The sequence below is a fragment of the Corynebacterium sp. HMSC06D04 genome (assembly GCF_001807315.1).
GTDB classification, from domain to species: domain Bacteria; phylum Actinomycetota; class Actinomycetes; order Mycobacteriales; family Mycobacteriaceae; genus Corynebacterium; species Corynebacterium simulans.
Genome location: NZ_KV788548.1, coordinates 1 through 229,997 on the forward strand (window position 1 = coordinate 1; position 229,997 = coordinate 229,997).

Annotated in this window: 208 protein-coding genes, 8 tRNA genes and 3 pseudogenes (1 of these 219 running past the window's edge); 143 read left to right on the forward strand and 76 right to left on the reverse strand. The window is 58.3% G+C overall.

Translation table 11 applies throughout. From position 1 onward, the window contains the following. From HMPREF3155_RS13140 to HMPREF3155_RS07375, 3 genes are all read left to right on the forward strand, one after another. Positions 1-281 (forward strand): hypothetical protein (locus HMPREF3155_RS13140; protein ID WP_210385649.1); only part of this gene is annotated, 281 nt, incomplete at its 5' end. A gap of 128 nt (positions 282-409) precedes the next feature. Next, a complete protein-coding gene (locus HMPREF3155_RS07370) occupies positions 410-1,147 on the forward strand; it encodes an ABC transporter ATP-binding protein (RefSeq protein WP_061926034.1) in 738 nt (245 codons plus the stop codon). Beyond that, positions 1,147-3,690 (forward strand): ABC transporter permease, encoded by a 2,544-nt coding sequence (locus HMPREF3155_RS07375; protein WP_070432964.1) that lies wholly within the window; start codon positions 1,147-1,149, stop codon positions 3,688-3,690. The genes HMPREF3155_RS07370 and HMPREF3155_RS07375 overlap by 1 nt, the downstream gene beginning before the upstream one ends. Here HMPREF3155_RS07375 and HMPREF3155_RS07380 read toward each other — a convergent pair. Further along, a complete protein-coding gene (locus tag HMPREF3155_RS07380) occupies positions 3,687-4,055 on the reverse strand; it encodes a fluoride efflux transporter FluC (RefSeq protein ID WP_082778689.1) in 369 nt (122 codons plus the stop codon). The genes HMPREF3155_RS07375 and HMPREF3155_RS07380 overlap by 4 nt on opposite strands. Next, positions 4,052-4,360 (reverse strand): fluoride efflux transporter family protein, encoded by a 309-nt coding sequence (locus HMPREF3155_RS07385; protein ID WP_061926026.1) that lies wholly within the window; start codon positions 4,358-4,360, stop codon positions 4,052-4,054. The genes HMPREF3155_RS07380 and HMPREF3155_RS07385 overlap by 4 nt, the downstream gene beginning before the upstream one ends. 351 nt (positions 4,361-4,711) lie before the next feature. Between HMPREF3155_RS07385 and pgm the strand changes: the two genes are divergently transcribed. The 5 genes from pgm to HMPREF3155_RS07410 all read left to right on the forward strand — a co-directional run bounded on the left by pgm (position 4,712) and on the right by HMPREF3155_RS07410 (position 8,683). After that, positions 4,712-6,328 (forward strand): phosphoglucomutase (alpha-D-glucose-1,6-bisphosphate-dependent), encoded by a 1,617-nt coding sequence (gene pgm, locus HMPREF3155_RS07390; protein WP_070432965.1) that lies wholly within the window; start codon positions 4,712-4,714, stop codon positions 6,326-6,328. A gap of 16 nt (positions 6,329-6,344) precedes the next feature. After that, a complete protein-coding gene (locus HMPREF3155_RS07395; RefSeq protein ID WP_061924440.1) occupies positions 6,345-6,809 on the forward strand; it encodes a MauE/DoxX family redox-associated membrane protein in 465 nt (154 codons plus the stop codon). 35 nt (positions 6,810-6,844) lie between these two features. Further along, a complete protein-coding gene (locus HMPREF3155_RS07400) occupies positions 6,845-7,615 on the forward strand; it encodes a DsbA family protein (RefSeq protein ID WP_061924438.1) in 771 nt (256 codons plus the stop codon). Positions 7,616-7,754: 139 nt separating this feature from the next. Continuing rightward, positions 7,755-7,827: transfer RNA gene (locus HMPREF3155_RS07405), tRNA-Ala, on the forward strand. A 133-nt stretch (positions 7,828-7,960) separates the two neighbouring features. Continuing rightward, complete coding sequence (locus HMPREF3155_RS07410) at positions 7,961-8,683, forward strand: fructosamine kinase family protein (RefSeq protein ID WP_246817710.1); 723 nt, start codon at positions 7,961-7,963, stop codon at positions 8,681-8,683. Positions 8,684-8,710: 27 nt separating this feature from the next. Here HMPREF3155_RS07410 and nadE read toward each other — a convergent pair whose 3' ends face one another. Continuing rightward, positions 8,711-9,535, reverse strand: a complete 825-nt coding sequence (gene nadE, locus HMPREF3155_RS07415) for an ammonia-dependent NAD(+) synthetase (RefSeq protein ID WP_070432967.1) — start codon at positions 9,533-9,535, stop codon at positions 8,711-8,713. Between nadE and HMPREF3155_RS07420 the strand changes: the two genes are divergently transcribed. The 5 genes from HMPREF3155_RS07420 (at position 9,534) to nrdE (HMPREF3155_RS07440) (ending at position 14,564) form a co-directional block, all read left to right on the forward strand. Continuing rightward, positions 9,534-10,904: a sugar porter family MFS transporter gene (locus HMPREF3155_RS07420; protein ID WP_070432968.1), complete on the forward strand. Its 1,371-nt coding sequence runs from the start codon at positions 9,534-9,536 to the stop codon at positions 10,902-10,904. The genes nadE and HMPREF3155_RS07420 overlap by 2 nt on opposite strands. Before the next feature lie 126 nt (positions 10,905-11,030). Continuing rightward, positions 11,031-11,153, forward strand: coding sequence for a type B 50S ribosomal protein L36 (ykgO, locus tag HMPREF3155_RS07425; protein WP_003847162.1), 123 nt, complete (start codon positions 11,031-11,033; stop codon positions 11,151-11,153). Positions 11,154-11,596: 443 nt separating this feature from the next. Next, positions 11,597-11,836: a glutaredoxin-like protein NrdH gene (gene nrdH, locus HMPREF3155_RS07430; protein WP_061924430.1), complete on the forward strand. Its 240-nt coding sequence runs from the start codon at positions 11,597-11,599 to the stop codon at positions 11,834-11,836. A 20-nt stretch (positions 11,837-11,856) separates the two neighbouring features. Continuing rightward, a complete protein-coding gene (gene nrdI, locus HMPREF3155_RS07435) occupies positions 11,857-12,288 on the forward strand; it encodes a class Ib ribonucleoside-diphosphate reductase assembly flavoprotein NrdI (RefSeq protein WP_061924427.1) in 432 nt (143 codons plus the stop codon). A gap of 113 nt (positions 12,289-12,401) precedes the next feature. Then, positions 12,402-14,564 carry a class 1b ribonucleoside-diphosphate reductase subunit alpha gene (gene nrdE, locus HMPREF3155_RS07440; protein WP_061924424.1) on the forward strand — a complete coding sequence of 721 codons (2,163 nt, stop codon included), beginning with the start codon at positions 12,402-12,404 and terminating at the stop codon, positions 14,562-14,564. A 115-nt stretch (positions 14,565-14,679) separates the two neighbouring features. Here the strand turns inward: nrdE (HMPREF3155_RS07440) and HMPREF3155_RS07445 are convergent, their stop codons facing one another. Next, a complete protein-coding gene (locus HMPREF3155_RS07445; protein ID WP_239240840.1) occupies positions 14,680-15,396 on the reverse strand; it encodes a FadR/GntR family transcriptional regulator in 717 nt (238 codons plus the stop codon). Positions 15,397-15,808: 412 nt separating this feature from the next. Between HMPREF3155_RS07445 and nrdF (HMPREF3155_RS07450) the strand changes: the two genes are divergently transcribed. From nrdF (HMPREF3155_RS07450) to HMPREF3155_RS07465, 4 genes are all read left to right on the forward strand, one after another. Continuing rightward, on the forward strand, positions 15,809-16,798 hold the full coding sequence (nrdF, locus tag HMPREF3155_RS07450) for a class 1b ribonucleoside-diphosphate reductase subunit beta (protein WP_061924418.1): 990 nt from the start codon (positions 15,809-15,811) through the stop codon (positions 16,796-16,798). Between the two features lie 410 nt (positions 16,799-17,208). Next, positions 17,209-18,903, forward strand: coding sequence for an aa3-type cytochrome oxidase subunit I (gene ctaD / locus HMPREF3155_RS07455; RefSeq protein ID WP_070432969.1), 1,695 nt, complete (start codon positions 17,209-17,211; stop codon positions 18,901-18,903). A gap of 171 nt (positions 18,904-19,074) precedes the next feature. Next, on the forward strand, positions 19,075-20,280 hold the full coding sequence (gene serB / locus HMPREF3155_RS07460; protein WP_062044472.1) for a phosphoserine phosphatase SerB: 1,206 nt from the start codon (positions 19,075-19,077) through the stop codon (positions 20,278-20,280). A gap of 34 nt (positions 20,281-20,314) precedes the next feature. Next, positions 20,315-21,001 (forward strand): peptidyl-tRNA hydrolase, encoded by a 687-nt coding sequence (locus HMPREF3155_RS07465; RefSeq protein WP_061924454.1) that lies wholly within the window; start codon positions 20,315-20,317, stop codon positions 20,999-21,001. Here HMPREF3155_RS07465 and HMPREF3155_RS07470 read toward each other — a convergent pair. The 3 genes from HMPREF3155_RS07470 to HMPREF3155_RS07480 form a co-directional block, all read right to left on the reverse strand. After that, complete coding sequence (locus HMPREF3155_RS07470) at positions 20,970-22,952, reverse strand: ATP-dependent DNA helicase (protein WP_371326260.1); 1,983 nt, start codon at positions 22,950-22,952, stop codon at positions 20,970-20,972. The two genes, HMPREF3155_RS07465 and HMPREF3155_RS07470, sit on opposite strands and share 32 nt — an antisense overlap. Before the next feature lie 145 nt (positions 22,953-23,097). After that, the gene (locus tag HMPREF3155_RS07475; RefSeq protein ID WP_070432970.1) at positions 23,098-24,117 is read right to left on the reverse strand and encodes an HNH endonuclease signature motif containing protein; all 1,020 of its coding nucleotides are present in this window, start codon (positions 24,115-24,117) and stop codon (positions 23,098-23,100) included. Between the two features lie 154 nt (positions 24,118-24,271). Next, a complete protein-coding gene (locus HMPREF3155_RS07480) occupies positions 24,272-25,612 on the reverse strand; it encodes a nicotinate phosphoribosyltransferase (RefSeq protein ID WP_061924449.1) in 1,341 nt (446 codons plus the stop codon). A gap of 101 nt (positions 25,613-25,713) precedes the next feature. Here HMPREF3155_RS07480 and clpS point away from each other — a divergent pair, with 101 nt between their 5' ends. The 8 genes from clpS (at position 25,714) to rdgB (ending at position 31,160) form a co-directional block, all read left to right on the forward strand. Further along, positions 25,714-26,052 (forward strand): ATP-dependent Clp protease adapter ClpS, encoded by a 339-nt coding sequence (clpS, locus tag HMPREF3155_RS07485; RefSeq protein ID WP_201040749.1) that lies wholly within the window; start codon positions 25,714-25,716, stop codon positions 26,050-26,052. A gap of 14 nt (positions 26,053-26,066) precedes the next feature. Further along, positions 26,067-26,603: a DUF2017 domain-containing protein gene (locus HMPREF3155_RS07490; protein ID WP_061924406.1), complete on the forward strand. Its 537-nt coding sequence runs from the start codon at positions 26,067-26,069 to the stop codon at positions 26,601-26,603. Positions 26,604-26,606: 3 nt separating this feature from the next. Further along, complete coding sequence (locus tag HMPREF3155_RS07495; protein WP_201040747.1) at positions 26,607-27,542, forward strand: P1 family peptidase; 936 nt, start codon at positions 26,607-26,609, stop codon at positions 27,540-27,542. 13 nt (positions 27,543-27,555) lie between these two features. Further along, positions 27,556-28,197, forward strand: a complete 642-nt coding sequence (locus HMPREF3155_RS07500; RefSeq protein ID WP_061924401.1) for a rhomboid family intramembrane serine protease — start codon at positions 27,556-27,558, stop codon at positions 28,195-28,197. Further along, on the forward strand, positions 28,198-28,974 hold the full coding sequence (gene murI, locus HMPREF3155_RS07505; protein WP_061924398.1) for a glutamate racemase: 777 nt from the start codon (positions 28,198-28,200) through the stop codon (positions 28,972-28,974). A gap of 80 nt (positions 28,975-29,054) precedes the next feature. Continuing rightward, a complete protein-coding gene (locus tag HMPREF3155_RS07510; protein ID WP_061924395.1) occupies positions 29,055-29,822 on the forward strand; it encodes an MBL fold metallo-hydrolase in 768 nt (255 codons plus the stop codon). Between the two features lie 13 nt (positions 29,823-29,835). After that, the gene (rph, locus tag HMPREF3155_RS07515; protein ID WP_061924392.1) at positions 29,836-30,564 is read left to right on the forward strand and encodes a ribonuclease PH; all 729 of its coding nucleotides are present in this window, start codon (positions 29,836-29,838) and stop codon (positions 30,562-30,564) included. Then, positions 30,558-31,160: an RdgB/HAM1 family non-canonical purine NTP pyrophosphatase gene (gene rdgB / locus HMPREF3155_RS07520; RefSeq protein WP_061924389.1), complete on the forward strand. Its 603-nt coding sequence runs from the start codon at positions 30,558-30,560 to the stop codon at positions 31,158-31,160. Before rph ends, rdgB begins: the two co-directional genes overlap by 7 nt. A gap of 54 nt (positions 31,161-31,214) precedes the next feature. Here rdgB and HMPREF3155_RS07525 read toward each other — a convergent pair whose 3' ends face one another. Together HMPREF3155_RS07525 and HMPREF3155_RS07530 are read right to left on the reverse strand one after the other, a co-directional pair. Further along, a complete protein-coding gene (locus tag HMPREF3155_RS07525) occupies positions 31,215-31,559 on the reverse strand; it encodes a DUF3817 domain-containing protein (RefSeq protein ID WP_070432971.1) in 345 nt (114 codons plus the stop codon). Positions 31,560-31,570: 11 nt separating this feature from the next. Beyond that, the gene (locus HMPREF3155_RS07530) at positions 31,571-31,984 is read right to left on the reverse strand and encodes a hypothetical protein (protein ID WP_070432972.1); all 414 of its coding nucleotides are present in this window, start codon (positions 31,982-31,984) and stop codon (positions 31,571-31,573) included. Positions 31,985-32,078: 94 nt separating this feature from the next. Between HMPREF3155_RS07530 and HMPREF3155_RS07535 the strand changes: the two genes are divergently transcribed. The 7 genes from HMPREF3155_RS07535 (at position 32,079) to HMPREF3155_RS07565 (ending at position 41,367) form a co-directional block, all read left to right on the forward strand. Beyond that, positions 32,079-32,160, forward strand: a tRNA-Leu gene (locus tag HMPREF3155_RS07535). 593 nt (positions 32,161-32,753) lie between these two features. Next, a complete protein-coding gene (locus HMPREF3155_RS07540) occupies positions 32,754-34,904 on the forward strand; it encodes a LamG-like jellyroll fold domain-containing protein (protein ID WP_070432973.1) in 2,151 nt (716 codons plus the stop codon). 501 nt (positions 34,905-35,405) lie between these two features. Next, the gene (pflB, locus tag HMPREF3155_RS07545) at positions 35,406-37,496 is read left to right on the forward strand and encodes a formate C-acetyltransferase (protein ID WP_061924377.1); all 2,091 of its coding nucleotides are present in this window, start codon (positions 35,406-35,408) and stop codon (positions 37,494-37,496) included. A 59-nt stretch (positions 37,497-37,555) separates the two neighbouring features. Further along, positions 37,556-37,807 carry an autonomous glycyl radical cofactor GrcA2 gene (grcA2, locus tag HMPREF3155_RS13385; protein ID WP_061924374.1) on the forward strand — a complete coding sequence of 84 codons (252 nt, stop codon included), beginning with the start codon at positions 37,556-37,558 and terminating at the stop codon, positions 37,805-37,807. 3 nt (positions 37,808-37,810) lie between these two features. Next, positions 37,811-38,680, forward strand: coding sequence for a pyruvate formate-lyase-activating protein (gene pflA / locus HMPREF3155_RS07555; RefSeq protein WP_061924371.1), 870 nt, complete (start codon positions 37,811-37,813; stop codon positions 38,678-38,680). Between the two features lie 68 nt (positions 38,681-38,748). Continuing rightward, complete coding sequence (locus HMPREF3155_RS07560; RefSeq protein WP_061924368.1) at positions 38,749-39,993, forward strand: alpha/beta fold hydrolase; 1,245 nt, start codon at positions 38,749-38,751, stop codon at positions 39,991-39,993. A 252-nt stretch (positions 39,994-40,245) separates the two neighbouring features. Then, positions 40,246-41,367, forward strand: a complete 1,122-nt coding sequence (locus tag HMPREF3155_RS07565) for an SPFH domain-containing protein (protein ID WP_061924365.1) — start codon at positions 40,246-40,248, stop codon at positions 41,365-41,367. 82 nt (positions 41,368-41,449) lie between these two features. On the opposite strand, the gene HMPREF3155_RS07570 is transcribed toward HMPREF3155_RS07565, so the two are convergent. The 5 genes from HMPREF3155_RS07570 to HMPREF3155_RS07590 form a co-directional block, all read right to left on the reverse strand. Further along, positions 41,450-43,123 carry an ABC transporter family substrate-binding protein gene (locus HMPREF3155_RS07570; protein WP_061924361.1) on the reverse strand — a complete coding sequence of 558 codons (1,674 nt, stop codon included), beginning with the start codon at positions 43,121-43,123 and terminating at the stop codon, positions 41,450-41,452. Positions 43,124-43,200: 77 nt separating this feature from the next. Beyond that, a complete protein-coding gene (locus HMPREF3155_RS07575) occupies positions 43,201-45,105 on the reverse strand; it encodes an ABC transporter ATP-binding protein (RefSeq protein WP_070432974.1) in 1,905 nt (634 codons plus the stop codon). Continuing rightward, the gene (locus HMPREF3155_RS07580) at positions 45,102-46,208 is read right to left on the reverse strand and encodes an ABC transporter permease (protein ID WP_061924355.1); all 1,107 of its coding nucleotides are present in this window, start codon (positions 46,206-46,208) and stop codon (positions 45,102-45,104) included. The genes HMPREF3155_RS07575 and HMPREF3155_RS07580 overlap by 4 nt, the downstream gene beginning before the upstream one ends. Then, complete coding sequence (locus HMPREF3155_RS07585) at positions 46,209-47,192, reverse strand: ABC transporter permease (RefSeq protein WP_061924351.1); 984 nt, start codon at positions 47,190-47,192, stop codon at positions 46,209-46,211. A 339-nt stretch (positions 47,193-47,531) separates the two neighbouring features. Continuing rightward, complete coding sequence (locus HMPREF3155_RS07590) at positions 47,532-48,344, reverse strand: HNH endonuclease family protein (RefSeq protein ID WP_070432975.1); 813 nt, start codon at positions 48,342-48,344, stop codon at positions 47,532-47,534. Between the two features lie 37 nt (positions 48,345-48,381). Between HMPREF3155_RS07590 and HMPREF3155_RS07595 the strand changes: the two genes are divergently transcribed. The 6 genes from HMPREF3155_RS07595 to HMPREF3155_RS07615 all read left to right on the forward strand — a co-directional run bounded on the left by HMPREF3155_RS07595 (position 48,382) and on the right by HMPREF3155_RS07615 (position 52,248). After that, entirely contained in the window at positions 48,382-48,585 is a 204-nt protein-coding gene (locus HMPREF3155_RS07595) for a hypothetical protein (protein ID WP_141741026.1), read from the forward strand. Positions 48,586-48,606: 21 nt separating this feature from the next. Further along, positions 48,607-48,762, forward strand: a complete 156-nt coding sequence (locus tag HMPREF3155_RS13045) for a hypothetical protein (RefSeq protein WP_158510293.1) — start codon at positions 48,607-48,609, stop codon at positions 48,760-48,762. A 183-nt stretch (positions 48,763-48,945) separates the two neighbouring features. Beyond that, the gene (locus HMPREF3155_RS07600; RefSeq protein WP_061924340.1) at positions 48,946-49,938 is read left to right on the forward strand and encodes a substrate-binding domain-containing protein; all 993 of its coding nucleotides are present in this window, start codon (positions 48,946-48,948) and stop codon (positions 49,936-49,938) included. A 119-nt stretch (positions 49,939-50,057) separates the two neighbouring features. Next, positions 50,058-51,029: an ABC transporter permease gene (locus tag HMPREF3155_RS07605; protein WP_201040752.1), complete on the forward strand. Its 972-nt coding sequence runs from the start codon at positions 50,058-50,060 to the stop codon at positions 51,027-51,029. Positions 51,030-51,040: 11 nt separating this feature from the next. Then, positions 51,041-51,805 (forward strand): ATP-binding cassette domain-containing protein, encoded by a 765-nt coding sequence (locus HMPREF3155_RS07610; RefSeq protein WP_061924336.1) that lies wholly within the window; start codon positions 51,041-51,043, stop codon positions 51,803-51,805. An 11-nt stretch (positions 51,806-51,816) separates the two neighbouring features. Then, entirely contained in the window at positions 51,817-52,248 is a 432-nt protein-coding gene (locus tag HMPREF3155_RS07615; RefSeq protein WP_061924333.1) for a holo-ACP synthase AcpS, read from the forward strand. On the opposite strand, the gene HMPREF3155_RS07620 is transcribed toward HMPREF3155_RS07615, so the two are convergent. Both HMPREF3155_RS07620 and bcp read right to left on the reverse strand, forming a co-directional pair. Continuing rightward, the gene (locus tag HMPREF3155_RS07620; protein WP_070432976.1) at positions 52,245-52,877 is read right to left on the reverse strand and encodes a TetR/AcrR family transcriptional regulator; all 633 of its coding nucleotides are present in this window, start codon (positions 52,875-52,877) and stop codon (positions 52,245-52,247) included. The genes HMPREF3155_RS07615 and HMPREF3155_RS07620 overlap by 4 nt on opposite strands. A gap of 8 nt (positions 52,878-52,885) precedes the next feature. Next, positions 52,886-53,356 carry a thioredoxin-dependent thiol peroxidase gene (bcp, locus tag HMPREF3155_RS07625; protein WP_070433069.1) on the reverse strand — a complete coding sequence of 157 codons (471 nt, stop codon included), beginning with the start codon at positions 53,354-53,356 and terminating at the stop codon, positions 52,886-52,888. 118 nt (positions 53,357-53,474) lie between these two features. Here bcp and HMPREF3155_RS07630 point away from each other — a divergent pair, with 118 nt between their 5' ends. Then, complete coding sequence (locus HMPREF3155_RS07630; protein ID WP_061924326.1) at positions 53,475-53,753, forward strand: DUF3618 domain-containing protein; 279 nt, start codon at positions 53,475-53,477, stop codon at positions 53,751-53,753. Positions 53,754-53,775: 22 nt separating this feature from the next. On the opposite strand, the gene HMPREF3155_RS07635 is transcribed toward HMPREF3155_RS07630, so the two are convergent. Continuing rightward, positions 53,776-54,339 (reverse strand): isochorismatase family protein, encoded by a 564-nt coding sequence (locus HMPREF3155_RS07635; RefSeq protein ID WP_061924443.1) that lies wholly within the window; start codon positions 54,337-54,339, stop codon positions 53,776-53,778. Positions 54,340-54,374: 35 nt separating this feature from the next. Between HMPREF3155_RS07635 and HMPREF3155_RS07640 the strand changes: the two genes are divergently transcribed. After that, positions 54,375-55,652, forward strand: a complete 1,278-nt coding sequence (locus tag HMPREF3155_RS07640) for a glutaminase (RefSeq protein WP_061924324.1) — start codon at positions 54,375-54,377, stop codon at positions 55,650-55,652. A 369-nt stretch (positions 55,653-56,021) separates the two neighbouring features. Here the strand turns inward: HMPREF3155_RS07640 and HMPREF3155_RS07645 are convergent. Further along, positions 56,022-56,094, reverse strand: a tRNA-Lys gene (locus HMPREF3155_RS07645). 285 nt (positions 56,095-56,379) lie between these two features. Between HMPREF3155_RS07645 and HMPREF3155_RS07650 the strand changes: the two genes are divergently transcribed. Next, complete coding sequence (locus HMPREF3155_RS07650; RefSeq protein WP_070432977.1) at positions 56,380-57,600, forward strand: L,D-transpeptidase; 1,221 nt, start codon at positions 56,380-56,382, stop codon at positions 57,598-57,600. Positions 57,601-57,609: 9 nt separating this feature from the next. Here the strand turns inward: HMPREF3155_RS07650 and crtI are convergent, their stop codons facing one another. The 4 genes from crtI to orn all read right to left on the reverse strand — a co-directional run bounded on the left by crtI (position 57,610) and on the right by orn (position 60,959). Further along, the gene (crtI, locus tag HMPREF3155_RS07655) at positions 57,610-59,217 is read right to left on the reverse strand and encodes a phytoene desaturase family protein (protein WP_070432978.1); all 1,608 of its coding nucleotides are present in this window, start codon (positions 59,215-59,217) and stop codon (positions 57,610-57,612) included. Further along, complete coding sequence (locus HMPREF3155_RS07660) at positions 59,217-60,113, reverse strand: phytoene/squalene synthase family protein (RefSeq protein WP_246817711.1); 897 nt, start codon at positions 60,111-60,113, stop codon at positions 59,217-59,219. Before HMPREF3155_RS07660 ends, crtI begins: the two co-directional genes overlap by 1 nt. Before the next feature lie 90 nt (positions 60,114-60,203). After that, positions 60,204-60,276: transfer RNA gene (locus tag HMPREF3155_RS07665), tRNA-His, on the reverse strand. A gap of 50 nt (positions 60,277-60,326) precedes the next feature. Further along, positions 60,327-60,959 (reverse strand): oligoribonuclease, encoded by a 633-nt coding sequence (gene orn / locus HMPREF3155_RS07670; RefSeq protein ID WP_061924309.1) that lies wholly within the window; start codon positions 60,957-60,959, stop codon positions 60,327-60,329. Positions 60,960-61,291: 332 nt separating this feature from the next. On the opposite strand from orn, the gene HMPREF3155_RS07675 reads away from it, so the two are divergent. After that, positions 61,292-62,803, forward strand: a complete 1,512-nt coding sequence (locus tag HMPREF3155_RS07675; protein ID WP_070432979.1) for an alanine/glycine:cation symporter family protein — start codon at positions 61,292-61,294, stop codon at positions 62,801-62,803. A 40-nt stretch (positions 62,804-62,843) separates the two neighbouring features. Here the strand turns inward: HMPREF3155_RS07675 and cmrA are convergent, their stop codons facing one another. Beyond that, a complete protein-coding gene (gene cmrA, locus HMPREF3155_RS07680) occupies positions 62,844-63,656 on the reverse strand; it encodes a mycolate reductase (RefSeq protein WP_062037495.1) in 813 nt (270 codons plus the stop codon). A 146-nt stretch (positions 63,657-63,802) separates the two neighbouring features. On the opposite strand from cmrA, the gene HMPREF3155_RS07685 reads away from it, so the two are divergent. After that, positions 63,803-63,988, forward strand: coding sequence for a PspC domain-containing protein (locus HMPREF3155_RS07685; protein ID WP_201057373.1), 186 nt, complete (start codon positions 63,803-63,805; stop codon positions 63,986-63,988). Between the two features lie 3 nt (positions 63,989-63,991). On the opposite strand, the gene HMPREF3155_RS07690 is transcribed toward HMPREF3155_RS07685, so the two are convergent. The 3 genes from HMPREF3155_RS07690 to HMPREF3155_RS07700 all read right to left on the reverse strand — a co-directional run bounded on the left by HMPREF3155_RS07690 (position 63,992) and on the right by HMPREF3155_RS07700 (position 65,852). Then, the gene (locus HMPREF3155_RS07690; RefSeq protein WP_070432980.1) at positions 63,992-64,654 is read right to left on the reverse strand and encodes a hypothetical protein; all 663 of its coding nucleotides are present in this window, start codon (positions 64,652-64,654) and stop codon (positions 63,992-63,994) included. A 102-nt stretch (positions 64,655-64,756) separates the two neighbouring features. Beyond that, positions 64,757-64,830: transfer RNA gene (locus HMPREF3155_RS07695), tRNA-Arg, on the reverse strand. Between the two features lie 56 nt (positions 64,831-64,886). Beyond that, positions 64,887-65,852 (reverse strand): LysR family transcriptional regulator, encoded by a 966-nt coding sequence (locus HMPREF3155_RS07700; RefSeq protein ID WP_070432981.1) that lies wholly within the window; start codon positions 65,850-65,852, stop codon positions 64,887-64,889. A gap of 75 nt (positions 65,853-65,927) precedes the next feature. On the opposite strand from HMPREF3155_RS07700, the gene HMPREF3155_RS07705 reads away from it, so the two are divergent. The 6 genes from HMPREF3155_RS07705 to ald all read left to right on the forward strand — a co-directional run bounded on the left by HMPREF3155_RS07705 (position 65,928) and on the right by ald (position 73,223). After that, the gene (locus HMPREF3155_RS07705) at positions 65,928-68,048 is read left to right on the forward strand and encodes a bifunctional copper resistance protein CopD/cytochrome c oxidase assembly protein (protein WP_070432982.1); all 2,121 of its coding nucleotides are present in this window, start codon (positions 65,928-65,930) and stop codon (positions 68,046-68,048) included. Positions 68,049-68,310: 262 nt separating this feature from the next. Beyond that, positions 68,311-68,910 carry a single-stranded DNA-binding protein gene (locus HMPREF3155_RS07710; protein WP_070432983.1) on the forward strand — a complete coding sequence of 200 codons (600 nt, stop codon included), beginning with the start codon at positions 68,311-68,313 and terminating at the stop codon, positions 68,908-68,910. Positions 68,911-69,070: 160 nt separating this feature from the next. Beyond that, a complete protein-coding gene (gene ettA, locus HMPREF3155_RS07715; RefSeq protein WP_061924239.1) occupies positions 69,071-70,741 on the forward strand; it encodes an energy-dependent translational throttle protein EttA in 1,671 nt (556 codons plus the stop codon). 29 nt (positions 70,742-70,770) lie between these two features. Beyond that, on the forward strand, positions 70,771-71,199 hold the full coding sequence (locus tag HMPREF3155_RS07720; protein WP_070432984.1) for an acyl-CoA thioesterase: 429 nt from the start codon (positions 70,771-70,773) through the stop codon (positions 71,197-71,199). Positions 71,200-71,255: 56 nt separating this feature from the next. After that, a complete protein-coding gene (locus HMPREF3155_RS07725) occupies positions 71,256-71,900 on the forward strand; it encodes a DUF8185 domain-containing protein (protein ID WP_061924233.1) in 645 nt (214 codons plus the stop codon). 231 nt (positions 71,901-72,131) lie between these two features. After that, positions 72,132-73,223: an alanine dehydrogenase gene (ald, locus tag HMPREF3155_RS07730; protein ID WP_061924230.1), complete on the forward strand. Its 1,092-nt coding sequence runs from the start codon at positions 72,132-72,134 to the stop codon at positions 73,221-73,223. Between the two features lie 3 nt (positions 73,224-73,226). Here ald and HMPREF3155_RS07735 read toward each other — a convergent pair whose 3' ends face one another. Continuing rightward, positions 73,227-73,622 carry a globin gene (locus tag HMPREF3155_RS07735; protein ID WP_061924226.1) on the reverse strand — a complete coding sequence of 132 codons (396 nt, stop codon included), beginning with the start codon at positions 73,620-73,622 and terminating at the stop codon, positions 73,227-73,229. Positions 73,623-73,625: 3 nt separating this feature from the next. Next, positions 73,626-74,666 (reverse strand): mechanosensitive ion channel family protein, encoded by a 1,041-nt coding sequence (locus HMPREF3155_RS07740; protein WP_083281274.1) that lies wholly within the window; start codon positions 74,664-74,666, stop codon positions 73,626-73,628. Positions 74,667-74,902: 236 nt separating this feature from the next. Between HMPREF3155_RS07740 and HMPREF3155_RS07745 the strand changes: the two genes are divergently transcribed. Then, entirely contained in the window at positions 74,903-76,054 is a 1,152-nt protein-coding gene (locus HMPREF3155_RS07745) for a cystathionine gamma-synthase (RefSeq protein WP_070432986.1), read from the forward strand. 163 nt (positions 76,055-76,217) lie between these two features. Here HMPREF3155_RS07745 and HMPREF3155_RS07750 read toward each other — a convergent pair whose 3' ends face one another. Continuing rightward, entirely contained in the window at positions 76,218-78,125 is a 1,908-nt protein-coding gene (locus HMPREF3155_RS07750) for an FAD/NAD(P)-binding protein (RefSeq protein WP_070432987.1), read from the reverse strand. A 149-nt stretch (positions 78,126-78,274) separates the two neighbouring features. Here HMPREF3155_RS07750 and HMPREF3155_RS07755 point away from each other — a divergent pair, with 149 nt between their 5' ends. The 7 genes from HMPREF3155_RS07755 to HMPREF3155_RS07785 all read left to right on the forward strand — a co-directional run bounded on the left by HMPREF3155_RS07755 (position 78,275) and on the right by HMPREF3155_RS07785 (position 86,406). Then, positions 78,275-79,906 carry a TIGR04028 family ABC transporter substrate-binding protein gene (locus HMPREF3155_RS07755; RefSeq protein ID WP_070432988.1) on the forward strand — a complete coding sequence of 544 codons (1,632 nt, stop codon included), beginning with the start codon at positions 78,275-78,277 and terminating at the stop codon, positions 79,904-79,906. Then, on the forward strand, positions 79,907-80,887 hold the full coding sequence (locus tag HMPREF3155_RS07760) for an ABC transporter permease (RefSeq protein ID WP_061924211.1): 981 nt from the start codon (positions 79,907-79,909) through the stop codon (positions 80,885-80,887). It abuts the gene before it with no gap. Further along, complete coding sequence (locus tag HMPREF3155_RS07765) at positions 80,884-81,759, forward strand: ABC transporter permease (RefSeq protein ID WP_070432989.1); 876 nt, start codon at positions 80,884-80,886, stop codon at positions 81,757-81,759. The genes HMPREF3155_RS07760 and HMPREF3155_RS07765 overlap by 4 nt, the downstream gene beginning before the upstream one ends. 7 nt (positions 81,760-81,766) lie before the next feature. Further along, a complete protein-coding gene (locus HMPREF3155_RS07770; RefSeq protein ID WP_070432990.1) occupies positions 81,767-83,449 on the forward strand; it encodes a dipeptide ABC transporter ATP-binding protein in 1,683 nt (560 codons plus the stop codon). Between the two features lie 65 nt (positions 83,450-83,514). Further along, a complete protein-coding gene (locus HMPREF3155_RS07775) occupies positions 83,515-84,741 on the forward strand; it encodes an alkylhydroperoxidase domain protein (protein WP_070432991.1) in 1,227 nt (408 codons plus the stop codon). 50 nt (positions 84,742-84,791) lie between these two features. After that, the gene (locus tag HMPREF3155_RS07780; RefSeq protein ID WP_062037553.1) at positions 84,792-85,493 is read left to right on the forward strand and encodes an SDR family oxidoreductase; all 702 of its coding nucleotides are present in this window, start codon (positions 84,792-84,794) and stop codon (positions 85,491-85,493) included. A gap of 154 nt (positions 85,494-85,647) precedes the next feature. Further along, positions 85,648-86,406 (forward strand): GntR family transcriptional regulator, encoded by a 759-nt coding sequence (locus tag HMPREF3155_RS07785; protein WP_070432992.1) that lies wholly within the window; start codon positions 85,648-85,650, stop codon positions 86,404-86,406. A 12-nt stretch (positions 86,407-86,418) separates the two neighbouring features. Here the strand turns inward: HMPREF3155_RS07785 and pepN are convergent, their stop codons facing one another. Continuing rightward, on the reverse strand, positions 86,419-88,974 hold the full coding sequence (gene pepN / locus HMPREF3155_RS07790; RefSeq protein WP_070432993.1) for an aminopeptidase N: 2,556 nt from the start codon (positions 88,972-88,974) through the stop codon (positions 86,419-86,421). A 107-nt stretch (positions 88,975-89,081) separates the two neighbouring features. Here pepN and HMPREF3155_RS07795 point away from each other — a divergent pair, with 107 nt between their 5' ends. Further along, positions 89,082-89,705 carry a mycothiol-dependent nitroreductase Rv2466c family protein gene (locus HMPREF3155_RS07795; protein ID WP_070432994.1) on the forward strand — a complete coding sequence of 208 codons (624 nt, stop codon included), beginning with the start codon at positions 89,082-89,084 and terminating at the stop codon, positions 89,703-89,705. A gap of 20 nt (positions 89,706-89,725) precedes the next feature. Here HMPREF3155_RS07795 and HMPREF3155_RS07800 read toward each other — a convergent pair whose 3' ends face one another. Further along, positions 89,726-90,427 carry a hypothetical protein gene (locus tag HMPREF3155_RS07800; RefSeq protein ID WP_070432995.1) on the reverse strand — a complete coding sequence of 234 codons (702 nt, stop codon included), beginning with the start codon at positions 90,425-90,427 and terminating at the stop codon, positions 89,726-89,728. Positions 90,428-90,552: 125 nt separating this feature from the next. Between HMPREF3155_RS07800 and HMPREF3155_RS07805 the strand changes: the two genes are divergently transcribed. Further along, positions 90,553-91,026 (forward strand): ribose-5-phosphate isomerase, encoded by a 474-nt coding sequence (locus HMPREF3155_RS07805; protein ID WP_061924185.1) that lies wholly within the window; start codon positions 90,553-90,555, stop codon positions 91,024-91,026. 149 nt (positions 91,027-91,175) lie between these two features. On the opposite strand, the gene HMPREF3155_RS07810 is transcribed toward HMPREF3155_RS07805, so the two are convergent. Both HMPREF3155_RS07810 and HMPREF3155_RS07815 read right to left on the reverse strand, forming a co-directional pair. After that, complete coding sequence (locus HMPREF3155_RS07810; protein ID WP_070432996.1) at positions 91,176-92,009, reverse strand: aldo/keto reductase; 834 nt, start codon at positions 92,007-92,009, stop codon at positions 91,176-91,178. Between the two features lie 133 nt (positions 92,010-92,142). Next, a complete protein-coding gene (locus HMPREF3155_RS07815) occupies positions 92,143-92,940 on the reverse strand; it encodes a hypothetical protein (RefSeq protein ID WP_070432997.1) in 798 nt (265 codons plus the stop codon). A 149-nt stretch (positions 92,941-93,089) separates the two neighbouring features. Between HMPREF3155_RS07815 and HMPREF3155_RS07820 the strand changes: the two genes are divergently transcribed. From HMPREF3155_RS07820 to tig, 3 genes are all read left to right on the forward strand, one after another. Then, positions 93,090-93,164, forward strand: a tRNA-Gly gene (locus HMPREF3155_RS07820). A gap of 560 nt (positions 93,165-93,724) precedes the next feature. Beyond that, a tRNA-Pro gene (locus HMPREF3155_RS07825) sits at positions 93,725-93,798 on the forward strand. A gap of 84 nt (positions 93,799-93,882) precedes the next feature. Beyond that, entirely contained in the window at positions 93,883-95,241 is a 1,359-nt protein-coding gene (gene tig / locus HMPREF3155_RS07830) for a trigger factor (RefSeq protein ID WP_061924176.1), read from the forward strand. 106 nt (positions 95,242-95,347) lie between these two features. Here the strand turns inward: tig and HMPREF3155_RS07835 are convergent, their stop codons facing one another. From HMPREF3155_RS07835 to HMPREF3155_RS07855, 5 genes are all read right to left on the reverse strand, one after another. Continuing rightward, positions 95,348-95,923: an NADPH-dependent FMN reductase gene (locus HMPREF3155_RS07835; protein WP_061924173.1), complete on the reverse strand. Its 576-nt coding sequence runs from the start codon at positions 95,921-95,923 to the stop codon at positions 95,348-95,350. Between the two features lie 286 nt (positions 95,924-96,209). Further along, positions 96,210-97,235 (reverse strand): class 1b ribonucleoside-diphosphate reductase subunit beta, encoded by a 1,026-nt coding sequence (gene nrdF, locus HMPREF3155_RS07840; RefSeq protein WP_082778640.1) that lies wholly within the window; start codon positions 97,233-97,235, stop codon positions 96,210-96,212. Between the two features lie 53 nt (positions 97,236-97,288). Continuing rightward, a complete protein-coding gene (gene nrdE, locus HMPREF3155_RS07845; RefSeq protein ID WP_070432998.1) occupies positions 97,289-99,487 on the reverse strand; it encodes a class 1b ribonucleoside-diphosphate reductase subunit alpha in 2,199 nt (732 codons plus the stop codon). Between the two features lie 35 nt (positions 99,488-99,522). Further along, entirely contained in the window at positions 99,523-99,981 is a 459-nt protein-coding gene (nrdI, locus tag HMPREF3155_RS07850; protein WP_062043538.1) for a class Ib ribonucleoside-diphosphate reductase assembly flavoprotein NrdI, read from the reverse strand. Positions 99,982-100,098: 117 nt separating this feature from the next. Continuing rightward, positions 100,099-100,779: a metal-dependent transcriptional regulator gene (locus HMPREF3155_RS07855; protein ID WP_061924164.1), complete on the reverse strand. Its 681-nt coding sequence runs from the start codon at positions 100,777-100,779 to the stop codon at positions 100,099-100,101. A gap of 137 nt (positions 100,780-100,916) precedes the next feature. Between HMPREF3155_RS07855 and HMPREF3155_RS07860 the strand changes: the two genes are divergently transcribed. Both HMPREF3155_RS07860 and HMPREF3155_RS07865 read left to right on the forward strand, forming a co-directional pair. Next, positions 100,917-101,516 (forward strand): ATP-dependent Clp protease proteolytic subunit, encoded by a 600-nt coding sequence (locus HMPREF3155_RS07860; protein ID WP_062043541.1) that lies wholly within the window; start codon positions 100,917-100,919, stop codon positions 101,514-101,516. A 21-nt stretch (positions 101,517-101,537) separates the two neighbouring features. After that, the gene (locus tag HMPREF3155_RS07865) at positions 101,538-102,161 is read left to right on the forward strand and encodes an ATP-dependent Clp protease proteolytic subunit (protein ID WP_061924159.1); all 624 of its coding nucleotides are present in this window, start codon (positions 101,538-101,540) and stop codon (positions 102,159-102,161) included. Positions 102,162-102,255: 94 nt separating this feature from the next. Here HMPREF3155_RS07865 and HMPREF3155_RS07870 read toward each other — a convergent pair whose 3' ends face one another. From HMPREF3155_RS07870 to HMPREF3155_RS07880, 3 genes are read right to left on the reverse strand one after another with little or no spacing between them, the layout of a single operon-like run. Then, positions 102,256-102,933 carry a hypothetical protein gene (locus HMPREF3155_RS07870; protein ID WP_061924156.1) on the reverse strand — a complete coding sequence of 226 codons (678 nt, stop codon included), beginning with the start codon at positions 102,931-102,933 and terminating at the stop codon, positions 102,256-102,258. Positions 102,934-102,945: 12 nt separating this feature from the next. Then, the gene (locus tag HMPREF3155_RS07875; RefSeq protein WP_062043544.1) at positions 102,946-103,764 is read right to left on the reverse strand and encodes an ATP-binding cassette domain-containing protein; all 819 of its coding nucleotides are present in this window, start codon (positions 103,762-103,764) and stop codon (positions 102,946-102,948) included. A gap of 2 nt (positions 103,765-103,766) precedes the next feature. Beyond that, entirely contained in the window at positions 103,767-104,120 is a 354-nt protein-coding gene (locus HMPREF3155_RS07880) for a GntR family transcriptional regulator (RefSeq protein WP_062043548.1), read from the reverse strand. Positions 104,121-104,405: 285 nt separating this feature from the next. Here HMPREF3155_RS07880 and HMPREF3155_RS07885 point away from each other — a divergent pair, with 285 nt between their 5' ends. Together HMPREF3155_RS07885 and clpX are read left to right on the forward strand one after the other, a co-directional pair. After that, positions 104,406-105,905, forward strand: coding sequence for a peptide MFS transporter (locus tag HMPREF3155_RS07885; RefSeq protein WP_062043551.1), 1,500 nt, complete (start codon positions 104,406-104,408; stop codon positions 105,903-105,905). Between the two features lie 304 nt (positions 105,906-106,209). Then, entirely contained in the window at positions 106,210-107,505 is a 1,296-nt protein-coding gene (gene clpX / locus HMPREF3155_RS07890; RefSeq protein WP_061924143.1) for an ATP-dependent Clp protease ATP-binding subunit ClpX, read from the forward strand. A 66-nt stretch (positions 107,506-107,571) separates the two neighbouring features. Here clpX and HMPREF3155_RS07895 read toward each other — a convergent pair whose 3' ends face one another. Beyond that, complete coding sequence (locus HMPREF3155_RS07895; protein ID WP_061924139.1) at positions 107,572-108,342, reverse strand: TetR/AcrR family transcriptional regulator; 771 nt, start codon at positions 108,340-108,342, stop codon at positions 107,572-107,574. A 271-nt stretch (positions 108,343-108,613) separates the two neighbouring features. Between HMPREF3155_RS07895 and HMPREF3155_RS07900 the strand changes: the two genes are divergently transcribed. After that, the gene (locus HMPREF3155_RS07900; RefSeq protein ID WP_070432999.1) at positions 108,614-109,576 is read left to right on the forward strand and encodes a malate dehydrogenase; all 963 of its coding nucleotides are present in this window, start codon (positions 108,614-108,616) and stop codon (positions 109,574-109,576) included. On the opposite strand, the gene panC is transcribed toward HMPREF3155_RS07900, so the two are convergent. Together panC and HMPREF3155_RS07910 are read right to left on the reverse strand one after the other, a co-directional pair. Beyond that, entirely contained in the window at positions 109,573-110,406 is an 834-nt protein-coding gene (panC, locus tag HMPREF3155_RS07905; RefSeq protein ID WP_061924134.1) for a pantoate--beta-alanine ligase, read from the reverse strand. The genes HMPREF3155_RS07900 and panC overlap by 4 nt on opposite strands. 17 nt (positions 110,407-110,423) lie before the next feature. Next, positions 110,424-110,672: pseudogene (locus tag HMPREF3155_RS07910) on the reverse strand (3-methyl-2-oxobutanoate hydroxymethyltransferase); the annotation flags it as partial. Positions 110,673-110,703: 31 nt separating this feature from the next. Between HMPREF3155_RS07910 and HMPREF3155_RS07915 the strand changes: the two are divergent. The 5 genes from HMPREF3155_RS07915 (at position 110,704) to ndk (ending at position 116,479) form a co-directional block, all read left to right on the forward strand. Beyond that, complete coding sequence (locus HMPREF3155_RS07915; protein ID WP_210385650.1) at positions 110,704-113,568, forward strand: valine--tRNA ligase; 2,865 nt, start codon at positions 110,704-110,706, stop codon at positions 113,566-113,568. Continuing rightward, complete coding sequence (locus HMPREF3155_RS07920) at positions 113,568-115,103, forward strand: bifunctional tetrahydrofolate synthase/dihydrofolate synthase (RefSeq protein ID WP_070433002.1); 1,536 nt, start codon at positions 113,568-113,570, stop codon at positions 115,101-115,103. The genes HMPREF3155_RS07915 and HMPREF3155_RS07920 overlap by 1 nt, the downstream gene beginning before the upstream one ends. Next, complete coding sequence (locus HMPREF3155_RS07925) at positions 115,100-115,564, forward strand: DUF4233 domain-containing protein (protein ID WP_070433003.1); 465 nt, start codon at positions 115,100-115,102, stop codon at positions 115,562-115,564. Before HMPREF3155_RS07920 ends, HMPREF3155_RS07925 begins: the two co-directional genes overlap by 4 nt. A 138-nt stretch (positions 115,565-115,702) precedes the next feature. Beyond that, complete coding sequence (locus HMPREF3155_RS07930) at positions 115,703-116,029, forward strand: hypothetical protein (protein ID WP_070433004.1); 327 nt, start codon at positions 115,703-115,705, stop codon at positions 116,027-116,029. 39 nt (positions 116,030-116,068) lie between these two features. Continuing rightward, positions 116,069-116,479, forward strand: a complete 411-nt coding sequence (gene ndk / locus HMPREF3155_RS07935; protein ID WP_061924281.1) for a nucleoside-diphosphate kinase — start codon at positions 116,069-116,071, stop codon at positions 116,477-116,479. A 202-nt stretch (positions 116,480-116,681) separates the two neighbouring features. Here ndk and HMPREF3155_RS07940 read toward each other — a convergent pair whose 3' ends face one another. Further along, the gene (locus HMPREF3155_RS07940) at positions 116,682-117,479 is read right to left on the reverse strand and encodes a hypothetical protein (RefSeq protein ID WP_083281275.1); all 798 of its coding nucleotides are present in this window, start codon (positions 117,477-117,479) and stop codon (positions 116,682-116,684) included. Positions 117,480-117,705: 226 nt separating this feature from the next. Between HMPREF3155_RS07940 and HMPREF3155_RS07945 the strand changes: the two genes are divergently transcribed. From HMPREF3155_RS07945 to HMPREF3155_RS08070, 26 genes are all read left to right on the forward strand, one after another. Then, positions 117,706-120,879: a translation initiation factor IF-2 N-terminal domain-containing protein gene (locus HMPREF3155_RS07945; protein WP_070433005.1), complete on the forward strand. Its 3,174-nt coding sequence runs from the start codon at positions 117,706-117,708 to the stop codon at positions 120,877-120,879. A gap of 225 nt (positions 120,880-121,104) precedes the next feature. Further along, positions 121,105-121,410 carry a 50S ribosomal protein L21 gene (gene rplU, locus HMPREF3155_RS07950; protein ID WP_061924117.1) on the forward strand — a complete coding sequence of 102 codons (306 nt, stop codon included), beginning with the start codon at positions 121,105-121,107 and terminating at the stop codon, positions 121,408-121,410. A gap of 42 nt (positions 121,411-121,452) precedes the next feature. Then, positions 121,453-121,731 carry a 50S ribosomal protein L27 gene (gene rpmA / locus HMPREF3155_RS07955; RefSeq protein WP_005531747.1) on the forward strand — a complete coding sequence of 93 codons (279 nt, stop codon included), beginning with the start codon at positions 121,453-121,455 and terminating at the stop codon, positions 121,729-121,731. A 373-nt stretch (positions 121,732-122,104) separates the two neighbouring features. Continuing rightward, entirely contained in the window at positions 122,105-123,622 is a 1,518-nt protein-coding gene (locus HMPREF3155_RS07960) for a SpaH/EbpB family LPXTG-anchored major pilin (protein ID WP_070433006.1), read from the forward strand. Between the two features lie 9 nt (positions 123,623-123,631). Beyond that, positions 123,632-124,468 (forward strand): class C sortase, encoded by an 837-nt coding sequence (locus HMPREF3155_RS07965; RefSeq protein WP_246817712.1) that lies wholly within the window; start codon positions 123,632-123,634, stop codon positions 124,466-124,468. Positions 124,469-124,480: 12 nt separating this feature from the next. Next, positions 124,481-125,821, forward strand: a complete 1,341-nt coding sequence (locus tag HMPREF3155_RS07970; RefSeq protein ID WP_148138227.1) for an isopeptide-forming domain-containing fimbrial protein — start codon at positions 124,481-124,483, stop codon at positions 125,819-125,821. A 59-nt stretch (positions 125,822-125,880) separates the two neighbouring features. Beyond that, complete coding sequence (locus HMPREF3155_RS07975) at positions 125,881-131,829, forward strand: DUF5979 domain-containing protein (protein ID WP_070433008.1); 5,949 nt, start codon at positions 125,881-125,883, stop codon at positions 131,827-131,829. Then, positions 131,816-132,727, forward strand: a complete 912-nt coding sequence (locus tag HMPREF3155_RS07980; protein WP_070433009.1) for a class C sortase — start codon at positions 131,816-131,818, stop codon at positions 132,725-132,727. Before HMPREF3155_RS07975 ends, HMPREF3155_RS07980 begins: the two co-directional genes overlap by 14 nt. Positions 132,728-132,768: 41 nt before the next feature. Beyond that, complete coding sequence (gene obgE / locus HMPREF3155_RS07985; RefSeq protein ID WP_061924098.1) at positions 132,769-134,292, forward strand: GTPase ObgE; 1,524 nt, start codon at positions 132,769-132,771, stop codon at positions 134,290-134,292. A gap of 14 nt (positions 134,293-134,306) precedes the next feature. Further along, positions 134,307-135,527, forward strand: coding sequence for a glutamate 5-kinase (gene proB / locus HMPREF3155_RS07990; RefSeq protein ID WP_062037845.1), 1,221 nt, complete (start codon positions 134,307-134,309; stop codon positions 135,525-135,527). Between the two features lie 34 nt (positions 135,528-135,561). Next, a complete protein-coding gene (locus HMPREF3155_RS07995; RefSeq protein ID WP_062037848.1) occupies positions 135,562-136,467 on the forward strand; it encodes a D-isomer specific 2-hydroxyacid dehydrogenase family protein in 906 nt (301 codons plus the stop codon). A gap of 11 nt (positions 136,468-136,478) precedes the next feature. Next, on the forward strand, positions 136,479-136,985 hold the full coding sequence (locus HMPREF3155_RS08000; RefSeq protein ID WP_062037851.1) for a DUF1707 SHOCT-like domain-containing protein: 507 nt from the start codon (positions 136,479-136,481) through the stop codon (positions 136,983-136,985). Positions 136,986-137,232: 247 nt separating this feature from the next. Then, on the forward strand, positions 137,233-138,444 hold the full coding sequence (locus HMPREF3155_RS08005) for an ABC transporter substrate-binding protein (protein WP_062037854.1): 1,212 nt from the start codon (positions 137,233-137,235) through the stop codon (positions 138,442-138,444). Between the two features lie 3 nt (positions 138,445-138,447). After that, on the forward strand, positions 138,448-139,548 hold the full coding sequence (locus tag HMPREF3155_RS08010) for a FecCD family ABC transporter permease (protein ID WP_083281277.1): 1,101 nt from the start codon (positions 138,448-138,450) through the stop codon (positions 139,546-139,548). Continuing rightward, a complete protein-coding gene (locus tag HMPREF3155_RS08015; protein WP_070433010.1) occupies positions 139,542-140,294 on the forward strand; it encodes an ABC transporter ATP-binding protein in 753 nt (250 codons plus the stop codon). Before HMPREF3155_RS08010 ends, HMPREF3155_RS08015 begins: the two co-directional genes overlap by 7 nt. Next, positions 140,272-141,552, forward strand: coding sequence for a glutamate-5-semialdehyde dehydrogenase (locus HMPREF3155_RS08020; RefSeq protein WP_070433011.1), 1,281 nt, complete (start codon positions 140,272-140,274; stop codon positions 141,550-141,552). Before HMPREF3155_RS08015 ends, HMPREF3155_RS08020 begins: the two co-directional genes overlap by 23 nt. 3 nt (positions 141,553-141,555) lie before the next feature. Then, positions 141,556-142,518: a hypothetical protein gene (locus tag HMPREF3155_RS08025; RefSeq protein ID WP_070433012.1), complete on the forward strand. Its 963-nt coding sequence runs from the start codon at positions 141,556-141,558 to the stop codon at positions 142,516-142,518. Next, positions 142,511-143,128, forward strand: coding sequence for a nicotinate-nucleotide adenylyltransferase (nadD, locus tag HMPREF3155_RS08030; protein ID WP_070433013.1), 618 nt, complete (start codon positions 142,511-142,513; stop codon positions 143,126-143,128). Before HMPREF3155_RS08025 ends, nadD begins: the two co-directional genes overlap by 8 nt. Before the next feature lie 109 nt (positions 143,129-143,237). Further along, positions 143,238-143,708 carry a ribosome silencing factor gene (gene rsfS / locus HMPREF3155_RS08035; protein WP_061924072.1) on the forward strand — a complete coding sequence of 157 codons (471 nt, stop codon included), beginning with the start codon at positions 143,238-143,240 and terminating at the stop codon, positions 143,706-143,708. 3 nt (positions 143,709-143,711) lie between these two features. After that, positions 143,712-144,386 (forward strand): histidine phosphatase family protein, encoded by a 675-nt coding sequence (locus tag HMPREF3155_RS08040; RefSeq protein ID WP_070433014.1) that lies wholly within the window; start codon positions 143,712-143,714, stop codon positions 144,384-144,386. After that, positions 144,386-145,237, forward strand: coding sequence for a DegV family protein (locus HMPREF3155_RS08045; protein ID WP_070433015.1), 852 nt, complete (start codon positions 144,386-144,388; stop codon positions 145,235-145,237). The genes HMPREF3155_RS08040 and HMPREF3155_RS08045 overlap by 1 nt, the downstream gene beginning before the upstream one ends. A gap of 26 nt (positions 145,238-145,263) precedes the next feature. After that, positions 145,264-145,896 carry a ComEA family DNA-binding protein gene (locus HMPREF3155_RS08050; RefSeq protein ID WP_070433016.1) on the forward strand — a complete coding sequence of 211 codons (633 nt, stop codon included), beginning with the start codon at positions 145,264-145,266 and terminating at the stop codon, positions 145,894-145,896. Beyond that, the gene (locus HMPREF3155_RS08055) at positions 145,893-147,344 is read left to right on the forward strand and encodes a ComEC/Rec2 family competence protein (RefSeq protein ID WP_070433017.1); all 1,452 of its coding nucleotides are present in this window, start codon (positions 145,893-145,895) and stop codon (positions 147,342-147,344) included. Before HMPREF3155_RS08050 ends, HMPREF3155_RS08055 begins: the two co-directional genes overlap by 4 nt. A 10-nt stretch (positions 147,345-147,354) precedes the next feature. Continuing rightward, positions 147,355-148,302: a DNA polymerase III subunit delta gene (holA, locus tag HMPREF3155_RS08060; protein ID WP_210385651.1), complete on the forward strand. Its 948-nt coding sequence runs from the start codon at positions 147,355-147,357 to the stop codon at positions 148,300-148,302. Between the two features lie 10 nt (positions 148,303-148,312). After that, positions 148,313-148,681, forward strand: coding sequence for an ankyrin repeat domain-containing protein (locus tag HMPREF3155_RS08065; protein WP_070433018.1), 369 nt, complete (start codon positions 148,313-148,315; stop codon positions 148,679-148,681). Then, on the forward strand, positions 148,678-149,316 hold the full coding sequence (locus HMPREF3155_RS08070) for a LysE family translocator (protein ID WP_061924054.1): 639 nt from the start codon (positions 148,678-148,680) through the stop codon (positions 149,314-149,316). The genes HMPREF3155_RS08065 and HMPREF3155_RS08070 overlap by 4 nt, the downstream gene beginning before the upstream one ends. Here HMPREF3155_RS08070 and HMPREF3155_RS08075 read toward each other — a convergent pair. From HMPREF3155_RS08075 to HMPREF3155_RS08090, 4 genes are all read right to left on the reverse strand, one after another. After that, positions 149,303-150,541: a type II restriction enzyme gene (locus HMPREF3155_RS08075; protein ID WP_070433019.1), complete on the reverse strand. Its 1,239-nt coding sequence runs from the start codon at positions 150,539-150,541 to the stop codon at positions 149,303-149,305. The two genes, HMPREF3155_RS08070 and HMPREF3155_RS08075, sit on opposite strands and share 14 nt — an antisense overlap. Next, entirely contained in the window at positions 150,528-151,370 is an 843-nt protein-coding gene (locus HMPREF3155_RS08080) for a DNA adenine methylase (RefSeq protein ID WP_210385652.1), read from the reverse strand. Before HMPREF3155_RS08080 ends, HMPREF3155_RS08075 begins: the two co-directional genes overlap by 14 nt. 123 nt (positions 151,371-151,493) lie before the next feature. Continuing rightward, the gene (gene rpsT / locus HMPREF3155_RS08085; RefSeq protein ID WP_061924046.1) at positions 151,494-151,757 is read right to left on the reverse strand and encodes a 30S ribosomal protein S20; all 264 of its coding nucleotides are present in this window, start codon (positions 151,755-151,757) and stop codon (positions 151,494-151,496) included. Positions 151,758-151,942: 185 nt separating this feature from the next. Further along, positions 151,943-152,482: a type II toxin-antitoxin system PemK/MazF family toxin gene (locus HMPREF3155_RS08090; protein ID WP_062037877.1), complete on the reverse strand. Its 540-nt coding sequence runs from the start codon at positions 152,480-152,482 to the stop codon at positions 151,943-151,945. Positions 152,483-152,500: 18 nt separating this feature from the next. Between HMPREF3155_RS08090 and lepA the strand changes: the two genes are divergently transcribed. From lepA to HMPREF3155_RS08105, 3 genes are all read left to right on the forward strand, one after another. Beyond that, positions 152,501-154,351 carry a translation elongation factor 4 gene (gene lepA / locus HMPREF3155_RS08095; protein WP_070433020.1) on the forward strand — a complete coding sequence of 617 codons (1,851 nt, stop codon included), beginning with the start codon at positions 152,501-152,503 and terminating at the stop codon, positions 154,349-154,351. 161 nt (positions 154,352-154,512) lie between these two features. Continuing rightward, a complete protein-coding gene (locus tag HMPREF3155_RS08100) occupies positions 154,513-155,628 on the forward strand; it encodes an HNH endonuclease (RefSeq protein WP_062037883.1) in 1,116 nt (371 codons plus the stop codon). A 53-nt stretch (positions 155,629-155,681) separates the two neighbouring features. Beyond that, a complete protein-coding gene (locus HMPREF3155_RS08105; protein ID WP_062037886.1) occupies positions 155,682-157,028 on the forward strand; it encodes a M20 metallopeptidase family protein in 1,347 nt (448 codons plus the stop codon). Positions 157,029-157,150: 122 nt separating this feature from the next. Here HMPREF3155_RS08105 and HMPREF3155_RS13470 read toward each other — a convergent pair. Continuing rightward, positions 157,151-157,756: pseudogene (locus HMPREF3155_RS13470) on the reverse strand (lysostaphin resistance A-like protein); the annotation flags it as partial. 65 nt (positions 157,757-157,821) lie between these two features. Here HMPREF3155_RS13470 and HMPREF3155_RS08110 point away from each other — a divergent pair. Continuing rightward, positions 157,822-158,925 carry a sensor histidine kinase gene (locus tag HMPREF3155_RS08110; protein ID WP_070433021.1) on the forward strand — a complete coding sequence of 368 codons (1,104 nt, stop codon included), beginning with the start codon at positions 157,822-157,824 and terminating at the stop codon, positions 158,923-158,925. Next, positions 158,895-159,527, forward strand: coding sequence for a response regulator (locus HMPREF3155_RS12685; protein WP_082778636.1), 633 nt, complete (start codon positions 158,895-158,897; stop codon positions 159,525-159,527). Before HMPREF3155_RS08110 ends, HMPREF3155_RS12685 begins: the two co-directional genes overlap by 31 nt. Here HMPREF3155_RS12685 and HMPREF3155_RS08115 read toward each other — a convergent pair. Both HMPREF3155_RS08115 and HMPREF3155_RS08120 read right to left on the reverse strand, forming a co-directional pair. Then, complete coding sequence (locus HMPREF3155_RS08115; protein ID WP_070433022.1) at positions 159,424-160,230, reverse strand: PrsW family glutamic-type intramembrane protease; 807 nt, start codon at positions 160,228-160,230, stop codon at positions 159,424-159,426. The genes HMPREF3155_RS12685 and HMPREF3155_RS08115 overlap by 104 nt on opposite strands. After that, a complete protein-coding gene (locus HMPREF3155_RS08120; protein ID WP_070433023.1) occupies positions 160,230-160,673 on the reverse strand; it encodes a hypothetical protein in 444 nt (147 codons plus the stop codon). The genes HMPREF3155_RS08115 and HMPREF3155_RS08120 overlap by 1 nt, the downstream gene beginning before the upstream one ends. Before the next feature lie 87 nt (positions 160,674-160,760). Between HMPREF3155_RS08120 and HMPREF3155_RS08125 the strand changes: the two genes are divergently transcribed. From HMPREF3155_RS08125 to HMPREF3155_RS13390, 3 genes are read left to right on the forward strand one after another with little or no spacing between them, the layout of a single operon-like run. Beyond that, positions 160,761-162,014 (forward strand): sensor histidine kinase, encoded by a 1,254-nt coding sequence (locus HMPREF3155_RS08125; RefSeq protein ID WP_246817713.1) that lies wholly within the window; start codon positions 160,761-160,763, stop codon positions 162,012-162,014. Beyond that, positions 162,011-162,637, forward strand: coding sequence for a response regulator (locus HMPREF3155_RS08130; protein WP_049063143.1), 627 nt, complete (start codon positions 162,011-162,013; stop codon positions 162,635-162,637). The genes HMPREF3155_RS08125 and HMPREF3155_RS08130 overlap by 4 nt, the downstream gene beginning before the upstream one ends. Positions 162,638-162,690: 53 nt before the next feature. Then, positions 162,691-162,825 carry a hypothetical protein gene (locus HMPREF3155_RS13390; RefSeq protein WP_256365590.1) on the forward strand — a complete coding sequence of 45 codons (135 nt, stop codon included), beginning with the start codon at positions 162,691-162,693 and terminating at the stop codon, positions 162,823-162,825. Here HMPREF3155_RS13390 and HMPREF3155_RS08135 read toward each other — a convergent pair. From HMPREF3155_RS08135 to HMPREF3155_RS08180, 10 genes and pseudogenes are all read right to left on the reverse strand, one after another. After that, positions 162,799-164,481: an FUSC family protein gene (locus HMPREF3155_RS08135; RefSeq protein WP_070433024.1), complete on the reverse strand. Its 1,683-nt coding sequence runs from the start codon at positions 164,479-164,481 to the stop codon at positions 162,799-162,801. The genes HMPREF3155_RS13390 and HMPREF3155_RS08135 overlap by 27 nt on opposite strands. Before the next feature lie 13 nt (positions 164,482-164,494). Next, positions 164,495-165,895, reverse strand: coding sequence for an ATP-binding cassette domain-containing protein (locus HMPREF3155_RS08140; RefSeq protein ID WP_070433025.1), 1,401 nt, complete (start codon positions 165,893-165,895; stop codon positions 164,495-164,497). Next, positions 165,892-166,695, reverse strand: coding sequence for an ABC transporter permease (locus HMPREF3155_RS08145; protein WP_070433026.1), 804 nt, complete (start codon positions 166,693-166,695; stop codon positions 165,892-165,894). The genes HMPREF3155_RS08140 and HMPREF3155_RS08145 overlap by 4 nt, the downstream gene beginning before the upstream one ends. Then, complete coding sequence (locus tag HMPREF3155_RS08150) at positions 166,692-167,621, reverse strand: ABC transporter permease (protein WP_210385653.1); 930 nt, start codon at positions 167,619-167,621, stop codon at positions 166,692-166,694. The genes HMPREF3155_RS08145 and HMPREF3155_RS08150 overlap by 4 nt, the downstream gene beginning before the upstream one ends. After that, positions 167,618-169,102, reverse strand: coding sequence for an ABC transporter substrate-binding protein (locus HMPREF3155_RS08155; protein WP_070433027.1), 1,485 nt, complete (start codon positions 169,100-169,102; stop codon positions 167,618-167,620). Before HMPREF3155_RS08155 ends, HMPREF3155_RS08150 begins: the two co-directional genes overlap by 4 nt. 54 nt (positions 169,103-169,156) lie before the next feature. Next, a complete protein-coding gene (locus HMPREF3155_RS08160; RefSeq protein ID WP_070433028.1) occupies positions 169,157-169,909 on the reverse strand; it encodes a GntR family transcriptional regulator in 753 nt (250 codons plus the stop codon). Positions 169,910-170,064: 155 nt separating this feature from the next. Further along, positions 170,065-171,057, reverse strand: coding sequence for an LLM class flavin-dependent oxidoreductase (locus tag HMPREF3155_RS08165; RefSeq protein ID WP_070433029.1), 993 nt, complete (start codon positions 171,055-171,057; stop codon positions 170,065-170,067). Positions 171,058-171,127: 70 nt separating this feature from the next. Further along, positions 171,128-172,477: a branched-chain amino acid transport system II carrier protein gene (gene brnQ, locus HMPREF3155_RS08170; protein ID WP_062037910.1), complete on the reverse strand. Its 1,350-nt coding sequence runs from the start codon at positions 172,475-172,477 to the stop codon at positions 171,128-171,130. Positions 172,478-172,565: 88 nt separating this feature from the next. Next, a complete protein-coding gene (locus HMPREF3155_RS08175) occupies positions 172,566-173,681 on the reverse strand; it encodes a MalY/PatB family protein (protein WP_070433030.1) in 1,116 nt (371 codons plus the stop codon). A gap of 42 nt (positions 173,682-173,723) precedes the next feature. After that, positions 173,724-175,579: pseudogene (locus tag HMPREF3155_RS08180) on the reverse strand (ABC transporter ATP-binding protein). A gap of 146 nt (positions 175,580-175,725) precedes the next feature. Here HMPREF3155_RS08180 and HMPREF3155_RS08185 point away from each other — a divergent pair. Both HMPREF3155_RS08185 and idi read left to right on the forward strand, forming a co-directional pair. Then, a complete protein-coding gene (locus HMPREF3155_RS08185; protein WP_070433031.1) occupies positions 175,726-176,268 on the forward strand; it encodes a hypothetical protein in 543 nt (180 codons plus the stop codon). Next, positions 176,265-176,807: an isopentenyl-diphosphate Delta-isomerase gene (gene idi / locus HMPREF3155_RS08190; protein ID WP_070433032.1), complete on the forward strand. Its 543-nt coding sequence runs from the start codon at positions 176,265-176,267 to the stop codon at positions 176,805-176,807. The genes HMPREF3155_RS08185 and idi overlap by 4 nt, the downstream gene beginning before the upstream one ends. On the opposite strand, the gene HMPREF3155_RS08195 is transcribed toward idi, so the two are convergent. Beyond that, positions 176,802-178,091: a carboxylesterase family protein gene (locus HMPREF3155_RS08195; protein WP_070433033.1), complete on the reverse strand. Its 1,290-nt coding sequence runs from the start codon at positions 178,089-178,091 to the stop codon at positions 176,802-176,804. The two genes, idi and HMPREF3155_RS08195, sit on opposite strands and share 6 nt — an antisense overlap. A 33-nt stretch (positions 178,092-178,124) precedes the next feature. On the opposite strand from HMPREF3155_RS08195, the gene HMPREF3155_RS12875 reads away from it, so the two are divergent. Both HMPREF3155_RS12875 and HMPREF3155_RS13050 read left to right on the forward strand, forming a co-directional pair. Beyond that, entirely contained in the window at positions 178,125-178,322 is a 198-nt protein-coding gene (locus tag HMPREF3155_RS12875; protein WP_070433034.1) for a hypothetical protein, read from the forward strand. 11 nt (positions 178,323-178,333) lie between these two features. Next, positions 178,334-178,495, forward strand: coding sequence for a hypothetical protein (locus HMPREF3155_RS13050; protein ID WP_162839579.1), 162 nt, complete (start codon positions 178,334-178,336; stop codon positions 178,493-178,495). A 9-nt stretch (positions 178,496-178,504) separates the two neighbouring features. Here the strand turns inward: HMPREF3155_RS13050 and malQ are convergent, their stop codons facing one another. After that, positions 178,505-180,598: a 4-alpha-glucanotransferase gene (gene malQ, locus HMPREF3155_RS08205; RefSeq protein WP_070433035.1), complete on the reverse strand. Its 2,094-nt coding sequence runs from the start codon at positions 180,596-180,598 to the stop codon at positions 178,505-178,507. A 97-nt stretch (positions 180,599-180,695) separates the two neighbouring features. Between malQ and HMPREF3155_RS08210 the strand changes: the two genes are divergently transcribed. Then, entirely contained in the window at positions 180,696-182,531 is a 1,836-nt protein-coding gene (locus HMPREF3155_RS08210; RefSeq protein ID WP_061925796.1) for an AMP-dependent synthetase/ligase, read from the forward strand. A 163-nt stretch (positions 182,532-182,694) separates the two neighbouring features. Next, positions 182,695-183,381, forward strand: a complete 687-nt coding sequence (locus HMPREF3155_RS08215; protein ID WP_061925799.1) for a hypothetical protein — start codon at positions 182,695-182,697, stop codon at positions 183,379-183,381. Between the two features lie 85 nt (positions 183,382-183,466). Here the strand turns inward: HMPREF3155_RS08215 and HMPREF3155_RS08220 are convergent, their stop codons facing one another. The 3 genes from HMPREF3155_RS08220 to HMPREF3155_RS08230 form a co-directional block, all read right to left on the reverse strand. Then, a complete protein-coding gene (locus HMPREF3155_RS08220) occupies positions 183,467-184,306 on the reverse strand; it encodes a PDDEXK family nuclease (RefSeq protein ID WP_061925802.1) in 840 nt (279 codons plus the stop codon). 273 nt (positions 184,307-184,579) lie between these two features. After that, complete coding sequence (locus HMPREF3155_RS08225) at positions 184,580-185,623, reverse strand: CNNM domain-containing protein (RefSeq protein WP_070433036.1); 1,044 nt, start codon at positions 185,621-185,623, stop codon at positions 184,580-184,582. Continuing rightward, on the reverse strand, positions 185,623-187,002 hold the full coding sequence (locus HMPREF3155_RS08230) for a hemolysin family protein (RefSeq protein WP_070433037.1): 1,380 nt from the start codon (positions 187,000-187,002) through the stop codon (positions 185,623-185,625). Before HMPREF3155_RS08230 ends, HMPREF3155_RS08225 begins: the two co-directional genes overlap by 1 nt. Before the next feature lie 153 nt (positions 187,003-187,155). Here HMPREF3155_RS08230 and hemW point away from each other — a divergent pair, with 153 nt between their 5' ends. The 11 genes from hemW (at position 187,156) to HMPREF3155_RS08285 (ending at position 197,525) form a co-directional block, all read left to right on the forward strand. Beyond that, a complete protein-coding gene (gene hemW / locus HMPREF3155_RS08235) occupies positions 187,156-188,289 on the forward strand; it encodes a radical SAM family heme chaperone HemW (protein ID WP_070433038.1) in 1,134 nt (377 codons plus the stop codon). 32 nt (positions 188,290-188,321) lie between these two features. After that, complete coding sequence (hrcA, locus tag HMPREF3155_RS08240) at positions 188,322-189,350, forward strand: heat-inducible transcriptional repressor HrcA (RefSeq protein WP_062043673.1); 1,029 nt, start codon at positions 188,322-188,324, stop codon at positions 189,348-189,350. Between the two features lie 56 nt (positions 189,351-189,406). Further along, entirely contained in the window at positions 189,407-190,555 is a 1,149-nt protein-coding gene (dnaJ, locus tag HMPREF3155_RS08245) for a molecular chaperone DnaJ (protein ID WP_062043676.1), read from the forward strand. Continuing rightward, positions 190,555-191,277 (forward strand): 16S rRNA (uracil(1498)-N(3))-methyltransferase, encoded by a 723-nt coding sequence (locus HMPREF3155_RS08250; RefSeq protein ID WP_070433039.1) that lies wholly within the window; start codon positions 190,555-190,557, stop codon positions 191,275-191,277. Before dnaJ ends, HMPREF3155_RS08250 begins: the two co-directional genes overlap by 1 nt. Positions 191,278-191,286: 9 nt before the next feature. Further along, on the forward strand, positions 191,287-192,261 hold the full coding sequence (locus HMPREF3155_RS08255) for a PhoH family protein (RefSeq protein WP_061925824.1): 975 nt from the start codon (positions 191,287-191,289) through the stop codon (positions 192,259-192,261). Next, positions 192,262-192,864, forward strand: a complete 603-nt coding sequence (ybeY, locus tag HMPREF3155_RS08260) for an rRNA maturation RNase YbeY (protein ID WP_062037951.1) — start codon at positions 192,262-192,264, stop codon at positions 192,862-192,864. It abuts the gene before it with no gap. Between the two features lie 50 nt (positions 192,865-192,914). Beyond that, the gene (gene pdxY, locus HMPREF3155_RS08265; protein WP_061923993.1) at positions 192,915-193,763 is read left to right on the forward strand and encodes a pyridoxal kinase PdxY; all 849 of its coding nucleotides are present in this window, start codon (positions 192,915-192,917) and stop codon (positions 193,761-193,763) included. A gap of 183 nt (positions 193,764-193,946) precedes the next feature. Next, a complete protein-coding gene (locus HMPREF3155_RS08270) occupies positions 193,947-194,840 on the forward strand; it encodes an endonuclease domain-containing protein (protein ID WP_070433040.1) in 894 nt (297 codons plus the stop codon). 188 nt (positions 194,841-195,028) lie between these two features. Continuing rightward, positions 195,029-196,018 carry a GTPase Era gene (era, locus tag HMPREF3155_RS08275; protein WP_070433041.1) on the forward strand — a complete coding sequence of 330 codons (990 nt, stop codon included), beginning with the start codon at positions 195,029-195,031 and terminating at the stop codon, positions 196,016-196,018. A gap of 24 nt (positions 196,019-196,042) precedes the next feature. Next, positions 196,043-196,762, forward strand: coding sequence for a DNA repair protein RecO (recO, locus tag HMPREF3155_RS08280; protein ID WP_070433042.1), 720 nt, complete (start codon positions 196,043-196,045; stop codon positions 196,760-196,762). A 10-nt stretch (positions 196,763-196,772) separates the two neighbouring features. Then, positions 196,773-197,525: an isoprenyl transferase gene (locus HMPREF3155_RS08285; protein ID WP_082778635.1), complete on the forward strand. Its 753-nt coding sequence runs from the start codon at positions 196,773-196,775 to the stop codon at positions 197,523-197,525. 27 nt (positions 197,526-197,552) lie between these two features. On the opposite strand, the gene HMPREF3155_RS08290 is transcribed toward HMPREF3155_RS08285, so the two are convergent. Further along, positions 197,553-197,969, reverse strand: a complete 417-nt coding sequence (locus tag HMPREF3155_RS08290) for a Fur family transcriptional regulator (RefSeq protein WP_061923981.1) — start codon at positions 197,967-197,969, stop codon at positions 197,553-197,555. Between the two features lie 33 nt (positions 197,970-198,002). Next, the gene (locus HMPREF3155_RS08295) at positions 198,003-198,305 is read right to left on the reverse strand and encodes an ArsR/SmtB family transcription factor (RefSeq protein ID WP_061923978.1); all 303 of its coding nucleotides are present in this window, start codon (positions 198,303-198,305) and stop codon (positions 198,003-198,005) included. Between the two features lie 180 nt (positions 198,306-198,485). On the opposite strand from HMPREF3155_RS08295, the gene HMPREF3155_RS08300 reads away from it, so the two are divergent. From HMPREF3155_RS08300 to HMPREF3155_RS08310, 3 genes are read left to right on the forward strand one after another with little or no spacing between them, the layout of a single operon-like run. Continuing rightward, complete coding sequence (locus HMPREF3155_RS08300) at positions 198,486-199,865, forward strand: glycine--tRNA ligase (RefSeq protein WP_061923975.1); 1,380 nt, start codon at positions 198,486-198,488, stop codon at positions 199,863-199,865. A gap of 25 nt (positions 199,866-199,890) precedes the next feature. Then, positions 199,891-200,406: a hypothetical protein gene (locus tag HMPREF3155_RS08305; protein ID WP_070433043.1), complete on the forward strand. Its 516-nt coding sequence runs from the start codon at positions 199,891-199,893 to the stop codon at positions 200,404-200,406. Positions 200,407-200,422: 16 nt separating this feature from the next. Next, on the forward strand, positions 200,423-200,896 hold the full coding sequence (locus tag HMPREF3155_RS08310) for a hypothetical protein (protein ID WP_070433044.1): 474 nt from the start codon (positions 200,423-200,425) through the stop codon (positions 200,894-200,896). Here HMPREF3155_RS08310 and HMPREF3155_RS08315 read toward each other — a convergent pair. Next, on the reverse strand, positions 200,893-202,929 hold the full coding sequence (locus HMPREF3155_RS08315; protein WP_070433045.1) for a TPM domain-containing protein: 2,037 nt from the start codon (positions 202,927-202,929) through the stop codon (positions 200,893-200,895). The genes HMPREF3155_RS08310 and HMPREF3155_RS08315 overlap by 4 nt on opposite strands. 99 nt (positions 202,930-203,028) lie before the next feature. On the opposite strand from HMPREF3155_RS08315, the gene HMPREF3155_RS08320 reads away from it, so the two are divergent. Further along, complete coding sequence (locus HMPREF3155_RS08320; RefSeq protein ID WP_070433046.1) at positions 203,029-203,607, forward strand: YdcF family protein; 579 nt, start codon at positions 203,029-203,031, stop codon at positions 203,605-203,607. A gap of 384 nt (positions 203,608-203,991) precedes the next feature. Then, complete coding sequence (locus HMPREF3155_RS08325; protein ID WP_070433047.1) at positions 203,992-205,284, forward strand: deoxyguanosinetriphosphate triphosphohydrolase; 1,293 nt, start codon at positions 203,992-203,994, stop codon at positions 205,282-205,284. A 473-nt stretch (positions 205,285-205,757) separates the two neighbouring features. On the opposite strand, the gene HMPREF3155_RS08335 is transcribed toward HMPREF3155_RS08325, so the two are convergent. The 4 genes from HMPREF3155_RS08335 to HMPREF3155_RS08345 form a co-directional block, all read right to left on the reverse strand. Beyond that, positions 205,758-206,504: a hypothetical protein gene (locus tag HMPREF3155_RS08335; RefSeq protein ID WP_061923954.1), complete on the reverse strand. Its 747-nt coding sequence runs from the start codon at positions 206,502-206,504 to the stop codon at positions 205,758-205,760. After that, on the reverse strand, positions 206,497-206,715 hold the full coding sequence (locus HMPREF3155_RS12880) for a hypothetical protein (RefSeq protein ID WP_070455935.1): 219 nt from the start codon (positions 206,713-206,715) through the stop codon (positions 206,497-206,499). The genes HMPREF3155_RS08335 and HMPREF3155_RS12880 overlap by 8 nt, the downstream gene beginning before the upstream one ends. Before the next feature lie 298 nt (positions 206,716-207,013). Then, positions 207,014-207,262, reverse strand: coding sequence for a hypothetical protein (locus tag HMPREF3155_RS08340; RefSeq protein WP_061923951.1), 249 nt, complete (start codon positions 207,260-207,262; stop codon positions 207,014-207,016). Beyond that, complete coding sequence (locus tag HMPREF3155_RS08345) at positions 207,252-207,728, reverse strand: guanyl-specific ribonuclease (RefSeq protein WP_061923948.1); 477 nt, start codon at positions 207,726-207,728, stop codon at positions 207,252-207,254. The genes HMPREF3155_RS08340 and HMPREF3155_RS08345 overlap by 11 nt, the downstream gene beginning before the upstream one ends. A gap of 225 nt (positions 207,729-207,953) precedes the next feature. On the opposite strand from HMPREF3155_RS08345, the gene dnaG reads away from it, so the two are divergent. Beyond that, a complete protein-coding gene (dnaG, locus tag HMPREF3155_RS08350; RefSeq protein ID WP_070433049.1) occupies positions 207,954-209,894 on the forward strand; it encodes a DNA primase in 1,941 nt (646 codons plus the stop codon). On the opposite strand, the gene HMPREF3155_RS08355 is transcribed toward dnaG, so the two are convergent. Next, positions 209,891-210,160: a hypothetical protein gene (locus HMPREF3155_RS08355; RefSeq protein WP_070433050.1), complete on the reverse strand. Its 270-nt coding sequence runs from the start codon at positions 210,158-210,160 to the stop codon at positions 209,891-209,893. The two genes, dnaG and HMPREF3155_RS08355, sit on opposite strands and share 4 nt — an antisense overlap. A 415-nt stretch (positions 210,161-210,575) precedes the next feature. Between HMPREF3155_RS08355 and HMPREF3155_RS08360 the strand changes: the two genes are divergently transcribed. The 3 genes from HMPREF3155_RS08360 to HMPREF3155_RS08370 all read left to right on the forward strand — a co-directional run bounded on the left by HMPREF3155_RS08360 (position 210,576) and on the right by HMPREF3155_RS08370 (position 214,548). Further along, positions 210,576-211,877 carry an acid phosphatase gene (locus HMPREF3155_RS08360; RefSeq protein WP_070433051.1) on the forward strand — a complete coding sequence of 434 codons (1,302 nt, stop codon included), beginning with the start codon at positions 210,576-210,578 and terminating at the stop codon, positions 211,875-211,877. 123 nt (positions 211,878-212,000) lie between these two features. After that, the gene (gene wecB, locus HMPREF3155_RS08365) at positions 212,001-213,212 is read left to right on the forward strand and encodes a non-hydrolyzing UDP-N-acetylglucosamine 2-epimerase (RefSeq protein ID WP_070433052.1); all 1,212 of its coding nucleotides are present in this window, start codon (positions 212,001-212,003) and stop codon (positions 213,210-213,212) included. A gap of 190 nt (positions 213,213-213,402) precedes the next feature. Further along, the gene (locus HMPREF3155_RS08370; RefSeq protein WP_168161760.1) at positions 213,403-214,548 is read left to right on the forward strand and encodes a tyrosine-type recombinase/integrase; all 1,146 of its coding nucleotides are present in this window, start codon (positions 213,403-213,405) and stop codon (positions 214,546-214,548) included. Between the two features lie 83 nt (positions 214,549-214,631). Here HMPREF3155_RS08370 and HMPREF3155_RS08375 read toward each other — a convergent pair. Beyond that, a tRNA-Asn gene (locus tag HMPREF3155_RS08375) sits at positions 214,632-214,704 on the reverse strand. Positions 214,705-214,961: 257 nt separating this feature from the next. On the opposite strand from HMPREF3155_RS08375, the gene HMPREF3155_RS08380 reads away from it, so the two are divergent. The 11 genes from HMPREF3155_RS08380 to HMPREF3155_RS08440 form a co-directional block, all read left to right on the forward strand. Next, positions 214,962-216,281 (forward strand): glycosyltransferase family 4 protein, encoded by a 1,320-nt coding sequence (locus tag HMPREF3155_RS08380; RefSeq protein ID WP_070433054.1) that lies wholly within the window; start codon positions 214,962-214,964, stop codon positions 216,279-216,281. A gap of 612 nt (positions 216,282-216,893) precedes the next feature. Next, positions 216,894-218,957 carry a glycosyltransferase gene (locus tag HMPREF3155_RS08390; RefSeq protein ID WP_070433056.1) on the forward strand — a complete coding sequence of 688 codons (2,064 nt, stop codon included), beginning with the start codon at positions 216,894-216,896 and terminating at the stop codon, positions 218,955-218,957. Between the two features lie 108 nt (positions 218,958-219,065). Beyond that, positions 219,066-219,971 (forward strand): ABC transporter permease, encoded by a 906-nt coding sequence (locus tag HMPREF3155_RS08395; RefSeq protein ID WP_070433057.1) that lies wholly within the window; start codon positions 219,066-219,068, stop codon positions 219,969-219,971. Then, complete coding sequence (locus tag HMPREF3155_RS08400; RefSeq protein ID WP_168162314.1) at positions 219,964-220,824, forward strand: ABC transporter ATP-binding protein; 861 nt, start codon at positions 219,964-219,966, stop codon at positions 220,822-220,824. The genes HMPREF3155_RS08395 and HMPREF3155_RS08400 overlap by 8 nt, the downstream gene beginning before the upstream one ends. Further along, a complete protein-coding gene (locus tag HMPREF3155_RS08405; protein ID WP_070433059.1) occupies positions 220,825-222,339 on the forward strand; it encodes a heparinase II/III domain-containing protein in 1,515 nt (504 codons plus the stop codon). It abuts the gene before it with no gap. Positions 222,340-222,366: 27 nt separating this feature from the next. Further along, positions 222,367-223,593: a nucleotide sugar dehydrogenase gene (locus HMPREF3155_RS08410; protein ID WP_070433060.1), complete on the forward strand. Its 1,227-nt coding sequence runs from the start codon at positions 222,367-222,369 to the stop codon at positions 223,591-223,593. A 603-nt stretch (positions 223,594-224,196) separates the two neighbouring features. Continuing rightward, on the forward strand, positions 224,197-225,474 hold the full coding sequence (locus tag HMPREF3155_RS08420) for a glycosyltransferase family 2 protein (protein WP_070433062.1): 1,278 nt from the start codon (positions 224,197-224,199) through the stop codon (positions 225,472-225,474). Between the two features lie 26 nt (positions 225,475-225,500). Further along, positions 225,501-226,103, forward strand: coding sequence for a hypothetical protein (locus tag HMPREF3155_RS08425; protein ID WP_070433063.1), 603 nt, complete (start codon positions 225,501-225,503; stop codon positions 226,101-226,103). Positions 226,104-226,108: 5 nt separating this feature from the next. Further along, a complete protein-coding gene (locus tag HMPREF3155_RS08430; RefSeq protein ID WP_070433064.1) occupies positions 226,109-227,938 on the forward strand; it encodes a glycosyltransferase family protein in 1,830 nt (609 codons plus the stop codon). 151 nt (positions 227,939-228,089) lie between these two features. After that, positions 228,090-229,034, forward strand: a complete 945-nt coding sequence (locus HMPREF3155_RS08435; protein WP_070433065.1) for an NAD-dependent epimerase/dehydratase family protein — start codon at positions 228,090-228,092, stop codon at positions 229,032-229,034. Positions 229,035-229,087: 53 nt separating this feature from the next. Continuing rightward, positions 229,088-229,997, forward strand: partial view of a nucleotide sugar dehydrogenase gene (locus HMPREF3155_RS08440; protein ID WP_070433066.1) — the 5' portion only. 260 nt of this gene lie beyond the right edge of the window; only the first 910 of its 1,170 coding nucleotides appear in the window; the start codon lies at positions 229,088-229,090; the stop codon falls past the right edge of the window.

Below are 229,997 nucleotides of genomic sequence, written 5' to 3' on the forward strand. Positions count from 1 at the left end.
ATAAAACAATAAACACACAACTCAATACACAAAAGAAGGGAAGCAACTACTACGGTTGCTTCCCTTCCTTCTTTGCGTTTTCCACCATTGAACCAACACCACCCGGCCACGACTATCGGCACGACGTTCCCACGCCTATCGTTGGCCAACCTGCATTCGAACCATCCAACAGGCCCACAACGCCCGGTTACGGCGGCTTCGATGGGTCGAACGCAGCTTATTTCAGCACGACAACTATCAACCGGCATCTCCGGTCTATGCGCATCGAGGGAGCGGAGTAGTTCAACGTGGCGTTGACGAACCTTGGAGAAGAATCGGAATCTTCTTAGCAGTTATACGCCGGTCGGGTGTGGCAGCTAGGCTGGGATGGATAGCTTAAAACCATCATTACCGTGAGGAGATTCCCACCATGTGTCCACCGGAGAGGGCAGCGGCGCGCGCCGTCGAACTTTTTAAGCAATACGGGCAAGGCGATACCGCTGTTACCGCATTGGACCATGTCAACGTGGTCTTCGAGCGCAATAAATTTACTGCCATCATGGGCCCGTCAGGTTCAGGAAAGTCTACGCTGATGCACACCATGGCCGGTCTTGATTCAGCTACTAGTGGTTCAGCCTTTATCGGCGACACGGATATGTCGCAGCTAAACGACAAGTCCATCACCGCACTGCGCCGTGACCGCCTAGGGTTCATCTTCCAGTCTTTCAACTTGGTACCTACCCTAACTGCGGCAGAAAACATTACCCTGCCAATGAATATCGCTGGCAAGGAAGTAGATAAGTCCTGGTTCGATGAGGTGACAACCCGTCTGGGATTGGCACAGCGCCTGAGCCACCGTCCCGCAGAGCTTTCCGGCGGTCAGCAGCAGCGCGTGGCGTGTGCGCGTGCGCTTGTATCCCGCCCAGAGATCATCTTCGGCGATGAGCCCACCGGCAACCTTGATTCCAATTCTTCCGCGGAGGTTTTGGATATTCTGCGCACCGCAGTGGATCAAGATGACCAGACCGTCGTCATTGTCACCCACGATGCCAAGGCAGCCTCATACGCAGACCGCGTGGTCTTCCTGGCCGACGGCAAGCTGGTCAACGAGCTGCAGAATCCAACCATGGAATCCATCCACAAGGTCATGGCGGAGATCGAAAGCTAATGGCTAGAAATACCACCATGCGCAAGGTCTCCTTGCGCAATATCGTTGCCCATAAGCTCCGCCTTGCGCTGACGCTGCTCGCGGTCGTCCTTGGCACCGCCTTTATTGCCGGCTCGTTCATGTTCACCAATTCCCTGTCGAATACTTTCGATGCGGCGGTTTCCAATGCTTTTACTGGTGTTGACGCTGCCGTCAGCAAGAAGGATTCGGGCCCGGACTTGGATGAAAAGATGCGCCAGGACCTAGCTAACGACGACATGGTCGGCAAGGTCAACATCGAAAGCGCGCAAAACGTGGTCGTCGCCAATGACAAGGCCGAAGCATTCCAGACCACCGGCGGTGGGGCGAGCGTTAGGCCCTACTACAACGCTGAAGAGTCGGTAGGTGAGCCCGGCGAGATTATCCAGGGCGAGGCGCCACACGGTACTGGCGAGGTCACCATCAACGATGCCGCGGCAGAAAAGTACGGCGTCACCGTTGGCCAAAAGCTGCTCGTTGTCCACCCTGACAAGCGTGACGAGGTCACCGTCGCTGGCATCGAGAAGCCAGCCGTGGACGCAGGCCCAAGTATTACCCTGCAGATGGATAGCAAGGCCTTCGTTGAACGCTACGGAAACTCGCAGCAGCTGAAGGTCTCTGCCGCTGAGGGAGTAAGCCCAGAGCAGCTCGTCGATCATCTTAACGCCACCTACGACGTCGAGGCGGAGTCCGGCGAAAAGCTTGCAGAGGAAATGTCGGATGCTATTTCTTCGGCGCTGAAGTTCGTCAATTACTTCCTCATTGCCTTCGGCCTCATCGCGCTGTTGGTCGGCACCTTCATTATCGCGAACACCTTCTCCATGATCGTCGCACAGCGCACCAAAGAGTTTGCGCTGTTGCGTGCGCTGGGCGCATCGCGCCGACAAATTACCCGCTCGGTCGTCGTTGAGTCCTTCATCGTGGGCCTTTTGGGCTCCGCGGTGGGCGTCGTCGCCGGCATGGGCCTGGTGGCGATCATCAAGGCCGTGCTTGCATCCCGCGGCATGCCTGCAGATAGCGGCCTCGGATTGAGCCCGCTTGCGGTCATCGTGCCCATCATTCTGGGCACCGTGGTTACGGTGGTTTCCGCATGGGCACCTGCCCGCCGCGCGGGTGCAGTCGAGCCGGTTGAGGCCATGCGCACCACAGAGTCCGCTGCGGCAAGCTCGCTGAAGGTACGCACGATCGTCGGCGGTTTGCTCATGGGCTCGGGCGTCATCTTCGTCATCGCCGGCGTGCTTGTCGACGCCGCGACTGGCATCCGCGCCGGACTCGTCGGCCTGGGCGCGCTCAACTTGATCGTAGGCTTCAGCCTCGCAGGCCCCGCACTTTCACTACCCATCGTTCCTACCTTGGGCCGAGTCATCGGAGCGCCTTTCGGGGCCATCGGCAAGCTGGCGTCTACCAACTCCAAGCGCAACCCGCGCCGTACCGCAGCAACCGCCTTCGCGCTTACCCTTGGCGTTGTCCTCGTGACTGCCATCGGCATGCTGGGCGCCACTATGAAGTCCTCCGTTGCGGAGACGATGGAGAAGGACATCAGCGCCGATTACCTGCTCTCCGGGCCTTCCCAGGGCAGTTTCCCCACTCCGGTAGAGACAGGCGAGCGCGCCGCCAAGGCCGAGGGCGCTGGCGAAGTCATCACTGTCGGCACCGCGCCGGTGAAGGTCGAAGACCAAGCCTCGTTGAACTATGGCCCCGAACACACCATGTCGGAGACGGTTGATTCCAACCCACAAAACATCTTCATGCTGAACATGGTCGAAGGCGATAGCGACATCGCCGAGGGCGGTTTCATCGCCGATGCCACCACCGCAGGCGAGCAAGGCTGGAAGGTCGGCGAGAGCTACGAGCTTTCTGGCATGGTTCCGGGCAAGACTACAAAGGTCGAGCTGAAGGGCATTTATGAGGACTTCCAGATGCTGCCCAAGCTGGCGGTTTCCCAAAAGGACGTCGAGAAGCTGCTGCCTGGCGACGCCCTGACCGTAGCGATGGTTGGCGTCAACGCAGCGGAGGGCGTCGACTTGGAGCAACTGCGCACCAACCTGGAGGAATCCGTCAAGGACCTCGTGGTGGTGCAGGTGGCTTCCGGTGAAGAATACGCTGGCGAGGCCGCAAGCATGATTAACCAGATGCTGACCATTCTCTACGCGCTGTTGGCGCTTGCGGTCATCATCGCGGTGCTCGGCATCGTCAATACGCTGACCCTGGGCGTTATCGAACGCCGTCAGGAAATTGGCATGCTGCGCGCCGTTGGTACCCAGCGCCGTCAGATCCGCACGATGATCACCCTGGAGTCCGTCCAGATTGCAGTATTCGGCGCAGTGGTGGGCATGATTCTGGGCCTGGGCCTAGGCTGGGCCTTTATCAAGGTACTGTCCGAAGAGGGGCTTGGTAGCGCCGTTATTCCGTGGGGCATGCTGGCCATCTTGCTGGTGGGCTCTGCCGTGGTTGGCGTGCTGGCCGCGCTATGGCCAGCACATGGTGCATCCAAGACTCCGCCTTTGGATGCAATCGCGGACTAGAAGTTCTGATAGATAATCGGAGCCCACATCGCCCCGCGCCAGGCTAGAACGATGCCCAGCGCGAGGGTGAAGAAGAGGTACTGGATACACTTCCAGTACCTCTTTTCTTTAAGCATTTCTCCGAGCTCCTTGGCTAGGGTCGACCACGTGGAGAGCCCGCCGGCGAACCCGACGATGGCTAGGGGATAGAGGACCTCGCTAAGCGCGCCGCTTACTTGCTCAACAAAGCCGTAGGCGAAACCGATCGCGAGCGCGCCACACATATTTGCGGCGAAGGTGCTAACCGGAGCGGGCAGTACCTTGGTGAAACCGTAGCGGGCCATGCCGCCGAGGAAGGCGCCGGAGAGGATGTAGAGAACAATCACTTGGCGCCTACCTTGTCACCCAGGAGATAGGCCATAACGCAACCAACCACCGTTGCCAGCACGTAGCAGCCAGCCTGCGCGGCAGTAACGGAGGAGGTTAGGAAAGCGAACGTGGCGAAGCTAGTAAAGCCGCCGAGAACGCCCGTGCCCCAGAAGGGCCCCGGCTTGAAATAACCCATCAGGGCGCTGCCCAAAACGTTGATTAAAAGCAGCGGAATCATTCCTCCGCCCAACAGGGATGACAAAAAATAGCGGGCTACGGCGCCTAATGCGGCGCCGGACCCGACTACTAGTGCTTGAGGCATGGCCTACATATTACTTCCACTCCATCTGCTGGGAACGGACGAACGCCTCAACTTCCTCAACTGGCTTGTTGAGCTTGGGATCAAACTTCAAATAGGTCTTGGTCTCGCGGGCGATGAGAACGAATAGACACTAAATCACCCCGGCGATGCTGTCGCGAAAATTTTTCATTGGTTCCAGGCTGAAAAGCTACTACGTGACAGAAAATAAACAAGAAGATTTGTAGATCTGATTCACATTTTCCCCCTTGTGGGGGTTAAAAGTCCTGCGAAACTCCACGTGGCTTGGCAAGCTAAGGCCACGCCTAAAACGGACTTTTGTACCTCCCCATCCACCCCCTAAAGGAGCAATCCATGGCACATGAACGAGCTGGCCAGCTTGCGCAACCAAGTGACCTCATCGATATCGCGGAGCTTGTTACCGCCTACTACACCCGTGTTCCCGATGTAGAAAACCCGGACCAGCAGGTGGTCTTCGGTACCTCTGGTCACCGCGGTTCGGCCTTGGATGCCGCTTTCAATGAGCGGCACATTCTGGCCATTACCCAGGCCATCGTGGACTACCGTAAAGAGCAGGGCACCACGGGCGCAATCTTTGTTGGCCGCGATACCCATGCGCTTTCGGAGCCGGCCATGGTCTCTGCGCTGGAGGTCTTGCTTGCAAATGAGGTTGAGGTGCGTGTCGACGACCGTGGCCGCTACACCCCGACCCCTGCTATCTCGCATGCCATCCTGACGCACCCGGGTACTGACGGCATCGTCATTACGCCTTCGCATAACCCGCCACGCGACGGCGGCTTCAAGTACAACCCACCAACGGGCGGGCCTGCCGATACTGTTGCTACGGATTGGATTGCGGCGCGCGCTAATGGTTACCTGCGCGCCGGGCTCGATGGCGTCGCGCGCGTGAACGTTTCCGGCGTGTTGGACGAGCGCTGCGCAAAACACAATTACGTCGATTCTTACGTGGCCGATCTGCGAAACGTCGTGGACATGGATGCCATCAAGAAGGCCGGCCTGCGCATCGGCGCTGACCCGATGGGCGGTGCCTCGGTGGACTATTGGGTGGCCATTGCCGAGCAATACGATCTGGACCTTACGGTGGTGAATCCGGCGGTGGATGGAACTTTCCGCTTCATGACGCTCGATACCGATGGCTTGATTCGCATGGACTGCTCCTCGCCGAACGCCATGGCCTCGCTCATCGCAAACCGTGAAAAGTTCGATCTGGCCACCGGCAACGACGCGGATGCGGACCGCCATGGCATCGTCACCCCGGATGCCGGGCTGATGAATCCAAACCACTACCTCGCAGTGGCCATTGACTACCTGTTTAGTCACCGCCCACAGTGGGGCAATGCTGGCGTGGGCAAGACGTTGGTTTCTTCCTCCATGGTGGACCGTGTCGTCGCCAAGCTCGGGCGCGAGCTGGTTGAGGTGCCTGTCGGCTTCAAGTGGTTTGTGCCTGGCCTTCTAGATGGCAGCATCGGCTTCGGTGGGGAGGAATCTGCTGGTGCTTCCTTCCTGCGTTTCGATGGCTCCGTGTGGTCTGCCGATAAAGATGGCATCATCATGGATTTGCTCGCTGCTGAAATCACTGCGGTAACCGGCAAGAGCCCGTCGCAGCGCTACGCGGAGCTGGCTGAAGAATTCGGTGCCCCAGCTTATGCGCGCACCGATGCACCCGCTGACCGCGCGCAAAAAGCCATCCTGAAAAAGCTTTCCCCGCAGCAGGTAGAGGCCACAGATCTAGCCGGCGAGGAAATCACCGCTAAGCTCACCGAGGCGCCCGGAAATGGGGCTGCCATCGGTGGCCTTAAGGTGACAACCCGCAATGCTTGGTTTGCCGCGCGCCCATCCGGCACGGAAGATAAATACAAGATTTACGCGGAGTCTTTCCTGGGTGAGGAACATCTCAGGAAAGTGCAAGAAGAAGCACAGGAACTTGTTACCCAAGTGCTAGAAGTTTAGGGCTAAACTATCTCGGGTGACTAAGAAAATCGACAAGAAGCTGATCCTGGACGTCATTAGTGCGTTCGCTCGCTTCTACATGGCTTATATCTGGATTAAAGCCGGTTACGCCAAGTTGGGTGAAAATCTTTCAGTAACCCAATCTATTAGTGCTTATGAAGTTTTCACACCCGAGTGGTCTGGATATCTTGCGTATCTAATCGCCCCATTGGAAATCTGTGGTGGCGTCCTGCTGCTTCTAGGTCTTTTCTTGCGTCCGTCCTCTAAGGTTGCCACTTTTGTTCTTTTGCTGTTCATGATCGGCATCGGGCAAGCTTGGGGCCGCGGTTTGGGAATTGATTGCGGATGCTTCACAGTCAATCCTGACGAAGAGGCACAAGTGATGAACTATATGCAGACTCTTGCTCGTGATACGTTCTACCTAATCTTGACGGTGTGGACGATTAAGCGTCCGTTCAACAAATTTGCGTTGCACCCTTAGACTCTTAGAGCAAGCCATTTAAAAGGAGAATGTCAGTGGCAAAAGTAACTAACCCGAATAGCAAGGGTAACTCGGGCTTTTTCTGGGCAGTTGGAGTTCTGCTCGTTATCGCGGCCGTCGTTATTGGATACATCGTTATCAGCGGCAAGGACGCAAAGTCCGACAAGATTGCAGAAAACGCAGTCGACGTCACCATGGAAACTTCTGTTGATGACAACGGAATTGTGACGTTGAAGAGCGCAAAGACCAAGGAAAGCGCCCCAGAAGTAGACCTCTATGAGGACTTTTCTTGCCCTCACTGCGCTGAGCTCGCTGAAGGCAGTGACAAGGCGATGAAGGAAGCAGTCGAAAAAGGCGAGCTGGTTGTCAACGTGCACCCAATGAACTTCCTGGATCTGCGCGGCGTCGACCTGGAGAAGTTCATGTCCGATGACAGCATCAAGCTGGAGGGACACTCCTCCAAGTCCGCATCCGTGATGGACATTATCGCTCGTTCTGGCGATGCGAAGGCTTACTGGAACATGCGCGCTTACCTGTTTGAGAACCAGCAGTCCGTTGGCTCCTGGGACTTTGAGGACTTTGCAGAAGCTGCCAAGGGCTTCGGTGCTGACGGTGATGTGCAGAAGCAGATCAAGGACGCTGGCGTCGAGGCTGGTAACGAGATTGGTCGTGCGAACGCAAAGAAGCTTAAGGAAACCACGGGTACTGTTTCCTCCCCGCGCGTCATCAAGGACGGCAAGGACATCAACCCACCGAAGGGTACTCCTGTATCCCAGTGGAACTTTGTCCCGCAGGTAGTCAAGTAAGACTCTCGCGCTTCGCGAACCTCATGGGCAGCCGGTTATCGGCTGCCCATTTTTGTATTCCTGCAGGCGATTTGGTTCCGCTAAAAAGTTTCTGCTAACTTTATTTCAGTTGCTAGCGCGAGGTAATCGCGTTGGGAATGGGGCTATGGCGCAGCTGGTAGCGCATCACACTGGCAGTGTGGGGGTCACGGGTTCGAATCCCGTTAGCTCCACTTGATTCAAGGGTCGTCACTTTTGTGGCGGCCCTTTTTCTATTCCTTATTTAATGGGTTGTTTGTTTCTTAGCTCCTGCTAAGAGTACATGTCCGGGGTGGGGGCGTACGGTGGGGCGCCATGGAGACTTTTATGAAGCGAGTAGGCACTGCGGACCAAGCTGGCGTCGAGGTAGCGGGGTTGCGGTGGCTGGCGCAGGCACGGCCTGACGTTGTTGCTGAGGTGGCGGGAGTAGGAGCGCGCTTCATTAGCACCCGTCGCGTTGTGGAGTCGCGGCCCACGGCTAGTGCGGCGCAGGCTTTCGGGCGGGCGCTGCGGGAGGTGCACGCCTCTGGCGCGGATGCTTTCGGTGTGGCTCCGGAGGGGTGGACGGGCCGCAATTATATTGGCCGTGTTGAGCAGGAATGCCGGCCGGTCGAGCACTGGGGCGATTTTTATGTGCACCAGCGGGTGCTGCCCTTCGTGGAGGCTAATGGTGCGCTGGATGAGGGCTACCGGGACGTCGTCAAGCGCGCCTGCGATGCGGTGCTAAAGCGGCAGTGGGATGTGCGTCCCGCACGCATCCATGGCGATTTGTGGGCCGGAAACGTGTTATTTACTGCCGAAAGTGCGGTGATGATTGACCCGGCCGCCCATGGCGGGCACCCGCACACTGACCTGGCCATGCTTGAACTTTTTGGCGCGCCCTACCTGGACGATATCTACCGCGGCTACGGGCTATCGCCCGATGAAAAGCGTTGGTTCCCGCTCCATCAGCTTCATCCCCTTGCGGTACACGCGCTGACCCATGGCGTGGCCTATCATCGCGCGCTTGGCGACGCCGCGCATGCCACCCTGGAGCTTCTAGAAGGGTAGGCAGGCCGAGTTAAACCGAGTGCGCGTTTATAGGGAGTGCGGGCCCGGCGGCATGATGCGCTTGTGCGCGCCGCGATGCCAGAGCTCTTCGATACGGGTACGGGCAGAGTCCGGGACCTCTTTGCCCTCAAGGTAGTCATCGATATGAGCGTAACTTACCCCGAGAGCTTCCTCGTCGGGCAGCTGTGGGCGGTCTTCCTCTAAATCTGCCGTGGGGACTTTCTTCCACGTCGACTCCGGCGCGCCTAAGTGGCGCAGCAGCTGGGCACCCTGGCGCTTGTTGAGCCCTTCCAGCGGCACGAGGTCGGCCGCACCATCGCCCCACTTGGTGAAGAAAGCTGCGAGGTTCTCAGCAGCGTGATCGGTGCCGATGACCAGCGCGCCGACCTCACCAGCGATGGCGTACTGTGCGGTCATGCGCAGACGGGCCTTGACGTTTCCGCGGTTGAAATCGCCTAAGCCCGGTTTGCCCAGGCTCTTCGCCACGGCGTCGTCAATGCCCTGCGTGGCCGGGGCGATATCCACCGTCAGGCGATGATCCGGCTGGATGAAGTCGAGGGCAATCTGTGCGTCCTCCTCATCGATCTGGACGCCGTGCGGCAGACGTACAGCCCAGAACTGCGTGCCTTCCACCTTCTCCACCGCCATTTGTGCCAAGCGGCCGGCGAGGGTGGAATCTTGCCCGCCTGAAATGCCCAGGACGAAACCTTTGGCGCCAGTGTTGCGCAGATAATCCGCAAGGAAGTTAACGCGCGATTCCACTTCTTGTTCTGGATCGATTAAGGGTTTAACACCCAGGGCTTTTATGATGCTTTCTTGCAGCGGAAGTCCAGTTTGCGACATGACGCCCATGGTAGCGGGCTGCAAGGATGAACGAGTGAAAAATAAAACCTATGTCAAAGTCGTCGCCGCAGTCGCCGCACTAGGTGGCCTCCTCTTTGGCTACGACACCGGCGTTATGTCCGGTGCGCTGCTATTCATCGGTCCCGAATTCGACATGAATGCCAACCAGGAGGGCTGGGTTACCTCCATGCTCTTAGTTGGCGCCGCCGTCGGCGCGCTCATTGCCGGCCGCGTCGCGGATGCAATCGGCCGCCGCAAGACCCTGATTCTCGGTGGCGCAGTATTCGTCGCTGGTTCGGTGTGGTGTGCGCTTGCCGGTTCTGTTGTGGCACTAGCTGCCGCCCGCACCTTCCTGGGGGTTGCGGTAGGCGCAGTATCCATTGTTTCGCCGATGTATATCTCCGAGATTTCCCCAGCGCGTGCCCGCGGCCGCCTGGTTTCGCTGAATACCTTGATGATCGTCGTCGGTCAGTTGGTGGCCTACCTGGTCAACTCCGCGCTCGCCGGCACCGGCTCATGGCGGTGGATGCTAGGCCTTGCCGCCGTACCAGGTGCCATGCTCGCCGTGGGCATGATCTTCTTGCCCGATACACCGGCCTGGCTGCTAAAGAAGCATCGCATCGACGAGGCCTGGAAGCTTGCTGCACGGGTCGGTATCTCTGGAACCGAGCTCGGAACCGCTGGGGCGGCGGGAGCTTCCGGAGCCGCAAAACGCGGCGAATGGGCGCGCCTAAAGGAAGAACGCTGGCTGCAAGTGACCGTGCTGCTTGCCATGCTGATGGGGCTTACTCAGCAGATAACCGGCGTTAATGCCATCGTGTACTTTGCCCCGACCATGATGAGTCAGGTGGGTATTTCTACAGCGAACGCCGTGTATACCTCCATCCTCATCGGCACCGTCTCCGTAGTCGCCTGCTGGTTGGGTCTGAAAGTCGTCGACCGCATCGGGCGCAAGCGCCTGCTCAGCATCGGCCTGACCGGAAACGTCATTTCCTTGGTCGTTCTTTCCATCGCGTACCGCTTTGCCGAGGGCTCAACACCTATGGCGTTGTTGTCGCTGGCGTTTATGGCCCTTTTCATTGCTTTCCAGCAGGCCGCTGTATCGCCGACCACCTGGCTGCTCATCTCCGAGCTCGTTCCCCCTGAGGTCCGCGGCATCGGCATGGGTATCGCCGGGCTTTCCCTGTGGGTAACCAACTGGGCGGTCGCGCAGTTCTTCCTGCCAATGGTCGAGTGGTTGACTGGTCCCGTTGCCTTTATGATCTTTGCTTTCTTAGGCTTTGCGGCGATCGCTTATACCAAGCTGTTGGTGCCGGAGACGATGGGCCGTAGTCTGGAAGAAGTAGGCGATGAGATGCAGGAGCGCTACGCTAATTAATCAGTGTTTTGGTTATGGCGCGCGCGTGGGGTAAGATTTTTCCTCGTGTCATGGCCGTAACTTTGATGGCTGTGCTTTAAAAGTATTCAACCGCATGAAGTTTGCGCATAACGAAAGGAGCGCCCGATGAAGGTTCGTAAGTCTCTTCGGTCGCTGAAGAAGAAGCCGGGCGCCCAGGTTATTCGCCGCCACGGTAAGGTCTTCGTGATCAACAAGAAGGATCCGCGCTTCAAGGCTCGCCAGGGCTAGAAGCATCGGCTTTCTTGATTAGAAGCACCCTCCTAGGACTTCGGTTCTAGGCGGGTGCTTTTCTTTTGCGCTTGCCGACGTCGCCTTGGCAGCCCGATCTACATCTCCTGTTACGGGTGTTGTTTAAGCGATCGGCGGGTAAAGCATTGGTGACAATAGTGTTCTTTGCCACAACTTTAGGTTGCCGGCAGGTAAACCTGCAGGAGTCTCATCGATGTAATTTCATGGCCGTGCGTTGGGTAGGTCAACATGTGGGGCCTGGGTAGATAACATCCTGGGAATATCACGAATGTAACTACTATATATAGTATGGGTTGCAGCTTTTTGCCACAAAGTATAGTGTCGTTCGTGTCGTTCCGGTGGGCTGGATGAAGCGCTAAAAGCGCACCTAGTTAGGCCGGATAACCCTTAAAAACTTGAACTAGCGTCAAAGGACTTTCATCATGAGCATCACTCTCTACACCAAGCCAGCCTGCGTCCAGTGCAACGCTACTAAGAAGGCCCTCGACCGTGCTGGCCTTGAATACACCTCTGTAGACGTCACCCTTGATGATGATGCTCGTGACTACGTCATGGCACTGGGGTATGTGCAGGCGCCGGTCGTTGAGGCCAATGGTGAGCACTGGTCTGGCTTCCGCCCAGAGCGCATCAAGGAGCTGGCCGCTCTAAGCGCCACCGCTTAAACGGGGCAGGGCTTATAGCAATGTTGGTTGTGTATTTTTCCTCCGCAACGGAAAATACCCGCCGTTTCGTTGACAAGCTGGGCCTGCCAAGCGCCCGCATCCCACTGCGTAAGAATGATGAGCCGCTCATTGTGAATGAGCCTTATGTTCTTGTCTGCCCCACCTACGGGGGAGGGGCCTCTGTTAGCCGCGAGAACTCTCGCCCTGTTCCGGGGCAAGTCATTCGTTTTCTCAACAATGAGCACAACCGCGGCCTCATCCGCGCGGTTATCTCCGGCGGAAACAGTAACTTCGGCGCAGACTTTGGCAAGGCCGGAGACGTAATCTCCGCCAAGTGCAAGGTGCCCTACGTTTATCGCTTCGAGTTACTTGGTACCGATGAAGACGTTAAGATTTGCAGGGAAGGCCTGCTGGCGAACGCAACGGCCCTAGGGCTGGAAGCCGCTGCCTAAACTTATAAAAATAGGTAACTGTGCAATGCGCAGTTACCTTACATATTTTTCTAAACCGTTTCTCACCGCGGCGTAAGACATGCGCTGCCAAGCAAAGGAAGGCTCCAAAAGCCGTGACAACGCAATTGGGCAAGACCGTAGCCGAACCAGTGAAGCCAGAAGAACAGCTTGATTACCACGCTCTGAATGCCTTGCTGAACCTTTACGACGAAGAGGGCAAGATTCAGTTCGATAAGGACCACGAGGCTGCCAACCAGTTCTTCCTGCAGCATGTCAACCAGAACACGGTCTACTTCCACGACTTGGAAGAAAAGATGCGTTACCTGGTGGAAAACAAGTACTACGAGCCAGCTCTGCTCGAGCAGTACGACTTTGACTTCATCAAGTCCCTATTCAAGCGCGCTTATTCCTATAAATTCCGCTTCAAGTCCTTCTTGGGTGCGTACAAGTATTACACCTCTTATACGCTCAAGACTTTTGACGGCCGCCGTTACCTCGAGCGCTTCGAGGACCGCGTTTCTATGACAGCTCTGTTCTTGGCAGACGGTGACACCACCATCGCTGAGCACCTCGTCGACGAAATCATGACCGGCCGCTTCCAGCCGGCCACCCCGACCTTCCTCAACGCTGGCAAGGCGCAGCGCGGCGAGCTCGTTTCCTGTTTCCTCCTGCGTATCGAGGACAACATGGAGTCCATCGGCCGTTCCATTAACTCTGCGCTGCAGCTTTCCAAGCGCGGCGGCGGCGTGGCACTCTTACTGTCCAACATCCGCGAGGCCGGCGCTCCGATCAAGCACATCGAGAACCAGTCCTCCGGCGTTATCCCAGTCATGAAGCTGTTGGAGGATTCCTTTTCCTACGCAAACCAGTTGGGTGCGCGTCAGGGCGCAGGTGCCGTCTACCTCAACGCGCACCACCCAGACATCATGAACTTCCTCGACACCAAGCGTGAGAATGCTGACGAGAAGATTCGTATCAAGACTCTCTCCCTGGGTGTCGTCATCCCGGACATCACCTTCGAGCTGGCTAAGAAGAACGACGATATGTACCTGTTCTCGCCATACGACGTCGAGCGCGTCTACGGCAAGGCCTTCGGTGACATCTCCATTACCGAGCACTATGAAGAGATGGTCGAGGACCCACGCATCCGCAAGAAGAAGGTCAACGCCCGTCACTTCTTCCAGACCATCGCCGAGCTGCAGTTCGAATCCGGTTACCCGTACATCATGTTCGAGGACACCGTGAATAACGCGAACCCGGTCAAGACCGGTCGCATCAACATGTCCAACCTCTGCTCGGAGATCCTGCAGGTCAACTCTCCGTCCGTATTTGCCGACGATCTCAGCTACGAGACCATGGGCTCCGATATCTCCTGCAACCTTGGTTCGCTGAATATCGCCACCACCATGGATTCCCCAGACTTCGCTCTGACCGTCGAGACCGCCATCCGTGGTCTAACCGCAGTGGCTGATAAGACCGCTATCAACTCCGTACCTTCCGTTCGCAAAGGCAACGATGATTCCCACGCCATCGGCCTTGGCCAGATGAACCTCCACGGTTTCTTGGGCCGCGAGCACATCGAGTACGGCTCTGAGGAAGCACTGGACTTCACCAACGCCTACTTCGCCGCGGTCCTCTACGCTGCTTTGCGCGCTTCCAACAAGATTGCCCGCGAGCGCGGCGAATACTTCTCCGAGTTCCCGCAGTCTGAGTACGCCTCCGGCGAGTTCTTCGATCGTTATGACCCAGCCGAGTTTGCCCCACGCACTGCACGTGTGCAGGAACTTTTCGACGCCTCGTCTATCCACACCCCAACTGCGGAAGACTGGGCTGCGCTGAAGGCGGACGTCGCCAAGCATGGCCTCTACAACCGCAACCTACAAGCAGTGCCGCCGACAGGCTCTATTTCTTATATCAACAACTCGACCTCTTCGATTCACCCAATTGCGTCGAAGATCGAAATCCGTAAGGAAGGCAAGATCGGCCGCGTCTACTACCCGGCGCCGCACATGGACAACGACAATCTGGAGTACTTCAAGGACTCCTACGAGATCGGCTACGAAAAGATCATCGATACCTACGCTGCCGCCACCAAGTACGTGGATCAGGGCTTGTCCCTGACCTTGTTCTTCAAGGACACCGCCACCACCCGCGATATCAACAGGGCGCAGATTTACGCATGGCGCAAGGGCATCAAGACCTTGTACTACATCCGCCTTCGTCAGATGGCGCTTGAAGGAACCGAAGTCGAAGGCTGCGTTTCCTGCATGCTCTAACTGCAAAGAGCCCTCACCTTAACGGGTGAGGGCTCTACTTTTGTTCTTGTGTTTGTTTCGCTCTTTTCGCCTTGCTTGTTTGCTTCTTTCCCCTTGCTTGGCGCAAAGGAGCCTTTTAAGCCTTCGCTCCGGCGCTTGCGCGGGCCTCGTCCAGGATGGCCCGCGCGATATTCTCCGCATCGTCTGGGCGTTGCTCCGCGATTGCGCGTGCCAACTCTTGATGCAAGTGGGCGGTGCCGGCGATGGGGTTGCGCTTTTCCGAACCGAAAACTGACTTTCCTTTGAGCATTGAGAGTAGGGAAGGGGTAAGCGCCGCGAACATCTCGTTGCCCGAAGCGTGCAGCACCATACTGTGGAAGCGCAGATCCGTAGCTAGCTCTTCGCCAACTCGGCGGGAAGGCTTCATCTCCAACTCGTGGAGACGCTTTGCGAGCTCCAGGATTTCTTCTCTTTCCTCTTCCGTTGCTTCCGTGGCGGCCATCCTTGCGGCGATCGGTTCGATGGCAAGGCGGAGCTGGTTGAGAGAATTGAGCTGCTTTTTCTGGGAAGCCTCGCAAGCTAGGCGCCAGTCAATAATCGATTGATCGAATACTGACCACTCGCTCAACGGAAGAACCGTAATACCGACGCGCCGTGAGGAAGAAACCATGCCTAGCTGCTCCAGAGCGCGCATAGCCTCGCGGGCAACGGTGCGCGAAATGTCGAAACGCACGCAGATATCCCGCAAGGTGAAGCGCTGGCCGGTTTCAATGGTGCCGCTTACTATTTCTGCGCCGATTTCGTCCAGAACCGTATTGAGCAGGGGAGTAGGAGACTCGCTGGTGCTGGTCACCGTAGGGGATCCTCCTTTTATGAAACCGCAGTTTGAGAGTGCACGAGGCAAAGCTGAAAGAGAATAATTTCCGGCATCCATAAGCCAATCTTGAAACGTAAATACATCTTAAGCGATTGCCGAATCGATCGCTTTCAATGCGTGCAATAGTTTTTGAATTGCGTTCAACCTCTAAACTTTTGGGGTGCGCTCCAAAGTTGTATTTCCCGGCTTTTCTAAGGCCCAGATTAGGCAGCCTTTGATTCCGCCCTTGAGACCACGTTTAGGCCGCATTTGAGACCGCTGTTTAGACCGCTTTCTAAAGGTGCAGCGCTCATTGTTGGCCGGGCCTAGGGTGGTACGCTCGTCGGAGAATGGTTAACCGCAGTTAGCCCAAGATGAATTCCGTTTAAGAAGAAAGTGGAGTCTGACCGTGTCACACGAGTATGACGAGTACATCGCTAGTCACGCAGAGCCTGTGAAGGCGATTAACTGGAACACCGTTCCAGACGATAAAGATTCCGAGGTCTGGGACCGCCTTACCGGCAACTTCTGGTTGCCAGAGAAGGTGCCTGTTTCCAACGACTTGCAGTCTTGGAAGACCTTGACTGAGCACGAGCAGCAGACCACCATGCGTGTCTTCGCGGGTCTTACCCTCCTCGACACCATTCAGGGCACCGTTGGTGCTGTCTCTTTGCTGCCAGATGCAAAGACTCCGCACGAGGAAGCCGTCTACACCAACATCGCTTTCATGGAGTCGGTTCACGCGAAGTCCTACTCAAACATCTTTATGACGCTGGCTTCCACTCCGATGATCAACGATGCATTCCGTTGGTCTGAGGAAAACGAGAATCTTCAGCGCAAGGCAAAGATCGTCATGTCCTACTACAAGGGCGCCGATCCGCTGAAGAAGAAGGTCGCCTCCACTTTGCTTGAGTCCTTCCTCTTCTACTCCGGCTTCTATCTGCCGATGTACTTCTCTTCCCGCGCTAAGCTCACCAACACCGCGGACATCATCCGCCTGATCATTCGCGACGAAGCCGTTCACGGCTACTACATCGGCTATAAGTTCCAGAATGGCTACAACGAGCTTTCTGAAGCAGAGCAGGCAGAAATTAAGGAATACACTTTCGATCTTCTCTACGATCTCTACGACAACGAGATCGACTACACCGAGGATCTTTACGACGAGCTCGGCTGGACCGAAGACGTCAAGCGCTTCCTGCGATACAACGCCAACAAGGCGCTGAACAACCTCGGCTTCGAGGGGCTGTTCCCGGCGGACGAGACCCGCGTTTCTCCGGCCATCTTGTCTTCGCTGTCTCCGAACGCGGATGAGAACCATGACTTCTTCTCTGGCTCTGGTTCCTCTTATGTCATTGGTAAGGCAGAAGACACCACCGATGAGGACTGGGACTTCTAACTCGCCCCGCCAGCTCGGCTGCCACCTCCCTCTCTTGAGTCGCATAATTAACAGCGACTGTTGAGCGTTGGGAGTCACGCGCACTTCCAAGGATTAATCAATCTTCCGGTTGATTACCTTAGGGGGTGCGTTTCGTCGTTTTGACGCCAGGCAACCGCAAAATCCTGTGGCGAGAATCACGCAGAAGTGCAATGGTTTTGGGGCAGGTTTTCGGCCGGTGGCCGTCGTGCTGGGAATTTTCGAAAAATACTGCCTAAAAACGGGGTTAACTAGCTTCTATGGTCATTGGGAAAGCTGGAAATTTCACAGCGAAGTCCCCTAATATAAGTCGAGTAAACTTAGGTGTTGTGGCGCTAAGGCTTATTTTTAGGCTTTGACGTGCATGGCACTTGTTCTTCAGGAGGAAATTAATGACCGCTGTGGCGCCAAGGCTCGACGATTACGTCGCGCCAACCCGTCCAGAGCCGACTGGAAATTCCAAGACCGGCTCTAAGGCTTGGGTAATGCTTACCACCACCGACCACAAGCAGCTAGGCATCATGTACTTGATCATGTCCTTCAGCTTCTTCTTCCTCGGTGGCTTCATGGCCCTGTTGATTCGTGCTGAGCTTTTCAGCCCGGGTCTGCAGTTCCTGTCCAACGAGCAGTTCAACCAGCTGTTCACCATGCACGGCACTGTGATGCTGCTGCTGTTCGCTACTCCCGTTGTGTGGGGTTTCGGTAACTACATCCTGCCGCTGCAGATTGGCGCGCCGGACGTTGCCTTCCCACGTCTGAACGCATTCGGCTTCTGGATCACCCTGACCGGCGGTATCGTAATGCTGCTTGGTTTTGCCACCCCAGGTGGTGCTGCTGACTTCGGCTGGACCATGTATGTCCCGCTGGCTGACTCTGTCCACACCCCAGGAATCGGTGCCGACATGTGGATTGTCGGTGTTGGCGCTACCGGTGTTGGCACCATTGCTTCCGCAGTCAACATGATCACCACCATCCTCACCCTGCGTGCGCCTGGCATGACCATGTTCCGCCTGCCGGTATTCACCTGGTGTATCTTCACCGCTTCCGTCATCGTTCTGATGATCTTCCCGCTGCTGACCTCTGCAGCACTGGGCATCCTGTATGACCGCAAGCTCGGCGGCCACATCTACGACTCCGCTAACGGCGGCGCCATCCTGTGGCAGCACCTCTTCTGGTTCTTCGGCCACCCTGAGGTTTACGTCCTGGCACTTCCGTTCTTCGGCGTTATCTCCGAGGTCGTTCCGGTCTTCTCCCGTAAGCCAGTCTTTGGCTACATCGGCCTGGTGTTCGCGGTTCTGGCCATCGGCTCCCTGTCCATGGCTGTGTGGGCGCACCACATGTTCGTTACCGGCGCTATCCTGCTGCCGTTCTTCTCCTTCATGACCTTCCTCATCGCGGTTCCGACCGGCGTTAAGTTCTTCAACTGGGTAGGCACCATGTGGAAGGGCCACATCACCTGGGATACCCCGATGATCTTCGCTATGGGCTTCATGTCCACCTTCCTCTTCGGCGGTATGACCGGCGTTATGCTCGCTTCCCCGGCACTGGACTTCCACCTTGCTGAGTCCTACTTCCTGATTGCGCACTTCCACTACACCCTGTTCGGTACGGTTGTGTTCTCCGCGTTCGCAGGTCTGTACTTCTGGTTCCCGAAGATGACCGGCCGCATGCTCGACGAGCGCCTCGGCAAGATTCACTTCTGGCTGACCTTCATCGGCTTCCACGGCACCTTCCTTGTCCAGCACTGGGTGGGCAACATGGGTATGCCACGTCGCTACGCTGACTACCTCGAGTCTGATGGCTTCACCGTCTACAACCAGATCTCCACGATCTTCTCCTTTGTCCTCGGTGCTTCCGTTATCCCGCTGGTTTGGAACGTCTTCAAGTCCTGGCGCTACGGCGAGATCGTTACCGTTGATGACCCTTGGGGCTACGGTAACTCCCTCGAGTGGGCTACCTCCTGCCCGCCGCCGCGCCACAACTTCGTTTCCCTGCCGCGTATCCGCTCTGAGCGTCCGGCCTTCGAGCTGCACTACCCGCACATGGTTAAGCGCATGCGCGAGGAAGCGCACGTCGGCCACCACTAGAGCTTTTAGCACTGACTGTTAAGCACTAGAGCTAGCCGCTTTACTCCTGACAACCGCCTCCCCAACTGTACTTGCAACGGGGGAGGCGGTTTTGTGCGTTCAAGGCACTATCCAAGTCAAATGCTTGGCGATTACTCCCATTTCCATCGATTCGCGTGGGATACTAACCGAGTGGATTATCAAGCTGACAACGTAAAGGTTCCCGCGTGTGATACCTTCGCGGTGATTACGACTTCCGGCCCCGATAAGCCTGGCGTATCGGCGGCATTCTTCCGAGTGCTCTCTTCGCATAGCGCGGAGCTTGTCGATGTCGAGCAAGCCATCTTTTCGGGCCGCATCTCGCTTTCGGCCTATGTCCGTGTTGCTGGCGAAAGATTGCCGCAACTGGAACATGGTCTGCGCAATACGTTGAGTATCTATAACCAACAGGTGACTCTGTCTGTAGAAGAGGCAGAGTCCGGCTCCCGCCCGCGCTCGACTCACTCGGTGGTGATTCTGGGGGAGCAGTTATCAGCCCAGACTATGTCATCACTTGCTCAGTGCCTGGCAAACTTCGATGCGAATATCGATCGCATTCGCGGGTTGTCGACTTCCCCGCTTTTAGGATTCGAACTATTCATTAGCTTGGAAGGCTCTGCCGATCCAGTCCGTGCAGCTTTGGCGCAGTTGTCGAATGAGCTTGGCGTTGACATCGCGATCGAGAGAGCGGGCCTGCAGCGTAGGGCAAAGCGCCTCGTGTGCTTCGATTGCGATTCCACTCTTATCACAGGAGAGGTCATCGAAATGTTGGCCGCTCACGCAGGCAAAGAAGCAGAAGTCGCTGCAGTAACCGAAAGGGCAATGCGGGGCGAGCTCGATTTTGAGCAGTCTCTTCGTGAGCGTGTAGCTACTTTGGCTGGCTTGGACGTGGCAGTAGTCGACGAAGTTGCTCAGCAGTTGGAGCTTACCCCAGGAGCGCGGACAACCGTGCGAACCCTAAAGCGGATGGGGTATCGCACTGCTGTAGTCTCCGGCGGATTTATCCAAGTGCTGGAAAGCCTTGCCAAGGAACTGGAGCTTGACTATGTGCGCGCTAATACCCTGGAGATCGTCGACGGAAAGCTCACCGGCCGTGTTATCGGCAAGGTCGTCGACCGAAAGGCGAAGGAAGAATTCCTTCGCGAGTTCGCCGCGGACTCGGGTCTCCTGATGAGCCAAACAGTCGCAGTTGGGGATGGCGCCAATGACATCGATATGATCACTGCTGCGGGCCTCGGAATCGCGTTCAATGCGAAACCTGCGCTTAAAGAAGTCGCTGATGCTTCCGTCAATCATCCGTATATGGACGAAGTTCTCCAGATTCTTGGGGTGCCCGCAGAGGAGATTGCAATTGACTAGCTTTGATGTTGCACATGCACGTCTGGTGAGCGCCATGGACTCGCGCAACTGGCGTGACGACCCAGAAGATCCTGCAAAGCCGGAAACCGTTCAAGCAATGCAGATTGCGTTGCATATCCCAAAGCAGCCCGTTCCGAGCCGTACTGAGGTCCTTGAGGCCGCAGCCCAGGCAGTCGTGGCGGTATGCCTCGACGAGCGAGCAGGCGAGGATGGTGCTTTCGCCGAAGCGCTCGCGCAGTGGTATGGACACCGCATCCGCAAGGTCGCACGCCGTGCGCGGAACAAAGCATGGAGCGATGTCCAACAGCTACCTGGCGTAACCGTTAGCGATCGTGCTCGTGCTTTTGTGCCTTCTGCGGTCGCTGATGTTGAACCGGCCATTCGGAAACTACAAATCGGTCACACCGACTTAGAGCGGGACGAACCAGGCCCAGCAGCACCGGATACGCCGGCTATTTACGTCGATGGTTCGCTAGGAATGTCGGCCGGTAAAGCAGCGGCCCAGGTGGGGCATGGGTCGATGATGCTTGCGGCGGCAATGAGCCTCGACGAGGCGCGGGCGTGGGCTGAGCGCGACTTCGCGCTTTCAGTACGCGAGGTAAGCCACGCCGACTTCCAAGAAGCCTGCGCGCGACCTGAAGCCGTCATCATCCGCGACGCCGGCTTTACCGAGGTCGCCCCTGACTCTGCTACTGTGTGTGCGCTGCCACGAGCCGTTTAAGCGCTGCCTTTACCGTCTCGGAATCGGTTGTTGTCCAAAAACGCGGCATGGATGCTTTCAGGAATCCGCCGTAGCGTTTGGTTTCGAGGCGGCTATCCAAGACTGCGACGACACCGCGGTCATTGATCGAGCGCAATAACCGTCCAGCTCCCTGTGCCATGAGCAGTGCCGCATGAGTTGCAGATACCTCCATGAACCCACTGCGCCCTGCTGCCTGCGCGGCCTCGGTACGCGCTTGCATGAGGGGATTATCGGGGCGGGGGAAGGGGATGCGGTCAATCAGCACGAGTGAGCAGGAAGGCCCCGGCACGTCGACGCCCTGCCAGAGCGTGAGCGTACCGAAGAGGCAAGAGTTTTCGTTCTTGCTGAATTTGTCGACAAGCGCTCCAATCGAGTCTTCGCCTTGGACATAAATATCAAAAGGCAGCTTCGCTTTGAGCTCCTGCGCTGCCTGTTCAGCAGCGCGCCGCGAGGAGAATAACCCGAGGGTCCGGCCGCCTGCGGCCATGATGAGCTCACGCATTTCCTCGAGTGTCTCTGTAGCGAGCCCATCGCGGCCTGGCTGTGGCAAGTGCTTGGCTACGTAAAGGATTCCCTTCTCGGCGGGGTTAAAAGGAGTGCCCGCATCGAGGGAGTCCCACGTTCCTTTCGGCATGCCCCATTGCGCGGCCATGGCATCGAAGCGGCCACCGAGCGCAAGGGTTGCCGAGGTAAGCACAACAGTCTGTTCGCCGAAGAGTTTCTCGTGGAGCATGCCAGCGATGGACAAGGGAGCGACAGCCAACGTATCGATCATCGAACGCTCATCGCGCTCTACCCACACCACGTCTTCCTGCGCGGAAGGATCACCAGTGGCGAAGACATCCAGAATACGGGCAACTGCCTCGGACATAGTGACCAAGTGATTGGCCAAGTTCTGGCGTTCGGCGAAGGTTTCTGGATCGTTTGTCTGCTCACCTTCAGGCGCGCGAGCGATGGCTTCCTTGCAATCGCGTAGAGTATCGCCCAGCGCGGTCAGCTGTTGCTTGGCATTGTCCGGCATATCGATCCAGCGGCCGGGCGGAAACTCGCCTAGAAGCATCACGAATTCATCGGCCATCTGCGAAAGCCTCTGGTCTTTGCCTTGCGCGCCAAGAGACTTAGCACGGTTAGCCGCCATCTTGATTGCACGACCGGTGATTTCCGCAGTAGACACCGAGGTGATACGCCCATCGAGTTCGTGGGCCTCATCGATGATTACAACTTCGTGCTCGGGGAGAATATTGATATCCGATACCGCATCGATGGCAAGCAGGGCGTGGTTCGTCACCACGATGTTGACATCCGCTGCTTTTCGACGCGCCGCCTCAGCAAAGCATTCCTCACCGTGCGGGCAACGCGATGCGCCGAGGCATTCGGCAGAAGTGACAGAAACTTGGCGCCAAGCTAAGTCGGGGACGCCAGGATCAAGGTCGTCGCGGTCACCCGATTCGGTCTCATCCGCCCACTCATAGATGCGCTGAATATGCCGGCCCATTCGGGAGACTTCTTGTTCTTCCATCAGGGCATCTTCCGCCGCCAATTCCTCGGCTCGCGCCACCTTGTTCATGCAGAGGTAGTTGGAACGGCCCTTCATGATTGCGAATGTGGGCTTAACTTCCATTACCGCTTCCAGAGCGTCGACCAATCGCGGAAGGTCACGCTCAACAAGCTGACGCTGCAGCGCCAAGGTAGCAGTTGAGACGATGACGGTGTGCCCGGAGTTCTGTGCATGCCTGATCGCCGGAACCAGATAAGCCAGCGACTTGCCCGTACCGGTGCCAGCCTGCACCGCAAGATGGCGCTCTGACTCGAGCGCGCGCGTGACTGCATTTGCCATCTTCATCTGGCCATCACGCCGCGCGCCGCCGAGCGCTTCGACGGCAGTATCGAGGAGCAGTTCCGTGGTTTGATTCAAAGGCTGGTTGCTCACTCGACACAGTCTAGCTACTTGCCACACTAAGTAAGAACCCAGAGGCTTAGCCAACCGCAGCAATGCCGGAGCAATGCTGAAGGCATGCCGAATTGGCCTTTCGAGCTGTCCTTGAAAGGCTAGGGCTAATCTTGAAAGGCTAGGGCTAATCAACTCGGCACGCGATGGGGTCAGCGAAAGGCGGGATGAACATGACGCCTTGTTTAGTTCGCCGATAGGTAGCATGTTCTGCTTTCAGGCCGTTGTGGTAACGACACAAGGGCAATAGGTTTCCGGCATTTGTTTCGCCTCCCGACTTCCAAGGGGTGATGTGGTCAACCTGGCAGTCTGTGCCGGGAATCGTACATCCGGGATGCGCGCATTGTGGAAATGTCGAAAGCGCCATGTCCCTTTGTTTCGCATTGGCAAAACGCTGCATACGATACTGATTAACTGGCCCGTGCCGCGGATGAACGAGGGTTGCAAGCCCCTGCTGGGCTAAGCGTTCAGTGACAAAATCGGCGCCGTTGCGCACCGTACCGTCGGTTGCTCGTAGCTGTATTTCTTCCCCAGCGCCTTGTGCGATTTGGGTGAGTTCGTCGAGCGTAATGATGACGTTGGCTACACGCGCTGGGGCAGGAGCGACGTCGCTAAGCGAGGCCTCACCCCGCCCTAATTTTTCGAAGCCTCTTAGGATTGCCGACTCACTAGGGGTAACGGAATCGCTAAGGCCGGTGATCCGCTGGAGAGCATCCTTCAGCCAAGGTTTGTCGGTGGTAATGGCCAGCCGCATCCATCCGTTCGCGCCGTGGGAAAAGCTGGCGCGTGGTTTCCGCGGTGGCTTCTTGATGAGTTTGCGGGCGGTGGCGTCGATAAGGTGCTCCGGTGTGGCACAAAGGCGAGCGCGTATCTGCCAGGAGTTGCGTATCTTCGCTAGTTTTCCCTCGATCTTCTCTAGAACGCGCAGGCTATGGCCTTGGGACTGAGCATTTGCGCGGGCTGCGGCCTGGAGGCGTGTGGCATGAGTCTTTCCGTAATAAACCTCGGCGAGGCGCACGGCCATGGTTGCATCGACACGGCTTACACCCATGCGCGTGAGAGCGCGGACGTCTAGACCAGCGATGGGCTCTAGGCTGGTGACGTCGAGCCGCAACGCTGCGATAAGCGGTGGGTGCGTGGTTGTCATAGCCCTGACAGTAGGGGCTGCCAAGAAGACAAAACAAGAGGCAATTTTCTGCCTGTGGATAACTCTCGGCCGGTCTAGTCTGGTGCCTAGCAGCCCGGTCAGCTTCGTTTATTCGTCAACAAAGTTATCCACAGCTGTGGCTTTGCCAGCGGAGTTACGAGTGCTCAGGAAATCCCACCAGGCGGGTCGGAACTGCCGGCTCATCGCGAGTAAGCGCAAGGCCTTCCCACGGCAGGGTGGTAATCGCTTGGGCACGATATTCGCGGGCCTGGTGCAGGTTGGGCAGTCCCTCGACAATCTCTCCGTCACGCATTAGCGGGACTGTCATCTCGCGGGTGGAAAGAGTGCCAGTGTCAGGATCCGCGGCGTCGAAAGGCAGCACAATCTCCTCGACCGCGACACCTGTGGAGCGGTAGGTGCGCAAAGCACGCTTGGCGCCGCCTTGCGATTGCTTCGAAGAAGAACGCTTTGCCACCGGATGGCCCTCTACCTCAACGACCTTGTAGACCATGCCGGCAGTTGGCGCGCCGGAGCCGGTAACGACGGAGGTACCCACGCCGTAGACGTCAACCGGATCGCCACGTAGGCCCGCGATGGCGAACTCGTCGAGGTCGGAGGAGACCACAATCTTGGTGTTGTGGTTGCCTAGGTCGTCGAGTTGTTTGCGCACGCGGCGGGTAACTGGGCCGAGATCGCCGGAATCGATACGTACTCCGCCCAACTGTGGGCCGGCTACTTTCACTGCGGTTTCGACACCCTTGGTGATGTCATAGGTATCGACCAAGAGGGTGGTATCAACTCCGAGCGTATCAATCTGGGAGCGAAACGCTGCTTCCTCATTGTGTGAGCCATCCTCGTTGACGTGCGCTAGCGTCCAAGCGTGGGCAGCGGTGCCAGAGACGGGTATGTCGTAGCGGTATCCGGCTTCCAGATTCGAGGTGGCGTTGAAGCCCGCCAGGTAGGCGGCGCGGGCAGCGGTGACTGCGGCATATTCGTGGGTGCGGCGGGAGCCCATTTCAATGATGGGGCGCCCATCTGCAGCGGTAACCATTCGCGAGGCTGCCGACGCCACTGCCGAGTCGGAGTTCATGATCGACAGGATGACGGTCTCTAGGATTAGGCACTCGCCGAAGGTGCCCCGAACGGTAAGCAGGGGAGTGTTAGGGAAATAAATCTCACCCTCGCGGTAGCCGTCGATGTGACCGGAAAAGCGGTAGTTGCGCAGGTATTCTTTGGTCTGCTCATCGAGAAAGTCCATCTGCGCCAGCTGCTGGGCGGTGAACTGGAAGTCTCGAACCGCACGTAGCACACGCTCAGTGCCGGCGACCACGCCATAACGCCGCTCATTGGGCAGACGGCGGGCAAAAACTTCGCAGGTCACCTGGCGGTGCGCGGAACCGTCTTTGAGCGCTGCTTGGAGCATGGTCAGCTCGTACTTATCGGTCAGCAGCGCTGTGGAGCGGTCAGGGTCGGAGGGAAAAGTATGTTCGGCGATGTTAGTCACATCGGAAATGGTACCTAGCGGCCAACTTCTTAGCAGCGATTACTCCTTTAATCTTTTAATGTATGTGTAGAAATTTCGATAGGGTAGAAGGCATGAATGCGCACTTTGCTCTACCTGGTGGTTCTGTCCGCCTGGGGTCGCCCATGGCCACTCCGGAATTAGATGAGGCCATCGAAGTCGATGTTGCAACCAGCGAAAACCTCCCTTGGATGTGCATCGTTTGGGACGACCCAGTCAATCTGATGAGCTACGTTTCCTACGTCTTCCAGACGGTTTTGGGCTACGACAAAAAGCGCGCAAACGAGCTGATGATGCAGGTCCATACTGAAGGCAAGGCTGCGGTATCGACGGGCGAGCGCGACAAAGTCGAGGCAGACGTAAAGAAGCTGCAGATTGCTGGTCTGTGGGCCACGATGCAGCAGGCAGGCTAGGAAGGCACAGTCAGATGCAAGCTTGGAAAAAGAAGAAGTCGCTGATGCGCGCGGCGCGTTACACCACCATTTTGGAGCCGATGGAGCGCGAGGTTTTAGGTGACCTCACCTCTACTGTCTCTGAGGCGATTATTGCCCGTGCTCAGTCTGCCCCGCAGGATGAGCTTGCGCAGATGCTGGATATGCCAACTGGGCATACGGAGGCGCCGGAAGACCCTTCCTTGGCTCGTCTTTTCCCTGACTTTGAGAAGCCGGGGGATGAGGAATACGAAGGCGATAACTCTCTTTTGCGTTCTTTGCATGAAAATGACATTGCGCGCGCAAAGCTGAAGAACCTGCAGGTTATTAACACTGCGTTGGGGCCGACGGGCGGCGTGGAGGTCACTATCAGCGAGGAAGAAGCGCATGCCTTCCTTGCGGGTTTGAACGATCTGCGTTTGTTTGTGGCTGCAGGCGATGTCCCAGAGGAATCGATGAGCGAGGACCGCGACATGCTCGTGGAATGGTTGGCTTATTGCCAGGATTCTCTGCTGCAGGTGTTGATGGGCTAAATCATGGCGCTTATCTCCATTGGCCATGTCAGCAGGCATGACACTGGCGTCACGGTTTTGTATTGCGGCGCTGAAGGCGCGCTCGCGAGCGTCGACGTTCGTGGCGGCGGCCCAGGCACGCGGGAGACGGATCTCCTCGAGCCACACAACACCGTTGAGCGCGTGCATGCCATCACTTTGGCTGGCGGTTCTGCGTTTGGGCTCGCGGCTGCCGACGGCGTGATGAACGAGCTAGCTTCCCAAGGCATCGGTTTCCCGGTGCTGGGTGAGGACAAGCCTGGTCCGCGTGTGCCGATTGTGCCGGCGGCGGTGATTTTCGATCTCCTTGTTGGTGCTGAGTGCCCCACAGCATCTGATGGTGCGGAGGCGGTGCGGCGCGCTATTGCGGAACATGATGATTCGACGGGCAGCGTAGGCGCTGGTGTGGGCGCTACTGCTGGCAAGCTCCGCGGCGGTTTGGGCTTGACGGAGCAGCAGGTGCGCACGCCGATGGGGCAGTTTACGGTTGGCGCCCTGGTGGTAGCGAACCCCGTGGGCAACGTTGTGGACGCAGAGACTGGGCGCCTGTTTGGTGCACCGCATGCCGCGCCTATCGACGTCGCGCGTTTCAGCCAGCTGCAGCACCCCGCGGAGTCCAAGCTCAACACCACGATTGGGGCAGTGTTTTGCGACGCCCCGGTGACCAAGGCTCAAGCCAAGCGCTTGGCCATGGTGGGACATGACGGTATCGCTCGGGCAGTGCGCCCGGCGCATTCGCCGTTGGACGGGGACACGCTTTTCGCGCTGTCGACTGCCACAGAAAACGGTGGGGTTGATACCGCGACGCAAGCGGCGCTGTGCGATGCTGCGGCGGAGGTTGTCGAACGAGCGATCGTCGAGGCAATCGTGAAAGCGGCCCCTGGCCTGGGCTTAGAGGCTTATAGCTCTATGCTGGACTAAAGTTATTGCCATTATGACTTCAGGTGATTCCTCGCGTTCTACCGTTTTGAAAAATCGTGGCGATTCAAAAAATTACACGCGCGGCGGGCGCATCCGCACAGGCCTGGGGATTGCCGTGGCCTTTTTGATTGTGGAATGGGCCGTGCAGTTGGTCAACTACGTGCTTTTTAATGGCAACTTGGCCAACTACGGCATCCACCCGTTGGATTTCAACGGTATCTGGGGCATCTTTACGGCGCCGTTGCTGCACGCGAACTTTGAGCATCTCATCGGCAATTCGGTGCCGGGCGCTATCTTTTGCTTCCTCATTGGTCTTTCTGGCCGGAAAGCCTGGTGGGAGGTCACGATCATCACGGTGCTGATTGCCGGCATTGGCACTTGGCTCCTCGGCGGGCCTGGTACCTCGCACATCGGTGCTTCTTCTTTGGTTTATGGCTGGCTGAGCTATCTCATCGTACGTGGCCTGTTTAACCGTTCTTTCGCCCAAACGGCATTGGGCGTATTCCTCGGTTTTGCTTATTCGGGCTTGGTGTGGGGCGTGCTGCCGGTCTATGAGGGAGTCTCGTGGCAAGGGCACCTCTTCGGCGCGATCGGTGGTATCGCTGCGGGTATGATTATCACTTCCGACGACCCAGTGAAGGTGGCGAAGAAGTAAATGGCATCCGCTGCATCCCCGATCGGTATTTTCGATTCCGGCGTGGGCGGACTCACGGTTGCGCGAACGATCATTGAGCAGCTGCCCAACGAGTCCATCATCTACATTGGAGATACTGCGCATTCGCCGTACGGCCCGCGTCCCATCGCTGAGGTGCGCGAGCTATCTACCGCCATTGCAGATGAACTCGTAGAACGCGGCTGCAAGATGATCGTCATCGCTTGCAATACCGCCACGGCGGCCTTCTTGCACGATGCTCGCGAGCGCTATGACATCCCGGTTGTTGAGGTCATCCGCCCGGCAGTCCGACGCGCCATCGCTACTACGCGCAATGGCAAAATCGGCGTTATCGGTACTGAGGGCACCGTGAACTCTGGTGCCTATCAAGACCTTTTCGCTGTCAACCCACACGTCGAGGCGCATGCGGTGGCGTGTCCGGACTTTGTAGGTTTTGTAGAACGGGGGATTACTGCCGGCCGCCAGATCCTCGGCGTCGCTGAGGGCTACCTCGCACCGCTGCAGTCCGCGGGCGTCGACACCCTGGTGCTCGGCTGCACACATTACCCACTGCTCACTGGCGTCATCCAGTTGGCTATGGGTGAGTCCGTCACCCTCGTTTCCTCTGCAGAAGAAACGGCCAAGGACGTGATGCGTATCCTTACTGAAACCGACATGCTGGCGCCGGAAGACGCCACTCCGATCCGTAAATTCGAATCAACCGGTGACCCAGAGACCTTTTCGCGTTTGGCTTCCCGCTTCTTAGGCCCGCAATTGTGACCTACCGCGCGTGACACGGTTTCACGTCTTTTTCACCCCAATCCCAGCAATCGGGAAGGTTTCGTGGAACTATTGGACACATGAAGCTGACGATTCTTGGCTGTTCCGGCTCCGTCCCAGTCCCGGGAAACGCCGCCTCTGGGTATCTGGTGTCCTTTCCTGATGCGCCATCAATCGTGATGGATATGGGTCCTGGAACTTTGGCGCGCCTACAAGAAGCCCAAGACCCCTGCAATGCGCATGTCGCATTTAGCCATCTTCACGCCGACCACTGCATGGACTTTCCCTCGTTGATGGTCTGGCGTCGCTTCCATCCCACGGCGCCTGCGCCTTCGCGCAATTTTTGCCTTGGGCCGTCATATACGCCACAGCATTTGGGTCGTCTTTCCTCCGACGAGGTCGATGGCGTCGACGATATGTCGGATACCTTCGCCTTTTCCCCGTGGATAGACCGTGAAAGTCAGCTCATCGATGACGTCTATATGACACCCTTTAAGGTGATCCACCCAGTGGAGACGTATTCGCTGCGCATGGAGCATGCGAAGACCGGTAAGACCATTACTTACTCCGGCGATACCTGCCCGACCCCCGCGCTTGTCGATGCTGCCCGCGACGCCGACCTCTTCCTCTGCGAGGCCGCATGGGGCGCGACGTCGGAAGGCAAGGCCCCTAACATGCATATGTCGGGCGCGGAGGCTGGCCGCGTGGCGCGGGAGGCGGGCGTCGCTAAGCTGGTGCTCGTCCACCTCCAGCCATGGGGAGATAGTTCAGAAACCCTGCGTGCAGCGCAGGCGGAGTTCGACGGTGAGATCGTCTTGGGCGCGCCGGGCATGGAGTTCGAGCTCTAGTACCCTTGGGTGCATGACTGATTTTTCTCGTGCTGATGGTCGCGCGCTAGACCAAATGCGTAGCGTGCGTATTACCCGTAACTTCACCACCAACCCGGCAGGTTCCGTGCTCGTCGAGTTTGGCAACACCCGCGTGATGTGTACCGCCTCCGTGGAGTTTGGCGTGCCGCGCTTTAAGAAGGACTCCGGCGAGGGCTGGTTGACCGCTGAGTACTCGATGCTGCCGGCAGCCACGCACGACCGCATGCCTCGCGAGTCCATGAAGGGCAAAGTCAAGGGCCGTACTCACGAGATTTCCCGCTTGGTCGGGCGCTCTCTGCGCGCTGCCGTGGACCTTTCCGAGCTGGGCGAGAACACCATCCAGCTCGACTGCGACGTTCTGCAGGCAGACGGCGGTACCCGCACGGCTTCGATTACCGGTGCGTACGTGGCCTTGGCAGATGCTATCGAGTACCTGAAGTCCGAGGGCGTCGTGCCCGGCGAGCCGCTGCTGGACCCAATCGCCGCGGTATCCGTGGGCATCATCGATGGCGAGATTTGCCTCGACCTGCCTTATGAAGAAGATTCCCGCGCGGAGGTCGACCTGAACGTGGTGATGCAGGAAGGCGGCGACTTCGTGGAGATTCAGGGCACCGGCGAGCACGGCTTGTTCGGCCGCGCTGAGCTGAACTCCATGCTGGATGTGGCCCAGAAGGGCTGCACCGAGCTGATTGCTGCGCAGAAGGCTGCTTTGGGATGGTAAAGCTTCTCGTCGCATCGAATAATAAGAAGAAACTTGGCGAGCTCGAACGCATCCTCGCAGACGCGGGAATCGAAGGCGTCGAGTTGCTACCGCTTTCCGCTGTGCCGGCGTATGACGAACCGGTGGAGGACGGACGCACGTTTGCCGATAACGCACTGATTAAGGCCCGTGCTGGCGTTGCCAATACTGGTATCGCCACGATTGCGGATGACTCGGGTATCGCCGTCGAAGAGCTCAATGGAATGCCGGGCGTGCTCTCCGCGCGCTGGTCTGGTCAGCACGGCGATGACCAAGCCAACAACGAGCTGCTTCTCGCACAGATGGCTGATGTTCCCGACGAACGACGCCAAGCCGCCTTCGTCTCCGTGTGCGCATTGGTCACGCCAGACGGCGCGGAACACGTAGCTGAGGGCCGGTGGCCAGGAATGCTGCTGCGCGCACCAAAGGGCGAGAATGGCTTCGGCTATGACCCGCTTTTCCAGCCGGAGGGCGAGCAGCGCTCCTCGGCACAAATGAGCCCGGAGGAAAAGAACGCGGTTTCCCACCGCGGGCGTGCGCTGGCGCAGCTTACTAGCGTCATCGCCAAGCTGGCGTAGCTTTACCCCGGATACACTTGAGGCCCAGCAGATGCTGGGCCTTCTGCTTCTGGACTAAAGCTGGAATTGCTCGGTGACTTCGCGGCGTCGCTTGTATTCCATCCAGAAGGATAGGAAAGGCACAACGCCGGCTAGTGCAGTGGTGATGAGCTTGCCTGCTGGCCACAGCGCACGCGGGCCGAGGATGAGAATCGAAAGCAAGTAAATCATGTAAGCCACGCCGTGGGCCTGGGCAATGTAGAGGCCCCAGTGCGGAATCTCCACGCCGACGATGTACTCGAGAACCATGCGCGCAACCAAGAGAAGTAGGAAGATACCGGTCACGGTTGCGGCGATGGAAAAGAACTTGAGCGGGCCGCGGATGCGGGCCTTACGGTCTGGGTGAACTTGGTTAGTCATGGCCCTACTTTCTAATTCTGGTCGTCGCCACGCCTGCGGCGCTGTTGGTTTAAGGCGTTAAAAGTTTCTACGTCCATCTGCGGGCGCTGCGGCAAGAAGTCCTCATCGATCTTAGTGACTTCGCCTTGCTCGGACTTTGCTTGGTGCTGGTAATCCGTGACACCCATTTCGGCGGCTTCGTTCTCTGCCTCAATGCGCTCATTTTCATAACCTAGGGCGGCCTTATACGCATAGACCACAAAGACAGCGAAGAGCGGCCATTGGAAGGCATAGCCTAAATTTTGGAAGGTGCCGGAGCCGGAGCGGAAGCGCGTCCACTGCCAGTAGGCGAGCAATAAAAAGAGCACCACGAAAAACGCGATGAGGACGATATGCCACCATCGCACTTTCAGCTTCTGCCGCTTTGGCGCTTTGTTATTACTCACCCGTAACAGCCTACTCAACACAAACAAAAAACTGGATTCGGGTGCGCCAGTTTTAGCGTGGGCGTAGAAAACATGTAAACTACTTTCGTTGCAAGCGCCCGTGGCGGAATTGGCAGACGCGCTAGATTTAGGTTCTAGTGTCTTATGACGTGAGAGTTCAAGTCTCTCCGGGCGCACGCTTAGCCTCCGTGTCACACGGAGGCTTTTTGCCGTTCAGGGCTTATTTCTTGGCGCCATGAACATTTCGGGCTAAGTAGCAAAAAGTGTGTCCGCTACGGCGTGTCGTGGGTACGTATCTCCGGGCATAAAGCCTCCTAGGGGCTACGTGGCTTCCATCGTTGTGAGCACAAGGTGCGCGCCTCGGAGATCGCACATACCAGTTTGTGTGCGCCTCGTTTGAGGCGGCGTAGAGGGCCGGTATGAAGCCTTTAAGCGTTCCACCTGCAATGCGCTGCAGGTAGCTAATCTAAACCGTTGCATTCCGCTCTGATGAACCCCCGCGACAATGAAGTTGTATTCACGGCTTCTAAGAGTCGGATGCTGTGGACTACCACAGACTCACATCGAAAGCGGTATTTCGCTATCTAACCTGGCCTATTTCGTATTCGATGAAACAAACCAAGCATTTATATATTCTGGCCAGCACCAATGCTTGGAATCAGACACACTTTTTGCTACTTAGCCCAACATTTCACGTGAAGGTAATACTTTCGCAACCTAAGTTTCTTAGGCTCTTGAGGTCCCCCGGAATCTCAAACGGAGAAAATTCATGGTCCTCTCGCATCGTAAAATCGGCATTCTTGTTATCTCTTCGCTGTGCGCAAGCAGCCTCGTTGCCCCACATGCGCTGGCGCAGTCTGCTTCGGAAGGCTCACGCTTTACACTCGGCGTGCTTCCCGATACGCAGTTCTACTCTCGCTATTCCACCCCTGAGACTGGCAACCTCGCACAGGAGCGCTACGGAAGTGAACCTTATCGGGCACAAACCGAATGGCTTGCGGAAAACAAAGACGCCCTAAATATGCAGTTTGCTACTCACTTGGGCGATGTCGTGGATCAGTCCGACGTGGAAGGGGAGTGGAAGGTCGCCGACGAGGCGATGCGTACGCTCGACCAGTCGGATCTTAACTACTCCATCCTTCCTGGCAATCACGACTTGACCGGCGATGCTTCCTACCAACCTTTCAACCAGTGGTTTGGGGCTGACCGCGCCAAGGAGGCCAACTCGACGTTCCAGGAACGCTTCACTGGGGTCGATTCTGATTCCGAGTACCACATTTTTGAAGCCGAAGGCCAAGAGTATTTGGTCTTGGCCCTTGCATGGCGCGCCAACAACGAGGTGCTGGATTGGGCGCAGCAGGTTATCGATGAACACCCTGACCTTCCGGTAATCCTGACTACCCATGAGGTCTTGAACATTGATGGCTCCGGTGAGGTTTTCTATTCAGACGATTATGGCAAGCACTTGTGGGACGATTTCATCAGTAAAAACGACCAGATTTTCCTCACCATGGGTGGTCATCACCATGGCGCAGGCTACCGAGTGGACAAGAACGACTTCGGACACGATGTTGTAGCTATCTTGCAGGATTATCAGATGGCCTATCAGGGCGGAAACGGCCTTTTGGGTGTCCTTGAGTTTGATCTCACCGGCAACGAACTCGAGATGGCAGCGCTTTCGCCATGGGTCGCGCAGAAGCCGCAGGAAGAACTCACGCAATTCGATGAGCTGATTTTGGAGGGCAAGGGCGATAGTTACAAGATTCCGTTCAACTTCAAGCAACGCTTCGCTGATTTTGACCCGCAGTTCCAGGTCGGTGATGAAGACAATGGCGATTTGGCGCAGGAGGCGCGCGATATCGTTTCTGACGGTTATCGTCCATATGAGATTCAAGCTGATGAGCTTCCGCAGAGCCCAGATGACTACGTGAAAAATGAAAACACGGTCTTTCACTGGCGGCCAGGTAAGGCGACGGATAAGGAAGGCGCAGCGCTTAACGACGGCGCACCTGCCGACGCTGGCACCATCATTCCGGATATTGCAGGAGACGGTGACTTGCATCGTGAAGGCGGCGTCGTTGGCGCAGACCGGGTGACGTATAGCTCGGACCATCACCCATTGTCGTCGGATAGCGGCTCGCTGTATTGGGCTGACCCGGCCGGCAAACCTACGACTGCGGAGTTTAAGTCCGCCAAGGATGCTGCTATTAACCGCTTTGATTCCGATTCGGGCTATACCTTTGAGTCTTTTGTGAAGCTGCCAGAGGACTTTGATGGTGAAAAGCACGGCTGGGGCAGTGCGATTTCGCGGGATTCGCAGATTTCCAAGCTCGTACCGGGCTCGACGGATACTGATCCCACCGTGATGTTCGGTGTGTCGAACCTGCGGGAGTTGCGCTGGTGGGCAGAGCCGGAAGAAGGAAGCGGCTCGACGGTGTGGTCGCATGAGGTGCCGAAGAACGAGTGGATGCACATCGCTGTGGTCAACGACCCAGAAAAGGACACCGTGGAGATGTTCATTAACGGTGCGCCGATTTTGCGTAATGCCAAGGGAGCAGAGGGGCTGTTGCCGCGTGACCTGCAGTGGGTGATGGGTGCAGGCCGCGGTGAAGGCCACCCACAAGACCCGTGGTACGGCTGGATTGGCGAGACCCGTCTGAGCAGCGGCGTGCTGGATAAGAAACAGTGGCTAACTGCTCGGGATCATGATGCTGATGCATCTGCTAACGGATCGGCTTCGGGATCGGCATCTGGGTCTTCCACTGGCTCTGCGGCGGGCCTGTCGAGCGGGGCGTCGAGTAGCGGCGGCGTCCTAGCCGCGGTGGTGGTGGGCCTTTTGGCGGTAGTCGGTGGAGGCTTTGCGCTGGCGAATTTCTTGAGCCGAACATTGGGAATTCCGCTGCCACGCTTGCCTTTCTAAAGCTTGCGAAAATCGCGATCGGAAGTGGAAACAATCGGGCGCAGAATGTGATTTTGTGCCCGATTTATCCTGTTGCTGAAGTAAATAAACACAATGTGCATTAAGAATCTGAGCTGGTGTTTAGCTATAGAAATTCGCAACAATGGTTTTCTTCCGATCGGCAGGTAATTCGGAAATCGCTGATAAAAAAGCTATCAATGCGATGTGGGGAAGCTTACGATCGGGGGCAATTTACCCCCGATCTAAACGGTATGTCCGTCTTTTATGAAATTGATGACCTGCGCGGGCATCGAATAAACACGGATGTGCTCTGTTACACAATTGCTCAAGTAGGAGGGTGCAGTCACGGCTCCTAAAATTGGAGACAAGAGGCGCTCGTCGCTTAGAAGGTGAGACCAAAGTTTCCGGCAGGAAACGCGTGGAACACAGTGACAGGAAACAGCGGCAAGGCGCCCCGAATCACTTGAATGAAATGTGTCAAACAAGAAGGGAGTCACAATCGTGACCACCGCAACGCAACCGCTGCAGTTTGAAGCCTGGAAAGGATTCGAGCCTGGTCCATGGACTGAAGGCATCAACGTCCGGGACTTCATCCAGCGCAACTACACTCCGTACGATGGAGACGCTTCCTTCCTCGCGGGCCCAACCGAAAAGACCCAGCGCACGTGGGACACCCTCGAAAAGGACTACCTGTCAGTAGAGCGCCAAAAGCGCATTTTCGATGTCGACACCCACACCCCAACCGACATCGATGCTTTCCCGGCCGGCTACATCTCTGAGGATGACGACGTCATCGTCGGCTTGCAGACCGACACTCCGCTCAAGCGTGCCATGATGCCAAACGGCGGCTGGCGCATGGTTGAGCAGGCCATCCGTGAGGCAGGCAAGGAGCCGGAGGAAGACATCAAGAAGATCTTCACCCGCTACCGCAAGACCCACAACGACGCCGTCTTCGATATCTACACCCCACGTATTCGTGCGGCTCGATCATCACACATCATCACCGGTCTGCCTGACGCATACGGTCGCGGCCGCATCATCGGTGACTACCGCCGCGTGGCTCTCTACGGTGTCGACTACCTGATTGCCGAGAAGGACGCTAAGAAGCATGAGGTCGGCGAGCTCGGATTCAGCGAACACTGGGCACGCTACCGCGAGGAGCATGCAGAGCAGATCAAGGCTCTGAAGAAGCTCAAGGCCATGGCTCAGTCCTACGGCTTCGACATCTCCGGTCCTGCAAAGACTGCTCACGAAGCTGTTCAGTGGACCTACTTCGGCTACTTGGCTTCCATCAAGTCCCAGGACGGCGCCGCAATGTCCATCGGCCGCCTGTCTGCATTCTTCGACTGCTACTTCGAGCGCGACCTCGCAGCCGGTATCATCACCGAAGAGGACGCACAGGAAATCATCGACCATCTCGTTCTGAAGCTGCGCATCGTTCGCTTCCTGCGCACCGAGGACTACGACCAGATCTTCTCCGGCGACCCATACTGGGCAACTTGGTCTGACGCTGGTTTCGGCAATGACGGCCGCCACATGGTCACCAAGACCTCCTTCCGTCTGCTGCAGACCCTGGTCAACCTTGGCCCGTCACCAGAGCCAAACATCACCATTTTCTGGGACCCAGCACTGCCAGAGGGCTACAAGAAGTTCTGTGCTCACATCTCGATCACCACTTCTTCCATTCAGTACGAGTCTGATAGGCAGATTCGTGAGCAGTGGGGCGACGACGCAGCGATTGCTTGCTGTGTTTCCCCGATGGAAGTTGGCAAGCAGATGCAGTTCTTCGGCGCTCGCGTCAACGCTGCAAAGGCCCTGCTCTACGCCATCAACGGCGGCCGCGACGAGGTTACCGGCAAGCAGGTTGTTGAGGGCTACGACGCTATCCAAGGCGACGGCCCGCTCGACTTCGACGAGGTTTGGAAGAAGTACGAGGAGATGCTCGACTGGGTAGTCGGCACCTACGTCGAGGCTCTGAACATCATCCACTACTGCCACGATAGGTACGCTTACGAGGCAGTCGAGATGGCGCTGCACGATTCCAACATCGTTCGCTCCATGGGCTGCGGCATCGCTGGCCTGTCCATCGTGGCTGACTCCCTGTCCGCCATCAAGTACGCCAAGGTGTACCCGGTCCGTGACGAGTCCGGCCTCATCGTTGACTACAAGACCGAGGGCGACTTCCCGTTCTACGGCAACGATGATGACCGCGCCGACGACATCGCCGCAACCATCGTCCACACCGTGATGGATAAGATTAAGGCCATCCCGATGTACCGCAACGCAATTCCAACCCAGTCCGTTCTGACCATTACCTCCAACGTGGTCTACGGCAAGGCAACCGGTGCTTTCCCATCCGGCCACAAGGCAGGCACCCCGTTCGCGCCGGGCGCAAACCCAGAGAACGGCGCTGACAGCCACGGCATGGTCGCTTCCATGCTGTCGGTGGGCAAGCTGGACTACAAGGATGCGTTGGACGGCATCTCGCTGACCAACACCATCACCCCGTCTGGTCTCGGCCGCACTCCGGAGGAGCGCATCGACAACCTGGTGGGCGTGCTGGACGCAGGCTTCATCATGGAGTCCAAGTAAGCCACCCCGGCAATCAAGTTTCCCCCATTCAACCTCAACTCACTTCAAGGAGTATCACCATGGCAACCCCAACTTTCGACGAGCGCTTGGCAGACATGAAGGCTAACCGCGACGAGCACCAGATGAACGCGGGCCTGTACCACGCAAACATCAACGTTCTGGACAAGGCAACCCTCGAGGACGCTGTCGAGCACCCAGAGAAGTACCCGAACCTGACCGTCCGTGTTTCTGGCTACGCAGTTAACTTCGTCAAGCTGACCAAGGAGCAGCAGCTCGACGTTATCTCCCGTACCTTCCACCAGGGTTCATAAAAAATGGCTGATGGCATTACTGGAGTCGTGCACCTCGACCCCCAAGCGGGCGAGAAGGTGCGCGGTGCGGCCGCCGGCCTAGGTACCGATAACTCCCTCGACGAGATCAAGCGCCCGGAGCTCATGGAGGCACGCCGTACTGGCGATATCGCCTTGGTGCACTCCTGGGAGCTGGTGACCTCCGTCGATGGTCCAGGTACCCGCATGACGATGTTCATGTCCGGTTGCCCACTGCGCTGTCAGTATTGCCACAACCCAGACACCATGGAGATGAAGGTGGGCACCCTCGAGCGCATCGAGGACGTCGTCAAGCGCATCAAGCGCTACAAGCCCATCTTCAAGACTTCCGGTGGCGGTCTGACCATCTCAGGTGGCGAGCCGTTGTTCCAGATTGCGTTCACGCGCCGCGTGCTCAAGGAAGTCCACGATGCGGGTATCCATACCACCATCGATACCTCGGGCTTTTTGGGTACGCGCCTGCGGGACGAAGACCTGGAAAACATCGATCTTGTGCTTCTCGACGTCAAGTCTGGCGACGAAGAAACCTACAAAAAGGTCACTCGCCGCGAGCTGCAGCCAACCATCGATTTCGGTGACCGGCTGTCGGCGATGGGTAAGCCGGTGTGGATCCGCTTCGTGGTGGTTCCAGGCCTGACGGATTCCCCGGAAAATGTGCGAAACGTCGCCAAGATCGTGGGGCGTTGGAGCAACAACGTCGAGCGTATCGAGGTGCTTCCGTTCCACAACATGGGTGCTGATAAGTGGCATGAACTGGGCTATCCGTACACCCTTGAGGATACGAAGCCGCCAAAGCCGGAGGATATCGAAGCAATTCGTGACGTCTTCCGCGACAAGGGCTTCACCGTTTACTAAACGAGTGTTCCCTGAATAAGAAAAGTTTTTAGCGCTGTGCCGTTTGGTACAGCGCTAAACTTTTATCCATGACTCGCCGTTTCGGATATCCAGTAAAAGAGCACACACTTTCCGTCCCTTGGGACTACAACGACCCGCAACAGGGCACGTTTGAGCTCTATGCCCGCGAAATCGGTGACCCGGATAAGCCCGCCATTCTCTATAACCAGGGCGGGCCAGGCTTCCCAGCCCCGCGTCCACTGGGGCCGACGGGCGTTATTGGGAAGGGCTTGGAGCGGTTTCGCTGGATCTTGATGGACCAGCGTGGCACGGGGCGCAGCTATCGCATTGATGAGCTTTCCGACGCCGCCGACTTAAGCGTCGATCGCCTTAAACTACTGCGCCAGGACAACATCGTGCGCGATGCGGAGCGGCTGCGTGAGTACCTTGGCATCGACAAGTGGTCTTTGTTCGGCCAGTCCTTTGGCGGATTCTGCATCACGAGCTATGTCTCCTTGTTCCCCGAGTCAGTGGACAAGGCCTTCCTGACCGGCGGCCTACCGACCTTGGACAAGGGCGCAGACGATCTTTACCGTTCCACGTTCACCAAGCTCAAAGTGCGCCAACAGCGCTTCTTCGACTACGTACCTTTCGCGCAGCAGCGCATCGCGGAAATCATCGATCACCTGGACAACTCGCAGGAGGTTTTGCCTACTGGGGAGCGCTTGAGCTCGCTTCGCTTCCGCACCATCGGCATCGAGCTGGGCCGCGGCTCCGGATTCGATTCCCTGGGCTACCTGCTTGAGGAGCCTTTCCGCACCGTGGGTGGGGAGAAGCACTTGCGCTCCGATTTCCTCCACGAGGTTGGTGCTCGCGTGAGCTTCCAGGGTGGGCCATTGTATGCGGCCATCCACGAATCCATTTATGGCAGTGTGGGCGGCCAGCACGTCACGGGCTGGGCGGCGCACCGCGTGCGCGAGGAGTTCCCGGAGTTTGCCGAGTCAGGCACGTGGCTGACAGGCGAGCACATCTTCCCGTGGCAGTTCGATGAGGATCCGGCGCTGCATGCGTTCAAGGATTCGGCAGAAGCGTTGGCGCAGTTTGAGTGGGATGCTGCGCCTTACGACGCCGCGGTATTGGGCAACGCTGAGGTGCAGGCCGCCGCAGCTGTCTATCTGGATGACATCTTCGTGCCCTTCGAAGAGGCGATGCAGACCGCTAGCGCCTACCGTGACCTGCGCCCAATGGTGACTAACAAGTTCCAACACAACGGAATCAGCCACGACGGCGAGGGCATTCTGGGCGACCTTTTCCACTTGGTTGATGACCACTAGAACGTCCGTTTGCGTCGGCCGGCCCCGGTCGGTCGTCGATCAGTTCCTGCGCCTGGCGGTGTCGGCACGACGCTGCATAGAGTGGAAGACGGAAAGCAGACGGCGGACTTGGCGCTCGCTGCATAGCCCCTTGTCTTATTCGGTAGCAGTTTCATTAAGTTTCTTCTTTTCTACTCGCGCACTTATTCAAGGTGTGGAAAGGTGAGGAGTAAATCAAGAATTGAATGAGGAATTGAACGAGAGGAAGAACCAATGATCGGAATGATTGTTGTTGGCGTTGTTCTGCTGGCGATTGTTTTGACCATTTTTGATGGTTATTTCATTGTCCGCACGCGAGAGGCGGCCATCGTGGAGCGCCTAGGCAAGTTCGTCACCGTGGCGCACGCTGGCCTGCACTTCAAGCTGCCGTGGGTTGATCGCGTGCGCGACAAGATCAGCCTGCAGGTGCGCCAGCTCGATGTCATGGTGGAGACCAAGACCAAGGACAACGTCTTCGTTCAGATTCCGGTCGCCGTTCAATACGAGGTTGTTCAAGGCCGCGAGCGCGAGGCCTACTACATGCTCTCCAACCACGAACAGCAGATCGTGGCCTACGTGCAGGATAACGTTCGTTCCTCGGTTGCCAATATGGACTTGGATGATTCCTTCTCATCCAAGGACACCATCGCGCAGAACGTCGCAATTTCTTTGCGCGATAACATGGCTGCATATGGCTGGCACTTCGTAAACACCCTGGTTACCGATATTCGTCCGGATACCCGCGTGCGCGAGTCGATGAATTCCATTAACGCTGCGCAGCGTGAGCGCGAGGCGGCTATCGCACAGGCTGAGGCGGAGAAGATTCGCGTGGTTAAAGAAGCCGAGGGCGCCGCTGAGGCAAAGAAGCTGCAGGGTCGCGGTGTGGCTGAGCAGCGTAAGGAAATTGTCGAGGGTATCGCGCAGCAGTACGAGATGCTGCGTGCGGCTGGCGTTCAGGAAAACCCAGAGACCCTGATGCTGGTTTCCCAGTACCTGGACGCGATGGTCGACGTCGCCGACCGTTCTCACACTAACGTCCTTTACATGCCGTCCAACCCAGGCGGCATGCAGGATCTCTTCGGCGGCATGCGCGACGTACTGCTGTCGACTCAGGCTATTAACAACGAAGCCTCTGGTGGGCTCGACCGCGAGCAGCGCGAGCGCTTGGAGCAGCTGCGTGCGCAGAAGGCGCAGCGCGCGCAGCAGGCGGCGCGCGAGGCGCAGCAGCAAGCCCAACAGAGCGCGCAGGCTATTGAGCAGCCGCCGTACTCCGGCGGTGCACCACAGAGCAATACACCGCAGACGGCACGCCAGTATTTCGACGAGCTGCGTGACCAGCTCAAGGGCGATAACTAGGGCGATTACTAAAACAAAAAGCTGGCTCCACTCAATGACTCATTGTCAACGAGTGGAGCCAGCTTTGTTTGCGGCTGAGGCTTTACTCGGTGTAGCCGATGTCTTCGACCTCGAGTACAGCGAAGGAAGCAGCACCGAAGTTAGCTAGCTTCGGGCTGGTAGCGACCATGGCCGGGCCGTTGTAGATAGGCATGATGCCATAGGTGGACAGAGCCTCACGCTCCAGCTCGTTGCCCTTCTTGATCTGCTCGTCAGGATCTGCGATCTTGGCCAGCTCTTCGATCTTCTTATCCATCTCCGGGGTACCGGTGCCGGACTTGTTCAGCTCGGAGTCGGAGCGGTAGACCTGACCAAAGTACGCGATGCCGAATGGATCGCCGGCGGTGAACCCCATCGGGAAGATATCGAAATCCTTCTTGGTGGCGATCTCCGAGAAGTCGGAGGAAGGACGCTCTTCGACCTTCAGATCGATTCCGATGTCCTTGAGCATCTTCTGCGTTGCGGTGGCCATTGCTTTGCTAATGACGCTGTCACCTAGCAGGGTATAGCGCAGCGAGAGCTTCTTGCCGCTCTTCTCGCGGATTCCGTCGGCTCCTTCCTTCCAGCCGGCTTCTTCCAGCAGCGACTTGGCCTTTTCGGCGTCGAACTTCACGACGGCACCAACGTTGTCCTCGTAGCCCTTCTGGGTCTGATAGAGGTTGAGGGAGCCCGGCAGCTCTTCCTTGTAACCGTTGAGACCGTTGAAACGAATGGCTGCCAACTGGGAGCGATCGATGCCGGTCAACACTGCCTCGCGGACCTTGATGTCCTTCAGCATCTCGTTGCCAGAGTTCAAAACAATCAGGGAGTTAGAAGGCATCATTGCGGTGCGGATCTCAATGTCATTCATGTCCTTAACCGCAGCTAGGCGATCCTTATTGCCCACGCCGGTGGCGTCGATTTCGCCTGCCTTGAAGGCATTGATGGAAGCTTGGTCTTCCATCTGGCGGTAGGTGACTTTGTCCAGGAATGGCTTGTCACCCCACCACTTTTCGTTTGGCACGAAGGAAACCGTGCCACCGACGAAGTCGACGTTGTCGACCTTGAACGGGCCAGCACCCCACTCTGGGCGCAGCTTGCCCAGGTATGCCTTGTTGAACTTCTCTGCGGAGTCGACCTGCGGAGGAAGCAAGAAGTTGAACAGGCCCTGCCACCATGGGTATGCATGCTTGTAGGTGACCACAGCTTGCTTGTCGGTCTTGCCCTTGGTCACAGATTCGATGAGCTCGTAACCTTCGGTGCTGGAGACATTGAGGGACTCGTCCTCGCCGTTGTTGTACTTCCAGGTGTGCTCGAAGGACTTCCAGTCAATCGGCGTGCCGTCGTTGTACTGGGCCTTGTCATGGATGGTGTAGGTGATGACGGTCTTGCCGTCCTTCTCCTCTTCTTTGATGTCGGTGATGTAGTCGTTGTTGGGGTGGAACTCACCGGAGCCGTCGAAAAGCCCGATTTGCGGGTTGTAGTACTTCCACACATCGCTGGTATACCGGGTGCCGTCAGCCTGGAATGGGTTTTCCTGCTGGGAAATCTCATCCAGTGCCAGGCGAAGTTCGCCGCCTTCCTTCAGCTCGGAGCGGTCCTTTGGGTTGTAGGAACCGTTGAGCTTGACGTCGATGGCTTCGCCCGAGGAGCCTGAATCGCTGCTAGAGCAGCCGGAGATGACGAGAGCGGAGGCAGTGATGACCGCCAAAGTAGCATTACGGAGCTTAAGGTTCATGGTTCGAATCTTCCTTGTGAGAGGGGGAGGAATTACAAAGAGATGAAATATTAAGTTTTAGGTCGAGCGTGGGGTTTCTAGGAGGCATGTTCCTCGTAGATCACCCGCTTGCGGTTGCGTTCCACGGCAGGATCCGGGATAGGGATAGCGGACAGCAGCGCCTTGGTATATGCGTGCTGCGGGTTATCGAAGACCTCGTCGGTGGCGCCGTATTCCACGAAGTCGCCCTTGTACATGACGGCGACTTTGTCGGAAAGATTGCGCACCACGGATAGGTCGTGAGCTACGAAGACCAGGGAGATGCCCAGGCGGTTCTTCAGGTCATGCAGCAGATTGATGATGCCGGCCTGGATGGACACGTCCAGAGCAGAAACAGGCTCGTCGAGGACGATGATTGACGGGCTTGTAGCCAGTGCGCGGGCCAGGCCGATGCGCTGACGCTGACCGCCAGAGAAGTGCCCCGGGAAGCGGTCTACTTGATGAGATTCCAAGCCGACGAGCTTCATTAGCTCGCTCACACGCTTGCCGACGTCGCCTTCGTAACCCAACGATTCCAGTGGTTCCGCGATGATCTCGCGGATTGTCATGCGCGGGTTCAGCGAGCTCATTGGGTCCTGGAAGACGATCTGGATGTCTTTACGCAGGCTGCGGCGAGCTGAGCTGCTAAGACCGGAGGTGTCGGTGCCGTTAACAACGATGGTGGAACCCTTAGGTGGGTTAAGATCCATGATTTCCAGCAGGGTGGTGGTCTTGCCGGAACCGGATTCGCCCACGATGGCGAAGCACTCGCCCTGGTGCACTGTGAAGCTGATGTTGTTGACCGCATGCACGGTGCCCACGCGACGCTTGAGGATGGCGCCCTTGATGAGCGGGAATTCCTTGACGAGGTTTTCTACCTCTAGGGTCACGGGGCGCTCGTCATACGGGGTATCGCCTAGGGCATCGGGGGAAATCTGTGGCAGCGGGTATATTCGCTCGCCACCGATGCTGCCCTGATTGATCTCATCGGAACGCAGGCAAGCAGCGGCGTGCTGCGGGGCGTCGTCAAGCGCGCGCAATTCAGGCTCCTGCTTCCAGCAGCCTTCCTGTGCCACGGGGCAGCGGGCAGCAAACGAGCATTCCGGCACAATCTCGATTAGGCGCGGCGGGGTGCCGTTGATGGGCACCAGCGGCTCGTCGCTTGACTTGTCCACGCGCGGGGTAGAACCGAGTAGTCCCACTGTGTAAGGCATCTTGGGGTTGGTAAAGATGGTGTCTACGTCGCCATATTCGACGGCGCGGCCAGCGTACATTACGAGGACATCGTCAGCAGTGCCCGCCACAACGCCCATGTCGTGGGTAATCATGATGACCGCTGCTCCGGTTTCGCGTTGGGCGACCTTGAGCACCTCAAGAATCTGCGCTTGGATGGTGACGTCGAGAGCGGTGGTTGGCTCGTCGGCGATGATGACTTTGGGGTTGTTGGCCATCGCGATAGCGATGACCACGCGCTGGCGCATACCGCCGGAGAATTCATGCGGGAAGGACTTGATGCGCTTTTCAGGCTCAGGGATACCCACCAAATCCAGAAGGCGGATGGCCTCTTGCTCGGCTTCCTTATCCGATAGTGAGCGGTGAATCTGGATGGCTTCCTTGAGCTGGTCACCGATGGAAAAGACGGGAGTCAGCGAAGAGAGTGGATCCTGGAAAATCATGGCGATGTCTTGGCCACGGATTTCGGACATCTTTTTGTCGGACATTCCGATGAGCTCAGTACCCTTGAATTTTACGGAGCCTTCCACCTTGGCGTATTCAGGCAGCAAGCCCATCACCGCCATGGAGGTCACAGATTTGCCGGAGCCGGACTCACCGACAATGGCGAGGGTGCGGCCAGGCAGAAGATCGAAGTTGACGCCACGCACGGCGTGGACCGAACCTGCCTCAGAAGGGAAGGTGACGGCGAGGTCGCGGACTTGCAGCAATGGGGTAGTAGGCGTTGTCATGCTCGGCCTCCGGAGTTCGAGTTGGGGTCAATGGCATCGCGCAGGCCATCCGCGATGAATGCCATGGACACAGTGAGTAGGGTCAGCACGCCCGCTGGGAAGTAGAACTGCCAAGGCGAAGATTCGACGGCGTTGGCGCCGACGGAAAGCAGCGTGCCCAAAGAGACGTCGGGAAGCTTCACGCCCAAACCCAAGAAGGACAGTGCTGTTTCTGACATGACGGTGCTCACGACGCCCAGTGCGAACTGGATGATGAGCAGCGATCCGATGTTGGGCACGATGTGGCGAACGATGGTGCGAAAGCGCGATACGCCCATGTAGTCGGCCGCTCGCACGTAGTCGTTTTCGCGCACGGACAGCGCCATCGCCCAAATAACACGGGCGGGGTACATCCAGCCAAAGGCGATGAGGACCACGATGAGCAGCTTCCAGTCGCCGCCGGAGTCTGCCACCACGAGGGCGATGAGCAGGAAGGTCGGGATGGCGAGCAAGAAGTGGATAATAGCCAGAATCGCCTTTTCGATGTGTCCGCCGTACATGGCTGCGGCCGCGCCGATGAGTGCCGAAAGGACGGTCGTGGCAATGGAGACGACCAACGCGATGATGAGCGATCGGCCCAGACCGTGCACGGTTTGGGCGAAGAGGTCGTTGCCGGAATCGGTGGTGCCAAACCAGTGCTCCGGCGAAGGCCCTGTGGCGAGGTTCAAGAAGTCAGGCTCGTCGAAAGGCCACTTGGCAACAAGGCCGCCGAAAAGAGACAGCAAGGTTAGAAGCAGGAAGATGATTGCGCCGATTAAAGCGAACTTGTTGCGGAAGAAGCGCCGCGTGTACAGCTTCAGCTTCGACGTGCCGCGGAATACCTCTTCCTTTTCGTCTCCGTCGTTGCCTGTGAATTGGCGGCGTTGGGCGTCATCGACGTCAACACCGGAAGCCAGTGCAGATTGGGCGCTTGGCTCCGAGGCCATGCTGAAGTCGGCCGTGGCGGTGTGTGGGCGAACACCGAGGTTATCCGCCGCGGAGTCGATAGCGAGGTCGTTGCGGCGATGGCGTTCTGGGTGGCGTGCCGAAGCGCGAGGAGTCGTGGACTTTTTCTCTGGGGACATTTAGCTCACCCTCACTCGTGGGTCGAGTGCTACAACGACGAGGTCAGCAAGAATTGCAGAGAATGCAATCATCACTGCGCCGAAGGCGGCGACCGCGGTGGTGCCGTTGACGTCGTTGCGGCTGATGGTTTCGATGAAGTACTGGCCCATGCCTTTCCACGCGAAGATCTGCTCGGTCATGATCGCGCCAGTGAAGATTCCAGGCACAGAGAAAGCAACTGACGTTGCCACCGGGATGATCGAGGTTCTTAGTGCGTGCTTGCGGATGGCTTGAGCACGGGTTAGCCCTTTCGCGCGGGCAGTGCGAACGTAGTCGGCATTGAGGTTGTCCAGCAGGAGAGTGCGCTGCATCATGTGGTAGCCGGCGTAGCTGATGACGACCAGGGCGATGGTGGGCAGGATGAGGTGCTGGGCGTAGTCGATCAGCTTGGGGATAAAACCAGTGGTGTCCGGAATAGCAGAGCCAGTGACGTAGACGATGCGGTGCCCAGTCACACGGTTTAGCCACAGGCCACCTGCGACCACCAAGATAGAAGCGACAACGACGTGGGTGTTCATCGTGATGATGGATATGCCCTGCCATACGCGGTCGGCAGCCTTGTACTGGCGCGCAGCGGTGTAGACGCCCAAAGCAACACCGATGACAACAGAAAGCACGGTTGCTAGGAGGAGAAGCTGGGCAGACACGAGCGCACGGTGGCCGATTTGGGCGCTGACTGGGTCTCCCAAAGGGGAGCTGCCCCAGTCCCAGTGGAACAAAATCCCACTAAACCAGTTCCACCAGCGCTCGAGGAGGGGTGTTTCTGGGTCGAGGCCCAATGGCTGGAGGATATTGGAGATTTCTTCTGGCCGAAGAGGCGGGTTACGGCCAATGTAATTGGAACGCGGATCAAGGAATGTGGCCGCGAGAAGGTAAGCGATGTTGGTCGCGAGGAAGATAACTAGCAACCAGCTAGCGGTCTTCTTCAGGATGTATTTGAACATCGGGTTTTCCGTTCGCAGAGTCGACAGTTGAGAGTTGCGTCTTTGAGTCCCTCGACACACATGGGAGAAAATGTGACTTGGCTATCAATTTCGCTGACGTTGATACTAGGAAATTGGAAAAGGGTTGGCCGCCTATTTGCCCAATTTTTTAAAGTTTGGGGGTAAAACTTATTAGCCCCGGATTGTATTTATTCCAGGGCATGATATCGGCCGTTGCTTTGCTTGGGTGCTCACGTTTCCCGCGGCATACAGGCTTATTGTCTAAAAGGTGTGCCCTATTTTAGGGTCAAACTATGCGCAAAATATGCAGATTCATGGCAGGTAGAATGTGGGGGTAGCTCAAGGGCAGGTAGCTAGCTGGCTAGCTAGGGCGTCATGTTCGGCCTGTGTTACCCACAGTCCGTAGATAGCTTTAACTTCAATGATTTTCTGCGCGTAGGTGCAGCGGTATTCCTTGCTTGGCGGCAGCCAGGTTGCTGCGTCGCCTGCGGATTTCTGCTGATTAAGTGGGCCGTCGACCGCGAGGAGGTTGCGCGGGTCGTTGGCAAAGTCGCGGCGCTTTTCTGGTGACCATTCTTGGGCGCCTTTTTGCCAGGCGTCGGCAAGCGGCACGATGTGATCAATCTGTACCAACTCGGAGGTGCCTTGCCCGCGCTGGAAGCTGATCTCAGTGTCGGAATAGGGATCGTGCAGCGTACCTGTCAGGATCACGCAGTCATGAGTGTTTTCTTTGAGCGTGATATCTACGAGGTCACGGCGCAGAATGTCGTTTCGCGTATCGCAGCCGTTGTGGCCAAATTCCACTGTGACATCGTCAGACCACGCCTGCCCGAACTGCTCACGTTCGTAGTCAGTCTTTGGCGCGCGGCCCTTAACCGGCAGAGCGTTGAGCTGTTCTGATGCTGGATTTGGTGCAGGTGTCGCAGGGGGTTCGGGTGCTGCCGAAGCTGCGTCTGAAGCTGTTGCTGGAGCCGGTGCCGTGGGGTTGTTGGGTATATTGTCCAGACTATCGTTTGCAGTGGTTGTGGGCGCAGTCGCTGAGGTGGACGAAGTCGGGGCGTCGAGAGTTGCGCCAAAGATGACGAGAGCTACGACGATGAGGTTGAGGATGCCGACTATGTAGTACGGGCGAAAAGGGGAGCGGGCTGCCATGATGGGGATGATTTTAGCGGCTAGACTGGCGCCGGTAATGAGTATCGATAGGTTCTTTGATGAATACACGCAACAGCGCGGGATTGTCCGCAGTGCGCTTGTGGTTCCGGCGAGTGCATGCGAGATTTATGCAGAGGTAGAGCCCGAAGGTCCTGCCGGGGAAGGCGTGCGCCGGGGCCAATCGCGCGTGGAACTAAAGCGTGCTGAAGAGCTAGTTTCCCAGTTCTTGGGTGATTTCTAGCCGCATTTCACAGGCGAACGCTTGGTCAACCACCTAGACGGCGAACCCTTCGCGCTGTCATTTTCAGGCCAGGGCTATGCCTGGCTTCCCAATCTGCAGGCGGAAGAGGTCCTCGAGCCACTCGCAGACGATCTCGCCGCCGCCCAGGTTGGTGTGCTTAGCCCTGGGAAAGGATAAAAACCTTTAGGACCGCGGTTTAGGGAGGGCACCCCAGCTTGTGGGGTAGCCCTCTTCTTGTGTGTCGTTCGCGCAAAACGGGGGTGAAATTCGCCGCGAAAGTGCCAGCGTGTTCCGTCTGAAACGATAAAGATGCAGGTCATGGGGTTTGAGTAGCTGCTTGCGGTGGGGCACTATGCAAGAGTGAAGTTCAACGTTAAAGCAAACAAGATTGTGGGAACTGTGGCTTTGGTAGTCGCACTTGGGGGATGTTCGGCTACTGGTGGTGCCCCGCGTGCTGACGAAGAAGGCGGCCTCGCCGGGGGAGTGGACACCGAGCGCATCGTGGTGTCGATGATCTCCCACGGCGCCCCCGGTGATACCTACTGGGACTTGGTCCGCAAGGGCGCCGAGGACGCTGCCAAGAAAGACAACATCGAGCTGCGCTACTCCTCCGACCCGCAGGCACCGAACCAGGCTAACCTCGTCCAATCCGCCATCGATTCCGGCGTCGACGGCATCGCCGTAACCATGCCGAACGCGGGCGCCATCGGCCCAGTGGCCAAGAAAGCTTCCGAGGCTGGAATTCCCACCGTCGGCCTGAACGCCGGCATGGATGAGTATCAAAAGTACGGCATGAGCGCCTTCTTTGGTCAAGAAGAAAAGGTTGCTGGCAACAAGGCGGGCGAGCGCCTGAAATCCCAGGGCGCGAAGCACACGCTGTGCGTTATCCACGAGCAAGGCAACAAGTCCCAGGAGGACCGCTGCGCGGGTCTCAAGAAGGGGCAGGGCAGCAAGGTGGAACTGCTCTACGTCAACGGTCAGGATCTCACCGCCGCGCAGTCCACGCTGAACGCGAAGCTCGCTCAGGATAAGTCCATCGATTGGGTCATGGCGCTCCAGGCGCCCGTCGCGCTTCGCGCGGTCGACGCTATTGCCGACGCCGGTGCATCCGCCAAGGTCGCCACCTTCGATACCAACGCTGAGCTTGTCGACGCCATCGCCCAAGGCGACGTCGCCTGGGCCGTGGATCAGCAGCCTTATATGCAGGGCTACCTCGCAGTTGATGCGCTGTGGCTTGCGCACCGCAATGGTTCGACCGTCGGCGGTGGACGCCCGGTCTATACCGGCCCATCCTTCGTTGACGAGAACAACGTCGACGTGATTTCTGAATCTGCGAAGGAAGGCCTGCGATGACAGTTCGGACCACGCAAGTAGCAAACACCGCGGCTAAAGATGCGGCAAAGGGTGAGGAAAATACGGCGTCGCCAAGCGCGGATGGAAGGCTGCACAAGCGCAGCCTGGGTACGAGAATCATGCGCCGCCCCGAGCTGGCCAGCGTGCTCGGCGCGCTCGTCATCTTCGCGCTGTTTATGGCAGTCGCGCCCTCGTTCCGCTCGATGGAGGCCTTCTCCACGGTGCTCTATGCCAGCTCCACGCTCGGCATCGTCGCGCTCGCCGTGGGTCTTTTGATGATTGGTAACGAGTTTGACTTATCGTCCGGCGTTGCCGTAACCACTGCGGCGCTGGTGGCCACCATGCTCAACTACAACCTGCACCTAAACTCCTGGGTAGGCGCGGGGCTCTCGCTGCTGGTCGCGCTTTCCATCGGTGCCTTAAATGGCCTGCTTGTGGTGCACACGAAGATTGATTCCTTCCTTATCACTCTCGCTGCTTTCCTAATGTTGCAAGGCTTAAACCTCGCAGTGACGAAGCTGATTACCGGCCAGGTTGCCACCCCGTCCATTGCGGATATGGAGGGCTTTCCCACAGCGCAGACCATATTCGCCGGGACCATCCACATCGGTACACTCAGCATTCGTGCCACCGTCTTGTGGTGGATTTTCTTCGTGGCGCTGGCCTCCTTCGTGCTGTACAAGACCCGCTTTGGTAACTGGGTCTTTGCCGTCGGCGGCGATGCAGAAGCAGCGCGCGCGGTAGGCGTTCCGGTGCGCCGCGTGAAGGTGATTTTGTTTATGCTCGTCGGCTTCGCCGCATGGTTCGTCGGCATGCATACCCTCTTTGCCTTTGACTCCATCCAGGCGGGCCAAGGCATTGGTAACGAGTTCCTCTACATCATCGCGGCCGTCATCGGCGGCTGCTCCATGACTGGCGGGCGCGGTACGGCCGTGGGCACCGCTATTGGTGCAGTCATTTTCGGCATGACCAACCAAGGCATCGTGTATGCCGGCTGGAACCCGGACTGGTTCAAGTTCTTCCTCGGCGCCATGTTGCTGTTTGCGGTGCTGACCAATAGTTCCGTGGCTAATTTCAACAAGCGAAAGTAGGGCAGACCATCATGACTACTACAGCTATTGAGCTGCGTGAGATTGAGCAAACATTCGGCAACTTTCAGGCGCTGCGCGGGATTTCCATGAAACTGGTCCCTGGCACGGTCACGTGCGTGCTGGGCGATAACGGCGCCGGCAAGTCCACGCTGATAAAAATTTTGTCCGGCCTGAACACTCCAACAGGCGGGCAGCTGCTTGTCGACGACGCGCCCACCACCTTCTCTAACCCCCGCGACGCGTTGGACGCGGGCATTGCCACCGTCTATCAAGACTTGGCACTCGTGCCGCAGCTTTCGGTTTGGCGTAACTTCTTCTTAGGCCAAGAGCTCACGGGCCGTTTCGGCGGCCTGCAGGAGAATAAGATGCGCGCCATCGCCCGCGAGCAGCTGGCGCAGATGGGCGTGGAGCTGCCCGACATCGACGTCGAGTTGGAGGCGCTTTCCGGCGGGCAGCGCCAGGTGGTCGCGATTGCCCGCGCCATCTACTTCGGCGCGCGCTACATCGTGCTGGACGAGCCGACTGCGGCACTAGGCGTCAAGCAATCCGGCATGGTGCTGCGCTTTATCGCGGCGGCCAAGCAGCGCGGCATGGGCGTGGTCTTTATTACCCACAACCCGCAGCACGCTTACCTGGTGGGAGATCGCTTCGTGGTCTTGAACCTTGGCGAGGTGGCACTGAACGCTGACAAGGCCGACGCGAGCGTCGAAGAGCTGACGAAGTGGATGGCCGGTGGCGCAGAGATGGAAACCCTCAAGGCGGAGTTGGCCAGCTAGAATAAGCGGCCATGAGCCAAGCAACCTTCGCCGTGGGCACGGACCTCGTTTGTATCTCCGAGTTTGCCCAGCAGCTGGAGCTGCCAGGCACTCGCTTCGAGGGCGTCTTTAGCCCCACGGAGTTGCGCGTGGCAGCGACGAAGCCGAGTCCACAGCGCCGCGCTGAGCATTTGGCCGGACGCTGGGCGGCAAAGGAAGCCTTCATCAAAGCGTGGTCGCAGGCCCTCTATGGGCGCCCGCCGGTGCTTGCGGAAGATGAGGTGCGTTGGGCAGAAATTGAGGTCCAGCCCGATGCCTGGGGCAGGGTAGCTATCTCGCTTAAAGGCGCAATCCGCGAGCGCGCCGCAGCCAGCCTGGGCCAGTTTTTCACCTCGCTGAGCATTAGCCACGATGGTGATTACGCCACTGCGACGGTGCTGCTGCAGATTGCTTCAGCTGGTTAGCTCGTCGCTACAGCGAAGAGATAGGCGATGAGCATGCGCTTGATTTCGCGCACGACGTCATCAAAGCTCTCCGGCTCCCCTGAAGTCGCGTAATTGAGCATGGAGACCACCGTGTGCACCAAGAACCCAGAAAGCTCGATGCGTTCGTCATAGCTCATCTGCTGGGCAAGCGGCTCCAAGATATCCGCCAAGGGCTTGAGCATCTGCAGCTCGGTATCGGCGGCGGTAGCGCGGGTGGCAGGGGTGGATTGCACCGCATGCCAGACTGCCCGGCGCGAAGGATCCTCACGCCACATACGGGCCAGATGGTCGATGAACTCGTCCAAGAAATCCGGCCACTGCAGGGCCGGGACATGCTCGGAGAAGCGGCGGATTTCCTCCAGGTTGCCCGCGGTATCTTGGCGGTCTAGTTCGCAGATGAGCACGTATTTATTGGCGAAGAACTGATACAGCGTGCCGATGGGAACCTCGGCGCGCCGGGAGACTTCGTCGAAGGTGAAGGACTCAAAGCCGACGTCGACAAGCACGCTTCGCGCAGCCTTGAGGATTCGATTGAACTTCTCGCGGCTGCGTGCTTGGGCGGGGCGCCGGCGGGGAACCAGCAGCTCTGTGTCCTGCTTAGTGCTCATCTGTTTGTTTAGGAAAGACCCTTCATCACGCGAGCCACATGGCCGGTGGCCTTGACGTTGTAGAGCGCCTGGCCGATGGTGCCATCGGCCTCGACCAAGAAGGTGGAGCGGATAACGCCCTGGACTACCTTGCCGTAGTTCTTCTTCTCACCAAATGCGCCGTATGCGCTCATGACCTCTTTGTCAGGATCTGAAAGCAGCGGGAAGTTCAGCTCGTGGTCTGCGCGGAACTTGGCCAAGGCCTCCGGCTTATCAGGGGAGATGCCAACGACGGCAATGTCTAGACCATTGAGCTGCTCGAAAGCATCCCGGAAGTCACAAGCCTCCTTGGTACAACCCGGGGTATTAGCGCGCGGGTAGAAGTACACAAGCACGCGCTTTCCTGCGTAATCGCTAAGGCTGACGGAGTTGCCTTCGTCATCGCTCAAAGTAAAGGTGGGGGCAGTATCTCCGATTTCCAAACGCTTTGCTTCAGTCATGCCCTCAACCATACCGTGCACACCGGCGGGCAAACACTGTAGACTTATTCTTTGATTGACTCGGTGGAAGCTGAGCCATTAACGCCATAAATGCGAAAACAAATTCAGGAGTTACAACGTGGCACGCGACATTAACGACATTCAGCGCGACATCGAGCGCACCCGCCGCCAGCTGGCTAGCACCCTCGACGAGCTCGCGGATCGCAGCAAGCCGCAGAACTTGGTTGATGACGCAAAGGGCGCCGCAACCGAGAAGCTGCAGGACCGCAACGTACAGATGGCACTCGCCGGCGTTGGCGCAGCAGTAGCTGGCCTTATCGCTTTTTCTGTATTCCGTTCCAAGCGTCGCAAGAACGACCTGAAGGAACTGCAGCGCCTGCTCGCTGAGCGCCGCTAACTCGGCGCGGATTTAACCGCTTTTAGCTGACCTTTGCCCCTGCCTCTAGCAGTTCGGCAAAGGTCTTTTTTGCGCGCTCTTCGCTCACCGGCGCGCAGTAATTTTCTAGAACGTTGACGCCAAAGCCCTCTTTTAATGCATCGAGAGCGGTGGCGCGCACGCAGTGATCGGTGGCAATCCCCACGATGTCGAGGCCCTTTACGCCACGGTCGCGCAGCCACTGCGCGAGGCTTGCTCCATCGTCGGTGCACTCGGCCTCAAAGCCGGAGTAGGCAGCGGTGTAGGCGCCTTTGTGGAAGTAGGCGTCGATGGGGGCGTCGGCAAGCGCAGCGTGCATGGCCGCACCCTGGCTGTCTGCAACGCAATGCACAGGCCAGGTATCGATGAAATCCGGCTCGGTGGCAAAGTGCCCCTCCGGCTCGATGTGCCAATCCTGCGTAGCCACGACGACGTCATACGACGCTTCACGCACAAGCTTTGCGATGCCGCGGGCTACCGCATCACCGCGACTCGTTGCGAGGGCTCCGCCGGGGCAGAAGTCATTTTGTACGTCCACAATCACAAGAACCTGAGGAGTGCTGTTCATGCGGGCCAGCATAGTCATCCGTAAGCTAGAGCGAGATGAAAACACCAATTCCTTTTTACTTACGGGAAATCCTTGACCATGTCCGTGATGATAAACGCGGAAAAGTAGCGGACTATATTCCAGAGCTTGCGGTTGCGAACCCGGACTACCTAGGCGCAGCGATGTGCACCACCACTGGCCATGTCTATTGGGCAGGTGATGCAGATATCGAGTTCACCATGCAGTCCATCTCCAAGCCTTTTGTGTATGCGCTTGCATTGCAGGAGCTGGGGCTGGAAGCGGTGCGCTCGATTGTGGGAATGGAGCCTTCCGGTGAGGCCTTCAACGAGTTGTCTTTGAACCGCGACGACCACCGCCCGGTCAACCCGATGATCAACGCGGGCGCAATTGCGGTCACGCAGCTCATCAACGGCGTGGACTCGGGCGTCGATGAACGTGTTGAGCGTATCCGCAGCTACATGTCTCGCCTGGCGGGTCATGAGCTGCATATTGACGAAAGCGTTTCCGGCTCTGAGCTTGAAAACGCGGAACGCAACCTCGCGCTCGCGCACATGCTGCGCAATTACAACATTATTGAGGATGAAGCCCACGATGCGGTGCTGACTTACACCCGGCAGTGCTCTATCCGCGTGACAGTCAAAGACCTCGCGGTGATGTCTGCGACGCTGGCTAACGGCGGCCGTCAACCGATAACCGATGACAAGATCCTAGATGCCGACGTTTGCCGCCTCACGCTGGCGCTGATGAGCTCGGCAGGTATGTACGACGGCGCGGGTCGCTGGATGGCGGAGGTCGGCATTCCGGCGAAGTCGGGCGTGGCAGGTGGCCTACTGGGTACGCTGCCGGGCCAGCTGGGTGTGGCTACCTTCTCGCCGCGTCTGAATGAGGAGGGCAATTCCGTGCGCGGTGTGGAAGCCTTCAAGCTTTTGTCTAAGGACATGGGGTTGCACCTGATGTCCACTGAGGAGCGCTATGGCGTGCAGCCAATCCGCCGCATCGTGGACGAAGATACCGCGACGGTTATCTACCTGCAGGGCGTGCTCAACTTCAACGCCGCGGAAACCGTCCTGCACGAGTTGGAGCGCTATGACCTGAGCACCGCCAAAGTGGTCTTGGAGCTTTCCAATGTCACCGCGACTAACCGCATGGGGCGCCGCATGTTGAAGGAGGGCCTGCGCCGCATCCGCGAGTCGGGCTTCGATATCGAGCTGGTGGACCCAGACCACGAGCTCGAGGACCTCAAGATGTCTGACGGCACCGAGGTTCCAGTTGGCGACCCGGAGGACTATCAGATTGCGGGCGAGCCAATCTAACGCTTTCTGTGGCGTGGTGCTGCCTCCTCCTGCGCCCGCAGTGGCAAATGGTGAGGTCGCCCCGCAGTCAATGGGGCGCGTGTTAACTGGTGGGGCTGGTGACGGCTGACCTCACCATTCTTTCCTCACCATTTGGAAAATCGACCTCACCATCTAGGTTGCCGGCTTTTGGAGTCCAGGCGGGTGGCCGATTCCGGCGAAGATTAAGGGCGCTTTCCGTGGGGCGAATCGAGCCCTTTCTAAAAAGGTAAAATCGCGCCGCTTCTGCTGATGTTACTGTTTGCTGGCGGGGCTGCGGTGCCTCGGCTGAGATGGCGGAATAAAAAATCTCGCGGCCTCCGTGAAAGGAAACCGCGAGATTATGTATTGTGCGCCATCAGGGACTTGAACCCCGAACCCACTGATTAAGAGTCAGTTGCTCTGCCAATTGAGCTAATGGCGCCTATGTTGTCTGGCTGGTTTGTTTGCCTGCCGTGCAACGAGAAATAACTTTAACACCCACTATTCAAAACTGTAAAATCGCCAGGCCATTGTGTGTTTTTAGGGTGTTTTATGATGGTTTATGGGGCTTCCAGATTCGCCGTCGAAGAAGGCGGGTGGGGCAGGGGTGTTCTTCTTATAACAATTGATTAACGCGTGAAGCGCCGTGTGGTGTTTTGAAGGTGTGCGATATACGCTAATTGAGAAATTCTGACCGTCTTATATGCACAAATTTTAAAGGGCCCAAGTGTTTAATTCCCTCCCTCTCGCTCGTCGTGTCCTTGCCACTACCGCTGTAGCCCTAACAGCCACTGTTGCGGCAGCGTGCACCATTGATTCTTCCGCTCAAGATAATGCCGCTGAACAAGCCGCGTCCGCTGATGGCAGTCAGGGTGGTGCAGAGCAATCGCAAGCGCCAAAGGCAAAGGATCTGCAGTTCTCCGTTAAAGATGGTGCGAAAGACGTCGATCCCTCCGAGTTCGTCACGGTAAAGACCGAGGGTAAGCTGAAGTCCGTCACCATGACCAATGAGCTTGGCGTTGAGGTTGCGGAAAAGCTTTCCTCTGACGCGAAGACCTGGTCCACCGATGAGGTTCTGGGCTATAACCACACCTACACAATCAAAGCCGCCGACGTTGATGGAAACGAAAAGACCATCACCTTCAGCACTCCACAGTCGGCGGGTGTCTCTGAGGTTGCGCTTTCCCCGATTCCGGGCGCCGAAGTGGGCGTTGGTCAGGTCATCGGCGTGCGCTTTGGCAACTACGTCACCGACCGCAAGGCTGCCGAGGAAGCAATCACCGTCAAGACCACCCCAGAGGTTGAAGGCGCTTTCTACTGGATCAATGACCAGGAAGTGCGCTGGCGTCCGAAGGATTACTGGCAGCCAGGCACCAAGGTTGAGGTCAACGTTGATCTCTACGGCCGCAACTTGGGCGGCGGCATCTATGGCGGCGAGGACGCTTCCACCAACTTCACCATCGGTGACCGTGTGATTTCCCTGGTGGACAACGCCACCAAGACTATGAAGGTATTTAAGAACGGCCAACTGCTGCGCGAGATTCCGGTTTCCCTGGGCACCGATGGCCAGTGGGATACTCCGAATGGCCGCTACATCATCGGCGATGAGTACGAGTCGTTGGTCATGGACTCCAGCACCTTTGGCTTGGCTGTCGACGCCGGCGGCTACCGCACCTCCGTCAATTACGCTACGCAGATGTCCTACTCCGGCATCTACGTTCACTCCGCACCGTGGTCCATCGGCGCACAGGGCGTCTACAACCAGTCCCACGGCTGCATCAACCTCTCCCCGGAGGCCGCGCAGTGGTTCCAGTCTGTGGTCAAGCGCGGCGACATCGTCCGCGTCTTCAACACTGGCGGTGCGCAGCTCAACCCATTCGATGGTTTGGGCGATTGGAACATGGACTGGGAGACTTGGTCCAAGGGCAATACCAACGCGAACGCTTAAAGCAGAGCTTTAAGCAGGATAAAAGGAGCTCAGCGGTGACGCCGTGGCGTCGCCGTGCATGCGTTTGAGCACGTTCTCGGCGGAAATTAGGCACATCGGCACGCCCACTCCGGGCACTGTCGTGGCACCAGCATAGTAAAGCCCGGCAACCTTGGAAGAGATGTTCTTTCGGCGCAGGAACGCAGACTGCGCTAGCGTGTGCGCCGGGCCGATCGAGCCGCCGCGCCACGCGTGATAGCGTTCTGCGAAATCCGCTGGGCCCAGCGTGCGGCGGATTACGATGCGTTCTTCCAAGTCTGCGATACCGGCCCAATCCCCAATCTGCTTTACGGCAGCGTCAGCAATGGCCTCCACGCGGGCGGAAGGACTATCGCGGTAGGCGTTGCCGTGTCCCAGCGCGGAATCAGCCGGCACTGGCACGAGCACGAAGAGATTCTCGTGACCTTCCGGCGCCACATCGGGGTCCGTTGCCGAAGTCTTGGAGATGTAGATGGAGTGCGAACAGTCCAGCGGACGGGCTGGCTCAGGGCCGTGATAGACCGCGCGGAAGTCCGGCGCCCAGTCCTTGCTAAACAACAACGTGTGGTGTGAAAGCTCCGGAAGTTTGCCCTTCACTCCGAGCAGCACAAGCACGGTTCCAAGCCCCGCATCGCGCCCGGCAAAGTACTTTTCCGGGTAGGTGCGCAGGCGTTGTGGGAGGAGCGTGTTCTCGGTGTGGTGAAGATCGGCGGCGGAAACCACGGCGTCGGCAAGCAGCTTTTGCGTGCCAGAGGCGTCGGTGATGCGCACGCCCGTCGCGCGCGGGGAGGCGCCCGCTGTGAGGATGCTGGTGACCTCCGCGCCCAAGCGGAACTGCACGCCGGCGAGCTGGGCCTGCTTGGCGATGGCGCGCACCACCGCATCGAAGCCACCCAGCGGGTAGCGCACGCCCTCGACCAAGTCCGTGTGGCTCATCAGCGAGTACAACGCCGGCGCCGCCGCGGGTTCGCTGGATAAGAACACCGCTGGATAGCTGAGCACCTGGCGCAGCCGGTAATCGCTAAAGGACTGCGCCACATGTTTGTCCAGCGTCCGTACAAGGAGCTGCGCCAGCATACCTAGCCGGGAGCGAACCGCGGGGCCTAAAAGCTCGCGGGGACTGCTGAAAGTGGTGTAAAGGAACTTCGATAGTGCCACGTTGTAGATGTCGCTGGCCTGGGCGAGGTAGGCGCGGATGCGGGCGCCGGCGCCGGGTTCGATGGACTCGAAGAGTTTGGCGACTTTCTCAACGCCGGTCTCGACGTCGAGGAAGTCACCATCGTCGTTGTAGACGCGGTAGGCGGGGCTGAGATCGATAAGCTCGAGCTCTGCCTGCGTGGACGTGCCACAGAGCTCAAAGAAGTGGTCGAATGCCTCTGGCATCAGGTACCAGGAAGGGCCCGTATCCCAACGAAAGCCCGCTTCTGTCAGGCTGCCCGCGCGGCCGCCCACCTCTTCTAGTTTGTCCACTACGGTGACCTTCTTGCCATCGCGCGCAAGCAACGCTGCGGTGGCAAGGCCGGCGACGCCTGCCCCGATGACGATGACGGTCTCGGGCTGCCCGCTGGAGTGGGCGGTAGAAAGGCGGGGCAGTTTCATCAGTTGCTCTTTCTGAAAGAATGCAAGGTGGCGCGGCTTAAAAGCGCTAGCTTGCGTGGGGCGCTGACGCGGGTGCGTTGGGAAAAGACGGCGTCGGCAGGCAGTGCTGCAAGGTCGTTGGTCAAGGCCTCGAAAAGGTCAGTGGCGGCGGTGACACCGACACGCGCCGAGAATGGAAGCCTGCCGGTAACGGCGCGGGCAGTGGCGAGATCGCTGCGGATATCGGCGATGAGCAGGTCTTTGTCCTGCGTGCTCAAGCCGCCGTCGCCTGCCTGCGGGAAGTAGCTGCGGCCAAGTTGTGCGGTATCCGCGCCGAGGTCGCGCAAAAAGTTGACCTTTTGAAAGGCGGCGCCGAGGCGCCGTGCACCCGTCTCGAGCTGGCTCAGCTCGGGGCCAGAAACTGGATGATCCACCAAGAAAGCAGACAGGCACAAAAGCCCAATGACCTCCGCGGAGCCGTAGATATAGGCCTCGAGATCTTCCTCGTCGACGTAATCGCACTGGTGAAGGTCGCGGCGCATCGACGCGAAGAAGGCCCGAATGTGCTCATTCTTGAACCCGCAGCGCCTGGCGGAAATGCCATAGGCATGCAGAACCGGATCAGTGTGAAAGCGTTGCGAAGGCGCGCGCAGAACCGCCTCTTCGTATGCATTGAGAGTCTGTTCGACTTCTGTTGTGTTAAGGCCCGCGGCGGTTGCGGCGCCGTCGACGATTTCATCCGCTATGCGAACCACGGCATAAAGATTGCGGATATCGGTGCGTGTGCGGGGAGCGAGCAGCTCGGAGGCAAAGGAAAAGCTCGTGGAATAGGCCGCGATGATTTGTGCTGCGGCTCTTTGGGCACTTTGGTCATAGCGTGGCAAAGGCTGAGTGGGGAAGCGAGAAATCCCAAACACAATCGGCCACCTTAATCCACGGGGCTAAAAATAGCGCGAGAAAAGTATAAGGCCCTAACCTGAAAAATAACAGGTTAGGGCCCTCATCGGGGTGGCTGACGGGGCTCGAACCCGCGACACCCAGGATCACAACCTGGTGCTCTACCAGCTGAACTACAGCCACCATCGCTGCCTTAAAAGCAGCACGGATAAGATTAACTCACGCCGCGTAAATTACAAAAACGCCTGGTAGTCAGCGGTAGTTGACTCCTTGAGATCCGCTGCTTCCGCGGAGGAGGGACCGTCGTCGGTGCGGAACACACTGCGGCGGTAGTAGTCCAACTCGCGGATGGACTCGATGATGTCCTGGAGCGCGCGGTGCGCCATGCCCTTGTCTGGCTGGTTGTAATAAGCGCGCGGGAACCAACGGCGGCTGAGCTCCTTGATGGTGGAAACGTCAATCATGCGGTAGTGCAGCGCTTCATCCAAGCGCGGCATGTAGGCGCGAATGAAGGTGCGGTCGGTGGCGATGGAGTTGCCTGCCAGGGGGGCAGGATGCTCGGGGTCGCAGTGCTCAGCGATGAGCGCCAGGACGGCATCTTCGGCTTCCCGCAGAGTGGTGGTGGATTCGCGGATTTCCTTATCCAGGCCGGAGTTGGCGTGCATGTTGGTGACAAAGTCATCCATCTCAGCGAGCTCCGCTTCCGTGGCATGGACCACTAGGTCGATTCCCTCACCAATGACGTTGAGGTTGCCATCAGTGATGATGGCGGCCACCTCCACGATGACGTGGCGCTTCGGGTCCAGCCCTGTCATCTCCAAGTCAATCCAGACGAGTCGGTCATTCTTCGGGGCGATGTCAGTCATGGGTTTAACCTTAGTCTTCCTAGAGCCGCGCTTGTCGACGCCTCCCTTCCCACCGTCTGATTTAATCCACCGGCGTGGAAGGTGTGGCGGGGGTAGGCAAAGGGTGTGTTTTGGTGCAGATAGTTCAGTTTTTCTAAATGGTTTGTCTTAGCGGTATTGACGGTCCTTGAGCTGTGCATTAAATTTCGTTCAACCGACAGGTAATGTGAAGAATTAGATTCTTCCAAAACATTTTCGTGATTATCCTCACAAAGTTCGATTGAAGTAGTGCATGATTCTTTATGTCACTCTTTATGTTAGAGATCACACTTTTAGAAAGTAGGTTCCCTCATATGGCCGGGTTCTTGGATGTTCTCAACTCCCTCATTTGGTCCCCAGCACTCGTGTTCCTGTGCTTGGGCGCCGGTGTCTATTTCACGATCGTGACCAAGGGGTTGCAGATTCGCTGTATTCCCGACATGATTGCGCAGCTGAAGAACGGCGAGAAATCAGACTCCGGTGTTTCTTCCTTCCAGTCCCTGATGATTTCCCTCGCCGGTCGCGTCGGCGTCGGCAATATTGCCGGTGTTGCCACGGCGATCGCCTTCGGTGGCCCAGGTGCTGTCTTTTGGATGTGGGCGGTGTCGCTGTTGGGGTCCGCTACCTCGTTCGTGGAATGTACTCTCGCCCAGGTCTACAAGGAAAAGGATCAGGACACCGGCGAGTACCGCGGTGGCCCGGCGTACTACATCGAAAAGGCTTACCGTCACACCTCTGTGGGCCCGTTCATGCTGGTCTACGGCATCATCTTCGCTGTCGCCATGACTCTGGCTACCAGCTACTTTCTCCCAGGCATCCAGGCCAACGGTGTGGCCGCTGCAGTGGGGAACGCCTGGGGTGTCAACGTCACCTGGTCCGCAGTCATCCTGGCTGGCGTCTTGGCCTTCATCATCATCGGTGGCGTCAAGCGTATCGCTAACTTCACCTCGCTCATCGTTCCATTCATGGCCGGCGCTTATATCATCATTGCGCTGACCATCCTGTTCATGAACTTCGGCGACATTCCACACGTTTTTGGCCTCATCTTCAAGTCTGCATTTGACATGGAAGCAGGATTCGCGGGCATGCTGGGCTCTGCAATCATGTGGGGCGTAAAGCGCGGTATCTACTCCAACGAGGCAGGCCAGGGCACCGGCCCGCAGTCGGCAGCAGCTGCTGAGGTTTCCCACCCAGCAAAGCAGGGCTTCGTTCAAGCATTCGCCGTCTACGTCGATACCCTCTTCGTCTGCTCGGCCACCGCCTTCATCATCATCTCCACTGACATGTACAAGGTCTTCGAAGGCGAGTCCGAGGACGGCGCCGTTCGCTACGCCGGCTCCCTGCCTGACGGCATTGAGGTCGGCCCAGGCTTCGTTCAATCCGGTATGGACTCGGTATTCAACGGGGTCGGCGCTTCCTTCGTGGCAATTGCTATCGCGTTCTTCGCCTTCACCACCGTTCTGGCTTACTACTACATGGCAGAGACCAACCTCACCTACTTCAACCGCTGGATCAAGAATGCTGGCGCACGCCGCGCGCTGGTGTGGGTCCTGCGCGGCCTCATCATCATCTCCGTCATCATTGGTGCTACCACCACCCCGGGCTCCGCGTGGGCATTGGGCGACATCGGAGTGGGCGCCACCGCATGGCTTAACATCATCGCCGTCCTCTTCCTCCAGGTCCCGGCACTCAAGTGCCTCAAGGACTACAGCGCGCAGAAGAAGGCTGGCAAGGATCCGGTCTTCGACCCTGAAGCTCTGGGCATCAAGAACGCCGACTTCTGGGTAGAGCGCAAGAACGCTCGCTCTTCCTCTGTAGTTGAGTAAGGCACACCAAAAGCAGGCTCGCGGAAAGGGTGGGAGTGCCTTAGGCCATCTTTGAGTAGAAGCTGCCGATGAGCGGTGCGGCAATCGGGGTAGGAATGATTTGGCCAAGCGTATTCATGGCCTTCGACAGCGGGCCTGGCACCACGCGGCGCTGGTTGCGAGCCATAGCCTCTAGGGTCTCTGCGGAGCAGGACTCGTAGGTGGTCCACAGGAAGTCAGGAACTACCTTATCTACGATGGACTGCTCTTCTTCCGGGATGACGGCATCGCGCACCGGGCCGGGGGCTAGCAAGGTACAGCTGACGCCAGAGCCTTTGAGCTCGTAGTGCAGCGCCTCGGTGAAAGCGTTGACGCCTGCCTTTGTAAATACATAGGTGGCGTTGTTCGGGATGGAGACGTTGCCCGCTGCAGAACCAACGTTGCAGATAGCGCCGGAGCGACGCGGCAGCATCTGGTCCAAAGCGGCGCGGGTCAGGCGGTGCACGGCCTTGCCGTTGAGATCGAATTGCTTGTTCTCATAGTCCCAGTCCTGGTCCATGAATTTGCCAAAGCTGGCGATGCCCGCGGAGTTGACGATGATGGAAATCTCTTTGCCGGCCATGAACTCGATGACGCGGTCGACGTCGGCTTCCTTTGCTAAGTCGGCGGCCAGAGCGATCGCATCGATCTCGTGCTTCGTCTTCAGTTCATCCGCGATGCGCTCGAGGACTTCCTGGCGGCGCGCCACCAAAATGACGTTATAACCGCGGGCGGCCAGATCGCGCGCCATCGCCTCGCCGATGCCCTGGCTAGCGCCCGTAAGTAGCGCATAGGAATTGCGGGTGGGTGCGGGAAGACCTGCGTTTTTAGCCATTGTGATTGTGTCCTTTCGCCGAAAAGAAGTTTTCAACCAGCGTAGACGAAAGCAAAACATCAGGGTGATTCTCGGGGTTTTACCTGATGCGTGTGGCCTGCCGAGAAGCTTTAATGGAAGGCGCACACTAAGAAGAAAGGACAATCATGAATACCCGTTTGACCCGCTCGAGCACAGATTTGTACATCGGAGGCGTGTGCGGCGGCATTGCTCAGACCTACAACCTGGATCCCACGTTGGTGCGCATCCTCTTCGTTGTTGCCACTTTGGCAGGCTTTTCCGGTGTGCTGGCTTATATCATCCTGTGGGTCGTGATGCCGGTAGGCAGCTAAGCCCTACTGCAGTGGCCCAAAGCCCATGAACCTATGCCAGGTTTCCCATTCATCGCGGAGCCTGGCGGCGTGGTGTGCGGGGCTGGCGACGTCGTCGATAAGCACCGCGTCCTGCATGCGCACGCCATTGTCGAAGAACAACGCCGCGTGCCCGGAAGCGCCATAGCGCACGACAGGAACGAGGTTGAGGCCGTCGAAGGAAAGATGCGCATTCGGGCGCACATCAAGGCCCGCGATGGCGGCAAGCGTCGGCGCCAGGTCCATCGGGGAGACTAGCTCTGGGCACGGCTCCACCAGCTTTTGATCCGTAGCACCCGGCCACGACAGCGACATCGGCGAGGGCCCGCCGCTTAAGGAACACACAGCAAGGACGCTGTGCTTGGCGACGTCGCGCAACCGGGCCGGCTCCGCAGGTTCCTCGAGCAGCCGGAACACGGGCTGCTCAGCAGTGCCGGGGGGCGAGTCGATGTCCTCGCTGATGCGGTAGCCGGCCTCGCGGAAGATATCGGTGATACGGGTAGTGGCGCCGCGCTGCGGATACTGGCCGGTCAGAACCGAGTTGCGCGATTGTGCGTATTCCGGCGAAGGCGCCCATGCGTTGGCAAAACGCATGCCGATGAGCGCTTCTTCTGGGGCAGTGACGAAGGTGGCCAGCGTGATATCCATGCTTGTCATTTTAGGCGCGCTTACTAATCCAGACCGATAAAACCAAAGAAAAGGCCACCAATCTGTGGAAGAAACTTTCCAGTAAAGTGGCCTTTTCGGCGGTGCCCCCAGCAGGACTCGAACCCGCGACACATGGGGTAGAAACCCACTGCTCTAATCCGCTGAGCTATGGAGGCTTAGGCCTTCATCTTAGACCAGCCGGCCTCCCGTACTAAAAGTAGGGCTTAGCGTCTTAGGCCTTGTCCGCTTCTGCCGAGTGGGCGGACTTGTGAAGAAGGGTTTCTTCGCTCTCGCCGCCAACGGAAAGGATGAGATCTACCAGCTGGTTGGCGGCAGGGGAAAGGTCGCGGTCGCGGCGGTAGATGAGCAAGGACTGCATCGGTGGGATGCCTTCTGCAATCTCGCGGAGGTGAATGCCGCGGTGGTTGAGCGCCTGCGCCGAGCTGGGGACAAGGCACACGCCGATGCCGCCGGAAACCAGCGGGAGGCCGGTCTGGAGGGTAGAGATTTCTTGGACGCGGTTAGGGACGGCGTCCGGGTGCTTGGCAAAGACCTGGTCCAGCAGCTCAGGAAGGCCAACGAATTCAGGGTTGCGCGGAGGCAGGATCCACGTTTCTTCCGCGATGTCGTGAAGGGAAACAGGGTTGGGCAGGTGCTGGAGGCGATCCGGTACAGCGACGCGGAATTCCATCTCGCTGGCTACATGGACGTTGAGCTCGTCGTGGTAACGCTGGGCAAATGCGTGTGGGTCAGTCGAAGGCATCAGGCCTAGGTCGATGGAGCCTTCGAGGATGCGGCGCAGGGTTATGGTCGGTTCCGGATCGTCCAAGAAGATGTTGACCTCAGGGGCGCGATCCACCATGCGGTGAAGAACCTCTGGCATAAACAGCCAGTTGAACTCCGGCGCAGACGCGATAGAGACGCTGCCGGCGGCGCCGCTGGCGATCTCGGTGATGCGCTGTGCGGCGTCGCTAAGCAGGGTGTCCATCTTCGCGGCGATGGAATAGAGGTAGTCGCCCGCTTCGGTGGTCTTAACACCGGCGCGGCCGCGGGTCAGGAGTTGAACGTCAAGCTCCTTTTCGAGCTTACGGATAGAGAGACTGAGAGAAGGCTGAGTCATATCTAGAGCTTCAGCCGCATGAGTGAAAGATCCGTAGTCCACTACGGAACGAAAGTAGAGTAGCTGGCGTGAATCCATAGGGGATAATTATGCCAGAACTTAAAAGATTATTCGTTTTAGGTAAGAAGACGGTTTGGGCGGTAGACTGCGCCTATGGAAAAGCGGGAAGAAACTGCCAGCTCAGCGGCTCGCGCGGCTTCGGCAACGGATTCGCCGGCGCAGGGCGCTGCGTCCAAGAACACAGTTTTCAAAGGTGGAAAACGTGGCGCCAAAGGTGCTACAACGGTCTACCTCGCGGCTCTTATCGTTTCAGGGCTGGTTGCTGGTGTCATTTCCCTGTTCTTTCTGGCGGAGTCACTCGCGGCATTGGGCATTCCCGATCCCGGGCGTTTGACCACATTCGGCCTGCCATTTTTCCGCGGCGTCGCCTGGATTTTAATGGCGCTGTCGGTGGGCTCGTACATGGTTTCAGCCTTTCTCGTTGCGCCGCAAATTCCTAAAAAAGACAATGATTGTCTCATTGAGTCGCGCTTAAGCGTCGATGGACACATCGCCGCCCGCGCCGGCGCCCTGGCAGCTTTTGGCGTGGCAGTGGTATCTCTGCTGGAAGTGCCGCTGGTTATGTCCGATCTGACGGGCACGCCTTTCCTCAAAGTCCTCAACCCGCAGCTGATGAGCATGGCGATGGATAGCATTTCCACCTCCCAGGCCTGGTTGGTTACAGCCGCCCTCGCGGTTGTTGCCGGCGTGCTGGGCCTGGTTTCTAAGAAATGGTCCCTGCAGCCCATTGCGTTTTTCTTCGCACTCATGCAGATTGTGCCCCTCGGCATGGAAGGTCACTCTGCTTCCGGCGGCGATCATGATTACGGCACGAACTCCCTGCTCTTCCACCTTTTCTTCATGGTGCTTTGGGTGGGTGGATTGCTGGGGCTTATAGCCCATAGTCGCCGTCTGGGACCAGACATGCCTACGGCTGTGCGCCGCTACTCGGTGGTTGCTTTCATCTCCATCGTGGCTATGGCCGCCTCCGGCGTGATTAATGCGCTCATCCGCGTTGAGCTAGCAGACCTGTTTAGCACCCGCTATGGCCTTATCATCGTCACCAAGGCGGTGCTTACTGTTCTGCTTGCCGTCTTTGGACTAGCGCATCGCCAGATCACCATGCCGCAGCTGGAGCGCCGTCCGCTGCTTTTCCGCCGCGTCGCATTCGTGGAAATCCTCGTGATGGCAGCCACCGTGGGCGTGGCTATTTCCATGGGCCGCACGCCGCCCCCGCCGCCGCGCGATCCGAACCTGAACAACATGCAGGTGCTCTTGGGCTACGAGCTTCTCGACGCCCCGACGGTGACCAACGTCTGGACCATGTACCGCTATGACCTCATGTTTGGCACTTTGGGGCTCGTGCTTGCTGCCGCCTATGGCTACGCGCTGCTGCGCCTGCGCCGCCGCGGCCTTAACTGGTCGCGGGTCCGAACCACCTGGTTTATGCTGGGCGCCTTAGGCCTGACCTTCATCATGAGCTCGGGCATCGGCCTTTATATCCCGGCGCTTTATTCCATACACATGCTGGGGCATATGCTCCTTTCCATGGCGGTTCCGCTCTTCCTCGTGCTCGGCGCACCGCTGACCTTGGTGATGGAGGCCTTTGAGCCCGGCGCGCCGGGGCGTCCCACTGTCCATGACTTGGCGGTGGCGGTAACTAAGTCGAAGCTTTTGAAGTTTCTTACCCATCCGGCGGTCAATCTGATTCAGTTCCTGACCTTTTTGTACGTGCTCTACCTTTATCCGGAGCTGTATCAGTTCGCGGTTTCTGAGCATGCCGGCCACGTAATCATGAACTGGGTCTTCTTGGTCTCGGGCTATATCTATTACTGGGAGGTTATCGGCCCGGATCCGTTGCCGTTCCGCGCGCCGACTAACCTGCGCCTTCTGGTGTTGTTCTTCTCGATGCCGCTGCACCTTTTCGCCGGCGTCTACCTGATGCAGCTGCAGAGCGTGCTCGGCGTGGAGTTTTATGAGTCGCTGGGGCTGCCGTGGCACCCGGACTTGCTGCAGGATCAGCGCGTGGGCGGCGGCATCGCGTGGGGCTTTGGCCAGTTCCCGTTGGTCATCGTCTTTGGCAAACTCTTTTTGGACTGGCTGCGCGATGACCGTGCTACCGCTCGCCGCCACGATGCAAAGGCAGAGGTCGACGGCGATGCGGAGCTGGAGGATTACAACGAAATGTTGCGCCGCATGAGTGAGGGCGACGCCACTGGATTCCGGCAGCAGTAATCGTTGCAGTAGAGCCGGTTATTTTTCTGAGCGAAGTTCTTTTTGTGGATAGATCCCCTGCCGCTTCGGGCAGGGGATTAACTTTTGTTGATGCTTCCAACAAGTTATCCACAGCTAGGAAAATCGGCCCTTGTGGCAGTGCTAGGACGCTAGCGATGATTCGAGCAAGGAAGGTATTTACACGACCTTCTTAAAACACCGCGAGGCAGGAAGACCTGTACTCACAAGTTTCGCTAGCTCAGCAAAGGATTTTCTAAAGCACATGTCTCAGCTACCAATCACCATCACCGGCCATCTCACGCACGAACCCGAGCTCATCAGAGTCAACACCGACATGTACAAGGCGCGCCTGCGCGTGGCATCCTCCCGCCGCATCCCGGTGGATAATGCGGACAACGGAGTCCGTGAGTGGCGCGATACCGACCTCATCTACATCGACGTGGAGCTGTGGGGTCAGTTCGCGATCAACGTTAAGAAGTCATTGCACCGCGGAATGCCGGTCATCGTGGTCGGCTCGGTCTGCTCCGATTCCTGGCTGGCGCCCGATGGCCAGAATAAGTTCCGCACCTTTATCAAGGCTTTCTATGTCGGCCTAGACCTAAACCGCTACGTTATCTCCTCCCGCAAGCTCGAGCGCGTCTATGAAACCGACGGATTGGAGGCACCTGCTTCGGGCGAGACGATGCCGGAAGTCGATGTGGACAGGACGGCGTCGATGGCCGCAGGTGCCGGCACCCAAGACCATGACGATAAGCACGACACCGCAGCCGATCGCCGTCAAGCTGCGCATAGTAAGGCGAATGCAGCCGAGGAGTCGTTCGAGGAGGCCGAGGCGCCCGCCGAGCAATCGGTAGGCAGCTAAGCACCGCCTTGTGGATGCCTGCGACCTGGGCGCCCCGGGGAGGTGCAAAGCGGGGGATTGAAATCACACGCTAATCCCAGCCCGGGGCGCTAGGTACATCCATGTCATGTACTCTTTGTTGTGTTATAAACCATTCCTAAGTTCAAGCAAAGGGTGAAACATGGGCGAATTCATCTACACGATGAAAAACGTGCGTAAGGCAGTCGGCGAGAAGCTCATTCTCGACAACGTAACGATGGCCTTCTACCCAGGCGCCAAGATTGGTGTCGTCGGCCCGAATGGTGCAGGTAAGTCCTCCATTCTGAAGATCATGGCCGGCATTGATCAGCCTTCCAACGGTGAAGCATTCATCGACCCGGGCAAGACCGTGGGCATCCTCCTGCAGGAGCCACCGCTCAACGAGGAAAAGACGGTCCGCGGCAACGTGGAAGAGGGCCTCGGTGACATCTTCGAGAAGAAGCAGCGCTTCGAAGCTATCGCGGAAGAGATGGCTACGAACTACACCGACGAGCTCATGGAAGAAATGGGCAAGCTGCAGGAGGAGCTGGACGCTGCCGACGCCTGGGAGGTTGACTCCAAGATTGAGCAGGCGATGGAAGCTCTGCGCTGCCCGCCTTCCGACGCCCCGGTAAACAACCTTTCCGGTGGTGAGCGCCGCCGCGTTGCGCTGGCGAAGCTGCTGCTTTCAGAGCCTGACCTGTTGCTGCTCGACGAGCCAACCAACCACCTGGACGCCGAGTCCGTGGAGTGGCTGGAAAAGCACCTTGCTGACTACCCGGGTGCCGTCCTAGCCGTTACCCACGACCGTTACTTCCTCGACCACGTCGCGGGTTGGATCTGTGAGGTTGACCGCGGCAAGCTCTACCCATACGAGGGCAACTACTCCACCTACCTGGAGAAGAAGGCCGAGCGTCTCGAGGTTGCTGGCGCCAAGGATAAGAAGCTGCAAAAGCGCCTGAAGGAAGAGCTCGCCTGGGTTCGTTCCGGTGCCAAGGCACGTCAGGCAAAGAACAAGGCTCGTCTCCAGCGCTACGAGGAGATGGCTGCTGAGGCTGAGCAGTACCGCAAGCTCGACTTCGAAGAAATCCAGATTCCTACCCCTCCACGCCTGGGCAACAAGGTCGTTGAGGTCAAGAACCTGGTCAAGGGCTTCGACGGTCGCACCCTGATCAAGGATCTCTCCTTCACCCTGCCGCGTAACGGCATCGTGGGCGTCATCGGTCCGAACGGCGTCGGTAAGTCCACCCTGTTCAAGACCATCGTTGGCCTGGAGCAGCCGGACGAGGGCACCGTCGAGGTTGGCGAGACCGTCAAGCTGTCCTACGTTGACCAGGGCCGCGAGAATATTGACCCAGAGGCAACCGTCTGGGAGGTCGTTTCTGACGGATTGGATTACATCCACGTCGGCCAGAACGAAATGCCTTCTCGTGCATACCTGTCCGCATTCGGCTTCAAGGGCCCGGACCAACAGAAGCCTTCCAAGGTGCTCTCCGGTGGTGAGCGCAACCGCCTCAACCTGGCGCTGACCCTGAAAGAGGGCGGCAACCTGATCCTCCTCGACGAGCCAACCAACGACCTGGACGTCGAGACCCTGGGCTCCCTGGAAAACGCTCTAGAGAAGTTCCCGGGCTGTGCAGTGGTCATTTCCCACGACCGCTGGTTCCTGGACCGCACCTGTACCCACATCCTCGCGTGGGAGGGCAATGTTGCAGAAGGCCAGTGGTTCTGGTTCGAGGGCAACTTCGGTGACTATGAAAAGAACAAGATCGAGCGCCTAGGTGAAGACGCTGCTCGCCCGAGCCGTGTTACCCACCGCAAGCTGACCCGATAAGAGTGACTACTAGCTAGTAAAAGGAATCAATGTCTTCTGAAAAGGTGCACGCCCATTCTGTAGGCGTACGGTGGTCGGACTTCGACATGTACGGCCACATGATGAACGCCAACTATATCGAGTTGGCGCAGGAGGCCCGCCTGGCATTTGCCATGGACCATTTCTACAAGCAGGGTTTGGAACTCATTGCGTTCGTGCGTCATCTCGACGTCGACTATGTTCGCCCGCTGAAGTGGGATGGAAAGAATTCCACCGTCACCGTAGAGACTGCTGTAGTACGCCTAGGCAATACCTCGTTTACCACCCGGCAGGAAATCAAAGACGGTGCTGGCAACGTAACTTGCGTGGTCACCTGCACCCAGGTGGTCATCGATAAGGTAACGCAGGCGCCGCGTCCCGTCTCCGAGGAAGAAAAGAAAGTCATCACGGAGAATGCTTTGGTTAAGCTGGACGCATAGCGCGAGCCAAATCCGGCTCGATGCGTGAGCAGTTTGTCTAGGAGGGCCCGCAGACCATGGTTCATGAATTACTCGAATTATTAAGTGGTGGACCTGGTTTGCGGGCCCTTCTCGCACGTGCGGTGGGGTTGGATGCTTCGGCAGTGGTGCGCTTGCGTCAATTCGACGCCCAGACCGTCGAGGCTTTCGTTACCACTCCGTTCGAGGTCGTCGCCGCCCGCCGCATAGAGGCCGTTGTGTCCCGCGATGGGGCAGTGGTTTCCGCGCAGACCCTGCATGATGCGCTTGTGCTCGCCGGGATTGAGTCTGCGACGCTGGACTTAGGCCCAGCCCGCGATCCTTCTTGGCCCGGTGCGCTGCCGCCAGCCACGGGCTTTCAGCTTATCGACACCCTGCCCGTCGAGGTGGTCCGTGAGCTCTCGGATAAAGGCCAACAGTTAGCACGCCAGTTCTCTGGCCCGATGGGCCCGCCTGCTAGCTTGTTGAATCAGACCGTGGTCACGGTTAGCGGTGGTGCGGAGCAAGAGGTTGAGATTCCCATGCGGATGATCTTTGCCTGCACGAGCCTAGGCCTAATTCCCGGTTTTGCTGCGCCCATGGATATCCCACGCCACCTGCGTGTCTCCGGCCTCGGTCGGTGGGTACGCGTCGACGCGCCCTTCGGTAGCGTTTATCGCTCGACGCGCTTGTCCCTCTTCTAACTCGCTATAAAAGCACCGCGGGCCCTCCGAAAGCCGTCCAGCCGAGTGGGCCAAAGGAGCGGCTGAGCTCGAAAAATCCACGGTTTATTTGCGTCATTCTAAGGATGGTAGCGGTGTGCTATGGCCTCCGCGAGCCGTGGTAGAAAATCACACTCGAAATCATTTGTGCTGTGCGTTACTCTTTGGGGAGGAGTTTATCCATCAAAATTTTCTTGCTTAAGGAGTTCTAGAATGCGCATTGGCGTCCCTAAAGAAATTATGAACAACGAAAACCGCGTTGCTCTGACCCCACTTGCGGTGCAAACACTCGTAAAAGATGGGCACGAGGTGCTGGTGGAAACCGGCGCTGGCGTGGGCGCTTCCTTCCCTGATAGCGATTACGAGGACGCCGGTGCGCGCATCATGCCTACCGCCGCAGAGACTTGGGAGCAGGCGGAGATGGTGGTCAAGGTCAAGGAGCCGCAGGCCTCCGAATATGGCTACCTGCGCCCAGACCTCATCGTGTTTACCTACCTGCACCTGGCGGCGGACCGGCCTCTTACCGATGCCCTCGTAGAAGCCAAGACCACTTCGGTGGCCTACGAGACTGTCACCGACCGCCACGGCACCTTGCCGCTTCTTACTCCGATGTCCCAGGTGGCGGGACGTCTCGCGGTGATGGAGGGCGTGCATCACCTCTTGTCCACGCAGGGCGGCCGCGGCGTGCTGTTGTCGGGTGTTCCGGGCACGCAGGCCGCCCGCGTCGTCGTTATTGGCGGTGGCCAGGTCGGTGCCTCGGCCGTGGCGATGGCCCGTGGCCTCCGCGCCGAGGTGACGGTTCTGGACCTGGATCCGCATGTGTTGCAGCGCTTTGACGAGCAGTACCAGGGCACCGTCCGCACGCTCATTTCTGACCCAGCCACCCTGGAGGCGGAGCTCTTAGAAGCCGATCTCGTCATCGGCGCTGTCCTTGTGCCAGGCGCCGCTGCGCCGAAGTTGGTGCGCGAGGAAACAGTCAAGAAGATGAAGCCGGGAGCTGTGCTTGTCGACGTCGCGATTGACCAAGGTGGCTGCTTCGAGAACTCGCGCAAGACTTCGCACGATGAGCCGACCTTCAAGGTTCACGACACTTTGTTCTACTGCGTGGCCAACATGCCGGGCGCGGTGGCCAACACCTCTGCGCGGGCGCTGAACTCGGCAACTCTGCCGTATATTCGCGCAGTCGCAGCGCAGGGTGTCGATGGTGCCATCGAGCGCTTCCCAGGCTTGTCCGGCGGTGTGATGACCCGCGACGGCAAGCTCATTTCTGAGCCGGTGCGTCGGGCCTTTAATTGGGAGGATTAAACCCTAGCGATTGATGAGCATCTGCGCCACGCGCTGCATGTGATCCCAAATCATGTGGCGATAGGCCGGCGGAATCGTCTGCTCATCAATCTCCGCCAGGGAATTGCCCATGAGCTCTAACCAGCGATCATGGGCTTTCTGGTCCACGGGATACGGGGCATGGCGCATGCGCAGGCGCGGATGCCCGCGGTTTTCGCTGAAAAGCTGCGGGCCGCCCCAGTATTGAACCAAGAACCATTTGAGGCGCTCCTCAGCGCCCTCCCAATCGGCATCGGGGTACATCGGGCCGATGACGTCATCGTTGCGGACTTGGGCATAGAAACCGTGGACCAACTTTTCGAAGGTCTCCATGCCGCCGATTGCCTCATAAACGCTGGCTGGCTGCTTTTCAGACGGCATGATTTAAGACTCGTTTCCTGGGGTCGAAGGGCTGAGGCTTTCTACCTGTGCGTCTGGAGCCTCGTCCATGTCAAAGAAGGCCACGCCCTGTGGGTATGGGGTATCGATGTCGTTGGCATGCATCGCGTTGAGAATCTTCGACTGCAGTTTGCGCTGCACGCCCCACTGCTTTCCTGGCAAGGTCTTGACCACGACGCGGAAGGACATATGGTCGACCTCGAGGCTGGAAATTCCATTGACGTCGGGCTTGTCTAGGAGGTCGTCGCGGATGGCGTCGTCAAGCGCGGCTTCTTCAACCGTCTTGGAGATGACGTCAAAGGCCTTATCCGGGTCGTTGGAAAGCGCGACCGGAACCTGCACGCGGGCCACGGAGTAGTGGTCGGAGTGGTTAGCCACCTGCAGGATCTCGCCATTGCGGACGTACCACAGGGCGCCGTCGATATCGCGCACGGTAGTGATGCGCAGGGAAATCGACTCAACGTCGCCGAAGACACCGTTGCCCAAATCGATGGTGTCGCCGATGCCGTACTGATCCTCCAACAACATGAAGATGCCGGAGAGGAAGTCCTTGACCAGTGACTGAGCGCCGAAACCAAGGGCAACACCGACCACACCTGCGGAGGCTACGAGTGGGGCAACGTTGACGCCGACCTCGTCCAGGATTGCGAGCACGGCCCAGACCCAGATGAAAATGCCCGCGGCGGAACGGCCCACGCTAGCCAAAGTCTGCAGGCGGGAAACGCGGCGCGCCTCGTGGGATTTGGACAGTGCGGTTTCCTGTTTTGCAGCTTTGCGGCGCGGGCGAATCTGGGACTTCAGGCGGCCGTTTTTGATGCTGTTATCTGCCAGCTTCGTGATGAGGCGGCGTAGCAACCAGTGGCCGACGAGCGCGATGAGAAGGATGATAGCCACGCGGATGGGCTTATCCACGAGCCATGCCTGGGTGGTTTCGTTTTCCCACAAGCCGGTGAGGTTATCTACTGCCTCTTGTGGAGTGGTCTCGCCTTGGGCGAGCGTCATATGCGGTGCGAAATTAGGGCTCATAGTGCTTTCTATTTGGGGAAAGTGTGCGAGGGCGTGCGGTGACGGGGCTAGCAACGATGGGCTAGCGAAATCTGCTACGCGCAGCCACACCATGGTACGTAAAGGGCAATCGTTGGGCATGGACCACGGGCTCGGCGTTTCCTAAAGTTCCAGCTCAGTGTCGCGTTAAGTGCTGCAATGAATTTAAAGAAGTAATCCGCGGGCAAAGTGGACAGCTTTGTCTACAATTTTTAGACATGACTGTTAAGCGTGCTTCTGGATTCCACTCTCGCTCCATCCATGCTGGCTACCAGCCCGATAGCCACATGGGCAGCATCAACGTACCGATTTATGCCTCGACCACCTTTCAACAAGATGGTCTGGCGCAGTTGCGCGGCGGCTATGAATACGGGCGCGTGGCTAACCCCACGGTGCGCTCGCTCGAGCTAACGCTTGCCGCATTAGAGAATGCGCAATATGCGCGGGCTTTTTCATCTGGCATGGCAGCCATCGATACGCTGTTGCGCATTATCTTGCGCCCGGGTGACCACGCTATCTTGGGGAATGATGCTTATGGCGGAATGTATCGCCTGCTCAACAACGACTATGGGCAGTGGGGCAGTGAGCTTGACATCGTAGATACATCCGACGCCGCGGCGGTTGCTGGGGCCATCCGCGAAAACACCAAGCTGATTTGGCTGGAAACCCCAACCAACCCGGCGCTGAATATCACTGACATCGCCGCAGTTGCCGCGTGCAAGAGCGGCGCCCAAGTGGTCGTGGATAATACCTTTGCCACTCCATACCTGCAGAATCCGCTTGAACTGGGCGCGGACCACGTGGTGCATTCCACCACCAAATACTTGGGCGGCCATTCTGATGTGTTGGGCGGAGCAGTGGTGACAAATTCCGCTGAGATGGACGAGCGCTTGTTGTACTTCCAGGGCAACGTCGGTGCGGTGTCTTCGCCCTTTGATGCATATCTCACCGCTCGCGGCATTAAGACGTTGGGGCTGCGGATGGATAGGCACTGTGAAAATGCGCAGGCAGTAGCCGAATACTTGGAATCGCGGCCCGAAGTAAAGCAGGTGCTGTATCCGGGGCTACCGACGCATCCGGGACATGAATTGGCTGCACGGCAAATGCGCGGCTTCGGCGGCATGATGTCGGTGCGCTTCCATAACGAGGAGCACGCAAAGCAGATTTGCCTGAACACGAAGCTGGTCTCACTCGCGGAGTCGCTGGGCGGCGTGGAATCGCTGATTGAGCATCCGCAGAATATGACCCATGTGTCCGCCGCGGGCTCTGAGTTGGTTCCACCTGCGGACTTGGTGCGCATCTCGGTCGGCATCGAGGATATCGCCGATCTTATTGCGGACTTCGAGCAGGCATTGGACACGTTGGGTTAGGGAGGCGGCGGCCTTACTCGAACAGATACCCAGGGCTGGGCACCCAGACCTCCTAGATAGCCTCGTTGGATTTTTCATCAGCCGCGAAGTCGAACTGGAGGTCTTGGTTTCCAGCCCTGGGTATTTGAGTAAATGGTGAGGATGGAAAGGGCGCAGGGGCGCGCTAGCGAAGTGCCGCTAACAGCGAGCCGGCGGTGCGGTCGGTCTCCTGCAGCATCAGTGGGTCGGTGCCAGGCATCGGGGAGATGGTGGTATCCGGCCACTGTGAGTAGGTAGGGATGCCGATGACGTGCAGGCGCGGGTCGACGCTGCCGTCGGGGCGAACCACCTTGCGCTCCCACGTGGTCTCTGGGGAACCGGTGGGGTTGCCATGGTCCAGGAAGGGGCGAACGCGGTCCTTAAGCGATACCGCTAGCGGGTCGGCTGGGCGACGCACGTCGGGAGAGTGCATCCACGCATCAATCAGCCACGGGCTCGAAGCAGAGCGTGGGCCGGAAGTCAGCGTGAATTCGTCGTCCCAGCTCAGTGCGGGGCGGCCGCCCAAGAAGGAGACCACGCCAGCGTCCACGAGAGCGAGTAGCTGGCGGACGCGGAACAGGGGTGGGCCGGAGCCGACCATCTGGCCAAAGGCCATGAACTCTTTGTAATTGCTGGTGCGTGATTCCCAGTCCAGGCGGCCTTCAGAGCCTGCGATGGCAGAGGGCTTGCGGGCGGAGGAAGCTGCCCACAGCGCAGACTTCAGCGGGGAATCCTGAGCGGCATCGGCGGCGATGATATCGTCCGCCAAGCTGTCCGCGATGTACGCGGTGAGCTCTTCTGCGGTGGAACCCGTGAAAGCATCCAACGGATTGACCCAGTGGGAGAGATCGAGCGGCTCGGCAGAAACATCTTTGAGTGCCGCATTGAGCTCCTGGGAGATGCCGACGATGTTTTGGGAATTAAGTTTCGCCGCATCAATGCGCGCAATGATCTCTTCCAGTGGAACCTGCAGTGCCGCAGAGTTAACGCGGGCCTGTGTCTCGTAGTACTCGGCATAAGCATCGCGAGCGATGTGGGGGAGTAGGTCGCGGCCGAAATCGATTTCGCCGCCTTCTACCTTCGCGAGTTGTTCGCGGAAGCGCATAAGTTTTGCGCGCGGTGGGAGTGAGTGATAGTCAGACTTGGGAATATAGGGGTAGCCGCGGCCCGAGGAGGCGATGAGATGCGGCTCGTTGCCGGAGGGCTCATAGCGCAGGCCGGAGCGAGTGGACGTGTCTTCGTGGAAGACACCGCCGCGGTCGATGGTCAGCAGCGCCATGATGTCGAAGAAGCCCATGCCCAGGCCGCGCACCAAGACCTCTTGGCCGGCAGGGATTTCGGCAATGTCCTGTTCCACCGGGTTATTAGGGCGTACCCAGTGGAGCGAGTCGGAGGCGGCGGTGGCCTCAGTAAGGTGTTGCTCAGAGTCGTTAAGGCCCGGCACCTGCCAGCCATAAGCCAGCACGGTGGAATCGGCGGTGACGCTAGAGCCGTCGGCAAGCTCGATGACGTCCTGCGTGCCTTCTTCGCGCACAGCAACCGCGCGGGAGGGGTGATTTGAGACGGTGACAGTATCTGGCAACTGTGCCAATGCCACCTCAAAAGCCCAGCGCAGATAAGCGCCATAGAGCGCGCGGGAAGGGTTGGACTCGGGGCGGCTGGACTCAATTTCGGTGCGGAAAGACTCGTCGATGGTGACGGGGTGGGCGTCGAAAAGCGCCTGCTTTTCTGGAGAGATGCCCTCGCGCTCGCCGCGTAGTAGCTGAATCCACTCGTACTGAATGGGGCCCTCGAGAACCGGGGCGCTCATGGTGGAGCCAGGCTCGGTGAACAGTGTGACGGCACCGGCGAGGGTATTCATGCACAGCGTCTGGGTTTGTTCGGTGTCCCAGATGCGGCCGGCGCCGAACTGGGCGTCGTCGATGAGATGCAGCGCGAGGGCGGGAGAGTCGCTGCGGGCATTGAGGTGCGCGGCCAACCGCTCTATCACGGAGATGCCGCGAGGCCCCATGCCAACGATGGCGATGGAGGGGGTTGAATCTGGCGAAATCATTTAATTCATCCTTTGAGGCGAGCTTGCGGGCTCGCCGTTTTGAGAATTTTTCTAGACCGGACTGTCTATGGAATAGATACTAACATGTCTATGTTGTGTTAATTTACATGGCTAATAGCAATCTCTTTAAAACTCGAAGGCTTTAGAAAGTGAAACTGATTCGCACCATCGCCAGCGTGGTGGGTGCCGCGGCCCTTCTTGTAGGATGCGCGACATCGACCGGCGCGGGTTCTGGGGATGAAGACAACGTCCTGACCTATCTCGAACCGCAGTTCTTCCGCACGCTGTATCCGCCAGCGGCCGGCTTTTATCCCAACGGTGGCGTGGTCAATCAGCTCACCGACCGCCTGCTGTACCAGGACCCGGAGACCCTCGAGCTTTCTCCATGGATAGCCACGGAGATGCCGAAGGTCAACGAGGACGCTACCGAGTACACATTTAACATCCGTACGGATGTGACTTACTCCGACGGCAGCCCGCTGACCGCGGAAAACGTGGTGCGCAACTTCGATCTTTATGGCTTGGGCGATACTGAGCGTACCCTGACGGCCTCGGAGCAGATTGCCAATTATGAGCGCGGCGAAGTAGTCGACGAAGACACTGTGAAGTTCTACTTCTCCGAGCCTTCGCCGGGCTTTTTGCAGGCTACTTCCTCCTATAATGCAGGCCTGCTCGCGGATAGCTCTCTGCAGCTGGACAACGAGGGCTTTGGCCCCGGTAATGCAAAGAAGTTCGTGGGTTCCGGGCCATTCGTGGTCGACGAGGAGAAGATCGGCACCGACCTCGTGCTTAAGACTCGCGAGGACTATGACTGGGCGCCACCGGCCGTAGAGCACCAGGGCCGCGCCGACATCGACGGCGTGCATTACATCCTGGCAGCCGAGGAATCCGTGCGCACGGGCGCCATCATCTCCGGCCAGGCAGACATCGCCCGCCAGATCTCTGCCCCGCAGGAGCCGCTGCTGGAAGACAAGGGTGTAGAAATCTTCTCCCGCGGCACCAATGCGATTAACAACCAGCTGGGCTTCCGCTTCAATCACCCATTCCTGCGCGATAAGCGCGTGCGCGAGGCCATCATTCACGGCATCGACAGCGAGGAAATTATCCGCGTGCTCTTCTCCGAGTCCTACCCGCTGGCCAAGTCTTCCGTGGCCGAGACCGGCTTGGGTTTCAAGGATCAGTCGGCGGCCTATACCTTCGACCCGGAGGAATCGAGGCGCCTGCTTGACGAAGCCGGCTGGAAGCCCGGCCCCGATGGCATCCGCGTCAAGGACGGCAAGCGCCTAGTGCTGCGCTCGAATACCGCGCTGCCGCAGCCGCGTTCCAAGGAAGTCATGACGATGGTCCAGGATCAGCTAGGCGCGCTGGGCATCGCCATCGAGATTAACCCTGGCGACCAGGCAACTCAGAACGCAGATGCGAAGTCCATCGACAAGGTGCAGCTCTACCACATCATGGTCGGCCGCGCGGACTATGACGTTATTTCCTCCATGTACTCGGTGAACAACCGCGACGCCCTGCTCAACCAGGACGAAGAGGGCAATCCTCTCGACGCGGAGCTGGAAGGGCTGCTGGGCAAGGTGACCTCCAGCCCCAAGTCTGAAGACCGCAAGAAGGCTGTCGAAGAGGTGCAGGATTACCTCACCGAACAGGCCTACGTCATTCCCTTTTTCGAGGAGCCGCAGGTCTACGCGGTATCGCCGCAGGTTTCCGGTTTCCACACCGAGTCGGTGGCCCGCCCGTGGTTCTACGAGGTCAGCTTGAATCAGGAGGAGAAGTAAATGACTGCTCGACAATTAGCTGCCCGCATCGGGCAGGCACTCGTGGTGCTGCTCGTGACATACACGGTGGCCTTCTTCCTGCTTTCCGCGCTGCCTTCCGACGCCGTGATGTCGCGCTTTGGCGACCCAGCACTGGGCCTTTCGGAGGCGGAGATTGTCGCCATCCGGGAGGAAATGGGCGTCGATAAGCCGCTGCTCGTGCAGTTCTTTACCGGGCTCGCAGGCTTTTTCACCGGCCATTTTGGTAACTCTACGCAGACGGGCGCGGCGGTGTCGACGCTGATTGCCGACGCCCTCCCGCACACCCTTATCCTCGCCGCGTGCGCGATTGGCCTGGCCATCGTCGTGGCGCTCATCGTGGCCTTCCTGGCTACCTTGCCGGGCCTCGGCGCGATTGCGACCTTCTTCCGCGGGCTGCCATCTTTCATGGTCTCCCTGCCCGGTTTCTGGATTGGCATCCTGCTCATCCAGGTCTTTTCCTTCCAGCTGGGCTGGGTGCGCATCATCGAGCCTTCCGGGGTAGAGGGCCTTATCCTGCCGACCTTGACGCTGTCGGTGCCGATGGCCGCACCACTTATCCAGGTGCTGATTCGCTCCATCGACGAGACTCAGTCGATGCCTTTCGTGCAGGCAGTGCGCGCTCGCGGCGCCTCGGAGTCGTGGATCTTCTGGCGCAACATCTTGCGCAACTCCCTCCTTCCGGCACTGACTATGGCGGGCCTGCTCTTCGGTGAGCTCGTAGGCGGCGCCGTGGTGACGGAGACCGTCTTCGGACGCAACGGCCTGGGCTATATGACTGCCCAGGCGGTCTCGAACCGCGATACGCCGGTGCTGCTGGCCGTGGTTCTGATCGCGGCTACCGCTTACGTCATCATCAACCTCGTGGTGGATCTGCTCTACCCAGTGCTGGACGTGCGCCTGCGCCGTCCCGTTACTGCTACTGCAGGATCGACCGAATCCGCGAAGAGAGCCCGCGCATGAGCGTTCCAACCTCGAATAACACAAACGCGCAACCCACGCAGCTGCGCCGCAACCGCCACCACGTCTCGCGCGCACAGCGCAACCCGTGGACCAGCCCAGCCTCCATCCTCGCGCTGGTGATCCTCGCGGTGGCCTTCCTGGCGGCTTTGGTGCCGGGCCTTTTCACCAACTCGGATCCTTATGCCGGCACCGACGTCGCTCTTTTGCACCCCAGCTCTGAGCACTGGTTCGGCACCGACGCGGTAGGCCGCGACCTGTATGCCCGCGTGGTCTATGGTGCGCGTCAGTCACTCATTGGCGCGCTCATCGCCGTGGCAGTGGGCCTTATGGTGGGCACGCTACTGGGCCTTCTGGCCGGCTCGCTGCGCGGCTGGGTGGATGCGATCATCATGCGCGTGGTGGACGTGTTACTTTCCATCCCGGGCATCCTGCTTTCCCTGTCCATCATTATCGTGCTGGGGTTTGGTTCCCTGCAGGCCGCCGTCGCGGTGGGTGCGACCTCTATTGCCACCTTCGCCCGTCTGGCCCGCTCGCAGGTGATGTCTGTGGCCGGCTCCGACTACGTTGAGGCCGCCTACGGCGCCGGCGCGATCCCCATGCAGGTCATGGCGCGCCACATCCTGCCGAACTCCCTGACCCCGGTCATCGCCCTGGCTACTTTGCAGCTTGGTTCTGCAATCTTGCAGCTTTCCATCCTCGGCTTTTTGGGCTACGGCGCTCCGGCCCCGACTCCGGAGTGGGGCCTCATCATCGCCGAAGGCCGCGATTTCATGGCCACCGCTTGGTGGCTCATTATCCTGCCGGGCCTGGCCATCGTGGCCGTAGTGGTCTCTGCCAACCGTCTATCCCACAACTTCCGAGCGGAGGCTTAGAAAAACAATGACAGTTAAAGAGACAGCTAAAGACAAGGCTGCACAGAATAGTCCTTTGCTCACCATCCGTGACTTGAACGTCTCCTACACTACGGCCGCGGGCGAAATCCCAGCCGTGCAGGGCGTTAGCCTGGAAGTCCATCCAGGGGAGATCACCGCCATCGTGGGTGAGTCCGGCTCCGGCAAGTCCACCTCCGCCATGGCCGCCATCGGCCTACTCGCGCCCAACGCGCAGGTCGACGCCGGAACGATCGCCTTCAAGGGGGCCAACGTCACCGATTACACCAATGCGCAGTGGCGCAAGCTCCGCGGGCGCGCAATTGGACTCATCCCGCAGGATCCCAACAACTCGCTGAATCCGCTCAAGACCATTGGTGCATCCATCGAGGAAGGCATGGCCATCCACGGCATCGGCAGCGCCGCTAGCCGCAAGCAGCGCGCGATTAAGCTGCTGGAGAAAGTGGGCATCGACGAACCTGCGCGCCGCTATGGCCAGTACCCGCACGAGCTCTCCGGCGGCATGAAGCAGCGCGTGCTCATCGCGGCAGCGGTGGCGCTGGAGCCAGAACTCATCATTGCCGACGAGCCGACTTCGGCACTCGACGTGACGGTGCAGAAGGTCATCTTGGACCTGCTTGATGAAATGCGCCAGGAGACCGGCGTGGGCATCTTGTTCATCACCCACGATCTCGCCGTGGCAGGTGACCGTGCGAACCGCATCGTCGTCATGGAAAAGGGCCAAGTTCGCGAGTCCGGGCAGGCCGCGCGCGTGCTCACCGATCCGCAGCATGCCTACTCACGCCGCCTGCTTGCCGACGCCCCGTCGCTTTCTGTAGCCGAGGTCCCGCACTCTTCGAGCGTGGCGCGGCCTGCCAGCAAAGAACCTGTTGCTGAAACCGTGCTCAAGGTCCGCGACCTCACCCAGCGCTACGGCGACTTCGTGGCTTTGGATGGCGTGAGTTTCGACGTGGCGAAAGGAACCGCCCACGCGCTGGTGGGCGAGTCTGGCTCCGGAAAAACCACCACGGGACGCTCCATTTCTTTGTTCAATTCGCCGACCTCGGGCTCTATCGAACTGCTCGATGCAGCTGGTAGTACCACCGAGCTGACCAAGCTGAAGGGCAAGGCGCTGCGCGAGGCGCGTAAGTCCGTCCAGCTCGTCTACCAGAACCCGTATTCCTCCCTGGACCCACGCCAGAGCATCGGTGACGCCATCGCTGAGCCGCTGCGCAACCTCGCGGGCGCTAGCAAGTCCAAGGCTAAGGCTCGCGCACAGGAGTTCCTGGAGCTCGTCGCGCTCGACCCACAGCACTATGACCGCCGCCCGCGCGAGCTTTCCGGCGGCCAGCGCCAGCGCGTGGCCATTGCCCGCGCCATGATCGTGGAACCGGAGTTGGTGGTGCTTGACGAGGCAGTCTCCGCCCTCGACGTGACCGTCCAGGCGCAGATCCTGAGCCTGTTGGCGCAGCTGCAAAATGAACTGCAGTTGAGCTACGTCTTCATCTCCCACGACCTCGCCGTGGTCAACCAGATCTCCGATACGGTCTCGGTGCTCTCCCATGGCAAGCAGGTAGAGTCGGGCCGGACCGCCGAGGTATTTGCGAACCCGCGCTCCGAGTTCACGCGCACGCTAATCGACGCCATCCCCGGCCAGCGTTATCGCGCCGGGGACTTAAACCTAGGGCTGTAAGCACCGCCGCTCATACGCGGCGGGTAAAGGCCTTAAAAACCTTAAGAACAAGGAAAGGAAGTTTCATGGCAGACATCATCAACCAACTAGCCGGGGCAAGCCCGGAGCTAGCGCAGCTGCGCGCACGCCGGCCCGATGCTTTGGCGAACGCGCAGCTTTCCTTCCAGGCCCTGCTGGAGCCAGAGGAGCCCGGCACCTTTAGCTATGCGCAGCGCTATGCCGTGGCGGCTTTCTTGAGCGGCATTTACCAGGCTAAAAGCGCCGGCGAGTTTTACGGGGATCTGCTTGCTGATGAGGCCACGGAGACTCTGCAGGGAGCCGTCCAGGCTGCCATTGAGTACGGCACTACTTCTGGCCCTTATGCCGCACCGGCCGATATTTCGGGCGAGGGCGCAGGCTTTATCACCTTCGGTGAGATTGCCGGCCTAGACGAGCGCTTGGCCGCTGCCTTCGATTTTGCACATCTTCTGGCATTCCACCCTAAGGACGCTTCCGCGGAGGCCATCGGCCACCTGCAGGCTGCCGGTTGGTCTGAGGATGACATCGTGAGCCTGTCCCAGCTCATTGCATTCCTTTCCTTCCAGCTGCGCGTCATCCACGGGCTGAAGGTCTTGGGTGGTGATGAATCCACCGCCCCCGAGACCACCCGTATTGAGGGCGCTTCCGACCCAGGCTGGCAGCTGCACGAGCACACGCTTAACCCAGAGACCCACGCTCCGCAGGGCTTTGTTGCCCACTCGCTGGGCTGGAAGCCGTGGTTTACACCGCTGTCCAAGGAGGAGCTCACCCAAGAGCAGATCGATGCACTCATCCGCCCAGAGCGCATCGACTCCGAGTACTTCCGCCTGCTGGCCCGCGATGCTGCGGCGCTGAAGGCCCGTACGCTCACGGACTTGGATATCTTCTACAACACCGACGGCGGCTTGGGCCGTGCCGAGCGCGAGCTGGCCGCCACCGTGGTTTCCCGATTCAACGGCTGCGAGTTCTGCGCCTCGGTGCACCAGCAGCGTTCCAAGGATGAGGGCGGCGATGCCGCGGCCATCGATAGGCTGCTTTTCGAAGGCCTCGACGCCGATTTAGGAAGCGATGCATGGGGCGTGATTCGCGACGCCGTGCGTGAGCTGACGCGTTCGCCCTTCAGCTTCAACTCCGGATGCGTGGCCAAGCTGCGCAGCGTGGGCTTCGATGACCTGGCAATCATCGACCTCATCAACTCCGCGTCCTTCTTCAACTGGGCCAACCGCCTCATGCTTACCCTCGGCGCGCCGGATGTGCCGAAGCGTTATCGCTAGAATCGGGAAACCTAAACAAGCGCAAACATAGTTAGGAAGGCGAGTAAATCATGGCAAATACCAAGATCGCAGTAGTAACCGGCGCTACCGGCGGCATGGGCCGAGAGATCATCGAGGACCTCGCGCGCGACCACCATGTCTATGCGCTGGGACGCCGCGCCGAGGAGCTGCCGGAAGCCGCGAACATCACCCCGGTAGCGCTCGACTTGCTGGAGCTTCTTGACCCCAAAACCGCGCTGCCAGAGCCGCTGCAGGCCCTCGACCGCGTCGACGTTCTGGTACACGCGGCCGCTCGCGCCGATAAGCACTCCGTCGAGTCCGCACGCCCGCAGGACTGGCAGGCACAGATGGACTTAAACGTCCACGTTCCCGCTGAACTAAGCCGCCGCCTGCTGCCGCAGTTGCGCGCGGCTGATGGGGAAGGCCTCGTGGTCTTCATCAACTCTGGTGCCGGTATCCACAGCTACGGCGACAATGTCATCTATGCCGCGACCAAGCATGCGCTTTACGCGCTTGCCGACGGCCTGCGCCTCTCCGAGCTCGGTATCCGCGTTTCCACCGTGGCCCCAGGCCCTACCGATACCCCAATGCTGCAAGGCCTGCAGGACTACGACCCAGCGCACGTCATCGCGCCCGTCGAGGTGGCCAATGCCATCCGCGCTGCGGTGGATGCAGGCTCTACCACCCAGCTCACCGAGATCCGCGTGCGCCCGCGCGTGGAGCTTGCGCAACGCAAGAACCTCAAAGGATAGGCGCAAGAACTAGCTAGAAAACTAGTTTAAAACCGAAGCAAATTTGTAGTTAACGCTTGGGCGGGGGATGTGCACCACGGTGGTGCCTTTCCTCGCCCTAATTCACATCTGCTCGAGATGCGAAAGCTCGGCTGCGTTGTAGACTTCTGAAATTGTGACTACTTCAAGCCGCCGCCGACCTGCCTATTTGGTGATCGCGGATTCGCTGCGCTGCAAGATCGAAACCCAGCAACTCAAACCAGGCGAGCGTTTCCCCACTGAACGCGAACTGGTCCAGGAATACAACGTTGCCCGCATGACCGTGCGCCACGCGTTGGACATCTTGCAGATCGAGGGCTTAATTGATCGCAAACGCGGCCGCACCGGTGGCACCTTTGTACGCGCCATCCCGCCCACGCTTAGCCTGACTAGTCATGAAGGCATTCTGCTGCAGCTGCGGGATCGTGGATTCCTAACGCGCGTTGAAGTAATAGCTCTGCACAAGACAGAAGTGCTCTCCCATATGGCCGCGACCCTCGGGGTAGAGGAGGGCACCCTCGTGTGGGAACTTAAGGGGGTGCACTACGTTGACAATGCCCCGATTAGCGTCTCGAAGTACACCATCCCCGTGCAGCTGGTTCCAGACCTTGATGAGCGCGATCTCCACCAGCCTTTGCTGGAGACCTTAGAAAACTGTGGTCTAAAAATGGCGCACAAGCGCGATCGCATCGTAGCCGCTACCGCCCGAGCAGAGGAGCAAAAACTGCTCGGCGTGGGCCGTTCGCACCCATTGCTGCGCTTTAGCCGCGTCATCAAGCAGTCCGATGGCACCGTTATGGCGATAAACGAGGAAACTTTGCGCTCCGATATCGCCAACGTGGAGGTCATCGTCGGCGAGGACCCATCACCCGGACAGGTACCTCACCTCGACTAATTAGCGTGCCTTTTATGCTTCCTGCGCATCTACCGCACGATTGCGCAGCGCACGAGCCATACGGTCGCGCTGCTCGGTAACCGCACGGCGCAGGCCGCCGGCTAGGTCGCGCTGCAGGAAGGCATCAGCCTCATCCAGGCTCTGCTGCGAGATAGCCCAGGATGGGAACAAACCAGTCACGGAGGTCAGTCCGATCTCGGTGGACTGGGAAGCCCAAATCTTTTCTGCCACATCGAAGAACTCGGAAGTCGGCAACAGCTCGTCAGCGCCGGGGTAGGTAAGGCCCGCTAGCTTCGAAGTCAGCTCGCGGTTGCTCAGCTCGCCCTCGACAATTTCTTCCCACACCGCGCGCTTGTTTTCCGTGGTGTTGACCGCGGCGCGCGCACGCACTGCGGCTTGGTGGCCGGTCGCGGAGTTATCGCGAGCCAGCTGCGCATCGATGGCAGCCGGGACATCGTCAAGCGCGCCGTCGGCAGCCAGCGCTGCGATTGCGTACCAACGCAGGCCCTCGTCATCGGAGGAGCCCAGAACATCCTGCAGGAAGGCGCGGGTGCCTTCGGTCAGGCGAATCTTGGCCAGCGCCTGCGCGAAGACGATGGAACGCTCTGGATCTTCGTCCTGCGTGCCGGCGAGCAGGGCGTCGGCAAGCAGCGTCGACTCCTTGGCCCACGCTGGGTCCGCGTAGTTGAATTGCGCCGAAGCCGCCTGCTGCACGATGCGCTCGAGCACCGCCAGCTCGGTCTCTGCCGCCGCGCCGCGCGCTACGAGCGCCACGAAGTCGCGGGCGCGCATGGTGCCGCCGCGGGTCATCTCCCATGCTGCGGACCAGCACAGAGTACGCGCCATTGGGTCGGCGAACTTGTCGATGTTTTCGACCATGAATTCCAGCGACCTGGAATCCAGCTCGATGAGCGCGTAAGTCAGATCATCGTCGTTTGGCAGCAGGAAGTCGATGTCTTGTTCCTTGCGGCCTACAAGCTGCGGAATATCGGTGTACTCGCCGTCGATATCCATCTCGATGCGATCGGTGCGAACGGCCTTGCCATCTACCAAGTTGTAGATGCCCACGCCTGCGCGGTGGGTGCGCAGCGTCTCGCCACGCTGGACCAGCTGTGCGGTGGTGATGACCCCGGCGTCGTCAGTGTCTAGCTCAACTGCAAACGTGTTGATGCCGGTGGTCTTGAGCCATTGCTTAGCCCAGAAGCTCAAATCGCGGCCACTGGACTCGGCGAGTGAAGCGAGTAGATCGTCGAAGGTGGCATTAGAGAAAGCATGCGCCTTGAAGTGGCGGCGCACCCCGGCAAAGAAGTTCTCGCGGCCCACATAAGCCTGCAGCTGCTTGAGCACGGAAGCTCCCTTAGCGTAAGTGATGCCGTCGAAGTTCTGCTCCACGGTCTCGATGTCGGAGGCATCGGTGGAAATCGGGTGCGTGGTGGGCAGCTGATCCTGCTGATAAGCCCAGGACTTTTCCACGTTGGCGAAGGTGACCCATGCGGTGTCGTACTGGGTTTCCTCAGCCTGGGAGATGGCGGCGGACCAGGTGGCGAAGGACTCGTTGAGCCACAGGTCATCCCACCATTCCATGGTGACCAAGTCACCAAACCACATGTGCGCCAGCTCGTGGAGGATGGTGTCAGCGCGGCGCTCGTACTTGTAGTGGGTGGCCTTGGAGCTAAAGACGTACTCGTCGCGGATGGTCACGCAGCCGGCGTTCTCCATGGCGCCGGCGTTGAACTCCGGCACGAAGATTTGGTCATACTTGCCAAAGGGATAAGCAAAGCCGAAGTTACGGTGGTAGAAGTCGAAGCCCTGCTTGGTTTCAGTAAGGATGCGCTCTGCGTCAAGGTGCTCTGCTAGGGAGGCGCGGCAGTAGACCGCCAGCGGGACGGAAACCTTCTCAGCGGCATTGCCTTCTGGGTGCTCAGTTAGTTCGCCGTTCCAGGTATCGGTGACCTCGAAGTAGGGGCCGGCGCACAGGGCAATCAGGTAGGTAGAAAGCGGGTAATCAATCTCCGTGGACCAGGTTTGGGCACCAGCCTTGCCCTCGATTGGCGCGACGGTGGTGGGACCATTGGTGATGATTGTCCAGTCTGCCGGGGCGTCGAAAGCCAGCGAATAAGTGGCCTTCATGTTTGGCTGGTCGAAGCAAGCGAAGACGCGCTTGGCATCGGCAGTTTCAAACTGGGTGTAGAGGTAAACTTTGCCGTCTGCTGGATCGACGAAGCGGTGTAGGCCCTCACCGGTGTGGGAATAAGGAATCTTGGCTACAACCTTGAGCTCATAATCTGCCACCTGCAGCCCGGACAGCGGGATTCCGTACTCGGCTTCATAAGCCTTGGTGGGCAGGGGAGCGCCGTTCAAGCGAACCTCTAGCAGTTCCTCGCCGCGCAGATCGATGAACGTGGAGCCAGCCTGCTTGGCGCGAAAGGTCACGGTAGTCGTGGAGATGAAATGCGTTTCGGGATTAACCTTGGAACCAACAAGGTCTAGGTGGACGTCGTAGTGGGAAACGTCGATCATCTGTGAGCGGTGCGTGGCCTCTTCGCGAGTGAGGTTAATCGAGGTCATAGGCTAATTACTCCTCCTTGTAGCAATTGAGTTTCTGCATCCACCTTAGTCGTGCCCGTAGGGTGGGAAGGGCCAGTTAGCAATGAATTTGTATAAAAGGAGTCCACATGGCTGAGTCTGTGAAGTTTTGGTTCGATTGCAGCTGCCCGTTTGCTTGGGCCACCTCCCGTTGGATCAAGGAAGTAGAAAAGGTCCGCGATATCGAGGTCACCTTCGTGCCGATGTCGCTTTCCGTGCTTAACGACGGCCGTGATTTGGACCCGGATTACATGGAAATGATGAAGGCAAACTGGGGCCCGGCCCGCGTCGCCACGAAGATCGCCATTGCGGCCCCTGAAAAGGTCGATGCCTATTACACCGCGATGGGCAATCTCATCCACGGCCAGGAGCAGGGCGGCAAGAAAGGCTTCGGCGCTTATGATGAAATCATTGCGCAGGCGCTGGAAGAGGTCGGCTTGCCGGCAGATTACGCCGAGGTGGCAAACACAGAGGACGTTGACGATAAGCTGCGCGAGTTCCACAATGCCGCCATCAACGAGGTCGGCGATGAAGTAGGAACCCCAGTGGTCAAGCTCGGCGATACCGCATTCTTCGGCCCGGTAATTACCCGCGTGCCAGAAGGTGAGGAAGCCGGCGAAATCTTTGATGCTTCCGTCCGCCTTGCGCAGTACCCATACTTTTTTGAACTAAAGCGCACCCGCACCGAAATGCCGCAGGTGAGCCAGAAGTAACTTGGGTTAGCACCCCGAACTTAATGCTTGACGCGGGTGTTAGCCCATGCCGCGAAAGCAAATACTGCTGAAAATGCTGTGACGAACGGGATGAAAAAGCTCAGCAGGGCCAAAGCTCCGGTGCCAATCAGCAGGCGCCGGGGCTTTTTGTCTTGGGTGGAAAGCGCGATGGCCCAAGTAACCACGGTGAGAATGACTAGTGCGGCGCGCAGGATGATGACCGTTGCCAAGGAGGCCATATCAGGCGACATGGTCGGTTCTGCATTTTGTTCTTGGAACAGGAAGGTCCACAACACCTCGACCAAGACCAACACCGTGAAGGCAACTCCGACGGCGAAATATCGCTTCCCGCCGCGGGATGTGGAGCCGAACTTGAGGCTATCCGAGGAGAGGAAAAGAATCGTGAGCAGCGTTGCAATTGGTGCAATAAGGCCCGCGATATTGATGTTAGGCAGCGACATCTGTGCACTGTATTCCTCCCAGTAGCACCACACCCAGGTGGCCCAGGAGGCCGCGCCGAGGAGTGCGCAAAGGCCTACTCGCAGGTCTCGTGCTGGCCGGAAATAATAGAAAAGGCCCAGGATGATGTGTGCGAGCGTGACGCAAGCAGTGCCGACGACGGGTCCGACGAAAGGCGGCAGGAAGAGCGGAAAGATTGGCAGCAACAGCAAGCTGGCCACAAAGAGGCCGAGGCACAGCCGTGCACCAAAACGTTCGTTCATTTCCAGTCTCCTTTCTAAGACGTTGCGAGCCATGCTGTGAGGGATTCAGCGTTAATACAGGGGATGAATACGGGGAACGCCGATCATAGCAACGCCAGATTGGGCAAAGCTGTAGGATTTGGGGCATGCGCGTTTATTTAGGAGCAGACCACGCAGGGTTCGAGATGAAGAACGTCATCGTTGAACACCTGAAGAAGCAGGGCCACGACGTCATCGATTGTGGCGCACACGTTTACGACGCTGAGGATGATTACCCAGCTTTTTGCATTGAGGCGGCACTGCGTACCGTCAACGATCCCGGTTCCTTGGGCATCGTGCTCGGCGGCTCCGGCAACGGTGAGCAGATTGCAGCCAACAAGGTAAAGGGCGCGCGTTGCGCACTGGCCTGGTCCCCAGAAACCGCCCGCTTGGCTCGTGAGCACAACAACGCTCAGCTGATCGGCATCGGCGGCCGCATGCACTCTGAAGAAGAAGCGCTGGCCATCGTGGATGCCTTCCTCGAGCAGGAGTGGTCCGCGGCGGATCGCCACCAGCGCCGCATCGACATCTTGGCTGAGTACGAGCGCACTGAGATTCCCCCGGAGCTGCCTGAGGCTTAGAGTCTTCTAGGAGCCTTAAGCACCAAAACTGCTAAAAGCGCCTTCACTTCTCTTCGCCCGCCCACTCGATGTGGGGGGGACAAGGGGAGATGAAGGCGCTTTTTAGATGCCTAGCTAAGCAGACTCGCGCTGTCTAGTTCTCGCGCTGCTTAGCTAGCGTTAAACTCGTTCGGGTGCGGGCCGCCGCGGCCTTCCTCGCCAAGATCCAGATCCGTGATGGCAGCCATCTCATCCTCGGTTAGCTCAAAGCCAAAGACGTCGAAGTTTTCCGCAATACGCTCTGGGTTCGCGGACTTCGGGAACAAGATGACGTCATTTTGCAGGTGCCAGCGGATGATGACCTGCGCAGGGGAGACCCCATATTTCTTGGCAGGCTCGGTAACCTCATCAATCTCGAAAAGGTCCGTCTGGCCTTGGCCGAGTGGGCCCCAAGCCTCAATCTTGACGCCGTGTGCACGGAAAGCGTCCAATTCGCGCCAACGCTGCAGGTACGGGTGCAGCTCAACCTGGTTGACCACCGGAGTAACAGAAGTGTGGGTTTCCAGCTGCTCCAAGTGCTCGAGCTCGAAGTTGGAAACGCCGATGGATTTGACCTTGCCGGCCTTTTGCAGCTCAATAATCTGCTTCCATGCCTCGACGTAGTTGCCGTTTTCTGGGCACGGCCAGTGGATGAGATAAAGGTCGACGTAGGCGAGGCCTAGCTTCTTCAGAGACTCATCGAGGGCCTCTGCGGCGTTGGTCTGGCTGTCATTCCACAGCTTGGTGGTAATAAATAGCTCCTCGCGCGGAACATCGGAGTTAGCGATGGCGCGGCCTACGCCCTCCTCGTTGCCATAAACGGCAGCGGTATCGATGTGGCGATAGCCCACGCGCAGGGCTTCAGCGACGAGCTCTTCGGTCTTTTCTGGATCGACCTTGAAGACGCCGAAGCCAAGCTGTGGGATTTCGTTACCGTCGTGGAGTTTCATCATTGGTACAGACATGGTTCCCAGACTACGTTGCGAGTGAACAACTTAGCAGAAGCCAAGCTCAGCGGTACAAAATAGCCACAAAAATTTACGTATTAATTATTGCTCGGGTGGTGCTGTTGCTGGGCGCCCAGTGTGGGGGCGAGAACTAGAAATCGAAATCGAAGTCAAAGAGACCGTCGTCGCCATCGCCGCCGTCGAAGAGGCCGTCGAAGAATCCGCCGCCATCTTCGCCGTCACCGCCTGTATCTCCGGCGATGTCACCACCGCCTAACTCACCACCGCCATGGTCGCCGCCCCAGTCGCCGCTTTCAGCAGCTGCTGCCGAGTAGCCGATGCCGGACATGCCGCTGAACATGGCGTTGAACATCATGGAGTAGCCCATCATCCATACGCCGGTGCTCAGTGCGTCGGCCCACCATGGGCGGGAGTACCAACCCGCTGGAACCGGGCGGCCTGCAACCACGCCGCCGGGGTAGTAGTTCGGCGTCTCGCTGGATGCATATGGTGAAGCAGTAATTGTCTGACCGTCCGCCTCGACCGTGCGCTTTTCGGTGACCTTGCCGGCCTGGCGCTGGCCCTCCAACGGCGGGAGCTCTGGGCCTGCATCCATGCCCATGATTTCGCGCGCTGCGTTGACATAGTGCATGCCCTCTAGCGCGGATTCGCGCGCCAAGTTCGCCTGCTTGACGGTGTTTGCGCGGGAAATCGCGGCATTGGCTGCGGTGAAACGCTCGGAAGCATCTGCCATGGCTTGTGTGGAAGCAGCGTCGGTGCCGGAAATCTGCATGACCTGACCACCCAGGCGCTCAGTCCAGCGGCGGGCATCTGCCAATGCGTCCTCGAAGCGCTGCGCTTCAAGCTCTTCGCGCCTTTTCTTCTGTCCGCGCGAAGCAAAGTAGGCGGCGCCGCCGCCGACGGCAATAAGCAGGATAATTGGTGTCAAGAAAACTCACTTCCAAATCTTGATGGGCAACACACGTTGAACGCCTTCCAAGCCTAGTTAGTTCCCCACGTTGACGGGCCGGTTTTATTTTCTGCCGGCAAGTGCGCTAAAGTGGTTCGCACGTCAAACATCGCTAGATGTCGGACTGTGGGAATGTCGTATAGTGGCTAATACCTCAGCCTTCCAAGCTGAAGACGCGGGTTCGATTCCCGTCATTCCCTCCAATTTTTAAATCTCGAGTCAACGTTTCATGCAAATGTTGGCTCGAGATTTGTCGTTTTCCACCTTGCGATCAAATCCAGGGAAAAGCCCATAAAGCGTGCTTGTTTGGCCGAAACCCCAAATGGTGAGGTGACAAACCTACATGGTGAGGTCTAAAAGGTGAGGTCAGTAGACTCCAGTCACAGCCGTTATCACCAGGCGCAGAATTGACGGCGTGACCTCACCATCTAGGAATGGGCGACCTCACCATCTGGTTTAGGGGCAAGGCCCACGTCCCACAGTGCGATGTTGTGGGGCTTCGCTGAACGGGCTGCGGAGACGTTGCCGATGCAGTGGAATGGCGCCGCAAAACAAGCGCTAAAACTCACGCTTGAAGGCGTTAACTTTGCGTAATTGGCCGTTGTGACGGGGAGGAAATTCATAGCTGTTAACCTGCGGAAATGCTCTTAAGTGGGGGTCGGTGTTAGGTCATTTGGAGATATGCCGCTACACTATTTCGAGTATGCAACGCACCCACGGCGAAAAGCATGACATGTTTTAGAAGATCGTGGAGGCCTACATACGGGGCGTGGCGCAGTTTGGTAGCGCACCTGCTTTGGGAGCAGGGGGTCGCAGGTTCAAATCCTGTCGCCCCGACGTATGGGGGTCTGGGAATACCCTTAAAGTATTTCCAGACCCCTTATTTACATTCTGAACCAATTTATGCCAGGAGAGTTTCTCGTGAAGACCACCGTAGACAAGCTGAGCGATACCCGCGTCAAGCTCACCGTCAACGTTCCGTTTGCTGAGCTGGACAAGGAAATCGATCAGGCCTACGCGGCGATCGCACAACAGGTTTCTATCCCAGGTTTCCGTAAGGGTAAGGCTCCGCGCCAGCTTATCGACGCCCGCTTTGGTCGCGGCCCGATTCTCGAGCAGGTTGTCAATGACATGCTGCCGACCCGTTACGAGCAGGCAGTTCAGGAAAACGACCTGAAGGTTATCGGCCAGCCAGAGGTTGACATCGCGAAGATCGAGGACAACGACTTCGTCGAGTTCACCGCTGAGGTTGACATCCGCCCGGAGATCGAGGTTCCGGACTTCTCCAAGCTGTCTGTTACCGTTCCGGCTCTGGAGGCTAAGGAAGAGGACGTCGACAAGGCTCTCGAGGACTTGGCAGCACGCTTTGGTGAGCTCAAGGACACCAAGCGCAAGATGAAGACCGGCGACTTCGCCATCATCGACATCGTTACCGAGATCGACGGCGAGAAGCTGGAAGAGGCATCCTACGAAGGCATGTCCTACCAGATTGGTGATGACGACCTCATCAAGGGCCTTGACACCGCACTGCGCGGCATGAAGACCGACGAGGACAACGAGTTCACCTCCACCATCCAGTCCGGTGACCACGCTGGTGAAGAAGCAACCATCAAGGTTCACGTTCAGCAGACCAAGGAGCGCAAGCTTCCGGAACTGGACGATGAGTTCGCACAGATGGCTTCCGAGTTCGACACCATGGACGAGCTGCGCGAGTCCACCAAGACCCGTGTTGAGGAGTCCAAGAAGGCTGAGCAGGCTGCGAACATCCGCGACGAGGTTCTGAAGGCTGCTCTCGACGGCGTTAAGTTCGAGCTGCCGACCTCCGTCGTTGACGAGCAGGTTCACGCACAGCTGCACCAGATCCTGGGCCAGCTGGCTCACGACGAGAAGGCATTCGCACAGCTGCTTGAGGCGCAGGGCACCACCCGCGAGGAGTTCGATAAGGAAGCTCGCGAGTCCGCTGAAGAGTCCGTCCGCACCCAGCTGTTCCTGGATGCCGTTGCTGAGGAAGAGCAGCCTGAGGTCTCCCAGCAGGAGCTGACCGACCACATCCTGTTCACCGCTCAGTCCTACGGCATGGACCCGAACCAGTTCATTCAGCAGCTGCAGTCCAATGGCCAGATTGCAAACCTTTTCTCTGATGTTCGCCGTGGCAAGGCTCTCGCAGCCGCTATCTGCCGCGTTGACGTCAAGGACGAGGACGGCAACAAGGTTGACGTCGACCAGTACTTCGGCGAGGTCGAAGAAGAGGGCGCTGAAGATGCTACCGAGGAGAAGTAGGTTTCTTTCGTAGCGAGCGGTTTCTAGCGCACTAGCAAACCCCGGATTCATGAATGAGTCCGGGGTTTGCGTGATCGTGAACGCCCTCTAGAGATGTGCGTGGGTCCTAGCTGGTTAAGGCATTGTCCACCAGAGCCAGGAAGCGCATGACGTAGTCCTTTACAAATTCTGCGGTGTGTTCATTAAGACGGCCCGAGTCTTCGAAAAGGGTGGGTGATTGGCCGAGGAATACCTCGGGCTGCCCAGGAAAAGGCATATCAAAGTAAGACAGGGCCAATCGGAGGTTCTTTTGTGAGCTATACCCACCCATGCGCCCTACAGAATGGCTGATGATTCCTGCGGGGAGGTTCTTCCAAGCCACATCTGAGTTGGGTTTAGAACCGATGTCCACCGCGTTTTTGAGGCATGCGGGGATTGTGCGGTTGTTTTCGGGCGTAATGAAAAGGACTCCGCTAGAGTTCTTGATGGTGTCGCGGAAGGTGGTGTACTCGGCCGGAGTTGGCTTGTCCGTGACCGCGGGATCATCGTAGTCGAAGTCATAAAGGGGCAAGTTGCGGATTTCGAGGATGTTTGCCTCGTAGTCTTTCGGGATCATTGTGAGTACTTCGTGCGCAATCTTGCGCGCAATTGATCCGCGACGCAGGCTACCTACGATAACGGTGATGCGTGGGGTGGAAGTCATGCTGAACCTTCTTTCTTCATTGGGGCTGGATTAAGGGAGAAAAGGCTTGCAACCGAAAGCTGGGGGCGGGCCGGCACTGTGGGCGGCAGCGAGAAATCCCTCTATTTTGTCATCTTCTTCATTGCGGAAATACAGTTCAATGAGGCCCAAGAGCCCTCCCAGGACGGCCTCGCGTGCGGCCGAGCTTTGTAGCAGCCGCAATGCCGCAGGTTGGTTTCCTTCACGAATAGTCTCAAACAATGCAATGGTTTCAAGCCAGCTTCCTTGGTCTGGTCGTGGGAAGGGTTTAGAAATCCCAGTCATCATCACTCGTTTCTTCAGCGGTACCAATGACATAGGAGGAGCCTGAACCAGAGAAGAAGTCATGGTTCTCGTCTGCTCCAGGAGCTAGGGCGGCGAGAATTTCTGGGTTAACTTCCGTTTCCTCAGGTGGGAAGTAATCTGGGTAGCCCAAGTTCATCAGGGCCTTATTTGCGTTATAGCGAACGAAGACGGCCACATCGTCCATGAGTCCTAATGGTTCATATAGTTCGCCGGAGTATTCCAGCTCTAGGGAATAGAGCTCCTCGAGCAAAGAGATGGTGAAATTCTTCATCTCTTTTTGCCTTTGAGGAGAAGAAGATTCTAGGCCACGCTGGTATTTATATCCCGAGTAGTAACCGTGTACTGCCTTGTCACGCAGAATGAGGCGAATCATGTCTGCCGTATTGGTCAGGGTGGCGTGGACAGAAAAGTGTAAGGGGAGATAGAAACCCGCGTATAGAAGGAGCGAAGAAAGAAGCGTCGATGATACCTTGCGCTTGAGCGGATCCGGCCCGAAATAGTGCGTGAGGACTTTCTTGGCACGTGCTTGGAGAAGGTCATTATTCACCGCCCAGCGGTAGGCTTCGTCAATTTCCTTTGTGCTGCTTAGCGTAGAAAACACTGAAGAATAAGAACGGGCGTGAACTGATTGCATGAAGGCAATGTTGGTGTAAACGGCCTGCTCATGCTCGGTGCGGGCGTCTTGAATTTGGCAGATTTCTCCCACGGTAGCCTGCACGGTATCTAAAGTGGTCAGGCCTGTGAACACCCGCATGGTGAGGTTACGCTCTGAGGGCGTCATTTTCTGCCAGGCTGAGAGATCATTAGAAAGCGGCACTTTCTCCGGCAGCCAGAAATTGGCGGTGAGCCGGTTCCATACTTCAAGATCCTTTTCGTCACTCACACGGTTCCAATTGATGGGGCGGATGCGGGCTGAGGGATCATGTCGGAAGCTCGGAGGCGTAACAGAGATGCTAGTTAACGCAGCAGCGTTCGATGTTGAAGTCATTACTTTTTCCTTTCGGGTGAATTGGTAGTGCAAAAGATGGGAGGGCAGTGCTCCTATAAAGCGCAGGAGACGCAGCCTTCGACCTCGGTGCCTTGGAGCGCGGATTGGCGTAAACGGATGTAGTACAAGGTCTTGATGCCGGCCTTCCAGGCATAGATTTGCGCCCTGTTGATATCCCTAGTGGTGCTGTCGGCAGTAAAGAACAAGGTCAGAGAAAGGCCTTGGTCCACGTGCTGCGTGGCCATGGCGTAGGTATCAATGATTTTCTCGTATCCCACGGTGAAAGAGTCCTCGAAATACTCCACATTGTCGTTGGTCATTTCCGGTGCGGGGAAATACACGCGCCCCAAGCGGCCTTCCTTGCGAATTTCGATCTTGGAGGCAATCGGGTGGATGGATGCAGTCGAATCATTGATGTAGGCAATTGATCCAGTGGGTGGAACTGCCTGTAGATAGGCGTTATATATTCCGTCTCGGGCCACCTGATTCTTTAATTTCAGCCAGTCCTCGCGTGTAGGAATCCGCACGCCTGCTTCATGGAAAAGCTGCTCTACTCGCTTGGTGGCAGGTACCCATTCCTGTTTGAGATACTTGTCGAAGAATGCGCCGGAGGCATAAGCAGAGTCTTCAAAACCCTGGAATCGCTGACCTTTCTCTACCGCTAACGCATGGGATGTGCGCAGCGCATGATAGGTCACAGTCAGGAAATAGAAGTTGGTAAAGTCCAAAGCCTCGGCGCAGCCATAGGGAATCCGTTTGGAAGCAAGGAAACCATGGAGATTCATCTGCCCCAAACCAATCGCGTGCATGGATTCATTGCCTTTAGCAATGGAAGGAACTGCTTCGATATCGGTAAGATCTGAGACTTGGGTGAGCGCGCGCACTGCGGTTTCTACAGTTGCTCCAAAATCCGGTGATGCAAAGGCCTTAGCGATGTTGAGCGAACCCAGATTGCATGAAATGTCTTGGCCGATGGTGGTGTAGTTGCCAGAAGGGCCAAGAGTGGATGGCGCGTTGACTTGAAGGATCTCGCTACACAGGTTGGACATATTGATACGCCCTTTGAGGGGATTAGAGCGATTGACCGTATCTTCGAAGAGGATATAGGGGTATCCAGATTCAAATTGAAGCTCAGCAAGCGTAGTGAAAAACTCCCTGGCCTTGATGGTGGTGTGCGAAATTCGCGGATTGGTCACCAGCTCGTCGTAATGCTCGGTGATAGACATGTCGGACATGGGCACGCCGTATTCGCGAGCAATGTCATAAGGACTAAACAGATGCATGTCCTTGTTCTCTTTGGCCAGGCGAAACGTTATATCCGGAATAACGACACCCAGTGAAAGGGTCTTGATGCGAACTTTTTCATCTGCATTTTCCCGTTTGGTATCGAGGAAGCGAAGAATATCTGGGTGATGCGCATGCAGGTAGACAGCCCCAGCGCCCTGGCGGGCTCCCAGTTGGTTGGCATAGCTGAAACTATCCTCCAGAATCTTCATAACTGGGACTACGCCGGATGCTTGGTTCTCAATCTTTTTGATCGGGGCTCCGGATTCGCGCAGATTGCTTAGCAATAGGGCCACGCCACCGCCGCGTTTTGATAGTTGTAGCGCGGAGTTCACACTGCGGCCAATGCTTTCCAAGTTGTCTTCTATTCGCAGGAGGAAGCAAGACACCATTTCACCGCGCTGAGCCTTGCCTGCGTTGAGAAAAGTAGGGGTGGCGGGCTGGAATCGTCCGGACATGATGTCGTCCACCAGTTTCTCTGCAAGAACTTTGTCGCCTTGTGCCAGGTAAAGAGCTGTGGTGGTGACGCGTTCTTCGTAGCCTTCAAGGAGTGTTGAGCCGTCAAAGGTTTTTAGCGCGTAGGAAGTAAAGAACTTAAATGCGCCGAGGAATGTGCGGAACCGATGCTGGGCGCGATGTGCTCTGTCATATATGGCGCACAGGAACTCGTCCTCGTAAAGTTCGAGGAAACCCCGCTCATAGTATTCATTATCTACTAACCATTCCAGGCGTTCCGTGGTGGAGCTAAATGTGCGCATGCGGGGAGCAACATGGTGGGCTAAATAATCTTGTGCTGCCTCAATATCTTTGTCGAACTGAATTCTCCCGGAAGAATCGAATAAGTTCAGCTGCGCGTTGAGCGCATGGTAACTTTTGCGCTTACCAACGCCGCCTTCGTCGTTAGCACCGGTGGTGATGCGATGGGCTGCGTCAACAGGCTGCGTGGGTGTGGTCTGCGGAGGGGTCATTGTGTAGTCCAATCTGTGTGGTCCGGACGTGTTCTTCATTTTTTGACGTGTTCTTGCTGTTCCCAAAACTTGTGAAGACCTTGTTTTACGGTGTCAATATCTTTTTGGGTGCCGAGTAGCTCGAAGTGATACAGCTCGGGCACGTGGCACTTGGCGGAAATGATTTGGCCGGCTACGCAGTAGGCGTTTCCGAAATTGGTGTTTCCTGAGGAAATGACGCCGCGGATAAAGGATCGATTGATTGGGTCGTTAAGGAAAGTGATGACCTGTTTAGGAACCGCGCGTTTGAGAGAGCCGCCTCCGTAGGTGGGGACGACGAGTACATACGGGTGTGAAACCTGGATCATTCCGTTTTTCTTGGGCCGTAGTGGAATTCGCACTGCGGGTCTGCCTAGGCGTTCAACAAATCTTTTTGTGTTTTCAGAAACGCTCGAAAAGTACACCAAATCTGGTGAGTCTGACATAGCAATCCTGCTCATCCTGGCCTGAGCCATTCGTGGGATATGTGATATCCGAAAGCGTAACTACGTGTGAGCGTAGTTGCAAACTACGTTGCAACGTATATTTTAAAAGGGCAGGTAATGTTAGGTTTAGATGGAGGGGGATGGCTTTTATGGGGTATGAGGAGCTACAAAAACTGCGTCGGTAGCCGGGCGTCCGAGCAGTACCCACGGAGCGCTACCAAATACTCGCACTTCGAGTGATTCTGAAAAGGGGGCTCCTTCGCGCGTGTCTAGAACGGCACCCGTGACGATGCCGTGTTCTTTCAGGAAAGCTAGTAGTTGTGGATCGGAATCGGAGATTCGTTCAACGATCACCTGAGATTGTGCTCCGCTGTCAGAGAGCCGGTGTGCACGAGGAATTGTGATGTTCCCATCAACTGTGGGAATAGGATCGCCGTGTGGATCCCTGCTGGGAAAATTGAGGAACTTGTCCACGCGCTCTATCAGCATGTCCGACACTGCGTGTTCGAGGTTTTCTGCTTCGTCATGGACTTCGTCCCATGTATAGTCCAATGCCTGTACCAAGAAAGATTCAAGCAATCGGTGACGGCGCACCATATCCAATGCATACTGTCTACCCCGATCGGTGAGCTCCACTGCTCCGTAAGGTGTGTGTGATACCAACCCTTGCTTGGCCATTTTGCGCACTGCATCGGAGACTGAGGAGAGTTTGAGCCCTAACTGTGCTGAAATAAGCGTGGCGGTTACGGGCTCAGATGACCATTCCTTTAGCCCCCAGATGGCTTTCAAATAATTCTGTGTGCTAGTGGAAAGCTCGGAAACAGACATGGGAAAATCTTAACCCAGCACCTTAGTGTGTGCTGACGTAGCGCTCCCAACGCTCATAGCGAACAGGGGCCAAATTTGAGAAGAATGTCGGTAAGGTGGGGCCAGTTAAAAATTTTTCAATTGAAGGAGCATCATTAATGTCTGAGAAGATTTCAATGAACTCATCCGCTACTGGTATGAGCCTGGGCGATAGCGTCTATGAGCGCCTCTTGCGCGAGCGCATTATCTTCCTGGGAACCCAGGTGGATGATGAGATTGCGAACAAGCTGTGCGCCCAGATTCTCCTGCTGTCCGCAGAGGATCCCACGCGCGATATTTCGCTTTATATCAATTCGCCGGGTGGCTCCGTTACCGCGGGCATGGCCATTTACGACACGATGAAGTACTCGCCGTGCGATATTGCTACCTATGGCATGGGTCTGGCAGCTTCCATGGGCCAGTTCTTGCTCTCCGGCGGCACCAAGGGCAAGCGCTACGCTCTGCCACATGCTCGCATCATGATGCACCAGCCTTCCGCTGGCGTGGGCGGCACTGCTGCTGACATCGCCATCCAGGCTGAGCAGTTTGCTCAGACCAAGCGCGAAATGGCGCAGCTGATCGCTGAGCATACCGGCCAGAGCTTTGAGCAAATCACCAAGGATTCTGACCGTGACCGTTGGTTCACCGCACAGCAGGCCAAGGAATACGGCATCGTTGACCACGTCATCGAGTCCGTAAACGGCCCGATCAATAACTAGGGAATAAGGAGAATTATCACTATGTCTAACCTTCAAATGCCTAATTCCCGCTACGTTCTGCCGGAGTTTGTCGAGCAGAACGCACAAGGCTCTAAGACCACCAACCCGTACTCCAAGCTCTTCGAAGAGCGCATCATCTTCCTTGGCACCCAGGTTGATGACACCTCGGCGAATGACATCATGGCGCAGCTGCTGGTCCTCGAGTCCCAGGATCCAGATCGCGACATCACCATGTACATCAACTCCCCGGGTGGCTCCTTTACCGCGCTGATGGCTATCTACGACACCATGCGCTACGTACGTCCTGATGTGCAGACCGTGTGCCTGGGCCAGGCTGCATCTGCTGCAGCCGTCCTGCTGGCTGCCGGCGCACCGGGCAAGCGTGCGGCACTGCCGAACTCCCGCGTGCTGATTCACCAGCCACGCACCCAGGGCACCCAGGGCCAGGTTTCTGACCTAGAGATCGAGGCTAACGAGATCGAGCGCATGCGCCGCCTCATGGAGACCACCCTCGCTGAGCACACCGGCCGCACCGCAGACCAGGTCCGTGAGGACACTGACCGCGACAAGATCCTGACCGCTCAGGAAGCCGTTGAGTACGGCATCATCGATACCGTCTTTGATTACCGCAAGCTCAACGCCTAAAACCAGTAGTTAAGCTAAAGCCCTTGCACCGTATTCGTGGTGCAAGGGCTTTGGTTTTAGTTCTATAGGTCTTGGTGCGTCACCCAAACCCGTTCTACGGATGGATGTGTCTAGGCAGCCGCCACATCAGCACAACGCTGACGATGATAGCGATACCGCTGAAAATGAATAGGCCTGGGTACGGTGCCTCGATTGGGATACTGAAGGTGTATGCGGCCCAGTTTATCGCGATTGCTAGGAAATAGACTAGGAGAATGCCTCCAGCGGCGGTGATGGTTCGCATAGCGATACTTCTATTATCAAGCGCTTTGAAGAGCATCCCTATCGCCGTGCCAGCATAGCCTGCAACGAGGTAAGTGGTCAGGAATGCCAGGACAGAAAGCAAATGAGCTAACCAAGTTGGAAGGGTGCCGGTATCGCCGTTGACAGCAACCTCAAAAGAGCTATCGACATCAACGCCTGCGGATACCGCGATGTAATGTGCTGCGGCGGCGACGAGTCCAAAGATGACGGAACCCACGATGGCAAACCCGTGAGCTGCGATCTGCCACCGCTTCTGCGGCATATCGAGGCTGCGCAAAACCTTGAACTGCGAGGTTGCGCTTGCGCAAAGTATCGCCCAAAAGATAGCCGAGAAGATGATCCAGAAAGTGGGATTAACGCTAACTTGGCTGGAGTCATGCGGAACTAGGTAAGCGCCCACGGCGAGCACAATGATGAGGGGTGCAAATACTGCGATTGTCTTTCGGTGTGCCGAAACGAGTGCGGTCATGGTGTTGCTCCTTTAAAGCTGTGCGGATACAAGTGAGTCGATGAGTTGGACGTCGTCTGGGAAATCGGTGTCTATGCCGTGGAGAGGAGTATTCAGCGGCTCCGCTAGTTGGACACGTACGCGAGAGGTTCGCCCGAGCTTTTGCTGGCTGACGACGCTCCCCGTGAGTGCGGCAACTGCGTCATCAACGGCACTGCTCTCGCCCGTGAACAGTGGATATAGTTCCCGCTGTTCGTCGAGCAGAAGTGGACCAACCGCGCGGCCTTTCTGCACGACGATGAGCCCCTCAACGAGGCCAGCGAGATCCTCGGCGCGATGTGAGGATAGAAGTAACGTCCAATCGTCGTTGTGGGATGCGTGTTCGATGATGACTTGGCGCAGTACCTCACGCGTCGGTACGTCTAGCCCAGTGAAAGGCTCATCCATCAGCGTGACAGGCGTGCGTGCAGCAAGAACGGTGATGTTGGCAATCAATTGGCGCTTGCCGGTGGAAAGCCTCGAGCAGACCTCTGAGGGGTGAAGCTCAAAGCGGGCTAGGAGACGGTTCGCATAGGCGATGTCGAGTTCGCCTCGTGCTTTCTGGGCGATGTGAAGGTGATCTTTCACTGTGTGCCCCGCCAGCAAAATGTCAGCGCCAGTGCGTGCAAGGGCAGTTGGGGCAGTCTCGATAGAGCCGGATGTCATTGGAAGGTGACCCGCAATCGCTCTCATAAGCGTCGTCTTGCCCGCACCGTTGGTGCCGATAATGCCGTAGATTCCGGGCTTCAATCGGATCGAGTGAGCATGGAGAAAGTCCTTTACTCGGAGGTCTTTTGCCTCGATAGTGTGCATGGTTATTCTCCTTCGCTTTTGATGAGTTCGATGAGCTCAGCCGTTGTGATTCCGAGGGCTCGTGCTTCGGCTAGAAGCGGTGCGACGAAATCCTCATGTAATGCGGCACGACGCTTTTCTGCAACGCGGGTGCGCGCTTCGGGAGTGACGAACATTCCAAGTCCGCGACGCTTTTCGAGCAGGCCTTCGTCGAAGAGCGCGGTTAAGGCCTTGGACGCTGTCGTGGGGTTGACTGAGTGGAATGCGGAAAGCTCGTTTGTGCTGGGGGCTCGGTCGCCGGGGGCGAGCTGGCCGGACATGATCATGTCGCGGATGCCGCTAGCGAGTTGTTGGTAGAGGGGGAGGGGATTGCCCATGAGACCTCTTTTCGGATGCGTGACTGATAACAAAGCGGTTTGTGGGTTTGTGGGTTTACCACCTATGTGGGTAACCCTAAATGAGCTTTGATGTGTCGTCAAGAGCAAGCGGCAGAAGCGGAGATTGATGCTCCGGCCCTTGGTCGATTCGGCTGCAAATATAAGTGTGAAAGTTTTCGCAGTGCGGGGCCATGACGTGGAACTTTTTGCAGCCGCGTGCTTTAACAAATATTTCGGGCAACCAACCGATTTGTTGTTACCGAGAATTAGTGGTCAACTATTTATATGTCAGATCACAATACGCAGCTGTCTGGCGCGACAGCACACAAAACGGAGCCTGAAGAAAGACTGTTCTTCGGGCATCCGTGGGGCCTAGCCAACCTATTTGGCATCGAGATGTGGGAGCGTTTCAGCTTCTACGGCATGCAGTCGATCGTTTTGCTCTATATGTACTACTCCGTCACCGATGGCGGACTAGGCATGGACAAGACCGCTGCAACGTCCGTGGTTGGTGCCTACGGCGGTCTGGTCTATATGGCCTGCCTTTTGGCCTCTTTGGTTGCAGACCGAATTTTGGGCCCGGAGCGCACCCTGTTCTACTCCGCGAACCTGGTGATGCTCGGTCATATCGCTCTGGCGTTTATTCCGGACGTTATTGGTCTGGCGATTGGTTTGGTTCTCATTGCCATCGGCTCTGGCGGCGTGAAGACCACCGCCCAGGTGGTGCTTGGCTCGCTATATAGCCGTGATGACACCCGCCGTGACGGTGGTTTCTCCATCTTCTACATGGGTGTCAACATCGGCGCTCTATTAGGCCCGTTTGTCACAACAATCATGTGGGGCTGGAAGGGATTCCACTGGGGCTTTGGCCTCGCGGCAATCGGCATGTTCGCGGGCCTGATTCAGTACACCCTGATGCGCAAGTCCACCATCAAGGATGCAGGCCACGAGGTCCCGAACCCTGCTAGCAGCAAGCAGATGCTGCTCGGCCTAGCTGCCGTCCTTGGCATCGTGGCAATTGCGGTAATTTCCATCGCAACCGGCGTTGTCAAGGTCGATTGGCTATCCAACATCGTCACCGTCGTTGCGCTGTTGGCGGCAATCGTATTGTGGTGCCAGATGTACTTCTCCGAGCTGGTTGATGCGGAAGAGAAGAAGCGTCTGCTGGGATTTATCCCGCTGTTTGTCTCTGGTGTTTTGTTCTTCGGTATCTTCCAGCAGCAGTTCACCGTCATGACCATCTACGCGGATGTGCGCTTGGACCGTAACTTCTTCGGCATCGAGATTCCGCCGTCACTGGTGCAGTCCTTCAACCCGGTCTTCATCGTGGTCTTCTCTGCGATTTTCGCAACGATGTGGACCAAGCTCGGTAACCGTCAGTGGTCCACGCCAGTGAAGTTCGGCGCCGCGAACATCATCATCGGTATTTCCTTGTTCTTCTTCCTGCCGTACTCCGGTACCGGTGCAAATTCCACGCCGATGTTTGCCATCATTGGCATCCTCTTCCTGTTCACTATGGGCGAGCTTTTGCTGTCCCCGGTTGGTAACTCGCTTGCTACGAAGGTCGCGCCACGTGCCTTCCCCTCCCGCATGATGGCGGTGTGGATGATGGCCGTTGCCATGGGTACCTCCCTGGCTGGCTCCCTGGCTGGTTTCTACAACCCGGAGGACGCTGGCGCGGAGAATACCTTCTTTATCTCCCTGGGCATCGCTTCCATCGTTCTGGGTCTGCTGGTCCTGGCAGTCAGCCGCTGGGTGGTTAAGAACTTCGCCACCTTCCGCTAAAAAGGAGCCGATGCTTTCCGACGCCGTTGGTCTTAAGGCCCGCGGCGTCGTCGCCGTTTTCTTGGTCCCTGCGTTGCCTGCTGAAAGCAGACGCATAGTGTATGTGAACTGCGAAAAGGGAAGTCTCAAGGAGGGGTTGAGGCTGCGCCACGCGGAGGAATGAATGAGGGCGGTGTCGCGTTGATTTACTAAGGTGGAGGTATCTGTGGGACGCGCCCCTTTTTAAGGGCGCCGGATGCAAAGGATTGGCATCCTAGAATCTTCCCACCACAATCAATAATCAAAAGCGAGTGGAAAGACCTTAATGGCACGTATGCAAGAAAGCGCTGACCTGCTCAAGTGCTCCTTTTGTGGCAAGAGCCAGAAACAGGTGAAAAAGCTCATCGCCGGCGGCGGTGTCTACATCTGTGATGAGTGCATCGAGCTGTGTAATGAGATCATCGAGGAAGAACTCGGCGCAGCCGCCGCGGCTGACAATGCCGAGAAGGAAGTAAAGCTTCCGCGCCCTTCGGAGATTTCCTCCTTCCTTGATAAGTACGTCATCGGCCAGGACCAGGCCAAGCGCGTGCTTTCGGTGGCGGTTTATAACCACTACAAGCGCATCAAGGCAGAAGAAGCAGCGGGCCTGGAAAGCCGCCGCAAGAAAGTCGAGGATGAGGACGTCGAGATCGCTAAGTCCAACATCCTGCTGCTCGGTCCTACCGGTTCCGGCAAGACCTACCTTGCGCAGACGCTGGCTCGCATGCTGGATGTTCCTTTTGCTATCGCCGACGCCACCAGCCTTACCGAGGCCGGCTATGTGGGCGAGGACGTAGAAAACATCCTGCTCAAGCTCCTGCAGGCCGCAGACTTTGACGTAGAGCGCGCGCAGCGCGGCATCATCTACGTCGATGAGGTGGACAAGATTTCCCGCAAGTCTGAAAACCCATCCATTACTCGTGACGTTTCCGGTGAGGGTGTGCAGCAAGCCCTGCTGAAGATCTTGGAGGGCACCGTAGCCGCCATCCCGCCGCAGGGTGGCCGTAAGCACCCCAACCAAGAGTTCATCCAGCTCGATACCTCGAACATCCTGTTCATCGTTGCTGGCGCCTTTGCTGGTCTCGATAAAGTCATCGCAGAGCGCGTGGGCAAGAAGGGCGTGGGCTTTGGCGCGAAGCTCGAGACTGCCAGCGAGCGCGAGAAGCTCGACCTCTTCTCTGAGGTACGCCCTGAGGATCTCGTAAAGTTCGGACTTATCCCGGAGTTCATCGGCCGCTTGCCGGTTGTGGCCACCGTGGACAACCTCGATCGTGAGTCCTTGGTCAAGGTCTTGGTGGAGCCGAAGAACTCGCTCATCAAGCAATATCAGCGCCTCTTCGAGATGGATGGCGCGGAACTGGTCTTCGCAGACGAGGCCTTGGGCTCCATTGCCGAGCTCGCGCTTGAGCGCAAGACCGGCGCTCGTGGCTTGCGCGCCATCATGGAGGAGCTGCTCGTTCCCATCATGTATGACCTGCCAGACCGCGAGGACATCACGGCCGTGCACATTACCGAGGCCTGCGTTAAGGGCGAGGGCGAGCCGGAGTTTGTCTACTCTGACGCCGAAAAGGAATCTGCCTAGCTAGCGCGTTTCCCTCTAGCCCACATGTAAAAAGAGCCGCCTTCTAAAAGGCGGCTCTTTTAGGCTTTATTCGTAAATATCCGATGCGGCCTGCTCTTCGTCGCTGGAGTAGATATCCTGCGGGCTAGCGTCGTTGTCTTCGTCGGCGGCGCTGGTGGTGAGGTAGGAGCTGTGCCCGGAATCCGGGATGTTGGTGGTAAGGAATGCCAGGACTGCGTCGACAGTCATGCGGTGCATGCCGTCGGTGTTTTCGGGGCTGCGCATGTCGATGTCCAACAAATTCTGCATCATCGAGCGATTGGTCACGCGGTACATCGTGAGGGAGGCAATGAGGGTGAAGATATCGTTGGCCGAAATGCCCGGGCGGAAGGCGCCGGAGTCCTGGCCCAGCATCAGAAGTTTGTCCAAGTGAAGGAAAACTTCGGAGACGTCGATTAGCGCGTGGCCGCCATCAAGCGCGCCGGTGGAGGATTCCATCGTCATCATGCGGATGGCCTCTGGGTGCTCAACGTGCTGCTTGAAAAGCCAGTCTACGAGCGTGCGTACGCCTTCCACTGGGACTGCAGAGTCCAGCTCAAGGCTGCCTGCCGGTGGGTTGAGGAGGCGTGCCGCAACCGTGAGGGCCTGCTGGTACAGGCCCTTTTTGTCACCAAAGTGGTAATGGATCATGCGCTTGGACATGCCGGCGAGGCGGGAAATGTTGTCCAACTTGGTGTCAGCGAATCCCAACTCGGAGAACTGCTCGATGGCGACGTCGATTACTTTGTCGACGGAGCCCGTAAGCTCGGCGGTGCCGACGGAATCGGGCGAAGCCGAATCAGTGGCGTCCATGGTCATTGTTTCCGTCCTTGTAAGTCCTGTGCGAGATGAATCTGTTCCTTTAAGACTCTTTCTTTCTCTTTCCTATAGTGCCCAAAAACCAACTTTTCCGAGTTTCAAGTGAAAATAAAGTCATGAACTGCGGGACATTTGGGGGTAATTTTCGCAATTTTGTGATCTCGATTGACTCCAAAAGAGGGGAGTAACCTGCTGCATAAGTTCTGCGCGCAAGGCTAAGGTGGGCTTTAAGAACATGTTTGTTTCACCACATCCCGCAGGAGGATTGCACATGACTGAGTCAGCATTGAAGCCCGTCAAAGTAACCGTTACTGGGGCAGCCGGCAACATCGCTTATTCGCTGCTGTGGCGCATCGCTGCTGGCGACGTCTACGGAAAAGACACCCCGGTTGAACTTGCGCTGCTGGAAATCCCTGACGCTGTAGGCGCTGCAGAAGGCGTTGCCATGGAGTTGGCTGACTCCGCTTTGCCGCTGCTGCGCGGCATCACCGTCACCGATGACCCAGTAGTGGCCTTCAAGGACACCAAGGCCGCCTTCCTCGTGGGCGCGCGCCCACGCTCCAAGGGCATGGAGCGTGCGGACCTCCTTGAGGCCAATGGCACCATCTTCACTGTCCAGGGCAAGGCCATCAACGATCACGCCGCGCGCGACGTCCGCGTGCTCGTCGTCGGCAACCCAGCCAACACCAATGCCTACATCGCCGCCCAGAGCGCACCAGACCTGGACGCCAGCCAGTTCAACGCACTCATGCGCCTAGACCACAACCGCACGCTCAGCCAGCTTTCGCTCAAGACCGGCACGCCAACCGCAGAGTTCACCAAGGTGGCCGTCTGGGGCAACCACTCCGCCACCCAGTTCCCAGACCTTAGCTACTCCAATGCGGAGGTAGATGAGAAGTGGTACACCGAGGAGATGATTCCGAAGGTGGCCAAGCGCGGCGCGGAAATCATCGAGGTCCGCGGTCATTCCTCCGCTGCTTCTGCGGCCTCTGCTGCAGTCGATCACATGCACGACTGGATCCACGGCACCGAGGATTGGCGCACCGCCGCGGTGGTTTCCGATGGCTCCTATGGCGTGGACGAGGGCCTTATCTTTGGTTTCCCCACCGTGGCCAAGAACGGCACCTGGGAAATCGTGCAGGGCCTAGAGCTTGGTGAGTTCCAGAACGAACGCATCCAGGCCAACGTGGAGGAGCTGCGCGCTGAGCGCGAAGCCGTCCAGCACCTGCTTTAATCGAGCAGCAGGTTATCGATAAGCCGCACCGGACCCACGAATGCGGCAACCAACGCTAGGGCAGGGCGCGCTGCAGCAGCCACCGGCTCTAGCGTTTTCGGATCCACCACCGTCAGGTAGTCCAGCTTCACGCCCTCGCTGGCATCCAGCGCCGCGGCGGCCTGCGTTACGTCGGCGAAGGCGCCGTCGCGAAGCGCAAACAGCGTGCGCGATAGCGCCAGTGCCTGGTCACGCTCCTTCGTGCTGAGCCTTTGATTGCGGCTCGATTCCGCCAGACCATCTGCCGCGCGGACGATGGGTGCCGCCACAATCTCCACCGGCAGGTCGAGATCTGCCACCATGCGCCGAATCACCGCCACCTGCTGGGCATCCTTTTGCCCGAAGTAGGCGCGGGTGGGCTGCACGATAGTAAAGAGCTTGGTCACCACCGTGGCCACACCATCGAAGTGGCCTGGGCGGGAAGCCCCCTCGAGCACCTCACCCATGCGCCCAGTGCGCACCCACACTAACGGGGTACCAGACGGATACATCTGTTCCACGCGCGGCGCGAAAACCGCATCCACGCCAATTAATTCCAAGAACTTCGCGTCACCTTCCAGATCCCGCGGGTAGTTCCGGTAGTCATCGCACTCGCCCAAATCACTAAACTGCAGCGGATTTACAAACACCGAGACCACGACCACGTCGTTGTCTTGGCGTGCGCGCTTAACCAGCGCGCCGTGCCCGGCATGCAGAGCACCCATGGTCGGCACCAATCCCACGCTCCGCCCGGCAGCGGCCTGCTCCGCGCGGAAAGTACGCAGCTGCGAAATAGTTTCAAAAACCTGCATTACTCAAACCTTAAAGACTAGTCGCTGAAGGATTCCGCCTCATTCGGGAACGCGCGCGAGTGAACGTCGGCGGCGTAGGAACGCGCGGCTTCGGCAAGCATGCCGCGCAGATCCGCATACCGGCGCACAAAGCGCGGCGTCTTGCCCGCGCCCATGCCAAAAGCGTCGGTCCAGACCAGAATCTGCCCATCGCAGGCATTGCCCGCGCCGATGCCGATGGTGGGGAAGGAGACCTCCTTGGTCAGCGAGTGCGCAGGCGCGCTGGGGAAGTTCCAGGATGTGAAGACATGACAGACAATGTATCCAGCCACCGGCGCCCGCGGTGCCGATTTCGCCCAATGGGGTGAAAAGCCAGTTGACCGACAGGGTAGACTTGTCCGGGTGACTGAGCAGAACAACGCTGTAGATAAAGAGCAACTAGTAGGCGCTAACCGTGCTGACGCGCTTCCGAAGTCCTGGGAGCCGCAGACGGTAGAAAAGGACCTCTACGAGTCCTGGGTGGAAGCCGGCTACTTCACCCCGGATGCCGCCAGCGAGGCAGAGCCTTATTCCATCGTGCTGCCGCCACCCAACGTGACCGGCCAGCTGCACATGGGCCACGCCCTAGACCACACCCTCATCGACTCCATCATTCGCCGCAAGCGCATGCAGGGTTATGCCACCCTGTGGCTGCCGGGCGCCGACCACGCGGGCATCGCCACCCAGACCAAGGTCGAGGCCAAGCTGAAGGAGACCGAGGGCAAAAAGCGCTGGGATTATGAGCGCGAGGAGTTCATCTCCAAGGTCTGGGAGTGGAAGGAAGAATATGGCGGCACCATCCAGAACCAGATGCGTGCCATTGGTGACTCCGTGGACTGGTCCCGCGAGCGCTTCACCCTGGACGAGGGCCTGTCCCGCGCGGTCCAGACCATCTTTAAGCAGCTTTTCGACGCCGGCATGATCTACCAGGCCCACCGCCTGGTCAACTGGTCCCCGGTTCTGGAGACCGCGGTCTCTGACATCGAGGTTGTTTACAAGGACGTCGAGGGCGAGCTCGTGTCCATCCGCTACGGCTCGCTAAACGACGACGAGCCACACCTCATCGTGGCCACCACCCGCGTGGAGACCATGCTTGGCGACGTCGCGATTGCCGTCCACCCCGACGACGAGCGCTACAAGGACCTGGTGGGGCAGGAGTTTGCCCACCCCTTCCGCTCCGACCTGAAGCTCAAGGTCATCGCTGATGATTACGTGGACATGGAATTCGGCACCGGCGCCGTGAAGATCACCCCGGCCCACGACCCGAACGACTACCAGATGGGCCTGCGCCACAACCTGGACATGCCGACCATCATGGACTCCACCGGTCACATCGCGAACACCGGCACCAAGTTCGATGGCCTGACTCGCGAGGAAGCACGCGTGGAGATCCGAGAGGCGCTGCGCGAACAGGGTCGCATCGTCAAGGAAATCCGCCCTTATGTCCACTCCGTGGGCCACTCGGAGCGCTCCGGCGAGCCGGTCGAGCCGCGCCTTTCCCTGCAGTGGTTCGTGGCGGTAGAAAAGCTGGCCAAGTACTCCGGCGACGCCGTGCGCGAGGGCGATACCAAGATTCACCCGACCTCCCTCGAGCCGCGTTACTTCGAGTGGGTCGATGACATGCACGACTGGTGCATCTCCCGTCAGCTGTGGTGGGGCCACCGCATCCCGATCTGGTACGGCCCGGAGACCACCGACGCCGAGGGCAACACCACCCGCGATATCGTCTGCGTCGGCCCTGACGAGGAGCCGCCGGCAGGCTACGAGCAGGATCCAGACGTTCTGGATACCTGGTTCTCCTCCGCGCTGTGGCCATTTTCCACGCTGGGCTGGCCGGAAAAGACTCCGGACCTAGAGAAGTTCTACCCAACCAACGTGCTGGTCACTGCCTACGACATCCTGTTCTTCTGGGTTGCCCGCATGATGATGTTCGGCACCTTCGCTGGCGTCCAGACCCCAGAGCTGCTTAACGCCGGTTCTTCCGCGGAGCGCGATGGCCGCCCGCAGATTCCTTTCCACGATATTTACCTGCACGGCTTGGTTCGCGATGAGCAGGGCCGCAAGATGTCGAAGTCCCTGGGTAACGGCATCGACCCGATGGACTGGGTCCGCGACTACGGCGCGGATGCCCTGCGCTTTACCCTGGCGCGTGGCGCCAACCCGGGCGTCGACCTGCCGCTGGGCTCCGACGCTGCTGCGGCTTCCCGTAACTTCGCCACCAAGCTTTTCAACGCCACCAAGTTCGCCTTGATGAACGGCGCTGGCGTGGCGGAGCTGCCGGCACGCGAGGAGCTAACCGACGCCGACCGTTGGATCCTGGACCGCGCCGAAGAGGTTCGCGTCAAGTTCGACGCTTACCTGGATGACTACCAGTTCTCCAAGGCTAACGAGCTGCTCTACCACTACATCTGGGATGAGCTGTGTGACTGGTACCTGGAGATTGCCAAGTCCCAGATTCCGCGCGACTTCGATTCGGCAGAAACGTCAGACGCGGAGCGGCTGACCGGCCGCAACACTCAGATCGTCCTGGGCCGCGTCCTCGACGTCGTCCTGCGCCTTTTGCACCCAACCATGCCTTTTGTCACCGAGGTCCTGTGGAAGGCACTAACGGGCGGCGAGTCAATCGTGATTGCCCCGTGGCCAACCGCGGCCGATACCAACGGCGGCGTGGCCACCGACGAGGTTGCCGCACGCCGCATCGCGGACGCCGACAAGCTCATCACTGAGCTGCGCCGCTTCCGCTCTGACCAGGGCGTTAAGCCTTCGCAGAAGGTTCCCGGCCGCCTGGACTTCGCCTCCGTTGACCTTGCAGGTCAGGAGAACCTGGTGCGCAACCTGGCTAATACCACCGTGCCGGAAGAGGGCTTTACCGCCTCTGCTTCCATCGAGGTACGCCTTTCCCAGGGCACCGTCGAGGTCGCCCTCGATACCTCCGGCGCAGTCGACGTCGAGGCCGAGCGCAAGCGCCTGGAAAAGGATCTGGCCAAGGCCAACAAGGAGCTCGAGCAGACCGGCAAGAAGCTGGCTAATGAGTCCTTCCTAGCTAAAGCTCCGGGCGAGGTCGTGGAGAAGATCCGCACCCGCCAGCAGGTGGCACAGGAAGAAGTCGACCGCATCACGGCACGCTTGGAGGCACTTAAGTAGTGAGCAAGCGAGAAGATCGCGAGGAATACGAACTCGTCGACGCTCTGCAGGAGGGCACTGAGGGCGGACCCGTGGAGATCACGGAGTCCGGCCTGCAGCTCAACCTCGGCATGGGCGCGGAAGACGAGTACGAGGAAGCCGCTCCCATCGAGGTCAGCCCGGAGGAACTGGAAGCGCTCGCGCTTGTCGACGCCGAGCTCAACGCCCGCGCGCCCGAAACCCAGATCGCTCCGAGCCTGGAACGCATCCAGGCGTTGATGGATTTGTTGGGTAACCCGGAGAAGTCCTTCCAGGTCATCCACGTCGCGGGCACGAATGGCAAGTCTTCGACTTCCCGCATGATCGACTCCTTGCTGCGCGCCTTCCACCGACGCGTCGGATTGGTGACGAGCCCGCACCTGCAGCTGGTCACCGAGCGCATCGGCATCGACGGCCGCCCGATTCACCCGCGTGACTTCGTGCGCATTTGGGGCGAAATCAAGCCTTATGTCGAGATGGTCGACGCGCGCTCGGACATTCCGATGTCCAAGTTCGAGGTGCTGGTGGCTATCGCTTATGCGGCCTTCGCCGATGCGCCAGTCGACGTCGCCGTGGTCGAGGTCGGCCTCGGCGGCACCTGGGATGCCACCAACGTGGTCAACGCCGAGGTCTCCGTCATCATGCCGGTGGGCCTCGACCACACCGATTACCTGGGCGATACCCTCGCCGAGATCGCGGGCGAGAAGGCCGGCATCATCAAGGCGCGCGAGCACGACGATGATGACGTCCTCGCCCCGCACGAGAACATCGCCATTATCGCGGAGCAAGAGCCGGAGGCGATGTCCGTCATCCTGCAGCGCACCGTCGAGGTCGGCGCGGGCGTGGCGCGCTCCGGCAGCGAGTTCGCGGTGCTGGAGTCCCGCATCGCGGTCGGTGGCCAGCAGCTCAACATCCAGGGCCTGGGCGGTCTTTACGAGGACGTCTTCCTGCCGCTGCACGGCGAGCACCAGGCTAAGAACGCCGGCGTGGCGCTGGCTGCGGTCGAGGCCTTCTTCGGGGCGTCGGCAGGCAAGCCGCTCGATGCGGCCACCGTGCGCAACGGCTTTGCGCAGGTCATCTCTCCCGGCCGCCTGGAACGCGTGCGCACCAGCCCCACGACCTTCGTCGATGCCTGCCATAACCCGCACGGCGCGAGGGCCCTAGGCGCGGCCCTTGACCGCGACTTCGACTTCGCGCGCCTCGTCGGCGTCATCAGCATCTTCGAAGACAAAGATGCCCTTGGCATCTTGGAGGCCCTCGAGCCTTATCTCACCGAGGTCGTCATCACGCAAAACTCTTCTCCGCGCGCCCGCGACGCCTACGAGCTGGCAGAGCTCGCCCGCGACATCTTCGGCGAAGAGCGCGTGTATGTGGCCCCGGATCTACCCGGCGCTTATGCCCAAGCCGTCGAGCTGGCTGAGGATGCGGAAGTTCAGTCCGGCTCGGGTATCGTCATCACGGGTTCCGTCGTCACTGCCGGCGACGCCCGCGCGATGTTTGGAAAGGATCCCGCATGAGTCAGTCCCGCCGCACCAACCGCAACGAGGTGCCGGAATCTGAAATCAGTCCGCTCGGTCTCGGCAAGGCACCGGTCAAAGACCCGCTCAAGCAGTTTGGCGGGATGGTGGTGGCCAGCTCTCTGACCATGGAGCTGCTCACCCTCGTACTGGCTCTGCCACTGTTGTACAAGCTTTACGACGGAACGCTGTGGACCCCGTTTAACTACTCCGTAGTGATTGGCCTGGCTGTGCTGCTTCTCGTTAGCTTCGCGTTCATGAACAAGCCGTGGATTGTCAACGCCATGATTGCGCTGCACGTGCTCGCTATCATCTTGGGCTTTATGATCCACTGGTCCATCGCGGCCATCTTCATTATCTTTGGTCTGCTGTGGCTTTTGGCTTCTTATATGCGCGGCATCATCGTCGAGCGCATGAAGCGCGGATACCTCACCACCCAGCACCTAAACGCCTCGAAGTAGCCCAACGAAGCTGTCGTTCCTCGACCGTTTTCTGCCTTATGTGGATTCTGCTCGCAATGGGGCTCCAGCCAGGAACTCGGCGGTTTCGTCGGGCCGAAGCCTCGCTGCCGCGCTAATAGCCACGTAGACTTTGCAGGCATGCGCTATCTCTACTTTTTCCTCGCGGCGCTGGGCTGCATTGTGGCCTTGCTGCTGCGCGCAATGACCGGGCAGCCTTGGTTGCCGCTGGTTGCGCTGCTTGCTGCCGCGGCGTTCCTGGCGCTCGGCCTGTGGCAATCGGCGCGCCCCGCAACTCCCGTTAGCGAAACAGATCTTTCAGAAGATCAGCGAGCCGAGCTTAACCGACTGCTGGAAAACGGCCAGTTCGGCACCGCCGTAAAACAGGTGCAACTGTGGTTTAAGGGGACCGATTACAACCACGCGGAGAAAATCGTGCGCGGGCTGAACCAAACATCTCACCCCTAGCGCGAGACGCGGCGGAATAGCTTTAGTACTATGGCAGCCATGACTGAACGTACACTCATTCTCATCAAGCCAGACGGCGTTAAGAACGGCCACGTCGGTGAAATCATCACCCGCATCGAGCGCAAGGGCCTGAAGCTGGTTGCTATGGATCTGCGCGTTGCAGACGAGGCTACCGCTAAGAAGCACTACGCAGAGCACGAGGACAAGCCATTCTTCGGTGACCTCGTTGAGTTCATCACCTCCGCACCGCTGGTTGCTGGCGTTGTTGAGGGCGAGCGCGCTATCGAGGCATGGCGCCAGCTGGCTGGCGGCACCGACCCAGTTTCCAAGGCCACCCCGGGCACCATCCGCGGCGACTTTGCTCTGACCGTCGGCGAGAACGTTGTTCACGGCTCTGACTCCCCAGAGTCCGCTGAGCGCGAGATCTCCATCTGGTTCCCGAACCTGTAAAAGCATCTAGCTTTTTAGCCCGCATTCGCTTGGCGAGTGCGGGCTTTCTTCGTGCTTGGCGTCCCCTTCTTCTTCGCTGGCGCCGTGTCTGCACCGCTTTGGCGCCGTATCTGCACCGCGCCTGCACAATTTGCCAAATATGCCGCCAAAACCACCCCGTTTCAGCGCACTATTTGGCAAAATGTGCGGCCCAAGCCCTCAGCTAACGCCTCCGCGCCTCATACATGCTCCGCACACCCAACTCGGTCAGCGTGACATCCCACGTGCGAGTGTTATCGGAATGACGCACACCGCGCAGCTTCACCACGCCGGTCTTTTCCAGCTCCAGCACTCGCTTTTCGAGGCCTTCCTCCTGCCCGGTGATGTAACCCAACTGCTTGACGCTCACGATATTGCCTTCCACAGCACCGGCTGCCACCAGCGCTGAGACAATATCGGCGTAGTCGGTTACAGCCTGCAAGGTCGTCTCGGTGATTCCCTCGATCGAAGAATGTTCCAGCGTCTTGCGGATGCGCCGCCGCCCCGTACGGTACGGGCCCGTAAATGAGGCCCAACCGCCAAGCGTGAACGCTGGCACCATGTAGATAGCCTTGCAGACAGTTAGCACGATAGGTGAGATAGTGGCATCTGGGACGAGGCCGAAGTCATCGGCCAGCCACAGAATTGGCGCACCCACCACCGGCAGGAAGGGACCGATATAGGCCAAGGAAGAGTAGTCGCCCGACTTATGCTCCTCGCGCACGGCCTGAATCATCTTAGGCTTTTTGCGCAGAATGTTGATGCCCGCCAGCACACTAAGCACGATGCAAATGCCCACCAACACGTACTGGCCTGAATAGTGCCCCAGATCTGGATTGGATAAAGCAAACGCGAGGGAAAGCGGAATCGAGCCGATAAAAATATCGCGCATCGAAATCTCGTTACGGGCCCGAGCCTGTGCCACCGTGCGCGGTGCGTGCTCAGGAATTGCGAGTTCTTTTTTCTCCTCAGGCGCTTCCATGTCCGACATCTTGCCACAGGTGGCTTATATCTCGTGGGGCTTGGTTTGGCTAAAGCACAGCTTGCCGACGTCCTGTGCCACAATGGGAAGCAGAAAATTTCATACCGCACCATACATTCCGGCCCCCTCGTGTGGCTGCAGAAAGCCTGTGTCAGTCAAAAGGTGCTGATTATGTTGCCTGCGCCCGGGGATTGTGCCGCTGATTTTGTCAGGAGAAGGTCACCAGATGGCGACTAAGAAGACTACGAAGACTGCAAAGAATACGAAAACTGAAAACTCATATGCTGCTGCAGCAGCTTTCGCCGCAAAGATTGACCGCGAAGCTTTTGCAGAAAAGACCCGCCTGTATACGGTGGCAAAGCAGCTGGGGCTTAGCTCCAAAGAGCTCGTTGCTGAATACGCCGAGCTGGGCCTGAAAAAGGCCGCGCAATCTTCCCTCACGCGGGAAGAAGTAGGCCAAGTCCTCGATGCCATCATCGCCAAGGCAGGCGATGGCGAGGCCCAAGAAAACAAGCAAGAAAACAAGAAGGCTAAAAAGAAGAAGGCTGCCGCCGAGCCTGCTGAGGTCAAAGACGAGCAGGACGATGCCAAGCTGCGCGACCGCGTGCGCAAGAACGTCGCCAACGAGATTTCCCAGATTGAGGAAAAGATCGAGGCCGAGCTCGCCGAAACCGCTGAGGCCGTGGAAGACACCGCGCAGCCTGAAGAAGCTGAGCATGCGGACACGGGCACCGTCGACGTCGAGAAGCTGCATGAGGCGCTAGTTGAAGCCGGCGATGAATTCGACGAAGACGAGTATGCGCCCGTCGTTACGCCGATGCCGCAGGACGAGCCAGAGGTCTACGACTTCGCTCCTATCTTCATGGCGCCGAAGCTGGAAAAGCCGCAGCCGCGTGAGACGGAGGAGACCTCCGAGGAAGCTCGCAGCGGTGGTCGCCGACGCGGTAGCCGTGGTACGTCCCGTGGCCGTGGGGCACAGGAGCATGAGCACGAGACCGAGACCATCGAGGAGCCCAAAGCAATCAAGGGTTCCACTCGCATCGAAGCGCAGCGCCGTCGTCGTGCCGAGCTGCGTGAGAAGGGCCGAGAGCGTCAGCACATCGTCTCCCAGGCGGAATTCCTGGCGCGTCGGGAATCCGTCGAGCGCACCATGGTCGTGCGCGACAAGGAGCGCGCCGATGGCGCCGGCATCATCACGCAGGTTGGCGTCCTCGAAGACGATCTCCTTGTAGAGCACTTCGTCACCACTGAGGCCCAGGCCTCGCTCATCGGCAATATCTACTTGGGCCGTGTGCAAAACGTCCTGCCTTCGATGGAGGCTGCCTTCATCGACATCGGACAGGGCCGCAACGGCGTGCTTTATGCTGGTGAAGTGGATTGGCGTTCTGCTGGCCTGGGCGGCCGCGGACGCAAGATCGAAAATGCGCTCAAGTCCGGTGACCAGGTCCTGGTCCAGGTGGCTAAGGACCCAATCGGTCACAAGGGCGCGCGTCTGACCACCCAGATTTCCTTGGCCGGCCGTTACCTGGTCTATGTCCCAGGTGGCCGCAGTGCGGGTATTTCCCGCAAGCTGCCTGTTCCGGAGCGCAAGCGCTTGAAATCCATTTTGGAGCGCGTTGTGCCTGGCGACGGCGGCGCAATCATCCGCACCGCAGCCGAGAACGTCTCCGAAGAGGCCATTTCCACCGACGTCAATCGCCTCCATGACCTGTGGGAGGACATCACTCGCCGCGCTGAGCACGAGAAGTCCACCAAGGGTGCCAAGCCGGTGACCATGTATGAAGAGCCAGATCTTCTGGTTAAGGTCGTCCGAGACCTTTTCAACGAGGACTTCACCAAGCTCATCGTTGACGGCAAGCGTTCCTTCAACACCGTCAGCGCCTATGTAGAGTCCATGGCGCCCGATCTCGCTGACCGCGTGGAGAAGTACGACGCACGCAGCAACGGCGGGGAAGACGCCTTTGCTACCTACCGCATCGATGAGCAGCTGCATAAGGCGCTCAGCCGTAAGGTATGGCTGCCTTCCGGCGGCACCTTGGTCATTGACCGCACTGAGGCCATGACCGTGATTGACGTCAACACCGGCAAGTTCACCGGTTCCGGCGGCAACCTGGAGGAGACGGTCACCCGTAACAATCTTGAGGCTGCCGAGGAAATCGTGCGCCAGATGCGTCTGCGTGATTTGGGCGGCATGATTGTCGTGGACTTCATCGACATGGTTCTGCCGGAGAACCAGGAGCTGGTTCTGCGCCGCCTCAAGGAGGCCTTGGGTCGTGACCGCACGCGCCACCAGGTTTCTGAGGTCACGTCGTTGGGTCTGGTACAGATGACCCGTAAGCGCCTGGGCACCGGCTTGGTGGAGACTTTCTCCACCGAGTGCGAGACCTGCCATGGCCGCGGCATCATCATCCACGAGTACCCAGTGGAAGAAGAGCAGGATACTCACGGCAGTCACGAGCACAAGGGACGCCGCCAGCGTCGCGAACGCCGTCACCCCGAACATGATCCGCAGCAGCATCCGGCTGCCGTTGCCATGCACCGCCACGAGGATGAGCAGGACCAAGAGCAACAGGGGGAAAAGAAGACCTCCATCGAGGAACTCGTAGCTGGCATCGTCGTGGGCGAGGAGGAGCAGGACGAGCAGAAGGGCAATAAGAAGCGCCGTAACCGTCGTAGTCGCCGCGTCCAGCGTGAGGAAAGGAAGCCTCAGGACGCTGGTACTTCTGCAGAAGACATCGCAAGCATCGGTTATGCTGCTGCGGAAAACGCCGCAGAGCTTGACGACGTCGCAGAGTTCAGCTCGTACGTTGCCGACGAAGAAGAGCAGCCACGCCATGATAAACGCAAGAGCGGACGCGGCCGTCGTCGTAGCGTGCGTTCGAATGCTCCGAAGCAGCAGGAAAGCGATAAGCAGCAGACCTACGAGGAAGCCGTTGCAGAGTTCGAGGCTTCGCCGCGTCGTAAGCGCCGCACCCGTGGCAACTCGCGTTCCGACCACCGCCCGCAGCCGCAGGACTTCCTGGCTCCGGCTGAAAAGGAAGCGCCCGCCGAGGAAAAGGTGGAGCGCAAGCCGAAGGCTGCGCTAAAGCGAGTGCGTGGTCGTCGCCGCGTTGTTCGCCAGAGTGCTGCCAAACCAAAGGATGCCCCCGTGGTAGAGCCCGAGGCAGAAGAAGCAGGAGAGCCTGCAGCTACCGAAACCAAGGTCATTCGCCGTGGCCGCAAGCGGGCCGTCCGCAAGGCGGTGGCTCGTAAGTCCGCGCAGCCAGCAGCAGAAAACACTCAGGAAAATCCGGCTAAGCAGAGCGAAAATCGCCAGGCTGAGCGGGAAAAGGGGCGTGCTTCTGGCAAGGGCGGCAGTGGGCGCGGACGGCGTCGCGTAGCACGGCGCAGCGCAAAGTAGGCCTTCGCCACGCGGGAGAGAAAATACGCAGTTTGTATTTTCTGCCCGTGACGGGGTAGTCTTTGACAGTCGCTGTTTAGACCATGAATGCGCTGCATCGGCCGAGTCGTTGTTTTGCGCGGGCGCCACGCATAGCGCCAGGGATAAACGCAATAAGTAATTGTCCATTCAGAAGTGGCTCACCCTGCCGCTTCTGAGCCGAGTTTAGATAAGGGGTAACCCTCTATGTACGCGATCGTCAAGACCGGCGGAAAGCAGTACAAGGTTGCTGAAGGTGACCTCGTCAAGGTCGAGAAGATCGAGGGTGAGCCGGGTACGTCCGTAGCTCTCACCCCGGTTCTGCTCGTCGATGGCGCAACCGTTAAGGCTAAGGCTGCTGACCTGGAGAAGGTCTCCGTCTCTGCTGAGATCGTCGAGCAGGGCAAGGGCCCGAAGATCGACATCTTGAAGTACAAGAACAAGACTGGCTACAAGAAGCGTCAGGGCCACCGTCAGCCGCTGACCGTTCTGAAGGTAACCGGTATCAAGTAAGCCTTAACCGGCTCGAGAAATCCCTGAAGGAGGGAAAACCACATGGCACACAAGAAGGGTGCTTCCAGCTCCAGCAACGGTCGCGACTCTGAGTCCAAGCGTCTCGGCGTCAAGCGCTTCGGTGGTCAGCAGGTTAAGGCCGGCGAGATCATCGTGCGTCAGCGCGGCACCAAGTTCCACCCAGGTGAGAACGTTGGTCGCGGCGGCGACGATACCCTGTTCGCACTCGAGGCAGGCGCTGTTGAGTTCGCTATCAAGCGCAACCGCCGCATCGTGAACATCGTTCCGGCTGAGCAGGCTGCAGTTGAGGCTTCTGCCTAGTTAATAACGTAAAAAGGTCTGATTCCGATTTTCGGAGTCAGACCTTTTTCGTTTTTGTATTTACGCCCTCTTTTTCAGGAAATTGTCTGACTTTACAGAAACTATTAACTAAATAAGAAAAGATTCGATGTATTAATTCTCCTCGTATGTTCATCATATGGGTGGGAAAGGGTGAAAACGGGGGTAAAAGAGCTGGGTTTTGCTGCGTTATGGGTGGCGATTGTGTGGTTTTGTGGCCGAATAGTGCGGGTAAAGATGATTTCATAGTTTGTGGGGCTACGAACGATTTACTAGGATTGAACTGCTAAATATTCAGCGGGCGCTAATGTTAACGCCCTCGATGCCCCAGTTTGATGGGGGAATAGGATTCCCTATGTCTAAGTTCTCTATGCGCTTGGCAGCGGTTATTGCTGCAAGCACCGTTTCCGTCGCGGGCGCTGGATTTGCCGCTCCCGCACTTGCACAGACCACCTCCGAGGCCGGCGCTGAGGCGACCCCGGGGGCTGCGGCCGATGCCGATCTCGTTGATGCAAACCACGATATCGAGCTCATCATCAACAAGCGTCTGGGTGACCCTGGCTCACTCGATAACACCACCGCCCTCGGCGGCATCACTTTCAAGGTGGAAAAGGTCAATAACGTAGACCTGACCACCCAGGAAGGTTGGGCAGCCGCTGCTGATCTCACCGCTGCGACTGCCACCGATGTCACTGAAGTGGGCACCATTGAGACCAACGATCAGGGCACCGCTTCAATGACCACTGCTAAAACTCCGGCGTTCAAGGTTGGCCTCTACAAGATCACAGAGGTGCAGAGCGGTAACTACACCGCTGCAGCTCCGTTCCTGGTAGCGCTGCCGCACTCGGAGGATGGTAAGTGGTCTTATACCCAGACGGTGAGCCCGAAGAACCAGCAGGTTAACCCTTCCAAGCAGGTCGATGACACCAACGCCACCATCGGTTCTGATCTGCACTACACCATCAATGCGCCGGTTCCGGCTGGTGAGTTGACCCGTTTCAACATCGTTGACCCGCTGAATCAAAGCCTCAAACTCAAGGCTGACGGCATCACCGTCGAGGCACAGGGTGCAAATGCTCCAACTTTGACGAAGGACGCTGATTACAAGGTCGATACCGCTAATAACACCCTGCGTATCGAATTCACCCAGGATGGCCGCGGCAAGCTGCAGGAAGCTCGTAAGTCCGACCCGACCCTAAAGGTTGTGGCCGGCTTTGATGCCACCATCGTTTCCATTCCGGCTGATACTGGCCAGATCACCAACAAGGCAACCATCGAGCTGCCGAACAACGCCACCGTTGATACCAACGGCGATGACCCGAGCACTCCGGATAAGACCGAAGATAACCCCACCTCGACGACCTTCGGTAACCTGACCATCACCAAGACCTCCACCAACGGCACTGACCCGCTAGCAGGTGCGGAGTTCGAGCTGTACCAGTGCAAGGTCTCCGACCAGGACTCCACCAAGTACGAGCTGCTGGGTAAAGCATTGAACGTTGCTACCACCGAGACCGGTAGCCCATCCACCAAGCTCACCACCTCCGGCGGTGACAACCGTTCCTCCACGGCACAGGGCTACGGCGTTCCAATCAACTCCTTCGCTGCAAACACCGGCACCACCAACAATGACTACTGCGTGCTGGAGACCAAGGCACCGGAAGGCTACGTCCGCAACCCAGAGCCGCAGCACGTGACCATCGACGTCAATGCACGCACCCTGGCAGTCAGCGTTGAGAACCAGAAGAACAACATCATCAACCAGCTGCCGGCAACCGGTGCATGGGGAATCCTGTTGGTATTCCTCGTCGGCCTGCTCCTGCTGGCTCGTGGTCTGTACACCTCTTATAAGGACAACCGCGCCCAGGCCTAAGGAGGCCATGTGAAGGGAAAGCGCAGGCGTAATCCACGCGGGGTTATCTACCTCGTCTTGGCGATGCTCGTGTTTCTCAGCCCCGTGGTGCTGACCCACTACAAAAATGTGGAGCAGCACCGCATCGCGGAGAACTATTCGCGCGGCGTCGACAAGCTGTCCGAGCGAGAGCGCGAGGCAGCTTTCGCCGAGGCGCAGGCTTATAACGCCCAGCTGCCAGAGGTGGGCGCTCCCGACCCATGGGTCAATGGAGTTGATACCTCCTCACCGGATTACCAGCGCTACCTCGACACGCTGCACCAGATTGGTGCAATGGCGCGTGTTCGCGTTCCATCAGTGGGCATCGACTTGCCCGTCTATCACGGAACGTCGACTGATGTTCTCGCGCATGGCGTGGGCCACCTCTACGGCACGGCGCTTCCCGTTGGTGGGGAAGGAAACCACGCGGTTCTTACCGGTCACACCGGCCTTGCCACCCTGACCATGTTCGACAACCTCACCCACATCAAAGTGGGGGATGTCTTCACGGTTGAGGTCATGGGTAAGACCATGGTCTACAAGGTGGACCAGATTGAGACGGTTCTTCCCGATCAAGTGGAGGCCTTACGTGCCGAAGAAGGCCGCGACTTATTGACCTTGGTGACGTGTACTCCGTACGGCATCAACAGCCATCGCTTGCTGGTCCGCGGCGAGCGTACCGAGCTACCCGCTGAGCTTGACCAGAGCTACCACTCGCCGTGGCAGCCATGGATGATCGCAGCCATTGTCATTGCGGCATTGGTACTGCTCTACCTGCTGTGGTGGTTCCTGGCAGGGCGTAAGCGAAAGAAAAAGAAAAAGAATTAGAGGAATCCTAACGTGACTACCAGAGGGCGATGTGAGGCATTGATGCGCTTGGCCGTTGGCCTGTTCTTTGCGTGCGCCTTGATCGTCGCTGTCTCGCCGGCGCCAGCGCATTCGGCAAGCACTGGTAGTTTGTCAGTTCACAAGAGCGCTGACCCCAAAGGCATCAACTCCAACGTTGGTGCTGTCTTCGTCGTCCGTCAGCTTCTTGGGCTGCCCTTGGCAAGCCCAGAAGAACTCGGGCAGATGGTTCAGGATAATCCTGCCTTGTTGACTTCGAAGCCTGGCATGGAGCTCGGGCCTGAAATTGTTGCAACTACTGATGAGACCGGTACTGCAACGTTTACAGGCTTATCAGAGGGCGTGTACCAGGTAACCGAGCGGCCCCAACGCACCGACAATTCCTACGAGGATGTGGCAAGCCCTTTCCTCGTCCCCGTAAAGAATGACGTGCAGGCTGAAATCAGTGCCAAAGCGCATCCGGTGATTGTCGATAAAACAGTGGACGCTCGATCAGTCGAGGTTGGAGCTGTGCTGGACTATCGCATCAAGACGTCGCTACCGCCTTGCGACGCCCAAGGAAAGCTCCACCAGTTTGTCGTGCTCGATGAGCTGGATCCGCGTCTTGCGTTTCGGCGGCTAAAGTCCATTACCGTGAGCAACCTCAATGGCTCGCAAACTTTGGAGGACGGGCGCGATTTTCGCACTATCCTTGACGGTAACTCCGTTGAAATCGTGATGGAACAGTCTGGACTAGACATTCTGGCGAAGGCACGGCTTGGCAATCCGGAGACCCGTGTGGAAATTCACTTGGAAGCAGAAGTGCGCTCTTCTGAAGCTGTTGGCGATGTCATCACCAACATTGCGCGCTTTAGCCCCGACGGCTACTGCCTACCAAACCTAAGTCCTAGTGTTTCGACCTTGGCGTATTCCGATGCTAACGGCCGTCAAGTAACTGAGCGCGTTGTTCTTGCTGCAGCTGAACAGTGCCGTGGCGATCAGCCTGCCACTATCCAGTCCACTCCAGCGAAAGTCGTCGTTGTAGGCAAAAATCATCCGATCGATGACAACGATGACGATCGCGATGGAAAAACCCAGCCGGGTTCCGAGACTCATGGGCATCCCGATTCTCCGAGCAGTGGGGTAGTCGACGATGCTGGCAATGACAGCAAGGGTAACGGCGTCGGCGAGCAAGCAAAGCGTATTGCCGGCAAGATTGCCGACAACCTCGCAAGCACCGGCGCCAGCGTGATCGGCATCGTGCTCGCTGCGATTACCGCATTGGTGCTGGGCTTTATTCTCGTTCGCAGGCGCGACGAGGATGACGATGACGATGAAGGAGATGGTCGCGTATGAGGGTACGCCCGGCCAACCTATTTCATTCCTCACACACAATCTTTTCCGCAGGAGCATTTATGACGGTTAACACCAAGACTCGGCGCCTTTTCGCCGCATTATTGGTGGCGTTCGTGACGCTAATGCTAGTCGTCGCGCCCTCTTCGCCGCTGAATAACTTGGTGACGCCCGAAGCCGAGGCACAGACCAGCAAGGGCTGGGCCACGAACGAGGCGACGTACAAGCAGTGCGGTTTCCGCAGTGGCACCGGTGAGGCCGCCAACTATGCGGACCAGCTGTGCTGGATCGACATGTCGGATCTCAATAACTCGGTCACCACCTACCCGAAGCCCGTGAAGAAGGATCTCGGCCGCTACGAGCTGACTTTCGACGTCATGTACGAGACAAAAGACGAACGCGGCTACGACCTAAACACTGATCCTTCCAAGCTGCAGACGTATTCCGGTCCGGTGGGTGACGGCGTCTTTGGCCGCAATGTAAACGACACCGACTACTTTGTCCCGCGTTCTGGTCAGGAGGCCATCCAGCCGAGCGTGGTGTGGGGTATAGGCACCGGAATTACGGCCGCATCGCAGCAGGCCACCCTGCGCTTTCGCAACATCAAGGTCAAGGATAAGTTCACCGGCCAATACGTGAGCAATTACCGCACCTCAATCGTCGATGCACAGGACACTCGTGGTTGGTCATTATTTACGGAAAACTTGACCATCGATGCCCCCGAGACGGGGCAGACCATTTTTCCGTACAAGCGTTTCACTCCGAGCGGTTATCGCTCCGCGTGCGATCCCAATAACAATTCCAGCAACGTCTTCGGCCCCGGCATCGAGGATTACTACAATCGCGGCGATAACACGCCGAAAGACTTCGTGTGCAAGGAATTCTCCATCAACACCGGCAAGGCCGGCTCTTACATCGTGGGCGGCGATGGCCTGACGAGCCTCGACGTCGGCTTCTTTACTCGCAACAACTTCCAAGGCGTTGCACTAGCCCTCAACATGGGCCGCATGACCGGCGACGTCGTCCAGCCGGATACCACGATGGAAAAGACCATCACGGGTCAAGAGACCAAGTTCGATTTCTCCATGGCCACCCGCTATGGCAGCACCGACACCAAGGTTCCGTGGCAAGGCGCGAACACCTACACCCAGGCGCTGCGCCGCATGTCCCCCGATGTGAACGGCAACGTCGCTGCCGATTCCATGGTGTTCAAGTCTGCTGCCACCGGCACGGAAAAGAGCAAGGCGCTGGCCCGCTATACGCCGACGTGGCGTTGCACCCTCGGTACCACGGATTACACCATCAAAGAAGGCTCCGTGCCCTCGGGATTCCAGCTCAACAACAATGCCGCGGCAGGTACCTCCGAGGTGGTCTACCAAAACAAGTACTCGGTTCCCATGTCCTGTACCGTCACGTGGAAGCCAAAGTACCAATTCTCCTCGCTGACCCTACGAAAGACGGTCACCGGTACCGCGGCCGGCTTCGACGAGGTGCAGTCGCGCAAGTTCAACTTGGGCTACCGCTGCGCCGCCCCGGCCGGCTACTCCGATGCTTACCCCACGATGAAGCTGGAGGATTCTCGTGATCTCGCCGCTGGTGATGATTACACCGTTGAAGGTCTGCCAGCCGGCGCGACTTGTACCTTGACGGAGAAGTTTGCTGATGGTGCTCCGCCTGCCCGTCCAGGTAAGGAACTGACCCTGACCTGGAAGGGCAACGGCACCTCCCAGAACACCGACGCCGTGCCCGTTGGTACTGTCACCCTGAAATCCGGTGTCAACGCCGCCGATCACTCGAATGACATCGAGGCAAACAACAACTATGACTACCGTCCCGGCACCGTCAACATCTCAAAGACCATCACCGGCGAACCCGTCAACGAGCTCGGCAGCCCGCGCGATTATTCTTTCTCGCTACGTTGTTTGACCACCAATTACAGTCAGCAATCCACGATCCAGGCCACGGGCACTGGGGATGAAATCGCCGGCGATACGAGCTTTAACAATGTCCCAGTCGAGCGCGATTGCGTGCTCAAGCCACTGTCTGGCCTTTCCGATTCCGAGGCCGAGCGCATTAGCTTCGACGGCCGCGATGTCTGGGTTGATGGCCAGCAAATTCAAGCCAACTCCGATGGCACCTACACCATCCGCCTGAAGGATTATCCGCAAGGTGGAACCCCGACTGTGTCCGATATTCGTATCGAGGCGCACTACTCTTACAAGACCCGCGACGTCCGTGTGATCAAGCAGTTGCGTGGACCAGGCAGCAGCTTGTTGGACGCGGGTACCACCTTCCCGGTGCACTATCGCTGCACCGACCCAAACGATGCCGCCTACAACCTCGAAGGCGACATGAACATCACCACTGACACCGCCAATCCGGTCAAGATCGAGGGCGTGCGCGTCGGTGCAGACTGCTACGTCTACGAATCCGGTAGCCCCTCGCAGCAGAACGTCACGCTTGACCGCACCACGGTCTCCGCGTCCAATTCTTCTGACGTGGTGACCACCCTCAACAATGAGGAAGCAAAGACCACCCCGGTTTTGACCGTGAACAAATCCAGGGATACCAACCAGAACCGCGTTTCTGTGTCGAACCACTACTTCAATAAAACGGGCACGGTCGATTTGACCAAGCTCGTTAACAATTCCGTCAACGGCGCTAACCTGCCTGCTGACTACGAGCTTTCCTTCCGCTGTGGTACCCGCACGGTAGAGACGACGAGCGATAGCTATGTTCCTGTCGACCTCACTGGTACTGTCCGTTTAGCCGATGGGCAGACCGAACGTCTCGTCGCCGAGGTCTCCGATCCCACGATTGCGGGGCTGGTTAATGACCGCGACGGTGCGATGGGCGTGCCCTATGGCAATGAATGTACGTTCTCTGAAACCACTCCTTCGACTGGCAACGGCGTTCTGTGGTCAACCGACGCCAAGGAGCAGACTTTTACAGTCGATTCTGACTCTGAATCCGTTAGCCTGACCAATACCTTCGAACCCGCCGGTAAGGGCATCACCATTACCCAGTCTGAGGCAGGCGTCGACGAGTTCTTCCGCGACGTCGACTACGAATTGACCTGTACCGCCGACGACGGCAGCCCCTTGGACCTAGGCCAGTACGCCACTATCACCCTGGGGCCCGATAACCCGAAGGAGACCGTGCCAGCCACCGTCGTGACGTCGGGAAGCACGTGCCAATTGGTCGAATCCGACAGCAACCGTGAAGACGGCAAACGCAATGGCTACGCCATCGACCGTGATTCCAACATTTCAGTCGATGGCGAGTCTCAGACCTTCAACGACGAAGCTCGCATCGTTTCTGGTGAGTTCATCGTCGGCGATTCCACCATTGCACAGGTAACCCACACCTACGACTACCAAGATGTCACCGTGGCTGTGACCAAGCAGGTCGACTTTGCCAATGAGGCTTACTTCTCCCAGGCCCGCAAGGACGTCAAGTACAACCGTCAATTCGATTTCACGATGAAGTGCACGCCACCCGGTGGCGGCAGCGTCATCACTGTCTCCGGTAAGGTCAGCTCCCCGCAATCTGATGATGCGGCTAGCCAGTCCTTGAGCTTTGATAACATTCCGGACGGTTCCGAGTGCGTTGCGGCAGAAGGTGAGACCACTGCTGCCGAGGGCATCACTTTCACCCAGGAAGTAAAAGTCGGGGACGCTTCAGGCGATCGCTCCCTGAACTTCGACGTCAGAGGCAACCAAGACGTGAAGTTGGTCAATACCTATACCCGTCAGCTGGCAGAGGTGAACCTGGACAAGGTTGCTAACACGCCAGTCGACGTCCAGGCAGCCTATGGCGCAAACTGGAAAGACCAGTTCTATACCCACAACTTTGCATTGGTCTGCCGTGACCCAGAAGGGCCTATCGATGGTTCGGGCAAGCTGGGAACTTTCCCGGTCAACAGCACCATTCAGGGACCTGGCTCTACCAGTTTTGCTGATATCCCGGTCGGCGCGGAATGCGAACTGACCGGTGACAAGTTCGGTCAGCTCAACTTGACTCAGACCGCGCCGGATGGCACGGAACTGGAAACGCACATGCGTCCAAGCAAGGTGGAGTGGCGTCTGCAGCGCGACGAGGGCATGACCTACACGGATACCGATCTCGCAGATGGTGAGACCACCTCGCAGAAGTTCATGATTGAGGACGACATCTCCGATGGAGGCCTGGGCAACAAGGTCGAACTGGTCAACTTCTATGAATTCGTGAAGTCGCCCATCAAGATGAGTAAGAAGATCGTCGCCAATGCGGACGACCTTCAGGTGCTGCGCGAGGCCAACCCAGAGTTCCGCTTCGACTACCAGTGCCAGGGCGTGGGTTATTCCATCTCTAACGTGGGGCTGCCTACCAGTTTGAATGCGGGCGATACCAATGCCTTCCCGGATGGCACGTTGACCTTCACCTCGGACGAGGTTGAGGTTCCTTCCGGTGCGTGGTGTACCTTCACGGAGCTCGCTCCTTCTGCCACACCAGAAGCTTTGGAGTGGAAGCAGGACCCACGTGAGGTCGACAAGCGCGTCGGTGAAGAGGGCCAACCGGCGGTTTCCTATGACTTCACCAACACCTACACGCGCCGCACCGTCCCCGTGTCCTTCGCGGCGCTGCAGGATGGCTACCTCGGTGGTCTGAGCAACAATAGCTATGACTATAAGGTCAGCTGTACTGCTCCGGGCTTTGATAGCCAAACGTTGAGCTTCGACGTCAATAGAGCTAACTCGAGTGCGACGGTGGCTGACGCCAGTGCACCTTCGGGTGGCAAGGTTGTGAACCTGCCGGTGGGCTATGACTGCACCTTGGATGCAAGTGGTTCCTCGGCCCTGCGCGAGCGCGTGCAGCTAGAAGTGACCGCGGGCACGCGTTCTCCGTACATGACTTTCGCGACGTGGACGAAGGAGGGCGCCGCAGCCGATAACCCGGATGTAAAGCCTGCAGATATTCCACTCGACAAAGTCACCAGTGACATGAAGAAGTACACCTACGATTTTAGGCTGGATAGCGCGCTGCGCTCTGAGACGGGTGCTCCGGTGTTGACCATCGCCGGTGAGGCGATGCATCCGCGCGATAGCGTTGAGGTCACCTTCACTAAGCAATCTGTCGGCGCGGCAGGAGAGGGGCGGACCTTCGAGTTCTCCTCGAGCTGTGGTGAGACATTCACTTTGAAGTCTGGCCAGTCGCATACGTTGAGTGACATCGAAGTTGATCAGAACTGCACCATCGGCGAGGTCATGAATGAAGGTTCTGCGTCTCCGGTTGTCTCTGTGGGTGAGACCGGACCGCGCCTGGGTAATGTGAAGGCGAATAACTCCATCGATCCGACTACCCACACGGTGACTTCTGGCGAGTGGTCCTTCGATATCCTGCCGGTAGCGAAGGCCAGCGATATGTCCACTTCGGGCAGCAAGTGGGAACTGACCGGTATCAATACCTTCCCTGGGGTCAACATCACCAAGAAGATTGATGGCGCACCTATCAGTGCGGTGACTGGCAAGGTGGCCGATACCGCGGTGCTTCCCGACGACGCGACCACCATGCGTTTCAACTACACGGTAGAAAACAACGGCGCCTTGCCGCTGACTGACCTTAAGCTCACCGAGCCGGAGTTGGCTGGCCGCACTGTGGTAGCCGCTGATGGATCCGAGTACGTGGTTCCGGAAGGCGGCGCGATTCCTACTGAGGTTTGTGCCCCAGGCGATCTCGCCGTAGGGGCATCCACCACCTGCAGCTTCGACGTGAAGATCACGGAGTCGACGAAGGATAACTTCTACTACCGCGGCAAGGTTACTGTGACAGCGCTGGGCAATAACATCCTCGTCTCCGACGACGATAGCTACGGTGCTCTGCGTCTGAAGGAAGGCCTCGGCTTCCTGCTGCCGGATACCGGCCGTCAGACCCTGGTGTGGGCGCTGCTGATCGGCCTCATTCTGCTGGCAATTGGTATGGCTTTGTACCTGCGTAATCGCAACGACGAAGAAACCGATGGCGAAGACTAAGTCGAAGAAGAACCAGTCACGCAAGAAGAAAAGCTCGCTGTGGCTGGTTATCCTGGGCATCCTCGTGCTGCTGTACCCAATCGTGGCGACGCAGTACAACGATTGGCAGCTGCAGCGCCAGGCGGAGGATTATCGGCGTGCTATCGAACGCATCGACCCGCCGGCCCAGCGAGAGGCCTACGTGCAGCAGGCACATGAGTACAACGATTGGTTGGCGGAGCAAGGTCATCATGCTTTCCCACCGAATCCTTCTTCACCGGGCTTTGAGCGTTACATGAAAACGCTCAATGCCCCAGAGGCCGGGGGCGCGATTGCGCGACTTCGCATTCCCGCAATTAACGTCGATCTTCCCGTGCGGCATACGACTGCCCCTGCTGTGCTTTACGACGGCGCGGGACACATGTTTGGTTCCTCACTGCCGGTGGGAGGTAAGGGAACCAATGCCGTTATTTCTGCACACACCGGCATGGTGGACGCGTCGATGTTTGATAACTTGCCGCGACTCAAGGACGGCGAAATCGTCACCATCGAGGTGATGGGCGAGTTGCTGCATTACAAGGTCGTGGGCCGCGAGGTGGTCAAACCTGATAAGTACGATGCGGTGACTTATGAGCCTGACAAGGATCAGATCACGCTGATCACCTGCACCCCGTACGGCATCAACACGGATCGTCTGCTCGTGCATGCAGAACGCGTCTACATTGCGGGCGGAGATGAGGATTCGGGCTGGCATCCAAAGCTGTCGTGGTGGATGATTGCCGCGCTTAGCATCATCGCCATCTCTTTGCTTATCATCATCTATCTGGAATGGCGTCGCCGCCGACGTAAGCAAGCCCGCGAGGAACGTCAGGCTAGGAAGCAGGCGGCCGCCGATGGTAGTATGAGCAGCTCAGAGTAAGAAAAACAGCTACTTAGCGTTAGTGCGAGGAAACCAACTTCATGGCACGTTTTATTGACCGCGTCGTTCTTCACCTGCAGGCCGGCGACGGAGGCCACGGATGCTCTTCGGTGCACCGTGAAAAGTTTAAGCCGCTGGGCGGTCCAGACGGCGGCAATGGCGGCCACGGAGGAGACATCCTGCTAGAGGTTTCCACCCAGGTGCATACCTTGATGGACTTCCACTACCGTCCGCACCTGAAGTCCGGCCGAGGTAACAACGGTGCTGGTGACTGGCGCAATGGCGCCCGCGGCGAGGATCTCATCCTCGAGGTCCCGGCCGGCACCGTGGTCTACTCCGAAGACGGCGAGATGCTGGCGGATCTCACGATTCCTGGCACCCGTTTTGTAGCCGCTGAAGGCGGCTTTGGCGGCCTTGGTAATGCTGCGCTAGCTTCTGCTGCCCGCAAGGCACCAGGCTTTGCGCTTCAAGGCGAGCCGGGCGAGGCCCGTGATCTGGTGTTGGAGCTTAAATCCATGGCGGATGTCGGCCTCGTCGGTTTCCCATCGGCCGGCAAGTCTTCCCTAATTTCCGTGCTTTCTGCGGCCAAGCCAAAGATTGGTGATTATCCGTTTACCACCCTGCAGCCGAATCTCGGCGTGGTGGACATGGGCTTTGAATCTTTCACCATGGCCGACGTTCCGGGCCTTATCCCGGGCGCTGCTGACGGCAAGGGCCTCGGATTGGACTTCCTGCGCCACATCGAACGCACTGCGGTGCTCGCTCACGTCGTTGACGTTGCCTCCTTGGAGCCGGGCCGCGACCCGCTTTCCGATATTGAGGCGCTCGAGGAGGAGCTCGCAAAGTACCAAGAACTGCTGGACCAGGACACCGGCTTGGGCGATCTGCGGCAGCGCCCACGCATCATTATCTTGAACAAGGCGGATATTCGGGAGGCGGAAGAACTGGCCGAGTTCGTCAAACCCGAGCTGGAGGAGAAGTACGGTTGGCCCGTCTTCATTATTTCTGCGGTGGCACGCAAGGGCCTCGATCCGCTCAAGTACAAGCTGCTTGAGATGGTCAAGGAGCACCGTCGCACACAGCCGAAGGTCAAGGCGGATAAGAACCACACCATCATCCGCCCACGTGGCGAGCGTAAGTCCGGCTCCCACGCTGACTTCACCGTGCGCCCTGATCCCGAGCTTGCCGGTGCCTTCGTGGTGGAGGGCGACAAGATCGAGCGCTGGATTGTGCAAACCGACTTCGAAAATGATGAAGCCATCGGCTACCTCGCTGACCGCTTGGCCAAGGCCGGTGTGGAAGATGAGCTGTTCAAGCAGGGCGCTGTTGAGGGCTGTCCGGTGACCATCGGCGGCATCACCTTCGAGTGGGAGCCGATGACTGGCGGCCGTGCCACGGATGCCGGCCGCGGCTTCGACGGTCGCCTCGGCGGCACCGAGCGTGTTTCCGCCGCTGAGCGTAAGCGCGCTTCGCAGGCTCGCCGTGGCCTCATCGACGAGTATGACTTTGGCGATGACGAGAAGGTCACCCGCGAGCAGGCGAACCGGGACCGCTGGCAGGGCTAGTACAATGGGCGGCCATGTCTTCGCAACAAGATTTTCCGCTAACCCAAAAACCTTATTCCGGGCCCACGGTTGACACCCCCTTTCCGGACCCGTTGCATGAAAATCCCACGGCGTCCGGCTTTGATTCGCCGCTGCGCCAGCGCATCGCGCACGCCAAGCGCGTAGTCATCAAGATTGGTTCTTCGTCGCTGACGGATGAGGACTTCCTGGTCTCCCAGGAGCGCATCGACCACATTGTGGACGCGGTGCACGCCCGCATGGGCATCTCCGATGTCATCCTGGTCTCCTCCGGTGCGGTGGCCGCTGGCATGGGCCCGCTGGGGCTTAATCGCCGGCCGACTGATCTGGCCACCAAGCAGGCCGCGGCGTCTGTGGGCCAGGTGCATCTGGCGTACGAGTGGGGCCGGTCTTTCGCCCGCTATGACCGCACGGTGGGCCAGGTGCTGCTCACCGCCTCGGATACGGGGCACCGGGACCGCGCCCGCAACGCGCAGCGCACCATCGACCGGCTGCGCCAGCTGCGCACCATTCCCATCGTCAATGAGAATGACACGGTGGCGACCTCGGAGATGCACTTCGGGGATAATGACCGGCTCTCCGCCTTGGTGGCCAACCTGATGGGCGCGGACGCGCTGTTCCTGTTCTCTGATGTCGATGGCCTCTATGACAAAAACCCGGCGGAGCCGGACGCCCGCTTCATCGATGAGGTGCGCACGGGCAAAGACCTGAAAGGGGTCGAGGCCGGTGAGTCCGGCAACGTCGGCACCGGTGGTATGGCCACGAAGGTCTCGGCCGCGCGCCTGGCCACCCGCGGCGGAATCCCGGTGCTGCTGACGTCGACGGATAACATTGGCCCTGCTCTTGCCGATGCCTCCGTGGGCACCGTCTTCCACACCCGCGAGGAGCGCAAGTTGTCTGCCTGGAAGTTCTGGGCGCTCTACTGCGCCGATACCGGTGGGGCGGTGCGCCTGGACGCTGGCGCCATGCAGGCGGTCACCAAGGGAGGCAATTCGCTCCTGGCGGTTGGCATCACGGAGGCCATCGGTGAATTCTCCCGTGGGGAAATCATCGACATCATGGGCCCGGAAGGTGAGGTCATCGGCCGCGGCGAAGTACGTTTTGATTCCGCGGAGCTGCGGGGCATCCTGGGCAAGCAGATGGAGGAGCTGCCGGAATACCAGCGCCGCAGCGTTGTCCACGCCGACTACCTGTCGAACTACGCCTCCCGAATCTAGACACTAGAGGCCAGAGAAACCCCAGGAAAAGACCATGAAATACGCCATGTTGCCGGAACAATGGGAAGAATCCATCGAGACCTTGCGGGGAGCTGGCCATGAGCTCGCGGAGCTTTCCGATGCCGACTTCCTCATCTACAACGGCGACGGCTCGGACTTCCCGTTGCCACTGCCGGAGAACATCAAGTTCGTGCAGATTCCGTCTGCAGGCGTAGACCATCTGCTCGACGTCATGAAGGAGACCGACGTAATCTGGTCCAACGCCGCTGGCGTATTCGATAACACCGTGGCGGAATCTACCATCGCGCTGCTGCTTGCGCAGCTGCATGCCCATCGCTATGTCAACGACACCTTCTCCAACTACGAGGAGGTGCAGGATCACAAGTCCTACCTACACGAGGACAAGACTGTGGCGATCATCGGCGCCGGCGGCATCGGCAAGCGGCTCATCACGATGCTCTCTGGCTTTGGCCCGCGCATCATCGCCGTAAACCGGTCCGGCAACGCGGTTCCAGGCGCGGATGAGACCTATCCCATCTCCGAGGTGGACAAGGTCTGGTCTGAGGCCGACTACTTTGTGCTCATCGCGCCGCTTACCCCGCAGACCCACCACATGGTCAACAAAGACGTGTTTGCCCAAATGCCGAATCATGCGGTGGTGGTCAATGTGGGCCGTGGCCCACTCATCAGTACCGAGGATCTTTTGGCAGCGCTGGACTCTGGCGAGATTGCCGGCGCAGCGCTCGACGTCACTGATCCGGAGCCGCTCCCGGATGATCACCCGCTGTGGAAGGACCAACGTGTGGTCATTACACCGCACATTGCTAATACCCGTAACTCGGTGCGCCGCCACTTGGGAGCACACACCGCAAAGGTGGCCGCAGCCTTTGAGGCTGGCGAGGAAATTCCTACCCGTGTGGATCCGAACGCTGGATATTAAAGTGTAAAAGCATGAACAAAGACATTCGCGTGGGAGACGCGGAACGCCACAATGCGCTAGACCTCCTCAGCACCCACTTCGCTAACGGTCTCATCGACATCAACGAGTTCGAAGACCGCACAGGAAAGGCGGCTGTTGCGCGTACCCGCGGCGAGATCGCTTCCCTCTTTGAGGACCTTCCTGACAATCCAATTGCAGAGGTCGTCCCGTTCAAGGAATCGGAAGCGCAGGCCGAGCTCGACCGGCTGCAGCGCCGCGGAGGGTTAGTCCACCGAATCGATGCCGTCATTTGGTCAGCGACGATGATCCTCTTCTTCCTGGGGCTTTTCGTCTTCGACTGGGACTATTTCTGGCTTGTCTTCCCGATTGCAGGTATCGCCTCGTGGGGTGTCAGGGAGGCGGTCAAGCTCTCCGACGACGACGAAAAACTTTATGAGGAATTGAAAAAGAAGGATGACAAAGACCGGGCCGAGCGCCTACGTCTGGCAGCCGAGCGCCGCAAGGAGCTGGGGCAGTAGTCCGCGGGGTCTGCGGGGGGAGTGGCTGCGCGCTTGAGCTATACCCACGCGTGACATCCAGCGCGGATAACCATGCTGTTGGGGGGTGAGTTTCTTTAAGAGGATGTTATTCAGCTTTAAAGTGACCTAAATAAAACCCGGGGGGATCACTTTCGCGGGCACGTTCCGGATTGTAAGCTCATCCTAGTTCGATTTAGTCAAGCCTAAGTTAACTTGGCTATTGTTCGTGAGCAAAGGACTTTCTTTCATGACCCATTTCAACGTGCCCAAGTACTCCGTCCGCATTGCGGCAGCCACCCTGGCCATGCTCGCATCCGCGACTGCGTTGAGCGCGTGCAGCAGCAACGAAGACACCTCCGCGTCCACCGGCTCTACCGGCGCCGCGGGGGACACTGCTGTGACCATCACTGACGTCGCCGGCCGCGAGGTCACCTTCGACAAGCAGCCTGAGCGTATCCTTCTGGGCGAGGGCCGCGGGCTCTTCGCCACCTCGATTCTCAACCGCGAGGATCCGCTCGAGCACGTCGTGGCTCTGGGCAAGGACCTGCATGAGGCGGCTCCGAGCTTCGAGTCCAAGTTCGCCGAAACCAATGCGGCGTACAAGGATCTGCCGACCATCGGCAACATCGCCAAGGGCGACGTCACCGTGGAAAACCTGCTCGCGCAAAAGCCAGACGTCGTGGTCATGACGCTGGACCACAAGGAGGGTGCGGAAAAGACCGGCTTCCTGGACAAGATGGACCAGGCCGGCCTGAAGTACGTCTTCACCGACTTCCGCCAGAAGCCGCTAGAAAACACCCCGAAGTCCATGGAGGTCTTCGGCCAGCTCTTCGGTCACGAGGACAAGGCCGCAGAGTTCAATAAGTTCTATACCAGCAAGGTTGATGACATTAAGTCCCGCGCGGAAAAGGCCGGGGACAAGCCGCGCACCCTGGTCTGGCGCGCGGCGGGCCTGAAGGATTGCTGCTCCACGGTCAAGGACTCTAACCTAGGTGACCTGGTTAATGCCGCCGGCGGCGAGAACTTGGGCGATAGCCTGCTGGACACAGAGTCTGGAGACCTTACCGCAGAAAAGGTGCTTGCTGAGCAGCCGGAGCACATCATCGCCACTGGCGGCGCATGGGCCAAGGACCCGGAAAAGCCGGAGGTCCTGCCGCACGTGGAGATGGGTTACGCGGCCAAGGAAGAAAAGGCGCAGGAGACCCTCGAAGGCCTGCTAAAGACCCCGGGCTTCGAGCAGCTTGAGGCCCCAAAGGAAGGCAACTTCCACGCTGTCTACCACCAGTTCTACGATTCGCCTTTTAACATCTTCGCCTTGGAGCAGTTTGCTGTGTGGATGCACCCAGAAACCTTCAAGGACTTAGACCCAGAAAAGGACTTCGCCGAATTCCACAACAAGTGGCTGCCCATCGACTACAGCGGCGTTTTCTTCACTACCAAGAACACACACAAGCACTAAAAAATGGCACTTTTGACCTCTTCTGAGAGTTTGCAGACTGACCAGAAAGCCGAAACCAAAACCGACACCCACCAGGTAATTGCCGAGTACCGCAGCAATAACTTCCGCAAGGTACTCATCATCGGTGCACTGGTGCTGGCTGCCTTCGTAGCCTTCGTCATTGCCACGGTGGTCGGCCCGATTCACCTTTCCCCGATGGAGATGCTGCGTGGCATTTTCTCACCGGGCCAGGTGGATGAGACCACCCGGACGGTCCTGTGGAACCTGCGCCTGTCGGCGTCGGTTATGGCCGTGCTCATCGGCGCCGCACTGGCGCTATCCGGCGCGCATATGCAGACCATTCTGGATAACCCTTTGGCCGAGCCTTTCACCTTGGGTATTTCCGCCGCCGCGGCTTTTGGCGGCGCGGCCTCCATCGTGCTGGGCTGGACCGTGCTGGGAAATCCGCAGTTCAATCTCGCGGCCGTCGCTTGGCTGTCGGCTCTTGTGGCCGTGGCCATCGTCGCGGGTGCGGCGGTGTGGCGCGGCGCTAGTGCGGAGTCAATGATTCTGCTGGGTATCGCCCTCGTTTTCTTGTTCCAGGCACTGCTTTCGCTGATGCAATACAGCGCCTCGACTGAAGCCCTGCAGCAGATTGTCTTTTGGACCATGGGCTCCCTGCAGCGTGCGAATTGGGTGTCCAACCTGATCATCGCGGCCACCTTGCTGGTTGCCATTCCTTTCACCATGCTCAACGCGTGGAAGCTCACGGCGCTGCGCCTTGGCGACGAGCGTGCGGCGGCCCTTGGCATCAACGTGCAAAAACTGCGCGTTCTAACCCTCGTCGTGGCCTCCTTGCTGGCCGCTAGCGCCGTGGCCTTCGCCGGCATCATCGGCTTCATTGGCTTGGTTGGCCCACACGTGGCGCGCCTATTGGTGGGCGAGGATCAGCGTTTCTTCGCTCCAGCCTCCATGGCGGCGGGCGCGATGCTGCTGGCGGGAGCACACGCGGTATCCATCACCATCATCCCCGGCGTTGCCGTACCCATCGGCATCATCACGGCGCTCGTTGGTGTTCCTTTCTTCGTGCTGCTCATCTTCACCAAGAGGAGGATCAAGTGCTGAAAGTAGAACAGGCATGCGTGAACTTTGGCAAGCGGGAGGTGCTCAAAGGAGTTGACTTGCCCGAGCCTGAACCCGGCACCATCGTCGGACTCATCGGCCCCAACGCGGCGGGCAAGTCCACCTTGGTCAAGGCCATCGCCGGCATTCAGAAGCTAACTTCGGGCACCTGCGATACTGGTGGCGCCAACGTGGGTTACGTGCCGCAGGATCTTTTGACCAGCGCCTCGCTGACCGCCTTTGAATCGGTGGTCATCTCCGCTAAGCGTGGCTCAGTTAATGCCTTGGAATCGGCGGTGCAGGCACTCGAAAAGCTCGGCATCGTGCATCTCGCACACCGCTACGTCCACCAGCTTTCCGGCGGCCAGCGCCAGCTCGTCGCCGTGGCGCAGATGCTGGCCCGCGAACCGGATCTCATGCTGCTGGATGAGCCAACCTCCGCGCTCGACCTGCGCCACCAGGTGCATCTGCTGGATACCTTGCGCAAGGAGGTCTCCCGCGGGGCGGTGGCGTTGGTGGCTATCCACGATCTCAACCTGGCCGCGCGCTATTGCGATGAGCTCGTGGTTCTTCACGGCGGCCGTGTGCGTGCCCATGGAACGCCCGCAGAGGTGCTGAACACCGAGCTGCTGGGTGAGGTCTATGGCATCCGCGCTCGAGTCATCGACGACGAGGGCGTGCCCATGGTCTGTCCTGTCGAGGCTAGCTTCGGTAAGCTTGAGCCTCATGAGCCAACTCACTCGAGATGAAGAACGAGACCAAGTACTAAAACTGGCGCGTCAGGCGAAGAAAGTTGCGCCGCAGTTCGCGCAGCTTTCCACCCCACGCAAGAACGAGATTCTTCTGCGCGCTGCTGAAAACCTGGTGGCCCGCACCCCTGAGATCCTCGAGGCCAATGAGCGCGACGTCGCCGCTGGCCGCGCGGCCGGGATGAATGATTCTTTAATCGATAGGCTCTCGCTCGACGCCGCGCGCGTCGAAGGTATCGCCGGCGGCCTGCGCCAGGTCGCCGCCCTGCAGGACCCAGTAGGGGAGGTACTGCGGGGCCACACCATGGACAACGGCATCCAGATGAAGCAGGTGCGCGTGCCGCTCGGCGTCATGGGCATGGTTTATGAGGCCCGCCCGAATGTCACGGTGGATGCCTTTGGCCTTGCGCTCAAGTCTGGCAACGTTCCGCTGCTGCGCGGATCTAAGTCCGCACGCAACTCCAACGAGCAGCTCGTGGAGATCCTCCAGGACACCCTGGCGCACTTCGACCTTCCGCGCGAGGGCGTGCAGCTCCTGCCGTGCGAGAGCCACGATTCGGTGCAGGATCTCATCACGGCGCGCGGGCTTGTCGACGTCGTGATTCCCCGCGGTTCTGCTCGCCTCATCAATGCGGTGGTGGAGGGCGCTACCGTCCCCGCCATTGAGACCGGCACCGGCAACTGCCACTTCTACATCGATGCCAGCGCCGACCTCGACAAGGCCATCGCCATGGTTATAAACGGCAAGACCCGCCGCCCTTCGGTTTGTAACTCCACCGAGTGCGTGCTGCTGGACGCCGCGCTTGCCGACGCCGCGAAACTCCGCGTCATCACCTCCCTTCAGGAGGCGGGCGTGGTCATCCATGGCGAGGTCGCTGAGCTCGAGCAATTCGGCGTGGCCAATGCCGTGGAAGCAACCGACGAGGAATGGCGCGAGGAGTTCCTGAGCAACGACATCTGCGCCAAGGTAGTTGACGGCGTCGCTGGCGCCATCGCGCATATCGCCGAGTACACCACCGGCCACACTGAGGGCATCGCCGCTCAGGACGCCGATGTTCTGCTTAAGTTCGCCAACGAGGTCGATGCCGCCGCCGTCATGCTCAATGCCTCCACCGCCTTTACCGACGGCGAGGTTTATGGCATGGGCGCGGAGATCGGTATCTCTACCCAGAAGCTGCATGCCCGCGGCCCGATGGCTTTGCCGGAGCTGACCTCCACAAAGTGGATCCTGCAGGGCAGCGGTCAAACTCGACCTTAAAACATGCATCTATCTTTTTCTCGTTTCCTCTCTTCCCGAGGCCTGCCTTCCCAATCGCTGTCCTTCTTGGCTGCCTCCACAGTTGCTCTGGGCAGCGCCTTCGCAGTTGCCCCACATGCAGCAGCTGAGGAGAGCGCCTGCCCCGACGTCGTGGTGCTCGCCGCACGAGGCTCTGACCAGGACAAGGACCACGGCGAGTACTTCGGCCCGCAGCAATACTCGGAGCACTCCGCGCCCTCAAACGGCTACGAGGGCCCGAACCTCGCAGGCCTTTTCCACTTAGTAGAAAAGCGTCATCCGGGAACCATGGACCGCGTCTTCGTGCTGGCCATGGATGACAAGGCCTATCCGGCAGAAATGGACCTGCCGGCGCTGGCAGAAGACGGCGAGAACCTCAACCCGATTCAGACCGTGCAGCGCCTAGCGCTCATCGTGGGGCAGCACCCGCTCTACGAGCTCATTCCTTCTGTCTTGTTCGGCTTTATCAACAGCGTGCAAACCGGCATGGCCAATGCGCCCAAGGTGGTCCAAGACTACGAGGCGAGCACCGGCTGCGCACCGAAGTACATAACGGCTGGGTACTCGCAGGGCGCCATCATCACCACGAGTGCGGAAAAGTCCCTCCCGCGGCTGCATGCAGCCATTACGTTGGGAAATCCACTTTCCCTGCCGGGCGATCCCAACGTCATCGGCAGCCCAGCCCGCGGTGGCGGACTACTGGAATTGGCCCCAGCGCACATGCGTCCAGAAAGCGCGGTGTTGCCCGAGGGGCAGCGCTTGAACTACTGCCTGCGGGACGATTTCGCCTGCGACCTCTCGGTGGCGTCGGCAAGCGCGGCTCTATCCACCAAGGCCTCGCGGCATGCTTCCTATTTCACCCAGGCGCCCACGCCCGCCGATGAAAAAGTAGCCGATACCTTTGCAAGCTGGGTAGAAAGCGCACGTATAATCTCCACTCATGACTAGTCCACAGCGCATTGGAATCATGGGCGGCACTTTCGACCCCATCCACAATGGCCACCTCGTGGCCGCCAGTGAGGTGGCCTACCGCTTCCAACTGGACCAAGTGGTCTTCGTGCCCACCGGCCAGCCGTGGCAGAAGGAGGGGCGCGACGTCACCGCAGCCGAGCATCGCTACCTGATGACCATGGTGGCAACCGCCTCGAATCCGCGCTTTACCGTCTCCCGCGTCGACATCGACCGCGAGGGCCCCACCTACACCATCGATACCCTGCGTGACCTGCGCGAGCTTTTCCCCGATGCCGAGCTCTACTTCATCACCGGCGCCGATTCCCTGGCCTCGATCATGAGCTGGCACGATTGGGAGGTCATGCTAGAGATGGCCAACTTCGTCGGCGTCACCCGCCCCGGCTACGAACTCAGCAAGGATATGCTGCCGCTGGAATCCCAAACCGGGATCGAACTCATCGAAATTCCCGCCATGGCCATTTCTTCCACCGATTGCCGCAAGCGCGCCGGGGAAGGCGAGCCGGTGTGGTATCTCGTGCCGGATGGGGTTGTCCAATACATCGCTAAGAACAATCTTTATGGGCCTAATCCTGATAAGCCTTTATAGAATTTGGGAAAAAGAATTCACGGAAATAGCCAAACGCACCTCTTACGTGCGAAACTGGCAGAACTAAAAAGTATTCGAAGATATTTGGAAGATATTTGAAGGAAAGCACATGTCCGTTACTGATGTAGCCCGCAAGATGGCTGAAACCGCGGCGCACGCTGCTGACGAGAAGCTGGCCACGAACATCGTGGCTATCGACGTCTCTGACGTGCTTGCTATCACCGAGATCTTCGTGCTGGCATCCGCCGAGACCGAGCGCCAGGTGGCCTCCATCGTGGAGGAAATCGAAGACGAGCTGACCAAGCTTGGCCACGAGCCAAAGCGCCGCGAAGGCAACCGCGAAAACCGCTGGGTACTGCTGGATTACGGTCACATCGTTATCCACGTCCAGCGCAACGATCAGCGCGAGTTCTATGGCCTCGATCGCCTCTACCACGATTGCCCGATCCTGGAGATCGAGGGCATCGAGACCCCGGAGCGTCCGGGCGAGTGGTCCGACGAGGTTAACCTGCGCGAAGTTGAGTCCATCGATGAGATCCCACTGGCTCAGCCGGAGCCGGAAGAGGACGAGGAGTACTAAACCTTGTCGCGCCGCCTGCTTCTGATCCGCCACGGTCAGACCACTTATAACGCCACTGGCCGCATGCAGGGCCACCTGGACACGGAGCTGTCCGAGCTGGGGCTTGCACAGGCCAAGCAGGCAGCAGATCTGCTTGCGGAGCAAGGGATTTCCGCGATCGTGTGCTCGGATCTTTCCCGTGCCCGCGCCACCGCCGGCGTCATTGGTGAACGTTTGGGCCTGGAGCCTACTGTCGACGCCCGCCTGCGCGAGACGCACCTGGGCAAGTGGCAGGGGATGTCCTCGGCGGAAGTAGATCGCGACTACCCCGGCGCCCGCGCCATCTGGCGTCACGATCCCACCTGGGCGCCGCCGGAGGGCGAGTCGCGGGTGGACGTCGCCAAGCGTGCGCGTCCCGTCATCGACGAGCTGATGCGTGACCCGGAACCGTGGGCCGAGGGCACCGTGTTGGTGGTGGGGCACGGCGGTGCGATTGCAGCGCTGACCTGCCACCTTTTGGGCCTGCGCCACGAGCAGTACTCCATCCTTTCGGGCCTGAAGAACACCCACTGGTCCCAGCTGACCGCCCGTCCGGACTTTGATCCAGCGAATCCGCAGGCCTCCCTCGAGTTCACTGCGGGAAACGTGGACGGCGCCAAGTGGTACTTCGACGGCTGGAACATGGGGGCAGGTGACTAGTGGCCGTCCGCATCGTCACTGATTCCGCCGCGGGGCTGCCGCCAGACATCGTGAAAAACCTGCAGATTCGAGTAATCGATTTGCACGTCATGGACGCAGACGGCGAGCAATCTACCTCGGGTCTTACTGCGCTGGAGCTCGCGGCCGCATACGGTCGCGAAATGGAACGCTCCACCGACGACGGCATTGTGGCCATCCATCTGTCCAAGGAACTTTCTTCCACCTGGTCTGCCGCGGTGACGGCTTCGGGCGTGTTCCCCGATACCGTCAAGGTGGTCGAGTCCGGCTCGGCGGGCATGGTGATTGGTGCCGCGGCGATGTCTGCGGCGACCTTGGCGCGTGATGGCGCCTCGCTTGAGGAGTGCTACGAGGCGGCGCTGGATACGATCAAGCGCGGCCGCACCTGGGTTTACCTCAACTCCACGGAGGAACTGCGCCGCTCCGGTCGCCTTTCTACCACCACCGCGATGCTCTCCACTGCACTTCTGGCCACCAAGCCCATCATGTCCATCGTGGGCGGCAAACTGGAGCTCGTAGGCAAGACCCGCACCCAGACGAAGGCTTTTACCAAGCTGGTCGATCTCATCGCCTCCCGCGCCGACGATGAGCCCGTTTTCGTGGCATTGCAGCACAACGACGCCGAGGAGGCCGCCGAGCGCTTGCTCGAACTGCTCGAGATAGCCCTGCCGAAGGGCTCTTCCTTCATGGTCGAAGAACTCACCGAGGTCCTCGCCGTGCATGCCGGCCCCGGCGCCATCGGCGTATCGGTGGTCTTTAGCAAGGAACCTCCTGAATCGTTGACACGAACAACAAGTTATCCACAGGTTTTTAAATTGCCTCTAGCGCATTAACTGCGCCGCCTTTTAGCGTCGAGGGCATGCCGCATATTAGCGATCGCCTTCGGGAACTAACGCGCCCCACCGGGGAAGAGGACCTGCTCAACGTCACCTATCCGCGCCCGCGCGTGCGCATTCCGCCGTGGCTTGCCTGCGCCATCGCGGTGTTGGTTGCTGCGGGTGTCTTGGCGTGGCTGGGTATTACGAGCCGGAACGATCCTTATGCGGTTTCCGTTTCCGAGGCTACGAGCAGCGCCGCTGCACCGAGCTCCCTGGTGGTCTCCGTGGTGGGGGAGGTCGAAAACCCCGGCCTTGTCACGGTGGCGCCGGACGCCCGCATTGCCGACGCCCTCGATCATGCCCACCCGCGCCCCAGCGTGGACCTCCTCAACCTCAACCTGGCCAAACGGCTTAGCGACGGCGAGCAAATCGTCGTCGGCCTGCCCGCACCCGCCCCAGCCCCGGGCGAGCCGCAGGAAGGCGGTCTGCTCAGCCTGAACTCAGCCACCAAGGAGCAGCTGATGGAGCTGAAAGGGGTGGGGGAGGTCACGGCGGAGTCCATTTTGAGCTTTCGCGAGGAATCCGGCGGTTTTACCTCGATTGAGCAGCTGATGGAGATAAGCGGCATTGGGCCTGCAAAGTTCGAGGCGCTCAAAGACCAGGTGCAATTATGAGGCAGCTGCGCCTGCTGCCGGCCGCGTGTGCGGTGTGGCTGGCCACGCTCTTAAGCTTTAACGGCGCGTGGTGCTCCTTAGTGCCGCTAGTCTGTCTAGTCCTGTGGTTCTGGCAGCGCGGCCAGGCGGTGCTCACCACGAGCCTTAGCGCCTTGGCCATCGCCGTGACTAAGGTGCGCATTTCCCGCGCGGGCCCGCTTGGCGACGTCCTGACCGGCACCGTCATAACTGAGCCCACCGAGGTGCGCTTTGGCTGGCTGCTGCGCCTGCGCGTGCCTGGCTATCCCTTTCAGGTACCTGTGTTTAGCGACGAACCCGCTCCAGCCGGGGCCCAAGTGACCGTGGACCATGGCACCATCACTTCGCTTACCCCGCCGGATTCTTTGGCCGCGCACGTGGCAGAGAACTTCCGCGAGCTGGTCAGCATAAGCGTTGGCCCTTCCTCACAAGGCCTGCTGCCGGGCATGGTGCTGGGGGATACCACCTTGCAGACTGCGGCAGAAAAGCAGCTTTATATCGACACCGGGTTGTCACATTTGAGCGCGGTATCCGGCTCGAACGTGGCCATCGTGTGCAGCGCTGCCGCCTTGTTGGTGAAGGGACCACGGCTGCGGGTCGCGGCGTCGCTAAGCGCATTGTGCATCTTCGTGGCTTTGGTGGGGTTTGAGCCTTCCGTCCAGCGCGCGGCCGTGATGGGCCTGGTGGGACTACTCGCGGTTTTAAACTCCGCGCGCATGGAGCCGATGCATGGGCTCAGCCTGGCTATCATCGTGCTGCTTTTTATAGACAGCGAGTTGGCCAAGAACTTCGGGTTTGCGTTGTCGGTGGCGGCGACCGCCGGAATCGTGGCACTCTCGCCGTTGCTTTATCGCCACCTGGCGGTGATTGGATGGCCGGATATCTTCGTCCGCGCGCTCGCCGTGGCAATTGCGGCCGACCTCGTGACGATGCCGATCATCGCTCTGATGTCCGGGAAGGTATCGGTGGTCTCGGTACTTGCAAACGTGCTGGTTGCTCCCGCGACTGCTCCCGTGACCATCCTGGGATTGCTGGCAGCCCTCTTCGCGCAGCTGGGCCCGCTTTCCGTGTTGGGCGCCGGGGTACTGCGCCTAGCCGAGCCTTTTACCTGGTGGATCAACACCATCGCCCGCGGCTGCGCGGCCTTGCCGGTCAGCACCGTTGACGCTAGCCCTTTCCTGGTGTTGCTGGGCTACGGCTGGATAGTGGCGGGCATCCTCTACAAACGCCCGTTGCTCACACTTGCCTGCGTGGTTGCATTCCTGTGGCCGAGGCACATTGATACCCCGCAGGAACCGATACATGTGGTGGCCACCGAGGAAGACATCGAGCCCATTCCGCCGGGCACACGCAGCATCATTGTTACGCAAGATTCGCCGCCCGATTACCCCACGCGCACAGCAGATGGAATCGCAGTTTTCTACCGCTAGAATTGCTCCTATGAATCAGGTCCATCTCATCCTCGGCGACGACGAATTCCTCACCGAACGTGCCCGCCTTTCCATCCAGAAGGCGGCCGGGGAGGGAGTCGAGGTGGTCCGCCTCAAGGCTTCTGAGGTCTCGGAGGGGGAAATCGCCATGGCGACCAGCCCCTCCCTGTTTGGCGATAACCGCGTCATCGTCATCAGCGACGTCGAAAAGGTGGGCAAGGAACTCACCCAAATCCTCCTTAAGGCCGTCGCCGATCCAGGCCCCGGCATGACCTTGGTGCTCATCTACAGCGTGACGGCCAAAACTCTCAAAGGTAAGAAGAAACCACCAGAGCTCGTTGCCAAGCTGCGCAAAGTAGGCGAGGTGCACGAGGTGTTCTCGCTCTATCCCAACGAGCTGGGTACCTGGGCCACCCGCGAGTTCGCCTCGCACGGGGTACGGCCAACCCCCGACGTCGTCCAGGCCGTGCTCGATGGCGTGGGCTCCGATCTGCGTGAGCTGGCCTCGGCGATTTCCCAGCTGGTCTTCGATACCAACGGCAACGTCACCCGCGAGGCCGTGCACAACTACTACGTCGGCGTGGCTGAGGTGGCGAACTGGGACATCGCCGACGCCGCCGTAGCCGGGCGCGTGGAAGCCGCCGTCTCCACGTGCCGGCGCGCTCTCCAATTAGGTGCCTCGCCCGTTGCCATCTCGGCGGCGCTGGCGAATAAGGTAGGCGCAATCGCCAGGCTCTATTCCGCCCGCGGCGACCAATACTCTTTGGCCAAGGCAACCGGCCTTGCTCCTTACGTGGTGAAGCTGACTCACCCGGTGGCGCGCCGCTGGTCGGAGGATTCCGTGAACAAGGCAGTGGTGCTCATGGCCGAGCTCGATGCCGCAGTCAAAGGCCAAGGCGGCGACGAAGAGTTTGCGGTAGAGGCCGCTGTGCGTAGAGTAGCCGAGCTTGCGCGATAAACTATTTCGCATGGAAGACATCCAAGAATTTGCCACGAAGCTTTTTGATTTCGCACGCAATGGCGACGTCACGTTGCTGGAGTACATCGCCCAAGGCGTGAACCCGAACATGGTCAACCAGGACGGCCATTCCTTCGTCATGCTGGCGGCATACAACGGCCATGCGGAGCTCGTGACCAAGTTAGCTGCCGCAGGCGGGGACGTGAACCTGCTCAATGACCGCAATCAATCCCCGCTGGCAGGAGCAATTTTTAAGAAAGAGGATGCGGTGATCGAAGCCCTCCTAGCAGCCGGTGCCGATCCGCAGGCCGGCCAGCCTAATGCCTTGGATTCTGCCCGCATGTTCGGCCGCGAAGATTTGATCGAGCGCCTTTCATGAGCTGGTCCGCGTTTGCGTTCCTCATCGCCATGAACATGGTGGGCGCCCTCGCGCCGGGACCAGACATCGTACTGGTGACCCGTTACGCCACCCGCTCGCGCAAGCATGCGGTTGCGGCCGTCACGGGCACTCAGGTCGGCGTGCTTTTCTGGTGCACGCTCACGGTGTTCGGCGCGGCGGCGTTGCTGACCGCATTCCCGGGGCTGCTCCGCTTCATTCAGGGCATCGGCGGCTGCTTCCTCATCTGGATGGGCCTGCAGAATGTTCGCACGGGCCTGGCGCAGCGCAAACAGCCGGCGTTGAACCTAGATGAGGCAGTATCGCGGTTGGGTAGTGTCAAGCAAGTCTTCCGCACAGGGCTTTTCACCAACCTTTCGAACCCGAAGATCGTGCTCTACTTGGCGGCGATGATCGCGCCTTTGCTGCCGCCGCACCCGCCGCTGTGGCTGGCCGCGGGGCTCGTGCTGAGCATGGGCATTTCCAGCTACTTGGTCTTCGTGACCGTTGCAACGGTGATTTCCACCAACGCTATCCGACGCCGCCTTCTTGCCGCCGGACCCATCATCGACATCGCTTCGGGTTGTTTCTTCGCCGTGGCCGGTGTGGGCCTAATTATTGCCGCTATAACAGGCTAAGTTGCTGCGGCGCGAAAAGCTCTGCCACCCACTGCGACCACGCCACCACGGTTTGGGCGCGGCGGGGAAGCGTAGAACCAGAGATATTCAGGTCGGCCGCCTCCATGATGGCCACGGCTTCTTCCTTGCTCAGCATGCGCTGCTTCTCGGCCACGGCGGCCACCATCTCGTGGAAGACAGGCCGGCTAGCTAGCGCCTCGATGAGCTGTAGGTTGCGTCCGTCGCGGGTATCGGCCAGTTCGATTCCCTCGACCAGCTCATCCTCGATGCGCATTAGGCCCAAGTAACGGCCGGCATTCAAGTAATAGTCAGCCTGACGGTGGCTAAACCCAAAGTGCTCGGGAATCTCCGCCTTGGGCAGTGGCAGCATTTCCCAGAGGCTGACCACGCGCGCAAAGGAATCGGCCTGGGGAAAGGGAATCTCCGCCTCGCGTGGGCTGCTGCGCCGTAGGACCGCCTTGACGGATTCGGTGTTGAGCTCGGATTCGCCGAGCATATAACGTGCGGCGGCCTCGAGCTGGATGCTGCGGAAATCTTCCGCATCGCTGAAACGATAGCGATACAGGTGGAAGATGCCGTTGGAATAGACCAGGTATACCGGCACAACTTCCTTTCCCAGCTGTTGGCTAAAGCGCCGGAAAGGCAGATAAAGCTGGCGAATGTTGAAATCGGGCGAGATATGATTCTTGCACTCGATGAGCACCAGGCACTCGGGCGCCTCAAACCCGCCGTCTATTTCCATCTGCGCACGGTCCACCACGAGCTCCTCGCCGCGCAGGCGCATGCTGACGGTGCCGGTGGACATGCGCCCAGCCACGGTGGCATGCAGCTTATCGACGCCCAGGAAATCCTGCAGCACTCCCGCAATCACCGCGGCATTGAGCACGAGGGTCTCGGAGCTTAAGTTGTCGAAGTCAAGCGATTCAACCCCTTGCGGAACGGGCAGCGTCTTAAGCGGCGTCACGGTCTCCGGAAAAGGCTCGTAGACGTCGAAGTTGCCCACGACGTATCCATCGCGCCGGATGGGGAAGATGCTTAAGTTGTGCTCCTGGAAAATCTCCGGGCGGGAAGCGGAAAAGTCATGTTTGGCCAGAAGGCGCGGCTCTCGGCTGCCCTTTTCTTTGAGCTGTTTGGCGCTAAATTCCACGAAGCCTTCGCGTTCGATGCGTGCCAAGGTCTCGGCGTCGAGGATGCGCTGCCACGCGACGTCGTTAAGCCTCGCCATAGTTACGCACCAATACTTCGTCGACTTTGCCGCGCTTGGATGCCACGGAATTGATGGCGCGGGTGGCCCCAACGATGTCTATCTCGTAGGCGGAATAGATCTCCTGGATGAAATCCGTGGCGGAGTTCGATAGCAGGAACTTCACGCCGGCTGCGTCGAGTTTGTCGCAGACTTCCTTAAGACGGAGCTGATCCTCGCGGCCGAAGCCGCCGGACTGATACCCAGTGAAGTTGCTTGTGGGATTGACTGGGTCATAGGGAGGATCGAGGTAGACAAAGTCCCCCTCTTTGGCGTCTTGCAAGATGGCGGCATAGTCACCGGTGTGGAAGGAAACCTCGTTGTCATTGAGATACCCCGATACCCCGCGCAGGGTCTCTTCGTCACAGATGGCGGGGTTGGCGTAGCGGCCGAAGGGGGAGTTGAACTGCCCGGCATTATTGACGCGGTAGAGGCCGTTGTAGCAGGTCTTGTTCAGGTAGATGGTGCGCGCGGCGCGCTCGGTGCGCGTCATGTGTGCGAAGGAGGAATCGCGGTCTTTGCCGCGCATCTCGTAGAAGAAGTCTTCCTCGTTGGGATAGGTGCTTAGCAATGAGATGAGACCGTCAACATCGTCGCGCACGGTCTCGTAGACGTTGATGAGTTCAGAGTTGAGATCGTTGACCGTGGCCTTTTCCGGGGTCAAAGAAAACAGCACCGCGCCGCCGCCCAAGAAGGGCTCGTAGTAATGGTTAAACTCCGGTAAGGCAGCGTGGATTGCGGGCAGGAGCTGGCGCTTTCCGCCGACCCACTTGAGGAGCGGCTTGATGGTGTGCTGCTTGGCAAGACTCATAGCTCAAAATCCTAGCGTGCCCGCCGGACACGTTCGAAAATCAGTGCGGATCTTTCGGAGTGGAGATTAAAAAATGCCCTCCCTCTTGCGAGGAAAGGCATTAAAAGTCAGGCTTTAAAAAGCTTAGGCCATCTTGTTGAAGGCGTTAGCCATACCGGACTTCTTGTTGGCGGCCGTGTTGCGGTGGAAGACACCCTTGGACACGGACTTGTCCAGTGCGCGGGAAGCGACGCGGAGCTGCTTCTCGGCAGCTTCCTTGTCACCAGCGGTGACAAGATCGCGGAACTTGCGGATCTCGGTGCGGACTGCGGAACGGACAGCCTTGTTGCGCTGACGTGCCTTTTCGTTGGTGAGAATGCGCTTCTTCTTGGACTTGATGTTTGCCATTTGAATTACCTCTTGGAATCGAAAGTGATTGAACTGCAACCAACCTGCCGGACATGTCCTGCATCTGAATTAATGCGCGGCGTTGATGTTCGATGAGCGGACCCAAGGTCCTGACCGCCCCGACCAACGCGCCCGGAAAGTAAGTAACCTATAAAAAGCTAGCAGGAGCTGGGATAAAACCCAAATCACGCCCAGTGATAGCGGGAACGCAAACGGTTGGCGATGCGCTCAAAGCGGCGCTCCGGGAAAAGCGTGCCTTGGCGGCGGCATTCTTCCTCAGAGATTTCGAGGATGCGATCTAGGCGTACCCAGCACTGCCTGCCGCTTTCGTCCCACTCGCCGGTGCCGATGTCGAGCCATTCTTCCTCGTGCGCGTGGTTTGGATTTGGGGAGATCAAAAGCCCCAAAACAGTGGTGCGCGTGCGGGAGATGATGAGCACGGCGCGTTCGTGCGGCGGTGATTGCTTGCCGTCGGAAGGCGCCCAGACCCACACCACCTCGCCGGAATCGGCCTGGCCATCCATGTCAGGGGAGAAGCAAACGGTGCGCGGATGCGAGGAGGTGGTTTCGATGCGAATCTTTGCTGCTTTGCGGGGTTCACGGTGCTCAGCAGCATTATTCATGCCTAGCCTGTTGGATATGTGAGCAAGGCCGACGTCGACTGGCTCGCGTTCTGCGATGCCAAGCGCCTGCCTTAAGCGGGTAAGTGGGTTGCCGCTAGTCATGTCGACTATTGTAGACGCATGTCTAAAAACTTTGCGGCCACTACGTTTACGGATCTTTCCCAGATTCGAAACTTCTGCATTATCGCCCACATCGACCATGGCAAGTCGACGCTGGCTGACCGCATCCTGCAGTTCTCGCAGGTCGTTGACGCGCGCGACATGCGCGATCAGTACCTCGACAACATGGATATCGAGCGCGAGCGCGGCATTACCATTAAGGCGCAGAACGTGCGTCTGCCCTGGGTTCCGCGCACCGGTGAGCATGCGGGCGAGGAGTTCGTCATGCAGATGATTGATACGCCGGGCCACGTGGACTTTACTTACGAGGTCTCCCGCGCGCTCGAGGCATGTGAGGGCGCTATTTTGCTTGTCGACGCCGCCCAAGGCATCGAGGCGCAAACCCTCGCCAACCTTTATCTGGCGATGGAAAATGATCTGGAGATCATCCCGGTCCTCAACAAGATTGACCTCCCCGCTGCGGATCCGGAGAAGTACGCCCTCGAGATCGCCAACATTATCGGCTGTGAGCCGGAGGACGTCCTGCGCGTGTCCGGCAAGACGGGCGAGGGCGTCGAGGAGCTGCTCGATAAGCTCGTGGATTTGGTGCCAGCGCCAACCACGGATGCGCCTGCCGACGCCCCCGCGCGCGCCATGATTTTCGACTCCGTCTATGACACCTACCGCGGCGTCGTCACGTATATCCGCATGATGGACGGCAAGCTGACCCCGCGTCAGAAGGTCACCATGATGTCCACGGGTGCTAATCACGAGCTGCTGGAGGTGGGTATCGTCTCGCCGACCATGCGCAAGTGCGAGGGCTTGGGCCCGGGCGAGGTTGGTTACCTGATTACGGGCGTGAAGAATGTGCGTGAGACCAAGGTGGGTGACACCGTTACCTGGGCAACCAACGGCGCCGAGGAGCCGCTGAAGGGTTATGCGGACCCGAACCCGATGGTCTATTCGGGCCTTTTCCCAATCTCCCAGGCGGACTTCCCAGACCTGCGCGACGCACTGGAAAAGTTGCAGCTTAACGACGCCTCCTTGACCTTCGAGCCAGAGACCTCCGTTGCTCTGGGCTTTGGCTTCCGCTGCGGCTTCTTGGGCCTTTTGCACATGGAAATCACGCGCGACCGCTTGGAGCGCGAGTTTGGCTTGGACCTGATTTCCACCGCGCCTTCTGTTACCTACCGCGTGGTTGCAGAAGACGGCGCTGAGTCCCTCGTGCACAACCCTTCGGATTGGCCGAGTGGCAAGTTGCGCGAGGTCTACGAGCCAATCGTGAAGATGACCATCATTGTGCCGGAGCAGTTCGTGGGCCCAACCATGGAGCTGTGCCAGTCCAAGCGCGGCCAGATGGGCGGCATGGACTACCTCTCTGAAGACCGCGTAGAGCTGCGCTACACCATGCCTTTGGGTGAGATTATCTTCGACTTCTTCGACATGCTGAAGTCTCGCACCAAGGGTTATGCTTCGCTGAACTATGAAGAGGCTGGGGAACAGCTGTCTGATCTGGTCAAGGTGGATATCCTGCTCAACGGTGATCCGGTCGACGCCTTCTCTGCCATCGTTCACCGCGATTCGGCGCAGTGGTACGGCAACAAGATGACGAAGAAGCTTAAAGAGCTCATTCCGCGCCAGCAGTTCGAGGTTCCGGTCCAGGCCGCCATTGGCTCCAAGATCATTGCGCGTGAGAATATCCGCGCTATGCGCAAGGACGTCCTGGCGAAGTGCTACGGCGGCGATATTTCTCGTAAGCGTAAGCTGCTGGAGAAGCAGAAGGCTGGTAAGAAGCGCATGAAGTCCATCGGTTCGGTATCTGTTCCGCAGGAAGCGTTCGTGGCGGCGCTTTCTACCGACGGTGAGGGCTAATACTGCGCTTATCGACGTCCCCGGGGCTGGGGCAGCCGGGGGACTAATTTTTCGAACACTCTTGCGGATGTCCGGGGTGTATTATATCTTGGGTTTGTACAGCTTGGAGGGGAAGCTGACCGGCATCGCCGGATAATGGAAAATAAACCTAGGAGACTTCGATGGACGGACCTTACTTCGCTCCACTGAATCCAAAGAACCAGGCCGGGCAGGCTTTTACGGAAAGCAATCGCCTCAACTGGCTCGCACTGCAATCGATCATTCCACAACCTGGCGACGACGCTGACCTAGCCTTCAACGACGTCTCACGCAGCCTCGGCATCACTTCCTATAAAGCCGAACATCTTTACTACGGCATCCGCAAACTTTCTTTTCTACCGAAACTTACTCGTCTCAATAAGCTCGATTGGTTCCTTGATTTTGACCGAATCCTCGCCGTCGGCAGGGCTCTACAAGGCGTCGAGGAGCGTGTCCTGCCTCATATCGACGACGCCTTGGAGGAATTGTTTACGCCCAGCCGCGCAAACCAGCGCCTGCCGGAGGCTTCGCGCATCCGCAGCGTAATTTCTGATGTCCTTTCTTTGCACAATTGTTTGAAGGGCGAAGACGAAGAAGAACGTGACCGCTATAAACTCGAGCGTCATGCAGGCCGCGGGGAGTTTACCGCCAACCTTGACGCCGTGACCGCCGAAAAAATCGATCGCGTCGTCCGCAAACGCGCCGCGGACGAAGGAATTTCCTTCGCTCGCGCACTTGCTTCCTGCGTGCTCGAGCCAGTTGAGCAAAAGGTCGTGATTAACCTTTTCCAGCAGGCAGAAACCACCCTCGCGTTTGCTCCGGGCTATGGCTACGTTATCCCGCCTGCAGATGCCTCCTATCGCAACATCGCGCCAGCACAGACCGAGACTTATCGTCCCACCGCCGGCATTCGCGCCTTCGTGGAGGCCCGCGATGGAACCTGCCGCGGCCCGGGATGCAGCAAGCCAGCCCACCGCAACCAGCTCGACCACCGCGTTCCCCATGGCGAAAATGGCCCAACTTCCACCGATAACTTGGTCAGCCTCTGCCAGCACTGTCACAACATCAAGACTGATGGCCGTGCCTTCTACATCATGGACCCAATTACCGGGGAGATTTATTGGCTCTTCGAAGACGGCCGCTGGGAATCCAATTCTCCAGAGGGCGTGCTCGTGCCAGACACCGCGAACTGGCGCCAAACCGTTGCCCAAAGGATGGAAGCCTGGGAAGCGAGAGGAGGGGTACTCTCCTTTGCTTGATACGGGGTAGGTCCCATGTAGGCTCGATGGTCAAACCCGGGAAGGATTGATTCATGGAACCCATTAAGAAGAAGGCACCTCGCCAAGGCCAGCAGCTTCCACCGTTGCCAGTTACCGCTGCCAAGATTGGTGAGCGCACTGCCAGTGAGGTGTTCTTGGAGGAAGGCCAAAAGCTTTTACCGCAGCTGCAGGAATTCCGGCGGGATATGCACCAGAACCCGGAAATCGGGCTCGAGCTTCCACGGACACAAAAGAAGGTTCTCGAGGCGCTCAAAGGCCTGCCGTTGGAGATTCAGGTCGGTCAGGATTTAAGCTCCGTGGTCGCGGTCCTTCGCGGCGGCAAGCGCGGCCCACGGCCGGTTTCTGTGCTGCTGCGCGCGGACATGGATGCCTTGCCGGTCCGTGAGCAGACGGGCGATCCTTTCGCTTCCACCAACGGCTTGATGCACGCGTGCGGCCACGACCTTCACACCGCGGGGCTCATCGGAGCGGTGAAGTTGCTGTGCGCGCAGAAGGAGCACTTGCTTGGCGACGTCACTTTCATGTTCCAGCCCGGCGAAGAAGGCCCCGGTGGTGCGCTCCCGATGATCGAAGAGGGCGTCCTCGATGCGGCGGGGCGTCGTCCGATTGCCGCTTATGGCTTACATGTCGGCCCGCAGGATCGTGGCACTTTCCACCATATTTCCGGGCCCATGATGGCATCATCGTCGAATCTGAAGATCACTGTCTATGGCAAGGGCGGCCACGGTTCGCGGCCGCATGACGCCATCGATCCCGTCGCAGCACTGGGGGAGATTCAGATGGCCTTGCAGGTTGCACTGACTCGCCGCTTCGACGCTAACGAGCCGATCGTCATCACGGTGACTAATCTGCGCGCTGGCGACGGCGCCATTAACGTCATCCCTGATCACGCCATGCTCGGCGCCACAGTGCGCGTGCTGCGCGACGAAAAGATTGAGCAAGTGCGCCAGATGGTTGTGGAAGTGGCCAGTTCTGTCGCGGCGTCGCATAGATGCACCGCAAAGGTGGATTTCGAGGTTCTGTATTCCGCAACCAAAACCAACCCGCGCGAGAATCAATTTGCCGCGACGCTGTGGGGTGGCATGTTCGGAGCAGAAAATGTCATTCCGATGGAAACACCCATGATGGCTTCGGAGGACTTCGGCGGCGTACTAGCGCAGGTACCTGGCACCTTCATGTGGTTCGGCACCGTCAATCCGGATACCCCGGAGCACCTGCGCGAGTGGAATCATTCGCCGCTGGCAAGGTTCGATGATTCGGTGCTCGGTGACCAAGCCGCAGCACTCGCCGCCGTAGCCTTTGAGCGCTTGGCTGCCGAAGACGCGCATCCTTCGCCGGCAACAAGAGTGATGCGCTCTGCGGTGGAGGGCGTTGAGTAGTACAAGATTGCCGAGATAACAATGCAGGTCAATGCGCTGAGCAGGGTTTGGCCCCACCCCACATTCTCAGCGTTAACGTCCACATAGCCCAAGATGCCAGCAGTAAAGAAGACGAAGTTATTGCACGCATGAATCACGCATCCGTACTCGATTCCGTTCGTTATCACTGTGAGTACGCTTAGACAGACGGCGAATACAAAGATGTCAACAAGTCCGATCCAGTTATAAGTATGGCCTGCCACAAATAGCGGAATCGAGGGCAAATAGGCCAACCACGGCGAGCGCAGCCACCGGCCGAATACCTGGGGAAGCAGACTGCGAAAGATAACTTCCTCCGTCACTGACTGCAGCGGCACCAAGATGACCGCCAGCCCCAGCATCAATAGAGCGTTTGGAGCAGGGGAGAATCCATTTCGGAGAATCGGAAGAAAGCTCAACAGCGTAACGGGCAACGACACGAGAAGGGCGCGCCGGGCATAATGCCACCGAAACCGACCATCGCCTGACCACACCTTACCGGGCCGGCGTCGGCAAAAGGCGCCTGGGAGGAACACAATGATGGAGAGCATCATGATGCAAAAAGGTAGCGGCGCGTTCATGTCGTCGAGATTTGAGTCTGGCGCGAAAATTGCGTAACCGATCATGAGCGCGACGAAGAGTACGGCGCTCAGCACCGCCCAAAAGAAGAAGTAAAGGATCGGGCGTTTTAAACAGCGATGAAAAGTCATGACTAAACAGTCGCTGGTAATTAATCATCCTTAAGAATGAGTTTGCGGCCTTTAAGGTATGAATCATGACTAGGAACCGTTGGCAGGTAGCTTTCATCGTCGTGCTCTGCGTCCTAGGCGGGTGCTGCTTTGGACTGATCGGTATCGGCATCGACTTAGAAGACATGGGGTTGCCCAACATCGAGCCGCAAACCGATAGAGCCTATGCCGGCTTCGTTTGCTTGAGTTTCATCGCCGGGATGGTTTCGTGGGGTTTGCTGCCATGGGCCATTTCTCATGATCCGCGGGAGCTGGAGAAATCTGACTTCCCAGGAACGCGGAAGACCTTCGTCTGCGGGGTTGTCGTGATTGCTTGCGGCTTTTCTTATTTTGCCGTGCTATCTCAGCTGGTGGCCATGGTGTCCATGACATCACGGAGGTCCGTGAAGTGGTCGGTGGCGGCAGTAGTGGCGTCGCTTAGCTATCTCGCTGTCTATCCTCTCAACCCTGCGAGTGAGTTCGAAGGCTGGTTGGAATTTGGCATCGTTCCAGTACTCGTAATCGTGCTTCTGATCGGCATGCAGCGCGGCAAGAACCGCGAGAAGCAACAGAATCTACAGCGCGAAATTCGGGAAGAGATAGCGCGTGACATGCACGATTCACTGTCGCATCGGTTGTCGCTGATTGCCGTGCATGCAGGGGCATTGTCTTTTCAGAACGAGCAGGTTTCCAAGGAGTATTCCGCGGCGGCGGAGACGATTCGCCAAGAAGCGAATGCTGCAGTACAGGATCTGCGCGCTGTGCTTTATGCTCTGCGGCAGGAGGCAGCAGAAGATCCACGAGCAAGCATCGAAACGCTCATTCGAGATGACAACGTTAAGCTGCGCTATTCCACTGATCCAGGCATAGTAGAAAGGCTCGATACCTTAGGCCAGCACACGTTGTATCGAGCGGTCCAGGAGGCAGCCACCAATGCTCGCAAGTACGCGCGGGGAAAGCCGGTGCTTTTCGACGTCGCCAAGCGCGGCCCCAATCTCGTGCTCACCGTATCCAACCCGCATACGGGTCCAGTGGGGCGTGGCTTTGGGCTGCGGGGTCTGGCTGAGCGCGCGGAACTTATCGGAGGAAAATTTCGGATGCTGGAGGGAGATGAATTCGGATGGGAATTGCAGCTGCCGACGAAGCGCTAAAGGTGGTGCTGGTCGATGACGAGGCGCTATTGCGCAGTGGCCTGCGGCTCATGCTGGCCAATGCCGGTATCGAGGTGGTGGGGGAGGCCTCTAATGGCAAGGATGCGATAGCAGCGGTGCTGGACGCGCTTCCCGATGTCGTGCTCATGGACATTCGCATGCCCGTCATGGATGGCATCGAGGCGCTGGGGAAGTTGCCGGCGTCGATTCCCGTGGTGATGTTAACCGCTTTCGATACCGACGAATTTATTGTCGATGCGCTCCAAGCCGGTGCCGTTGGATTCCTATTGAAATCGACGCCACCGGAAGCGCTTGTTGCTGCCGTTCGCGCGGCTGCGGCAGGCCAACCGATGCTCAGCCGTGAGGTACTTGAACGCCTGCTCTCCCCGCGGCCAAAGCGGAAGAACAGGCGGCTGGCGCACCTTAGCGACCGCGAGATGGAGATTGCGGAGCTGGTGGCAGATGGGTTAAGTAATCAACAAATTGCAGAGCAGCTTTTTATTTCGCTACCGACAGTAAAGACTCACGTGCAGAAGATTTTGAAGAAACTCGGCGGGACGAGCCGCGTTCACGTCGCGATTGCCGTACTTGGCGGACGATAAACCAGAGCGACGCGATCCAGATTGCCCCCACTACCACTAAAGTTGCAATGGGCAACCAGAGGCTCTCCGGGAAGGTGGCATCCAGCGAGGGAAAGAGGTTCGTGAAGAAGTGAACCGTGACGCCGCCCATCCAACCGGCGAGTGCGCGGCCACGGGCCAAGCCATATGCCGCGATGCCGGTAAAGAGGGAGTGTGCGAAGGTGCAACCAATAAACCTGATGAGCACCCCAGTAGTTGCGCCCATGAGATCTGAGTCGAGGTCTTTCAGCGTTAGGTGTGCGATGAAGGTGCAATCCTCCACGATCGCAAAGCCCATGCCTACGGCGATACCGACGTAGACGAAGTCGCGAGTGCGTTGGGGCTTAATGAAGTAAGTACAGATGAGCAGAACACCAATGAACTTCAGAGTCTCTTCAGTAATTGGCGCGAAGCCAGCGGCATCTAGCCACTGCAACTGCAGTTTTTCCAAGATGGTGGTGAAGTGCGAGTTGAAGAAGACAGCCGGGCCGGTGCACGCCGCGCCCCAGAGCATGCCTAGGGCCGTGCCGCGGTGGCCTCGGAACGCGAGCCAGGAGGCACAAGTCCAGATCACCACATGGATGAGTGCAGCGATGAGGCTGGCGGTGACGTAAGACTGGTTAAACTCGAAGTGCACGGAGTAAGCGAGACCCGCGGTAGCGAGCACATAAAATAGGTATTTCATTATTTGACCTCCATTTTGTCTGCATAGCGGGCGGCGTCAGGCCCCTCGAGATGGAAGAACAGCTTCTTATCGTCGGAGTCGTACAGGACGGTTACCTTGTCGCCTTCGTCGAGGCGATAGAGATTTTTCTGAGGCTGACGTACCGGGGCATCCGAGAGGAAAGGGGTATCGAGAATATAGCGGTGCTTTCGTAGTAACGCAGTCTCAGGTTCCCCGAAGGTCTGGCCGGGGTCAGCGCCGATGATGGTATCCCCGCATTCCCATCGGGGGGAGTCGTTAAGATATGTCGGGCTTTGCGCGCATTCCAGATCGGTGATGGCGACATCGTGGAAGGCGACGGCGCTCGTCGGGGTAGTGGGCTCAGGCAGCAGTGCGCTTGCCGCCGGCACTGCCACGAAATACGCAGTAGCTGCAGCTAGGGCTGTTAATACTTTCTTGTCCATGTCTCCGACGCTACGGAGAATGGCTATGCGTTAAATCCACCCCAGGGTGGATTTGTGGCTCTAGGCCTCCTACTACTGTGGGTGGAGATGAGTACGGCACAGTCGAAGATTAAGAACTGGATTGAAAAGCAGCGGCATGCCACCTACCTCAACACGTTAAACGGGGTAACGCGGTGGCGGCGTGCCGCCATCGTCGCCGTGTGTGTGCTGGCTGATATAGCCACGATGGGGGCGATGCTCCTGCGCTTCGACGAGCGCTCTGGCAATTCGTGGGATGATCGCATCCTTACTGAGGCCGCTATTGGGACGTCGGTGAGCATCCTCACCTGGGTCTTGCTGGCCTTTGCGCTGCGGCACGTGCCGCGGGAGTTTAGCATTTACGAACGCTATCCTGGTCCGGTCTCCGCGCTGGTCAGCGCGGTGATCATCTGCGCTTCGGCGGGACTGCATCAGTTCTCACTGACAGTCTTCGTTGCCTATGTTTCTCTGGTCTCGCGTGGAAGCAAGCGCTGGACATTGGCAGCAACGGCGGTGCTCACCTTAAGTTATGGCGTCAAGGTTTATAAGCCGGACTCTTTCGAAACCGTGCCTATGGCGGTGGCCGGGTATGCCCTTATCTGGGCCATGTTTGTTCTATCAGGGCTGTTGATAGGCGTCGCGCGCCATAGTCGCCGCCAACGTCAGGCCACGCTGGTGGCGCGCGCGGAGCTGAATAGACAGACCCTGGAAGCAGAAAGCGAAAAAGTCCGCCAGGATGAGCGCAACCGCATCGCCCGCGATATGCACGATTCGCTCTCACATCGGCTAAGCCTTATCTCTGTATATGCCGGTGGACTGGCGTACCGGAAGGATTTGCCGCCGGAGCAGGTAGCGGAATCCGCTACGACTATCCAAAAAGAGGCCGAGCAGGCGGTGACCGATCTGCGGCAGGTCATTCGCTCTTTGCGTATCGATGATCGAATTGACCCGCGCACCAGCATCGACGATCACGTAGTGCAAGCGCGCGCCGCCGGTGCCAAGGTCACGCTTGAGTACCGCGATGATTGCTTAGATAAGATTTCGACTATGGGTGTACATACGTTGAGCCGTGCCGTGCAAGAAGGTCTGACGAATGCGCGCAAGCATGCGCCAGGGCAAAAGATTGCGATCGAGGTAGCCCAAGATGGTGCTTTGGCTCGGGTGACGATGCGCAACCGGAAGGTAGAAGGGGCGTCGGCAAGCGGCGGCGAGCATGGGCTTATCGGAATGCGCGAACGCGCACGCTTGGTGGGCGGGCGCCTAGACGTAGAAGATGGCGAAGAGTTTAGCTGGAGCCTGTATTTGCCAATGGAGGAACGATGATTTCTGCTGTGCTTGTCGACGACGAGGAGCTGCTGCGCCGCGGCATCCGTCTGATTCTAGAGGGCGCAGGCGACATCGAAGTGGTGGGCGAGGCCAGCAATGGGCGCGATGGCGTGCAGCTGATTACGCAACAACGCCCGGATATTGTGCTGATGGATATCCGTATGCCGGTCATGGACGGGATTGAGGCGGTGGCGCAGCTGAAGACGGCCGTGCCCGACATTCCGGTGGTGATGCTGACGGCCTTTGACACCGACGAATTCATCGTCGATTCCTTGCACGCGGGAGCGATGGGGTTTCTGCTGAAGGCCACAGGGCCTGAGGCATTAGTCGCCTCAGTGCGGGCGGCCGCGCAGGGCCAGCAGCTGCTTAGCCCAAAAGCGCTGCAGAACCTGCTGGCGATTCCGCATGCCCAGCCGCAAGAGCCGCTCGTCCTGGCGGATTTGAGTGCGCGCGAAAACGAGGTGGCGCAGCTGGTGGCGAAGGGGCTGGACAATACTGAAATCGCGGAGCAGCTTTATGTCTCTGTGGCCACAGTCAAGACGCACATCAAGCACATCTTGGAAAAGATTGGCGGCACGAACCGCGTGCATATCGCGATTGCGGTGCTGGAGCAGCGCTAGCTTATCCGCTAGTATCAGGGAATCAGAGTTTCTAATGGATTGGATTGCCACGAATGCAACTGCCAAATTTTGATGATTCTTCGTACGACGTCGCAGATGCCGAGTTGCTATCGGCTTTTGAGGTCTTTGAGCGCATCGAAGAGCATGTGCTCGATAAATCTCTACTTTTCGAAGTCTATTCGAGCTAGGGATACCAGCGCGTTGATGTCACCCGGAACCTCGTCTGGGTGAATTGAGCAATAGTCCAAGATGAAATAGCCCGCATGCTGCAGGGCAAGGTGGCGCTGCCAGAACTCACCCACGTGTTGCGGGTGGTTGACTGCAATGGACTGGATAGAGCGGCGCTCAGAAAGCAGCTCGTACTGCAGGTCGCGGCGAGCGGCTAGGGACTCGTCGGGGGTCGAGAAAAGTAGTGCGCCCAGCAGGCTGGTGATTGCTTCCTGGCAGCGGACCTGCAGACGGTAATGGTTGGTCAGCTGGGCACGCGGCTTCCATAGCCAGAGCACCAGCAAGGAAAAGACCACCGACAGCGCGATCTCACAGATGCGGGAGAAGGCCGTGAACGCCAAGTGATCGGCCGTATGGCCCATGAGCAGCGCCAGCGGCGTGGAGAAGATGACGCAGATGGCGTAGTTCTTGACCACGAAGATCTCCGCGCAGAATTGGCAGGCAGCGAGCGCGAGCAGCAGCGTCCAGCTTTCTAATCCGAAGGACGCAATGAGGTAGAACACGCACACACCGAGCAGCGAGCCCACCATTCGCTGCAATCCGCGGATGGTGCCGGGCACGTGGTCCGGGCCCCACTGCAGAAGAAGCAGCACGGAAACTGCGCCCCAGTCCGGGCGGTCTAGGCCCAGTGCAAGGCCCACGAGCGTGGTGGCGATGGCCGCAAGCAGAATCTTTTCTACCGTTACCACCGCATGCGAGTTGCCCACCGACGCGCGGTAGATGCGGTAGCGCATCGTCGGCTTGGTGTGCGGGATGGCGGTGCGGTTTGGGTCGACGTAGGTCGGGGAGTCAGAAAGCTCATCCGAGTTGGCAGAGAGATCCAGCGACTGGTTGTGCTGCACGATACGGTTCTGCGCGGCAAGGGCACGCTCCACGAGGTGGCCTTGTGATGTTTGGATGACGCGGCCGCCGCGGACGATACCGGCGTCGGAAAGCGCTTGCCACGTATTCGCCAGCGCCGTCTGTGCCTGATGGTGGCGTGCCAAGACGTCGGTTGTGGAGTTCTCAAAGGCGTCAGTTGCCTTCTCTAGGGTCGCGACAGTGCGGGCCTCCGGACCGTGCGGGGAGTGGAAGCGAGGCAGCATGCCCAGGCAGTACGCAGCGATGACACCCGCAATGGACCACGCAGCGACCGCAAAGGGGGTGATGTCGATGCGCGCGAGCATGGTGGAGCCGCCGCCGACCATCACCACGAAGAAGGAACCCGGCGGCGGCAGGCGTAGCGCATTCTGCAGGAAGGCGCCGAGCGCGCCAATGAAAATAGCAAAGGCCGCAGACAGCAAAAGCCACCAGTGTCCGTGGCCCGGGGCGAAGACGAGCTCACCCACCAGCGAACCAACGGTAGCGGCCAAGGTAAGGAGCACACCCGCAGTGAGAATCACCCAACGGCGGGTGCGATAGGGGTGCCCCTCGCCGTAAATGACGGACATCGCGCCTGCGGTGACCAACAGCACGGCGTCGGGGTGGCCGGTGAGGATGGCGAGCGCGCCGGGAATGGCGATGGCGAGAGCAGCACGCATCGCGCCCGGCCAGCGAGTCACCGAAGAGTTGTAGGCGGTGAAAAGCTGTAGCGGGCGCGGGCGTTGCGGTAGGGGATGCTCAATCAATTCGCTCATATCGCGGCATACGTTACTCCTGCGCAGCCTTAAGAAGCGACTTGGTATACGGGTGCTGTGGGGCGGACCATACTCCGCGTTCGACCAGCTCACCATGGTGGATGACAGTCAGGCTGGAACACACTTGCTTGACCACACCCAGATCATGCGAGATGAACACCAGCGTCAGGCCGTAGCTTTCAACGAGCTTCTCAAGCAGCTCGAGGACCTGGGCGCGCACGGAGACGTCGAGGGCGGAGACCGCTTCGTCGGCGAGGAGGATGTCCGGGTTGCCGATGACCGCGCGGGCAATCGAGATGCGCTGGCGCTGGCCGCCGGAGAACTCGTGGGGGAAGCGGTCCAAGGCATTCTCGTCGATGCCGACCTCCGCCAAGACTTTCGTAATCTCGGCACGCGTGACCGGTGTGGGCGAGCCCTCAGCCACGATCTTCCAGATCGGCATGCGTGGATTGAGGGAACCTTGCGGGTCCTGGAATACCATCTGCACTCGGCCTTCCACCTTCACGGACCCGGAGGTCGGCTGCTCAAGGCCGGTGATGAGCTTGAGCAACGTCGTCTTACCGGAGCCGGAACTGCCGACGACGCCGATGCGCTCGCCCTTGCGTACTTCGAGGGAGACGTCGGAAAGCGCAGTAGTGGAGCCGTAAGCCTTGGTGATGTGGTCGAGGGAAATGACAACCTCGCCGAGCTTCGGCTCAGCGGCAGCCGGCTTGGACTGGGAGGCCGCGATGAGGTGCTTGGTGTACGGGTGCTGGGGGTTGTCCAGCGCCGCGCCGGATTCGACGATCTGGCCGTCCTGCATGACCAACGTCTCAGGGCACATGCGGCGGATGACGCGTAGGTCATGGCTGATGAATAGCAGCGCGGTGTTGTGGCGCTGGGTCAGTTCCATGATGAGATCCAGGATGTCGTCTTGCGTGGTGGCATCGAGGGCCGTGGTGGGCTCGTCGCAGATGAGCAGCTTGGGGTTGCGGGCCATGGCCATGGCAATCATTACGCGCTGGCGCTGGCCACCAGACAGCTCGTGCGGGAAGCGCGCGGCAAGGGTCGGATCGAGGCCCACCTCGTTGAGCGCCCCAGCAGACGCGCCGGCGTAGCGCAGCTGCTTGCTCACGCGCATGAGCGGGTCGAGCGCGCTCATCGGCTCCTGGAAGACCATCGCCATGCCGGCGCCGCGCAGCTTGCGCACCTGGCGGTCGCGCAGGCCCACGAGCTCGCGTCCGCCAAGCTCGATGGAACCCTCAGCGTGGAGGTTTTTTGGCAGCAAGCCCATGATGGCCAGCGCGGTCAGGGACTTGCCGGAGCCGGACTCACCGATGATGCCGAGGCTCTCGCCGGCATCCAAGGAAAAGTTCAAAGGGCCGACGAGCGTTTTATCGCCGTTGTGGATGCGAAGGTCGGTGACGGTAATCATCGCTTGCCTCCTTTCAGGCGGGGATCGAGGATGTCGCGCAGGGCGTCGCCAAGCAGGTTAAAGCCCAGCACCGTGGCGGCGATGGCAAGGCCCGGCCAGAAGGCCTGCATGGGATGGCTGGCCAGCAGGGACTGGGAATCTTGCAGCATGCGGCCCCAAGACGCGGTGGGTGGGGTGGTGCCGAGGCCCAGGAAGGAAAGGCCGGCCTCGGCGAGGATCGCGAGTGCGAAGTAGACGGAGGACTGCACGATGATAAGCGGGGCGATGTTAGGCAGGATATGGCGCACCGCGATGGTGGGCGATGGAACCTTGGACACGCGCGCCGAGGCGATGAAGTCCTGCGTGACCACCTGCAGGGTGCCAGAGCGCGCCACGCGGGCGAAGGAAGGGATTCCCGCGATGCCGATGGCGATCATGGCCGAAATCGTCGACGGACCCCATACCGCGCCGGCGATGATGGCCAGCAGCAAGGCAGGGAAAGCCAGCAGCAGATCGGAGCCGCGCATGATGAGGGAGTCGAGGATGCTATTTCGGCGCATGCCCGCCACCACACCGAGCGGAACGCCGACGAGCGCGGCAATGCCGACGGCGATGACGCCCACGAAGAGCGTGATGCGTGCGCCGACCATCAGGCGCGAGGCGATGTCGCGACCAACGCGATCAGTGCCGAGGAGATGCTCAGCGGAGCTGCCCTCCAGCAAATCGGGCGAGGCGATGTTCGGCGCATAAGGCGTCCAGAAAAGGGAGACCGCCGCCAGGAGGGCGGTGATACCGACGAGAACGAAACCCAACTTCTTCATCGCTTCTCCTTCAAACGCGGATCGATTACGCGGTAGGCCAAGTCGGTGGCCAAGTTGATGGCCAACGTGAAAAAGACCAACAGCATAACCAGGGTCTGCACGGTGGTGAGATCGCGGTTGGACACGGCATCGAGAAGCATGCTGCCCAGGCCCGGAATGACGAAGACGGACTCGATGACCACCGCACCCACAATCAGCGTGGTCAGCTGTAGCCCCGTGACCGTGAGCACCGGCAGGGCCGCATTGCGCAGGCCGTGGCGGCGCAGCGCCTCCGCATGGGATAGACCCAGCGCGCGGGCGGTGCGGATGTAATCCTGATCCATCACATCCACGATGGAGGAGCGCACGTAGCGGGTGAGCATCGCACCCTGCACCAAGGCCAGAGAGATCACTGGCATGATGAGTCGGGCGATAAAGCCGCCGAAGTCCTGGTCCGGCGGAATCCAGCCATTGGCCGGCAGCCAACCCAGCCGCACCGCGAAGAATGCCACCATGATGATGCCCACGAGGAAGCTTGGGATCGCGATGCCTATCTGGGTGAGTGCGGAGACGAAGCTATTGCCCGTGCGCGCCAGCCACATGCCAACCGGCACGGCGCCGGCGAGGGCCAAGAGGATCGCCAGTCCCACCAAGATCAGCGAGACCTGCGCGCGGTCAACCACCAGCGGAGTGATGTCCTGCTGGGAGGCCAGGGAGGTGCCGAAGTTTCCGCTGAGCAGGCCACCGACCCAATCGAAGTACTGTGCCAAAAGCGGGCGGTCGAGGCCCAAGGCGGTGGTCAGCTCGGCGACGGCGTCGTCGGTGGCGTTAACGCCCAGTGCCACGCGCGCCGGGTTGCCCGGGACTGCGCGCATGAGCAGGAAGATGGCGATGGAGGCGGCGAACAAGGTCACCACGAACTTGGCGAGAGCCTTGAGATAGGTCACGGTGCCTCCTTGAGATCTGCCAGCTCGATGGCGTCGGTTACCTGGTTCGGGTTCAGGCCCTCGATGCCATCGCGGTAGAGGACGATGTTGGGCATGTTCATCAGCGTCAGCGCACCGGCATCGGCCATGATCTGGTCCACGGCCTTTTCCATGCTCGCGGCGTATTTGCTCTCCGGGGCGGAATCTGCAGCGGAAAGCAGGTCGCGGGTCTTCTGTGAGTCATAGCCCAGGTAATAGTCCGGGTTGCCGAAGAGCGTCGGAATATCGCGCGGCTCCACGTGGGAGACCAGGGACATTTGGTAATCCTTCGCGCCCATGACTTGGCCCAGCCAGACGGCGGGGAACTCGGCGGATTCGAGGGTGACGTCGAAGCCGACCTCAGTTAGCTGCGAGTATAAAAGCTCAGAGACGCGCTGGGCATAGGGCAGGGTCGGCGCGGTAATCGTGATGTGCGCGCCCTCGGCGCCGGCTTCTTGCAAAAGCTCCTTCGCGCGTTGCGGGGCGTAAGGGTAATAGTCCTTCTCGTTGAACCATGGGTCGGTAGGAGGTACGGGCGCGCCGCCGGTGTCCTTGGCCAGGCCGTCCCACAGAATCTGATTCGCGGCTTTGCGGTCGACGGCATAGGCCACTGCGCGGCGCACGCGTGGGTCGTCGAAAGGCGCGGCGTTGTTGTTCATGGAAAGCAGCACCTCGCCGTTGGTGGTGCCCACGGCGGTGCGGATTCCCTCGCCCAAGTTATCGAGCAGCTCCGGGTTCTGCATCGCCCAAACCACGTCGACGCCGCCGGACTTTAGGGAATTGACCGAAGAGATTGCATCGGGGAAGTACTGGATGGTTACCTGCTCTTTTGGCACCTTGCCCCAGTAATTCTGGTGCGGACGCAGGGAGATGTATTCACCGGGCGCGAATCCGGCAAGCTCAAAGGGGCCCGTGCCCACGGGCTGGGTGGCCAAATCCATGGCGTTTGGCGTCATCATCGCACCGATTGCCGTGCCCATGGACCACAGCCAGCTATTCGAGTGCTTCTTCAGCTTTACCTGTAGCGTGTATTTGTCGAGTGCTGTGGCGCTTTCTACTACGTCCATCTGCTTGGAGATGCCGTTGGTCCACTTTTCCTTCACGTTGTTGATGGAATAAGCAGCGGTCTCGGCGGTGAATTCGTCTCCGTTGCTAAATTGCACACCATGGCGCAGGTGGAAGGTATAGGTGGTGTCTTTTACATCCCAGCTTTCGGCGAGGCCTGGCACAATTTCCTCGCCCTCGATGCGTACGAGGGTTTCGTAGACGTTACTCATGAGTGCGGCAGGGATGGCAGCTCCACCGACGTTGGTGAAATCGAGAGAGGTAGCAGCGCCGGTTGCGGCAATGGTCAGCGAATCACTGGCGGTGGGTTTGACCGCCGTGTGTCCGGCTGAGCACGCGCTTAGCGACGCCCCGAGAACCAGCGCGCTCGCTGCACGCGCTAGGTGTACTTTCTTCATGTAAGCAGGTTAAGCGTTTCGGCTCGGTTAAGCGAATGTCCCTCGGGGGGAGGGTTAGTCAGTAAGGATGACCTCAAGTGGGGAAGTAGTGCCGCGGACGTTGGTAATGCCGACCTTCATGCGATCCGCGCGCAGGAGATTGGTGGTGTACTCCACGGGGCGGCCAGCGTGATCGGAAAGCTCAATGTGGATGCGCCACAGCGGAGTGCCAGGCTCGCAGCTAAGGGCTGTTGCGTCCTCTTCGGAGGCGCAGGTAAGAGTCAGCTCGCGGTGCGCGTTATCGAATTCGACGCCTTGGGCCATCAGATGATTGTGGATGGAGCCGGAATCGGCATCGAAGTCCAAAATGTGCTTGCCCACGTGCAGCGGGAAATACATACGCTCGATGGCAACCGGCTCGCCGTCGATGCTGCGGATGCGGTGTACAAACACCACCTGTTCGTCCTCGCTGATGCGCAGGTAGCTTGCCGCCTCCTTGGGGGCAGGGCGGCGGGCGGTCCACAGGGTCTTTTGCCCAACGTTGTATCCGCGGCCGCTCAGCCAGTTGGTGATGGAGCAGATCGCGTCGAAGTTCTCCGCGGTGAAGCTGCCTAACACCACGGAGCGACGTCCGCGGCCGGAGCTTACTAAGCCTTCGGCGCGCAGGCTCGCAATAGCCTGGCGCACTGGACCGCGGGAGGAGTTGAACTTCGCGCACAGTTCCGCCTCGCTGGGAAGAAAGTCACCCGCCTTGATGCTCTCGTCCTTAATGAGGCCGCGTAGATAGTCCGCGATCTTCTTGTGCTGCTGCACCCCGCGTGCTGGCATGTCTCCTCCTTACGTAGCGAAAATAGTGGAAGCCAAATAATGTAAATACTAATCAAGTTAAATCGAGCGTCTTAATTGCTCAAGCCTAGGGGCGTGTGCAGCCTTTGAAAAGCTCAGAATGTGCACAATTTTTGGGGGTGTTTAGCGGGGGTGTTTTAGTTGAGCTCCCATGCTTTTGCGAGCAGATTCATGTTCTGCAGGAGGTTGTCATGGCCGGTGGATTGTAGCGAGATCATCAGCTCGTCAGCTTGGGCTAGCTCTTGGAAATCTGCGAGGTAGTCGCGCACGTGGTCGGTGGTGCCCACGGCGCTGTATTTCATCATGCCGAGAATCTGGGCGCCCTGGTGGGAGTTCTTGATCTGCTCGACTTGCTGATCCGTTAGGTACTTGCCGCGGCCGGCGAAGGCCTTGACGCGGTTGAAGCACACCTTTTCGTACTCGGCGTCGGCAGCCTCCTTGGTATCGGCGGCGGTGACATTGACGCCTGCGATGACATAGGGCTCGCTAAGGGCCTCGGAGGGCTGGAAGTTATTGCGGTAATAGGCCGTGGCCTGGCGCAGGTGCGTGGGCGCGAAGTGGGAGGCGAAGGCATAGGGCAGGCCGTACTTGGCGGCCAGCGACGCGCCGAACATGGAAGAGCCCAAGATGTAGAGCGGCACGTGGGTGTTTACGCCGGGAATGGCCTGCACGCCAGGAACCAAGGACTTGCCGGAGAAGTAGCCCTGCAGCTCCTTAACGTCCTCGGGGAAGCGCTCTGCTGCGTGGGCGTCGCGGCGCAGTGCGCGGCCCAGGGTGTGCATGTCGGTGCCAGGCGCGCGGCCTAGGCCGAGATCGATGCGGTTGGGGTAGAGCTCGGCCAGGGTGCCGAATTGCTCGGCCACGACGTAGGGGGCGTGATTGGGTAGCATCACGCCGCCGGCGCCAAGACGGATGGTGTTGGTCTTGGCGCCGATGTGGGAGATGAGCACCGCGGGCGACGAGGAAGTGATCGTCGGCATGTTGTGATGCTCGGTGTACCAAATGCGGGAGTAGCCGGCCTTCTCTGCAACTTGTGCAAGCTGGACGGAGCGGGCCATCGATTCTGCGGCGGTCTCGCCTTCGTAGATGGTGCAGAAGTCAAGCAGGGAAAGCTTTGCGCGGTTGGTCACTAATAGTCCTTAAGTTGCAGGTTGAAGTTGCAGGTTGGAAAGTGCTCTTATTTCCAACGCTACGCCCGGACTATTTATTTCGCTGTGCGAAGTCGATGCCCATGCCGATGAGGGCTGCAATCGCCGTCGGCGCGAACCAGCCAAGGCCTACGGCCTGGCCCGGTGAGACGTCCAGCAGCGGCTGGATGCCTGCGAGCCAGCCTTGGCCCGCCAGGACGGACAGCGCAGACCAGATGACCGAGGTCCACAGCGCGAGCAGGAAGGCCCAGCGGAAGCGCACGGCATTCTTGACCACTGGCTGCAGCAGCGTCAGTGCAATCAGGGTGATGGCCGGCGGGTATAGGAAGGTGATGAATGGAACTGCGATGGCCAGGACGGTCTCCAAGCCCTGGAAAGCAAAGGCGATGGACAGCAGGGTAAAGAGCACGGCCCAGAAATGGTAGGTGGTCTTTGGAACCAGCTGCACGAAGAACTCAGAGGTGGCGACGATAAGGCCGACCGCGGTGGTCATGCACGCCAGGATGACGATGGCGGAGAAGACTGCCTGGCCGATGTCGCCCATGGTGGAATTCGCGGCGTCGGCAAGCAGGGTGGCGCCGGATTCATAGCTCTGACCGTTCGGGATGGTCTGGCCGATCCAGCCCAGGCCGAGGTAGATGGCGGCCAGCAGGCCGCCGGCGATAACGGCTGCGGTGATGGTGCCGGAAACCACCGGCTTGCCTTCCTTGAAGCCCTTGGACTTCAGGGAGGTGACGATGACGATGGAAAAGGCCAAGCCAGCGATGGCGTCCATGGTGTTATAGCCTTCGAAAAGGCCGGTGACCATGGCGGAAGAAGTGTAGTCCTCCGAAGGGGTGGCCGGGACGCGTTCGGCGCCGAAGGAGGCCAGGGTGATCAGGACGAAGAGCAAGATGACCAGCGCAGGGGTCAGGAACTTGCCCAGGGTGTCGATGATGCTATTCGGCTTCCACGACAAGACGAGCGCCACGAGGAAGAAGATGATGTTGTAGGTGACGTTGGCGCCGAAGCCTTCCCAGCCGAACAGCGGGGTGATGGCGGTTTCCATGGAAACGGCACCGGTACGCGGCAGGGCGTAGAAAGCGCCGATGGCCAGGTAGGCCATGGCGGAGAATACGATGCCGAAGAACTTGCCGCCGTGGTTTCCGATGTCGCGCACGGATTGGCCGGAGATGGACACGGCGACGACCGCCAGGACCGGCAGTAATACGCCGGCTGCCAAAAAGCCCAGGATGGCCGGCCAGAAGTTGGTGCCGGAGGCTACGCCGACCATGGGTGGGAAGATAAGGTTGCCGGCGCCGAAGAACATCGAAAAGAGCATCAGCGAGGCCACCACGATGGTGGTGACGGAGCCGCCCTTTTTGCCGGTCGGAGTCGCAGGTGTTTGTGTTTGTGTTGTCATATCTTCCCTCTGGTTTCCCACTATTTGGGATAACTGTCTCATAACACGTTATACGGTGGAGGGAAGTCTGGCAAATTTCTAATTGCTATTAGAAAACCTTCTCCAAACGGTCTAGTGCTTCTTCCAAGATCTCGCGAGAAGTCGCGAAATTCAAACGAGCATGGTGGCTGCCGCCGGTGCCAAAGGTCTCGCCCTCGTTGAGGGCCACCTTCGCGTTCTCGCGCAGCCACTTCGCGGGCTGGGGGTTATCACCAATCGCGGTGTCCCGGAAATCGAGCCAAAGCAGGTAAGTTGCCTGCGGAACGGTGGTTTTCAGCCCCGGTATGTGCTTTGGCAGCTCCTCGACGAGCCAATCGCGGGTCTGCCGTAGATACTCAATCTCCTGGTTTAGGAACTCATAGTCGCGGTAGGCGGCCTCGGCTGCTAGCACGCCTAAAGTTCCGGTGCCGTCCTTGGCCACGCCGCTCAAGCTATTCCAGGTGGCAACGTCGCCGGCGTTAGAGAAAATGATCTGCGCGCACTTTAGCCCCGCAATATTCCACGCCTTGGACGTAGCGGTCACGGTGATGGTGCGCCTTGCGCCGGCCTCGCCCAAGGAAGCGACCGGAATGTGCTTGCCCTCGTAGACCAGAGGAGCGTGGATCTCGTCAGCGAGGATGCGCGCGTCATATTTCTCCGCCAGCGCCACCAACTTAGTGAGATAGTCTTCCTCAAAGACGGTGCCCAGTGGGTTGAAAGGATTGGCCAGCAAGATGGAGCCAGCACCCTGCTGGAAGGCGCGCTCGATGTCTGCAAGATCGAGGGTGGTCTCAATCTTTTCGCGGCCGGCGGCTTCTGGCAATTCCAAAAGCGGCGGGTAGGAAGGAACCGGAACCACCACTGGGGAATCGGGCCGCGTGAAGTAGTTCAGCGCCAAGAAAAGGCCCCGGACTACATCGCCGATCCAGAAAATCTGCCGCGGGTTGGGGCGCCAGCCGTAGCGCGTTTCATAAAAGTCAGCCACGGCGTCATTAAGCCCGGCCGACTTCGGCGAGGGGGTGTAGCCAAAGGTCTCGGCATCCACGGCGCGCTGGATTGCATCTTTGACTGCAGGAGAAGTTTCAAAATCGGACTCTGCAATCCACAGCGGCAGTACGTCATCGCCGTACACCGTCCACTTCCGGGTGCCGCGGGCTTGTAACTTTTCTAGTGATGGAAACTGCATAAGCCCCACACTAGCGCGGGGCAAAAGCAGGCAACAGGTTTATTATTCTTCCGTCTCAGCGGCGGTGTTTTCGACGAATCCGTAGCGCTTCAAACGCTCACGGTCTGCACGCGAGCTGGACTGGGTAAGGCGCAGCAGCTCGGCATAGATGCCGCCGGACTGGGACAACTGCGCCGGCGAACCAATCTCATCAATGCGGCCTTTATCCAGGGTGATGATGGTATCCACGTCGGCGATGGTGGACAGGCGGTGGGCGATGATCAGCGTGGTGCGATTCTTCATCAGCTCATCCAGGCCTGCTTGCACGGCGCGCTCGGCCTTGGTATCCAGCGCGGAGGTGGCCTCGTCCAGGACCAAGATCGGCGCGTCCTTGAGCATCGCCCGCGCCACGGCAACGCGCTGTTTCTGTCCGCCTGAAAGCTTTAGGCCGCGCTCGCCAATGACGGTGTCGTAGCCCTGCGGGAAAGCCTCGATGAAGTCGTGAGCATTGGCGCGCTTGGCGACGTCGATTATCTCCTGCTCGCTCGCACCGGGCTTGCCGTAGGCGATGTTTTCGCGGATGGTGCCCGAGAACAGATAGGACTCCTGGAAGACCACGCCGACAGAGGCGCGCAGGCGCGCGGCCTTGAGCTCGTCGACGTCGTGGCCCAGCACGCTAAGGCGGCCCGCGGTGGGGTGGTAGAGGCCGAGCAGCAGATTGACCAGCGTGGACTTGCCGCCGCCAGATTCGCCGACCAAAGCCACCTTGTGGCCTTTCTCGGCAGCAAAGGTGATTTCTTCGACCACGGGCTTGTCTTCTTCATAGGAAAAGGACACGTCCTGGAAAGCAAAGACCGGCTTGCCCGGCGTCGGCTCCAAAGGCTGAACCGGTTTGAGGTCAAGCACCGGGGCGTCGGAAGCCGTGGTGGCCTCGATGAGGCCCTTGTTCGCCGTCGGCTCGAAGTTTTCCTCCATGACCTTGAAATAGTCCTTGGAACCGGCGATGGCGCGCTGGGCCGTGTCCACAATCCAGCTCATCATGAACACCGGCTGCTTGGCCAGGTTGACCAGCTGCAAGATCATGACCATATCGCCGATGCTGAAATGGCCATGGAGGGTGCGCCAGAACACGATGGCGTAGATGCCCAGGAAGATGAGGGACATGGCCACGCCGCGCAGGGTATCCATGGAGTGCCACCAACGCGACTGCGGCTTGGTGGTATCGACGATGCGGCGGTAGAGCTTGCCAAAGCTATCTAGCTCGCGCACCTCCGCCACGAAGGACTTGGTCACTTTAACCTGGCCGATGACCTCAGCAAAGCGGCCATTGGCCTGGTCCACATCGGCATTCTTTTTCCCCTCGTATTTTTGCCAGCGCGTCGAGGTCATGGCGGTAAGCCACATGTACAGCGGAAACAGCAGCGCGAGCAGTAGTAAATGCCCATGATGACCAACACCGCGATGGCCTGAATCAGCATGGTGAAGAAGTTGTTGGAGAAGGACTGCACAAACTGCGTGATATTGGAGATTGAGCGATCCAGCCGGGCGATGATGGTGCCGGTGACCTGATTGTCGTAGTAGGCCTGCGGCACGGAAAGCAGCTTGGCAAAGTAGCGAGTGGACAGGATCTGACGCAGGCGCGCCACCATGACGTCGCCGATATAGCCGCCGACGTTTTTGATTAGGTTGCCCAGGGCGTCGGCAGCAAACAATGCGATGACCAGCCACATGACGGTGCGCAGGGCGCTTTCGGCCGGGGTGTTGCCCTGCAAGGACTCAACGATGGCGTCGGTTGCCTCGCGGACCAAGAAGGGCGAGATGAGCGAGAGCACCGCGGTCACCGTGGCGGTGGCAAGCACTCCCAAATAAAAAGGCCACAGCGCAGAAGCACTGCGAGTAATGTGCAAGATGGAGTTCATAAAGCTAGCTAGCGCCTCTCAATTCTGAGGTAGGGGTGAGAAAGATTCGAGAAGGAACAGTATGCCACCTGTACGGCAATAAACACTGACTAGGTTAAGGTATTAAAGAAAAGTTTTGATCCGTCCCAAAGCAAAAGGAATTCGCGGTGAATAGGTCTCTGAAGTTGATTGCTGCTGTGGCAGCAATCGGTACCCTTGCCTCCGGTTGTGCCATCCTGCAGCCAGAGGAAACCGGATTGGGCGAAGACATCGTGGTTTCTAGCTCGGAAGAGCCGCCTTATGAGCCCAAAGATGTAGACAACAAGGAGATCTCCTCCGACTTGGGCGCCAAGGTCAAAGACGATGGCTTGAACGTCGAGTGGGATCTGCAGGGCGTATACAGCGACTCCGTGCAGGGATCCGTGGTGACCGTCCGCGTGCACAACCTGAATGACACCGCATTGCCGCCTGATGCCATCGAAGAGCCCGTCCTAGAGCGCGCTGACGGCAATGGCGGTTGGTCCAAGATTGAGCTTTTGCCTTATGACCCAGAGGCCAACGCCGACGTAGCCGCGCCGGGCCTGGACCTGCCTCTGGGCGCGGGTGCTTCGACGAACCTGCAGTACCGTTTCAACGTCACCCCGGGCAACCTCTGGAATGCCCGCTTTAGCATCGGCAACGTCACCTACGTGGGAGACCTCAACCTATGACAGAACTCGTAGTCCTCGCCGGCCCCGACGGACTACCTGCCGGAACTGCTGATAAAGCGGCCGTTCACACCACGGATACCCCGCTGCACTTCGCGTTTTCCGCGTGGGTTATAGCAGGCAGCAAGGTGCTTGTGACCCGCCGCGCACTGGCAAAGCAGACCTGGCCCGGCGTGTGGACCAATTCTTTTTGTGGCCATCCAGCGCCGGGGGAGGACAACGTCTCGGCGGTGCTGCGACGGGCGCACTTCGAGCTGGGCATCCACGCTGAGGCGGGCCAGGTGCGCGAGGTGCTTCCGGACTTTTCTTATCGGGCCGTTGATTCCTCCGGCATCGTCGAGCATGAGATCTGCCCAGTCTTCGTCGTGGAGCTCCCGGAGGATGTGCAGCTGCACCCGAATCCTGATGAGGTGGATTCCATCGCGTGGGCAGCACCCGCCGCGCTTATCGACGCCGCGGATTCCGCCCCGTTTGCTTTCAGCCCTTGGATGGTTGAGGAGCTGGCGGAGGCGCCGCTGCGCGAGGCCATTTCTGCGCTATAGCAGCCCGCCGGCGCGGGTGTCCTCGCTGAAAGCGGCGGCCACGTAGTCGAGGCTGGCATAGGCCACGCGGTGCACTCCGCTGTCCATCTCGTATTCCCAGATGGCGTGGTCGGGGCGATACTCCGGAAAACCGGTCTCGCCGGTGCAGGTAAATTCTTGCAGCCAGCGGTTGAGCCTTTTCGTGGAGTCGTTGTTGTGCACGCCGAAGAGATAGCGCAGCTCGGCGCAGTGGAGTGCCGGGCCATCGGCGCGGGTGAATTCGATCATCCAGGTAGGGCCAGGGGCGTCGGCGCCTGCTTGTGCCACCCAGCGGCGAATATTGCCATCGCCAATCATGCGGCCCAACGGGCGGGATTCATCCAAATAGTTGGCCACTTGCATCCAAGTAACTACTGAGTTGCGTGGGAAGCCGAACTTGGGCGCGAGATAGCGTGCGATAAGCCTGCGGAACGGGCTGGCGTCGGCTTTCTGCGCAGAGGCTACGTCGTAGAACTCGTCGCGGGTAGAGCCGAGCACCAGCGGGATGTCGGCGAGCTCGCGGGCGTCGAAAGGCGCGGGGCCCAATGCCATGCCGTACTTGTACTTCTTTGCAAACTTGCGGTAGCCCGCCTCGAGCTTTTCTTGTGGCAGGCTTTCTAGCGAGCCACGGGTAATCGCGGTGCCCATGGCCTGGCGCAGCGTGGCCTTGCGTTCCTCGAAGGGCTGCAACGGGAAGGCCGGGGAAAGCGCGACAACGCGGCGGAAAGCGCCACGGTAGTGGTCGCGGCGCATCAGCCACAACGCGGTGGTGGCGCCGGCTGATTGGCCGATGAGCGTGACGTTAGTGGGGTCGCCGCCGAAGGACTCGATGTTGCGCTGGATCCATTCGAGCGCCAGCTGGCAATCATCGATGCCGCGGAAGCGGAAGGCCTCGTCGTCGCGGAAGCTCGCAAAGCCTGGCAGCCCCACTCGGTAGCCCACCTGCACCTGCACGATTCCGGCCTGCGCGTTGGCGGTGCCTTCGGCGCGTGGATCCTCGTGGGTGCCATGCTCGTAGCGCCCGCCGTGGATGTAGACCAACACTGGGGCATCCGTGGTCTCGGCAGGCGCAGTGATAGTCAGCGCAATCGCCTCCGGACGCGGAACACGTGCGTCCTGGTCTCGAGGTGTCTGAAGCGGCCGCGCATCGGCGAAGTCGCTGGGGATTTCCGAATAGTCCACGGAGTGGAAGTAATTGACCGTATCAGTGGTGTATCCGGTGATCGTGCCTGCCGGGCAAGTGACGTGAACTGGCGTGTTAGTCATACGGGCTAGAGTACTCGGCTAAAATCCCGCTTTATGGAATGGTGGACAAATTTGACCGGTGCTCTATCGCAGGCGATGGTGCAGGCGCCGGTGTGGCTGCAAATGCCGGTGCTCATCGCGGTGGCGGTGCCGCTGCTTGCGCTCGCAGCCTGGGCATTGATGTTCGCCATCGACTTCACGGCCCGCCACCTGAAGGGGCCGAAGAAGACTTCCACTTCCGCCACCCGCTAAGCTTGGAAACCATGTCAACGCCCGAAGATCCGCGCGAAGGCCTCTGGGATCCCGAACGCAATCAAACTCCCGCACCCCGCAAGCGCGCCCTGCCAAAGTCACGCGTCAGCCTGACGCTGTGGACGATGATCGCGCTCGTCGTTGTGGTGGCAATCATCGGCCTGTTTATTTAATCGTCTTATTTAATCGCCGCGGCGGGCGCTAGCGCGTGCCATTTTCTGGAAGAACTCGTTGCTTTCCAAGTCCTCAATGAGCACGGGCGTGCCCGTTGAATCACACAACGGCACGCACCAGTTGGGGTAGAGATCCTTCGTGGTGCCGGGCTGGTTCTGCGCGCGAACGTCGCCCACCATGTCCACCAGGCTCGTACTTGTTAGCGCCGAAGGCGTGCCGGCGATGTAGCGGTGCAAAGCCAAGACAACCTCTTCCTCTGGCTCGCGCCGCGGCAGCAGCCCGGTGCGCTCCACCTCATTCAGAAGCCGTGCCTGCCACTTGCGGTCATCTGCTACTTCCTCGGCCACGGAGCGGGTGAGCACGCCCAGCCGTGCACGCAGCGCGATATGCTCGCCGCGCAGATAAGCCAGGGTCGGCGGAAGATCATGCGTGCCCACGGAGGCAAGCGCCAAGCGGCGATATGCGTGCTGCGGCAAGGGCGACTCGTTATCCTCGGCGCGCTCGAACCACACGATGGAAGTTCCCAGCACCCCGGTCTCTGCCAGCACATGCTGAATCCACGGCTCGAGAGTGCCCAAGTCCTCGCCCACGAGCACCGCTCCTGCCCGCTGGGCCTCCAGTGCGAGAATGCCGAGCATGGCCTCGTAGTCGTAATAGACATAGGTGCCGTTCTGCGGCGACGTCATGCGCGGAATCCAAAACAGGCGGAACAACCCCAAGATGTGGTCCACCCGCACGCCGCCCGAGTGACGCAGGATGGTCTGCAACATCTCTCGCCACGGCCTATAGCCCGACTCCGCCAGGCGCACCGGGTGCCACGGCGGCTGGGACCAGTCCTGGCCCTGCTGGTTGTAATCATCAGGCGGGGCACCCACGGAACTCTGCGGCGCGAGGTACTCGGCGAGGTTCACCGCGTCCGCGCCACCCGGGTGCACGCCCACGGCTAGGTCGGTGACCAACCCGATGCGCATGCCCGCCTCCTTGGCGCGACGCTGCGCGGCAGCCAACTGCTCGTCGCACAAGAACTGCAGCCAGGCATAAAAACGCGCGAGTTCGCCGGCCTCTTCCTCCACCGCGTGACGCTGGCCCGTGCGCAGCGAAAGCTCTTGCTCGGCACACCAGCGCGCGAAGTCCTGTAGGCCTTTTCCTTCTGCCTGCTGGAATTCCAAGAACTTATTTTGGCGCTCAGCAGAAAATTCCTGGTTATAGAGCTCTCTTAATACCTGGAGCTTGGCTTCGTAGATGCAATCGCGCTCAATTTCAGCGGCACTGCGGTTGCGCTCGCGGAACTCGGCAGCGAGCTCGTGGACGTCGTCAAGCAGCTCCGGGGAAAGCTGCTGCAGCTCCGGAATGGACTCGATGTTGAGGTAGAGCGGATTGATAAAACGCCGCGTGGTGGGAAGATACGGCGAATCCTCTACAGGCGGCACCGGCTCGGCGGCATGCAGGGGATTAATCAGCAGAAAATCGGCGAAAGGCGCCACGGTCTGTGCCAGGCGCCCCAAATCCTGGAAGTCGCCGATGCCCCAGGAATTTTCCGAGCGCACCGAATACAGCTGCGCCATCACGCCTGCGGCAGGGCGCTCTAAGTACGGGTCAGCAGTGTTAAGGCGTGCCGGGGTGATGATCAGCGGGCATGAATGCGCGCCTATGCCCGGCGAGGACATTTGGATTTCGTGAAAGCCCAGCGGCAGATCACCCGGAATGTGGAAGGTGGCCTCGCCCCAGTGGGTACCGGCGACGTCGGCAGGCGGGGCGTTGTTTTCGTCCTGATAGACCTGGCGGAGCTGCCCATCTTCGAGCTCTACCTGGATATCCACCGGCTGGCCCGCATGCACGTGCACTAGGAATTGCTTCTCGACGCCCTCTTTGGCCACCACGCACGGCGGCAACGGGCGCGATGCCCGCTCTAAGTAATCCTCGTAGAGCAGGTGCGTCAGGCGCTCCTCGCTCGCGCGGTCTTCCACCGCCACGCCCAATGCGCGCAGGGTATAGGCGATTGTTTCATCCGTTACATAAATCGGGTAGCCGGATTGGGAGGAGTACTTAGCGGCAACGCCATGGCGCTGGGCGAGTTCTTCGAGCAGTTCACGCGTAGTCACAGGCCACATTCTGCCACGGTTTTAGGCCACACGCCGGGGGATCGGTTGATAGAGTGGGCTGGAGTTATATAGATGTGCGAAAGGATATCCAGTGACTATGCAAGAAGCGCACACTCCTGCAAAGTTTGAAATCGAAGACGGTGAAACCTGTCTAACCCGCATGATGGCCACGGCGAAGGCGCGCCCACACGGCGTGATGTTTACCCGCCCGGCCAGCTATGAGTGGGTTAACGTCACTGCCAAGCAGTTCGTCGAAGAGGTCTATGCAGTTGCAAAGGGCCTTATTGCCGCTGGCGTGGAGCAGGGAGATCGCGTGGTCTTGCTGTCAAACACCCGCTACGAGTGGTCGCTTCTGGATTTCGCAATCTGGGCTGCCGGCGCAGCTTCGGTGCCCATCTACCCATCCTCCTCGCTGTCCCAGGTGCAGTGGATCGTGGAGGACTCCGGCGCGGTGCTGGCGATTACTGAATCGCGCGAGCACTCTGAGCTGGTGGCGCACCTGAAGCTGCAGGAGGACGGCAAGCCGGCGCTGAAGAATTCGCCTTCGCAGCTGCGCCGCATCCTGGAGATCAACTCCTCGGCCATCGATACCTTGATGTTTGAGGGCCGCGAGCTTTCCGACGACGTCGTTGACGCCCGCATCGCTGCCACCAAGACCGATGACCTCGCGTCTTTGGTCTATACCTCCGGTACCACCGGCCGCCCGAAGGGCTGCATCCTGACCCACCGTAACTGGCTGGCGGAGACTCTCGGCCTGCTGACTAACCCGATTGGCGGCATCGCGGTGCCGGGCAACCACGTGTTGACCTTCCTGCCGCTGGCCCACGTGCTGGCGCGTGCAGTATCCCTGGCCGTTGCCATGAGCGGTGCTTCGCAGAATCACTGGTCTGACTTCAGCACCATCACCATCGAGTTCCAGCGATCCCGCCCGAACCTGATTCTGGGCGTGCCGCGCGTATTCGAAAAGGTGCGCAACGGTGCGGCTGCCAAGGCCAAGGAGGGCGGCCCAATTAAGGCGGGCATCTTCCGCGAGGCCGAGAAAGTGGCCATTGAGTATTCCCGCGCGCTGGATACCCCGGAGGGGCCGGACCGCTTCCTGCGTGCAAAACGCCAGCTCTTTGACCGTTTGGTCTACTCGACCATCCGCAATGCCATGGGCGGCGAGGTGCGATACTGCATCACCGGTGGCTCCGCGATGAGCCATGACCTTCTGCACTGGTTCCGCGGCATCGGCGTGACCGTCTACGAAGGCTACGGCCTTACCGAGGTTGCGGCAGCTGCAGCCGTGAACTTTGAGGATCTGAAGATCGGCACCGTTGGCCCGCCACTGGAGGGCACCACCATCCGTGTCAACGAAGACGGCGAAATCTTGATCAAGGGCGACATCGTCTTCAAGGGCTACTGGAACAACCCGGAGGCCACCGCGGATGCGCTGGAAGATGGCTGGTACAACACCGGCGACTTGGGCGAAATCATGGATTCCGGCCACGTTGTCATCACCGGCCGCAAGAAGGACCTCATCGTTACCGCAGGCGGCAAGAACGTCTCTCCAGGGCCGATGGAGGACATGTTGCGTGCACACCCGCTTATTTCCCAGGCGATGGTCGTGGGTGACGGCAAGCCATTCATCGGTGTGCTGCTGACCCTGGATGAGGACCAGCTCAAGCGATGGAAGGCTGACCATAATATCCCGGCCAACCGTTCCATGCGCGAGGTGTCTACCGACGCCACGCTGCGTGCGGAAATCCAGGACGCTATCAACCAGGTCAACACCACTGTCTCCCATGCGGAGGCTATTAAGAAGTTCTACATTCTGGAATCTGACCTGACTGAGGAAGACAACGAGCTGACCCCAACGATGAAGGTCAAGCGCTATGTTGTGGCACAGCGCTACGCTAACGCGATTGACCACATCTACTCGAAGAAGCAGTAGGCATCTAGGGCCGGCGGGTGCTTCGCCGGCTCCCCGCAATTTTCAAGTCTGTGAGTTTGTTCGGAGTGTCGCGCAGATCGTTCACAGGATCTGGAATAAAGTCAGCACTCGTTACAGAGAAGTCTCAACCTCAACTAGAGGTTAGTTTGCGGAAAGGACCGGCATGCACAAAATCGCCGCCGAGCTACGTCACCGCGAGCTGACCCAGGAGATTTACAACATCGGCGACGAAGTTGTCGAGTATATCGAGCACCTCATCGAGGCGATTGAGGATTGGGACGATGAACTCGCACTGGACTGCCTGGCGGAACTCGGCGACATCGTCGAGGACGCCCGCATTGATTCCGGGCGCTGCGTAGGCGAACTGATTGGCCTGCGCCACGCGCTGGTCTCAGGGGTGCGCTCGGGCACTATCTCCGCCGCCGCATCTGGCAACAACGATATCGCCGAGCCAGAGCAGCTCACCGCGCGCAGCCTGGATGCCGCCTTTGCGATTGATTCCCCGACCATCGTGGTCTCCGAGCTCGCTGCCACGCTGCGCGGCCGCACTGGGGCGGTGGCGGATTACCTGCGCGAGCTGGTGGATTATGTGCTCGGCCAAACCGACGCCGTGGCCCGCAACTTGGACATGATTTCCCTGCCGCACCTGTACAAGCGTGCCGGTCAATCCGCGCTCATTGCGGTGCAGGCTTGGCGCCATACCGTCGTCGAAGCCCACCCGGCCTACGTGCGCACGATGCGTGGTCACAACCCGCCGCCGTTCTTAGAAGAGCGTGCCCGCGTTAACGCTGTGGTTGCCCGCGTCCGTGCCAAGCGCGAAGCCGCGCGACAGGCCGCGACTACCGCTTAAAAGCCAATAAATAGACTTCCTTGTTGCCAACACACAAGGAGACACCAACACCGCCGATTCCCTCGTTCGGCGGTGTTTGTCTTTTCTAGCTCGCCTTAACCGCGTGCGCCTGCGCCAGCATGTGCAGGGTCCTCCGGCAGGTATCCGGATCTTTGGCTAATTGCTCGGGCGTAAATTGAACTACTCGGTATCCCAAGGAGCGCAGGTATGCCGTGCGGCTCGAGCGCCGAGATAGGACCGCTTGCGGGCCAATCTCGACGATGATGGCCTCTTCGATGAGCAATGCCTCGATGCCAGGGGCCACGCGTTGCCGCGGCTTGGCGTCTAAGCCCAGCTCCACAGCCAGTGCGCGCACGAGTGACTCGAAAGGCGAGCGCGATAGGGAGCTGGCGCAGGCAATTGCCTTGCGGGCTGCTGCGGCATTATGTACGCGCCCTAAGTCATCGACCTCGGCTTGCAGCCGGGCAGGGCTAATACCCATGTTTAACGCCGAGTCTGCGGCGATGAGGCCGTGGCGGAAGCCGTGGTAACGCGCGACGTCGGCAACCGCGCGGGCAATGCTAACCACGCGCGCACCGTCGATGGTTTCTACGTCCCCGACCATGGTCTTGCGGTAGCGGCGTCCCGGCGCATGGCGGTTGTGGCGGGGCAGGCTGCCGCAGGGAAGCGCTAGCTCGACCGGGTCTTCGGGGCAGGGGAGCAGCCAAAGGTCATGCAGGAGTGCGGCGGACTTGCTAATCAGTACCGCGGTATAAGAGCTGCGGGCTATGGCTATGCATTCGAGGCGCTGGCGTTCGACGGCGGATAGCGCTAAGTATTCCTCGCGGTCTACGGCCATGCGCGGTGCTAGCTGTAAAAGTGTGCCGGATTTAAGGTCGTTGGACGTGGCGGGTTTGGCTGGGTGGATGGTCTCAAGAGTGGTCATGGCACTAGTTTCGCCCGCCGCGGGTGTGTAGCTCTAGAGACAATTTTGAAAGCTGTGGATAACTTGTTGGCGGCGTCAACAACTGGGTGTGAAATCTTGTGGCTGAACCCCCAGCCCTAGAAAACCAGCCCTGGAAACCCAGACGCCGTGGTCGCGAAAAAATATTTTTCAACTCTGAAAATCGCGACCACGGCGTCTGGGCTTCCAGGGCTGGGTATTTGCGGGGAAGGGGTAGAGGAAGCGGGAAGGGGGGGCAGGAAGGAGGGCTGGGCGCTAGTTGGCCAAGTCCAACTGCTCCGTAATCTGCGGCCATAGCTGGCCCATGATGTCATCCCACGTCAGAATCCACATCGCTTTATCCTTGTCCGCCTTGCCCACGGCCACGAGCTGCTCGTTGCGAGCGCGCATGTGGTCCAAGGTCTTCTGGACAGTCAACGAGGAGGAAACCGTCAGCGCGGGGCGGGAGAACTCGAGCACTGGAGTGTCCGGTTCGGCGAGGAGCGTATCGCGCACGTGCACGATGCGCGGCACGCGGGAATCCTTCGGGAAGACCAGCACACGCATGATGGACTTGCGGGTGACCAAGTCATGGAGTTCAGCCACCGTAGCGTTGGGGGACAGCGGGACGACCTGGGAGCCGTGCTCGCGAGCCAGCGCGCCAACGGTAGAGGCCTCCAACTCAATTACGCCGGTGATCTGGTTCGCCGAATCATCGTCCAGAGTGCCCGTCTCGCGGGAATGCTCCACCAAGTGGCGCAGGGTATCTGCGTCGTAGCCGGCGGCACCGGCCCTGTCGACGGGCTCCTCGCCAGTCCAGCGCACCATCGCATTCGCCATGTGGTTAATCCACTTCAGAAGCGGGCGGAAGAGCCAGATGAAGCCGCGGGCAGGAACCGCGATGAGCTGCAGCGCGGTCTCCGGGTGGGTAATCGCCCAAGACTTCGGAGCCATCTCGCCGATGACCAGGTGCAGGAAGGTCACGATGAACAACGCCAAAATAAACGAGACCACGTCGGCCACGCCCAGCGGCAGGCCGAGTGCCTCCAGCGGGGTCATGAGCAGGTGGTGGACCCACGGCTTGGTCACTGCACCCAGTACGAAGGTCGCCGCCGTAATACCCAGCTGCGCGCCGGCGAGCATGATGGTCAGCTCGTTCAAAGAGCGCAAGCCCGAGCGCGAGGTGCGGGAGGTCTCAGCGGTTTCTTCCAAACGGTTGCGGCGCGCGCCCATCATCGAAAACTCGATGATGACGAAGAAGGCCGAGGCGGCGATGATGACAAGCGTGATGAGGAGGTTAAACCACCAAGTATCAGTCATTAGCTCTCCTCCTCCGTTTGATCGGCGTATTCCTCAACGAGCTCCAGTGCCAAGGTCGCCGGCACGTGGCGGTCAATCTCCTCGACACGCAGGTGCAGCTTTCGCACTGGGGCGTCGTCGCGCTCTACCCAGTCATCCGGCTCCGCCTCGAGCTCGATCGTGTACTCCTCGCCCTCCTCAGGCAGCGCGCCGGAGTGGGAAATCAGCAGGCCAGCCACGGTCTCGAAGTCGCCTTCCGGCAGATCGTGGCCGATGGCGCGCTCGATTTCGTCAATCGGTGTATCGCCATCGACGAGCCAGTGGGACTCATCCTGCTCGGTGATTTCCTCGGTCTCTTCGATGTCGTGCTCGTCGCTGACATCGCCCAGGATCTCCTCGGCTAGGTCTTCCATGGTCACGATGCCGACGAAGCCGCCGTACTCGTCGATGACGCAGGCCAGCTTGTCGTTGGCGTCGCGCAACTCGGTCACGACGTCGGGAAGCGGCATGAGCTCTGGCACCACAACGGCGGGCTGCATGATCTCGGTGGCCGCGGTGGCGTCGGGAAGTTGCGTTCCCAGCACGTCGAACAAGTGCACCACACCGATGGGGTTGTGTTCATCGTCGATGATGGGGTAGCGCGTGTGATCCGTGGACATCATCTCGCGAACCTCGCCGATGGTGGTCTGCGGATCGATGACGTCGACGCGGGAACGCGGAATCATCGCGTGCTCGACGTCGTGTTCTGGGAAGTCCAACAGGCGGTCCAACACGAGGTAGGTTGCCTCGTCGATGTCGCCGGCCTCGTGGGAGGCATCCACGATGGACTCGAGATCATCGGTGGTGGCGGAAGAATCCACGTCTTCTACAGGCTCGATGCCGAAGACCTTCAAGATCGCATTCGAGGCGTACTCAAAGAAGTGAATAAGCCAGCCGAAAATGCGCAGGTACCACATGGTGGAGGTGGACAAGAACAACGCCGTCTTCATCGGAGCTGCGATGGTGTAGTTTTTGGGGAATAGCTCCGCAAAAAGCATCGTGGCGATGGTGGAGATGAAAAGTGCTGCCACCGTGCCGATGGTGATGGAAACGCCGGCGGGAATGCCCACGCCGCCCAGCAGCTCACCCAAGCCGCGGCCCACCAGGGGTTCGGCCACATAGCCAATCAGCAGGCCCGTGATGGTGATGCCCAGCTGGGCACCGGAGAGCATGAAGGAGGTGCGCTGGGTAATTTTCAGGGCACGCTCAGCTGTCTTATTGCCCTCGGAAGCCATGGAGCGCAGTTGTGCGCGGTCCACCGACATGAAAGAAAATTCTTGCGCAACGAAGTACGCGTTCGCGACGATAATCAGGCCAATGACCAGAAATCCCGCCAAAATCATAAGGATTGCTTGCACCATGGCCTACCCCGCCTGCCATTCGGTGAGGCGGGGACATCGACTCGGAGGTTCCACTGAAGCTGCCTTTCTATTTATGGGAAACTGCAGAATAGATTACATCCTTCAACGTACCGGTGGGTTATTTAGTTCCTGGCCCAAGCTAGCCTAGAGGGCATGTCTCAAGACTTTGGCCTCTATATCCACGTTCCCTTTTGCTCTTCGCGGTGCGGGTATTGCGATTTCAATACCTATACCCCAGGTGAGCTGGGCGGCGATCTGACCGCCGCATACCTGGACGCCCTCGAGTGCGAGCTGGGCATGGCGGCGCAGCAGGTGGGAAGGCCGGCGCAGACCGTATTCATCGGCGGCGGCACGCCTTCGATGTTGGGCGCCGAGGGGCTTAGCCGCATTCTGGCCCGCGTGAAAGAGACTTTTGGTTTGGCCCCAGGGGCGGAGGTGACCACGGAATCGAATCCGGAGTCGACGGACCCGCGCTATTTCGAGCAGCTGCGCGAGGCGGGGTTTACGCGCATTTCGCTGGGCATGCAGTCGGCGTCGGATAGCGTGCTGCGAGTGCTTGAGCGTGCGCATACCCCGGGCCGGGCTTTCGACGCCGCGCGTGAGGCCCGCGCCGCAGGTTTCGAGCACGTAAACCTGGACATGATCTATGGCACGCCCACGGAGACTGACGACGACGTGCGGCTTACCCTTGACCGCGTTCTCGAAACGGGAGTCGACCACGTCAGCGCGTATTCGCTCATCGTAGAAGACGGCACCCGGATGGCGCGCAAGGTGAAAAAGGGAATCTTGCCTGCACCCGACGAGGACGTGCTGGCAAGGCGCTATGAGGCCGTCTCTGCGACGCTCGAAGCGGAAGGCTTCGAGTGGTACGAGGTTTCCAACTGGGCCAAGCCCGGCGGCGAATGCGAGCACAACCGCATCTACTGGGTCGACGGCAACTGGTGGGGCGCGGGCCCTGGCGCGCACTCGCATTTGAACGACGAGCGCTTTTATAACGTGAAGCTGCCGCGCCGCTACATCGAGATGCTAGGCCGCGGCGAGTTGCCGGTGAAGGAACGCGAGGTTTTAACCGAGGTCGAGCGGCACACCGAAAAGATCATGCTCGGTTTGCGCTTGCGCGAGGGCATTCCGGCTGGCTGGCTGGCTCCGGGTGCGGAGCCGGTCATCGCGGACTACATCTCCCGTGGGTTGCTGCAGCGCGCCGGCGACCGGCTGTGCTTGACCAAGCCGGGGCGCCTTTTGGCAGACGGCATCATCACCGACTTGTTGGTTGCCGAGGAAGCTTAAAGGCCACGGCGAAGGTAGGTAACATAGGGCGCATGTCCAATTCCACTGATGCTCGCCGCCGCGAGGTATTGCGCGCCATTGTGGCGGACTATATTGCCTCCCAGGAACCCGTGGGGTCCAAGACCCTGCTGGAGCGCTATCAGCTGGGCGTTTCCTCCGCCACCATCCGCAACGATATGGCGGTGTTGGAATCGGAGGGCCTGATTGCTCACGAGCACACCAGCTCCGGGCGCGTGCCCACGCAGAAGGGTTACCGCCAGTTCGTCGATTCGCTGCACGACGTAAAGCCTTTGTCTGCGCCGGAGCGCCGTGCCATGCTGACCTTCTTGGAAGGCGGCGTCGACCTGGAGGATGTACTGCGCCGCAGCGTGCAGCTGCTTGCTCAGGTGACCAAGCAGGCGGCGGTGGTGCAGATGCCCAACCTCAAGGTTTCGCGCGTGAAGCACTGCGAGGTCGTGGCGCTTTCGCCAGTGCGCCTGTTGTTGGTGCTCATCACGGATAACGGGCGCGTCGATCAGCGCAACGTCGAGCTGGACAGCATCATCGACCCACTGCAGACCGCACGCCTACGCGACGTCCTCAACAACGCCTTGGAGGGCAAGACGCTAACCGACGCCTCGGTGGAACTTGCCAGCCTCGTCGAAACCTCCCCGCTGGACATCCGCCCGCACGTGCTCAATGCCGCCACGACTCTCATCGAGACGTTGGTGGAGCGCCCCTCCGACCGCCTGATCATGGCTGGTACCTCTAATCTCACGCGTATCGCGCGAGACTTCCCAGAAGGGCTGCCCTCGCTCATCGAGGCTCTCGAAGAGCAGGTCGTGGTGTTGAAGCTTTTGGCTCGCGTGCCGGATTTGGGCAACGTCTCCGTCGTCATCGGTGAGGAGAATGAGGAGGACAAGCTGCGGCAGGCATCCGTCGTCGCCACTGCGTACGGCGCCGGCAATGAAACGTTGGGCGGCCTTGGCGTTGTAGGCCCGACCTATATGGATTATTCGGGAACAATCTCGAAGGTTGGCGCTGTTGCACGCTATGTAAGCGAAGTTCTGGCCGGCGAGTAAGCTGGCACGGAAAACTTTTCCCAGTGACTCTAATTTTAGATAAGGACTTTCATTAAGTGGCTCGTGACTATTACGGCATCCTTGGTGTAGAAAAATCCGCAACCGACGCCGAAATTAAGAAGGCCTACCGCAAGCTCGCCCGCAAGTATCACCCGGACGTTAACCCGGGCGATGAAGAGGCGGCGGAGAAGTTCCGCGAGGCCTCCCTCGCGCAAGAGGTGCTCCTGGATCCGCAGAAGCGCCAAATCGTTGACATGGGCGGCGACCCAATGGAAGAGCGCGGCGCTGCCGGCGGCGGCTTCGGCGGTGGTTTCGGTGGCGGCGGCCTAGGCGACATCTTCGCTGAGTTCTTCGGCGGTGGAGCAGGTGGCTCCCGCGGCCCGCGCTCGCGCGTGCAGCCGGGCAATGACGCCCTGCTGCGCACCACCATTAGCCTGGAAGAGGCCTATTCCGGCCTGAAGAAGCAGGTCACCGTCGATACCGCTGTGCTCTGTGACCGCTGCGAGGGCACGGGTTCTGCCTCCAAGTCCAAGCCAGTTACCTGTGATGGTTGTGGCGGCATGGGCGAGGTTCAGGAGATGCAGCGCAGCTTCCTGGGCAACGTTATGACCTCCCGCCCGTGCCCGAAGTGCCAGGGCTTCGGTGAAGTCATTACTGATCCTTGTAACCACTGTGGTGGCGATGGCCGCGTGAAGAAGCGCCGCGATCTCACCGTAAATATCCCGGCCGGCATTGGTGATGGCATGCGCATCCGCATGGCTTCCCAGGGCGAGGTCGGCCACGGCGGCGGCCCGGCGGGCGATCTTTATGTGGAGGTTTCCACCAAGCCGCACGCCGTCTTTGAGCGCAACGCCGACGACCTACACCTGACCGTGCGCGTGCCGATGGTCGATGCTGCACTGGGCACCAACTTCACCATCGATCAGCTAGATGGCGAGGAGCTCAACATCGACATCGAGCCAGGCACCCAGCCGGGCGAGTCCATCAAGGTCGAGGGCAAGGGCATGCCGCGCCTGCGCACCGATGGCTTTGGCAACCTGTTTGCCCACGTCGATGTCGTGGTTCCGAAGGAGCTCGACAAGAAGACCCGCGAGCTGCTCGAGAAGGTCCGCGATTCCCGCGACGAGGGCGCCCGCGTGCGCGAGTCCGGCGACGGACAGGAAGAATCCTTCTTCTCCCGTATCCGAGATAGGTTCCGCCGTTAATGTCTCTGCCCGTCTTCATTCATCCTGATCTCTCGTTGGCTAGCGTTGGCGAGCCGGTGGGGCTCGAAGGTCCCGAGGGCCGCCACGCGGTGACGGTCAAGCGCCTTAGCGTAGGGGGGCGGCTCAAACTCATCGACGGCACGGGCACCGCCGCCCTGGCCACCATCCAGTCCGTTTCGGGCAAGGATCATTTGGCCGCGCTTGTCGACGCCGTGACTTTTGCGCCCGAGCCCAACCCCCGCGTTGTGGTGGTTCAGGCCATTCCGAAGTCGGAGCGCTCGGAGCTCGCGGTGGACCTTGCCACCCAGGCAGGCGCCGATGAGATCATCGCTTGGCAGGCAGATCGCTGCGTGGCCAAGTGGGATGGAAAGAAGGCGCCGAAGGCGCTCGCGAAGTGGGAGTCGGCGGCGGTTGCTGCCGCGAAGCAGTCCCGCCGCGACCGCATCCCGCAGGTTACTGGCCCCCTGACCACCCCGCAGCTGGCCCAGCTGATTTCCGGGCAGACCGCCTACGTGCTGCACGAGGAAGCCACCGACTCTATTCGGGATGTTCCGCTGGAGGGCACCATTTATCTCCTTGTCGGACCCGAAGGCGGAATCGGTGCCGAGGAGCTGGAGCGCCTGCAAGCCCATCCGGTTAAGTTGGGGCCGGAGGTGTTACGCACGGCGTCGGCAGCCATGGTGGCCCTTGCCGCAATCGGCGTGCGCACCGCACGCTGGTAGCCTGTTGGGGTGCCTATTATCACCAAGAAGTTTGAGCTTGACTCCGTCTACGTCGCGACCGTACTCGGCAACGCTGACGATAACCTGCGGGTGCTCAACAACCTACTGGACGCAGACTTCTTCGCGCGCGGAACCACGGTCACAGTAACCGGACCTGACTATGAGGTGGCCCGCGCCGCGAAGGTGCTCGACGAGCTCGAGGCGATTGCCCGCCGCGGCCATCACGTCAGCACCGATACCGTGAAACACACCGTGGACATGATTGCGGTGGAAGCGCCGCAATCGGTCTCCGCGGCGATGGCGGCGGACATCGTGCGCCGCCGTGGCAAGTCCGTGCGCCCAAAGACGGTGGGCCAATCCGAGTACGTCCAGGCCATTGATGACAACACCGTGGTCTTCGGCATCGGCCCCGCAGGCTCTGGCAAGACCTACCTGGCGGTGGCGAAGGCCGTGCAGGCCCTGCAGGCCAAGCAGGTCTCGCGCATCATCTTGACCCGCCCAGCAGTTGAGGCCGGCGAAAAGCTGGGCTTTCTGCCCGGCACGCTAAATGACAAGATCGACCCGTACCTGCGCCCGCTTTACGACGCTCTGCGCGACATGATGGATCCAGAGATGATCCCGAAGCTCATGGAAGCCGGCATTATTGAGGTCGCCCCGCTGGCATACATGCGTGGCCGCACGCTCAACGACGCCTTTGTCATCCTCGACGAGGCGCAAAACACCACGCCGGCGCAGATGAAGATGTTCCTGACCCGTCTGGGCTTTGGTTCGAAGATCGTGGTCACCGGCGATGTTTCGCAGGTGGACCTGCCGCGTGGCCAGGTCTCTGGCCTGCGCTTGGTGCGCCGCATCTTGGACGGCGTGCAGGATATTCACTTTGCGGACCTGGGCTCGAGCGACGTCGTCAGGCACCAGCTGGTCAGCCGTATCGTGAATGCTTATGATGCTGCTGAAGCCGCAGCGCAAGCGGATAAGGAGAACTAAATGTCCATCGAATTCATCAACGAGTCCGGCTTCGACGGCGTCAACGAGGAGATGCTCATCGACGTCGCCTCTTATGCCTTCGGCGCCATGGACATCAACCCGGATGCCGAGTGCACGATCACCGCAGTGGACTTGGATACCATCGCGGACCTGCACGTGCGTTGGATGGACCTCGAGGGGCCAACCGATGTTATGAGCTTCCCGATGGATGAAATCACCCCAGGCGCACTGGGCGCGCGTCCCGACGCCCCCGAGATGGGCCCGTCCATGCTGGGCGATATCGTGTTGTGCCCGGAGTTCGCGCTGCGCCAGGCCGATGCCGCCGGCCACTCTCTGGGCCACGAGCTTGCGCTGTTGACGGTGCATGGCTGCCTGCACCTTTTGGGCTATGACCACGCCACCCCGGCAGAGGAAAAGGAAATGTTCAGCCTGCAGAACGAGCTGCTGGCGGACTGGTATGACAACCTCGCCGCCCGCGGGGTGAGCTACCAGCCTAAGCCCTCGGGCCCCAAGGCCTTCCCGGATGCCGCCGAGCGCGCCAACCTCGACAAAGAGGTCCCCGGCGGTGGAATCCCGGCGGTGGGCGAGCCACAGGAAAATTAATTTCCCCGTTTCGTTGGTGACGTGTTGCGTCACGTTGCACAATAGACGGCATGAATATTCTGTCGATCCAGTCTCACGTCACCTTCGGCCACGTCGGCAACTCCGCCGCAGTATTCCCGCTCCAGCGCGCGGGCCACGAGGTATGGCCGGTGCACACGGTGAACTTCTCCAACCACACCGGTTACGGCGATTGGGGCGGGCCGATGCTTCCGGCATCGGATGTCACCAGCATTATTGACGGCATCGAGAAGCGCGGCGCCTTTGAGAAGATCGACGCAATCCTCTCTGGCTACCAGGGCGGGCCAGACATCGCCGGCGCAATTATCGATGCCGTTAACCGCATCAAGGCCGTCAACCCCAAGGCTTTGTACGCGTGCGATCCAGTCATGGGCAACGCGAAGTCTGGCTGCTTTGTCTCGGACGAAATCCCGCCGCTGCTGCGCGATAAGGTCGTGCCGGTGGCTGACATCATCACCCCGAACCAGTTTGAGCTGGGCTACCTGACTGGCCACGAGGTTGGCACGCTGGAGCAGACCCTCGAGGCAGTGAAGGCTGCGCAGGAGATTGGTCCGAAGACCGTGCTGGTCACCTCGGTAAAGCGCCCGGAGACCCCTGAGGACACCATTGAGATGCTCGCCGTGGACGGCGACCGCGCCTACATCGTTGCCACCCCGCACCTGCCATTCAAGCGCAACGGCTCCGGCGACGTGACTGCCGCGCTGTTTACCGGCCACTACGTCGAAACCCACGATGCGAAGCTCGCGCTCAAGCGCACCGCGTCTTCGGTGTACGACTTGCTGCACAACACTTATGAGGCAGACTCGCAGGAGCTGCAGCTCATTGAGTCCCAGGACGTGTTTGCGAATCCGCAGCTGCAGTTCCAGGTCGAGGAGCTTTAGCGCACCCGCCCCACGCCTTTTGGCAAATACCCAGCCCTGGAAATGCAGCTTTCTGGTGGATTGCGGGGCGTCGGCAAGCGCGGCGAAAAGCGAACAGGAGGTCTGGGTGCCCAGCCCTGGGAATTTGACCATCCTGGCCGCACTTGCCGCGCGCCAGCACCCGCCGCCGGTTAAAAGTAAGGCATGGACAACGCATTACTTTTTGACACAATCGACGCCCACCTTATTGACCTTCGCCAACTATCCAACGAAGACCCGCGCTGGCTGCAGCTGCACCACGGCAAAATCGTGCGCGCGGCCTGGTGCTTCGCGCTGCCGAAGCAATTCTGGAACCGGCTCAAACCCTGGGAACGCGACATAGCGCGGGTGTATATCCACGCACGGACCGTGCATAAAGCCGTGTTGATCGGAAAGCCCGCCGCTCTGATATACGGCGTTCCCACCATTAGTCGCCCCACCGAATACCCAGCAGTGCTGCCCTCGGGCTCGGTGCCGCAGAAATCCAAGGGGCATTTCTTCGCTTATAAAGCCGCCCGCCTGCACGGGCAAACCACTACGGTCCACGGCATTAAGCTCACCTCGCTGGAGCGTACCGCGATTGACATGGCCCGCCTGCACGGCTTCGAAGAAGGGCTGGTCGCCGCGGATTATGTGCGTGCACAGGTGGGCCGCCGTCGCTTGCAGGATACGTTGGGCGCGCTGGGCCGCGTCAAGGGCGTGGCGACGGCGCGCGCCGTGGTGGCCGCGGCCGTGGTTGATTCTGAGTCGCCGTGGGAGTCCTACGCCCGCGCGTTGTTGCTGCGTGCGGGCATAAACGTGCGCCCGCAGTACATAGTGGGCAAGTACCGCGCTGACTTGGCAATTGACGGCTGGTTGCTCATTGAAATTGACGGCGATGTCAAATACCAAGACAGGCCTGTGGAGGCGATTCGCGCGGAGCACCGCCGCCAGAAGGAGCTGCTCAACATGGGTTATGTGGTCCTGCGCTTTAGCCCTGAGGAGTTGCGCGCCCGGCCGGAGGAGTTTGTCGCGACGGTGCGCCGAATGTTGGCGATGGGTCCGCGGCGCGCGGCATAGATACCCAGCCCTGGAAACCCAGAGGTCCTGTTCGCGTTTCGCCACGCGTGCCGACGCCGCGCATTCCACCAGAAAACTGCATTTCCAGGGCTGGGTATTTGCGAGAGAGAAAGGCCGGTGAAGAGGCCAATGGGCAGCCGCAAACGCGTATGTACTACTGTGACGCGGCTGGGCTATGATAACTAGCAATGAGTACCGATTTTGACGCCGCCTTTGAGAACCTTCCCACCGATGGGGAGGTCCTCGACTACACCGACTACACCGATACCCCGGAAGGGTTCCGCTCGGGGTTCGTGTCCTTTGTCGGCCGCCCAAACACGGGCAAGTCGACTCTCACCAACGCGCTGGTGGGGCAGAAGATCGCCATCACCGCGAACCAGCCCGAGACCACCCGCCACCCCATTCGTGGCTTGGTGCACCGCGATGATGCGCAAGTCATCGTCGTCGACACGCCCGGCCTGCACCGCCCCCGCACCCTACTGGGCGAGCGCCTCAACGAGATGGTCAAGGACACGTACGCGGACGTGGACGTCATCGGCCTGACCATCCCAGCCGATGAAAAGATTGGCCCCGGTGACCGCTGGATTCTGGAAAACGTCCGCAAGGTAGCGCCGAAGACCCCAATCATCGGCATCGTGACCAAGCTGGATAAGGCCAGCAAGGATCAGGTCGGCGCGCAGCTTTTGGCGCTGCACCAGCTGCTTAGCGAGGAGAACCCCGACGCCGTGGTCATCCCGGTTTCGGCCACCCAGCGCGTACAACTGGATGAGCTGACCCAGGTGATCATCGATCACCTGCCAGAAGGCCCGAAGTTCTACCCCGATGATCACATCACCGACGAAGAGCAGGAAAAGCGCATCGCTGAGCTCATCCGCGAGGCCGCACTGTCTGGTTTGAAAGACGAGCTGCCGCACAGCGTGGCCGTCGAGGTCGATGAGATGTTGCCCGATGAGACTCGCCCCGACGTCATGAACATCCACGCGGTGCTTTACCTGGAGCGCCCAGGCCAAAAGCGCATCATCGAGGGCAAGGACGGCCGCCGCTTTACCCGCATCGTGGGCACCGCCCGCAAAGAGATCATCCAGCTGCTGGGCCAGAACGTCTACCTTGACCTGCGCATAAAGGTGCTCAAGAACTGGCAGTCTGACCCGAAGATGCTGGGCCGTCTCGGCTTCTAAAACCCAAGGCTTAAAAACCTAAGTATGCCGAGGGAGAATTTTCGCGACCGCGCCCTGGTCATCCGCAGCTATGACTTCGGCGAGGCTGACCGCGTCATCGTGCTGCTTACCCGCAGCCATGGCTTGGTGCGCGCGGTGGCCAAGGGCGTACGCAGGGCGAAGTCGCGTTTTGGTTCGCGCCTCCAGCCCTTTGTAAACCTGGATGTGCAGCTGTATCCCGGCCGGAATCTATACACGATTTCGCAGGCCGACACCGTGGACTTTTTTGGCGCCGCCATCATCGGAGATTATGAGCGCTATACCGCCGCCTGCGCCGCACTTGAATCCGCCGAACGCCTGGCTTTTGCGGATTCTGACCAAGACCCATACCTTTATAACGCCTTGGTCGCCACGTTGCAGCGCCTGCAGCACGACGATCCGCTCCTGACGCTGGACCAATTCCTACTTCAGGCAATGGCGCATGCCGGCTGGGCGCCGGGGCTTTTCGATTGCGCGCAGTGCCAGAAGCCCGGCCCGCATCATGCTTTCCACCCGGCCGTTGGCGGCGCGATGTGCCACGAGTGCCGCCCGCCAGGCGCCGCCGAGGTGGACCCGGAGACGTTGCATCACATGTGGTTGCTTGCGCATGGACACCCCACGAGCCCTACCTTTGAGCAGCGCGGGGAGGCGCATCAACTCATCCGCGCGCATCTGCAGTGGCATTTGGAACGCAAGGTTACCGCGTTAGGGGTCATGGACCAGTAAGATAAGGCGCGTGATTACGCCAGATCCGAACCGAGTTTTAAACCCGCCTGCCATCCCTCAGGAGTTTCTGCCCCAGCACATTGCGCTGGTCATGGACGGAAACGGCCGTTGGGCCGAGGAGCGTGGCATGAAGCGCACCGAGGGGCACCGCCGTGGTGAGGCAGTGCTTCTCGACGTCGTCGATGCCTGCCTTTCCATGAACATCCCGTACCTTTCGGCTTATGCCTTTTCCACGGAAAATTGGCGCCGCAGCCCCGAAGAAGTGCGCTTTTTGATGGCGTTTAACCGCGATGTGCTGCGTCGCCAGCGCGAGTGGCTTAACGAGAAGGGCGTGCGTGTGGTCTGGGTGGGCCGCCGCCCGCGCCTGTGGCGCTCCGTCATCAAGGAGCTCGAGACCGCACAGGAGCTGACCAAGGACAATACGCGCATGACGCTGGCGATGTGCGTGAACTACGGTGGGCGCGCCGAGCTTGTCGACGGCGTTCGCAAGCTCGCCGATCAGGTGGCCAAGGGTGAGTTGAAGCCGAGCGCGATTAACGAGGCGTCGCTAAGCGCTGCGCTTTATGATCCCACCATGCCGGATGTGGATCTATTCCTGCGCCCGTCGGGGGAGAAGCGCACGTCGAACTTCCTGCTGTGGCAGTCGGCATACGCGGAGATGATCTACCAAGACAAGCTCTTCCCAGATTTCACTCCGGAGGACTTGTACGCCGCGGTAGAAGAATACGCGCGGCGGGATCGTCGTTTCGGCGGTACAAAATAGCTAAAGCTATTTGTTACGTGGTGCTGCCTAGTTCGCGCGGCAATTGGAGCAGATGCCGAAGATTTCGGCATCGTGGCCGGTTAGCTCAAAGTCGTGCTCGGCAGCCACGTTGGATGCCCACTGCTCGATGGGGCCGCCGTCGATTTCCTCGGTGCGGCCGCACTTGGTGCATACCAAGTGATGGTGGTGGTTAGCGGATTCGCAGTGGCGGTAGAGCGTTTCGCCCGAAGGCATGTGAAGCGCGTCCACTGCATCAATATCGGAGAGGGATTGCAGGGTGCGGTAGACCGTGGTCAGGCCTACTTTGTGCTCGCGGTCTTGCAACGCCCGGTGAATGTCTTTTGCCGAGGCGAACTTATCTAGTTCACGCAGAACCTCGACGACAGCGGTGCGCTGCTTGGTGTTGCGAGCCCCAAGCTTAGGGATGCTTTCATGGAGAGCCATGACCGCTAGTTTATCAATTAGTTTCCAATAAAGTTAACGGTTAAACAGTGCTGCAGCCTGCTCCAACAAGGAAAGCACCTCGGGAGAGGCCAGCGAGTAGCGCACCTCGCGGCCTGAACGCTTGGAATCGACGATTCCGGCATCTTTTAGTACGCGCAGGTGTTGGCTGATTAGCGGCTGGGATTTGCCGGTGGCGGCCACCAGCTCGTGAACGTAGTGATCGTGGCGGTTAAGGGCCAATATCAGGGTGATGCGCAGGGGTGAATCTAAAGCGCCAATGATGCGGGTAGCGGCGTCGATGTCGAGTGTGTGAAGCGCCGTGGAGGGCTGCGTCATGCAGATCACCTTCAATCCAATTTCTGTTAATCGCTTGAAACAGTACGATACCCCACATCTTGCACAGTGTTGTATAAAATACAAAATTTATTTTCACCCCTCCGCCCACGCGTGGAAGGAGGCAGGATAGACTAGGAACATTGTTCACGGCTGTCCCTTAACAGAGGAGTCTTTTTAACCATGGCAAGCGTCATCGATACCGTTGTAAGCCTGTGCAAGCGCCGCGGATTGGTCTACCAGGCAGGTGAGATCTATGGCGGTTCGCGCTCTGCGTGGGACTACGGCCCCCTCGGTGTGGAACTAAAGGAAAACATCAAGCGCCAGTGGTGGCGCCACATGGTCCAGTCCCGCGAGGACGTCGTGGGTGTTGATACCTCCGTCATTCAGCCGCGTCAGGTCTGGGTTTCCTCCGGCCACGTCGAGGTCTTCACCGATCCACTGGTGGAGTCCCGCCACACCGGTAAGCGTTACCGTGCTGACCACCTGCTCGAGGCATACGAGGAAAAGCACGGCCACGAGCCTGCAAACGGCCTGGCAGACATCAACGATCCTGAGACCGGCCAGCCGGGTGACTGGACCGAGCCGAAGGCATTTTCCGGTCTGCTCAAGACCTACCTGGGACCGGTTGATGATGAGCAGGGCCTGCACTACCTGCGTCCGGAGACTGCACAGGGCATCTTCGTTAACTTCAAGAATGTGATGACTTCCGCGCGCATGAAGCCACCTTTCGGCATCGCGAACATTGGTAAGTCCTTCCGTAATGAGATCACCCCGGGCAACTTCATCTTCCGCACCCGCGAGTTCGAGCAGATGGAGATGGAGTTCTTCGTCAAGCCGGGCGAGGACGAGCAGTGGCACCAGTACTGGATTGATGACCGCTACAACTGGTACGTGGACCTTGGCATCAAGGAAGAGAATCTGCGCCTGTACGAGCACCCGAAGGAGAAGCTGTCCCACTACTCCAAGCGCACTGTCGACGTCGAGTATGCATTCGGCTTCACCGGCTCCAAGTGGGGCGAGCTCGAGGGCGTTGCTAACCGCACCGACTACGACCTTTCCGTTCACGCGAAGGGCTCCGGCGAGGACCTGTCCTACTACGACCAGACCACCGAGGAGCGCTGGGTTCCTTACGTCATCGAGCCGGCAGCCGGCCTGGGCCGTTCCATGATGGCCTTCTTGGTCGATGCTTATGATGAGGAAGAGGTGCCAAACGCCAAGGGCGGCACCGATAAGCGCGTGGTCCTGCGCCTGGACCGCCGCCTTTCCCCGGTCAAGGTTGCAGTTCTGCCGTTGTCCAAGAAGGAAGAACTGTCCACCCCGGCCCGCGAGCTGGCTGCCAAGCTGCGCCAACACTGGAACGTTGACTTTGACCTCTCCGGTGCCATCGGCCGCCGCTACCGTCGTCAGGATGAAATCGGCACGCCTTTCTGCGTGACCTACGATTTCGATTCCCTGGAAGACGGCGCAGTTACCGTCCGCGAGCGCGACACCATGGAGCAAGAGCGCGTCAAGCTCGACGAGCTCGAGGCATACCTGGCCGCCCGCCTCATCGGCTGCTAAAGGCCAAGTAAAGAAGAAAGTAGCGATGCAATACACCAGCTGGGACCGCACTGACAGCCAAAAGCCTGTCCTGCTGAAGGAGGATGGGCCCCTGGCCTTCGGCGTCTTTTCTGCAGATCAGGCAGAAATTGACGGCGAGGTTTGGCAGCTTGCGGCGGACCCGAAAGAAGGCGCCACGGCCCGCGTGGATGGCCGCGTCTATACGCTGCAGGGCCCGCTGGGCCGCGCCAAGCGCCTAGAGGCGGATGCCGCTGGCCGCGCGTTTTCCTTCATCAATGAAAACGGCGGCGACTGGATCGTTGAAGACGCCGCCGGCCACAAGGTCGCGCAGTTTTCGGCAAAGAATTCCGGCGTGCGCAAGGCCATCTTGGAGTTCGACGCGGAGCCCGAGGCGGCCGCACTGAACGACGCCGAGATCATCGCCTTGAGCTGGTTTACCCGTCTCATTCTGGAGGCCAAGACCCGCGGCATGGCGGTGCCCGTTATTGCCACGCTGGGGCTTGCCTCCTTGGTGGCGTTGCTTTCCCTTTTCGTGTTCTAGGCATTTAGCGATATTCGTGAGTACAGAACACCGGCATTGGACGTGGGCCGAAGATTGCCTGCGTGATGAAGAGGGCACCGTATGGGCCACGGTGCGCGCTGACGTGCTGAACGTCAATGAATCCCAGCTGGCTGCGGCGCAGGAGCGCATTTTGCTGGAGCACTCCATCGACAGCGGCAGTCGCCATTTCTGGGTGCGCGGCACGGCCACCACGGGTGAGACTCTGCACGTGGGGCAGCAGGGCGTATCAATCAGCCATATGCAGGCCAAGTGCATGGGCCGTGAGTACACGCTGGATAGGCCTAATCCTTTCCGCAGGGAGCGCCGCATTTATGACGCTTCCGGAAACGAGATTATCCGCACGCGCCCCACTTTTAAGGGTGTGCTGGAGATTACGGATATGCGGCCGCAGCAGGTGCCGGACGTCGACGCCGCGTTTTTAACCTATTGCTGCGCGCTTGTCGACGCCCCGAAGCGCCGGCGGATCTAGAAGGAACCGCCGCGGAAGCCACCGCCCCCGCCGCCGGAGTTTCCGCCGAAACCGCCGCCAAATCCGCCGCCGAAACCACCGCCAAAGCCACCATGGCTGTGGCCGCCGCCGAGCATCTGGCCGATGACCATGCCGGTGATGATGTCTCCCGCGGTGGAGCCGGCAGACTGGACCTGCTGGCGGCGCTGATAAGAGTTGATGTCCTGCTGCGCGGTTCGCGCCGCATTTTGTGCGGCGTTAGCGGCTTGGCGGGAGGCGTCGATGGCGTTGCGCAGATCGGAGTTTTTCAGCTGCATGGCTTGGGCGTGCAGGCGTTTGGCGTCGGCAAGCTGGGTGCGGGCGGTGGCACCCACCACGCGGCCGCGGGTGGAGATGACGTCCTCGGCGGCCTGGATTGCGGCCTGCGCGGAGTGCATCTGCTGGTTGTACAGGTCGAGCTGGCGGGCACGGGTGGCGGTGGCCTCACGCACGGCGTCGAGGCGCTCGTCGAGCTCCGAGTCGATGGTGGTTAGCGCGGTGTAGTGGACGAGTGGGTCGCTGGCCTGGCTGGCCTCCGCCTCCGTAACGGCCGCCTCGGCGCGGGTGGCTACGTCTGCAAGTGCCTGCCAATCGGCCTCAGTGCCAAGCTTTTTGCCTTGCTGCTCCAACTGGCGGGCCTCGTCTGCCTCGCCGCGGACTTCAGCGATGAGCGCGGCGAGATTTGTCTTGGCGGCCGCGAGGTTGGACTCGGCGTGCTCGACGCCGGAAAGGAGGCGGTCTGCCACCTCGATGGCGTGCTCGGCCTCGCGGATGAGGCCCACCAGGCCGCCTTGCTGGCCGGCAGGTGCCGCGGCGAGTTCGCGGCCTCGGTCGAGCTGCTTTTCCGCCTCGCCCACGGAGATTTCTGCCATGTGCGGGTTATCGGCGATGGAGTCCAGCGCGCCCGGGTGGTCTTGCTGCAGTTGTGCCAGAATCTGCTGGGCCTGCGGGATGCGGGCGCGCACGTCCACGCTGCGGCGCGTGAGTTCGTCCAGTTTGGAATCGGCGTTGATCAGCAGATCGCGCATGGCGGCGAAATCCGCGGCTTGGGCATCCAAGGCATCATCGGCCTGGCCACACGAGGAGACGATCTCGATGAGCATCTGGCGGCGCTCGGCCTCGGATTCTGGCGCGGCGTCGTTAAGCCAGCGCTGCATAGCAAAGGCCTTCTGCAAGGTGGAGGTGGAGTGGTTCATCGCGCGGGTAAAAGGACGCGTGCGCTCGGGGCCGAACTCGGCGGTGGCGATGTCGAGCTCCTCCTTGCCGCGGCGAATGGACTCATCGGTAGAGACCAGCTCCTCGCGCGCCAAGGATTCGAGCGTTGCGGTATCAAGCTTATTCAGCGAGTTCGTATCGCCCGGCTCGATGGCGCGCGCTGACTTGAGCGTCTCCGCGGAATCTTTCTTGGTCTTGCGGCGGCCTGCCAACCATATGCCGCCGCCGGCCAGCGCCAGGGCACCGGCACCGCCGGCTAGCCAGCCGGCACCTGAACCAGAATCAGCGGAGCTAGAACTTGAAGAACCCTTCCCGCGGCCCGAGGCAGCTGCGACTAACTCCAAAGCAGAACCGCCGAAGTCATCGTCTGCCAGGCGTGCTGAAGCGGCTTCATACATGGCATTCAGCCGACTTTTTGGCCAGGCCCCACCCGTTTGCACGCCGACCTTGCGGTCTTCGACGGAGACAACATAAATGGCGGAGTTCGGGCCCTTGGAGGTGACGAATTGCTGCGCGAAGTCTTCCGCGGAGCCAGACAGAGTCTTTTCAAAGACTACGTAGAGCACTAGGCCCTCGTTCTTCTGCAGCGTCTTGATTTCATCTTCCAGCTGGTCTTTTTCCTCAGCGGAGAGCACCCCAGAGTTGTCAGTGACCTTAGAAGTAATGCTTGAGGGGGCAGCCTGCGCTAGCACCGCCGGCGCGTTGCTGTGGGGTGGTGTTGCTGCAAAAGCAGTAGGCTGCGATAGCCCTACGATGAGTGCCGCTAGGGCGGCTGAACCGATACGCGCAGAAGAAGTCATGCCCACCAGAATACCGTTAGGCTAGTGCAAATGAGACGCGTTAGCTGCTGCAGGAAAGCACGGAAATTCCGGGAAAAGATTGCCCAGAAATTTAATCTGATGGAGTCTGAAGCGCAGGCAATCATCGTGCTCGGTGCGGCTCAATACGATGGCAGGCCCTCGCGCATCCTGCAGGCGCGCCTCGACGAGGCCCGCCGCATTGCGGTTGCTATACCGGGCGTGCCCATCGTTACCGTCGGCGGCAAGTTGCCCGGGGATCGCTTCACCGAGGCAGAAGTCGGCGCCAAGTACCTTAGTGGCCACGCCACTGTGTTGCCCGTGCCGGAGGGCAACGACACCGTGGAATCCCTGCGCGCCATCCGCCGCAGGCATGGCTTCGAGCGCGTCATCATCGTGACCGACCCGGTGCATCGCTTGCGTGCCTGGCTCATCGCCCGCGACGAGGGGTTTGCGGCACGGGTGGTCGGTGCAGCCGGCTATCCCACGCCCACCTTCGCGCCGCCGTGGTGGCGCTATTTGGCCCACGAGTTGGGTGGCCTGGTGGTCTTCGGCGCGCGGAAGGTACTAGGGGAGGAGCGAGCTGAGCATCTGCGCAGCGGTCTACACCGCATCGAGGCGCTCATCCGCCCGACGCGACGCGCTCGACACGAAGAAATTCGCAATAAAACCGGGAAATAAAGCGCCTTGCCAGCGGCTTTTTGAATGTTTTGCCAGCTATCGCAGGAAATTCCCAGTTGATTTTGGTGGCAAAACCACTTCCTGCTTGCTAGCGTGGTTAATGCAAGTTGCGCATATCGAAAGGAAAACTCATGTTGGACATCATCAACAACGTCTTCAACCTCGTAGCAGACACCCTGCAGGCACTGGTTAACCTGCCTTTCTCCTTCGCTGACAAGCTTTCCAGCGCTTTGTCCAGCAAGTAAGCTCGGACACAGTTAGAGCTCCTGCCCAAGGTTTCCCGTAAAAGGGAGGCTGGGGCAGGAGCTTTTGCATTGCAATGGCAGCCAGACACCCCTACCAGAATCAGAAAAGTACAAGCTCGTTGCGCCTACACTGCACTATGTGAGCTATTCCTATACCCCGCACGACGCCGCCCGCCTCTTCGACGAGAGCCCCAAGGGCTCGGTTTTTAAAAGCAAGTCTGGCCCGGCTGACGCGGATCACCGTGGCGCCTTCGCCCGCGACCGCGCCCGCGTCCTGCACTCTGCTGCTTTGCGACGCCTCGCTGACAAGACGCAGGTGGTTGGCCCCCACGACGGCGATACGCCCCGCACGCGTCTCACGCACTCGCTCGAGGTGGGCCAGATTGCCCGCGGTATCGGCTCTGGGCTGGGGCTTGACCCAGATCTGTGCGACATGGCCGGGCTGACCCATGACATCGGGCACCCGCCGTATGGCCACAACGGTGAGAACGCACTCAACGAGGTAGCGGATATTTGCGGCGGCTTCGAAGGTAACGCGCAGACCCTGCGCATCCTTACCCGCCTGGAGCCGAAGGTGGTCGATGCGGAGGACAATTCTTTTGGGCTGAACCTCACGCGCGCCGCATTGGACGCGGCATGCAAGTACCCGCGGACCAAAACCAATCCGGATGGCAGCGTGAACCGCAAGTATGGTTGCTACGACGAGGACGCCCACATCTTGGCCTGGCTGCGCGAAAGACACGAAGACTCCCGCCCCTCGATGGAGGCACAGGCGATGGATTGGTCCGATGACATTGCCTACTCCGTCCACGACGTCGAGGATGGCATCGTTTCTGGTCGCGTTTCCCTCGCCGTGCTCTGGGACTTGGTGGAGCTGGCTGCCCTCGCGGAGAAAGGCGCCAAAGCTTTCGGTGGCAGTGCGGACGAGCTTCTCGACGCCGCGGATTCCCTGCGTGCCCTGCCCGTCATCCAGCAAGTCAGCGAGTTTGATTCCTCGCTGCGCGCCTATACCACGCTGAAAAAGATGACTTCGGAGCTAGTGGGCCGCTACGTTGGTGCCACGGTGCAAGCCACCCGCGAGGCCAATGGCCCGGAGCTGGTTTTGGGGCGCCAGCAGGGCAACCTTGCCGTGCCAGCGCGCGCGGCAAATGAGGTCAAGCTTTTGAAGACCATCGCGGTGCTCTACGTGATGGATGAGCCGGTGCACTTGGCGCGTCAGGATCGCCAGCGAGAGCGCATCTACCGCGTTTTTGATTATCTTTCCGCCGGCGCACCGGGCGCCCTCGACCCGATGTTCCGCCTGTGGTACAACCGCGCTGAATCGGATGCCGAGCGCCAGCGGGTCATTGTGGATCAGATCGCCTCGATGACCGAGTCCCGTTTGGAGCGGCTAGCGCGCCAGACCGCGGAGTTTTCTGGGTTTATGGGGTAATAGTGCGTGGCCGATACCTCAATCCATAATCCAATCTCTATGCAGCTTCTTAGACGGATTCAGCGTTAAGAGAGGGACTCCCCAAACCTCGTTTTGTTCCGACATTATGGGAACGCCCGGTTCGTGGAAAGCAACCCAGCGCAATGGAAAGTCATTGAATCTGTAAGCGATCCAGCTCGTCGCTGAGAGATACCAGGAATCGGGGTGGAGCGTATGGTTGGCTTTTATCTGTTCCTTGGCTTCCATGAGTTCTATGGAGTGGGAGCCAGACCGCAGCGCCATGCCGACATCGATTCCGAAAATCGAATTGTCAAGTTTCGCGCACCATTCAGGTTGCTAAATAGTGCGCGAAAGTCCCGCAGCTGAAGACTTTTCTTGTCCTTACACGGAGAGATTGTGGACGAGGCGAAGAGAAACCGCCAACGGCGTAGAACGAGGAGCTGACAAATTGACTATCATGCTCATCGTTACAGTTACCAGCTGGAATGTCTCCGTGGCGCTGGGCACCCTGACTCTGGAGGAGACACCTTAAATCCAAGCTCTTGAAGGGCCTTCATCGCCACTGCAGGGTTATCTCGAACGGCAGCTTGTAGCTGAATATCAAACCATGAATTGCGCGAAAGTTTCAGAGCCTTCTCCCAACCTTCATTTCTCTGAAAGCCGCACTCTTCAATCGTGAAATACAAGAAGTCTTCGAGTGAAGGCCGAAACCGATGACCGCCGACAGGAATGTGGAGAGCCTTCAGATTTCCGTCTTTGCGAGGGTCATTTTTCTTTGTCTTGCCGTTTTTCATTAGCGCAGGGCTCAACAAGCCGCCGATCCCAGAAAAATGGATATGTGCTGCTGGTGCGCGCTCTTTCTCACGTTCGTATTCAAATTTAATTGCAGATTGAGTGTGAACACGAATCTCGAATGCGCTGTTCCTGACGGTTAAGAACTTCGAATCGCGATCCTGCGTGAGTTTGTATTCCACAACTAGGGCATAAAGATCGCTGCGTTCTGATTCGACTCGCTTTTCTGCTGAGGTTGTTTTCCGTCCGTAGTAGAGCGGTGCTAATACCGACAAAACGAAGATGCCGTTGCTTTCATTGAGTATGAAATCGGCATCTAAATCGTTGTCTGAAACAGGTAGTGCAGCTTTGATCGTTGAATGTACTTCGTCCGCAAAATCTCGTGCTGCGTCCTCCCCGAAGATTCTCGGGTGTGGGTATTCACTCATCGAGGTCGAGCATCATTTCGACACGGCGAAGCTCATCATAAAGCTCACGCTCTTCAAGAGTGAGACATCCCATGGAGGCTAGGTCTCGCAGATCGCGTCGAGTGATTGGTTGTCCCTCTATAGAAGAGTACTTATCCACGAGCTGATGAGTGAGCATTTTTCTACGAGTTTGCAATTCTGAATTGTTTGTTCGACTGATGGTCAATGACATGGTGTACCTCCTCTAATTTGATTATCTCGCAATCTACATGTGGGGGTAGACATTGTGAGTTGATGAATTCGAACAAATCTAAGTCCATTCGAAAATCCGAGCTGCGATTCCAGATAAAACTACATTTTAACCGCGTATTCTGGGCCATCGCATTTTCTTTTTATTTGCAGAAATGAGACGTAGACACGGCACCCCTGTTGACTGAAGAGTGAGGTTAGAGTTTTGGTTGGAAGTCTTACTACTTACTGCGCTTTGACTGGTATGGGCAGGTGAACTTGGAGCTCCCAGTGCAAGAAGATCAGCGGAAGAGACGAACGCCGTTGTCCCCGAGCACCTCGAGAACCGCCGCGGTGTCAGTGGTGGACAGCTTCCATGCTGAGGACACGATGGTTTCCACTTTGTGCTCGCGCAGGAAGTCCGCCAAGTCGTCGAGGTTGTGCGGGGCAGTGCAGGTATTGCAGCCACGGATGGTGCCGAGTGCGGAATACAGATCTGCGCGGCTTTCAAGCGGCTGAGTGATTAGAACTTTGGAGAGATTATTCAGCATCGGGGATCTCGCAGAAGGATTCGTAGTGATCGTCGGTGTAGTACCAGACATCGGGGTCGGTTTCGCTGCCGCCGCCGGTGACGATGCGCTTGGCGCCGCGGTGGTTTAGGCCGGGCGAATCCACGGTGTATTCGCGGTAGTAGTTCTTGGACTCTTTGGGCAGTACGCCCTCGTAGTTTCCAAAACGCTTGTTGTCATTATTCGGATGGTCGTAGGGCCCGCCTGCCAAGATATCCTCGGCCGTTTCTTCTGCTTCCTCGGGCAGGGTATCCATCGCGCACGAGGCGTAGTGTCCGGAAAAATTCGCGGCGTTGGATGATGAAGCGGAGCTTGCAGTTGAACTCGTGGACTGCGAGCTACCAGAATCACTGCCAAGGTCGATTCCGAAGTAGCCAGCGGCTGCGACTAAGAGCAAGCTGCCGAGGACGGCTAAGGGCTTCTTCTTGGAGGAGGGGGGATTGGCCATACCCCCATCTTTGCAGGGATTTTCCTGCAATGAAAATCTAGCTAGCACTGGGAAAACACTCGGACCTTCTGCATTTTCCAGGTTTGGCTTTTGCCGCTTTTTGTCTACCCCAAGGGTGGGTAAATTTCTGTTCTTTCCAGCAGCTTTTCCATCTGTAGTTGTTGGGCAACTGCATCTGCACCCCAAGGCAAGCCAGCAACCCACAAGCGGGGTAGTCTTTAGCGCATGGCACAAGGCAGAATTCCGGAGAGCGACATCCAAGCAATCCGTGAACGCGCGCCTTTGGAAGAAATAGTGGGCGAGTATGTACAGCTCAAACCAGCTGGCTATGACTCCTTGAAGGGTCTGTCGCCCTTCAAGGAAGAGAAAACGCCTTCCTTCCACGTGCGCCCGCAACGCGGTTATTATCACTGCTTTTCCACGGGCAAGGGCGGCGATGTTTTTAGCTTCCTGATGGAAATGGAGCAGGTCTCTTTCCCCGAAGCAGTCGAGGCGGTGGCTCAAAAGATTGGCTACCACATCAATTACCAAGGCGGCAGCACCGGCAATCGCAACGAAAAACCTGGCACTCGGCAGCGCCTTATCGCGGCGAACAAGGCGGCCCACCAGTTCTACCGAGAGCAGCTAGAGACCCCGCAAGCAGCCAAGGCGCGCGAGTTCCTACTCGATCGTGGCTTTGGCCGCGAGACCATATATGACTTCGAGTGCGGTTATGCCCCGGAGGGGTGGGACACTGCCACCAAGCACCTTCTGCGCATGGGCTTTTCCTTTGAGGAGCTAGAGGCTGCCGGCATTTCCAAGATGGGCAAGCGCGGGCCTATTGACCGCTTTCATCGGCGCCTGCTGTGGCCCATCAAGGACCTTTCGGGCAACGTCATTGGCTTTGGTGCCCGCAAGCTTTTTGATGATGACAACCTGGGCAAGTACATGAACACGCCTGAGACCATGCTCTATCACAAGTCCAAGGTGCTCTTTGGCTTGGATTTGGCCAAGCGCAACATCGCGGAAGCACACCAAGCGGTGGTGGTGGAGGGCTACACCGACGTCATGGCGATGTATGCCGCGGGCGTGAAGACCGCCGTGGCCAGCTGTGGCACCGCGTTCGGCGGCGATCACCTGCAGGTCCTGCGCAGGTTGATGCTGGATGATTCCTACTTCAATGGCGAGCTCATCTATACCTTCGACGGTGATGAGGCTGGACAGAAAGCCGCCATGCGCGCTTTCCAGGGGGAGCAGTCCTTTACTGGGCAGTCTTTCGTTTCGGTGGCCCCTGATGGCATGGACCCTTGCGATTTGCGCCTGGCCAAGGGCGACGCCGCGGTGCGTGAGCTCATCGCGGACCGCATCCCGATGTTCGAGTTCGTCATCCAGTCGGTGCTTAGCGAATACCGCATCGATACCGCTGAGGGGCGTCTGCAAGCATTGCGTCGTGCGGTGCCCGTGGTGGCACAGATTCGCGATGCCCCGCTGCAGCGTGAGTACGCCCGCCGCCTAGCCGGCTGGGTGGGTTGGCCCAACCCGGAGGAAGTCCTGCAGCAGGTTCAGCAGGAGGCTCGCCGACCTAAGAAAAAGGACAAGAAGGCACGGCTTGCCGACGCCCCGATTAAAGCCGGCACGCCCGCTCCCGCACAACAGAACACTCCGGTCTTCCACGTGCCAAGCCCCCGTGAGACCCACCTGTGGCCGCAGCGGGAGGCCCTAAAGCTGGCCTTGCAGTACCCGGGCCTTGCCGGTTCTTATTTTGACGGGATTACCGCCGATGCGTACTCGAACGAGTCTTACCGCATCATCCGCGAGGCAATCTCTACCGTCGGTGGCGTTGCTGCCGGAGCCAACCTGCCCAGCGTGGAATGGATCGCCGCTGTGGCAGGGGAGATGCTCGATCTCACTGCGCGCAACTTTGTCAGTGAGCTTGCCGTGGAACCCATCAAGGTGGGCGATGAGTCCGATCCCAAAGCTTGGGAGGTCTATGCTGACAGCGTACTTTCCCGCCTCCAGGAAGCCCGCGTGGGCGACCAAGTAGCCCTAATCAAGGCCCAACTAGGCCGCATGCGCCCCTCCGACGACGAGCAAGCCTATAACTCGCTTTTCGCCGATCTCGTCGCCCTTGAGCAAGCCCGCCGCGAGCTTAACGACAGGGCATTCCGTGGGCCGCAGCCTAGCTAGTCTTCGTCAGGCTCGTAGATACGGTCTTGGCCGTCTAGCTGGTTTCCTTTGATGCGGCGGCCGCGGCTTAGATCCTTTACCTCTTTCATGCGGGGTTCTGGATCGAGCTTGTTTGCCACTGCCTTGCGGGTGGCGTTTACTGCGTTCTTGGTGACGGGGGAGTTGATCGCTTTTTCGTATGCGCCCTTGATCTGGTGATAACGCTTGCGGCCGGCCTTGGTACCAAAGACATAACCTGCGGCGGCGCCTACTACGAATTGGATCATGGTTGGAGTATCTCACCCTTCAGGTAGTGATTTAACGCTAATAACCTCACCCAGCCTACCTGTATCGGTGGTGTAGTGGTGGGTATCCTCATTGATGAAATTTATTGTGACCGCTTCCCAACTCGGGTAAAGCACGATAGTTTAAAGACGTGACCGCTCGATCTTGTCTCTCGCAAGCGGCATCAGCCGCAATAGCCATGGCCGCCCTGACCACGGCCGCCATCGGTGTTGTTCCTGTCAGCTCGGATTCGAACGAAGATGAAGTAAGCAACGTTCGAAGCTAAACCCATCTCAGCTAAATCCATCGCGCCACCAGAAAAGATCATCTTTTAGCCGGAAAAATTTAACTTTCTCGCCACCTTATGCAGCTAGCGTTCTGTGCGTTCTTGTTGCTAATTCAATGGAGAAAGTAAATATGGTTCGTCATCGTTATTCGATAGTTGCTGCTTCCCGCCGTTCTGTAGCGGCCGCAATTCTGGCAGTGGGTGTAGCGGGTGCAGGCGCACATGTGAACCCTGCGCCGGCTAGTGCACAGCTATCGTCTTCGATGCCAGCGCTTACGGGGGCTGTTACCGGTTCGAGCAGTGGTGCCCCAGCAGTCCAGCATGACGGCGCACCAACCCCAACTCCATTCACCACCGACTACTTGGTTGGCTTTCCTTCCGATGTCTCTTCCTACCAATACGGCGTCTACTGGGAAGTAGTCCGCATGTTTGACCATGTGAAGACCCAGCAGCCAATTATGGATGAGAACCTCGAAAAGGCCATCGCCATCAACAACGCTGCTGCCGATGATCCAGCGCTGATTAAGCGCGCTCAGCAAGATGCGGCTGCTGACACTGACGGCGTGATGCTTGCGGTTTCTGACGCACTGGGTGAGGAGTTTGGCGCCGCTTTCCGCGATGCTCTTGCCGAGCACCGCCTGCCAAAGACGGAGTACCTGTTGGGAAATGGCTACCTAGCTCGTGCCGGTGGACTAGCTAGCTCTACCTTCGCGGAAAAGTACCACTTCAACGTGCGACGTCCTTTCCAGGTAGCACCCGATGCTATTCACAAGTACAACGACGGTAAGAAGGACTATTACGGCACCACGCCAGCCTTTCCGTCTGGCCATACAAACCAGGCAACTTGGATCACCACGTTGATGGCCCACATGCTCCCGGAGGTTGCACCGCAGCTCGTGCTGCGCGGCGCGGAAGCCGGCAACCACCGCGTGGTCATGGGCGTGCATTATCCGCTCGACGTTATCGGCGGCCGTATGACGGGACAGGCCGCAGCAGCCGACCGTCTCAACGATCCACGTATGCACGATGCGCTTGACCAAGCAGCGGCCGAAATCCGTGCAGAGATGAAGTGGCGCACTGGCAAGGACATCTCCGAGCTCGTAGCCCAGCAGGCTGATGCGGGTAAGAATTACGCTACCGACGAGCAGGCGGTTGAGCGTTATGCTCCGATGCTGGACTACGACTTTAAGCCAGCTTATGCCACCGATGCTCCAATGATTGTCCCGAAGGCCGCGCCGGTCCTGCTCGAATCAACCCATCCCGAGCTCACTTGGGAGCAGCGCGCCGAGGTGCTTCGCCAAACCGCAAACCCAGCCGGCCACCCCCTCGACTGGCAGGGCGAAGCAGGCTCCTGGCAGCGCCTAAATCTGGCAAAGGCCATGGCTGCGACGGTAACTGTCAATGCGGATGGATCGGTGCAAGTCACCGAGTAACCCGATTTCATTGGGAACCCACCCCAGTATTGGTCATACCCGCGCGCGAAGAGACAGAAACGTGCAATCATTGGCGAGACAGCAAATGTTGGTATGACACCTAAAACGCTTCCAAGGAGCACAATGGCTAAGCCGAAAATTATGACTGTGTACGGTACTCGACCTGAAGCAATCAAGGTCGCACCGGTCATCAAAGCTCTAGAGGCTGATGATCGCTTCGAGTCCGTTGCAGTCTCTACTGGCCAGCACAAGGAAATGCTGGAGCAGGTAAACACCATGTTTGGAATTACCCCCAAGCATGATCTGGGATTGATGAAGCCGGGACAGACCCTCAATGAGATTGTTTCCCGTGCAATTGCCGGCCTCGATGAGATCATCGTTGCTGAGGAGCCGGACGTCATCATTTCCCAGGGTGATACATCAACGGCCATGGCAGCGGCTCTTGCGGGCTTCCACCGCGGTGTGCAGATCGTTCACCTGGAGGCAGGACTGCGTACCGGCAACATCTTGTCCCCGTTCCCGGAGGAAGCAAACCGTAAGATCATCGGTCAGGTTGCAGCCCTGCACCTTGCGCCGACTGAAGGTGCAATGGAGAACCTGCGCCGCGAGGACGTTCGTTCTAAGGACATCGTTGTAACCGGTAATACGGTTATTGATGCTCTCCTTGAAGCAGCAACTTGGGACATCGAATTCTCGGATCCAACTCTTGCTGAGGCCGCTAACTCGGACAAGCGTTTCGTTGTTGTAACCACACACCGCCGCGAGAACCTTGACGCGATGAAGGAGATCGGTGGTGCTGTACAGGATCTAGCAAAGACATATCCGGATACTATTTTTGCGCTGCCGCTGCACCTGAACCCTAAGGTCCGCGAAGCAGTTCTTCCGGAGGTCGAGGCGCTGGAGAACGTCATCATTACTGATCCTCTTCCGTACGATCAGTTCACCAAGCTCCAGAACCGTGCGGCCATTATCCTGACCGACTCTGGCGGAGTCCAGGAGGAAGCACCTTCCTTGGGCAAACCGGTTTTGGTCATGCGCCAAAACACCGAGCGCCCTGAGGCCGTCGTCGCCGGCACCGTGAAGCTGGTGGGAACCAACCGTGAGCTTATCGTGGCAGAGGCAAAGCTTCTGCTTGATGACAATGCTGCTTATTCTGCAATGGCTAATGCCGTTAACCCATACGGCGATGGCAAGGGCGCTCAGCGCTCGGTTGCAGCAATTGCGGAGCTTCTAGAAGTAGGAAAGCGTTTGCCAGACTTTAGCACTGAGTTGGTGCCGGATGAGGTACCGCGTTTTGAAGAGGTCGTAGCTCCGGAGGAAGAGCTGGAAAAGTAAACAGCCTGCAGTTCACTCTGACATAAACTAACCGCCGCATTGGAACACCCATTGTGTTCCAATGCGGCGGTTTTGTATTTCTCAGTGGGTAGGCCAAATTTAAGTCTTCATTTGGGATTGGAACTAATCGCACTTTTGATCAGTCCAATAGAGCATGGAGGAAAATAGTGAGCCCAAGGTAGGCGGCGTTGTGATTGACAACGTAGTACGCACTGATACGGGGTGGAAGGCCATAGGGCGGACGAAGGACTTCAGTGGTGCCATCGTTGAACTTAGTGAGGTTGGCGCCAGCAGGGAAGAAGTGCAACGTCTGTTGGAAGAGCGTGGTTGGGCATTGGTGTTCAACGAGCAGCGCTTTGCCGTCACTGCGCGGATGACGGTGTTGGAACTGGTTGACATTGCTCTGCAAGCATTGCGCACTGGGGAAATCGGGCAAGGAAATCGAATTCAAACCGTGAACATGTATCAGCGTGCACGGCGGTTTCTCGTAGGCGAGCGTGGCATTCCAGCGCTGGGGAATCTCCGCCTGGAAGATTGTGAGGCGCGCGTAGTCCATTCTTGGCTGTCACGAGTGGCGGACAGCTCGCTTGCTTCAGCGCGGCATCTGCGAATTCTGCTCTTACATGCCTTCTCGATAGCTGAGCGGCAAGGGCTTGAGCTATGGACACAGAACCCCGCGCGGACTGCTCAGCTGCCGCAATTGCCGCGCGCTGAACCGGTTGAGGTTACACCGGAGGAGTTTAATGAGCTCCTTGCGCAGATCCTTGCTTGGGAAAGTCAAGGAAAGCGTACCGACCTTTCAGGGATGGTGTGCTGCTACATGGCAACCGGAATTCGTCCGGGAGAACTTCCCGCGCTGCTGTGGGAAGAAGTGGACTTGGATAGCAAGCCGGCGACGATGATTGTCAGTGGCTGTGCCGTATACCAAGACGGAAAGTTAGTTCGGCAGCCGGAGCCGAAGACCGCGGCCGGCTTTCGCGAAATTGTCATCCCTGAATGGTTTGCGGAGATGTTGCGTGAGCGATTTGCCCGCCGCGATCCGAATGTGCCTTATGTTTTTCCCAGTAGGGCCGGAACGATGCACAGCATGCACAACCTCGGCAATAGGTTCCGGCAGGCGCGTGGCGCGCGCTTTAAGCACATCAAGCTGAAGTCTTTCCGCTCCACTGTCGCAACCGTAATCGCCCGCGAAAAGGGGGCTGAGGAAGCAGCCAGACATCTAGGGCATACAAGCCCTGCGATCACCGGTCGGCACTACATAAAGCGCGCAAACAAGACCGGCGACCACAACGATATCCTCGAGGCACTAAAGCCCACTGTGTTCGACGAGCAGTAGGGAAGTCCAAGCCCAAAGCTTTATGAACCAACGCGATACAAAACGAGAAAAAGAACCGCCTGAAATCAGGCGGTTCCTGTCTGCTCCTCCAACTGGGCTCGAACCAGTGACCCTTCGATTAACAGTCGAATGCTCTGCCAACTGAGCTATGGAGGAATGTGTTGTGAGCTGAGCTGAGCTGAGATGCGCTCTCTCTGCAACGAGGTCTAACTATATATGCTTGCGAAGCTTGGGGGCAAATCAGCAGGTAATTGAGGCTATTTCTTCTCCAATGAGGCCTAAATAACTAGGCTTCCTACTCTGCAGGGTATTGAATACTTATTGTGCTAGTGTTCCGTCTATTAAACTGATTCTATGCTTGTCGGGACCTTTTAAGTGCTTGGGAAGTGCCGAAATTGAAAGGGGAGTAAGTGATGCGAATACTTGTGCTTTCGCAATACTGGAGTCCTGAGAACGGAGTGCCCCAAAGGCGTTGGAGCTGGCTTGCAGCTCAGTTGCGAGAGCGTGGGGTGGAGGTAACTGCTATTGCTCCGCCACCTCGTGAATTGCGTAAGCTAACCAAAAGACAATGGGTCCGTAAACAGATTCAGCTTCTGAGGCCCCAAGCTGTCGAGCTAGGGCCGTCTCTTGAGCGCGTTTACCGGACTGGTTTTATACCAGCGAGTAGCTCGTTGACAGGGCGGGCATTTAATCAGCTAGTCATTGCTATCTCAACTGTGGGAACCGTATTCTCTCAGAAGATTTACGGGAAAAACAGACGGCCAGATTTTATTATTGGAACCGTTCCAGCTTTGCCAACAGCAGTTTCAACTTGGGTGGTGGCAAAGCTTTCAGGGAAGCCGTATGTGATCGACCTGAGGGATGCATGGCCCGAATTGCTTGATGAATCCAAGTCTTGGAATTTTGAGGTTGGGGAAACATCTTTTAGGGAAAAAGTTTTGGGCGGCATGCCTCTCAGACTGTTGGCATCGGGTGTGACCCGATTTCTAAATATGGTCTATTCACAAGCACTTGCGTTGATTGTAACTTCGGAGCAACATGCAAAGTTTCTAGCAGAGGCAAAGGCAATCGATTGTCCGATCTTCGTCATACGAAACGTTTTCCCTCCAAGTTTCTCTCAAACCGTCGAACCCTATAGTAGGAGTGACGGGCGACTAAACGTTTTGTACGCCGGAACTGTCGGTAGGGCTCAAGGACTATCTGACGCTCTCAAAGCGATAAAAATTCTTAAAGAAGAATACGGGGTGCAAGCATGCTTGCGAGTCATCGGTGATGGAGCGGCATGGGGCGCATTAAAACGACAAAGTGAAGAGTTTGATTTGCCCGTTGAATTCCTGCATTCAATTCCTTCGGGCAGCTTGGTGGACCACTATAAGTGGGCAGATACCTCCCTAGTGCATTTAGCCAACTGGCCTGTATTGGAGTTGGCGATCCCAAGTAAAACCTATGAGTTGATGGAGAAAGGAATGCACTTGTCGGTCGTTGCAAAAGGGGAGACGGCGCAGATCGTCCAAGAGCATTCTGCTGGGATCGTGGTGCCGCCTGGCGAACCTCACCAATTGGCTACGGCTTGGGCTGAGGCTGTGCAGCAGGGTGACGCTTTTACCGGCTCTGCAACGGCAAGCGAATGGGTCGAACGCGAGCGGGAGATAGTTGTCAATCAAACGCTAGAGCAGTTTCTAGGATTATTGCGGAATGCCAGCCGAGGGAGGAATAGTGATTCAGAAAAGTGACTTCTACGATGAGCTTTCCAGTACAGACCTGGTAGGTGTGTTTGAGACAGGGGAGAGCAACATAGAGCTTACTTGGGTTAGAGATATCTGCGTTTTCTCGACACTCAGCGAATTGCTCGAGGAACTGAAAAAACAGGGAGCCCCTTATAGGACAGTACTTGTTGAAAGTGAAAGGGTCAGAAGAGAGACCTCTGCATTCTTAGAGGTGATGGAACTAAACCTCGAGAATCGTGCGCATATCATTGTGTCCAATGAATCTTATGGTGGTAAGGCGGCTCCTAGTTTGGAGTTTGAATCTTTAGTCGCGTCAGTGTCAGAGCGAATATGCTTTGTAGACCAAGAAATGCCCGTTTGTGGAGAAGACACCCCCCAACAGCATGGTCCTCGGGGGGAAAATCCGGAAGCAACGGCTTTTCTACAGGAATTGCAAGGCGATACCAAGATTTTTTCTGAAGATAGCCGGCCAAGAAAGCGAACGCGAGCCTCACGTAACAGGTTGAGTGAACTGCTTAGGCGCCTCTATCCCTTTTTTAGGAAATGGATACCAGCGAAGGCCGCTAGCTATGCAATTGTGCTCCTGAGGCGTATTGAAAGTGTATGGAGGGGTTCAAAGTGAAAATTTCAATCGTTATTCCTACTTACAAGGGGCGCGCCCGCTTAGGTGAAATCGTTGAGTGTCTCGAAAAACAGACGATAGGTACTGAGAGCTTCGAAGCTATCTTTGTGGTGAACGGCCCTGAAGACGGTTCCTATGAATACTTGAGAAGTGAGTGCCAGTGCAAGGGAAAGTTGAGGGCAAAGATCCTTAAGCTTTCTGGGAAAGGTGCTGGATATGCAAGAAACTTTGGTATCCTAGCGTCCCAAGGCGAATATTTGACCTTTCTTGACGACGACGACACTATTGGGCCGAAATATCTTGAGACCTTGTTGTCGAAAGCTGGGGCAAACAGGGTGGTCTGTGCCCAAATGAAAGACTTAGACTCATTAGGGAATGAGCTTAATTCTACACTGGCAGATCGCCTAGCGGTTTGCTTGGGATCAGTTAAGACTTTAGAGGAAGTGCCTTGGGTGATGGGGTATAATGCTGCGAAACTAATCCCACGAGGCCTTGTTGGTAGCAACCGATATGTGGAAAGTCTGCGCTCTGGCGAAGACGTCGTCTTTAACGCAAGGGTTATGTTGCCGTCTTCTCCGGAAATATGGTTTGTTGAATCTACGGACCAGTCTTATTATTTCCGACATGTGCGCGACGGTAGTCTTTCCCGAGTCGGTGAGAGCTTTGATTTTAACGTCATTCAACGGTTCGAGGTTTTGAAGGAACTTGTTGATATAGATTCAACCCCCAAACTGGTTGATGCGCAAAAGTCATTAATACGTTCTCAGCTGGGTTTTGTCAAGCGTTATTTGGCAAGTCACCCATCATCGTTGAAGAGAGTCCGTGAAGTTGGGGGTGAGTATCCATTGCCGGGGTGGATATGGGAGGAACTGAATCGCGGGGCTGGTTCAAACAGTCTAGTTATAAGCTTCTGTTTCCCGCCTTTTTCTGACCCCTCATCCTCGGTTGTCGCCAAGCGTATACATGATTGGAGGGAACCCGTAGACGTAATTTGTAATGATATGTCAACGGTAAGGAGAACTGACTGGACCTTAAAGGCTGTGTCGGCCCCCTTTGTATGTAAGGTTACTGAGCTGGATTCGCCCAACTATTTCTCGGACTGGGGCGCCTTATTGGATTTTGGTGAGAAAGCGAAAGCGGCTTTCATTAAAAACCAGTTCGCTGGACGGAAATATGAAAAACTATATTCTAGAGCTCTTTGGGCGGGTTCTCATCTAGCGGGCGCCTTAATTAAATTGAATACCGGTGACAGCATTCGCTGGACCGCTGAGTTTTCCGATCCGCTTAGATTTGACGTTACTGGTAAGCATCGCTCTGGGGTCATTGAGAGTGGCGCTGTAGTTGAGGAGATTCTTTCGAAGATTCTTAGATCGGGTCTGCCTAGGATAACCATCGAATCGGTATTTGATCTTATTGAAGCCGCAACCGTACTTCTGGCAGACGAATTAATATTTACGAACGAAAATCAGAAGCGGATCATAATGTCCTCATATCCAGGTGGCTGGGTAGAGCTCATTGAGGCTAAATCGACAATACTACCTCAGTCAACGCTTCCCGCGACTTTCTATCGAAGGCCGTCAATCCCTAAGGCCGCCGTCGACGGGGGTGACAGAAGAATCAGGATAGGTTATTTTGGGAGTTTCTATCCCAACAGAGGGGTGGGACTCTTGGTCGACGCCTTAAATGAGCTCGATACTGCGGATAGTAAACTATTTGAGTTTCATTGTTTTGTTCCCGATCCCGTGACAGCCCAGAAGAAATTGAATGAGGTAGGTAGAAATGCTTCCATCTACGTTCATCCCTATCAGCAATATATTCCTTTCCTGCGGACGCTTTCTGGATTTGACATCCTGTTGGTCGTTGACTCGGATACACGAGACTGCTTTGAGGTGAACCCATTTTTGCCATCTAAATATAGTGACTATGTTGGGGCGGCGGCGAAGCTTTGGGGGTTTGTTCAACCTGGCTCACCGCTTAGCGAGCTAGACTTGGATTTCAAGACGGAATTAGGAAACCGGAGGTCTATCGTGGAGACGTTGAAGGAGGTCTGTCGGACATAGCGGGTATAGTTGTTCAGGTTGGTTGGCAGGGTAAGATTCGATTTGCTGAAGGCGTGAAAAGTTCTTACGCAGCGGCAATGAAGAGGCTCCATGGATAGGCGGACACTGATGTCTACTGATGTAAACAAATCTAGGAAGCATCCTGACAATGAGGCTGCTCTGAAAGGCTACTACCTTGTTAACTCTGAGTGTTTAGGACCAGTTTCTGATGATTTGACGATAGTGGGGCATCTGCGAAGCCTTTGGAACTTTCGGTACTTCATCCTTGCTGATGCCAGATTTAGAGCCTTTAGAACAAATCAAGATTATCGGTTGTGGAAAGCTTGGCTAGTGGTCTACCCCTTGCTCGAGGCGGCATTATATGGTCTGATGTTCGGATTGGTGCTCCGAGCCTCGAGGGGTATAGATAATTATGTTGGTTACCTCTTGCTCGGTATCTGCTTATTTAATATGATTTCGAGGATGACATCTTCAGGACTTGGCCTGGTTCGGGGATCGCTCCAAGTGATTAGAAGTTTTCAGTTTCCAGCAGCCGCCGTAGTGCTTTCCAATTCTTTAAGGCAGTTTCTTGATAGTTTGCTTTCAATAGGGGTGGCAGTCATTGCTGCCCTAGTATTTCAAAGCGGAAATCATTTCTCATTTCGGCTGCTGGGGATAGTGCCCGTTGTTATTCTGGCTGCAGTTTTTGGTACTGGGTGCATGTTCTTGGCTGCGAGAATGACGGCTTTTGTACCTGATGTAAAAGTCATTGCTGAGCTTTTTATTCGAGCCTGGCTCTTTATGTCCGCAGTGTTTTACCCAATAGAAAGATTTGAAGGGTTTGGTGCAGTCTACACGGTAGTACGGAATAATCCAGCGTTCGTATATATGGACGCGGTCCGGGGGATCGTGTTGGAGGGGCAGCTACCAGCGTTGATGAGTTGGGCAATGATGATCATTTGGGGATTCGGGACGCTAGCGGTTGGCGTTCTGGTGTTTGAGGGGGCTGAGGGTAGGTATCGAACCCTTGCATAATGAAGAATTTATCGGATATGTGCCCGATCCTTCAGTGGTGGTGGAACGTGTTAACAAAGCATATCGTCAGCGAGGCACGACTTCTGAGGACGCAGGCAGTGGTGCTCGACATCAAGATGACGTAAATACTGCTGTCAAGGGAATCTCGTTCTTCGCAACCAGAGGGGAATCGATCGGTGTCCTAGGCCGCAATGGGTCAGGTAAATCAACTTTGCTCCGGATGATTGCCGGGGCAGAGGCACCCACGTCGGGCTCGATTTGGGCATTGTCCAAGCCAACTTTTCTGGGCGTGAAGCCAGCATTGATCGGATACCTCGATGCTCGTCAGAATGCATACCTAGGTTGTCTGGCCTTAGGGGTTCCTAAAGCGGAAGCGATATTGAAATCGGAAGAGATTGTCGAGTGGGCGGAATTGGGGCCGGCCGCTTTGAGGCCGTTAAGTACGTACTCGTCGGGTCAATCTGCGCGCTTGAGTTTTGCGATTTCGACGGCAATAAGGTCGGATATTCTAATAATCGATGAGGCGCTTTCAACTGGGGATATTGGGTTTGCGGAGAAGGCTCAACAAAGGATGCGCGATATGTTGAATGACGCAGGGACAGTCTTCTTGGTTTCCCATTCAATGAGTGAGATCGAGAAGAATTGTAACAGGGCACTTTGGATTAACGATGGCGTGCTAGTTGCCGATGGGGACGCGAAATTGGTCTCGGGATCCTATAAGAAATGGATCTCTTTGAGGAACGCTGGCGACGTTGACGGCGCGAAAGAACAGTTGAGTCTCTCGAAACGGTACTATCCTCCGAAACGGTTTGTAGTTGAAGATGAGGATACTTGGAAGATAAGGACTGCTTAGATGTCGGCTCAGAGTTTTGCAGATAGTCTCTACCGTGAATGGTCGATGGGGTGGGGGTGGAGTCTAGAAAAGAAAGACGAGGGATATGTTGTAAAAAATTCGATCAATGCTTCCCATCCAGTCGTACGAAGTCCGAAGAGTTGGAGTGAGCTAATCCGGACAACACAGAGCAAATCAGAGATGCTTTGGGCACTTTCCCTAAACTATCTCGTGGACATCGCTAAAACTGATCCCATTTACGCTGAAGCTGCACTTGTGTCTTTTTACGATGCTTTCAAGATTTCTAGGCACGAGTTGTCGGTTTTTCTTGGTACGTCTTGGGATCACTGCTGTGCTATGCGACTTAAATCATTGGTAGCTCTGAGTTCGACTCAATCGCCTTTGCATAAATCTGCTAGAAAACTCTTGGAATACGAAATTCAGGGTGAGGATTACTGGGCGTTGGTTGCTCGAAACAATCACGGTCTGATGCTACTAGAATCGTTAATTGCGGCACAGATCGTTAATGATGTGTGCGATAAGCATTTCTTTCATCGTGCAGCACTTCAATTAGAAGAAATCCTAGCCTATGTATTCGGCGAGGATGGATTTTGCAATGAGAATTCGACATTTTACCACCACTTGTATATACGCATTCTGACTGGAATTGTAGGGAAATTTGAAAAGGTTGACAGCTGTCGCGAAGTGCTCAATACTGCTAGTTCGTATTTAGACTTGGCTAATGAGTCGATTCGAAAGATTTGTTACCATGACGGAAGTCTGCCGGCACTTGGAGATTCGAACCCGATCGCGACCGCTTACAGTTCGGACCTAGGTACTGCTTGGTCCCAAAGGACGGGCCTATGGGTACACAAAAGTGAAGATCTGTTTCTTTCCTTTAAATGCGGGTTTGAGAGCGACGTTCATAAGCATGCCGATGACACCTCGCTTAGTCTTCGCTGTGGCGGGGAGGATTTGATTCTGGACTCAGGAACCTGTAATTACGACTATTCGGATCCAAGGGTTTTTTCACTTAGGACACAGACCGGGCATTCAGGGCTTTACTTTAGAAAATTTGATCCAATTCATCCAGCAAAGCTTTACGGCGATGCGGGAATGGTTATCTCGAGGTTAGTCTCCCCGCGCCCTGGAAATGTGCGGGGAGCCTATTTGGCCTCTGGAAATTATGTTGCCCATCGGGCCATAAAGTTGCTCTCGAACAGACACTTTCGGGTTGAGGATTGGTGGAGCTCGATCTCTGGTGATAAGCCAGTGCATAGGTTCATCGTGCCTGAGAATGTACGAATTGAATATTCACCTAGAGAGATTGTACTTATCGGCAAAAAGGTGAAGTTGTGCATGAAAACAAGCGATCGGGTGTGGTGTGAGATTACCGTTGGCGAGCAAGCCGGGACACACCGTGGGTGGATCTCGCGCTTTGCTAACAAGGTTGAGCCTGCCCAATGTCTCGAGGTGCAAACCAGAAGCCTTCGGAAAAATTCGCTGAGTTTCGACATGAAAATCCAGAGCATTTAAGCTCTAATAATTATTAGGTGGAATTGAATGAATAGAATAGCGGTTATTGGCCTGGGGTATATTGGGCTCCCGACGGCAGCTTTTCTAGCAAAAGCTGGTTATAGCGTTGAGGGGGTCGACGTAAATCGTGAAATAGTGGAGTCGATACGTCGCAATAGAGTTGAAGTAGATGAACCGGGGCTTTCCGAGATGGTGCGAACTGCTATCTTGGAAAAGCGTTTGTCGGCCGCTGAACATCCTTCTAAATCGGATGTGTTCATTATTGCGGTCCCAACGCCGTTTGATACTTCTCATCACGTCGACCCCAGCTATATTTTCGAAGCAGTTGACGCGCTAACAGAAGTTTTGGAAGAAGGAAATCTTGTCGTCCTGGAGTCAACTAGCCCTCCTGGTTTGACCGACCAGATTGAACGACGTATTCGTGAACGCCGTCCAAACCTTTTTGAGGGAGGAATGCCGCCTCTGTTTGCGCATTGTCCTGAGAGGGTCTTACCCGGGAACATTCTCTTTGAGATGGAAAACAATCCGCGAATCGTTGGTGGTACTTCTGAACAGGCTGCACTTAAAGCGGCGGAAATTTATGCCAAATTCTGTCAGGCTCCAATTCGAACCACAGATGCGAAGACTGCGGAAGCAGTAAAGCTGTCCGAGAACGCGTTTCGAGACGTTAACATCGCATTTGCAAATGAGCTTTCTTTAATCTGTGACACTATTGGCGTGGATGTATGGGAACTAATATCGCTTGCAAACCTGCATCCTCGAGTGAATATTCTACGACCCAGTTCCGGTGTAGGAGGGCACTGCATCGCTGTGGATCCGTGGTTTTTGTACTCGGCGGCTCCAGAGGAAGCACGATTGATATCAACCGCTAGATTAGTAAACGACTCAAAACCCCACAAAGTGGCCTCAAAGATTGATCATCTGGCGGGAAAAGGCGGTGCGGTGGGGATGCTTGGAGTTACCTTTAAGCCCGACGTCGACGACATACGGGAATCGCCGGCTTTGGAGGTGATTCGCGGGCTTGCGAAGCAACGTCCCGATCTCATTATTCGGGTACATGACCCGGCCCTGAAAAATCTGCCGGAGCAGCTTGAGTGCCTTGCAAATGTTGTTTGGTCGGACTCGCTTCAAGATATCCTTGATTTGTCCGATGTGGTTGGAGTCTTGGTGCTCCACAGTAAGTTTTTGCCGCTACGCTCAGCGCTTTCAGATTTTCAAGGGCAAGTTGTGGATGCCGTTGGATTGCTGAGTTGACGAGGAGTTGCCTTGGTCGCCGCTTTAATCGACCGCCCCTTAGGGGTGTGTTAGCATTTTTTCGATAAGTAGCAGTTGGAAGACGAAGTTAACGGCGGTTTCAGTGGAGAAAATTGGTTCCCTTCCCGATAAATTTGCTGGCTATACCTCGCGGGGACGCGAGGGATTGAAATCAGCCAGCCGATTTTATCATTCCTTGGTAGGTTTCCCTACCCGATCTTACCGCTGGGATGGATTGGATGATCGGCGGAATTACAGCCTTCAGTTCGGTTCTTTTGCCGTTGGTGAAAAACAAGCACTTATTCTGGTGGACGACGAATTGAAAGAGTGCTTCCCTCAGCTCGAGGGATATCGTCATTCGGAATCCTTGGAGGCAGATTACATATATATTGATAGTTCCTCGGAGGAAGCGCCTATACGATTGGATTTAGGACTTTTTAGACAAACTGGCCGAGATTTCTTGGAAATTAGACTTGTAAATTGGGGATTGGACAAGAGCTTTGAATTTCCCTCGCGTCTCTACCTAGCTTCCCTTCCTAGGCTTAATTTAGCCGAACCAGCCGAAGAGCTATCCCCTTCAAGTAGAGCGAGAACGGAGTGGAAATGAACGACAAACCCCTCGTTAGCGTTGTGATTGCAACGAAGAATCGAGCGGACTATTTGAAGCAAAGCATCGATTCGGTACTTGCGCAAACCTTCACCGATTTTGAGTTGATTCTTGTAGACGACGGCTCGACAGACGACACGAAACAGGTGATCGAAGCTTATAATGACCCGAGGGTTGTTTATACGGCGACGCCGCCGGGCAAATCGGGCATATCTGCTGCTAGAAATCATGGCGCTAACCTGTCTCGTGGCGTTTGGACGGCAGTACATGACGATGATGACTTAATGCTTCCTTGGAGACTCGAAAAACAGCTCGAATTTGCGAATGATGATGACGATTTTGTTTTCGGCACCTTTATTAACTTCGATGACGATAGCGGAGCGTTGCAGTTTCACCACGGTCGAAGCTTCAACTATGGCTCAGCACTTAAGACGGGCTTCGCGCCAGGGCATTCTACTTGGTTAATAAAAACCGATTTAATCAAGTTCTTCGGCTATGATGAGGGGCTGGAGAGCGCAGTGGATAATAACTTGGCGTTCCGCTTGCTAAGATCTGGGATCGAAGCACGACACTCGGGCGTCATCTGTCTACTGCGGAGGGTGCATTCGGGACGGATTACCGACACTGGCTCGGGAAATCAGAAATATGCAGCATCCTTAAACCTAGAGTTTCTAAAGTCCGGGGTGAATAGCCGGAGTCAAAAGAAGCTCTGGGAGGCGGCGAGATACGATTGGGGACCAACCGATAAGAATAGTTGGGAAACCAGATTCTTGCCTTATCTTCCCGATCACCTCGTTGCTCGAAGTGGTTGGGCCTTTGAGAAATTATCATACAGGCGGGGCCCATCCCGTAGGCATCATTTTAATGCAATATCTCTTACCGGCGCAGGCTGGCGGGAGATTTATGAGTTTGCAAGTCGGGGGGTTTATTTGACCGAGGCGGAAGCACGGTACGCCGAATCTCCCAGGTTTGAAGCGTTGTTGCGTGGATCTTCAGAACAAAAGATTTCTACAAATACACTCTTCAGATTTATTGTCCACGTGTTATCACCGGGAAAACGAGGCGATCTTCTCTTGATTGCCGCCGGTGCCGATATTTATGAGCGATTCAACCAAATTAATGGTGAATCTCATCGATTTGATTTTCAAGGTGATGATTGGTCGCTGAGCTATTCGGCGGTCTTAACGAAGGATTTCGAATTGATTGATGAAGTAATTAGATATGCCGAGATTAAAGAAAGTGGTCCCAGCTTTAAGCTAATACGGCTTGGTTGAGATCATCGAAAATAAGGTTTTGAGTCGTGATAATAAAGATTGATTTTGATGCAGTCAACCAGACGGGGCGATGGGCACTTTCTGTTAAGGATGATGCTACAGAACAAGGCATGCGTTCTTTAATTTTTGATGCGCCCCCGAGGAAACTCTCGGCCTCGAGAATAGTTCTAGCTGGAATCGTGTTCTGGGGCGGGAAGGGTCGGTTTTCAACATCGAACCCGTTGCCGGACAATTTCGTTAGAACTTTGGAAGCGCACGGAATAAGCATAGTTGCGCCTCTTGATTCTAGCCAGGGTTCAATTTCGCCAAAGGCGACGACGCTTCAAGTCCAAGCCGACCTTAGAATCAACGCTCAGTTGCCAGGGCGTGACCGCACCTACCTTTACCTGCCCGCTAGTGAAAGATTTCAAGGATCGTTGCGGGGAGTGAAAGAAATCGTCGTGGGCTCCAATGCGCATTGGTTGGAGAGTATTTATGGGCCAAGGGCTCTTTTATCCGCGGCAATTCTGTTCAGTGAAGATTTGATGGTCGAGAGCATTGACATGAGTGAGTACCCTGCAGAAGCGATCCCAAGGGGGATCGAAGATCTTGTTGCCGTAGAGGGTATTCAGGTTATTACTGGAAGCTAATTTCTATGAAGATGAAAAGTGAATTTGAATCAAATATTATATTTGTTCAACCTCCAAGAAGTGAACCTCGAGATGCTGTCGCATTAGCAGGTTGGTACACTGCTGCGGCCGTTCTGCAGGAAGAAGGATTTGAAGTCCATCTCGTTGAACGCGAGCATTGGAGCGAGGAGTTATCAGAAGACAGCAAGAATTTCGTATTCTTCATGGATTTAGAGCTTGCCGACGAAGTTCTTTCCTCCCCAATGGCAGACCACATTGCATCGGCACTATTTGTGTCACCTCATTCGTTTGTTGAAAAGCTTGGTGCAGATTGGGTTAGGAAGCTGCGTGAACCGAAGTTCGCTAGCATTGACATTTTTACGGATTGTCAGCTTTCTAGGTCAGTAATAGAACAGCGGCTTGACACTGCGCGTAGAAATGTATATATTTTGGCGCCTGATTTTTCTCTCCTGTATGGCGCGTTTCGCGGGTGTACACCGGACTCGGTTGCGGAGTTGTTAGATAGGCTCACTGTGGATAAGTGCGAGCAGACGCATAGTCGAAGTGCATTTGCCGTCGCGAAAGAAGGGTTTGATGCACTAAGAGAGCAGATTAACCTTGACGCTGAATGGAATGCTTTTGACGACGCAGATTTTTCAGACGTTCATAACGAGCCTTGTTTTGAGTCTTTATGGTCAGCATTAGATTCCACTCTCGAGACTTGGCGCCCGCGTGCGAGACAACTCGAAGACAACCGTAGTACTCTATTGGACTATGTAGCACCTTGGGACTCCGACCTTCGAGATTTAAAGGTTGCAGTGATGGGCACTAAGTTGACGTTTATTGATGAGCTATCTCAGCAAATTAAAAACAGCACTGGTGCCCGTGTTGAGATGAACGAGTGGAAGTTTTTGTCGGGGCCTTCGAATAAAGAACATGCAAACGAATTGGTCCGAACCAGCGACGTCATTATTGGCGAATGGGCCCGGCCTAATAATTTCTGGATTCAGGACCGCGCACGTGCTGAAGCTAAACTAATTGTCCGCGCGCATCGGTACGAAGTAACTACCGATTTTCCTCACTCTATTGATATGGACAAATACTATGCAGGTGTAGTTATTGTTCCTTGGGTAGGAAGAAAGCTTGTGCAAGAATTCGGTTGGCCGGCGGAGAAAATGGTGTATATACCTAATTACATCAACGGCACGATGCTGTCTAGGCCAAAAAGTGATGACGTTAGATTTACCCTAGGTATTGTAGGGATAACGCCTTCCTTGAAGCGGCTTGACCTCGCATTGAACTTACTTGCAGAGCTCCGTGCAATTGATAAGCGTTTTACCCTTCGCGTTCGCGGAAGTTTGCCTACCGAACACGTGAACTGGGAGCGTGATCCTCGGATTGCTCAGCAATGGGAGGAGGTCCGCCTAAGATTGGAGCTAGACCCATTAGTGCGGAACGCGGTGTTCTTCGATCCTCCAGGGCGCGATATGGCTCGCTGGTACGAGAAAATTGGGGTGATCCTATCCCTCTCCGATGTTGAAGGCTCGCACGTTGCCTTGGCTGAAGGGATAAGCTCAGGAGCCCTCCCTGTAGCTCGGCGTTGGCCAGGAATTCAGACGCTTTGGCCGGAAGACTTCATCTTCGACGATTTTGACAGTGCCGTCCAATGGGTGAGTCAAGTTGCTGACGTGGAATGGTTTCACCGCACTACAGAAAGGTTGCAGAATCATAAATCACTAGATCATCAAAGGGTACTTGCGGCTTGGAGGGAGCTGCTGCAGGGGAATCGTTCCGCCGCGCAAGAGTGTTTTGGACCTATAGACTGGGAAGCGCCGGCGTTTGATCCTATAGAGTAAGTCGCGGACTAATTTGTAATCCACTGTGTAAGAAGCTTTCTTCGGCGCACGCGACGGTGGTCTTAGGGTGAGAAACAGTTCGGAAATAATGCCGATTGTTGCTAGCTCCGCTGTTTTGTGTCGTAGTTTAGTTCCTGAAAGGAGCAAGAAATTGAATACGGTTGTGACAGGTGGGGCTGGCTTCATTGGGTCCCATTTAGTAGATGAGTTGATTGCCAGAGGCGACGAGGTTGTTGTGATCGACAACTTGAGCACCGGCCGTCTAGATAATCTTTCGCAAGCGCAAAAGTCGGAGCGTTTCCGTTTTATCGAAGCTGATATTGAGGACTTCGATTTTGAATCTTTTTTTGCGCGAGAACGCGTAGAAGTGGTTTTTCACCTGGCGGCGCAGATTGATGTTCGGAAATCCGTTGAAAAGCCGCTTTTAGATGCAAGGCAGAATATTCTCGCAACAATTCGAATCGCTCAGGCCGCTGCTACCAACGGAGTTCGCCGTATAGTGCACACCTCTTCAGGTGGGTCGATTTACGGGGTGCCGGATTGTTTTCCAGTTTCGGAGGCTGCAGCACTTTCTCCAGAATCCCCTTATGCTGCGTCGAAAGCGGCCGGTGAACTTTATCTTAAGGTGTTTCAGTCGCTTTATGGGTTGGAATATTCGCTGATTGCTCCATCAAACGTTTATGGGCCGCGTCAGAATCCCAATGGGGAAGCAGGCGTTGTAGCGATTTTCTCCGAAAGCCTTCTTTCTGGGCGAAGCACGAAGCTTTTTGGGGGAGGAACTAATACTCGGGACTATGTCTATGTCGGCGATGTTGCCAAGGCATTTATTCTTGCTAGCGGTGAAGCTGGAAATGGGATGCGGTTCAATATTGGTACTTCAGTCGAAACTACGGACGCTGAATTACACAAGCTCGTAAGTGAAGAGGTTGGGGTTTCTAGTGATCCCGTCCATTATCCCGCACGATTGGGGGATCTAAAGCGCTCTTGCTTAGACTACAGCCGCGCTAATGAATTGCTTGGGTGGTTCCCGCAGGTAGATCTGCGGGCTGGTATTTTCAAAACCGTCGAGTACTTTCGTGGACGGATAAGTTCTTAGATTCTCCACGCTTATAGTAGTCGAATCCGTGCCCATCTAGTTGAGGAATATAAATGAAGATTGTAGTGTTTGGTCTAGGTTATGTTGGCCTTTCAAACTCCGTGCTTTTGGCTGGAAATCATGAAGTGGTAGCCGTCGACCTCGACGAGGAGCGGGTTAAACTTGTAAATCAAAGGTTATCCCCAATCAAAGACGAGGGAATTGAAGATTCTCTGATGTCTGGCTGCTTGGATATCGTGGCTACCACCGACAGTGCCGGCGCTTTGGAGAATTCTGACTTTGCGTTTATTGCCACGCCAACTGACTATGACATTGACACTGGTGTTTTCAATACAGACAGTGTTGAGTCGGTCCTATCTTTGGTCGCAGAGGTCTCCCCAACTACGGTGGCCGTCATTAAGTCTACGGTACCCGTCGGATTTACCGAACTAATGGCGGAACGGTTTCCCCGCTTAAATATCGTCTTTAGCCCGGAGTTCTTGCGGGAGGGGCGTGCTCTATATGACAATCAGCATCCTTCAAGGATTATCGCGGCCTCACGCTCTAAGGCTTCGGCGGAGAAAGTTGCAGCTTTGCTTCAAGAAGGAGCTCAAAAGGACGATGTCCCGATCTTGATCTCAAATTCGACCGAAGCCGAAGCGGTCAAGCTATTCTCAAATACCTATTTGGCGATGCGGGTAGCGTTTTTTAACGAGCTAGATTCGTTTGCTCGAGTAAAAGGTCTCGACCCCAGAGCGATTATTGACGGGGTGTCTTTGGACCCTCGGATTGGGGGACATTATAACAACCCGAGCTTTGGCTACGGAGGATATTGTTTGCCGAAGGATACACGTCAGCTGCTTGCGAACTACGACGGTATTCCGCAGAGCATGATGACAGCAGTGGTGGAGTCCAATGCGCTCAGAAAATCGTTCATCGCGAACCAAGTGCTAGAGCGGTTGCCGAAGGTGGTTGGTATCTACC

Coding starts and splice junctions, on each gene's coding strand:
- wecB (WP_070433052.1), top strand. CDS start 212,001: ATGGCTAAGCCGAAAATTATGACTGTGTACGGTACTCGACCTGAAGCA.
- HMPREF3155_RS07795 (WP_070432994.1), top strand. CDS start 89,082: ATGGCTGAGTCTGTGAAGTTTTGGTTCGATTGCAGCTGCCCGTTTGCT.
- HMPREF3155_RS08140 (WP_070433025.1), bottom strand. CDS start 165,895: ATGATTACCGTCACCGACCTTCGCATCCACAACGGCGATAAAACGCTC.
- HMPREF3155_RS08195 (WP_070433033.1), bottom strand. CDS start 178,091: ATGACTAACACGCCAGTTCACGTCACTTGCCCGGCAGGCACGATCACC.
- HMPREF3155_RS07575 (WP_070432974.1), bottom strand. CDS start 45,105: ATGACAACGCCTACTACCCCATTGCTGCAAGTCCGCGACCTCGCCGTC.
- HMPREF3155_RS07420 (WP_070432968.1), top strand. CDS start 9,534: ATGGTAGCGGGCTGCAAGGATGAACGAGTGAAAAATAAAACCTATGTC.
- HMPREF3155_RS07980 (WP_070433009.1), top strand. CDS start 131,816: ATGGCGAAGACTAAGTCGAAGAAGAACCAGTCACGCAAGAAGAAAAGC.
- brnQ (WP_062037910.1), bottom strand. CDS start 172,477: ATGACAACACAAACACAAACACCTGCGACTCCGACCGGCAAAAAGGGC.
- nrdH (WP_061924430.1), top strand. CDS start 11,597: ATGAGCATCACTCTCTACACCAAGCCAGCCTGCGTCCAGTGCAACGCT.
- HMPREF3155_RS07735 (WP_061924226.1), bottom strand. CDS start 73,622: ATGCCGTCTGAAAAGCAGCCAGCCAGCGTTTATGAGGCAATCGGCGGC.
- HMPREF3155_RS07580 (WP_061924355.1), bottom strand. CDS start 46,208: ATGTCCCCAGAGAAAAAGTCCACGACTCCTCGCGCTTCGGCACGCCAC.
- HMPREF3155_RS08080 (WP_210385652.1), bottom strand. CDS start 151,370: ATGAGTCTTGCCAAGCAGCACACCATCAAGCCGCTCCTCAAGTGGGTC.
- holA (WP_210385651.1), top strand. CDS start 147,355: ATGAATCAGGTCCATCTCATCCTCGGCGACGACGAATTCCTCACCGAA.
- HMPREF3155_RS07940 (WP_083281275.1), bottom strand. CDS start 117,479: ATGGAAGCGCCTGAGGAGAAAAAAGAACTCGCAATTCCTGAGCACGCA.
- ybeY (WP_062037951.1), top strand. CDS start 192,262: ATGTCCATCGAATTCATCAACGAGTCCGGCTTCGACGGCGTCAACGAG.
- HMPREF3155_RS08215 (WP_061925799.1), top strand. CDS start 182,695: ATGCACAAAATCGCCGCCGAGCTACGTCACCGCGAGCTGACCCAGGAG.
- rpmA (WP_005531747.1), top strand. CDS start 121,453: ATGGCACACAAGAAGGGTGCTTCCAGCTCCAGCAACGGTCGCGACTCT.
- grcA2 (WP_061924374.1), top strand. CDS start 37,556: ATGGCAACCCCAACTTTCGACGAGCGCTTGGCAGACATGAAGGCTAAC.
- HMPREF3155_RS07560 (WP_061924368.1), top strand. CDS start 38,749: ATGACTCGCCGTTTCGGATATCCAGTAAAAGAGCACACACTTTCCGTC.
- HMPREF3155_RS08020 (WP_070433011.1), top strand. CDS start 140,272: ATGAGCCAACTCACTCGAGATGAAGAACGAGACCAAGTACTAAAACTG.
- HMPREF3155_RS07760 (WP_061924211.1), top strand. CDS start 79,907: ATGACTGCTCGACAATTAGCTGCCCGCATCGGGCAGGCACTCGTGGTG.
- HMPREF3155_RS08355 (WP_070433050.1), bottom strand. CDS start 210,160: ATGATCCAATTCGTAGTAGGCGCCGCCGCAGGTTATGTCTTTGGTACC.
- HMPREF3155_RS07995 (WP_062037848.1), top strand. CDS start 135,562: ATGAAATACGCCATGTTGCCGGAACAATGGGAAGAATCCATCGAGACC.
- HMPREF3155_RS08210 (WP_061925796.1), top strand. CDS start 180,696: ATGCAAGAAGCGCACACTCCTGCAAAGTTTGAAATCGAAGACGGTGAA.
- HMPREF3155_RS07870 (WP_061924156.1), bottom strand. CDS start 102,933: ATGACCGCACTCGTTTCGGCACACCGAAAGACAATCGCAGTATTTGCA.
- HMPREF3155_RS08305 (WP_070433043.1), top strand. CDS start 199,891: ATGCAATACACCAGCTGGGACCGCACTGACAGCCAAAAGCCTGTCCTG.
- HMPREF3155_RS08160 (WP_070433028.1), bottom strand. CDS start 169,909: ATGCCAGCACGCGGGGTGCAGCAGCACAAGAAGATCGCGGACTATCTA.
- HMPREF3155_RS07590 (WP_070432975.1), bottom strand. CDS start 48,344: ATGGCAGCCCGCTCCCCTTTTCGCCCGTACTACATAGTCGGCATCCTC.
- HMPREF3155_RS13390 (WP_256365590.1), top strand. CDS start 162,691: ATGCAACTGCCAAATTTTGATGATTCTTCGTACGACGTCGCAGATGCC.
- HMPREF3155_RS07595 (WP_141741026.1), top strand. CDS start 48,382: ATGAGTATCGATAGGTTCTTTGATGAATACACGCAACAGCGCGGGATT.
- HMPREF3155_RS07490 (WP_061924406.1), top strand. CDS start 26,067: ATGCAAGCTTGGAAAAAGAAGAAGTCGCTGATGCGCGCGGCGCGTTAC.
- HMPREF3155_RS08145 (WP_070433026.1), bottom strand. CDS start 166,695: ATGAAGAAGTTGGGTTTCGTTCTCGTCGGTATCACCGCCCTCCTGGCG.
- HMPREF3155_RS07895 (WP_061924139.1), bottom strand. CDS start 108,342: ATGACCATGGACGCCACTGATTCGGCTTCGCCCGATTCCGTCGGCACC.
- HMPREF3155_RS08055 (WP_070433017.1), top strand. CDS start 145,893: ATGAGGCAGCTGCGCCTGCTGCCGGCCGCGTGTGCGGTGTGGCTGGCC.
- HMPREF3155_RS12880 (WP_070455935.1), bottom strand. CDS start 206,715: ATGTCATTGACCATCAGTCGAACAAACAATTCAGAATTGCAAACTCGT.
- HMPREF3155_RS07465 (WP_061924454.1), top strand. CDS start 20,315: ATGGACTCGCGCAACTGGCGTGACGACCCAGAAGATCCTGCAAAGCCG.
- HMPREF3155_RS08125 (WP_246817713.1), top strand. CDS start 160,761: ATGAGTACGGCACAGTCGAAGATTAAGAACTGGATTGAAAAGCAGCGG.
- HMPREF3155_RS07605 (WP_201040752.1), top strand. CDS start 50,058: ATGCGCCGCCCCGAGCTGGCCAGCGTGCTCGGCGCGCTCGTCATCTTC.
- bcp (WP_070433069.1), bottom strand. CDS start 53,356: ATGACTGAAGCAAAGCGTTTGGAAATCGGAGATACTGCCCCCACCTTT.
- HMPREF3155_RS07745 (WP_070432986.1), top strand. CDS start 74,903: ATGACTGTTAAGCGTGCTTCTGGATTCCACTCTCGCTCCATCCATGCT.
- era (WP_070433041.1), top strand. CDS start 195,029: ATGAGTACCGATTTTGACGCCGCCTTTGAGAACCTTCCCACCGATGGG.
- HMPREF3155_RS07810 (WP_070432996.1), bottom strand. CDS start 92,009: ATGTCTGTACCAATGATGAAACTCCACGACGGTAACGAAATCCCACAG.
- HMPREF3155_RS07540 (WP_070432973.1), top strand. CDS start 32,754: ATGGTCCTCTCGCATCGTAAAATCGGCATTCTTGTTATCTCTTCGCTG.
- HMPREF3155_RS07855 (WP_061924164.1), bottom strand. CDS start 100,779: ATGTCTGTTTCCGAGCTTTCCACTAGCACACAGAATTATTTGAAAGCC.
- HMPREF3155_RS08300 (WP_061923975.1), top strand. CDS start 198,486: ATGGCAAGCGTCATCGATACCGTTGTAAGCCTGTGCAAGCGCCGCGGA.
- HMPREF3155_RS08225 (WP_070433036.1), bottom strand. CDS start 185,623: ATGACTGATACTTGGTGGTTTAACCTCCTCATCACGCTTGTCATCATC.
- rph (WP_061924392.1), top strand. CDS start 29,836: ATGACTGATTTTTCTCGTGCTGATGGTCGCGCGCTAGACCAAATGCGT.
- HMPREF3155_RS07805 (WP_061924185.1), top strand. CDS start 90,553: ATGCGCGTTTATTTAGGAGCAGACCACGCAGGGTTCGAGATGAAGAAC.
- rplU (WP_061924117.1), top strand. CDS start 121,105: ATGTACGCGATCGTCAAGACCGGCGGAAAGCAGTACAAGGTTGCTGAA.
- HMPREF3155_RS07640 (WP_061924324.1), top strand. CDS start 54,375: ATGAAAACACCAATTCCTTTTTACTTACGGGAAATCCTTGACCATGTC.
- nadD (WP_070433013.1), top strand. CDS start 142,511: ATGACTAGTCCACAGCGCATTGGAATCATGGGCGGCACTTTCGACCCC.
- HMPREF3155_RS08115 (WP_070433022.1), bottom strand. CDS start 160,230: ATGAAATACCTATTTTATGTGCTCGCTACCGCGGGTCTCGCTTACTCC.
- HMPREF3155_RS07585 (WP_061924351.1), bottom strand. CDS start 47,192: ATGTTCAAATACATCCTGAAGAAGACCGCTAGCTGGTTGCTAGTTATC.
- HMPREF3155_RS07750 (WP_070432987.1), bottom strand. CDS start 78,125: ATGATTTCGCCAGATTCAACCCCCTCCATCGCCATCGTTGGCATGGGG.
- nadE (WP_070432967.1), bottom strand. CDS start 9,535: ATGGGCGTCATGTCGCAAACTGGACTTCCGCTGCAAGAAAGCATCATA.
- HMPREF3155_RS07865 (WP_061924159.1), top strand. CDS start 101,538: ATGTCTAACCTTCAAATGCCTAATTCCCGCTACGTTCTGCCGGAGTTT.
- HMPREF3155_RS08340 (WP_061923951.1), bottom strand. CDS start 207,262: ATGCTGAATAATCTCTCCAAAGTTCTAATCACTCAGCCGCTTGAAAGC.
- HMPREF3155_RS08100 (WP_062037883.1), top strand. CDS start 154,513: ATGGACGGACCTTACTTCGCTCCACTGAATCCAAAGAACCAGGCCGGG.
- HMPREF3155_RS07925 (WP_070433003.1), top strand. CDS start 115,100: ATGAGTCAGTCCCGCCGCACCAACCGCAACGAGGTGCCGGAATCTGAA.
- pflA (WP_061924371.1), top strand. CDS start 37,811: ATGGCTGATGGCATTACTGGAGTCGTGCACCTCGACCCCCAAGCGGGC.
- HMPREF3155_RS08360 (WP_070433051.1), top strand. CDS start 210,576: ATGGTTCGTCATCGTTATTCGATAGTTGCTGCTTCCCGCCGTTCTGTA.
- HMPREF3155_RS08130 (WP_049063143.1), top strand. CDS start 162,011: ATGATTTCTGCTGTGCTTGTCGACGACGAGGAGCTGCTGCGCCGCGGC.
- HMPREF3155_RS12685 (WP_082778636.1), top strand. CDS start 158,895: ATGGGAATTGCAGCTGCCGACGAAGCGCTAAAGGTGGTGCTGGTCGAT.
- obgE (WP_061924098.1), top strand. CDS start 132,769: ATGGCACGTTTTATTGACCGCGTCGTTCTTCACCTGCAGGCCGGCGAC.
- HMPREF3155_RS07615 (WP_061924333.1), top strand. CDS start 51,817: ATGAGCCAAGCAACCTTCGCCGTGGGCACGGACCTCGTTTGTATCTCC.
- HMPREF3155_RS08315 (WP_070433045.1), bottom strand. CDS start 202,929: ATGACTTCTTCTGCGCGTATCGGTTCAGCCGCCCTAGCGGCACTCATC.
- nrdE (WP_070432998.1), bottom strand. CDS start 99,487: ATGACCCCTCCGCAGACCACACCCACGCAGCCTGTTGACGCAGCCCAT.
- rdgB (WP_061924389.1), top strand. CDS start 30,558: ATGGTAAAGCTTCTCGTCGCATCGAATAATAAGAAGAAACTTGGCGAG.
- HMPREF3155_RS07675 (WP_070432979.1), top strand. CDS start 61,292: ATGGCCGGGTTCTTGGATGTTCTCAACTCCCTCATTTGGTCCCCAGCA.
- HMPREF3155_RS08410 (WP_070433060.1), top strand. CDS start 222,367: ATGAATAGAATAGCGGTTATTGGCCTGGGGTATATTGGGCTCCCGACG.
- HMPREF3155_RS08135 (WP_070433024.1), bottom strand. CDS start 164,481: ATGAGCGAATTGATTGAGCATCCCCTACCGCAACGCCCGCGCCCGCTA.
- pepN (WP_070432993.1), bottom strand. CDS start 88,974: ATGACCTCGATTAACCTCACTCGCGAAGAGGCCACGCACCGCTCACAG.
- HMPREF3155_RS07725 (WP_061924233.1), top strand. CDS start 71,256: ATGGTTCATGAATTACTCGAATTATTAAGTGGTGGACCTGGTTTGCGG.
- HMPREF3155_RS07510 (WP_061924395.1), top strand. CDS start 29,055: ATGAAGCTGACGATTCTTGGCTGTTCCGGCTCCGTCCCAGTCCCGGGA.
- HMPREF3155_RS08405 (WP_070433059.1), top strand. CDS start 220,825: ATGTCGGCTCAGAGTTTTGCAGATAGTCTCTACCGTGAATGGTCGATG.
- panC (WP_061924134.1), bottom strand. CDS start 110,406: ATGCAGGTTTTTGAAACTATTTCGCAGCTGCGTACTTTCCGCGCGGAG.
- HMPREF3155_RS07975 (WP_070433008.1), top strand. CDS start 125,881: ATGACGGTTAACACCAAGACTCGGCGCCTTTTCGCCGCATTATTGGTG.
- HMPREF3155_RS13050 (WP_162839579.1), top strand. CDS start 178,334: ATGTCAACGCCCGAAGATCCGCGCGAAGGCCTCTGGGATCCCGAACGC.
- HMPREF3155_RS07875 (WP_062043544.1), bottom strand. CDS start 103,764: ATGCACACTATCGAGGCAAAAGACCTCCGAGTAAAGGACTTTCTCCAT.
- HMPREF3155_RS07800 (WP_070432995.1), bottom strand. CDS start 90,427: ATGAACGAACGTTTTGGTGCACGGCTGTGCCTCGGCCTCTTTGTGGCC.
- pgm (WP_070432965.1), top strand. CDS start 4,712: ATGGCACATGAACGAGCTGGCCAGCTTGCGCAACCAAGTGACCTCATC.
- HMPREF3155_RS08120 (WP_070433023.1), bottom strand. CDS start 160,673: ATGGACAAGAAAGTATTAACAGCCCTAGCTGCAGCTACTGCGTATTTC.
- HMPREF3155_RS07525 (WP_070432971.1), bottom strand. CDS start 31,559: ATGACTAACCAAGTTCACCCAGACCGTAAGGCCCGCATCCGCGGCCCG.
- clpS (WP_201040749.1), top strand. CDS start 25,714: ATGAATGCGCACTTTGCTCTACCTGGTGGTTCTGTCCGCCTGGGGTCG.
- crtI (WP_070432978.1), bottom strand. CDS start 59,217: ATGAAACTGCCCCGCCTTTCTACCGCCCACTCCAGCGGGCAGCCCGAG.
- HMPREF3155_RS07915 (WP_210385650.1), top strand. CDS start 110,704: ATGTATCCAGCCACCGGCGCCCGCGGTGCCGATTTCGCCCAATGGGGT.
- HMPREF3155_RS07885 (WP_062043551.1), top strand. CDS start 104,406: ATGTCAGATCACAATACGCAGCTGTCTGGCGCGACAGCACACAAAACG.
- HMPREF3155_RS08420 (WP_070433062.1), top strand. CDS start 224,197: ATGAACGACAAACCCCTCGTTAGCGTTGTGATTGCAACGAAGAATCGA.
- HMPREF3155_RS07475 (WP_070432970.1), bottom strand. CDS start 24,117: ATGACAACCACGCACCCACCGCTTATCGCAGCGTTGCGGCTCGACGTC.
- HMPREF3155_RS07385 (WP_061926026.1), bottom strand. CDS start 4,360: ATGCCTCAAGCACTAGTAGTCGGGTCCGGCGCCGCATTAGGCGCCGTA.
- HMPREF3155_RS08270 (WP_070433040.1), top strand. CDS start 193,947: ATGGACAACGCATTACTTTTTGACACAATCGACGCCCACCTTATTGAC.
- HMPREF3155_RS08105 (WP_062037886.1), top strand. CDS start 155,682: ATGGAACCCATTAAGAAGAAGGCACCTCGCCAAGGCCAGCAGCTTCCA.
- HMPREF3155_RS08025 (WP_070433012.1), top strand. CDS start 141,556: ATGCATCTATCTTTTTCTCGTTTCCTCTCTTCCCGAGGCCTGCCTTCC.
- HMPREF3155_RS07960 (WP_070433006.1), top strand. CDS start 122,105: ATGTCTAAGTTCTCTATGCGCTTGGCAGCGGTTATTGCTGCAAGCACC.
- HMPREF3155_RS07720 (WP_070432984.1), top strand. CDS start 70,771: ATGTCTTCTGAAAAGGTGCACGCCCATTCTGTAGGCGTACGGTGGTCG.
- HMPREF3155_RS08005 (WP_062037854.1), top strand. CDS start 137,233: ATGACCCATTTCAACGTGCCCAAGTACTCCGTCCGCATTGCGGCAGCC.
- hemW (WP_070433038.1), top strand. CDS start 187,156: ATGTCTCAAGACTTTGGCCTCTATATCCACGTTCCCTTTTGCTCTTCG.
- nrdF (WP_082778640.1), bottom strand. CDS start 97,235: ATGACTTCAACATCGAACGCTGCTGCGTTAACTAGCATCTCTGTTACG.
- HMPREF3155_RS08090 (WP_062037877.1), bottom strand. CDS start 152,482: ATGACTAGCGGCAACCCACTTACCCGCTTAAGGCAGGCGCTTGGCATC.
- ctaD (WP_070432969.1), top strand. CDS start 17,209: ATGACCGCTGTGGCGCCAAGGCTCGACGATTACGTCGCGCCAACCCGT.
- proB (WP_062037845.1), top strand. CDS start 134,307: ATGTCTTCGCAACAAGATTTTCCGCTAACCCAAAAACCTTATTCCGGG.
- HMPREF3155_RS07860 (WP_062043541.1), top strand. CDS start 100,917: ATGTCTGAGAAGATTTCAATGAACTCATCCGCTACTGGTATGAGCCTG.
- HMPREF3155_RS07900 (WP_070432999.1), top strand. CDS start 108,614: ATGACTGAGTCAGCATTGAAGCCCGTCAAAGTAACCGTTACTGGGGCA.
- HMPREF3155_RS07780 (WP_062037553.1), top strand. CDS start 84,792: ATGGCAAATACCAAGATCGCAGTAGTAACCGGCGCTACCGGCGGCATG.
- HMPREF3155_RS08110 (WP_070433021.1), top strand. CDS start 157,822: ATGACTAGGAACCGTTGGCAGGTAGCTTTCATCGTCGTGCTCTGCGTC.
- HMPREF3155_RS07835 (WP_061924173.1), bottom strand. CDS start 95,923: ATGACTTCCACCCCACGCATCACCGTTATCGTAGGTAGCCTGCGTCGC.
- HMPREF3155_RS08220 (WP_061925802.1), bottom strand. CDS start 184,306: ATGACCACTCTTGAGACCATCCACCCAGCCAAACCCGCCACGTCCAAC.
- rpsT (WP_061924046.1), bottom strand. CDS start 151,757: ATGGCAAACATCAAGTCCAAGAAGAAGCGCATTCTCACCAACGAAAAG.
- HMPREF3155_RS07740 (WP_083281274.1), bottom strand. CDS start 74,666: ATGAGCCCTAATTTCGCACCGCATATGACGCTCGCCCAAGGCGAGACC.
- ndk (WP_061924281.1), top strand. CDS start 116,069: ATGACTGAACGTACACTCATTCTCATCAAGCCAGACGGCGTTAAGAAC.
- HMPREF3155_RS12875 (WP_070433034.1), top strand. CDS start 178,125: ATGGAATGGTGGACAAATTTGACCGGTGCTCTATCGCAGGCGATGGTG.
- HMPREF3155_RS08010 (WP_083281277.1), top strand. CDS start 138,448: ATGGCACTTTTGACCTCTTCTGAGAGTTTGCAGACTGACCAGAAAGCC.
- lepA (WP_070433020.1), top strand. CDS start 152,501: ATGTCTAAAAACTTTGCGGCCACTACGTTTACGGATCTTTCCCAGATT.
- murI (WP_061924398.1), top strand. CDS start 28,198: ATGGCATCCGCTGCATCCCCGATCGGTATTTTCGATTCCGGCGTGGGC.
- HMPREF3155_RS08395 (WP_070433057.1), top strand. CDS start 219,066: ATGTCTACTGATGTAAACAAATCTAGGAAGCATCCTGACAATGAGGCT.
- hrcA (WP_062043673.1), top strand. CDS start 188,322: ATGTCCAATTCCACTGATGCTCGCCGCCGCGAGGTATTGCGCGCCATT.
- HMPREF3155_RS08075 (WP_070433019.1), bottom strand. CDS start 150,541: ATGGCGAGGCTTAACGACGTCGCGTGGCAGCGCATCCTCGACGCCGAG.
- HMPREF3155_RS08065 (WP_070433018.1), top strand. CDS start 148,313: ATGGAAGACATCCAAGAATTTGCCACGAAGCTTTTTGATTTCGCACGC.
- ald (WP_061924230.1), top strand. CDS start 72,132: ATGCGCATTGGCGTCCCTAAAGAAATTATGAACAACGAAAACCGCGTT.
- HMPREF3155_RS07705 (WP_070432982.1), top strand. CDS start 65,928: ATGGAAAAGCGGGAAGAAACTGCCAGCTCAGCGGCTCGCGCGGCTTCG.
- ettA (WP_061924239.1), top strand. CDS start 69,071: ATGGGCGAATTCATCTACACGATGAAAAACGTGCGTAAGGCAGTCGGC.
- HMPREF3155_RS07500 (WP_061924401.1), top strand. CDS start 27,556: ATGACTTCAGGTGATTCCTCGCGTTCTACCGTTTTGAAAAATCGTGGC.
- pdxY (WP_061923993.1), top strand. CDS start 192,915: ATGAATATTCTGTCGATCCAGTCTCACGTCACCTTCGGCCACGTCGGC.
- nrdI (WP_062043538.1), bottom strand. CDS start 99,981: ATGGCTCAGGCCAGGATGAGCAGGATTGCTATGTCAGACTCACCAGAT.
- HMPREF3155_RS08050 (WP_070433016.1), top strand. CDS start 145,264: ATGCCGCATATTAGCGATCGCCTTCGGGAACTAACGCGCCCCACCGGG.
- HMPREF3155_RS07685 (WP_201057373.1), top strand. CDS start 63,803: ATGAATACCCGTTTGACCCGCTCGAGCACAGATTTGTACATCGGAGGC.
- rsfS (WP_061924072.1), top strand. CDS start 143,238: ATGTCCGTTACTGATGTAGCCCGCAAGATGGCTGAAACCGCGGCGCAC.
- HMPREF3155_RS08175 (WP_070433030.1), bottom strand. CDS start 173,681: ATGCAGTTTCCATCACTAGAAAAGTTACAAGCCCGCGGCACCCGGAAG.
- orn (WP_061924309.1), bottom strand. CDS start 60,959: ATGACTGACATCGCCCCGAAGAATGACCGACTCGTCTGGATTGACTTG.
- cmrA (WP_062037495.1), bottom strand. CDS start 63,656: ATGGCTAAAAACGCAGGTCTTCCCGCACCCACCCGCAATTCCTATGCG.
- HMPREF3155_RS07570 (WP_061924361.1), bottom strand. CDS start 43,123: ATGAACCTTAAGCTCCGTAATGCTACTTTGGCGGTCATCACTGCCTCC.
- HMPREF3155_RS07370 (WP_061926034.1), top strand. CDS start 410: ATGTGTCCACCGGAGAGGGCAGCGGCGCGCGCCGTCGAACTTTTTAAG.
- HMPREF3155_RS08250 (WP_070433039.1), top strand. CDS start 190,555: ATGTCTCTGCCCGTCTTCATTCATCCTGATCTCTCGTTGGCTAGCGTT.
- HMPREF3155_RS08295 (WP_061923978.1), bottom strand. CDS start 198,305: ATGACGCAGCCCTCCACGGCGCTTCACACACTCGACATCGACGCCGCT.
- recO (WP_070433042.1), top strand. CDS start 196,043: ATGCCGAGGGAGAATTTTCGCGACCGCGCCCTGGTCATCCGCAGCTAT.
- HMPREF3155_RS07945 (WP_070433005.1), top strand. CDS start 117,706: ATGGCGACTAAGAAGACTACGAAGACTGCAAAGAATACGAAAACTGAA.
- HMPREF3155_RS07565 (WP_061924365.1), top strand. CDS start 40,246: ATGATCGGAATGATTGTTGTTGGCGTTGTTCTGCTGGCGATTGTTTTG.
- HMPREF3155_RS08070 (WP_061924054.1), top strand. CDS start 148,678: ATGAGCTGGTCCGCGTTTGCGTTCCTCATCGCCATGAACATGGTGGGC.
- HMPREF3155_RS07770 (WP_070432990.1), top strand. CDS start 81,767: ATGACAGTTAAAGAGACAGCTAAAGACAAGGCTGCACAGAATAGTCCT.
- nrdI (WP_061924427.1), top strand. CDS start 11,857: ATGTTGGTTGTGTATTTTTCCTCCGCAACGGAAAATACCCGCCGTTTC.
- HMPREF3155_RS08290 (WP_061923981.1), bottom strand. CDS start 197,969: ATGGCTCTCCATGAAAGCATCCCTAAGCTTGGGGCTCGCAACACCAAG.
- HMPREF3155_RS07930 (WP_070433004.1), top strand. CDS start 115,703: ATGCGCTATCTCTACTTTTTCCTCGCGGCGCTGGGCTGCATTGTGGCC.
- HMPREF3155_RS07410 (WP_246817710.1), top strand. CDS start 7,961: ATGAAGCGAGTAGGCACTGCGGACCAAGCTGGCGTCGAGGTAGCGGGG.
- HMPREF3155_RS08000 (WP_062037851.1), top strand. CDS start 136,479: ATGAACAAAGACATTCGCGTGGGAGACGCGGAACGCCACAATGCGCTA.
- HMPREF3155_RS07620 (WP_070432976.1), bottom strand. CDS start 52,877: ATGAGCACTAAGCAGGACACAGAGCTGCTGGTTCCCCGCCGGCGCCCC.
- HMPREF3155_RS07880 (WP_062043548.1), bottom strand. CDS start 104,120: ATGGGCAATCCCCTCCCCCTCTACCAACAACTCGCTAGCGGCATCCGC.
- HMPREF3155_RS07775 (WP_070432991.1), top strand. CDS start 83,515: ATGGCAGACATCATCAACCAACTAGCCGGGGCAAGCCCGGAGCTAGCG.
- HMPREF3155_RS08320 (WP_070433046.1), top strand. CDS start 203,029: ATGGAGTCTGAAGCGCAGGCAATCATCGTGCTCGGTGCGGCTCAATAC.
- HMPREF3155_RS07495 (WP_201040747.1), top strand. CDS start 26,607: ATGGCGCTTATCTCCATTGGCCATGTCAGCAGGCATGACACTGGCGTC.
- ykgO (WP_003847162.1), top strand. CDS start 11,031: ATGAAGGTTCGTAAGTCTCTTCGGTCGCTGAAGAAGAAGCCGGGCGCC.
- HMPREF3155_RS08380 (WP_070433054.1), top strand. CDS start 214,962: ATGCGAATACTTGTGCTTTCGCAATACTGGAGTCCTGAGAACGGAGTG.
- clpX (WP_061924143.1), top strand. CDS start 106,210: ATGGCACGTATGCAAGAAAGCGCTGACCTGCTCAAGTGCTCCTTTTGT.
- HMPREF3155_RS07700 (WP_070432981.1), bottom strand. CDS start 65,852: ATGGATTCACGCCAGCTACTCTACTTTCGTTCCGTAGTGGACTACGGA.
- HMPREF3155_RS07635 (WP_061924443.1), bottom strand. CDS start 54,339: ATGAACAGCACTCCTCAGGTTCTTGTGATTGTGGACGTACAAAATGAC.
- idi (WP_070433032.1), top strand. CDS start 176,265: ATGACAGAACTCGTAGTCCTCGCCGGCCCCGACGGACTACCTGCCGGA.
- HMPREF3155_RS08430 (WP_070433064.1), top strand. CDS start 226,109: ATGAAGATGAAAAGTGAATTTGAATCAAATATTATATTTGTTCAACCT.
- HMPREF3155_RS07710 (WP_070432983.1), top strand. CDS start 68,311: ATGTCTCAGCTACCAATCACCATCACCGGCCATCTCACGCACGAACCC.
- HMPREF3155_RS08345 (WP_061923948.1), bottom strand. CDS start 207,728: ATGGCCAATCCCCCCTCCTCCAAGAAGAAGCCCTTAGCCGTCCTCGGC.
- dnaG (WP_070433049.1), top strand. CDS start 207,954: ATGGCACAAGGCAGAATTCCGGAGAGCGACATCCAAGCAATCCGTGAA.
- HMPREF3155_RS07610 (WP_061924336.1), top strand. CDS start 51,041: ATGACTACTACAGCTATTGAGCTGCGTGAGATTGAGCAAACATTCGGC.
- HMPREF3155_RS07690 (WP_070432980.1), bottom strand. CDS start 64,654: ATGGATATCACGCTGGCCACCTTCGTCACTGCCCCAGAAGAAGCGCTC.
- HMPREF3155_RS08335 (WP_061923954.1), bottom strand. CDS start 206,504: ATGAGTGAATACCCACACCCGAGAATCTTCGGGGAGGACGCAGCACGA.
- HMPREF3155_RS08230 (WP_070433037.1), bottom strand. CDS start 187,002: ATGGTGCAAGCAATCCTTATGATTTTGGCGGGATTTCTGGTCATTGGC.
- HMPREF3155_RS08155 (WP_070433027.1), bottom strand. CDS start 169,102: ATGAAGAAAGTACACCTAGCGCGTGCAGCGAGCGCGCTGGTTCTCGGG.
- HMPREF3155_RS07375 (WP_070432964.1), top strand. CDS start 1,147: ATGGCTAGAAATACCACCATGCGCAAGGTCTCCTTGCGCAATATCGTT.
- HMPREF3155_RS07765 (WP_070432989.1), top strand. CDS start 80,884: ATGAGCGTTCCAACCTCGAATAACACAAACGCGCAACCCACGCAGCTG.